This window comes from Streptomyces sp. NPDC101178, from assembly GCF_044767965.1.
Classification (GTDB): domain Bacteria; phylum Actinomycetota; class Actinomycetes; order Streptomycetales; family Streptomycetaceae; genus Streptomyces.
The window spans coordinates 193,392-422,939 of sequence record NZ_JBIWOZ010000009.1 but is presented as its reverse complement, the minus strand read 5'-3'; the positions used below and the strand labels follow the sequence as shown (position 1 = coordinate 422,939).

The window sequence follows — 229,548 nt, the reverse complement described above, 5'->3', positions numbered from 1 at the left end:
GCCAGTACGCGAAGGAGGCGTCCGGGCCGATACCCCGGGCGGCGAACAGCTCGGCCGCGTCCTCATGGCCGTCGGACTGGGTGTAGCGGCCGCGGGTCGGCGGTGGCAGTGCGACGAAGCCGTCGCCGCCGAGCGTGCGCCACCAGGCCCTGATCCTGCTGAGGTCTGTGTTCAGTCCCACCAGAACGACCACGCTTCCTGGTTGAGGACCGCCTTCTCCGCGTAGACGTCGAGGTCGTACGGCGGGGACTGGTCGATGTTGTCCGGGCAGAAGGCGTAGTGCTCGGCGGCCAGCGCGCGGGCCTCGGCCAGGGTGGTCGGCGGGCGGCCCACGGAGACGGTCATGGTGTCGAAGCCGAGCGCCACCACCCGGGCGTCGTACCGGTCCTCCCAGGAGCGGAGCACCGCGCAGAGCCGGGCCACGTCGTTCTCGTGGTTCACCGGGCCGGACCAGCCGATCGCCGCCGGTATGTCGGCGCTGCGGCGGGCCGGGACGAGGGCGATGCGGGCTCCGCCGAGCGAGTCGTCCGCGGCGGCGGCGATCACGCCCGCGAGGCCCGCGGCCGCCGTGTCCGCGTCCTCCGCCGCCTCCCGGGCGGGAACGGGCGCGAGGCCGGGCCAGGACGAGCCGGGGCCCGGGGCGTCCTCCTCGGCTGCCGCGCCGTCACCGGTCTCGTCGTCAGCGTGGTCGACGTGGTCCGCCCAGTACCCCGCGAGAACCTCCTCGGCGTCGTGGTCGCCCGGATACGACGTGCCGTCCGGGCAGAGGTCCCACTCCTCGGGCCACTGGTCCCGGTGGCCGCCCGTGACCAGCACCGGCAGCAGCCCGACCCGCCGCCCGGCCGCCCGCAGGTCCGCCCAGTCGCCCGGGGCCGCCGGGCCGTGCGCGTACCAGAGCAACGGCTCGGGCCAGGGGCCGTCCAGCGTGGCGTCCACCAGGGAGCCGGGCGGGAGGTCCAGGCCGGAGGCGGCCGGATCGGGCAGAGGGTTCGGGAGCGTCGCCATGGTGGGGAGCTTAAGCGGCGGCACTGACAACGAGCCGGGCGGTGACGTCGGCCGGACGACGGGGGCGGCTGCGGGGCGGACACCTAGGGCGTGGGGCTGGACTCCGTGAGGCCGCCGGCCAGGTCGCCCGGGAGCAGCGGGCGCATGAAGGTGCGCTCGTACCGCAGTACGCAGCCGCTCTCGTCCCGGATGCGGTCCGCCTCGATGAACTCGGGGTCCCGGCCGAAGAGCCGCCGGTACTCCTCGTACGCGGCCAGGCTCGGGAAGCTGAACAAGGCCAGCGCCTCGTCGCTCGCGCCCTCCGCCGGGAGGAAGTAGCCGTGGTGCGTGCCGCCGTGGGCCTGCACCAGTTCCATCCAGCGGGTGCCGAACCGCTCAAAGGCCGCGATCTTCTTGGGGTCGATGGTGTACCGCACGACGCAGGTGATCACGTGCCCAGGCTAGGGCCAGAAGTCGCGCGGCAGGCGGCAGTTCGACGACAGGCCCTGGGCCGCCATCCGTGTGCCGAGACCGTTCGATCGGCCGCCGCGCCCTTGGTGCGGCCCTTCAGGGGCGGAAGGTACGGCGGTAGGTGTCGGGTGGGACGCCGACGCTGCGGTGGAAGTGGCGGCGCAAGGTCGTGGCGGTGCCCATGCCGGTGGCCGCCGCGATGGTCTCCACGGTCGCGTCGGTGGTCTCCAGCAACTCTTGGGCGTGGCGAATGCGCTGGGAGTGGAGCCATTGCAGTGGCGTGGTGCCGGCGAGGTGCTTGAAGTGGCGGCTGAGGTGGCGTGAGCTCATGCGGGCCTGGCGGGCCAGGTCCTCCACGGTCAGCGGCTGGTCCAGCCGCTCCAGCGCCCAGGGGAAGAGCTCGCCCAAGGGATGGTTGCCCGGGGCGGGGAGGGGGGCGGCGATGAACTGGGCCTGCCCGCCGTCGCGGTGGGGTGGGATGACCAGGCGCCGGGCGATCTTGTTGGCGATGGCCGAGCCATGGTCGAGGCGGACCAGGTGCAGGCACAGGTCCATGGCGGCGGCCTTGCCCGCGGAGGTGAGGACATCGCCGTTGTCGACGTAGAGGACGTCCGGATCGACGGTGGCCGCCGGGTGGCGCCGGGCCAGTTCCCGCGTGTGGGCCCAGTGTGTGGTGGCGCGCCTGCCGTCCAGCAGTCCTGCCGCGCCCAGGACGAAGGCGCCCGTGCACAGTGAGGCCACGCGGGCACCGGCCGCGTGGGCCGCACGGACCGCCGCGACCAGCTCAGCGGGCGGGTCGCGGTCGGTGTCGGCCCAGCCCGGGATGATCACTGTGTCCGCGCGTACGAGGTGGTCGAGTCCGTGGTCGGGTTCCAGGCGGAAGCGGTCGACGTGCACCGGACCGCTCCCGCAGAGGGAGAAGTCGTACCAGGGGTCCACGATGTGGGTCAGGTCGGTTCCGAAGACCTCGACCGCCACGGACAGTTCGTAGTGGAGCATGCCGTCGGTGACGGCCAGCGCAACAGCGGGCATGTCCGAAACTGTACGTGGCCTGTCGTTTCCGACGCTCGTGCGGGGTGCCGCCGGAGGGACAGGATGAGGCTGTCAGGCCGCGGCGGATCAGTCCCGCGGCGGGTGTTCGCGTACACGGGAGCGGTCTCATGGGGTCAGGTCAACTGGTGGCGGTGTTCGGCGCTTACGGTCACACCGGGCGGTTCGTGGTCGCGGAGCTGGCCGCGCGTGGGTTCGTCCCGGTGCTGTCCGGGCGCAACGTGCGGACCTTGGAGGAGCTGGCGCACGAGCACGGCCTTGAGGCCAGGGTGGCGTCGGTCGACGACCCGGCCTCGCTGGACCGGGCCCTGGCGGGAACGGCGGCGGTCATCAACTGCGCCGGCCCCTTCGCGTCGACCGCCGGCCCGGTGATCGAGGCCGCGCTCCGCGCGAAGATCCCCTACCTGGACGTGGCCGCAGAGCTTGAGGCCAACCTCGACACCTTCGCCCACTACCGTGAGCGGGCCCGGGATGAGGCAGCGGTGATCGTTCCGGCCATGGCCTTCTTCGGAGGCCTCGGTGACCTGCTGGCCACCGCCGCGATGGGCGACTGGACCGAAGCCGACGAGGCACACATCGCCTACGGGCTCAGCAACTGGCACCCCACCGCCGGTACCCGGCTCTCGGGTGCGGTCTCCCGCGAGCGACGCGGCGATCACCGCCTGCGCTACAGCGGCGGGCAGTGGGAGCACCGCACCGACGCCGCGCCCATCCGGGAGTGGGCCTTCCCGGAACCGATGGGACCCCGGCCGGTGATCGGGGAGTTCACCATGGCGGACGTCGTCACCGTCCCCCAGCACCTCTCCATCCCCGATGTGACCACCTACATGACCACCGAAGCGGCCCGAGACGTCGCGGCCCCCCACACGCCGGCCCCGACCCCCGCCGACGGGAGCGGGCGCTCGGACCAGACCTTCCTCGTCGACGTCGTCGTCCGCTCCGGCGGAGTCGAACGCCGGGCCACGGCGGCCGGGCAGGACATCTACGCCGTCACCGCGCCCCTCGTCACCGAGGCCCTTGAGCGCGTCCTGACCGGCCGGACCAGGGCCATCGGCGTCGTCTCCGCCGGCGAGATCTTCGACGCCCCCGACTTCCTGCACGCGCTCGACCCGCACATCACACTCGATCTGCACCCGCAGAAGCAGAACGCCTGACCCGAGCCCTTCGTCCGGCCGTCGGACGTGCGCCCTCAGCGAGCAGTGACGCCACAGGTCTCGGCGTCCTCGTTCGATTCCCTCACCGGCACAGGTGCTGCCCGAACTCGCGAACAGGGCCAGCAGGGTCCATTTACCGGTGGACGCGGTGCGGGAGGCGTATCTTCGAGCCCCGTTGTGCGCCGCCCGGTCACCGCCGCCGGGCCGATCCGGCAGGAGCCGCCGTGAACAGGATCATCACGTCCATCTCGCTCTCCCTCGACGGGTTCTTCGAGGGGCCCGACCGCGACATCGACTGGCACACCGTCGACGAGGAACTGCACCAGCACTTCAACGACTACTTCCGGACCATGGGCGGCTTCGTCGAGGGGCGCGTCACCTATGAGCTGATGGAGGAGTTCTGGCCGACCGCCGATCAGGACCCGGCCAACGAAGGTGTGATGGCCGAATTCGCGGGGATCTGGCGGGACACGCCGAAGTTCGTCTTCTCCCGGACGCTGGAGCGCGTGGGGCCGAACGCGACGCTGCTGCACGAGGTCGACCCCGAGCAGGTGCGCGGTCTGCGGGACGCCGCATCGGGGGATCTGGCGGTCGGCGGGGCGGAGCTGCTGGAGTCGTTCCGGCAGGCCGATCTGATCGACGAGTACCGGGTCTACGTCCACCCCGTCATCCTCGGCCGGGGCCGCCGCTTCTTCCGGGACGCCGAGGAGCGGCAGATGCTCCGGCTCATGGAGACCCGGACCTTCGGGAACGGGGTGGCGATGCTCCGCTACGAGGCGGTCCGGGGATGAGGCCCCCGGTGCTGAGCAGGGATGAGGGCCAGGCGGCGGCCGCGTAGGCGGCCAACGCCGACCAGGCCTGCGGCGCGACGTCGACGCGTTCTTACGCCGTCGCTTTCTGGAGTGCATAGGATCCCACTCCCACCCCGGGACCGCTTCACGCATGCGCGACCCGTAGCAACAAATGTGTACGGGTCGCGCACAGTTACCGCACGTCAGGAACTGGCCCGCGGTGTCCCGTCGGGCTCAGAACATCAGGGCGTTCTCGACGTCCGACTGCCAGTAGGTGACGAAGCCCCGGCTGTCGGTGTAGGTCTTCGCCGGGAGCTTCAGCGTGGACTCGCCCTTGGACTTGTTGTTCTTGTCGACCATGATCACGCCGAGGTTGTCGCTCCTGACCGGCTTGTCCTCACCGGGCTCGCCGAGCAGCGCGATGCCGGCGTACGCCTTCTCGCCGGGGGCGAGCGTGACGACCGCCTGCGGCTTGCTGTCGTCGAGGATCGGGTACACCGCCTGCGCGTCGTCGAAGCGGAGGAACGGCGCGTGGTAGGCGGAGCAGTCCGTGGAGCCGGTGTTGGTCACCGTGAGCAGCAGGTGGTTGATCGGGCGGCTCACCTTGGAGACCTTGACCGTGGAGTTCTTGGGCGTGCAGGCCGGGATCGCTGCCGCCTTCGGCGTCTGGCCGCCCGCGCGCTTCCCCTCGGCGGGGACGGTCTGCGTCTCGGGCGTGCCGGCCTCCGGCGCGTCCGTCGTCCGGGCCTTGCCGTCGGTGCTCGTCGCCGCGGGGGTCGTCACCGCGGGAGTCGCCGTCTCGGCGGAGCCGGCCGACCTGGTCCCCATGGCCTGGTCGTCGCCGCCGCAGGCGGTCAGCGAGAGGGCGGCCACGAGGGCGGCGGCGGTGAGTGCGGTGGTGCGGATGCGGTTGGTGCGCATGGCGGTGGTACTCCCCGTGTTCGGTACGTCAGTTCGCACGTCGGTCCGTGCTGCGGTCTGGTCCGAGCTTGTGGGGTGGCTGATTCCGGCCGCAACGCCCGGCGAACCATTGGGGATGCCGGAACGTCTACGCATACGGTGACCTGCGGGAATTCCGCGTCCCTGGAACGCCGTTCCGGGACGGACACAGGGACGGACACGGGAAGGGAACACCGTCGTGGCGACGCCGGAGGCCGAGCATTTCGCGGCCCTGCTGAAGGAACTGAAGGACCGTTCGGGGCGGAGCTACGGGGTGCTGGCCGGGAGACTGCACGTCAGTGCGTCGACGCTCCACCGGTACTGCAACGGTGACGCCGTACCCAACGAGTACGCCCCCGTCGAGCGGTTCGCCCGGCTGTGCGGGGCGGCGGGGGACGAGCTGGTGGAGGTGCACCGGCGGTGGATCGTGGCGGACGCGGCCCGGCGGCGGCCGTCGGTGGCAGGTTCGGAACCGGCAGCTCCGGTTCCGGCCAAGGTCGCGCCCGCGTCCTCCCCCTCGCCCGAACCCGAACCCGAACCCGAACCCGCACCCTCCACGGCCTCCACGGAGAGGCCCGAGCCGCCGGCGTCCTCCTGGGCCCGGCTCTCCCGGCGTACGCGGGTGCTCATCGCCGCCGCCGGGGCCGCCGCCCTCCTCGTGCCGACCACCGTCGTCGCCGCCGACCTCGTCGGGTCGCGGGCGGAGGACGGCGCGAGCGCCCCGGGCTCGGGGCCCCGGGCGGCGGACGACGACACCTTGACGCCGCCCGCCTCCACCGACCCCCGGCCCTCGGAGGGATCGGACTCCTCCGCACCGGGCGCCTCCCCGGCGCCGTCCGACACCTCCTCCACCGCCGCCCCCTCGGACGGGCCCGGCGCGCCCGCCATACCCACCGGCCCCGCCGAGAAGCAGCCCCAAGGCAGCCCGCGTACCGGCCTCGGCGCGCCGCCCGCCGTCACCATCTCCTCGTACAACTGGGATGAACCCTGCGGGCAGTTCTACCTGCTGGACCGGGGGCCGGAAGGCGTGGCCCCGCCGCCTCCGCCGCAGGACCGGCGGGGCTGGGCCCGGTCGTACGGCGGGGTCGACGCCGGGAACATGCTGCTCCAGCTGACCGTCCAGGGCACCTCGCGTGAGGCGGTCGTCCTGAAGGGCCTCTATGTGCGGGTGCTGTCCCGTAAGGCGCCGCTGCCCTGGTCGGCGTACCTGATGGGCAACGGCTGCGGCAGCAGCATCGTCCCGCAGACCTTCGCCTCCGACCTGGATACGGGCCACCCGATCATCACGCCCGTACCGGGGACGCAGGGCGACCGGACGATCCCGGCCAAGCCGTTCCCGTACAAGGTGTCGTCCGAGGACGTGGAGGTCCTCAACCTCGACATGAAGGCGCAGGGGTACGACGTGACCTGGTACCTGGAGCTGAAGTGGAGCAGCGGCGGGCGTGAGGGGGTGCTGCGGATCGACGACCACGGGAAGCCGTTCCGGACGAGCGGGATGCGCGGGCGGCCGATGTACACCTACGGCAACGACGAGGTGAAGTGGGAGCCGTACCAGCCGGGTTGAGCCGGCTGAGGGAGGGGCGGGCCGCTGTCCGTGGCAGCGGCCCGCCCCCGTTCGGATGGCCCCTCAGGAGGGCGTCGCGCCCCAGCGGCGGAGGTCGAGCGCCGGGTGCTGGGCGGTGCGTTGGTTCGTACGGGGGTGGTGGGCGGTGCGGCGGGCCGTACGGGAGCGGTGGCGGCGCTCACGAGAAGCTCCAGGGGGGTGTGGGCCGGGCGTAGCCGTCGTGGGTGAAGTACGGGGAGAGCGCGGGGTCCTGGGGAAGCGCGGCGAGGTCGGTGACCACCTCGCGGGCCGGGATCCCGGCCGGGTGGAAGCGGGCCCGCCAGGCGGCGGAGGGTGCGGTGGCGAGTTCGGCCGGGGTCGTCCCGGCTCCCGCGCCGACCGCGATCAGGCCGTCGGCGGTCGGCGCGACGAGACCGGCCGCCGCCGGTGCGGCCCCCGGCACCTCGTCCAGGCCGCGCAGCAGCGGCCGCAGCAGGACGCGGGAGGCGCCGAGCAGCGAGGAGTCGACGCGCAGCCGGCCGGTCGCCGCGCCCGACTCGCGGGCCAGCAGCGCCGCCAGGACCGATTCCGCCGCCAGGTGGCCGCCGAGGATGTCCAGCAGGGTCACCAGCGAAGGGGCCGGGGTGCCGTCGGGCGTCCGTACCGTGTCGGCGACGCCCGACCACGCCTGGACCATGGCGTCCGTCCCCGGCGGACGCGGCCCGTCCGGTGCGCGGTCCCAGGCGGAGGCCCAGGCGTAGACCAGCCCGGGACGGACGCGGGCCAGGTCCGCCTCGTCGAGCCGGAGCCGGGCCGCCTCGCCCGGCGCCCAGGTGTGCAGGAAGACGTCCGCCTCCGCCACGGTCTCCGCGACCGCGCGGCGCCCCGCCGCCGTACGGATGTCGATCTCGCGGACCTCCTTGCCCGCGTTGAGCACCGCGAACCGCGCCGAGATCCCGCCCGCCCGCGGTGCCGTCCCGCGCGCCGGGTCGCCGCCGGGCTGCTCGATCCGGATCACGTGCGCGCCGAGCGCCTGGAGTACGGAGGTGGCCAGCGGGCCCTGGACGTTCCGGGTGGACTCGACGACGCGCAGGCCGCCGAGCGGGAGCTGCGGGAAGCCGGTGTGGGGGCGGGCGGAGGTGTACGGGGGTGCCGGGAGGCCGCCGCGCTCGTCCCGGGGGAGTTCGCGCAGCTCCCAGGGGTCGTCGTCGTACCGTACGTCGCTGTCGGCGCGCCGGTCCGCGAGCGTGCGCAGGGCGCAGAGCCCCATGCCGGTCCGCTCGGCGATCAGGAGGAGGTCGGCGTAGCGGTGGCGGGCCGCGCACTGGGCCAGCGTCGTGATCAGCGGTGCGGCGGCTCGGGCGTGCCGGGCGGCGAAGGCCCGCCAGCTGTTCGCGATGTCCTTGGCCGGGGCGCCGACGGCCTTCCAGAAGTCGCGCCAGGGCTGGACTTCGAGCGCCTCCACCTCGAAACGCACCCCGTCGGCCGAGAGGAACGGCGGGCGGGCCGCGCGGCGGTAGGGCGGGCTCGGGACCTCCTCCGGCTCGTCCTCGGCCGTCGCTGCGGCCACGTACGGCCCCAGCGAGAAGAGGGCCGCCTCCACCACGCTGACCCGGGCCGAGCGGACCGGTACGCCGCGCAGGCCGGAGAGGGCGGCGGCCAGCAGGGCCTGGGTGGCGACGGTTCCGGCGACGGCGCCCAGGAAGTCGGCGCCGAGCGGGCGCGGGCCGCCGTTGGCCCGGCCGTGCAGCGCCATGAGCCCGGTCGCGGCCTGCGCGGTGGTCTCGTCGAAGGGGGCGGGGTCCCCGGCGGGCCAGCCCCGCAGCGTCAGCTCCGTGCCGCGCGCCCGGTGCGGGCCGCCGAGGACGATGACGCTCTCCGGGCCGGCCGTGGCGTACCGGTCCCGGGCCGCTCCCGCGCTCCCGCCCGGGTGCCGGGGGCCCGTGCCGGGGCCGAACCGGGCGCCGAGCCGGGTGAGGTGGTCGCGGACGACCTCGGTGGCCGTGGCGAGGCCGGCAGGCGGTGCGAGGTCCAGGTGGAGCTGGTGGCCGTCGAGCGGGAGGGCCTCGCTGGTGGTGAGCGGGGGGAGGGGCGGAAGCGGCGGGAGCGGTGGCGCGGATGTCAACGGGTCCTCCGGGGTGGTCCGGTGGCGGGCTGCGCGGCGTGTGTGCGGTGAGGGGTGGGCGGTGTGCGGTCGGCCGGCGCGGGTGGAATGGGCGGTGCGGGTCGGACGACTGGAGACGATTGTTGGTTAGGTTAGGCTAACCATACTCATCTTGGTGGTGAGGTGGAGGATTTCAGCCGGATCAGGCCGCGCGGCGGGGGAGTTGAGGCCAGGCGGGCGCGGAGGGCAGGGCGGGGGAGGAGTCATGCCCGTACTGGGGGGTACAGTCTCCGACGCCCTGGCAGCCCGTCCTGGTGCGGCGACGCTCCGGACAGCGGGCGGCCCCACCCCCGTACCCCCAGGTGACCGATGTCCGGCATAGCCGAAGCCTCCGAACGAGCCGAACAGGATCCGCGCGACCGTACGCGGACCGATCAGCGGGCGGATCTGGACCCGGATGTGTGCGAGAAGCGCTCCCTGCGGCTCAGACGCCGGCTGGAGCGGCTGATCGGGATCGCGGCGACGGAGGGGAACTCGCTGCTCCCGCTCCGTAACGGTGATCAGATCTTCGGTGCGATGCTGAAGGCGATCCGTGAGGCGGAGCACACCGTCGACATGATGACCTTCGTCTACTGGCGCGGCGACATCGCGAACGAGTTCGCCGAGGCGCTCGCCGAGCGGGCCCGGGCCGGTGTGCGGGTCCGGTTGATGCTGGACGGGTTCGGGTCGCGGCTGATCGAGAAGGACCAGCTGGACATGATGGACGAGGCCGGGGTGACGGTGGCCTGGTTCAGGAAGCCGCTCTACCTCTCGCCGCTCAAGCAGAACCACCGCTGCCACCGCAAGGTCCTCATCACCGACGAGTCCACCGCGTTCACCGGCGGCGTCGGGATAGCCGAGGAGTGGTGCGGCGACGCGCGGAACGAGCACGAGTGGCGGGACACCCACGTCCAGGTCCGCGGTCCCGCCGTGGACGGTCTTGCCGCCGCGTTCGCGCAGAACTGGGCCGAGTGCCAGGACGAACTGTTCGACGAGCGGGACCGGTTCGTGGCGAGCGACCACCACGGTGACGCGGTCGTCCAGGTCGTGCGCGGCTCCTCGTCCTTCGGCTGGCAGGACATGCAGACCCTGATGCGGGTCGTCCTGGAATCCGCCGAGGAGCGCATCCGCCTCACCACCGCCTACTTCGCGCCCGACGACTACTTCACCTCTCTGCTCTGCGCCGCCGCCCGGCGCGGGGTGGAGGTCGAGATCCTGCTGCCGGGCCCGCACACCGACAAGCGGGTCTGCCAGCTCGCCGGCCAGTGGCACTACGAGGAGCTGACGGCGTGCGGGGTGAAGATCTACCAGTACCAGCCCACGATGATGCACACCAAGACCGTCACCATCGACCGGGTCGCCTCGCTCATCGGCTCCACCAACTTCAACCGGCGCTCCCTCGAACATGACGAGGAGGTCATGCTCGCGGTCATGGACTGCGACTTCACCGACGCGCTCGACGCCCACTTCGACGAGGACCGCGAGAAGAGCGTGCAGATCGAGCGCGGCCGGTGGAAGCGGCGCGATGCCCTCCAGCGGGTGCGGGAGGCGGCCGTCGTGCCGATCCGCCGCTACCTCTGAGGCCGGGCGTCTCCTCAGGACCGGATTCGCGTGTGTGTCCGGAGCTGACCGGGCACGCGGCCGGACTTCGCGTGTGTGGCCGGAGGCTGACCGGGCAGGCGGGGAGAGCAGCGTCCGTCATGTGAAGGGAAAGGGCCCATGAGCGTCTCAGCCGACACCTCGCCCGCGTCAGCAGCCGCGGTGATCACCGAGCCCCTGCCCGACCTCCAGCTCCAGCTGCTCATCCAGCTGCTGGACGAGGACCCGCGCGCCGGCCTGCCCCTCACCCTCACCCACCCCGGCGGCCTGCTGCACGGCGACGCCATCGGCCATGAGCAGTGGAAGGCCGAGTGGGCCAGAAGCCTGCGCCAGGTCGAGGGCGAGGGCGCGAACCTGCTCGCCGAGTTCCCGGAGACCGTCGACCAGGGCGTACGGGAGCTGCACGGTCAGGAGCGGGACGCCGAGACGGCCCGGCTGCCGCGCTGGATCCACCTGCGGGACGTGACGCTCCTCGCCGGATCCATGAGCGCGGTCTCGCTGCCGCTGTGGCGCGGACGGCTCGCGGACGTGTCGGGGTGGGCGCTGGGGCGCCCGCAGTAGCCGGTCGGGTGGTTCCTGGGGTTGCGGTATGACCACCGACAACGGCTTGACCACCGGCACCCCGGAAACGCCCGTCACCTTCATCGACGTCTTCGAGACAGCCGCCGACGCTTTGGTCTACGACGTCGTCGTGGAGCTCACCGCGTCCTGAGGGGCGTCTGTCGTACGCGATCGGCCCCGGCACCTTCCGCAGGTGCCGGGGCCGGCGTACGTACAGCGGACGCGGTCAGAGCCGCTCGGGCGTCCGGATGCCCAGCAGCGCCATCCCCTGGTGCAGGGTCCGGGCGGTCAGCTCGACCAGGAAGAGCCGGTTCTCGACGACCTCGGGCGCGTTGTCCGGGCTGAGCACCTGGCACTGGTCGTAGAACGTGGTGAGGTGCGACGCCAGCTGGTACAGATACGCGGCCAGCTTGTGCGGCTCGTAGCCGGACGCGACCTCGGAGAGCACCTCGCCGAACTGGTCCAGGTGCAGGCCGAGCGCGCGCTCCGCCGGGGCCAGCGCCAGCTCCGGGTGGGCGGCCGGGACCGCGTCGCCGGCCTTGCGCAGGATCGACTGGATGCGCGCGTACGCGTACTGGAGGTACACCGACGTGTCGCCGTTCAGCGACACCATCTGGTCCAGGTCGAACTTGTAGTCCCGCACGGCGGAGGTCGACAGGTCCGCGTACTTCACGGCGCCGACGCCGACGTACCGGCCGTTCTCCACGATCTCGTCCTCGGAGAGCCCGACCTTCCCGGCCTTCTCCCGCACGACCGCCGTGGCCCGCGAGACCGCCTCGTCGAGGAGGTCCTCCAGCCGCACGGTCTCGCCCTCACGGGTCTTGAACGGCTTGCCGTCCTTGCCGAGGACCGTGCCGAAGGCGAGCTGCACGGCCTGGACGCCGTCGCCCAGCCAGCCGGCCCGCCGGGCCGTCTCGAAGACCATCTTGAAGTGCAGCGACTGCCGGGCGTCGACCACGTACAGCAGGGTGTCGGCCTTGAGGTCCTGGACCCGGTTCCGGATGGCGGAGAGGTCGGTCGCCGCGTAGCCGTAACCGCCGTTGGTCTTCTTCACGATGAGCGGGACCTGGTTGCCGTCCGGGCCCTTCACATCGTCGAAGAACACGCAGAGCGCACCCTCGGAGCGGACGGCCACACCCGTCTCCTCCAGGATCCGGCAGGTCTCCTCCAGCATGGCGTTGTAGCCGGACTCACCGACGATGTCGGGGTCGCGGACCTCCATGTCGAGCTTGTCGAAGACGGAGTGGAAGTAGATCTTCGACTCGTCGACGAAGCCCTGCCACAGCTCCAGCGTCTCCGGGTCCCCGGCCTGGAGCGCCACCACCCGGTCCCGCGAGCGCGCCTTGAACTCCTCGTCGGAGTCGAACAGCGCCCGCGACGCCTTGTAGACGCGGTTCAGCGTCGACATCGCCGCCTCGCCGTCCGCCGCGTCGCCCTCGTGCTTCAGGGCGCCCGGGTGCTCGATCAGATACTGGATGAGCATGCCGAACTGGGTGCCCCAGTCGCCGATGTGGTGGCGCCGGACGACGTTCTCGCCGGTGAACTCCATGATCTTGACCATGGCGTCGCCGATGACCGCCGACCGCAGGTGGCCGACGTGCATCTCCTTGGCCACGTTCGGCTGGGCGTAGTCGATGACCGTGGTCCCGGCCTCGGACTTGAGCGGCACGCCGAGCCGGCCCTCGGCGTCGGCCGCCCGGGCGGCGAGCGTCTCGACGATCGCCTTGTCGGTGAGCGTGATGTTGAGGAAGCCGGGTCCGGAGACCTCGATCTCCTGGATCAGCTCACCCGCCGGGAGAGCGGCGGTGACCTGGCCCGCCAGCTCGCGCGGGTTGCCCTTGAGCTTCTTGGCGAGCGCCAGGATGCCGTTGGCCTGGAAGTCGGCCCGGTCGCTTCGGCGCAGCAGCGGGTCCGCGGCACCGGCCTCCGGCAGAGCTGCCGTCAGGGCGTCCGCCAGCTGCTGCTGGAGCGTGGAAGCGAGGGAAGGGACCGAGGCCATGTCTGGCTGCCGTTTCCGTAGGGGTACAGGGGATTCTCTTGGGTGTCCAAGGGATCTGCCCAGTATCCCACGGGGCGTAAAGCCGTTTTCGCGCTACGGGCGGTAGCTGGGAGAATGGTCGGTGACCCACCGGGAATCGACAGACGAGAGAAGGACGTGCCGACCGTGGCCGAGAGTCAGACCAGCACCGAGACCGACTGGGTCTCCCGCTTCGCGGACGATGTCATCGCCGAATCGGAGCGTCGTGCGCCTGGCAAACCGGTCGTCGTCGCCTCCGGCCTGTCACCGTCCGGCCCGATCCACCTCGGCAACCTCCGCGAGGTCATGACCCCGCACCTGGTCGCCGACGAGATCCGCCGCCGGGGCCTCACCGTGCGCCACCTGATCTCCTGGGACGACTACGACCGCTACCGCAAGGTCCCCAACGGCGTCCCGGGCGTGGACGCGTCCTGGGCCGAGCACATCGGCAAGCCGCTCACCTCGGTGCCCGCCCCGGCCGGCTCCGCGTACGCGAACTGGGCCGAGCACTTCAAGGCCGCCATGACCGCGGCCCTGGACGAGCTGGGCGTCGAGTACGACGGGATCAGCCAGACGGAGCAGTACACCGCGGGGACCTACCGCGAGCAGGTCCTGCACGCGATGAAGCACCGCGCCGACATCGACGCCGTACTGGACCGCTACCGGACGAAGAAGGACCCGGCGGCTCAGGGCAAGGGCGGTAAGAAGCCGCAGCAGCAGAAGAAGGTCGACGAGGCCGAGCTGGAGGCCGCCGAGGGCTCCGGCGCCGCCGGTGAGGACGACGGCAGCGGCAACAGCGCCGGCTACTTCCCGTACAAGCCCTACTGCGGCAACTGCGAGAAGGACCTCACCGTCGTCACCTCCTACGACGACGACACCACCGAGCTGAACTACACCTGCTCGGCGTGCGGCTTCGCCGAAACGGTCCGGCTGGGCGAGTTCAACCGCGGCAAGCTGGTCTGGAAGGTCGACTGGCCGATGCGCTGGGCGTACGAGGGTGTGATCTTCGAGCCCAGCGGCGTCGACCACTCCTCGCCCGGCTCCTCCTTCGTCGTCGGCGGCCAGATCGTCCGCGAGGTCTTCGACGGCGTGCAGCCCATCGGGCCCATGTACGCCTTCGTCGGCATCTCCGGCATGGCCAAGATGTCCAGCAGCAAGGGCGGGGTACCGACCCCGGCCGACGCGCTGGAGATCATGGAGGCGCCGCTGCTGCGCTGGCTCTACGCCCGCCGCAAGCCCAACCAGTCGTTCAAGATCGCCTTCGACCAGGAGATCCAGCGGCTGTACGACGAGTGGGACTCGCTGGGCCGCAAGGTCGCCGACGGAACGGTCCTGCCCGCCGACGCCGCCGCGTACGCGCGTGCGGTCCGCACGGCGGCCGGGGAGCTTCCGAGCACCCCGCGCCCGCTCCCGTACCGGACGCTCGCCTCGGTCGCCGACATCACCGCCGGCGCCGAGGACCAGACGCTGCGCATCCTCGGCGAGCTCGACCCGGAGAACCCGCTGACCTCGCTGGACGAGGCGCGCCCGCGCCTGGACCGCGCCGAGAACTGGATCACCACCCAGGTCCCGGCCGAGGCCCGCACCATCGTCCGGGACGAGCCCGACAAGGAGCTGCTGGGCTCGCTCGACGACCAGGGCCGCGAGTCGCTGCGCCTCCTGCTGGAGGGCCTGGACACGCACTGGTCGCTGGACGGGCTCACCACGCTCGTCTACGGCGTGCCGAAGGTGCTGGCGGGCCTGGAGCCGGACGCCAAGCCGACGCCCGAGCTGAAGGCCGCGCAGCGGTCGTTCTTCGCCCTGCTGTACCGGCTGCTGGTCAGCCGCGACACGGGGCCGCGTCTGCCCACGCTGCTGCTCGCGGTGGGGGCGGAGCGGGTGCGCAGGCTGCTGGGCGCGTAGCACCGCCGTACGTACGGAAAAAGGGCCGCCGTCCGGGAACTCCTCCCGGGCGGCGGCCCTTCGCTTCGGTACGGGTACGGGTACGGGTACGGGTACGGCTCAGGCGCTCTGGTCGGCCGTCGCGCGCTGCATGTAGAGGTTCCTGAACTGCGGCATCAGGTCCTGGAGCAGCTCGGTCGAGCGCGGGTGGTGCACATCGCGCCGGTCGGCCAGGTGGATGTCGAGGGTCTCGATGTTCGGGTACTGGCCGACCTCGTCCGTGTACGCGCTGAACTCCTCGTACGCGCGGTCGGCGAAGTCGTTGTCCTCCTGGGACCACTCCTCCAGCTGCGGCGCGTCCTCGGGGCCGGGGGCGGGCACGGCGGGCGGCTCCTCATCGGCGGCCTGCGGCACGGGCGGTACCGGCTGCTGTACGGGCTGAGCGGCCTGCCGGACGGGCTGTACGGGCTGCGCCACCTGCTGGACCGGCTCCGGCGCCACCTGCTGGACCGGCCCCGGCGTCTCCTGCGGCTCTTCGCGGCGGGGGTGCGGGACCGCGCCGATCGTGCCGACGTTGCCGAGCGGCCGGGTGCGGCCGGGGCCCAGCGGGACGGCGGCGGGCGTCGGCTCCAGGCCGTCGGTGTGCTGCGGGTCGTACGCGCTCGCGCTCGGGCCCTCCGGAAGCTTCTGCGCGGCGAACCAGGGGCTGTCGTGGGTGGGCGGGCCCTGCGGGTTCTGCTCGGGAAGCTGGCCCTGCTGCTGGGGTGCCGGCTGCTTCTGGAGCGACATCGGCTGTGGCTGCTGTCCCTGCGGCTGTTGTTGCTGTTGTTGCGGGTGCTGCTGGGCCTGCTCCTGCTGCGGACCCTGCGGACCCTGCGGACCCTGCGGACCCTGCGGACCCTGCGGACCCTGCGGACCCTGAGGCCCGCGCCCCTGCTCGTACCCGTGTTCCTGGCTCGGCTCGCGGTCCTGCTCGCGCCGCGGCTCGTACGGCAGTTCGGGCTTCGGGGCGGGCGGCAGCAGGGCCGGCTCGATGCCGGCGGCGGCGAGCCCGGCCGGGGCGGTCTCCCCGAGCGGGACGCCGTACTTCGCCAGCCGCAGCGGCATCATCGACTCGACCGGCGCCTTGCGGCGCCAGTTGCGGCCGAACCGGGCCTGGAGACGGGCCTGGTAGATCAGCCGCTCCTGTTCGAGCTTGATGACCTGTTCGTAACTGCGCAGCTCCCAGAGCTTCATGCGCCGCCACAGCTTGAACGTCGGTACGGGGGAGAGGATCCAGCGGGTGAGGCGTACGCCCTCCATGTGCTTGTCGGCCGTGATGTCCGCGATCCGGCCCACCGCGTGGCGGGCGGCCTCCACGGAGACGACGAACAGGACCGGGATCACCGCGTGCATCGCGGTGCCGAGCGGATCGGGCCAGGAGGCGGCGCCGTTGAACGCGATGGTCGCGGCGGTCAGCAGCCACGCCGTCTGACGCAGCAACGGGAACGGGATCCGCATCCACGTCAGCAGCAGGTCCAGGGCCAGCAGCACGCAGATGCCCGCGTCGATGCCGATCGGGAAGACCAGGGAGAACTGGCCGAACCCCTTGGCCTCGGCCAGCTCGCGCACGGCCGCGTAGGAGCCCGCGAACCCGATCGCGGCGATGATCACCGCGCCGGCGACGACGATCCCGATGAGTATCCGGTGCGTGCGTGTCAGCGGTATGGCGGCCACCGGCGCTCCCCTCCCCGACTTCTTCTCTCCGTCCGGCATCCGACGTCCGGCGCTGGCACAGCCTGGCACATGTGTGCGAGTCGTGTTGCGCGGGGAGGGGTGGAGCCCGGCCCTCGGCGGAGGGTCGGGCTCCGGAAAACGGTGTGCGGCCTGGGAGTTCGGGGTTCCGGGCCGGCTCAGGTCACGACTTGGGCGAGGCCTCGGACTCGGGCTTCTCGTCCTTCTTGTCGTCCTTCTCGGTCGCACCGGCCGACGGAGAGGCCTTCGCGCTGCCGGAACCGGCGGTGGCGCCGACCTTGCCGACCGCCTCCATCGCCGCCTTCCGGGCGCCCTTGAGGATGTCCGCCGCGGCCGGGGTCTTCGCGCCCGCGTAGCCGGCGCCGTTGTACGTCAGGGAGATGACGACATTGCCGGTACGGGTCACGACCGTGGCGTACTCGAAGTCCTCGTCCGTCTTGTTGACCTTGTACGTGATCGCCGTGGCCTCGTCGCCGATGCCGGGGGCGGCGGCCGCGGCGACCTTCTGCGCGCCCTCGCTCCCCTTCTCCTTGGTGATCTGCTTCGTGTAGTCCTCGGCGGCGCGCGCGGCGCCGCTGCCGAGCGACTGGTCGGAGTCGAAGCGAGTGAGGGAGACGGAGAGCCAGCGGTAGTCCGAGCCCTTGACGCCCTTGTCGTCCAGGCCGTTCCACGAGCAGCTGCCGCGCACCGAGAGGTCGCTGGAGCGGCCCGCCGTGCCGCCCTTCTTCTTGGCGTCGGGCACCAGGTCCTCGATGGTCTTCTTCGCGACCGAGGAGCAGGCGTCGGGCAGGTCGGTGAACTTCGCCGGCGCGACCGCGGCCTTCGTCGGCTCGGCAGCGGCGTCGGACGATGCGGAGCCCGCGTTCTTCTTGGCGTCGGAGTCGGAGCCGGAGTCCGACGAGCAGCCGGCGGCTACGAGCATCACCGGTACGGCGGAGCAGGCGAGTATGCGGGACAGTCGCGGAGCTGATCGGTGCATGGTTCCTTCACTCGGACGGCACGGAGGTCTCGTTCGTGGTGCCACGGTACGACGGGCGGCGCCCTCACGGCGCCCCGGTCACGCCCCCGGACGACCGGCGGACCGGCCGCCCGGAGGGCCCGTACGCGGTCCTACTCGCTGATCACCTCGGCCAGCTTCCGGGCCAGTGCCTGGGCCTTGTCCTGCAGTTCCTTGCTGTCGGGCACCTTGGTGACGAGGACCGGCTGCTCGCCGTACCGGACGGTCACGATGACGTTCGATGTGCGGAATACCACGCTCACCGTGCGGTGCTGTGCGGTGGAACCTGCCCGGGTGAGGAGATCGTCCAGAAATGCGGCGTCTCCGAGCTTGTCGAGCACGCGCGGCCGGAGGTCCTCGTCGCTGCTGCCGGACGCGCCGGGAGTGCCGGGAGTGCCGGAGGTGCCGGAAGGGGAGGCCGAGGGGCTCGTCGGGCTCCGGCTGCTGTCGGGCTCCTCTCCCTCCGGGCTTGCCGAGCTCTTGGGAGTGCCCCTCTCCGGAGCCGTCCCGGGAGCGGTCCTCCCCGACAGATCGGCCGCGTTCTCCTTCTTCACGTACAGCGCGCGGGCGCGGTCGTCGTCGCTCACGGCCGGGTCGTACGAGACCACGCGTTCGAAGTCGATCGAGAGGTTCCGGGAGGAGTCCGGGGCGTCGGACTTCCAGCTGCAGCCGACCTTGCGGTCGGTGTCGTAGGTGACGGTCGGCGACCCGCGCAGCGCCTTCTCCTGCTGTCGCCGGGACAGCTCGGCGACGCCCGGGAGCAGGTCCTTGAGCGTGGAGCCCGGCACGGCACGGCAGGGCGCCGGCAGGGTCCGGTACTTGCCCGGGGGCGCGGTGGTGACGGTGAGGCTGCCCGGCTTGCTGTCGGCGTCGCTCGCGCTGCCGTCGGAGCCGGCACTGCAGCCGACGGCGAGCGCTGCGAGGAGCGCGACGCCGGGTACGTACGCCATGTGTCGCACCGTCCCAGGCTCCCTTCGGTACGGAAAACATGTTGCCGCTCGGAGGCGGCCGATGGACACAATGTGTATCGCACGCGCCGCTGTGAATGCCGGTCGGCCGACTTGTTCGCCGACCTTGGGCCCGGTTTTGCGCTTTCCGTCTTTTCGGGGGAATCTCGGGGGAATCGAGGAGTTATGTCGTACGTAGAGGTGCCAGGAGCGAAGGTCCCGATCCGGATGTGGACGGATCCCGCGTCGGTCGAGGACGTGGCGATGCGGCAGCTGCGGAACGTGTCCACGCTGCCGTGGGTCAAGGGCCTGGCCGTCATGCCGGACGTCCACTTCGGCAAGGGCGCGACGGTCGGTTCTGTGATCGCGATGCAGGGCGCGGTCTGCCCGGCCGCGGTGGGGGTCGACATCGGCTGCGGGATGTCCGCGGTCCGGACGTCCCTGACGGCGAACGACCTTCCCGGCGACCTGTCACGGCTGCGCTCCAAGATCGAACAGGCCATTCCGGTGGGCCGCGGGATGCACGACGGGACGGTGGACCCGGGGAGACTGCACGGGTTCCCGACGTCCGGGTGGGACGACTTCTGGGGGCGGTTCGACGGGATCGCGGAAGCGGTCAAGTTCCGTCAGGAACGTGCTACGAAGCAGATGGGGACGCTCGGATCGGGCAACCACATGATCGAGTTCTGTCTCGACAGTGACGGGAGTGTGTGGCTGATGCTGCACTCCGGCTCCCGGAACATCGGCAAGGAGCTGGCCGAGCACCACATCGGGATCGCGCAGAAGCTGCCGCACAACCAGGGGATCATCGACCGGGACCTGGCGGTCTTCGTCTCGGACACCCCGCAGATGGCTGCCTACCGGAACGATCTGTACTGGGCGCAGGAGTACGCCAAGTACAACCGCGCGATCATGATGGCGCTCTTCAAGGACGTGGTCCGCAAGGAGTTCAAGAAGGCGAAGCCGGTCTTCGAGCAGGAGATCTCCTGTCACCACAACTACGTGGCGGAGGAGCGGTACGACGGAGCGGACCTGCTGGTCACCCGCAAGGGAGCGATCCGCGCCGGCTCCGGTGAGTACGGGATCATCCCCGGCTCGATGGGCACCAGCTCGTACATCGTGAAGGGTCTCGGCAACGAGAAGGCGTTCAACTCGGCCTCCCACGGCGCCGGTCGCCGGATGAGCCGGAGCGCCGCCAAGCGCCGCTTCACGGTGCGCGACCTGGAGGAGCAGACGCGGGGCGTGGAGTGCCGCAAGGACTCCGGGGTCCTGGACGAGATCCCGGCCGCGTACAAGCCGATCGAGCAGGTCATGGAGCAGCAGCGGGACCTGGTCGAGGTCGTCGCGAGGCTCAAGCAGGTCATCTGCATCAAGGGCTGAGCGGCTGAGGTGAGGGGCCCGTCGTCGTGGGTGGCGACGGGCACTCATCGCTTCTCCGGGCCTCTACGGGAGGGGCGCAACGTTCTCCGCCCGAAGCCCCTCCAGGCCCGGCGGCCGGCGACGGGTCTCTGCCAGGGAGGCCCTGCTTCCTCGGTGGCGGGGCGTTGCGCTCAGAGCACCCGGTGCACCTTCGTGTTGGAGGCCTGGGCGCGGGGGCGGACCACCAGGAGGTCGATGTTGACGTGGCTCGGGCGGGTGACGGCCCAGCCGATCGTGTCGGCGACGTCCTCGGCGGTGAGCGGGGCGTCCACGCCGGCGTAGACCTTGGCGGCCTTCTCGGTGTCGCCGCGGAAGCGGGTGGTGGCGAACTCGTCGGTCTTGACCATGCCGGGGGCCACCTCGATGACGCGGACCGGGGTACCGACGATCTCCAGGCGCAGGGTCTCGGCGAGGACGTGTTCGCCGTGCTTGGCGGCCACGTAGCCGCCGCCGCCCTCGTAGGAGGAGAGCGCGGCGGTGGAGGAGAGGATGACGATCGTGCCGTCGCCGCCGGCGGTGAGGGCGGGGAGCAGGGCCTGGGTGACGTTCAGGGTGCCGATGACGTTCGTCTCGTACATCTGGCGCCAGTCGGCCGGGTCGCCGGTCGCCACCGGGTCGGCGCCCAGTGCGCCGCCGGCGTTGTTGACGAGGAGGGCCAGGGAGCGGAACGCGGTGGCGAACTCGTCGACGGCCGCGCGGTCGGTCACGTCCAGGGCGTACGCCGTCGCCTCGTGGCCCGCGTCGGTGATCTCGGCGGCGAGCGCCTCGATCCGGTCCTTGCGGCGGGCGGTGAGCACGACCCGGAAGCCGGCGGCGGCCAGGGTGCGGGCGGTCGCGGCGCCGATGCCGCTGCTCGCACCGGTGACGACGGCGATGGGGGTGGCGGTCATGGCGGATCTCCTCGGGCAGCTGATCGGTGACGGGGAAAGGATAGGCAGCCGTGGCCGGGCCGGGCCGGGGCGTCCAGGCCGGTGATACGTGAACCACATGACGCCGCGTGGGCTGTGCGGGTGGGGCAGAGCGCGTCTCATTATTCTGTTAGTCGTTTTAGATGGTGATGTCGGTATGTTCCGGTACATGGGACTGACGCTGAGAGGGCTGCTGATGCCGCTGGCAGCCGCCACGACGACCGTACTGATGGCGGCCGGACCGGCCGCTTCGGGCACCACCGCCACCCCGGTGCCCGCCCCCGCACCCCGGGCCGACCTCTCCCATCACGGCTACGTCTCCCTCTGGGGCGACCGCGTCGGGATCCGGATCCGGAGCGAGAACCGCGGACCCGCCGATGTGACCGCCTCGACCGTACGGCTGCGCTTCTCCGTGCCGCTCGCCGCGCGGCAGGAGCTGCCGTACGGCTGTCTCCGGGGCGCCGCGGCGACCGTGCTCTGCGAGACGGGCGGACTGCGCTCCGGCGGCGGGGCCCGGCAGACGGCGCTCGACCTGACGCTGGCGGACGGCCCGGACGAGGTCGTCGTACGGCTGGACACCGTCTGGAGCGGCGGCGCGCAGGACACCGACCGCAAGAACGACGCGCACGAGGTGCTCGCGCCCGCCACGGGAGACGCGTACGCCTTCTGAACCGGTGGGCCTCCGGCTACGCCGCCGCGTCGCCGAACTCCCGTACCGCGTCCGCGACGATCGTCTCCAGGTGGCCGTGGTGCGCGCCGCGCCAGTACACCCGGGCGCACGCCGTGCACTGCGCGAACACGTCGTACGCCTGCTGCGTGCCGTGCTCCAGCCGGTCGCTCACCGCGTGCTTGTCCGCGTCCGCCAGCGCGCCGTTGCAGGCGGTGCAGCGGGTCCACGGGGCGAGGGCCGGGGCGAAGCGGCCGAGGATGTCACGGAGCTGCTCCTGCGGCCGGTCGCTGTAGACGTACGCCCCGGCCCAGATCTCCCGGCGGCGCAGCAGCCCGCGGTCCCGGGAGAGCAGGACGCACCGCTCCCGCGCGGAGAGGGCGGCGAGCGCGGGGTCGCCGATGTCCTCGCTCTCGTACGCCGCGTCCACGCCCAGCAGCCGCAACCTGCGGGCCAGCGTGCCGAGATGGACGTCGAGGAGGAAGCGGAGGGGTGCGCCGGGGACCTGTTGGGGGCGCTCGACCGCTTGTACGGCGATGTGCTCGTCCGGGCCCGGGATGTGGGAGCGCCCGACCGGGGCGCCGTTCACCAGCAGCGTGCCGGCCTCGGTGAGCGGGATGCCGAGGGACTCGATGACATGGCCGAGCGTGGAGACGCCGTCGGTGGTGAGCGGCGTGCGGCCCGCGCGGCGCTCGTGCGGGACGAAGAGCCGCAGCTCAGGGGCTACTTCGAGGGTGATCTCGGGTCCGTTCACCCGGCCAGGATGCCACCGGGGCGGGGCGGGCTGCCAGGCATTTGGAGGCCTACGGAGGTGGCGCGGCGAACGCCGTCGGCGGGACGCCGACCGTGGCGGTGAAGTCCCGTACGAGGTGGGCCTGGTCGCTGTAGCCGAGGTCGGCCGCCAGCCGCGCCCAGTCCACCGCCGGATCGGACTCGGCGCGCTCCAGGGCCTCGTGGACGCGGTAGCGGAGGATGACCCACTTCGGGCCCACGCCGACGTACGCGGAGAAGAGCCGCTGCAGCGAGCGCGGCGAGAGGCCCGCGTCCCGGGCGAGCGCTCCGGCCCGGCGCACCGAGCGGTCCGTACGCACCCGGTCGGCCAGCTCCATCGCCAGCGTGGCCTGCGGGTCGGGCCGGGGCTCCAGGGCGAGCAGGCAGGCGTCCAGCGCGGCGACCCGGTCGTCCTCGTCGGCCGGGTCCAGGACCGCGCCGACGGGCGGAGGCGTACGCAGCACCTCGGCGGCGTCGATCCGGCGTCCGGTCAGCTCGCTCAGGGCGTGCTCCGGCGCGAACGGGCGGAATCCGCCGGGCCGGAACTGCACCCCGCAGACCCGGCCGCGCCCCGTCAGCTTCTGGGTGAAGAGCCCGAGGCCGATGCCCGCGACCTCGGCGTAGCCGGCCCGTTCGCGGGCGCTCTCCCCGGCCTCGTACCGCTGGAGGACGAGGTTGACCGACGGATGCGGGACGACGTGGGCGGCGTACGGCTGATCGAGATCCCAGTCGATGAGCCAGTAGTGCTCCAGGTAGGGGCGGAGCGCGGGGGCGGGCTCGCGGCGGCGGAAGTGGACGCGCGCGAACAGGTCGGGGGCGTCGACGATGCCCCGGGTGTCGCGGCGAGGTCCGGCGGCCATGCCATCGATCCTAGGTACGCCGTGGCGGCCTGTCGCGTTTGTTCAAGACGCGGGCGGGCCCGGAGGAGGAGCGTGGGAGCCATGACTCAGAAGATCAGTGAACTGCTGGAAGCCGCCGCGGGCCGGGCCCTGCCCGTCGTGCGGGACATCGACGACGCGCAGCTGGACCTCCGTACGCCGTGCGCGGAGTACGACGTACGGGCGCTGCTGAACCACCTGTTCCTGGTGGTCGTGAACTTCCAGGCCCTGGCGGCCCGGGAGGAGGTGAATTTCGGCCATCAGCCGGAGTTCGTGACGGGGGACTGGCGGAGCAGGTTCGGCGAGGAGACCGCCCGGCTGGTGGAGGCGTGGGACGCACCGGGGGCCGAGGAGGGCACGGCCGGGCAGATGGGGCTGCCGGCCCGGACGGTGGGGCTGATGGTGCTGGGCGATCTGACCGTGCACGCGTGGGACCTGGCGCGGGCGACGGGCGGTGCGTTCGTGCCGGACCCGGCCGTGGTCGACGAGGTGGGACCGGGGCTGGCGGCCCTGGCGCCGCAGGCCCGGGAGATGAAGGTGTTCGGCGAGCCGTTCCCGGTGGCGGCGGGGGCTACGGCGTTCGAACGGGTGCTGGCGGTGACGGGGCGGGATCCGGGGTGGGAGCCGGTCGCGGGGTGAGGGGGGTGGGCGGATCGGTCCGGGGCCTCGGTCGTGTGCCATCGGGAGGGATGGCGATGCGGACGGCACCGCTGTAGCGGTCGTCGTTGCATAGCCGCGGGCTCCGCCCGCCGATCTGGTGGGCGCGGTGCCGGAGGGTCGCGATGACGCCGCGACCGTGGGCCGCGCCCGCGCGGCAGCCCGTGCGGACAGCGGTACCCCTCAGCAGCCGGGGGAGGGGCCGGCGCTCAGCGCCTCGGAACCCCAGGCGAGCTTGCGCAGGGAGTCTTTGGGGCCCTTACTCGAAGCGGTGTCGCCGTTCACCTTGACCCGGACCGTCACACCGGATGGGTCCAGCGCGACCAGTTCGCCGCACACAGCGCCCTGACGGGTGTGCACGGTGACGATCGCGCCCCCCTTCTCGCTTGCGGGGGCCACCCAGGTCGCCAGCACCCCCGCCGCCGTTGCCAGTACTCCGGCGACCGCGAGCCAGCGGGCGCGGTTCACCAGTTTCCCGATGCGTTCGCACTCCTTCTCCTCCCACCGCAGGAGCTGCGATTCGTCGGCGTACCGCAACGCGTCCTTCGGCCGTCCGTGCGCAGCGGAAGCGGCCGCGAAAGCCGAGGTCAGCAGGGCCAACAGGCCGAGGGACATGGCGAGTACGACGCCCCACCGGTAAATGGGGGTCAGCTCGGCGACGTTCTCGCGTCCCTTCAGCACCAGGACGGCCGCCAGGAGCGCGGTCGCCGTGGCGAGGAAGTTGCGCCAGCCCTCGGCCTGATGGCGGGCCATCTCCAACTGTGACTGGAGCATGTCGTACAGCCGCTGCCGGGCTTGGAGGCGGAGGGCCCGCGCGGAGATGCGGGGCGGGATGGCGCTCATCAGGATCCCTGCGGCGCGGCCGGTTGTACGGCGACTGTCCACCACGCGCCACAACCCCCGTGCTCCAAGGGATCCATGGGGTGAGTCATCGGGCACTCGCAGTCCATGCGGTGCTGCTCGGTGGCTGGGGTGGAGGAACCGTCGTTCCGCCGTCGGCGCCATCTCTTGGGCACGATGCCGGGCGAGAGGCGCGGGAGCGCGAACACGTTCCGGCCGTGGCAGACCGGGCAGGTGCCGGTGAACTCCGGGACGCCCGTCCCGTCCGTGTGCTGCCGCAGGTCGTCAGGCGGCGCGACCTGCTGCTCCTGGTAGGGCACGTCCTCATGGCCGGTCACGTGGACTCCTTCTCCGCCTGGGTCTCGGCCTCGGCATCTGCTGCTTCTTCTGCGGTACGGTTCGCCTCCTTGGGAGCGGTGGGGACGCGAAGACCGAACAAGGGCGCGTAATGGGCCAGTCGACGGCGCACCCCGGCGGCGTCCAGCTCGGTCTCCTCGGCTGCCAGCCGGATGTGCTCCTCCGTCACCTCCCTGGCCAGGGCCGGTTCGCTCCCGGTGAGGTGTGCAGTGAGAATGACGACGTCCCGCCAGTCGGGCGTGTGGGCGTCGTCCGGGGCCGGGTTCGGGGGCATGGGGCAGTCCATGGTCAGTCCCAGGTGCGCGTAGCAGGCCAGCGCCCGGTAGGTCTCGAGCAGACCGAGGCCCATGCGCACGGCGGTGATCGTCAGCGTCAGCGGGCTGACGCTTCCCCGGGCCAGGGGTTCGAACCGGAGTAGTTCCTCCATGGTGGCCCGCACCGTGGGGTTCAGTGCCTGTGCGGGTGTCGCGTCACCGGACGGTGCGGCGAGGGTCGGCAGGGCGGGGGCGCCGAGGGTTTGGTAGGCGCGTAGTTCGGATACCGCTGTGTCCAGGGCGACTCCGCACTCGCGGGCATAGGTGACGATGTCCCGGCGGGTGACCTCGGTCTTCCACTTGCGTCCCCAGTCCGTGCACAGCGCCTCGAGCACTTTCAGGTGGGGACTCAGCCCTCGGGCCTCCTCGGGCACGAGGTCGACGTCGATGCCGTAAGGCTCGGCCTCGCGGCGCACCTCGTCGGCCGTCTCACCGATCGTGGCGCGCAGGTGAGCCGCAAGGAGAAGAAGGCAGTGAGTGTCGACGCGGTCGGATACGGTGTCGAGTTCGGCCGTCAGGTCCCAGGTGGCGCCACGGAAGCGCAGCGACCTGCGGGTGTTGACCAATGCCTCCGGGCGTTCGCGGGACGGGGTCTGCCACCACGTGCGCACGGCTTCGACGGCTTCGACGCGCACCAGTCCCGCTGCGGCCAAGGCCTTGACCGCAGCGACGTCGTCATCCACCGACTCGGGTTCCGGCCAATCCCACAGGGCGCGCAGCACAGTCCAGGTGCTCAACGGGCCGTCGACCGAATTGTCTTCCAGCGCGAGGTCGGACCACCACGAGGGTGCCTTGACCGATGCGAGGGGCCCGCCCGACGGGTCGTCCATCCGCAAGCGCAGCCGCTCGGCGATCTTCCGAACGGAATGGGCTGTGGATCCCACCGTCGGGTCACCCCGCTTGGCCGACAGCCGGACCACTCTCAGCAGACTGATGGACGGCTGGGCCAGCAGCTCCAGTGTCGACATGTGGTACGTGAGATCCAAGGCCGCTTCGTCGCCGTCCAGGAACCGGACGTCACCCAGGTCCCCGCTCGTCCGGAAGCCGAACCGCTCGTAGCGCCGGACGACGGTCACGACGGTGGCGGGCTCGATGCCGAGCTGCTTGGCAAGGTAGGCGGCTATCTGAGGCGTTACGACTTCGGGAAGCGCATCGAGATTGACAACCGACTCAGCCCTGAGGACGGCGAGTTCCTGCTGATCCGGGATGTGCCGGGCGAGCTCACCGACATCCGGCGGCTCGGGAACGTCGGGGTGAAGAGTCCGGAGCCGACCGACGAGCTCGGTGATTTCCTGGAGCGTTTTGCCGTAGTGGCCGGCTATGAGCGGAATGGGGGCGTGAGCCGGTGGTTCCAGACCCCGCAGGGCCGGGCTGTAAGGGCTTTGAACGAGATAGGCCTTGTCCAGTTCGGCCAGCAGCGGGCTGATCTCGAGGTCGGCGAGGCGGGGGATGTCGGCCACTGCGGGCACCTGGAGCCCGGCGACGGCGTAGCGCCGGAGGGCGCGTGTCACGGTCCGCAGGTCGTGCCCGCCGTCCGCGGCCGCCCTGAGCGCCGCCGCCGTGGGGCTCCAGCGCGCGGCGGGCATGCCACGGAACAACAGGCCATCCAAGGCTGAGGGTTGCGGGAAACCGGCGGGGTAGCCGATGACAACGCGGTGACTTCCTGCCCGGGATCCCTGGCTGGGCGTGTTCACGAGCTGGGACCGCCACCAGCGGAAAAACAGGGCCGGGGAGGCGATTTCCTCAGCGAAGTGGGGCGAGATCGAGCCGGCATCTCTGTCGGCGGGGAGACAGCCGAGCGAGGCCAAGGCCACCGAGTGGCCTGGAGAACTCACTTCCTCGTCGTGCCACTGGTCCAGCGCGACTCGGGCGCCACTGGAGAGTAGATGCCGTAGAACGGTCTCGCCGATGCGGGCATCGTCGTTGATGAGCTGCCACAGCCACTCAAGAGGTATCGGATCCCAACGCCTCAGCGCGTCCACAGCCCCGGCCAGTTCCTCGCGGACCGTGTCGGTCGCGAAGCCCTGGAGCCGGTTGCGGTCGACGCTGAGGTCCGGTCGGTGCCGGCGGCGCAGATTGACGACATAGCCGTGTGGTCGCTCGTCGTTCCCGACGAGGATTCCATCCACCAGACGCGCGCCCTTGCCCCGAACCCACCACGGGCCCTCGGGCGAGCCCTGGGGCACCACCGCAGTGATCGACTTCAGGACGCCCGGCTTCCACTCGTCGTGGTCATACGGCTCGGTGAGTCGGTCCTCCACGCGCAGCCGTACCGGGGTGTGCCAGATCTGTTCCCGAAGGATCTTGATGACGGAGGGAGGGGTGCCGGTGAATTCGGGACGCAGGTGGAGGCGGATCCGGGTGCCGGCCTCCATGGACCGGTCGGTGGACGTGCGCATCAGGCCGGAGTCCGATGTGACATGGACGTGATGGCCGGCCCCGCCGCTGCCGACTCCGCTCTCGTCGGCGGGCCGGGTGGTGACCTCGATCGTCTCGGCGAGCATGAAGTAACTGAAGACGCCGATGCCGAAACGGCTGTTGAGTTCGGGATACACCCCCTTGCGTCGCCAGCGGCGCAGTTCGCGGACGTGCTGCGGCGACTGTTCGTAGCGCCGGCCGGCCTGGGAGAAGAGTTTGTCGAGCTCTTCCTCGGTCATGCCGATGCCGTTGTCCTCGCACTCCAGGTAGATCCGCTCGTGCTCGTCGCGGCCGAGAACGAAGGTGACGGTGTACTCGGACAGTTCCTTGACATGGGTGCCTGGGCGGAGGCCGCCCTCCTGCTGAGGGACAGTGGCGGCGTATCTCTGGCGGGCATGACGTCGGCGGCAGGCGTCGAGCGCGTTCTGGTAGAGCTCGCGGAGGGCGAGCATGTGGTCGCCGTAGAGCTGGGTGCCCATGATGAGGGGCTTGACGCCGTCCTCCGCGAGCTGAAAGCGGGGCGGCGGGGACTTGTAACTGCCGTCCTGCGGCTCCAGGCCGCCCGTGCCGATGCTCTTGGGGAGCCGGGCGAACAGCGCCGCCTGGCGATGAGCGTCCCGGAGATCGCGCGCGGCGGCGGACGCGGCGTGCGCGTGCCGGTCCAGCGCCACGTGCAGTGCTGCGCCGGGGCACTCGAGTACCAGCCCCCACTCCTGACCGCCGGAGGGAGCGAAACCGCCGTCATCCAGTCCGGTAGCCAGCCTCGCCACCTCGCCCATGGCGTCGTCGTTGCCGAGGTGGTCCACGACGATGCCGTCCAGCATCCGAGGGTCGATGGCGAGCAACTCGGCCATGTGCAGGAGCCCGGCGAGGTGGGCGGGGCGCCAGGACGTCGTGTCGGTCAGCATCAGGCGCTCCGCCAGCTGGTCCTCCCAGGGTTTCCCGTCCGGGGCCTTCCCCGACGGGCGGGTGCGCATCTGGGAGGCCACCTGGAGGAGCGCGTCACGCACCCGGTTGCGGCGGGTGGCCTTCGACGAGATGTCGAGGGACGCGGCGTACTCGGCGGCGTCCGTCAGCATGTCGAGGACATCCGTCATGCTCTCCAGAGCGCCGATCACGGGCGCGGAGCCCGGGTACCAGAGCTGGTCCCAGTCGGCCAGGAGCCGGTGCCTCAGCCACTGTTCGGCGGCGACCGCGGCGGCGTCCGCCCCGGCATCACGCAGTCTGAGTCGCTTGGCGTCGATCTGCCGATAGGCCCGGCGGACGTCCTCCATGTCCTGTCCGAGGTAGTGCCTGAAGGCGCCGTCGTCGTCGGACGGTGCCTCCTCGTCCTCGGCGGGCCCGGCGGCCGGGTAGATCTCCGCCAAGGCCCGGCGGCTGCACGCCACGGCGGCTTCGCGGACGAAGGGCGTCGCCACGAGGACGACCACTTCGAGAGGGCTCAGCCGCCCCTCCGGGCTCTCCGGGACGAGCCGGTGTAGCTGGGTGAGGACACGCTCGGGAAACTGGGGATCCTCCCAGAGATCCGGGCCGGCCTTGCGTTCCCGGTTCGCGTCGTGCCGGATGCGGAGGACCTTGTCGATGAGCAGGCTGATGCGGTCCTTGAGCCGACCGGTCACCATGCCGTCGCCAGCGACTCTGCCCCACAGGGGCGAATCGTGCATGGCGGCGGTCCATCCCCGAGGCCCCGGTCTGGACGCGCAGATCTCCCGCCGGGATGGCTTGGCCGGGGCATCGCCCAGCGGACTGCCCAGCCATAAAACGTCCACCGGGTGCCGGCTCCCGTTGTCCCGGGCTATCTCCTCGGTACGGCGCTTCACCTGAGTGATCACCTCGGCGATCGTGCGCCACGGCGTGTCAGGGGACAGCGCCTCGGCCAGCGCCCGGCCCATGAAACTGCCGTCCTCGGTGCCCATGGCCCGTTCCCCCGCCACGCACGCCTGGAGCAGGACGACGTTGCGGCGCTGGTGCGACACCTCCGGCGGAGACGGGGTCCCTATGTCCGGGTCGGCCTCGTCCCGGCACGCGTCGAGGCAGAGCATCACGGTCGCCGCCGAACCCAGCTTCTCCAAAAGCTCGTTGGGCGCCACCTTGATGAGACTGCGCAGCGCCGCCCGGTCCGCGTCGCTGGGCACGAGGAAGTCCGCGTCCCCTCTGCGCACCCCGTGACCGGAGAAGTAGACGAGGGCGAAGTCGTCGTCCTGGCACTGGGCCAGAAAGGTGTTGAGGGCCGCGACGATCCCGTTCCCGGTCGTCTGCTTCTCGGTGTCCAGCACGGTGATGTCGCCGTCCGAGTAGCCCGATCCGAGCAGGGCGTCCCTGATACGGGACGTGTCCTGGCGGACGAACTCGATGTCTTGCTGAGGGGCCGCGATCAGCAGCGCCCGTGACACGCCCTTGCCCATGACGGAGCGGTCTCCTCCCCCTCGGCCAAGAAGGACACGCCCTCTGGTGCCGTGCCGTCGTCAGGGCAACAGTACGACGGCACGCCCTGGCTCAGGGGCACTCCAGGTAATCCCGCCCCAGCCGGACAGGACTTCGGCTCACGGCCACATCAGGCAGTGGCTCACGGCCACACCAGGCAGTACGCCTGGTGCCCCGCGTCGTGCAGCCGGTGGGAGAAGTCCTGCCACTCGTGGAGCAGCTGGTAGACGTTGAACGCGTCGCGCGGGCCGCCGCGGTCGGGGACCGTGGACCAGATGAAGGCCGCCGCGCCGACGGACTCCTCGCCGATGCCGCGCAGCGGGTCGACGACGGTCATGGGGAGCTTGACCACCGCGTAGTCCGGGTGGAGGACGACCAGCTCCAGCGGCGGGACCTTGTGCAGGGGTATGCCCTGGATGCCGGTCAGGACCATGGCGGCCACCGTCTCCGGCTTGATCTTGGTGAACATGCCGCCCATGCCCAGCTCGTCGCCGCCCAGCTCCTCCGGGCGCATCGAAATGGGCACGCGTGCGGCGGTCGCCCCGTCCGGGGCGCCGAAGTACTTGTAGGTCACCCCCATCCCGCCACTGCTCCTGCTTCCGGGGGGCGGCGTGCTCTCCGCGCCCCTGCCGCCCTGTGCGCGCTCGGCCTTTCGCCGGTGCCGCCCTCGCCGGGCAGGCTCGGGCCCCAGGTCGCCGGTCCCTTCGCCCACTCCGCCACCGCGATGCATATCTCATCCACCCGACTACTTCTTAGGAGACACAGCCCCCGCCGCGCAACCCGATCATCGTGTCAGTGACCTCCCCCACGGGCGTGCGGTGAAACACCTGCCCGCAAGACCGTCCGTGCCTCTGACACCATGGCATGTGTGAGCTTTCCCTATGTCGCCCCAGTTTCGCAGACGTGAGGGTGCCGACGCTCTTCCGTGATACGAGGGGAGCGCGCTGACTGCTCACCGGTGGCCGGTATTACCTTGGATTCTCCGGCCCGGCCTCCCGACACCCGAATCGCAGATCAGGACCAAAGTGGCGTACTCATACGAAGCCCCAGTCTCGCAGTCGCTGTTCGACCGGGCGTCCGTCGTGACGCCCGGCGGCGTGAACTCACCCGTGCGTGCCTTCCGGGCCGTGGGCGGTACGCCCCGGTTCATGGTGTCCGGAACCGGTCCGTACCTCACCGACGCCGACGGCCGGGAGTACGTCGACCTCGTCTGTTCGTGGGGGCCGATGATTCTCGGCCACTCCCACCCCGAGGTCATCGCCGCCGTCCAGGAAGCGGTCTCCCGGGGCACCTCCTTCGGTACGCCGGGGGAGGGCGAGGTCGCGCTGGCCGAGGAGATCGTGGCGCGGATCGAGCCCGTCGAGCAGGTCCGCCTGGTCTCGTCCGGCACCGAGGCGACGATGTCGGCGATCCGGCTGGCCCGCGGCTTCACCGGCCGGGCCAAGGTCGTGAAGTTCGCCGGCTGCTACCACGGGCACGTGGACGCGCTGCTGGCCGCCGCCGGCTCGGGCCTGGCCACCTTCGGGCTGCCCGACACCCCGGGCGTCACCGGTGCCACGGCCGGGGACACCGTCGTGCTGCCGTACAACGACCTGGACGCGGTGCGGGCCGCCTTCGCCGCGCACCCCGGCGAGATCGCCTGCGTGATCACCGAGGCCTCGCCCGGCAACATGGGCGTCGTCCCGCCCGCCGACGGCTTCAACGCCGGGCTCAAGGAGCTGTGCGCGGCGAACGGCGCCCTGTACATCTCCGACGAGGTCATGACGGGCTTCCGTACGTCGAAGGCCGGCTGGTACGGCGTCGACGGCGTCCGCCCGGACCTGATGACCTTCGGCAAGGTCATGGGCGGCGGCTTCCCGGCCGCGGCCTTCGGCGGCCGCGCCGACGTGATGGCGCACCTCGCCCCGGCCGGCCCGGTCTACCAGGCGGGCACGCTCTCCGGGAACCCGGTCGCCACCGCCGCGGGCCTCGCGCAGCTGCGGCTGCTCGACGACGCGGCGTACGCGAAGATCGACGCGGTCTCCGCCGAACTGCGCTCCCTTGTAGGTGACGCGTTCACCAAGGAAGGCGTCGCGCACACCGTGTCGTCGGCGAGCAACATGTTCTCGGTCTTCTTCACGGACCGGCCGGTGCGCAACTACGAGGACGCGAAGAAGCAGGAGTCCTTCCGCTTCACCGCCTTCTTCCACTCGATGCTGGAACAGGGCGTCTATCTGCCGCCGTCCGCCTTCGAGTCCTGGTTCGTCTCCACCGCCCACGACGAGCAGGCGATCGAGCGGATCGCCGCCGCCCTGCCCGCCGCCGCCCGTGCCGCATCGGAGGCCACCGCATGAGCGAGAGCGCGAGCCGCAAGGACATCACCGTGGTGCACCTGATGCGTCACGGCGAGGTCCACAACCCCGACGGTGTGCTGTACGGCCGGCGCCCCGGCTACCACCTCTCCGAGCTGGGCCGGCAGATGGCCGACCGGGTCGCGGACCACCTGGAGAAGCGCGACATCACCCATGTCGTCGCCTCCCCGCTGGAACGCGCCCAGGAGACGGCCGCGCCGGTCGCCAAGGCGCACGGCCTGGACCTGGCCACCGACGCCCGGCTCATCGAGGCCGGCAACGTCTTCGAGGGCAAGACCTTCGGCGTCGGTGACGGTGCGCTGCGCAAGCCGGACAACTGGAAGCACCTCACCAACCCGTTCCGGCCGTCCTGGGGTGAGCCGTACATCGAGCAGGTCGTCCGCATGATGGGCGCGCTGGACGCGGCCAAGGACGCGGCGCGCGGCCATGAGGCGGTCTGCGTCAGCCACCAGCTGCCGATCTGGATCGTCCGCTCGTTCGTGGAGCGCCGCCGGCTCTGGCACGACCCGCGCAGGCGCCAGTGCACGCTGGCCTCGCTGACCAGCTTCACCTATCAGGGCGACCGGATCGTCTCCGTCGGCTACTCGGAGCCGGCCCGGGACCTGGTGCCCGCGCATCTGCTGGCCGGGGCGAAGCCGGTGAAGGGGAAGTCGAAGGCCTTCGGCGCGTAATCGGCGTCCGCACGAGCCGTGAACATACGGGACCGACCGCCACCGCGGTCGGTCCCGTTCTTCGTGGGCCTCGCCCGGCAGTTCGAAGAGGCCCCGGGCGCCGCCGCCCGGGACGCCCTCACCGAGGCCTTCCGGGCCGAGGCCGTCCGCACCGGCACCGCGCTCGTCGAGGAGCTCGACGACGACCCCGGCCACCGGTCCGTCACCTTCCTGTGGCGCGGCCACCGGGTCACCCGCAACCTCCACAACGGCGGTCACGACCACGCCTGCCGGTGCGGGTTCCTGGCGGACGCGCTGGTGGGGCTCAGGGCACCGGTCTTGACGTGGACGCGGCAGGGTCCCAGGGTGGAACGGGCCCGGCCCACTGTCCGGCCGCGCGTTCCGCAGCGCTGCCCGGACGCCCCGCCGGAAGGTAAAGCGTAAAGAAAGTCCCCAATTGCACGGAACCGTCGCGCCGCTCAAGACCTCTCACTGTCCAGCAGTTTGTATGGCCTTGAGATAAAACGACCGCAGATGGGGACCACATGCGCGACATCAATCGAAGGGGACTGCTCGGCGCGGGGCTCGGCACCACGGCCGCGATCGGACTCGCCGGCTGCGGTTTCTCCAGTTCCTCCGGCTCGGCGGAGGGCGGCAGCGACAAGGGTGACACCGGCGCCGGCGGCAAGGGCGACACCGGCGGCGGCAACAGCGGAAACGGTTCGCCGAAGGACAAGGTCCGGCTGATCGGCGACGGCTCCACCGCCGACACCGGAAAGCAGCCCCACCAGCCCGCCGCACCCGTCCCGCTCGAACCCGGCCAGACGCCGCCGCAGTTCGTGATCTTTTCCTGGGACGGGGCGGGCGAGGTCGGCAACGGCCTCTTCCCGCGCTTTCTGGAACTGGCGAAAGACCACGACGCCGCGATGACCTTCTTCCTCTCCGGGCTGTATCTGCTGCCCGAGTCGAAGAAATCCCTCTACCGTCCTCCGAACAACCCGCGCGGCGCCTCCGACATCGGCTATCTCACCGATGACCACGTCAAGGACACGCTGACGTACGTACGCCAGGCCTGGCTGGACGGCCATGAGATCGGCACGCACTTCAACGGGCATTTCTGCGGCGGTTCCGGATCCGTCGAACGCTGGACACCCGCGCAATGGCGGAGCGAGATCGATCAGGCTGTGTCCTTCGTCACGGAATGGCGGACCAACACCGGCTGGGAGAACGAGGACCCGCTGCCGTTCGACTACCGAAAGGAGTTGATCGGGGGCCGCACCCCCTGTCTGCTCGGCCAGGACAATCTCCTGCCGACCGCGGGCAAACTCGGCTGGCGCTACGACGCCAGCTCGCCCGGCGGCCGCCAGACGTGGCCCGTCAAGCGCGGCGGCGTCTGGGATCTGCCGCTCCAGGCCATGCCGTTCCCCGGCCACTCCTTCGAGGTCCTCTCGATGGACTACAACATCCTCGCCAATCAGTCGCAGAATTCGACCAAGGGCATGCCCTCGCGGTATCCGGGCTGGCGCAAGCAGGCCACCGGCGCGTATATGAACGGTTTCGAGCGCGCCTACACGACGAATCGCGCGCCCTTCTTCATCGGCAACCACTTCGAGGAGTGGAACGGCGGCATCTATATGGACGCCGTGGAAGAAGTGATCAAGAAGACGGCCGGCAAGAAGGATGTGCGGCTCGTCTCCTTCCGGCAGTTCGTCGACTGGCTCGACGCGCAGGATCCCGCCGTCCTCGCCAAGCTCCGCACCCTGGAGGTCGGACAGTCGCCCGCAGGCGGCTGGAACTCCTTCCTTAAACAGGCTTGACAAGGGGCTTTACGGGCACCGAGGGGGGTGCGGGAGATCGCCGGAACTGCCATGCGAAACTTTTCACATGAGCTTTGGCCGCGCGTCCCGACGCCGCTTCACCCTGCTCGCCGCCACCGCCGTGGCCGGTGCCCTGACGCTGACCGCGTGCGGGGACGGCAACAAGGCCCAGGGCGGCGGCAACACCAACTTCGTCACCGGCAAAGGGGGCATCTCCACCGTCGCGAAGGAGGAGCGCCCGGACGCGCCGAAGCTCCAGGGCGAGAGCCTGGACGGCAAGCCGCTCGACCTCGCCGACTACAAGGGCAAGGTCGTCGTGCTCAACGTCTGGGGCTCCTGGTGCGGCCCCTGCCGGCTGGAGGCGAAGTACTTCGCCAAGGTCTCCGAGGAGACCGCCGACCAGGGCGTGCAGTTCCTCGGCATCAACACCCGGGACGCGCAGCGGGACCCCGCGATCAACTTCGAGAAGGACTACGGGGTCACCTACCCGAGCTTCTTCGACCCGATCGGCAAGCTCATGCTCCGCTTCCCCAAGGGCACCGTGAACCCGAAGGCGATCCCGTCCACCGTGGTGATCGACCGGGACGGCAAGATCGCGGCCCGCACGCTCCAGCCGCTGGACGCCGACCAGCTGCACGAGATGATCGACCCGATCATCGCGGAGAAGTGACCCGGTGATCCCGCTCGCCGCGCACCACGGGACCGTCCCGCTCGCCTCGTACGACGGCGCGCTCACGCTGGCCTCGTACAACGACACCGTCGTCAGCGGGGCCCTGCTGCTGGCCGTGCCGATCGCCCTGCTGGCCGGGCTCGTCTCCTTCTTCTCGCCGTGCGTCCTGCCGCTCGTCCCCGGCTATCTGAGTTACGTCACCGGGGTCAGCGGCACCGACCTGGCCGAGGCCCGCCGCGGCCGGGTGGTGGCGGGCGCCTCGCTCTTCGTCCTCGGGTTCACCGCCGTGTTCGCCTCCACCGGGGCGCTCTTCGGCTACTTCGGCGACGAGCTCCAGATGCACTCCGAGGTGCTCAACAAGGTCCTCGGCGGACTGATGATCCTCATGGGGATCTTCTTCATGGGGCTCCTGCCGGGCGTGACACAGCGCGAGTTCCGCCTGCACAGGAAGCCGGTGGCCGGGCTGGCGGGCGCACCGGTGCTCGGCGCGCTGTTCGGGATCGGCTGGACGCCGTGCATCGGCCCGACGCTCTCCTCGGTGCTGTTCCTCTCCGCCGAGAGCGCCACCGCCGGACGTGGCGCGATACTGACCGTCGCGTACTGTCTCGGACTCGGCGTCCCGTTCATCCTGGCCGCGGTCGCCTTCCGCAAGGCGCTCGGCGCGTTCGGCTGGGTCAAGCGCCACTACGCGTGGGTCATGCGGATCGGCGGCGGCATGATGATCGTGACCGGACTCCTGCTGTTGACGGGTGTGTGGGCGACGCTCATGCAGCAGATGCAGACCTGGTCCAGCGGCTTCGTTGTGGGGATCTGAGTTCATGAGCAAGGCGAACAGCGACACGGACACCGGCGCTCGTGGCGAGGCCGCCGAGAGCGGGACGGCGGCCGACCGCGAACAGCGGCGCGTCGACGAAGCGGCCGGCGAGCGGCTCTCCACCGCGCCCCGCGAGGAGCGCCCGGAGACCGACTCCGCCGACGGCACCGGCCTGCCCGCCATGGGCGTGGTCGGCTGGATCCGCTGGTTCTGGCGGCAGCTCACCTCGATGCGGGTCGCGCTGATCCTGCTCTTCCTGCTCTCCCTCGGCGCCATCCCCGGCTCGCTGATCCCGCAGACCAGCGTGGACGACCTGAAGGTCCAGAACTTCAAGGACCAGCACACCACCCTCACGCCGATCTACGAGAAGCTCCAGCTCTTCGACGTCTACAGCTCGGTGTGGTTCTCCGCGATCTACATCCTGCTCTTCGTCTCGCTCATCGGCTGCATCGTGCCGCGCACCGGCCAGTTCTTCGGCCAGCTCCGCAGCCGCCCGCCCGGCGCCCCGAAGCGGCTGACCCGGCTGCCCGCGTACACCACCTGGCGCACCGGGGCCGAGCCCGAGGCGGTCCGCGAGGCGGCCCGCGGCCTGCTCGGCAAGCGGCGGTTCCGGGCGCACACGGTGGGCGACGCGGTCGCCGCCGAGAAGGGCTACCTCCGCGAGGCGGGGAACCTGGTCTTCCACATCGCGCTGATCGTGATGCTGGTGGCCTTCGCCACCGGCCAGCTCTTCAAGTCCGAGGGCGGCAAGCTGGTGGTGGAGGGCGACGGTTTCGCCAACACGCTCACCCAGTACGACGACTTCAAGTCCGGCTCGCTCTACGACTCCGACACGCTGGCCCCCTTCAGCTTCGTCCTGGACAAGTTCGTCGGTACGTACGAGAAGAGCGGCCCGCAACGCGGCACGCCCCGCACCTTCGAGGCCCGCGTGACGTACGCCGAGGGCGCCGACGGGCCCGACCGCAAGGCCGTCATCCGCGTCAACGAACCGCTCGTCGTGAACGGCACCAAGGTCTACCTCATCGCCCACGGCTACGCCCCGGTCGTCACCGTCCGGGACGGCAAGGGCAAGGTCGTCTCGCGGAGCTCCGTACCGCTGCTGCCGATCGACAACAACATCACCTCCACCGGCGCGATCAAGGTGATGGACGGCTACCGCGACAAGAACGGCGTCAAGACGCAGCTCGGCTTCAAGGCCTTCTTCGTGCCGACCTTCGCGGGCCACGGCAAGGGCCAGATGTTCTCGCAGTTCCCCGGCGCCGAGTTCCCGGTGCTGGCGCTGAGCGCCTACAGCGGCTCCCTCGGCGTGGACTCCGGGCTGCCGCAGAACGTCTACCAGCTCGACACGTCCAAGATGAAGGAGTTCAAGGACGAGAACGGCGAGCTGCTGAAGAAGATGCTGCGCCCCGGCGAGAAGCTGGACCTGGCCGACGGCGAGGGCTCGATCACCTTCGAGGGCATCGAGGAGTGGGCCAGCTTCCAGATCTCCCAGCAGCCGGGCAACGGCCTCGCGCTCGGCGGTGCCATCGCCGCCATCGCCGGACTGGCCGCCTCGCTCTTCATCCAGCGCCGCCGGGTCTGGGTCCGGGCGGTCCGGGGCGCGGACGGGGTGACCGTCGTGGAGATGGCGGGCCTCGGCCGCAGCGAGTCCGCGAAGCTCCCGGAGGAGCTGGGCGACCTCGCGGCCGCCCTGATCACGACGGCGCCGGTCGCGCCGGAGAAACCTGACGCGCCGCAGAAACCTGACGCGAACGAGGCCGGGAGCCGGCCCGTACATCCTGCTGAAGCACCTGCCGAAGGGGCTGAGAAGTGAATCTCGCCGCCGCAACCAACGAGAGCCTGGCGAACACCAGCAATGTGCTGATCTATTCGTCGATGGCCGTCTACACGCTGGCCTTCTTCGCGCACATCGCGGAGTGGGTCCTCGGCAGCCGCAGCAAGGTCGGCCGCACGGCCGCCGGGCTGTCCGGCTCCGCGGCCGGTGGCGCCGCCGCCCCCCAGGTGGTCACCCAGGCCGGTGGCACCGCCGTACTGGAGCGGCCGAAGGTCGTCACCCGCTCCGCCGCCGGCACCCGCGACGTGCCGGACGGGCCGGGCGCGGCGGGCGGCACGTTCAAGGGTGACCTGTGGGGCCGGATCGCGGTCTCGCTGACCGTGGTGGCCTTCGCCGTGGAGGCGGGCGGGGTCATCACCCGCGCCCTCTCCGTGCAGCGAGCCCCCTGGGCCAACATGTACGAGTTCTCGATCACCTTCTCCACCGTGGCGGTCGGCTCGTACCTGGTGCTGCTCGCGCTGAAGAAGAACGTCCGCTGGATCGGCCTCCCCCTGGTCACCACGGTGCTGCTGGATCTCGGTCTCGCGACGACGGTCCTCTACACCGAGAGCGACCAGCTGGTGCCCGCGCTGCACTCGTACTGGCTGTGGATCCACGTCTCGACCGCGATCATCTGCGGCGCCGTCTTCTACCTCGGCGCGGTCGGCACGGTGCTCTACCTCTTCCGCGACAGCTACGAGAACAAGCTCGTCTCCGGTGGTACGCCGGGGAAGTTCGCCACCTCCGTCATGGAGCGGCTGCCCTCCGCGTCGTCGCTGGACAAGTTCGCGTACCGGGTCAACGCGGCGGTCTTCCCGCTCTGGACGTTCACGATCATCGCGGGAGCGATCTGGGCGGGTGACGCCTGGGGCCGGTACTGGGGCTGGGACCCCAAGGAGGTCTGGTCCTTCATCACCTGGGTCGCCTACGCCGCCTACCTGCACGCCCGCGCCACGGCCGGCTGGAAGGGCCGCAAGGCCGCCTACCTGGCGCTGGTCGCCTTCGCCTGCTGGCTGTTCAACTACTACGGCGTGAACATCTTCGTCAGCGGCCTGCACTCCTACGCCGACGTCTGAGACCGGGCAACGACGAGGGCGCCCCGGGTCTCCACTCGGGGGGCCCTCGTCGTCATGTCAGCTCAGCGGTGTGTCCAGGACCGCCTTGCGGTGGCTGAACGTCTCCAGCGAGTACCGGCCGTGGTAGCTGCCCATGCCGCTCTCGCCGACCCCGCCGAACGGCAGGTCCGAGACGGTCAGATGGGCCAGCGGCAGCCCGATGCCCACCCCGCCCGACGAGGTCTCGGCCAGCAGCCGGTCCCGTACGGCGGGGGAGTCGGTGAACGCGTACAGCGCGAGCGGCTTGTCCCGGTCGTTGATGAAGGAGATCGCCTCGTCCAGGCCGGCCACCGTCACCAGCGGCAGGATCGGGCCGAAGATCTCCTCGCCCATCACCGGCGCGTCCGGCGCGACATCGGCCAGCACGGTCGGCGCGATGTACTTGGTGTCGCGGTCGTAGGCGCCGCCGGTCACCGTACGGCCCGAGCCCAGCAGGCCGGTCAGCCGGTCGAAGTGACGCTCGTTCACGATCCGCCCGTACTCCGGGTGCTCGGCCGGGTCCGTCCCGAACAGCCCCTCCACGGCGATCGCCAGCGCCTGTGCGAGCGCCGGAGCGGTCTCCGGGTCGGTCAGTACGTAGTCCGGGGCGACGCAGGTCTGCCCGGCGTTGAGGAACTTGCCCGAGGCCAGCCGTCCCGCCACGGCCTTCAGGTCCGCACCCCGGTCGACGAAGACCGGCGACTTGCCGCCGAGCTCCAGCGTGACCGGGGTGAGGTGCTTCGCGGCGGCCGCCATGACGATCCGGCCGACCGTGCCGTTGCCGGTGTAGAAGATGTGGTCGAAGCGCTGCTCCAGCAGGGCGGTGGTCTCCTCCACCGCGCCTTCGACGACGCCGACCGCCTCCGTGTCCAGGTATTGCGGCAGCAGCCGCGCCACGGCGGTGGAGGTGGCGGGCGCCAGCTCGCTGGGCTTGACGACCACGCAGTTTCCGGAGGCCAGCGCGCCGACGACCGGGGCGAGCAGCAGTTGCACCGGGTAGTTCCAGGGCGCGATGACCAGGACGACCCCGAGCGGGTCCAGCACGGTGTGCGCGGTGGCCCCGGTGGGCGCGAGATGCGGCGGTACGGGGGCGGGTTCGGGCCGCAGCCAGTCGGCGAGGTGCTCCAGGGTGTGGTCGATCTCCCGGACCGTGAAGTCGATCTCGGTCCGGTACGCCTCCTTGCGGCTCTTGCCCAGGTCGGCGCGGAGGGCGTCCGCGAGGTCGTCGCCGTGCTCGGTGAGCAGGGCGCGCAGCCGCTCCAGCTGACCGGTGCGCCAGGCGAGGTCCTTGGTGCGGCCGGTGCGGAAGGTGGCGCGGAGGCGGGCGACGAGGTCGGCGGGGGACTCGGTGGAGGTCGCGGTGGGGGTCGCGGACATGTGGGGCTCCTCAAGAGGGTCACGCGTGCCCGTGAAAGAGAGGCGCGCGCTGCGGTACCCCTTCGAGGATGGCCGACGCCACCCCGCCGACGCGCCCACCGCGCCGGTCGGAAAGATCACGCCCGGCCGGAGGAATAACCCGTGAGGAACAGCTCGTGAGGAACAGGCAGGGAGGAACAGCCCGTCAGGACGTGGGCGGGGTCTTGTCGTCGGGGCTCGTGTCGCCCTCGCGGCGTCCGCGCTCCTCCTCCTCGGCGGCCGCGCGCTCGGCCTCCTTGTCGTCCTTGAGGGACTTCAGGAAGTCGGGGTTGTCGTCCGGGGCCACCCACTGCTGGCGCCTGCCGCCCGGCTGCCAGGAGGAGAGCCCGCCGCCTCCGGCCGCCCGATGCCGCACCTTGCCCGCGAAGAGCCAGCCGATCGAACCCACGACCCAGAACAGCAGGATGATGAAGACCCAGGCGATCTTGGGCAGATGCTTGGTGTCCTCCTCCGAGGTGTTCAGGCAGTCGATGAAGGCGTAGATCATCAGCGCCAGCGGCAGGATGAACATCAGGGCTCTCATGGCGCGTCCCCCAGTGGAGCGGGCGGCGGGGCTCGGTGTTCCCCGGTGTCGCCGCCAGGGTACCGGCTGGCCGCCGGGAATCCCGGGCCCGCAGCCGGGGGAGCCCCGGCGGGGGCGCGCGGGCGGGGATGACAAACTGGACCGCATGGCTTACGACGATCTCCGCTCCCTGCTCCGGGCTCTTGAACGCGATGGTGATCTCAAGCGCGTCAAGGCCGAGGTCGATCCTCACCTGGAGGTCGGCGAGATCGTCGACCGGGTGAACAAGGCGGGCGGCCCCGCCCTCCTCTTCGAGAACGTCAAGGGCTCCTCGATGCCCCTGGCCATGAACGTCTTCGGCACCGACCGGCGCCTGCTCAAGGCGCTCGGGCTGAAGTCGTACAGCGACATCAGCGACAAGATCGGCGGCCTGCTCAAGCCGGAGCTGCCGCAGGGCTTCGTCGGCGTACGGGAGGCCTTCGGCAAGCTCGGCTCGATGGTCCACGTACCGCCGAAGAAGGTGAAGTCGGACGACGCGCCGGTGCAGGAAGTCGTCCTGAAGGGCGACGAGGTCGACCTGGAGCAGCTGCCCGCGCTCTTCACCTGGCCCGGCGACGGCGGCTCCTTCTTCAACCTGGGCCTCACCCACACCAAGCACCCCGAGACCGGCGTCCGGAACCTGGGGCTCTACCGGCTCCAGCGCCACGACAAGCGCACGATCGGGATGCACTGGCAGATCCACAAGGACTCCGCCAACCACTACCAGGTCGCCGCCCGGCGCGGTGAGCGGCTGCCGGTCGCCATCGCCTTCGGCGCCCCGCCCGCCGTGACGTACGCCTCCACCGCGCCGCTGCCCGGAGACATCGACGAGTACCTCTTCGCCGGGTTCGTCCAGGGCAAGCGGATCGAGATGGTCGACTGCAAGACCGTGCCGCTCCAGGTCCCGGCGCAGGCCGAGGTCGTCATCGAAGGGTGGCTGGAGCCGGGCGAGATGCTGCCGGAGGGCCCGTTCGGGGACCACACCGGCTTCTACACCCCGCAGGAACCGTTCCCCGCACTGACCATCGACTGCGTCACGATGCGCAAGCGCCCGCTGCTCCAGTCCATCGTGGTGGGCCGGCCGCCGACCGAGGACGGGCCGCTGGGCCGGGCCACGGAGCGGTTCTTCCTGCCGCTGCTGAAGATCATCGTGCCGGACATCGTGGACTACCACCTGCCCGAGGCGGGCGGCTTCCACAACTGCGCGATCGTCTCGATCGACAAGAAGTACCCGAAGCACGCGCAGAAGGTGATGAGCGCGATCTGGGGCGCGCACATGATGTCGCTGACCAAGCTGATCGTGGTCGTCGACTCCGACTGCGACGTCCACGATCTGCACGAGGTCGCCTGGCGGGCGCTCGGCAACACCGACTACGCCCGGGACCTCACCGTCACCGAGGGCCCGGTCGACCACCTGGACCACGCCTCGTACCAGCAGTTCTGGGGCGGCAAGGCGGGCATCGACGCCACCCGGAAGCTGCCCACCGAGGGCTACACCCGGGACGGCGGCTGGCCGGAGATGGTCGAGTCCGACCCGGAGACGGCGGCGAAGGTCGACCGCCGCTGGAAGGAGTACGGGCTGTGAGCGGCGCGGCAGAGGCGGCGGCCGTCCAGGGCCCGGCACCTTCCAGCAGCAAGGTGAAGTCCTTCCTGCGGCTGGTGATGATCGAGCACTCGGTCTTCGCGCTGCCCTTCGCGTACATCGCCGCCCTGACCGCGATGTTCCAGCTGGACGGGACGATCCACTGGAGCGTCCTGCTGCTCGTGACGCTGGCGATGGTCGGGCTGCGGACGTTCGCGATGGCCGCCAACCGGATCATCGACCGGGAGATCGACGCCCGTAACCCGCGCACCGCGGGCCGGGAGCTGGTCACCGGTGCGGTGTCGGTGCGGTCGGCGTGGACCGGGGCGCTCGTCGCGCTCGCCGTCTTCCTGGGCGCCGCCGCGCTGCTCAACCCGCTCTGCCTGGTGCTGGCGCCGTTGGCCGTCGTGCCGATGGTGGTCTATCCGTACGGCAAGCGGTTCACGAACTTCCCGCACGCCATCCTGGGGCTCGCGCAGGCCATCGGGCCGATCGGCGCCTGGCTCGCGGTGACCGGCTCCTGGTCGTGGGACGCGGTGATCCTGGGGCTGGCCGTCGGCATCTGGATCGGCGGCTTCGACCTGATCTTCGCCTGTCAGGACGTTGCTGCGGACCGGGCCCACGGGGTGCTCTCCTTCCCGGCGCGCTTCGGCATCCCGGCGGCGCTCTGGGGCGCGCGGGTCTGTCATCTGGTGACCACCGGGCTGCTGGTCTGGTTCGGCCTGGCGACGGACGCCGAGGTCTTCTACTGGATCGGCATGGTGATCGTCGCGGTGGCGTTCGTCTACGAGCACCGCGTGGTGCGGCCGCACGACCTGTCCCGGCTGAACCGTGCCTTCTTCTCCGTCAACGGCTTCATCGGCATGGCGCTCTTCGCCTGCGCGCTGCTGGACCTGCTGGTGCGCGGCCTGACCCCGTAAGGCTCCGGCGGTCTTCCCGCCCGCGAGAACCCGCGGCTCAGACCGTGACCAGGTTGTCCGGGCCGCGGTGCGCGGGCGGCCGGCGGAAGAGGAAGGCCGCCGCCACGCCGCCTATGAGCCCGAAGAGGTGGCCCTGCCAGCTGACGCCCGACTCGGTCGGCAGCACGCCCCAGAGCAGCGAGCCGTAGACCACGGCGACGCCGATGCCGATCAGCACGTCCCAGGGCCGCCGGTCCACGAAGCCGCGGACCAGCAGGTAGCCGAGGAGCCCGAAGACCACACCGGAGGCGCCGAGCGTCACGGTGAAGGCGGGAGCGGTCAGCCAGACGCCTATGCCGCTGACCAGGATGATCGTCACGACGACGGCGGCGAATCTGCGCAGCCCGCCGAGCGCGGCGATGAAGCCGAGGACCAGCAGCGGAACGCTGTTGGAGGCGACGTGCTCCCAGCCGCTGTGCAGGAACGCGGCGGGTATGACGTCACGCAGCTCGGCCATCTCGCGCGGGCTGATGCCGTAGGTGTCGAGTGCGTGGCCGGTCGCCACGTCGATCCCTTCGAGGATCCACAGCAGTGCGACCCAGCCCACCATCACGATGCCGGCCGTGAGCGCTCGTGCGCTGCCGGTCGTGGTGGATCCGGTGGTGCGGTCGGTGCTCCAGTAATCGCCCATGGTCTACCCCTGCCCCCGGGTTGCCCGTCATCCGTTGAACGTCCGGGGCCGCCGCCCGGTTCCGGGTGCGGGGTGCCGGGGCGTGCCGGATAGGCTCGCAGATGTGGAATCCGGGACTTCAGTGACTCATCAGCAGCGGCGGCCTTGGATTGTCGGGGTGTCCGGTGCTTCGGGGACCCCGTTCGCGGCCGCCGTCCTGCGCGGCCTGCTGGCGGGCGGCGAGAGCGTGGACCTGGTGGTGAGCCGGGCCTCGCGGCTCACCCTGCTGGACGAGACCGGCATCGCGTTCCGGGACGGGCACTGGCGCGATGACCTGCGCTGTTGGCTGGAGCGCGGCGCCGACGGGAAGCCGGACGCCTTCACGGTGAGCGATGCGGAGCTGGAGCACGTACGCCACTGGCCGGCCGGTGATCTGGCCGCCGGGCCGTCCTCCGGGTCGTACCCGGCGCAGGGGATGCTCATCGTGCCGGCCTCGACGGCCTGCGTGGCCGGAGTGGCGCTCGGCCTGTCGAAGGATCTGCTCCAGCGGGCCGCGAGCGTGACGCTCAAGGAGCGCCGGCCGCTCGTCGTCGCGGTGCGCGAGACCCCGCTGAGCGGCCAGACGCTGAAGCAGATGGTGGCCTTGGACGAGGCGGGCGCGATCGTGCTGCCCGCCTCTCCGGCGTTCTACGCGGGCGCGACGCACATCCAGGACCTGGTGGACTTCGTCGCGGGGCGGGTGCTGGACGCGGCCGGGGTGGAACACCGGCTGTACCGCCGCTGGGAGGGAGAGCTCGGTGGCGGCTCCCGCAGCCCGGCTGAGTGAGGGCTCGGCCCGGGGGTCAGAAAGACCTCGGGCGGCTGAATGGCCTCGGGGGCTGAATGGCCCGGCTCAGCGCTTCTTGGTGGTGCGCGGGGCGCGGGTCTTGTCCACGCGGTGCGCGGCGGCGGGCTGGTGGGCACGCGAGCGGTTGGCCAGGTCCTGCAGCTCGCGCATCCGGGCGTAGGCCATCTCGATCGTGTACACGGTGAAGTTCACTCCTGAAGATTCGAAAGCGTTTCTTGGATGTTCTAGAAGATTTGCAGGGTGTGGGCCCTGCATGCCTTAGATTCTACACGTAGACTCGCGGTACTGCTGAACAATGGAAGGTCTCAGTCATATGGACGCGGTGGACAGGCAGCTCATCCAGGCCCTCAGAGAGAACGGCAGGGCCTCGTACGCCGAGCTGGGACGGCTCGTGGGGCTCTCCGGGCCCAGCGTCACCGACCGCATCAACCGGCTGGAAACCGCCGGTGTCATCACCGGCTACCGCGCCACCGTCGACTCGGCCTCGCTCGGCCTCGGCGTCACCGCGCTGATCGGCATCTCGCTCTCGGACGCCGCCGACCACGAGGACGTGGCGCACCGGCTGAAGGACCTCGCGGAGATCGAGGACTGCTGGTTCATCGCGGGCGACGACTCGTACATGCTCAAGGTCCGGGTCGGTGACGTGGACGGCCTGGAGAAGACGATCCGGCGCCTGAGCGGTACGAAGGGCGTCTCGCGGACCCGTACCACCATCGTGCTCTCCACCAAGTGGGAGAACCGGGTCGGGGAACTTCCCGAGGAGTCCTAGGCGCGGAGCGCCGTAAAGGGGGCCCCGCCCGCCCGAAGGGTGGGGGAGTACGGTTGGTGCGGTCTGTTGTACGGAGGAATGGGAGGCGGCCAGGTGGACGCGGGACTCAAGCGCGAGCTGGAGCAGAAGGTCCGGGCCGGCGAGCGGCTGACCCGCGAGGACGGGATCGCGCTCTACGCGTCCGACGACCTGGCGTGGCTCGGCGGGCTGGCGCACGAGGTGCGCACCCGTAAGAACGGTGACGTCGTGCACTTCAACGTCAACCGCCACCTCAACATGACCAACGTGTGCACCGCCTCGTGCGCGTACTGCTCGTTCCAGCGCAAGCCGGGCGAGAAGGACGCGTACACGATGCGGATCGAGGAGGCCGTCAGCCTCGCCAAGGCGATGGAGGGCGAGAACCTCACCGAGCTGCACATCGTCAACGGCCTCCACCCCAACCTCCCGTGGCGCTACTACCCGCGCTCGCTCAGCGCGCTGAAGGAAGCCCTGCCGGACGTCGCGCTCAAGGCGTTCACGGCGACGGAGATCCACCACTTCGAGACGATCTCCGGCCTCAGCGCCTCCGAGATCCTCGACGAGCTGATCGCGGCCGGTCTGGAGTCGCTGACCGGCGGCGGCGCGGAGATCTTCGACTGGGAGGTCCGCCAGCACATCGTCGACCACCGCACCCACTGGGAGGACTGGTCGCGCATCCACCGCCTCGCGCACGAGAAGGGGCTCAAGACCCCCGCGACGATGCTGTACGGGCACATCGAGGAGCCCCGTCACCGCGTCGACCACGTGCTGCGGCTGCGCGAGATGCAGGACGAGACCGGCGGCTTCCAGGTCTTCATCCCGCTGCGCTACCAGCACGACTTCGTGGACATGAAGGACGGCAAGGTCCGCAACAAGCTCCAGGCGCGTACGACGATGGCGACCGGCGCCGAGGCGCTGAAGACCTTCGCCGTCTCGCGGCTGCTGTTCGACAACGTGCCGCACGTCAAGGTGTTCTGGGTGATGCACGGCGTGCAGACCGCCCAGCTCGCGCTCCAGCACGGCGCGGACGACATGGACGGCTCGGTCGTCGAGTACAAGATCACGCATGACGCCGACGACTTCGGTACGCCGAACAAGCTCGGCCGCGAGGACCTGCTGGACCTGATCCGCGACGCCGGTTTCCGGCCGGTGGAGCGGAACACGCGGTACGAGATCCTGCGCGAGTACCCGGGCCCGGACGCCGATCTGCGCGAGTCGCCGCAGCCGATGCGGGTCTGAGCCCCTGTACGCACGAAGAAGCCCCGGCCGCCGCCCCCGGCCGGGGCTTCTTCGTGTTCCGAGTGGAGTGGATCTCTCGCAGAGGTAAGGATTACTGTTCCCATATGGCACTTACCTTTGAGCTGGATCCCTCGTTCTCGCCGGCCCTGCGCGACGGCATCACCGCCCTGTGGGCCGATGTCACGAACGCCGGCGGCGCTGTCGGCTTCGTCCCGCCGGTCACGGCCGAGGACGTCCGGCCCGACCTGCTCAACCACCTCGTCGCCATGGAGCAGGGCCGCACCCGGCTGCTCGTCGGCCGCGACGAGGACGGGAAGGTCGCCGCCACCGCCTTCCTCGCCCTCAACGACCACCGGCTGCTGCGCCACTGGCTCTGGCTCTACACCGTGATGCTCCACCCGCGCCACCAGGGCAAGGGGTACGGTCGCGACCTCATGGCCGCCACCGCCGACGCGGCCCGCTCCATCGACGGCATCGAGGCGATCCGCCTCACCTGCCGCGGCGGCACCGGCGCCGACCGCTTCTACGCCGCCTGCGGCTACAAGGAGGTCGGCCGGGTCCCGGGCGGCATCCGGGTCGCGCCGGGCGACGACCGCGACGACATCGTCATGCTGCTCCCGCTGTGACCGGGAGCCCCGGCCCGCTGTGACCGGAGCCGCGGCCCGCTGTGACCGGGAGCCCCCTCAGCCCTGAGAATTCGGGCCATGCTTCACTGGACGGGCAGGAGTGTGGGAAGAGACCGAGAAGTCCACGGGAAGAGAGAGGGCCTGCCGTGTCCGCTGCCAAGCCGAGCGCGATGATCCGGTACACGGCGTTGCGCCTGTTGATCTTCGTAGGCTGCTTCTTCATCGCCGGTGTCGCCGTCCACTTCGGCCTGGTCCCCGCCGGCCTCGGCGGCGCCAACATGGTCTGGGTGATCCTGCTCGGCCTCGTCCTCTCCGCGCCGCTCAGCTACGTACTGCTGCGCAAGCAGCGCGACGAGATGTCCGAGCAGATCGTCTCCACGGTCGACCGGACCAAGGCCCGCCTCGACGCCAACCGCACCCGCGAGGACGCCGTTCAGTAAGGTTCCTCACACCCGCCGAAAGCCCCGGACCGGAGCGCACCGCTCCCGTACCGGGGCTTCGGCGTTCTCGGGGGCCTCGAGGGTGCCGGGGCGGGCCGGTTTCCGGTCCGTGATCTCCATGGTCAAAGAAAGGCTTTGAGCTTCTCAAAGTTCAAGTGTTAACGTGTTCGACATGAAGACAGCAGTGCGCCTCCGTCATGCCGCGAGCATTCCGCTCGTGGCGCGCCTGCACGTCGATCTCTGCCGCTGTATGTCCGCGGTCTGTTGCCGCAACGTCTGATACGGCATCATGCAGCGGCGCCGCCCTTGACGCGGGCGCCGCGATCCCGTCCCCGTTCCACCGCACGACCGTACGGCTGTCCTCGTACGTCCCGATGCGTCCCCACTGGAGTGTGTCCGTGTCCGCGAATTCCGCGTCCGCCGCCCCCGAGGCCGAGCAGCCGTCCACCGGCTCCGGCCCCGCTTCCCGTATACCCAGGTTCCCGTTCTGGGCACAGATCGTCGCCGGTCTGGTGCTCGGTGTCCTGCTCGGCTGGCTGGCCCGCAGCCAGGACGTGTCCTGGCTCGTCACCACGCTCGACAAGATCGGCTCGATCTTCGTCCAGCTGCTGAAGCTGGCCGTAGCCCCGCTGGTCTTCTTCGCGATCCTGGTGTCGATCACCAACCTGCGCAAGGTCAACAACGCCGCCCGGCTGGCCACCCGCACGCTGCTCTGGTTCATGATCACGTCGCTGATCGCGGTCGCCATCGGCCTCGCGATCGGCCTGATCACCAACCCGGGCTCCGGCACCGGCCTCACGCCGAAGGACGGCAAGCTGCCCGAACGCACCGGCAGCTGGATCGACTTCCTCACCGGCATCATCCCGAACAACGTGATCGAGCCGTTCACCGAGCTGAACGTGCTCCAGATCGTCTTCATGGCGGCCGTCGCCGGTATCGCGGCCCTCAAGCTCGGTGAGAGGGCCCAGCCGATCCTCACGCTCAGCCAGTCGATCCTGGAGCTCCTCCAGAAGGCCCTGTGGTGGGTCATCCGCCTCGCCCCGATCGGCACCATCGGCCTCATCGGCTACGCCATCGCCGGCTACGGCTGGGACCTGATCGGCAAGTACGCCACGTTCACCGCCGACATCTACATCGGCTGCCTCCTGGTGATGTTCGGCGTCTACCCGCTGCTCCTGGCCACCGTCGCCAAGGTCAGCCCGCTGCAGTTCTTCAAGGGCGCCTGGCCCGCGATCCAGCTCGCCTTCGTCTCCCGCTCCTCGGTCGGCACCATGCCGGTCACCCAGCGGGTCACCGAGCGCCTCGGCGTGCCGAAGGAGTACACCTCCTTCGCCGTTCCGTTCGGCGCGACCACGAAGATGGACGGCTGCGCCGCGATCTACCCGGCGCTGGCGGCGATCTTCATCGCGCAGATCTTCGACGTGCAGCTCGGCATCGGCGACTACGTGCTGATCGCCTTCGTCTCGGTGATCGGCTCGGCGGCCACCGCCGGACTCACCGGTGCGACGGTCATGCTGACCCTGACCCTCTCCACGCTGGGCCTCCCGCTGGAGGGCGTCGGCCTGCTGATGGCCATCGACCCGATCCTGGACATGATCCGCACCGCCACCAACGTGGCCGGTCAGGCGCTGGTCCCGGTCATCGTCGCGGCCCGCGAGAAGATCCTCGACCACGACAGGTACAACTCGGCCTCGTCCTCCTCGATCGACACGTTCGGCCCGTCCGGCGACGACGGCTGGGACGAGGACCGCGACCGTGACCGCGTGTCGGAACCGAAGGACGCGGTTCCGGTCTCCGCCTAGCGGCAATCCGGCCCGTACGTCCCGAGTGCCCCCGGCCCACCTCCTGAGGTGGGCCGGGGGCACTTTCGTGTTCCGGGCGCGCTGTCCCGCGGCCCCGGAGAAGATGGGGGCGATTCCGGCCAGGGGAGCAGCGGAGAGGTGGTGAAATGTCGATTTCGCTGCTGTTGGTCCCCGGGTTTCCCGCAGGTACAGGCCAGAGAGTGATGGTCCAGACCATTGACTCGATCGGGCTCCCCCTCCTACCGTGTCGCTTGCCTGGGGCCGACACCTCCAGGGGATTTTCGGAACGGTGCAGATCCGCCCCCTGACGTGCTTTCTGACGGTCTCTCGGCAACTCCGTCCGGTGCTGTCCGATGCCCTCAGCGGTGTCGTCACCGGCGTTGGCGACAAGGGGGCGCAGCGCGTGATCGACACAGTCGGCGGTACCACGGCCACCGGAGGCCTCACGCCGGGGCATGGGCAGGAACGGCTCTGGTTCCTGCACCAACTGGACCCCGAGGACGCCTCGTACAACATTCCGCTGGTGCTCCGGCTGACCGGCGTCCTCTCCGTACCCGCCCTGGCCGCCGCGTTCGAGGGGACCGTCGCCCGGCACGAGGCCCTGCGCACCCGCTTCCCGGACGTGGACGGGCGGCCGGTCGCCGTCGTGGACCGGCCCGGTCCCGTGGTGGTGGAGAGCCTCGACCTCAGGGGCCGCCCCGGGAGCGCCGGTCCGCTGCTGGCCGAGCGGACGAACGCCGCCTTCGACCTGGGCCGGGGCCCGCTCCTGCGGATCACCCTGCTGCGGACGGACGACGACGAGCACCTGCTCTGCCTGGTCCTCCACCACATCGTCGCCGACGGCTGGTCGCTGAACCTGCTCCGCGACGAACTCGCCACCCGGTACGCCGCCCACCTCGCCGGCCGGCCGGTCGACCTGCCCGAGGTCCTGCCGTACACGGAGTACGCGCGGCGGGAGCGGGCAGCCGCGCGGGGGCCGGAGGCCGAGGCGGCCCTCGCCCACTGGCGGGAGCGTCTCGCGGGCGCCCCCGTGCTCGATCTGCGGCCCACCGTGACGGGCGCGCCGGACGGTGCGGGCGGCGGCGCCTTCCACACCCGGCGGATCACCGGGGCCGGTGCGGGTGTCGATGCGCTGGCCAGGGAGAAGCGGTGCACGCCCTTCATGGTGCTGCTCGCCGCCTACCAGGTGCTGCTGCACCGCTGGACCCGTCAGGACGACTTCTGCGTCGGCGTGCCGGCTGCGGGCCGGGGCGAACCCGAACTGGAGGAGGTGATCGGCTACTTCTCCACCACGCTCGTACTCCGCGCCGAACTGGCCGGTGACCCCGCCTTCGGCGAACTCCTGCGCCGCGTACGCCGCTCCGCACTGGCCGGCTTCGCCCACGACCGGGTGCCCTTCGAGCGGCTCATCGACGCCCTCGGTATCGAGCGCAGGCTCGGCTCGAGTCCGCTCTTCCAGACCCTGCTGACCGTGCACACCCAGGACGGATCCGGAAGCGGGGAGGGGCGGTTCGCGGATCTGCGGTGCACCGACGAGGACGGCGGCCACGCGGCCAGCAAGGTCGAGCTGATGCTCGACCTGCGCCGCGAGGGCGATGACCTGATCGCCGTCCTCGGCTACCGCACCGACCTCTTCGACGCCCCCTGGGCCGCCCGGCTCGCCCGCCACTTCGAGACGCTCCTGCGCGGCGCGCTCGCCGCCCCGGACACCCCGGTCTCCGAACTGGAGCTGCTCACGCGGCCCGAGCGCGACGAACTGCTGGCCCTCGGCACCGGCGCCCCGGAACCGCCGGGCGGCGAGGAACCGCTGCCGGTCGCCCTGGCCCGTGCGGCCGAGCGGTACGCCGGGCGGACGGCGGTGCGCGCCCCGGAGGGGGAGCTGACCTACCGGGAGCTGTGGGACGCGGCCGGTGCGCTCGCCGTGCGGCTGCGGGCCGCCGGGGTACGCGGCGGGGACACCGTGGGCGTCCGCCTGCCGCGCGGCAGGGCGGCGATCACCGCCCTGCTGGCCACCTGGCGGGCCGGGGCCGCCTATCTGCCGCTCGACCCCGACCACCCGCGGCCGCGGCTGGAGTTCATGATCGCCGACACCGGCGTACGCGTGGTGGTCGCGGACCCCGCGGCCGAGGGGGCGCAGTGGCTCGCGGAGGGCGTCGCGGTGGTGGCCCCGGACGGTGCCGGTCCGGGGGCCGCCGGCTGCGACCCCGCCTGGCAGGCCGGTCCCGGCGACCCCGCCTACGTCATCCACACCTCCGGCTCCACCGGCACGCCCAAGGGGGTCCTCGTCCCGCACCGGGCCCTCGCCGCCCGGATCGCCTGGATGCGCGCGGACTACGGGATCACGGCGGCCGACGAGGTGCTCCAGTTCGCCTCGCTGAGCTTCGACACCCACGCCGAGGAGGTCTTCCCCGCGCTCACGGCCGGGGCCACACTCACCGTCGCCGGGCCCGGCGCGACCCTGCCCGACCACCTCGCGGCAGGCGCCGGTGACGGGCTGACCGTCCTGGACCTGCCCACCCCGTACTGGCACCAGCTGGCCGACGACCTCGACGCCGTGGACTGGCCGCCCGGGCTGCGTCTGCTCATCCTCGGCGCCGACCAGGTCCAGCCCGCCGCCGTCGCCGCCTGGCGGGCCCGCTTCGGGGACACCGTACGGCTGGTCAACTCCTACGGCCCCACCGAGACCACCGTCATCGCCACCACCGCCGAGCTGGGCCGGGCCGACGCGGTGCACCGCCCGCCCATCGGCGGCCCCGTCGGCTCCACCACGCTGACCGTGTGCGACGCGGCCGGGCGGCTGATGCCGTACGGAGCGGTCGGTGAACTCCTCGTCGGCGGCGCGGGGGTGACCCTCGGCTACGGCGGGCGGCCCGGAGCCACCGCACGGGCCTTCGTACCCGATCCGTACGGTCCGCCCGGCTCCCGCCGCTACCGCACCGGCGATCTGGTGCGCTGGCGGGCGGACGGGCAGCTGGAGTTCCTCGGACGCATCGACGACCAGGTGAAGGTACGCGGCTTCCGCGTCGAGCCCGGCGAGGTGGAGGCGGCGCTGCTGGCTCTGGAGGGGGTCGGCGGTGCGGCGGTGATCGTGCGGGAGCAGGCGCTGGTCGCGTATGCGGTGGCGGCCGCCGGCTCCGCCCCGGACGCGGCGCGTGAGCTGTCGCCGGCCGGGGTGCGGGCGGCTCTGGCCGCACGGCTCCCGGCCCATCTGGTCCCCAACTCCGTGGTGGTCCTGGACGCCCTGCCGCTGACCCCGAACGGCAAACTCGACCGCCGCGCCCTGCCCGCGCCCGACCGGCGGCCCGACCTGGGCGGTGGCTACGTGGCCCCGCGCACCGACGCCGAGGAGCTGGTGGCGGAGGTGTGGGCGGAGGTGCTGGGGCTCGACCGGGTCGGCGCGGCCGACGACTTCTTCGACCTCGGCGGCCACTCGCTCCTCGCCACCCGTGTCGTCGCCCGGATCAGAGCGGCGACTGACCTGGCCGTTCCCCTGCGCACGCTGTTCGTCCACCGCACCGCCGAGGCGTTCGCGCTCGCGGTGGAGGACCTGCTGCTGGCCGAGATCGAAGCCCTGACCGACGAGGACGCCGGGCGCCTGCTCGCCGCCGAGTCCGCACCACGGAGAAACGGAACGACGACGGCATGAGCAGCAGCAGTACGGATCAGTACCCCGGTGACACCGAGGCGGGCGACGGCCCCGGCGCCGGACCGTCCCCCGCACCGGGCCGCTCGGGCGGCACCTCGCTCTCCGAGGCCAAGCGCGCCCTTCTCGCCCAGCGGCTGAGAGGCCGGGCGCGAGCCGTGCAGGCGGTCCCAAGGCGCCCCGAGGGCACCGCGCCACCGCTCTCCTTCGCGCAGGAACGCCTCTGGTTCATGGAGCAGTTCGCGCCCGGTACCGCCGCGTACAACATCCCCGTGGCCCGCCGGCTGCGCGGCCCGCTGGACCGTCCGGCCCTCCAGCGGGCCCTGGACGCCGTCGTCGCCCGCCACGAGACCCTGCGCACCCGCTACCCGGCCACCGACGACGGCCGCCCGGTCCTGGAGATCGCCGACCCGGCCCCCTTCGGCCTGCGCACCGCCGACGCGGACGACGAGGAGCACGCGGCCCGGCTGGTGGACGAGCTGGCCGCGCTCCCCTTCGACCTGGTCACCGGCCCCCTGATGCACGGCCTGCTGGTCCGCGTCGCCGACGACGACCATGTCCTCCTCCTCGTCGTGCACCACAGCGTCAGCGACGGCTGGTCCAGCGAGGTGCTGGTCTCCGAGGTGCTGCGCGGCTACGCCGCGTACGCCACCGGGGGCGGCGATCCGCTGCCCGAACTCGCCGTCCAGTACGGGGACTTCGCGCTCTGGCAGCGCGAGCGGCTGACCGGCGGGCGGCTGGAGCAGGAGGTGGCGTACTGGTCCCGTGAACTGGCCGGTGTGCGCCCCCTGGAGCTGCCCACCGACCGCCCCCGCCCCGAACGGCAGACCTTCGAAGGCGCGGGCTACGGCTTCGACATCGACCGGGAGCTGCTGGAGCGGCTCACCGCGCTCGGCAAGGAGCACGGGGCGACCGTGCACATGGTGCTGCTCGCCGCGTTCCAGGTGGCGCTGTCCCGGTTCGCCGGGCAGCGCGACTTCGCCGTCGGCTCACCCGTGGCCGGTCGGCCGGAGCCCGAACTCGAAGGCCTGGTCGGGATGTTCGTCAACGTCCTGGCGCTGCGCGCCCGGCTGGACGGCGACCCCTCCTTCGCCGAGCTGCTGGCGCGGACCCGGGAGACCTGCCTGGAGGCGTACGCCCACCAGGAGCTGCCCTTCGCCCAGTTGGTCTCCGAGCTGAACGTCGAGCGGGACGTCTCGCGCTCCCCGGTCTTCCAGGCGGTCCTGGCGATCCAGAACTACGCCTCGGCCGCCGAAGCCGCAGCGGGCGCCGAACTCCCGCTGGAGGTCGAGCCGTTCGGTCTCCATGCCGCCGGGACCCGGTTCGACCTGGAGCTCTTCCTCATGGAGTGGCCGGGCGGTCTGCGCGGCGCCTTCAACTACAACACCGACCTCTTCGACGAGTCCTCCGTCGCCCGGATCGCCGCCCATCTGGGCCGGCTCCTCCGTGGAGTCGCCGACAGCCCCGACGTACCGCTCTGTGCCCATGACGGACTCGACCCGGCCGAGCGGCACCGGATGCTCACCGAATGGAACGACACGGCCTTCGAGGCCTCCGACGCTCCCGGGGACGGGACCCTGACCGCTCTCGTCGCCGCGCAGAGCGCCCGCACACCGGACGCCGTGGCCGTCGAGTTCGGCGGCGAATCGCTGACGTACGCGGAGCTGGACCGGGCCGCCGACCGGATCGCCCGGCGGCTGGCCGCAGCGGGCGCCGGGCCCGGCAGCCTGGTGGCGGTGAGCGCCGAGCGCTCTCTCGGCCTGGTCGCCGGGCTCCTCGGCGTCCTGCGGACCGGGGCCGGCTACACCCCGCTGGACCCGGAGTACCCGGCCGGGCGACTCGCCTTCATGCTCGCCGACAGCGGTGCCGGCATCCTGCTCACGCAAGCCGGGCTGCCGGTGCCCGAGGGATGCGCGGCGCGGGTTCTCCTGATCGACGAGGAGGCGGCCGAAGAGCCCCTGTACGAAGGTGAGTTGTCGGCGTCGGACGCCGACGACATCGCGTACACGATCTACACCTCGGGTTCCACCGGCCGCCCCAAGGGGGTGCCCAACACCCACCGCGCCATCGTCAACAGACTGCGCTGGATGGCCCGCGGATACGGGATCGGGCCCGGGGACGCCCTGCTCCAGAAGACCCCGACCGGCTTCGACGTCTCCGTCTGGGAGCTGTTCCTGCCGCTGATCACGGGCGCCCGGCTGGTCGTGGCGCAGCCCGGCGGCCACAAGGACGCCGCCCACCTCCGCGACACCATCACGCAGTACGGCGTCACCGTCGCCCACTTCGTGCCCGCCATGCTGGATGTGTTCCTCGCGGAGGAGGACATCGAGCGGTGCGTCTCCCTGCGGCGCGTGGTGTGCAGCGGCGAGGAGCTGGCCCCGCACACCGCCCGCGCGTTCACCGCCCGGCTGCCCGCGTGCGCGCTCGCCAACCTGTACGGGCCGACCGAGGCCGCCGTCGACGTGACGAGCTGGGAGTGCGAGGGGGAGCTCGCGACCGTCCCCATCGGCGCTCCGGTCGACAACACCCGGCTGTACGTCCTCGACGCCGAGCTGCGGCCGCTGCCCCCGGGCACCCCGGGCGAGCTGCACATCGGCGGGGTCCAGGTCTCCGTCGGCTACCACCGCCGGCCGGGCCTGACCGCCGCCCGTTACGTCCCCGACCCGTTCGGCCCGCCCGGCTCCCGCCTCTACCGCACCGGCGACCTGGCGCGCTGGCGCGAGGACGGGCAGCTGGAACACCTCGGCCGGATCGACCAGCAGGTCAAGATCCGGGGCCAGCGCATCGAGCCCGGTGAGATCGAGGCCGCGCTGCTCGACCGGCCCGAAGTCGCCGCGGCCGCCGTGATCGTCCGGGAGGACAGTCCGGGCGACAAGAGGCTGGTGGCCTATCTGGTTCCGGCGGAGCCCTCGGGGCCCACCGGGGCCGGTGAGCCCTTGGTGGCCGGTGAGACCTCGGCGACCGGTGAGACCCCGGTGGCCGGTGAGCACCCGGTGACCGGTGAGCCCGAGCCGTGGGAGCCCGACCCCGCCGCCCTGCGCACCGCCCTCCGCCGCACCCTCCCCGACTACATGGTCCCGGCCGCCTTCGTCGCCCTGGAGGCCCTGCCGCTCTCCCCGAACGGCAAGCTCGACCGGCGCGCGCTCCCCGCACCGCAGGCCCGCCGGACCGGAGGAGCGCTCGCCGCCCCGGAGACGGAGACCCAGCGGGTGCTGGCCGAGGTGTGGGCGGAGATCCTGACGCTGCCCGAAGTCGGCGTGGACGACGACTTCTTCGACCTCGGCGGCCACTCGCTCCTGGCCACCCAGGTCATCGCCCGCGCCCGCAAGCGGCTGCCCGAGGTGGGGGCCCGCCCGGTCAGCGTGATGGACCTGTTCACCTCCCGTACGGTCCGTGAACTCGCCGCCCTGGCCGACCTGGACGAGTCCGAGCGCGGCCCCCGCCACCTGCTGCACCGGCTGACCCGCGCCGCTCCCGCCGACGCCCGGGTGCTGTCCTACGTCTGCATCCCGTACGGCGGCGGCAGCGCGGTCGTCTACCAGCCGGTCGCCGACGAGCTGCCGCCCGGCTACGACCTGTGGTCCGTCGCCATCCCGGGCCACGACATGGGCATCACCGAGGAGCACCTGCCCTTCGACGAGCTGGCCGCGAAAATCGCGGCCGAGATCCGGGAACGGGTCGAGGGCCCCATCGCCCTGTACGGCCACTGCGCGGTCGGCAGCGCGCTGACCGTGGCTGTCGGCCGCCTCCTCGAAGCGGCGGACCGGGAGGTGGAAGCCCTCTACATCGGGGCGCAGTTCCCCTTCGCCCGGCCGCGCGGCCGGATCCTCGGGCTGCTCAGCCGCGTCTCGGCGCTGGATCCGCTGCTGAACGACCGCGTCTACTTCACCTGGCTGCGCTCCATGGGCGCCGAGGTCGGGGATCTCGACGAGGCCCAGATGAAGTTCATGATCGGCAACATGCGGGCCGACTCGCGGGCCGCGGAGGAGTACTTCACCGAGGTGCTGGCCGAGGTGGAGGAGGGCGGGGACCTGCTGCGCGCCCCGGTCATCAGCGTGATCGGCAACCGGGACCCGGCCACCGACTTCTACCAGGAGCGGTACCGGGAGTGGCAACTGCTCGCCGAGCGCTCGGCGTTGGCCGTCCTGGACGAGGGCGGGCACTTCTTCCTCAAGTACCGTGCCCGGGAGCTCGTCGAGATCATCACCAGCACGCACCGGGCGGTCCTGGCAGGGACGGCCACCCGCGAACTGCCGGGCCGGGCCGAGGACGGGCCTTGGTGGTTCCACGGGGTGAGCGGCGGGGACGGTCCGGCCGTGGCCTCCGCCGACGACGTACGGGCGGAGGAGTCCGCACCGGCGGGCGGCGAAGGCGCGCCGGGCGCGGCCGCGGGGCCCGAGTCCGGTCCCGGCAACGGTCCCGCCCCCGGTCCCGGCACTGGTCCCGCCCCCGGCATGGGCCGGTTCCTGGCCGTCGCCCTCGGCCAGTTGGTCACCATCACCGGTTCCGCGCTCACCGAGTTCGCGCTGCCCGTGTGGATCTACATGGAGACCGGCTCGATGGGCAAGTACGCCCTCTACGCCGTGATCGGGATGCTCCCCGGCATCCTCGTCGGCCCGCTGGCCGGAGCCGTCGTCGACCGGCTGGACCGGCGCCGGGTCATGCTCGCCGCCAGTACCGTCGCCGGGACCACCCAGGGCGCGCTGCTCACGCTGCTGCTCAGCGGGAACCTGCACTCCTGGCACATCTACGTCCTCCTCGGCATGCTGTCGGTCGCCCTCACCTTCCAACGGCTCGCCTATGCCTCCTCCGTACCGCAGCTGGTCCCCAAGCGGTATCTCGGTCACGCCAACGGCATCACCCAAATGGCTTTCGGTTTCGCCCAGTTCATCGTCCCGCTGGCGGCGGTGGCCCTGATGGCGGGCATCGGGCTCAAGGGCATCCTCATCCTGGACGTGACCGGCTACGCCGTCGCGATCACCGTGCTGATGTTCGTCAAGTTCCCCAAGACCCTGCCCTGGACCCGGCACGAGTCGCTGGTGGCCGAGATCAGGAACGGCTTCGCCTACTCCTGGAAGAACCGGGGCTTCCGGGCGATGCTCCTCTGGTTCGCCGCGCTCAACATCTTCCTCTCGCCCCTCTTCCTGCTCGTCACGCCGCTGGTGCTCTCCTTCGACTCGCTGGAGTCGGTGGCACGGGTCGCCGTGGCCGGTGGCGCGGGCGCGATCCTCGGCGGGATCGCGATGGGCTTCTGGGGCGGTCCGAAGCAGAACCGGATGCGGGGCATGCTCACTCTCGCCGGGCTCCTCGCACTGGCCAGTGCGCTGGTCGGTGTCCGGGCCGACCTGTGGATCATCGGCATCGGGGCGTTCGGCATGTCCTGCGCGCTCTCCATGGTCAACGGCGTCTACACGACCATCGTCCAGATCAAGGTGCCGCAGCGGTTCCACGGCCGGGTGTTCGCCCTGAACACGCTGGTCGCCTGGTCGACCCTGCCGATCGGCCACGGGATCATCGCCCCGGCCGGCTCCGCGTTCTTCGGCCCGATGTTCGAGGACGGCGGTTCGCTGGCCGCCTCTGTCGGGGCCCTCATCGGCACGGGGCCGGGGCGCGGTATCGGCTTCATGTACCTGCTGTTCGGGGCGGCGATGCTGGGCCTGGTCGTGATCGGGCTGCGGCTGCCGGTCCTGGCGCGCTTCGACCTGGACGTGCCGGACGCGCTGCCGGACGACCTGGTGGGCATCCAGGAGCGCGAACGCCGGGTGGCGGAGCGCGCGAAGAGGACCCCGAGCCCGCCGGGCGACACCCCACCGCAGGGCCCGGCGGTCCCGGAGGACCCGGCAGCCCCGTCGGTTCCGGCGGGCGCGGCGGCTGCCGGGGTCACAGGGGGCACCCGGTGACCGTCGGCCCCGCCCCCGCCCCCGTCCCGGCGTCGCGGGCCGGTACGCCCGCCACCCTCTCCACCCTGCTCGCCCACCGTGCGGGCACCGACCCGGAGCGCACCGCGCTGATCTGCGGCCCGCGCACGCTGACCTTCGGGGAGTGGTACGAGCGCGCCGAAGCCCTCGCGGCCGGGCTGCGGTCCCGGGGCCTGGAGCCCGGTGCCCGGGTCGTGCTCCGGTACGGCAGCGGCGACTGGACCGCGTACGCCGTCGCCTTCTGCGGTGTCCTGCGCGCCGGCCTGGTGGCCGTACCGCTCTCGGACCGGCAAGCTCCCGCCGTGGCCGCTCACGTCCTCGCGGACAGCGGTGCCTCGGCGCTCCTCCACCCGGCCGGCGCGCACCTGCCGCCCGGTGTGCTGCCGACGGGGGTGTGGGCGGCGCCGGACGCGGAGACCGAGGCGGAGGGCGCGGCCCGTAGGGCGGTGCTCCGCTCGCCCGACCCCGCCTCCCTCGCCCAGATCCTCTACACCTCCGGCACCACCGGCACCCCCAAGGGCGTCACCGCCGCCCACGCCAACCTGGCGCACGGCTGCACCCTGGACGAACGCCGCCGCCCGCTGCGCCACTCCCGTCACTTCCTGCACGCCTTCCCGGTCGGCACCAACGCCGGTCAGACCATGCTGGTCAACGCACTCGACTCGGCCGCCACCGCCGTGGCCGCACCGCAGTTCACCCCGGGGCGGTTCGCCCGGCTCATCGAGCAGTACGAGGCCGGCAGCGTCTTCCTCGTCCCGTCCATGGCCATCGAACTGCTCGGCTCCGACTCCGCCCGCCGGTACGCCACCGACAGCGTGCGGCTCGTCGGATCGACCGCCGCCGCCCTGCCGCAGCCGGTCGCGCTCGGCCTGACCCGCGCCTTCCCGAACGCCCAGGTCGTCAACTACTACACCTCCACCGAGGCCGCCCCCGCCCAGCTCACCCTCCTCTTCGACCCCGAACGCCCCGACTCCCCGGGCCGGCCCGCCTCGCCGCACGGTCTGCGGATCACCACCCCGGACGGTGCTCCGCTGCCGGCCGGCGAACCGGGGGAGGTCTGGCTGCGCACCCCGGCCGCACCGCGCGCCTACCTCGAACCGGCCGGGGGCACCGAACGGTCCGGCGCCGAGGTCTTCCAGGGCCGGTGGGTACGGATGGGGGACCTCGGCATGCTGGACGGGGAGGGGTATCTGCACCTGCTCGACCGGGAGCGGGACGTGATCAAGTCCGGTGCGTACAAGGTCTCCACGATCCAGGTGGAGGACGCTCTCCACGCCCATCCGGCGGTCGTGGACGCGGCGGCGCTCGGTGTCCCGCACCCCGTGCTGGGGTCGGTCGTCGCCGCCGTGGTCGTGGGCCGCGACGAGCTGACCGCGCCCGCGCTGCGGACCTTCCTGCTCGACCGGCTGGCCCCCCACGAACTCCCCGCCCGCCTGCTGTTCCGCCCCTTTCTGCCGCGCAACGAGGGCGGCAAGATCCTCAAGCGCGAGCTGCGCCTGCTCCTGGACGACGAGGCCCTGCGATGACGACGACCCTCCCCTCCCAGCCGCTCAACCCGGCCCAGCACGGCATGTGGGTCACCGAGCGGGTGCTCGACCCCGGTGCCGCCCACCACCTCGCGCTGACCGTCCGGTTCCCCGCCCCGCCCGACCCCGAGGTGCTGGCCGCCGGCTGCGCCCGCCTCCTGGAACGGCAGCCGGTGCTGTGCTCGCGGGTCGACCCGGACGGGCCCGCGCTCGTCCCGGCGGCCGGTCCCGCGCCCGTACTGCGCCGGCTGAGCTGCGCCCCCGGCGGGCTGGACGCCCTCCTCGCGGCGGAGAGCACCCGGCCGTTCGACCTGACCGGCGGTCCGCTCGTCCGGTTCGCGCTGGTGACGGCCGGGGACGGGCCCCGGGTGCTGCACGTCGTCGTCCACCACCTGGTCTTCGACGGCACGTCGAAGGACGTGCTGCTCGCGGAGATCCTCGGCACCGAGACCTGGCCCGGGCCCCCGGACGTCCGGGTCGGCGCCGCCGAGCCGGACGGTCAGCAGGCTTCCCTGGCCCGGGAGTTCTGGGCGGACCGCTGGCACGACCCGGCCCCGCCGGTCCTCCCGGGGCTGGCCGCCTCCGTGCGGGACACCACCGCCCCCGCGCCGGGCGCCGCCCACGGCTTCACCCTCGGCCCCGCGCTCGACGCCCGTCTCACCGGGACCGCGGAAGCCCTCGGTGTCACGCGCTTCGAGCTGCTCCTCACCCTCTGGCACACACTCCTCCTCCGCTACGGCAACCAGGTCCCCGTCACCGCCCTGGAACTGTCCACCCGGCTCCCCGGCAGCCCCGGACGCATCGGCCTGTACGTCAACGAGTTGCCGCTCTTCACCCACCCGGACCCCGACCGGCCGTTCGCCGACTTCGCCCAGGAGGTCCGGGCCGAGCTGCGGGCGGTCTACGGACACCGCCCGGTCCCGCTCGGCCGGGCCGTCAGCGGCCTCACCCCGCGCACCGCGCTCGCCCCGCTCTCGGTCAGCTACCGCCACCGCACGGGCTGGGAGGCGGAGGAGGCGCCGGGCTCGGAGATCGACTGGATCGGCTTCACCCACGCCGTACGCAACCTCGCCCACCTCCAGTTGGTGGACGGGCCGCAGGGGCTCGAAGGGTCTCTCCAGTACCGCACCGACGCCTTCGCTCCCGGTGCGCCCGCCCGGATCGTGGGCCACTTCCGCACGCTGCTCGACGCCGTGCTTACCGCGCCGGGTGCCACCGAGGCCCCGCTCTCCGGGCTGCCGCTGCTGGCGGGCGAGGAGCTGACGGCGGCCCTGCGCCCGGGTGACGAACGGCCCGCCGCCTGTCCGGCCGATGCCACCGTGGTGTCGATGTTCACGGACCGGGTGGCCGGGGACCCGGCCGCGGTGGCGGTGGTGACGGCGGACGGCGTGGAGCTGTCGTACGGCGAACTCCACGCGGCGGTCGCGGTGTTCGCGGACCGGCTGGCCGAGGCCGGGCTCGGTGCCGGGGACCTGGTGGGCGTCGAGGTCTCCCGGTCCACGCACGAACTGATCGCCGTGCTGGGGGTGCTGACGGCAGGGGCCGCCTACGTGCCCCTGGACCCCGGATACCCCGCCGAGCGGCTGGAGTTCATCCGGGCCGACGCCGGTCTTGCCGCACTCGTCATCGAGGGCCCGGCGCCGGACGGCCTGCCCGTCCTCTTCCCCGGGGCGCCGGAGGGGCCAAAGCCCCCGCGTGCCCCGGCGGGCGTACGCACCACCGCCCCGGCGGCCGGGGACCCCGCGTACGTCATCTACACCTCGGGCTCCACGGGGCGGCCCAAGGGCGTCGAGATCCCGCACCGCGCGCTCGCCAACCTGCTGGCGACGATGGCGGACCACATCGGAGCGGGCCCCCGGGACCGCTGGCTCGGGCTCACCTCGCTCTCCTTCGACATCTCCACCGTGGAGCTGCTGCTGCCCCTGACGACCGGGGCGCGCGTCGTTCTCGTACCGGAGGGTGCGCAGCGCGACGGGGGAGCCCTGGTGAAGCTGATCGACGCCCACGCGGTCACCCATGTCCAGGCCACGCCGAGCAGCTGGCGGCTGATGCTGGCCGCCGGCCTGGACCGCCCGGACCTGGTGGCGATCGCGGGAGGTGAGGCGCTGCCGGGTCCGCTCGCGGACGAACTGACCGGTGCCTGCGCCCGGTTGGTCAACGTCTACGGCCCCACCGAGACCACCGTGTGGTCCACCCTCGCCCACCTCACCACCGGCGCCCCCGTCACGATCGGCCGCCCGCTGGCCGCGACCCGGGCGTACGTCCTCGACGCGCGGGGGGAACCCGTACCCGACCACCTCCCCGGCGAACTCCACCTCGGCGGGGAGGGCGTGGCCCACGGATACCGGGGGCGCCCCGGCCTGACCGCGCGGTGCTTCGTCCCGGACCCCTGGGGTCCGCCCGGTTCGCGGCTCTACCGCACCGGCGACCTGGTCCGCCGGCTTCCGGACGGGCGGCTGGAGTTCGCGGGCCGCCTGGACAGTCAGGTGAAGCTGCGCGGCCACCGGATCGAGCTGGGGGAGATCGAGGCCCGCCTCGTCGGGGACGCCCGGGTGTCCCAGGCGGTCGTGGTCCTGGACGGCGGCACGGGCGAGGAGGAGGCCCGGCTGGTGGCGTACGTCGTCGGGACGACGGAACCGGCGGCCGCGTACGCCGTCGGGGCGCCGGAGGCTCCGGACGCCGAGGAGCTGCGGCGGCTGCTGGCGCACAGCCTGCCGGCCGCGATGGTGCCCGCGGTCGTGGTCCCGCTCCCCGAACTGCCCCTGACTCCCAACGGCAAGGTCGACCGGGCGAGGCTGCCCGAGCCGCCGAGGGTTCGGCCGGACGGACCCCCGGCCCCGGCCGCTCCGGCGGCCACCGTGGCGGAGGGCGGCGCCGCCGCCGTGGTGCGGGAGATCTGGCAGGAGGTGCTGCGGCTGGACGACATCGGCCCCGACGAGGACCTCTTCGACCTCGGCGGCCACTCGCTGACGATCACCGCCATCGCGGCCCGTATCCGCAAACGGCTCGGCGTCGAGGTCCCGCTCGACGTCTTCTTCGACACCCCCACGCTCACCGGCGTCACGGACGCGGTGGACGAACTCCAGCAGACAGCGGCGGACAGCGAAGCAGTGAGGAAGAGCGGCGATGAGTGACACGACGATGTACCAGGTGGTCGTCAACGACGAGGAGCAGCACGCGCTCTGGCCCGCCCGGACGGCGCCGCCGGCCGGCTGGCGGGTGGAGGGGTTCCGGGGCTCGGAGGAGGAGTGCACGGCTCATGTCGACCGGGTGTGGCCGGACATCCGGCCGCTCTCGCTGCGCCGCCGCCTCGCGGAGCGGGCCGACGGGGCGGAGTCGGCGGCCGCGCCCGCCGACTCCCCGGCGGTGGGCGGATGACGGCCGGGACGGAGGCCCGTTCCGCGCTGCGCGGCCGGGTCGCGGAGCTGGTCTCCGGGGCGACCGACGGCGAGGTGACCGAGACCGAGATCCTCGCGGACGGCGGTTCGCTGACCGCGCTGGGGGTCACCTCGCTGGCCTTCCTGCGGCTGATCGACACGGTGGAGGAGGAATTCGGGATCGTCCTCGACCTGGACGGCCCGTTCCGCTTCCTGGACGACCTCGACGGCCTGGTCGACCACATCGCCGAGCTGACCGGGGGCGGCGAGGACGATGACTGAGCCGCTGATGGTGGCCGCGGAGGGCGGGCCCGGGGCGGGAGCCTCTGCGGACGCTGTCACGGCCGTCGTCCTGGCAGCCGCACCGGACGGTGTGATGGACGCCGCCCCGGTCGCCGTGACGGACGCCGTACCGGTCTCCGCCCCGGACGCCGTGACGGCCTCCGGCCCGGCGGAGAGGACGGTCACCGAGGAGACCGTCACCGTCGCGTTCGGCGGCGACCGCGACGGGCGGGCGCCGCTGACCTGGGGGCAGCGGGCGATCTGGCACGCCATCCGCCGTACCGCTCCCAACGACCACTACTTCAACATCGGCCGGGTCCTCCCGCTCGCCGACCGAGGCCGCCCCGCGACCGTGGCGGACGCGGTCCGGGCCCTGGGCGTTCTGATGGAGCGTCACGAGGCCCTGCGGACAAGACTGGAGCTCCCGGCGGACGGCCGGGACGCCGAGGCGGGCCAGCAGCTCGCCGCCACCGGCCGGCTCCCGGTCACCCTCGCCCACGCCCGGGACCCGGCGGACGCGGAAGGCGCGGCCCACGCCCTCCTGGACCGGCTCTCCGACACCCGCTTCGCCTACACCTCCGAATGGCCCGTACGGGCCGCCCTGGTGGCGGTCGGGGACCGGGTCACCCACGCCGTCCTGGTCCTCTGCCATCTGGCGGCCGACGGCCATGGTGCCGAGGTCCTCGTCCGGGACCTGCGCCTCCTGGTCCGCCGGGGCTCGGCCGGTCGCCCGCCCGCCGCCACCCCTCTGGACCTGGCCCGTGAACAGCACGGCGAGCTGGGCAGGCGGCGGGGCGCCGCCGCCCTGGCGCACTGGGAGGCGGGCTACCGGGCCGCCCCCGCCACGATGTTCCCCGAGCCGGTCGCGGCCCCCCGCACCCCCCGCTTCTGGACCGGCCGGATCGTCTCGCCGGCCCTGGCGCGGGCGGTCGCCGCGGTCGCCACCGCCCACCGGGTCAGCGGCTCCACGGTGCTGCTCACGGCGGCGGCGGTGCTGGTGGCGGCCGGCCAGGGGCACCGTACGGCGGCGGTCATGCCGATCGTCGGCAACCGCACGGCCGCCGGTCACCGGGACCTGGTCACCACGTTGTCGCAGGACGGCCTCTTCGTCCTGGACCTGGCGGCGGCCGGTACGCCGGAGCCGTCCTTCACCGACCTGCTGCCCGCCGCCTACCGGTCGGCCCTGCGCTCCTACCGGGCCGCCGTGTACGACCCGGTGGAGTGGGACGCGCTGGGCGAGCGGCTGCGTACGGAACGGGGGGCCGAGGTCCACCCGTACTGCTGCTTCAACGACATGCGGCTGGTCGAGCGCCCGGCTCCGCCCGGCCCGGCACCGACCGCCGCCGAACTGGTGGAGCTGGGCGGCCGGACGGTCTTCGGCTTCCCGGCCACCCAGGAACGGGTGGCGTGCCGCTACTGCCTGCACGTCACCGAGGAGGGCGACGCGCTCGCGGTGTCGCTGACTGCCGACACGGCGTACCTCCCGCCGGAGACGATCCGGGCGCACCTGTACGGGATCGAGGAGCTGGTCGTCACCGCCGCGGCGGGGCGGTCGCCGCTCCTTGCCGGGGTGCGGGAGCTGCTGGAGACGGCGGGGAAGGCGCGGACATGACCACCGGGGGAACGGCGCCGGGCGAAGGGCGTGCACCGGACGACGGGCGTGCACCGGGCCAGGACGCGGCGGCGGACGGGAGCCCGCCCACCGGCGAACCTCTCCGTGCCTGGGCCGACCGGACCTCCTGCGTCCAGGGCGGTGACCTGGCCTTCCATCTGACGGGCGCCGCCGGGGCGGCCGTACGGGTCACGGTCACCGAGGTCATCGGCGAGCAGGTCCGGCTCACCGCCGCGGTCCACGCCCCCGACTGGACCCTGACCGTCCCGGAGGAGTGGCCCAGCTCCCTCTACCGCGCCACCTTCGACGTACCGCTGGAGAACCGGCCCACCACCTGCGAGGCCGAGCACGAGGTCTGGTTCGCCGTGCGCGCCGCCCGCCCCGGCACCGCCTCCCGGATCCTCGTCCCGATCCCCTTCGCCACCTGGCGGGCCTACACCCACGCCGGTCAGCCGCACCGGGGCCTGTACTACGCGGAGCAGCCCTACCGCGCGGCCCGGGTCTCCTTCGCCTCGCCGGGCGGGGGGCCGCCCCCCGAGCGCTGGGAGGAGGGGCTGCTGCGCTGGCTCCCCGGTGCCGGCTACCAGGTGGACTTCTGCTCCGGCCTCGATCTGCACAACGGCGACGAACTCCTCTCCCACTACCGCCTGTTGGTGGTGAACGGGCATGACGAGTACTGGTCGATGGAGATGCGCGACAGCGTCGAGGCCTTCGCCCGGCGCGGCGGCAACGTGGCCTTCTTCGCGGCCAACACCGCCTGGTGGCAGATGCGGCTGGAGGACGACGGGCGCACCATGGTCTGCCACCGGGACGCGGTCACCGACCCGATGACGGCGGTCGACCCGCGCCGCACCACCGTCGAGTGGTCCAGCGCCCCCGTCGACCGCCCGGAGAACACGATGACCGGCCTCAGCTTCCGCCGGGGCGCGGGAGCCTGGGGCGAGGGCATGGCGGTGATGGGGAAGGAGGCGTACACGGCCCGCTTCGCGGACCACTGGGTCTTCGAGGGCACCGGCCTCACCGACGGCGAACCCTTCGCGCGCGGCGCCCTCGGCTACGAGACGGACGCCTGCGCGCTGGAGTGGACCGACGGGGTGCCGAGGGCGACGGGCGTGGACGGAACCCCCGGCTCCTTCGTCGTGCTGGCCACCGCCGACCTGCGGCACTGGCGGGAGTACGGGCAGGGAGGAGCGGCCACGATGGGCGTCTTCCGGCTCGGGGCGGGCACGGTGTTCAACGCCGGAACGATCAACTGGGGGAGCGTCCTGGCGGACGACCCGGTCACCGACCGCATCACCCGCAACGTCCTGGACCGGCTCAGCGGCGCGGCCCCCGGCGACGGCTGGGACGCGGTGGGCGGGCCGGACGAGGTGCGGGCGCTCGCGGTCTGCGAGTCCGTGCTGTTCGGCGCGGACACCCGGGGCCGGCTGCTCTGCCGGGAGGTGTCCGGGCAGAACCTGCCCTGGCGCCCGGTGGGGACCGCGCCGCGGGTCCGGGCGCTGGCCGCCGGGCGCGAGGCGGCGGGCGGGTTGCCGCTGGAGCTGTACGCGGCCACCGAGGACGGCCGGCTGCTGCGGCGGGCCCCGGTGGCCGGGCCCTGCGGGGAGGGGGAGTGGGCCGAGGCGGGTGAGGTCCCCCGGGGGACGACCGGGCTGGCGCTCTGTGACGCCGGGCTCTTCGCCGTCACCCCGCACGACGACACCCTGCACCACCTCTCCGCGCTCGACCCTGCCGGGCCGTGGCGGGTGCTGGGGGACGCGGGCGGTGCGATCGCCCTGGCCGCGATGAACTGCCGCCTCTGGGCGGTCACCGCCGACGGCCGCCTGCGCACCCGGCTCCCGGCCGGCCCGTCCGACGAGCCGGTCCCCTTCGCGGACGCCGGTCCGCCGGGCCCGCCGGCCGATCCGCGTACCACCCTCGCCGCCCACGCCGGGGTGCTGTTCGCGACGGCTCCGGGCGGCCCGCCGCTGATGTGCGCGAGGCCCGCGCTGCCGCCCCGCTGAGGGCTTCCCGGACGGCGTCGGTGGCGCGGCGCCGTACCCTGGACAGGTGCAGGGCGGCAGCGCGGGGAGGAAGTCGGACGTGGGTGCGGTGAAGAGCAAACGGATGCCACGCGCCGTGCGGGAGCGGCAGATGATGGACGCCGCGGTGCAGACCTTCGGGCAGCGCGGTTACCGGGCCGCCTCGATGGACGAGATCGCCGAGCTGGCGGGCGTCTCCAAGCCCTTGGTCTACCTCTACCTGCACTCCAAGGAGGACCTGTTCTCCGCCTGCATCCGGCGCGAGGCCGAAGCCCTGGTGGCGGCGGTGCGGGCCGGGGTGGACCCGGAGCTGCCCGCCGACGGCCAACTCTGGTCGGGGCTGCGGGCGTTCTTCACCCACACCGCCGAGAACCCGGACGGCTGGGCGGTCCTGCACCGCCAGGCGCGTTCCCACGGTGAGCCGTTCATCAGCGAGGTCGTGGTGATGCGCGACGAGATCGTCGCGTTCGTGACGGGCCTGATCGGCGCCGCCGCCCGCGAGGCACACCGCGACCCCGCCCTGGCGGACCGGGACGTGGCGGGCCTCGCACAGGCCTTGGTGGGTGCCGCCGAGTCACTGGCGGGCTGGGCCAACGACACGCCGGGCGTCTCGGCGAAGGAGGCCGCGGCGACCCTGATGAACTTCGCCTGGGCGGGCCTGGAGAACCTGATGCACGCCCGGCCGTGGCAGGCGCCGGCGGACGCGTCGTAGGGGTGGTCCTCAGGCGTCAGAGTGCCGGGATCCGGGTGCACAGGAGGCAGAACTCGTTGCCCTCCGGATCGGCCAGGACGTGCCAGCTCTCCTCTCCGGTCTGCCCGACGTCGGCGGGCCTGGCGCCGAGGGCGAGGAGCCGCTCCAGCTCGGCGTCCTGGTCGCGGTCGGTGGCGCTGACGTCGATGTGCAGCCGGAGCCGCCCGGTCCGGGGCGCGCTGTTGGGGCTCAGGACGAGGGTGGGCTGCGGGCCGCCGAAGCCGGTGCCGGGCGGCCCGATCGCGATGGACCCGTCGCTCTCCCGGCCGATCTCGACATAGCCGAGGACCTCGCTCCAGAACGCGGCGAGCCGTTCGGCGTCGGCGGCTTCGATGACCAGTTCACTGATGCGGCATGCCATGGCGGCCCAGTGTAGGAGTTCGGCTCTCTCAGAGCGCTCGCGTCACCGTCCCGGTGAGGTGCACGCGCCCGCCGGCACTCCGCAGGGCGAACGCGTTCCCGGCCGGGTCGGCCGCGTACGTCACGGTGGCGGGCAGCAGGACGGGCGCCCTGAACTCGACTCGGACGGTACGGAGTTCACCACCGCTTCGGTCCGGACCGCCGTCCGCCTCGGCCAGGCAGCGGGCCGCCGTCCACATGCCGTGCGCGATGGCCCGGGGGAAGCCGAAGAGGCGGGCGGTGAGTGGGTGGAGGTGGATCGGATTACGGTCGCCGGAGACGGCTCCGTACCGCCGCCCGAGATCGCCGGGCAGCCGCCACTCGGCGACGGCGGGGAGATCGGGGGCCTGCGCCGCCTCGGCCTTCGGGCCCGCTTCGCTCCTCGGGCCCGCCTCGGCCTTCGTCGCGTGCCGTGAGAGATAGCCGCTGCGCGACTCCCAGACCAGCTCCCCGCCCACCCGCGCCTCGGTCACCATCGTGACCTCGGTGCCGCGCCGGTGAGCCGTCAACTCGGCCGCGTAAACAGTCGGTTCGAGCGCTTCCCCCGGCTGCACGGGACGGTGGCTCCTGATCTCGATCCAGGTGTGGACGAGCCCGACGACCGGCAGCGGGAAGTCCCGCCCGGTCATCAGCCGCATGGCGAGCGGAAAGGCGAGGACATGGGGGTACGTGAGCGGGAGCGGGCCGGATTCCGGTGCCGGAAAGCCGCAGATCCTTCGGTACGCGGCCAGGTGGCCGGCGGCGGCGGGGGCGGCGGGCAGGGTGAGGCGGTCGGCGGGCAGGGTCGCGCCGGGCCGGCCGGGGTGCTTGAACGGCGAGGTGACGGCCCCGCGGACGAGGGAGGCGCTGAGGGAGCTCATCGCGCTCACGCTCCCAGGAGGCTCTGGCCGCAGACCCGCAGCACCTGGCCGTTGACGGCGGTGGAGTCGGGCTGGGCGAACCAGGCGACGGCCTCGGCGACATCGACCGGAAGGCCGCCCTGGGAAAGGGAGTTCATACGGCGGCCCGCCTCGCGGATGAAGAGCGGAACGGCGGCCGTCATCTTCGTCTCGATGAACCCCGGCGCCACCGCGTTGACCGTGACGCCGTGGTCGGCGGCGGCGCGCGGGCCGAGCGACCGGACCAGCCCGATGATCCCGGCCTTGCTCGCCGCGTAGTTGGTCTGCCCGGTGTTGCCGGCGATGCCCGCGATGGAAGCGGTGGCGACGATCCGGCCGCCGCGCGTGACGGCCCCGCCCTTCAGCAGCTCGTCGGTGGTGCGGAGCACGCTGTCCAGGTTGACCTCGATCACCGAGGCCCAGCGGTCGGCAGGCATGTTGGCGAGGCGGCGGTCGCGGGTGATGCCCGCGTTGTGGACGAGGACGCCGAGCCCGTCGGGTGCGGCCGCGGCGATCCGGTCGGCGGCGTCGGGGGCGGTGATGTCCAGGGGGAGGGCGGTGGCGCCGAGCCGGTCGGCGGTACGTTCCAGCTCCTCGCGGGCTCCCGGTACGTCCAGGGCGATGACCCGGGCCCCGTCGCGGGCGAGCACCGAGGCGACGGCGGCGCCGATACCCCGGGCGGCCCCGGTGACCAGGGCGGTGCGGCCGGTGAGGGGGGCGGCCGGGTCGGCGACGGGGCCGGGGGCGGCGGAGGTCAGTTCGATGACCTGGCCGCTGACGTAGGCGGAGCGGGGGGAGAGCAGGAAGCGGAGGGTGGATCCGGCGGCATCGGCGCTCGCCCCGCCCGGAATCCGGACGAGCTGGGCGGTGGAGCCGCGCCCGATCTCCTTGCCCAGTGAACGGACGAACCCTTCCAACGCCTGCTGGGCGGCGGCCTGGTGGTGGTCGTCGGGCGACGGCACCGCACCGAGGACGACGATCCGCCCGCCCGGCGCGAGGGAGCGGACGACGGGGTGCAGGGCGGCGTGGACGCCCCCGAGCCCGGCGGCGGTGGCGACCCCGGTGGCGTCGAGGACGATCGCGGCGGGGCGGTCGGCGCGCTCGGTCACGGTGAGCCCCGACGTCCTCAGGGCCTCCGCCACCCCCGTGATCGCCGGCGCCCCCGTCGTCAGGTGCAGCAGCGGCCCGTCCAGGTGCGTGGTCTCCAGGGTCCAGCGGCGCAGCGGGGCGGGCTGCGGGAGTCCGAGGCGGCTGGTGAGGAAGCGGCCGGGTGCTGTGCCGGTGAGGTGCAGATAGCGATCGGCCATTGTCCTGACTCCCTGCTCGGTCGTAGATTTACTCCAGAGTAAGGTTACTCAAGAGTCAGGAGCTGGTCGAGATGAACGACACCGGACGGGTGATTCCCGTACGCATGGCCCCCGGACGGACTCCATGAACATCCCCGCCCTCCGCCGCGTCGCCGTCATCGGCGGCAGCCGCACCCCCTTCGCCCGCTCGGACGGCCCGTACGCCACCGCCTCCAACCAGGACCTGCTGACGGCCGCGCTCGGCGGACTGGTCGAGCGGTACGGCCTGGCCGGGCAGCGGGTGGGCGAGTTCGTGGCGGGCGCGGTCCTCAAGCACAGCCGCGACTTCAACCTGGCCCGCGAGACCGTCCTCGGCTCCGCGCTGGACCCGCGCACACCGGCGTACGACATCCAGCAGGCCTGCGGTACGGGCCTCCAGGCCGTGATCGCCGCCGCCAACAAGATCGCCCTGGGTGCCGTGGACTCGGCCATCGCGGGCGGCTCCGACACCACGAGTGACGCTCCGCTCGGCGTCAACGACGACCTGCGCCGCATCCTGCTGGCGGCCCGCCGTGCGAGGCCGACGCCCGCCCGCCTCAAGGCCCTGTCCGCCGTACGCCCCCGCCACCTCGTCCCCGACATCCCGCGCAACGCCGAGCCGCGCACCGGCCTGTCCATGGGCGAGCACGCGGCCCGTACCGCCCGCCGCTGGGCGGTGAGCCGCGAGGACCAGGACAGGCTGGCGGCCACGAGCCACCAGCGCCTGGCGGCGGCGTACGAACGCGGCTTCCTGGACGACCTCGTCGTCCCGTACCGGGGCCTGACCCGCGACCAGAACCTCCGCCCCACCTCCACGCCCGAGCAACTCGCCAAGCTGAAGCCGGTGTTCGGCACATCCATGGACAACCCGACCATGACCGCCGGCAACTCCACCCCCCTCACGGACGGCGCGGCGACGGTCCTCCTGGCAAGCGAGGAGTGGGCCCGGGAGCGCGGCTTCGAGCCCCTGGCCTACCTCACGCTCCACGAGACGGCGGCGGTGGACTACGTCGACGGCGACGACGGCCTGCTCATGGCCCCGGCGTACGCGGTGCCGCGTCTGCTGGAGCGAGCGGGCCTGGGCATCGAGGACTTCGACCTGTACGAGATCCATGAGGCGTTCGCCTCCCAGGTGCTGGCCACCCTCGCCGCCTGGGAGAAGCAGGGCCTGTCCCCGCTGGACCGGACCCGCCTGAACGTGGCCGGGTCCTCGCTGGCGACGGGCCACCCGTTCGCCGCCACGGGCGCACGGATCGTCGCAACGCTGGCCAAGCTGCTCGCGGAACGGGAGGCCCCGGGACGGGGGCTGATCTCGGTCTGCGCGGCGGGTGGCCAGGGCGTGACGGCCATTCTGGAACGCCCGTAGCCACGTTGGTGATCTGCCGGACGGACGACCCGGCGACGAAGACCCGCCCGACCCCCCGCCACTGAGGAGCCGCACGTGTCAACGCCTTCACCCGCCCTGCCATCCGCCCCCACGCCCACCCTGGTGGAACCCACGAAGAGGAGGGGCCCGGACGGCCGGGTCCAGGAGGTCTCCGTACCGGCGTTCGCACCCCCGGTCCTGCGGGGTTCGCTGGCGGAGATCCCGTTCGACAACGCCCGCGAGGCCCCGGCGGAGGCGGTGCTGAGCCGCAAGGACGCCGACGCCACCTGGCACGACGTGACCGCCGCCGAGTTCGCCGCCGAGGTGCTGGCGGTGGCGAAGGGCCTGATGGCGGAGGGGCTGCGGGCGGGGGACCGGGTCGCGATCATGGCCCGCACGACGTACGAGTGGACGCTGCTGGACTTCGCTTCCTGGGCGGCCGGCCTGGTGACGGTACCGATCTACCCGACCTCCTCCGCGTTCCAGACCCGCTGGATCCTCCAGGACTCGGGCGCGGTGGCGTGCGCGGTGGAGACGAAGGAGCAGGGCCGCCTGATCAGCCAGGAACGCAGGCAACTGGGCGACCTGGCACACCTGTGGCAGTTCGACACGGGGGCGATCGGCCACCTGAAGTCGCTGGGGAAGGACATCCCCGACGAGGCGGTGTCGGCCCGCCGCGCAACGTTGGAACCGGAGTCCCCCGCCACCCTGATCTACACCTCGGGCACGACGGGCCGCCCGAAGGGCTGTGTCCTCACCCACGGCAACTTCTTCGCCGAGGTGGACAACGCGATCGAACTCCTCCACCCGGTCTTCAAGTCGGTCTCGCAGGACCCGGCCTCCACGCTCCTCTTCCTCCCCCTCTCCCACGTCTTCGGGAGGATGGTGGCGATCGGCTGCATGAGGGCGAGGGTCCGCCTGGGCCACGCCCCCTCCATCCAGACGGACGACCTCCTGGCCGACCTGGCGGGCTTCCGCCCCACCTTCCTCCTCGCCATCCCGTACGTCCTGGAGAAGGTCTACAACACGGGCCGGGCGACGGCCGAGAAGATGGGCCGGGCGTCCTCGTTCGACCGCGCGGCCCGTATCGCGCAGCGGTACGGCAAGGCGGTCGAGGCCGCCGAACACGGCACGGGTCCCGGCCCGGGCCTCGGCCTGCGCGCGGCCCGCGCCCTGTACGACCCCCTGGTCTACCGCCGGATCCGGGCGGCGCTGGGCGGCAAGGTCCGGTACGTGATCTGCGGTGGCTCCCCGCTGGGCCGCCGGCTCGCGGCGTTCTACGAGGGCGCCGGCATCGGCATCTTCGAGGGGTACGGCCTGACGGAGACGACGGCGGCCCACACGGTGACCCCGCCCCTCAAACCCCGCCTTGGCACCGTGGGTTGGCCGCTCCCCGGCACCTCGGTGCGCATCGCGGACGACGGCGAGGTGCTGCTGCGGGGCGGCCAGGTGTTCCGGGGCTACTGGGACACGGAACGCGCGGAGCCGGTCCCGTACCTCCTGGACGGCGACTGGTTCCCGACGGGCGACCTGGGCGCGCTGGACGAGGACGGCTACCTGACGATCACGGGCCGCAAGAAGGACATCATCATCACGTCGGGCGGCAAGAACGTCACCCCGGCGCCGCTGGAGGACTGGCTCCGCGCGCACCCCTTGGTCAGCCAGTGCATGGTGGTCGGCGACAACCGCTCGTACATCACGGCCCTGATCACCCTGGAGCCGGACGGCCTCCAGCACTGGCGCCAGATGGTGAAGAAACAGGACGTGCCGCTAAGGGAGTTGGTCGACGACGAGGAGCTGCGTACGTCGCTCCAGAAGGCGGTGGACGAGGCGAACCGCCTGGTGTCGCGGGCGGAGTCGATCCGGAAGTTCGTGGTGCTGCCGGTCGACTTCACGGAGGAGCGGGGGCACTTGACGCCGTCGCTGAAGCTGAAGCGGGACGCGATCGCGCGGGACTTCGCGGGGGAGATCGAGGAGTTGTACCGGCGGCGGTGAGGGGGGCCGAGGTGCCTTGATCGTGAGCCAGGTGCGCTGATCACGTGCGGCGTTCGCGTGGCTGCCGCGTCCACCGACTCACGCATGCCTGAAACCCTGAGCCCGCATCGTGCGGTCGAGGTGCCAGAACGTCTTGTCGATGGCGTGGCGCGGAAAGGTGAGGGTGTGAGGGGTGATGGCTGCGGGGATGAACTCGCAGCCCTCCTCGGCCAGTACCAGGACGCGATCGAAGCCGCAGCGCCCCTGGAAGAGTCCGATCTCATGGATGACGTTCTGGCGGGCGACGCGGTGCCCTTCGCTGGTGGCGTCCTCGGCGGTCAGCACGCAGATGGCGAAGTCGCACCGCTGAAGGTAGTCGCTGAGGGCCTCGGTGACCGGGCGGCTGCCCCAGGCGTCCGACTCGAAGGAGTAGACCGGTACGCCGAAGCGCTGCTCGACAAACGCCTTCACCGCCAGCCATTCCGGGTTTCTGCCGTGAGCGACGAACACGCCGCCGGGGAGAGCGGCGGTGCGCCGGGCCGCGTCCACCGACCGGATGAAGTCGGCTGTCACCTGTGCCAGTTGGGCGTGCCCGTGACTACCGACGTAGCGCAGTTTGTGACGGGCCAGGGTCATCCCGAGGATGGCTCCCAGCTCGATCTGGAGCCGGTCACCGGTGAGGACGGCGAGCAGCCCCGCAGCGAAAACGTCGCCTGCCCCGGTGGCGTCCTCGATCTGGTCGTCGGCGAGCACGGCCTGCGGGTAGAAGCTGCCCAGGGCCTTGCCCGTTTCCCGGCGCCAGGTCTGGATACCGGTGCGGCGCTTGACCACGATCACGCTGCGGTCACCGGCCACATGTTCCAGCAGCCGTGCGGCGATGTCCTCGTCGGAGTCCGCGGGTGCCCGCTGGCCCAGTTCACGGAACTCGCGGTGATTCAGGAGCAGATAGTCGGCCAGAGCCACCATGCCCCGCACCTCGGGCGTCGGCGAGAGGCTCCACACGTGACCGGGGTCGAAGCTGATCCGCGTCGAGGGGCTGACCCTCTTCACCTCGTGGAGCAGGGCCAGCAGCGTCCTGGGGGTGCGCTCGTCGAGGAAGGAGGTGACATGGACGACCCGCGCGGAGGCCAGATAGCGGACGAGGTCGTCGAAGGAGCGCTCAAGGTGGTCCGCCATCGCGGCGTTCGCGCCCGCATGGGTGAGCAAGGTGCGCTCACCGTCCTCGGTGAAGGAGAAACACACTCCGCACAGGCGCGTGTCGTCGGGGAAGACCATCTGGTGATCGACGCCCATGGCCTCCAGATGTGCGAGAGCTGACAGGCCGGGGCCTGGGACCCGGCCGGCGACTCCCACATAGCCCAGACGCAGGTCGAGCTGGAGTTGCGCGAGGGTGTTGATCGCGTTGAACGCGGAACCGCCCAGAGCGGTTTGGAGCGACGCGGCATCCGTCGCCTCCAGGGCCGCGTACACGATGTGCTCGTCCACCGCCGTCTCGGTTCCCCACTCGGGCACCGGCCGGCCCTCGTCCAGGAGGCCGACGATGCGGGTGCTCAAAGCGGCCCCGGAGCCGGCTTCCGGCGCGGCGGCGCGGGAGGCGGTGGTGATGTAGTCGAGGTTGAGCGCACCGATCCCGACCACATCCAGAGCGAAATCGGAGGCGGGCTTTTCCGGCCGATCCGCGCTCAGATCAGTGGTCATATCGGCCACCACCGCGCACAAAACCTTCCCTCACGAGCATTCTCTCCAACTCCCAGAAAGTGGCGTCCATGCGACCGGGTGCGAAGTCAAGGCGAATCAGTCCGGCAATGTTCGACGGCGCTTCACAGCCTTCCTCGGCCAGGATCGCCACGCGTCCGAAGCCGTAGTATCCCTGGAAGATGCCGACTTGGTGAACGATGTCCTCGCTGGCCCTACGCCCTCCGCCCGCCATCAGCCGCGAGGCCGACAGCACGCACACCGCGAATCCGCACCGCTCAAGCCGCTGACGCATCAACCGGGCGTACTCGTCTCCGCCCGACGGGTCTCGCGCCAAAGCGCGCACGGGCAGGTGGCAGTCCTCTTGCAGGAATCGGCGCAGCGACCCCAGATCGGCGCCGTCGTCGTGCGCGACCAGTACCCCCGGGGGCCGGGTGCCCGGGCCGGTCAGCTTCTCGGTGGATTGCAGAAAGCCTTGGTCCAGACGTGGAGAACCCACCTCCGGCGCATGCTGATGGTGCAGGCGGTGTCGGGCGAGGGTCAGCCCGATGTAGGACCCCAGTTCCACCTGTATGCGTCGTGACAGCAATGCGGTGAGCACTGCGGCGGCAAACACGTCCCCGGCGCCGGTCGCGTCCTCGATCGCCGTCTCATGACCGGGCCGCTGCAGCTGGAAACGCTGCGCCAGTACCCCGGCCGCAGAGGAACGGAAGACCTCGACCAGGTCGTAGCGTTTGGTGACGAATACGGTGCAGTCCGCACCGCACAGGTCCAGAACCCGGCCGGCCAGAATATCGTCGGATTCTCCCGGTTCGTAATCGCCCAGGGCCTTGAGTTCCCGGTGGTTCACGAACAGGAGATCGCTCAGAGCCAGAATTCCGTCGATGCTGTCGGTGCGATGTTCCGCCCAGTCGTAACCCGGGTCGAAACTGATCCGCAGGTGGGGATTGAGCCGTCGTGCCGCGGTGAGTACCTCCAGCATGAGCGGCGGCGTGACTTTGTCCAGGAACGAGGTGACGTGCAGGACCTGCGCCCGTGCCAGATAGGCCGCAATGGCCTCCCTGTTGTCGCGCAGATGCTCGGCCATGGCGAAGTTCGCGCCGGGATGCGTCAGCATGACCCGCTCGACATCATCGAGGAAGGAGAGGCACATGCCGCTCAACCGGTCACTTCGGCGTGCCACCCACCGCCGGTCTATCCCCAGAAGATCCATCTGCCGGATGAAGGACAACCCGGGTGTCTCGATCCGTCCAGCGATTCCCACATAGCCGAGGCGGATATCCACACGCATCTGTGCGAGTGCGAAAATGGTGATCCACGCGGAACCGCCCAACGAGGCGTCCAACGAGGATGCGCCCAGCCGCTCGATGGCCTTCGTGATGACGGCCTCATCGACGGGCCCCTCGATGTTCCATTCGAACCGGGCGGTCGATTCGGAGATCTGCTCGGCCATCTTCTGCGACAGCCGCGAGGCACTGGCGATCAGGTCCACTTTCAACGCCCCGAATCCCACAATTTCAGGACTGCGCTCCGGGTACACGCCACTGTCGTCCGGCCCCACGGCCGCCCCCTCACCAGTGCACCAGCCAACGGGTCCGTTCCAGGTGCGCTATACCCGGACGGCGAGGCGAACTACCCTCAGCGCCGCGCGGGCTGGAGGGACGTGCTGCACAGTCCGCGCCCGGGGTTCGGGTTTCGAGCTTCGGGCTTCGGGGTTCGGGGTTCGGGGTTCGGGGTTCGAGTTTCAGAGGCCGGTCGGTTCGCTCCTTCGGGGGTACGTGGGCGAGGTCGGGCCCGAAGCTAGGGTCCCGGGACACGGGCGTCGGGATGCGGGCTTCGGGCTTCGAGCGCCTTCTTTAACTGGCGGGTGAGATTGGGGGGTAGGGGAAACCTCCCCTACCTCCCTGACCCGTAACGGCGAGCAAGTATGACTAATGGTGACGGCTTGCGGCGGAGCGTCACGAGTGCTTACGGTTCGAGAACTAAGCGACCCCGACGCGGTGTTAGCGCACCAGGCCGGGGTCTGACCGCAAGATCGATCCCGTGGAAGGCGATCCCGTGGCTACTCAGCACACTAGCTCCGCCCTGCCCGCCCCCGCACGCTCCGCCCCGTACCCGATGGCGAAGCCCGGCTACGGCAAACGCTCCGCACCCGGCCAACCTGAGCGCACGCCGCGCGACTTCGGCGTTCTCCCTGTGCGCGAGCGGTACGTGGCCTCTTACGTCGACCATCTCCCCGAGGGTGCGGCGATGAGCGTGAAGGAACTGGCCAAGCAGCTCCCGCTCTACGGACAGCAGGCCATCAGTAGCGCCCTGACCGCCCTGTCGGTGGCCGGGCACCTGCGGCGCGTACGGTGCGCGGTCGGCGCGGGCGAGGAGATGCGGTGGGTGTTCCGCACGTTCTGGTCCCGCACCGCCCACGACAACGAGTGGTGGACCACCTACCTCGCCACCGAGAAGACCGCCCAGACGGCGGGCCCGGAACCGGAGGCGACCACCCCGCCGCCGCCCTGGGTCCCGGACGAGGAACCGCCGCCCGCGCCGGAGGAGACCGCTGCGGACGGGGCTTCCGAGGCCACCGCCGTACCGCGTCAACGCACTCAGGCTGAGGCGCCGGACGCAGAGTCAGCCGCCCCGGACGCGGCTCCCGCTCAGGCCCCGGCGACCCCTCACTCCTCCGAAGCCGCTCCTTCCCCCGCGTACCTCGCTCTGGCCCGCCTCGGCCACGAGGACCGGCGCCTGCCCCTCTCCGTCGGCGACTGCGGCGCCTTGGAGCCCCTGGCGGCGGAGTGGCTCGCCCGGGGCGTCAGCGTGGACTACTTGATCAGCGCCCTCACCGCAGGACTCCCCGCCCAGGTCGACAGCCCCCTCGGCTTCATCCGCAGACGCCTCACCGACAAGCTCCCACCCCGGATCCCCACCGCAGCCAGCACCTCACCCGGCGCCCCTGACTCCGCCCCGGCCCGCCGCGTCCTCATCGAATGCACCGACTGCGGCCGCCCCGGCCAACCGGAAGCCCTCCCCGACGGGCTCTGCCGCCCCTGCCGCACCACCCGCCAACCCGACACCGAACAGACCCCCGTCGCCCCCACCGAGGCCGCCGACATCGAGGCCCGCATGGCCAACCTCCGAGACCTGCTCAAAGCCGTCTGAGGCCGACGGGCGGCGGATGTCCCCCTTGCCAACTCGGAGAATTAGAAGTCCCTTTGTAGTCGGCGAGGGCAGACTTACTTCCGACATACGCAGCGCCGGGCGCAGCCCGCTCGCACCTCGGGGGAGATATGTCCGTTTCTCGAGAAGCAAGTAAAAACGAGCCTCTGGCCACCTAAACCCGCAGGTCACGAACGGTGGTCCCCGCGAACGCGGGGGTGGTCCCGGCGGGCAGATCAACGGCACGCAGATCAACGGGTGGTCCCCGCGCACGCGGGGGTGGTCCCACCTACGAGATGCCCAAGGAGCTGACCTGATGGTGGTCCCCGCGCACGCGGGGGTGGTCCCCGGCGTCCGTCGTCTGTCCCGGTGAGGACGTGGTGGTCCCCGCGTACGCGGGGGAAGGGGGACCATGGTGGTGCAACCGGCCGCCGAGAGACAGAGGTAGGGCAACCATGGTCGCGTTCCACGCGTCCGCGCTGGACGGACTCGCCCGCAACCCGGCGCTGCCGACACCGCTGCTGCTCCGACCCCGAGGTACGGCGGGCCGCCGCACTGGGTGAGTGCCGACGGGATGCGCACCTCACCGCCGAACTTCTCCGCGACCCGAAGTCCGCCGCCGAGGCGCTGCGCCACGGGCTTCTCCACCGCGCCGACGCCGAACGGTGCGTCGCCGAGCGGACGCACCTGGCCGCCCTCGCCGAGAACCCGTCGCTGCCCGCCGACCTCGTGGAGCGGCTCGCCGTCGACCTCGACGAGGACGTACGGCTCGCGGTCTCCGTCAGACCCGAGCTGGCTTCCAGCGCGGCGGCCAATCCCGCGCTCCCCGAGGACGAGATGACCGCTGTCCTGGACCGGGCCGGAGTTCCCACGTAACCACCCAGCGGAGACACCCTTCCGGGTCTCCACCGCCTCACCGCAAGCGGCCCCACTTCGGGGCCGCCGAGACGCTCCGTACCATGCGCAGGTGATCTCCCAGATACCCGCCGACACCCGTCGGCTTCTCCTCGTCGCCTGCACCGTCACGGCGCTGGTCGCCGGAGCCATCGGCGCGTTCGCCGCCCAATCCGTCCGGCCGGACTGTTCGTACTCGGTGTTGTCGCTGACGTCGGAGCCAGGGTCGGCGGAACAGGAAGAGGCCATCGAACGCGCCTACTGGCAAACCGTCGCCGCCGGCAACTGCGAACCGCCCCACGCCCGCTGGCAGTTCTGGCGCGGCTGACAGGGGAGGGCGGCAGGCCCTCTCCCCGGCCCGCATGACCACTACGCTGGCCGCGTGACCAGCCACGACAACGCCAACGTCAATATCGACGCCACCGCCACCGATGCCATGCTCGAAGACCTCCGTACGCTCGTCGAGATCGAGTCCCCCTCGCGTGACCTCGACGCCTTGGCCGCGTCCGCCGAAGCCGTCGCCACCGTCATCGAGAACCGTCTCGGCGGTCAGGCCGTGCTCATCGTGAACGAGGGTGGGACGCATGTGCACTGGGCGGGCGGTGGTGAGCCCCGGGTGCTGGTCCTCGGCCACCACGACACGGTGTTCCCGCTCGGTACGCTCGCCCGCCGGCCGTTCACCGTCGCGGACGGGCGCGCGACCGGGCCCGGTGTCTTCGACATGCTCGGCGGTCTCGTGCAGGCCGTTCACGGGCTGGCGACGCTCGACGAGCGGGACCGGTCCGGCGTGGAGATCCTCGTGACCGCCGACGAGGAGGTCGGTTCCTTCTCCTCCCGGGCGCTCATCGAGGAGCGGGCCCGCGCCTGCGGTGCCGTGCTCGTCTTCGAGGGGGCCGCCGACGGGGGAGCCCTGAAGACCGCGCGCAAGGGCTGCGGCGCGTTCCGGGTCTCCATCGCGGGGCGGGCCTCGCACGCCGGGCTGGAGCCGGAGGCCGGGGTCAACGCCCTCGTCGAAGCCGCGTACCAGGTGCTGGACATCGCCGCCCTCAGCCGGCCCGAGCTCGGGACGACGGTCACCCCGACCGTCGCGTCCGCCGGGACCCTGGAGAACGTCGTACCCGCCGAGGCCACCGTCGTCGTCGACGTCCGGGTGGAGTCGGCCGAGGAGAAGGAGCGCGTCGAAGCCGCCTTCGCCGGGCTCGCGCCCCATGTGGACGGGGCGCGGATCACGGTCGAGGGGTCCATCGGGCGGCCTCCCATGCCCGCCTCCGCCGCTGCCGAACTCTTCGTGCTGGCACAGCAGTTGCAGCCCGGTATCGACGCCAAGGCGGTCGGCGGCGGCAGCGACGGCAACTTCACCGCCGCTCTGGGCGTGCCGACGCTCGACGGCCTGGGCGCGGTCGGCGGCGGCGCCCACGCCGACCATGAGTACGTCGTCGTCGACGCCATGGCCGAGCGCGCCCAGCTGGCGGCCGGGCTGGTGAGCGCCATCCAGCGCGCGCCGAAGGCGTAGGGCGCCTCCGCCCGGAGTGTCGCCGCAAATTCGTTACCGTCCCGGCCGCCGAGAGCGGAGACTCGCCCCATGGCTGACATGGAGGCATTCCGCGAGGCGGTCACCGCATGGGTGGCAGGCGGGCCGCCCGAACCCGCCCGTGAGCTGGCCGAACAGCTCCCCGTACGGACCGCCGTCCTCCTGGAAGGCCCCAGCGACGCCGCCGCCGTCAACGCGCTGGCCGAGAGCCGTGGCCGGGACCTCGCCGCCGAGGGGGTCTGCGTCCTCCCCATGGGCGGCGCGATGAGCGTCGCCCGTTTCGCCGGTCTCCTCGGGCCCTCCGGGCTGGGTGTCCGCCTCACCGGCCTCTGCGACGAGCGGGAGCGCGGCTTCTACGAGCGAGGGTGGGAGCGGGCCGGGGCGGGGGCGGAGCAGGAGTTCTTCGTCTGCGCGGCCGATCTGGAGGAGGAGCTGATCCGCGCCCTCGGCGTGCCGCGCGTGGAGGAGCTCGTCCAGGCGGAGGGCGACCTGCGCGCGCTCCAGATCTTCCTGCGGCAGCCCGCCCAGCAAGGCCGTGCCCCGCAGCAGCAGTTGAGGCGCTTTCTCGGTACGAAGAAGGGGCGCAAGATTCACTACGGCCGCGTCCTCGTCGAAGCCCTGGCCGCCGACCAGGTGCCCGCCCCGCTCGACGACCTGCTCGCCCACCTCTGAGTACAAGGTTCCCGGGACACGCGGTCTGTCCACCCGGCCCGCGTTGCGGCACTCTGGTGTCCGTTCAACTCGCGTAGATTCCACGGCACTTCGCACACCCCGCACCCCACTGCACGGTTGTCGACCCGGAGGATTCCCCACCCATGCGCCGCTCTCCCCGAACGCCATCCCGTACCCATGCCCGTACGCGTACGAGCCTCCTCGCCCTGCTGGCACTTCTCGGCGGACTCCTCACCGTCACCGCCACCGCGTCCCCCGCGGCCGCCGCGCCCAACTTCAAGGCGCCGTACGCCTGCGGCCAGCAGTGGACCTACAGCCACCACTCCGCCGAGGTCAGACGGGCTCTCGACTTCGTCCGCACCGACGGCGGCGCCACCGCCGGCTCCCCGGTCCTCGCTTCCGCCCCCGGTACGGCCTACCGCCACTCCCAGCCCAGCGGCGCGGGCAACTACATCTCCATCGACCACGGCGGCGGCTGGCAGACCTACTACTTCCACCTCAACGCCTTCTCCGTCGCCAACGGGGCGCGCGTCGGCCAGGGCCAGCAGATCGGCACCACCGGATCCACCGGCAACAGCTCCGGCGCCCACATCCACTACGAGCAGCTCCTCAACGGAGTCGGCCAGAACATCGTGATCAACGGCCAGTCACTGAGCCCCTATCCGGGCTCGTACTACGCCAAGTACCTCACCAGCGACAATGGCTGCGGCGGTGGGGTCGGCAAGTACTGGGTCGACACCTTCGCCAACGCCACCGGCTACGCGGCCCCCAACACCGCCGACGCGCAGGGCATTCTCAACGCCGGTACGAACTACGTCTACTGCAAGGTGTGGGGTGCCCGCGTCGGTACGGCGACCCAGTTCAACCACTGGTGGCTGCGCACCGACCTGGACAGCGTCTACGCGGGCAAGAACGGCCGCAACGCCTACGTCTCCGCGTACTACCTCTCCCGCTGGGGCAACGACGAGGCCCGCGACAACAACGGGACCGTGATCCCGAACTGCTGACCGCGCTCCCCATGACCCCGTGCACGGGAGGGCCGCGGCGGCTTCCTTCCCGTGCACGGCCTGTGGGGATCCTCGGGGGCGCATCGGCGAGCCCTCAGAACCGCAGTGCCCCGATCGGCCGCCGAGCCGCCCGAGCGTCGAGAGTGCCCAACTCCACGACATCCGGCTCCTCTCCGCGTACGGACTGCCGCCGCGCCGTCGCCCACCGCATCCCGGCAGTAGATTCGCGACCTCATCGAGGAAAGCAGATCATGATCGAGGGATCGGCTCGCGTTCCGAAGACCGAGCTTGAGTCTGCGCGCGGCCACAGGAGCACATACAGCGGGTCGAACAACGACTGTGTCGAGCACGCCGCCCTCCCCTCCGGCCGCCACGCAGTCCGCGACACCAAGGACCGCACCCTTGGCGCCCACACGTTCGCCCCGCCCCCTGGCAGGCCTTCGTAACCGCCGTACGGGACGGCTCGCTCCAAGAGCCCCTGGCAGCCGGGCCCGCGCAGCCTCACATCCGGGATCTCAGCACGTCGACCTCGCAGCCCGGTGCGAACGGGTCGAAACCGTGCTCGGTCAGCCAGCGGACCGCCAGCAGGCTGCGCAGCGACCACCATGCGTGGATCACGCCGCGGTCAACGTCGGTGCCGTAGCCGGTGAGGACGTCGCCGAGGTGCTCCTCGTGTCCGAGGGTGAAGGTGGCGAGGTCGTACAGGGCATCACCCCGGCCCGCCTCGGACCAGTCGATGATGCCCGTGACCTCGTCGCCGTCGACGAAGACGTGCGCGATCTGCAGGTCGCCGTGGGTGAACGCCGGAGCCCACGGCCGGAGTGCGGCCTCGGCGACCTGGCGGTTGCGGGTGACCAGGTCGGCGGGGAGCAGGCCGTTCGCCATGAGCAGCTCGCACTCGGCGTCGAGTTCCGCAGTCAGCGCGGCGGTGCTCCGGCCGGCCCGGCCGGGCCGGGGCGGCAGCGGTGCGTCGTGGAGCTTCCGGATGGTCGCGCCCGCTGCGGTCCATGCCTCCGGTGACCCGGTCGACGGTCCGCCGAGGCGTCCGAGCGTGGTCCCCGGAAGCGCTGCGATGGCGAGCACGGGCGGCTTGCGCCACAGGACCTGCGGGGTCGGGACCGGTGCGAGGGACATCGCCTCGACCTCGGCATCGATGCGCGCCTGATCGGCGTCCACCTTCAGGAACACGTCGCCGACGCGCAGCGTCGCACGCTCGGAATGGGCGACGACGACTTCGAGCTCATCCATGGGCGACCAGTATCCCGGGGGTGCTCCCCGACGTCGCCGGCTTTATCGCGTGCGCTTACGTGGCCGACGCGAGTAGGCGGAGGAGGCATGTGGTGCGAGAGCGACTCCGCGTACGACATCAAGGTCCGCGACGGACTCATCCCCGCCCCGCCTCATTCACCCGGCCGGGGCTTACGGTGTCACGTGTCTCTCCCAGGCCCGCAACGACTTCCGTAGCCTGGCCCGCGAGCCAACCATGAGCTCGGCCGAACGAGAGCGCTCCGCACGTGACAGCTTTGTTCCCTGTTACGGCGTGCGCTATCAGATGTCGATCACGGCCGCGCCGAACGTGTTCGTCGCCTCCGAGAACGCCTTTCGCCGGCTGCGCGACGTGCGGGATCTTGCCGCAGCCGGCACGCTCGCCGGAGACGAGGCGTACTCAGGGGGCCGAGCCGAGTACGAGGCGGCGCTCGAAGGACTCCGGGACGCTATGCGACTCGATCTGGGGGCCGATCGGGAACTGATTGTGGTCAGGTAAGGGCAGCGCCCGCATTGCCGCCACTCCCGCGTTCCTCAGAGGAAGAGCCTCCGTACATGTGCCGCAGGAACCCGCCCGGAAACCCGCCCCTGGACCCGCCCGGTGCCGTCATCCGCTCCGTCGCCCTGCGCATGATCCGCCGGCTCGCTGACCGGCCGCAGCTGGTCAGCGCCCTGACATCGGTCGTTCACATGGTGGAGAACGACGAGACCGATTTGGCCATGGACGACATCGGGTTGCTGATCCAGTACTCCCGGTTCTCCGTCCTGCGGTCGGAGTACGAGGACCTCGTCCGCGCCGCGGAACAGCTGGACTCCCTCGACTCGCTCACCGACACAGGGGTGGAGCGGTTCGTCGTCGACGGATAGGGGAGCGGCGAGGGGGCAACTCCGGGGCGGCTCGGCTCACTCGAAGAACTTCAGGCTCCACCCCGTGTTCGTGTTCGGCCCCGGCACGTTGGCCCGCGAGTACGTCGTGTTGCCCCACCACGCGAACGTGCCCGTGTACCAATGGCGGTTGGCCCACTCGTACGGTGTGCCCTTCGGGACCGCGTGGAACATCGACGGGAACCTCTGGCCCGCCGGCGGGCTCGTGTTGATGTCGCCGTGCAGCAGGACGAACGTGTGGTGGCCGGGGCCGTTCACGTACAGCGTCGGGTCCCAACCCGCCATCATCGTCGCCCGGTTGGAGCCGAACAGGCAGCCGTTCGACTTGTACCAGTCCCATACGTTCGTGGGGTCGCCGCCCGCCCGCAGGCGCAGGTCCGCCAGGCAGTACTGGTCGCTCCAGCTGCCGTTGGCCGAATACACGATGTGCAGCTGGCCGTTGGGGTCCTTGATGGCCTCCGGGCTCTCGTTGATGAACGGGTTGCCCACCACCCGCTCCCAGCTCTCGCGCGGCTGCGAGATGATGTGCCGGGCGCCCGTGGGCTGCGTGGGGCTGCTCATGCGGGCGATGTAGAGGTTCTGCTCCACGTTCGTGTCGCCCGCCCAGCCCGACCAGACGAACCAGCGCTGGCCGTTGAAGGTGAAGAGCGTGCCGTCGATCGCCCACTTGCCGTCGGGCAGGGCGAGTTGCGTCTCGGCGCCGTAACCGCTGTCGGAGTTGGCGGAGCTGATCACGAACATCCGGTGCGCGGCGCCCCGGCCGGCCGTGAAGTAGATGTAGTATCGGCCGCCGTCCATCACGATCTCCGGTGCCCAGACCTCGCCCCGGCCGCGCGTGTCCGACCAGACCTGGCGGGCGGGTGCCGTGGCGAGGCCGCCCGTCGACGAGGCCTGGCGTACGACGATGCCTCCGCCGGTCGACTGGACGCCGATGTACGTGCTGCCGACTCTCAGCACGCTGGGGTCGGCCGCGCGCAGGCTCGTCTGGCCCTGCGTGCCCGACTCCCCTGCGGGCGGGGCTCCTTGGGCGGTGTCGGGCGAGGAGAGGAGCAGGGTGGCGGTGAGGGCGCCGGTCAGCGCCAGGGCGCCGAGGGCGCACAGGGTGCCTCGGGCGGAAGAGCGGCGGAACAGTCTCATGGGCTGGCTCGCTCCCGTTGTGCCTCCGGGTGGGGTGGTGCGCGGACAGGGGCGGGGAGGGTGCGGCGGAGGCTGTGGGGTGGGGGCCGCCTGGCCGGTGCGCGCGTCCGGGTGGGGTTTCTATCGTTGGAAGAGCGCTCTCACAGCATCCCGGTGGGGTGTGAGGGTGTCAACGAGCCGGGCAGAGCTGAGTGGTTGCCCTAGTGCGGCCACATCGGCGGGTCCGTGACGAAGTGGCCGCCCACCCGCGCGTCCGCCGGTTCGGCCGGGTCCAGCTCGCCCTGCTCGGCCACCAGCTTCGCCGCGTACGGCTCCGAGTCGTCCCGCGGGTCGTAACCGAGCGCGCGCGCCGTCGTCAGGTCCCACCACAGGCGGGTGTTGGCGGACGAGCCGTGGACGACCGTGTGGCCCACCGCCTCGGCGGTCAGCGCCGCGTGGAAGAGCCTGGCGCCGTCGGCGGGGCTCAGCCAGACCGACAGCATCCGTACGGAGGTGGGTTCCGGGAAGCAGGCGCCGATCCGGACCGACACCGTCTCCAGGCCGTGCTTGTCCCAGTAGAGCTGCGCCAGGTCCTCGCCGAACGCCTTCGACAGGCCGTAGAACGTGTCCGGGCGGTGCGGTGTGCCGACCGGGATCAGCGGGTCGCCGGGTCGCGGGCGCGGGGTGCAGCCGATCGCGTGGTTCGAGGAGGCGAACACGATGCGGCCCACGCCCTCCTCGCGCGCGGCCTCGTAGAGGTGGTATGTGCCCTCGATGTTCGCGCGCAGGATCTTCTCGAAGGTCGACTCCAGGGAAATGCCCGCCAGATGGATGATCGCGTCCACTCCGCGTACCGCCTCGCGCAGTGCCTTTCGATCCGCCAAGTCGGCTGTGATGGAGGTCGGTTCGCCGTCGATCGGTACCAGGTCGAGGAGCCGCAACTCGTAGCCGTACGCGGGCAGCAGGTCCCGCATCAGCGTGCCCACGCCGCCTGCGGCGCCGGTCAGCAGGAGGGTGCGGGGGGTGGGCATGGGGGCCTCCTCGGTGCGGAGCGCCGGGGGGCCCGACCGGCTCTCGCCCTCGGCGCCGTCATCAGCGTCATGAACGTCGTTCACGTGGGTGAGCAAGCTAAGGGGGCCCGGCAGGCGCGTCAACCCCCTTGGTTCGCGACCCTGTTGGTGGTGCCTGGAGGCGCCACCGGTCGTTAGGGCGGGTCCGGGCGTACGGCGCGGACCCGGACGTACGCCGAAGAGGCCCCGCCGCAGCGCGCGGCGGGGCCTCCTGGTCACACGCGTACGCCTCAGGCGTCGGCGCCCGCCTTGCGGCGGCGTACGAGGAACATCGCGCCCGCCCCGAGCGCCACGGCCGCGCCGCCCGCGAGGGCGAGCTGCGTGGTGGCGTCGGACGAGCCGGTCGCGGCGAGGGTGCCGCCCGTCGTGGTCACCGGGACGCTCGAACCCGAGCTCTGCGGGGTGACCCCGTTGCCCGCCGCAGGCGCGGTGGTGCTCGTGCTGGGCTTCGGCGCCGGCTTGGTGACGGGCTTGCCGGCCGCGGCCTTGATGTCGAACTCGTCGACGGCGGCATCCTGCGTCAGGCCGCAGGAGCCGTCCTTGTTGAAGTAGTCACCCGCGATGAAGGTGAGGCCCTGTCCGGCCGGGGCCTTGGCGTCGACGTCAAGGCGGAGCTTGATGTCCGCCTGCTTGCCGTCCTTCAGCGCGCCGACGGCGTCGATGTAGAGGTCGCCGTCGACGTCTCGCCACTTCGGCGACTTGGCGGTCGACCACTTCAGCTTCAGGTACTTGGCGATGTCCTTGGCGCCGCTCTTGTCGGTCGCGTGGACGCTCGCGTACGTGAGGACCTTGTCCAGGTCCTTCCCGGTGTCGTTGGCCACCCGGACCGAGAAGGTGGTGGAGGTACCGGCGGTGACCGAGGAGGGCAGGCCCTTCACGACGGTGGTCAGGCCGGGCTCGTCGATGCACTCACCGTCCCCGTCCCCGTCGTCGCCGCCCTGGTTCTCCTCCTCCTTCTTGGCGCGCTCCAGAGCCGCTTCGGCGGCCGTGACGGCGGCGAGCGCCTTCTTCGTGGCCTCCTGCGCCTTGGAGAGCGCCTTGAACGCGTCGACCCTCGCGTCGTCCGCGAGCTCGTCGGCCGCCGCGGCCTCGGCGTCGGCGGTGGTCTTGGCCGTCGCCGCTGTGGCGGCGGCCGTCTTGGCGTCGGCGAGGGTCTGCTGCGCCGCGGTCCGCTCCGCCTCGGTGGCCTCCTCGGTCAGGCCGTCGAGCGCGGTCTGCGCGTCGGTGACCGCCTGGTCGGCGGTGGTCTTCGCGGTGGCGGCGTCCTGCGCGGCCTTCTTGGCGGCGTTGGCCGCCACGGTCAGCGGCGCGGTGTCGGAGACCGCCGCCTCCACCGCCGCGTAGGCGGTCTGCTCGGCCGCGAAGGCGTCGTCGTAGGCCTTCTCCGCCTCGGCCAACGCCTTCTCGAGCTCCTTGACGGTCGGCTTGGCGGGCGTCTGCGCCTGCGCGGGAGGCGCGGTGTCGGCGTAGGCGGGGGTGACGGAGAGCATGACGGCGGGCGTCGTCACGGCGACGGCGACGGCCGTGGCGAGAATGCGGCGAATCTTCACATGGGCCCTTTGAGTCCGGAGCAACGAAGGAGAGCGGCCGTCCCCGCGACGCCTGCGGCGAACACGGTGCCGACGGTGCGCAAGGCGTCAACGTGGTGGAACACGCGAGCGGCCAGTGGCGATGGTATGGCCGGAGTCCGGACGTGCGGTCGGTTTTTCGGCGGCGGACGGGCCGTGCAGACGCTGTGACGAACGGACACACCGCGAGAAAAGGTGCAGTTGCTCTCTTCTGCTCCACTTTTCCTGTGATCAACGCCATGGGTGGACTTCCGCGCCTCTTGTCTGATGGGTCGTCAGGTATGACGATGGCGGCCGTCACCCGGGCGGCGGACGCCCGGGTCCGAAGGGGAAGGAGGCCGCCGTGCCGCTACCCACGCCGGGGCCGCTGCCGCTGCCGTCGTCCGATGGGCCGTTGTCGTACGGAATCCAGCTCCCGGTCCAGTCGCAGAGCGCCCTCTACGCCGAACCCTGGGAGGCGGCGGCGACCCCCGCCGACCTCGTCCGCATCGCCGGGGCGGCCGACCGCGGCGGTTTCGCCTACATCGCCGGCTGCGACCACATCGCCATCCCGCGCCGGCTCGCGGAGGGCATGAGCACGGTCTGGTACGACCCCGTCGCCACGCTCGCGTTCCTCGCCGGGGTCACCGGACGCGTCCGCCTGATGAGCCACGTCGCCGTCGTCGGGCTGCGCCATCCGCTGATCACCGCCAAGCAGTACGCCACCCTCGACCACCTCAGCGGCGGCCGGCTGATCCTGGGCGTCGGGGCCGGGCACGTACGGGAGGAGTTCGAGGCGGTCGGGGCGGACTTCGACGGGCGCGGCGGTGTGCTGGACGAGAGCATCGACGCGCTGCGGGCGGCGCTCGGGCCACAGGAGTACCCGGAGTTCGCCGGTGAGCGGTTCTCCTTCGCCGGCCTCGGCCAGCTCCCGCGCCCCGCACAGGAACGCGTGCCGATCTGGGTGGGCGGCTCCTCGCCTGCCGCCGTGCGCCGGGCCGCCGTGCGCGGTGACGGCTGGCTCCCGCAGGGCGATTCCCGCGACCGGCTGCCCGCGCAGATCGCCCGGGTGCACGCGCTGCGGGAGGAGGCGGGGGTCGAGGCGCCGATCGTCATCGGTGCGATCACCGAACCGCTGTACGTCGGTGAGCCCGGCCGGCCCGTCGGGCGGCGGACCCTCACCGGGAAGCCGGAGGAGCTGGCCGCGTCGCTGCGGGAGTACGCGGCGATCGGCGTGCACCAGATCCAGGTGCGGTTCCGGAGCCGGAGCGTGGACGAACTGACCGATCAGATGGCGGCGTTCGGGGCGGACGTGGCCCCGCGCCTCAACCAGTAGGGAGCGCGGTATGGGCAAGCTGGACGGGCGGGTCGTCCTGGTCACCGGGGCGGCGCGCGGACAGGGCGAGCGGGAGGCGCGGCTCTTCGCGGCGGAGGGCGCGCGGGTCGTCGTCGCGGATGTGCTGGTCGAGCAAGGAGAGGCGCTGGCGAAGGAGTTGGGAGCCGACACGGCTCGGTTCGTGCGGCTGGACGTGGGGCGGGAGGAGGGGTGGGCCGAGGCGGTGACCGTGGCCCGGGACGCCTTCGGGAAGATCGACGGGCTCGTCAACAACGCGGGCATCCTCCGCTTCAACGAGCTGGTCAACACCCCGCTGGCCGAGTTCGAGCAGGTGGTGCGGGTCAATATGACCGGTGCGTTCCTCGGGATCCGGGCGGTGGCGCCGGAGATCGAGGCGGCGGGCGGCGGGACGATCGTCAACACGTCGTCGTACACCGGTCTGACGGGGATGCCGCTGGTCGGCGCGTACGCCGCGACCAAGCACGCCGTCCTGGGGCTGACCAGGGTGGCGGCGATGGAGCTGGCCGGCAAGGGCGTGCGGGTCAACGCCATCTGTCCGGGCGCGATCGACACGGCGATGAGCAACCCCGCCCTGCTGGACCCGGACGCCGACCTGAGCCGGTCGGACGCGGCGCTGGACGCGTACTACCGCAAGCTCGTGCCGATGGGGCGGATCGGGCGGCCCGAGGAGGTGGCGGCGCTGGCGCTCTTCCTGACCGGTGAGGACTCCTCGTACATCACCGGGCAGCCGTTCGTCATCGACGGCGGGTGGCTGGCGGGCGTGAGCCCGTTCTGAGTGTGACCGGCTCCCTGCCTGACGGTGCGTCAGCTATTGACGGGTCGTGGTGGCGGTGGAACAGTCGGTCGCGCATCGCAATCTGACGATGCGTCAGAAAAATTGAGGACGGTGAACCTCCGTGGAATTCGGGCTCTTTGTTCAGGGGTACGTGCCCGCCGCGCGTGCCGAGGTGGACCCCGAGGCAGAGCACAAGGCGCTGATCGAGGAGACCGAGTACGTCATCCAGGCGGACAAGTCCGGCTTCAAGTACGCCTGGGCCTCCGAGCACCACTTCCTGGAGGAGTACTCGCACCTCTCCGCCAACGACGTGTACCTCGGCTATCTCGCGCACGCCACCGACCGCATCCACCTCGGCTCGGGCATCTTCAACCCGCTGGCGCCCGTCAACCACCCGGTGAAGGTCGCGGAGAAGGTCGCCATGCTCGACCATCTCTCCGGCGGGCGATTCGAGTTCGGCACCGGGCGGGGTGCGGGCAGCCACGAGATCCTCGGGTTCATGCCGGGCATCACCGACATGAACCACACGAAGGAGCTGTGGGAGGAGACGATCGCCGAGTTCCCCAAGATGTGGCTCCAGGACGAGTACGTGGGCTTCCAGGGCAAGCACTGGTCGCTCCCGCCGCGCAAGATCCTGCCCAAGCCGTACGGGGCCGGGCATCCGGCCATGTGGTACGCGGCCGGGTCGCCGTCCTCGTACGCCATGGCGGGGAAGAAGGGGCTCGGGGTGCTGGGCTTCAGCGTGCAGAAGGTCTCCGACATGGAGTGGGTCGTCGAGTCCTACAAGAACGCGGTCAAGGACGCGGAGCCGGTGGGGGCGTTCGTCAACGACAACGTGATGGTCACCTCGACCGCCATCTGTGCCGAGACGCATGCCAAGGCCGTGGAGATCGCGGTGGGGGGTGGGCTGAACTACCTCCAGTCGCTGCTGTTCCGCTACCACGACACGTTTCCCCGGCCGGAGGGGATTCCGGAGTGGCCGGAGCTGCTGCCGGAGTACACGGAGGAGATCGTGGAACTGCTCATCGCGGAGGAGCTGATGATCTGCGGCGATCCCGACGAGGTGCTGAAGCAGTGCCGGCGGTGGGATCAGGCGGGGGCGGACCAGTTGAGCTTCGGGCTGCCGATCGGGATCAGTCCGCAGGACACGATGACGACGATTCGGCTGATCGGGGAGCACGTGATTCCGAAGATCGATACGGATCCGGTGCATCGGACCTCGCGGTTCCGGGCCGCCGCGAACTGATTCGCGGCGCTGCCCCGGACCCCCGCGCCTCAATCGCCGGCGAGGCTGAGACCGGGCTGCGTGAATCAAGCCCCTCCGGCGATCGAGGAGCGGGGGTGTGGGGGCGGAGCCCCCCGAGGACGGGCGGCGTCTTCCCGGACCGTCGTCCTGGTGTGCCGGGGTACGTACCGCGGCCAAGGCGTACGTACCCCGGCTGTCCGAACCGAAGAAGGGACACCGTCATGCTCGACCACCTCATCCGCCACGCCACCGTCGTGGACGGCACCGGCGGCCCCGCCTACACCGCCGACATCGGCATCCGCGGCGGCCGCATCGCCGTCATCGCCGAGCCCGGCACCGTCGCCGAGGAGGCCGTGACCAGCGAGGACGCCCACGGCCTCGTCCTCGCCCCCGGCTTCGTCGACCCGCACACCCACTACGACGCCCAGCTCTTCTGGGACCCCTACGCCACCCCCTCCATGAACCACGGCGTCACCACCGTCGCCGGCGGCAACTGCGGGTTCACCCTCGCGCCCCTCAACCCCGACCGGCCCGAGGACGCCGACTACACCCGGCGGATGATGTCCCGGGTGGAAGGCATGGCCCTCGCCGCGCTGGAGGAAGGCGTCGACTGGTCCTGGTCCACCTTCCGCGAGTACCTCGACGCCCTCGAAGGCCGTATCGCCGTCAACGCCGGGTTCATGGTCGGCCACTGTGCCCTGCGGCGGCATGTCATGGGTGCCGATGCCGTGGGCGGGCAGCCCACCCCGGGCCAGATGGACGCCATGCTCCGCCTCTTCCACGACGCCATGGACGCCGGCGCCTGGGGCCTCTCCACCACCCAGTCCTCCACCCACGCCGACGGCGACGGCGAACCCGTCGCCTCCCGGCACGCTCGGCCCGAAGAGCTCCTCGCGCTCTCCCGCGCGGTCGGCGAGCACGAGGGGACCCAGCTCGAAGCGATCGTCGCCGGGTGCCTGGACCAGTTCTCCGACGAGGAGATCGACCTCTTCGTCGACATGAGCGCCGTCGCCGGGCGCCCGCTCAACTGGAACGTCCTCACCATCGACGCAGCCGTCCCCGAACGCGTACCGCGCCAGCTGATACCCAGCGAACGCGCCCGCGCGGCCGGCGGCCGGATCGTCGCCCTCACCATGCCGATCCTCACCCCCATGAACATGTCCCTCGGCACCTTCTGCGCCCTCAACCTCATCCCCGGCTGGGGCGAGATCCTCGCGCTCCCCGTCCCCGAGCGCGTCGAACGCCTCCGGGACGCCGACACCCGCGCCGAGATGCTCCGCCGCGCCGACAGCAAGGAGGCCGGCGTCTTCCGGCGCCTCGCGGACTTCGGCCGGTACGTCATCGGGGACACCTACAGCGCCGCCAACGAAGGGCTCAGCGGCCGGGTCGTCAACGACATCGCCGCCGAACGCGGCCAGGACCCCTTCCACTGCCTGGTCGAGATCTGCGCCGCCGACGACCTGCGTACGGTCCTGTGGCCCATGCCCACCGACAACGACCCGGCCTCCTGGGAGCTGCGCCGCCGCACCTGGGAGCACCCGGACGTCATGCTCGGCGGCTCCGACGCGGGCGCGCACCTGGACCGGATGTGCGGAGCCCCGTACACCACGCGCTTCCTCGGCGACTGCCTGCGCGGCCGGAAGCTCGTCCCGCTGACCACCGCCGTCCGGATGCTCACCGACGATCCGGCCCGCCTCTTCGGGCTGCGCGAACGCGGCCGGATCGCGGAGGGCTTCCACGCCGACCTCGTCCTCTTCGACCCCGAACGCATCGACGCCGGGCCCGCCACGCTCGTCCACGACCTGCCCGGGGACAGCCCGCGCCTGGACTCCAAGGCCATCGGGATCGTCTCCGTACGCGTCAACGGCGTCGAGACCCTGCGCGACGACAAGGTGACGGGCGCGGTGCCGGGGACGGTGCTGCGCTCGGGCCGTGACACCCGGACGGTGAGTACGGCGTGAGTCCCGCACCCGGGCGGTTGTTCATCGGCGGCGAGTGGGTCGAGCCGGCCGACGGGCACTACGAGGTCATCGACCCCGCCACCGAGCAGGTCGTCGGCCTCGCACCCGAGGCGAGCCGCGCCCAGGTGTACGAGGCGGCGGCAGCGGCCCGCGAAGCCTTCGGCCCCTGGTCGCGCACCCGGCCCGAGGAGCGCGCCGCCATCCTGGACCGTACGGCCGACCTCATCCAGCGCGACTTCCCCGCCCACGCCGACCTCGCCCGCGCCGAGAGCGGAGCCACCGCCTCCACCGCCCGTGGCATGCAGGTCGGCGTCGGCGTCGCCCGCTTCCGGCGGTACGCGCGCGGCGCCCTGGAGCCCGTGGAGGAGGCCATCGCGCCGCAGGTCAACGAGGCCGGGCCGATGGGGCGGGCCGGGGTCTTCGGGGCGGTGGCGGTCCGCCAGCCGGTCGGCGTGGTCACCTGCGTCACCTCGTACAACAACCCCTGGGCCAACCCGGCCGGCAAGATCGCGCCCGCCCTCGCGATGGGCAACACGGTCGTCGTGAAGCCCGCCCCGCAGGACCCGCTCTCCGTCTACCGGATGGCCGCCGCCCTCGCGGAGGCAGGCGTTCCGCCGGGCGTCGTCAACGTCGTCACCGGGTCGGGCGCGGAGGCGGGTGAGGCCGCCGTGGACTCTCCGGACGTCGACATGGTCAGCTTCACCGGCTCCACCGCCGTCGGACAGCGGATCGCCGAGGTGTGCGGGCGCGGGATGAAGCGGCAGCTGATGGAGCTGGGCGGGAAGGGTGCCGCGCTGGTCCTCAAGGACGCGGATCTGGGCTCCGCCGTCGCGGGCATCGGGACCACCTTCTCCTTCTACAGCGGACAGATCTGTACGGCTCCGACCCGCGTCCTGGTCCACCGGTCCCGGCAGGACGAGCTGATCGCCATGCTGGCCGCGTACGCCGACGCGCTCACCGTGGGCGATCCGGCCGACCGGTCCACCGTCGTCGGCCCGGTCATCTCCGCCGCCCACCGCGACCGCGTGGAGGCGTACGTGGAGCTGGGCCGGAAGGAGGGCGCGCGGGTCACGGCCGGCGGCACCCGGCCCGACCACCTGGACCGGGGCTTCTACGTGGCCCCGACGCTCCTCACCGACTGCACGCCCGACATGCGGGTCGTCCGCGAGGAGGTCTTCGGCCCGGTCGTCGTGGTCGTCCCCTTCGACGACGAGGAGGAAGGCATCGCGCTCGCCAACGACAGCGACTACGGCCTCATCGACTACGTCTGGTCCGGCGATGTGGCCCGCGCCTTCCGCGTGGCGCGGCGGCTGCGCGCGGGCGGGGTCGGTGTCAACACGGTCGGGCGGAACATGGAGGCGCCGTTCGGCGGGTTCAAGAAGAGCGGCGTGGGCCGGGACGTGGGCTCGTACGCGCTGCACGCCTACAGCGAGACGCAGGCGATCGTCTGGCCCGGATGAGATCGCTCCCACAGCCCGTGGGAAAATTTTGAAACGGGATGAAACGGACAGTGCTGCGATTACCGTACGTGGCCGCCGTCATGCGACCGACATGCATTGCAAGGCTTCAGGTTCTGGTGACCTTGCATTCATAAAGCGCTTATCGGGCATTGGTCGCTGTAACCAAGGGTGAGACGTTGGAGTCTCACGCTCCGGATGTGGATATCGCAGCGCATAACGTCCTTCTCATGACTCAGCTGGACGCGCGGCCTCGGGCCGGAGACACGGTACGGGGACGCGCCTCGGCCGACGGTGGTGACGGCGGCGTGCGCGGCAAGGGGCTCGGCGGGAACTCCGTCGGCCTGATGGGCAGCGCCGTCATCGGTGTCTCCACCGTCGCGCCCGTCTACTGCCTGACCTCGACCCTCGGCTCCACCGCCGGTGAGGTCGGCGTGCAGATGCCCGCGGTCTTCCTGGCCGGGTTCCTGCCGATGCTGCTCGTCGCCTTCGCCTACCGCGAGCTGAACAAGGTCATGCCGGACTGCGGCACCTCCTTCACCTGGACGGTGAAGGCGTTCGGCCCGCGCGTCGGCTGGATGTGCGGCTGGGGCCTGGTCATCGCGACGATCATCGTCCTGTCCAACCTGGCGGGCGTCGCCACCTCGTACTTCTGGCTGCTGGCCGGCGAGGTCACCAACAGCGCCTCGATCGCCGCGCTGGACGACAACAAGCTCGTCCACATCGGCACCTGCCTTGCACTCATCGCCGCCGCCACCGCGATCAGCTACCGGGGGATGACGGCCACGAAGGGCGTCCAGTACGCCCTGGTCGGACTCCAGCTCGCCGTGCTGGCGCTCTTCGTGACGATGGCCCTCTCCAAGGCGGGCAGCGGGGATGCGGCCTTCGCGGGTTCGCTCGACTTCTCCTGGTCGTGGATGAACCCGTTCGCCGTCCAGTCCTTCGCGGCCTTCACGGCCGGCCTCTCCCTCTCGATCTTCATGTTCTGGGGCTGGGACGCCTGTCTGACCGCCAACGAGGAGACCACCGGCAGCGAGAAGACCCCGGGCCGCGCCGCGCTCATCGCGATGGTCGTCCTGGTCGGCTCCTACCTGGCCACCGGCGTCGCCGCCCAGATGGCCGTCGGCTCCGGCACCTCCGGGCTCGGCCTCGCCAACCCGGAGACCTCCGACAACGTCTTCGCCGCCCTCGCCGGACCGGTGATGGGCCCCGGCCTCGGCGTCCTGCTCTTCGTCGCCGTCCTCGCCTCGGCCGCCGCCAGCCTCCAGACCACGTTCATCCCGGTCGCCCGCACGGTCCTCGCGATGTCGGCGTACGAGGCGATGCCGGCCTCGTACGCCAAGGTGCACCCCCGCTTCAAGACGCCCGGCCGGGCGACGGTCACGGCGGGCATCGGGACCGGCGTCTTCTACACCGTGATGACGCTGATCAGCGAGCACGTCCTGATCGACACCATCTACGCGCTCGGCCTGATGATCTGCTTCTACTACGCGCTGACGGCCTTCGCCTGCGTCTGGTACTTCCGCGCCGAACTCACCCGCTCCGGACGGGACCTGGTCTTCAAGGGCCTCTTCCCGGCCGTCGGCGGGCTGCTGCTCGCCGCCGTCTTCGCCAAGACCCTCTACGACATGTGGGACCCGGCGTACGGCTCCGGCTCCTCGGTCCTCGGCGTCGGCTCGGTCTTCGTGATCGGCGTGGGGCTGCTGCTGCTCGGCGTGGTGCTGATGGTCGCGATGGAGCGCCGCAGCCCGGCGTTCTTCCGGGGCCAGGTCCTGACGAAGGAGACCCCGGCCCTTGTGGTCAAGGACTGAGGTCTCCGGATTCTCCCCGCAGTGCCGTTACGGGCGCCAGTAACCCAGCGCGTTCACCCGGTCCTTGGGCAGGCCCAGCTCCTTGCGGAGGTAGGCCGCCAGGGTCCGGGTGGTCGACGTGTCGCAGGCCACCCAGACGTACGCGTCCGAGCGGTCCTCGCCCAGCAGCCCCGGCAGTGCCGCCTTCACCTCTGCGACCAGGTGCGCACCGGCCTCGCGGCGCTCGACGTGGTGCAGGGTGTGGTGGGCCTCGTCGAGGCGGAACGGCAGTTTCCGGTCCTCCTCGTCCGAGGACTCGAACCAGATGGTCGCCGGAGTCTCCGGGACCGCCTCCAGCAGCGAGTTGATCGCGGGCAGCGCGGCCGGGTCACCGATCACGAAGAGCCGCTTCGGCGCGGGGTCGGGCAGCGTGAAGCCGGTGCCCTGAAGCGTCGCGTCGATCGTGTCGCCGGGCTTCGCCGCCTTCGCCCAGTCGCAGGCCGGACCCTCGTGGAGGGCGAATTCCAGACTGAAGGTGCCGGCCTCCGGGTCCGGGTCGACCAGGGTGTAGGCGCGCTGATGCGGTTTGCCGTCCTTCTCGAACCAGAGCCGCACCCACATCGTCGGATGCGCTCCGCCGGTCGCGGCCAGCAGCCCTCCGTCGGTCACGTGCACCCGGCGGAACCGGTCGGTGACTTGCTCGGCGCCCGTCACGGTGAACGTGAAATCCCGCCCCCGGAACAGTTTGAGAACGACGCCTTCCCAGCCATGACCCACGGTGTCTCCCACCCTCCCTTGGTGCCCCGGCCCACTGCCCAAAGGGTCACTTTGGTTAGGCTAACCTAAATTTCGGGGGCTGGGGAGTGGCTGAAAACCACCCGGAGCAGGGGAGGGGCAGAGCGATGACGACCGCTGACGTCGACAGCGAGAGACCGCAGGCCGACAGCGAGAGACCGGATACGGGCGCCGAGAGCGGCCCGAAGGAGCCCGAGGGCTTCGAGGGCTTCGAAGTCTTCCGGGACGACTGGGGGATACCGCACCTGAGGGCCGGTGGTGCGCCGGCCCTGGCCCGCGCCCAGGGCCACAACGCCGCTCTCGACCGGGCCTGGCAGCTGGAGACCGAGCGCCACCGGCTGCTCGGCACGACCGCCGCGTACCTGGGGGCCGAGGCGCTCGACTGGGACCGGTTCGCCCGGCGGGCCCGGCTCGCCGACACCGCCCGCCGCTGCTACGAGCGGCTCACGCCCCGGACCGCCGCCTGGGTGCGCGCGTACGTGGACGGCGTCAACGCGGGCCTGGCCGAAGGCGCCGCGCGGACACCGGAGTTCGCGGCCGCCGGGATCGCCCCGGGCCGCTGGGAGCCCTGGACCCCGCTCGGCGTCTGGCTCTCCACCCACATCCTCTTCGCCGGGTTCCCGACCAAGCTCTGGCGCGAAGAGGTCGCCCGCAGGCTCGGCGACGGCCGCGCGACCCTCTTCGCCACCGACGGCCCCGGCACCTCCGGCTCCAACGGCTGGCTCCTCACCGGCGCCCGCACCGCCACCGGAGCCCCGGTCGTCGCCGGTGACCCGCACCGCTTCATCGAGGACCCGGGCGTCTACCAGCAGATCCGGCTCGCCTGCCCCGAGTTCGACGTGGTGGGCCTCGCCGTCCCCGGTGTCCCGGGCATCGCCCACTTCGGGCACGCGGGTGGTGTGGCCTGGGCGATCACCAACGCGATGGCCGACTACCAGGACCTCTACCGCGAGCAGCTGCGCCGCACGGTGGACGGCGGCGTGGAGGCGCTCGGACCGGACGGCTGGTACCGGGTCCACGCCCATACGGAGACCGTCGAGGTGGCCGGGGAAGAGGCGCAGACGGTCGAGGTCGTGGAGACGGACCGGGGGCCGGTGATCATCGGGGACGTACACGAGGATCCGCACACCGAGGCGACCCCCGACGCGCCCGTCATCAGCCTCCGCTACCCGCCCCGCGTCACCGGCGACCTGGGCTTCGACGTGCTGCCGGACCTCCTCAGGGCGCGTACGGTCGCCGATCTCGACACCGCGCTCGACGGCTGGGTCGAACCCGTCAACGTGGTCCTGGCCGCCGACACCACCGGCGCCACGCTGCACCGCGTCGCCGGACACGTCCCGGTCCGCCCCCACGAGAACCGGCTCCGGGTCGTCCCGGCGCACGATCCCGCGTACGCCTGGCGCGAAGGCGCCGAGCCCACCCCCCGTACCGAGGTCGACACCACCACCGGCACCGCCGTGATGGCCAACGAGCGCGGGCTCGCCGCACCGCTCGGCATCGAGTTCGCACCGCCGCACCGGGCCGACCGCATACGGGAGTTGCTCGGCACGCCGCCGGGCGCGGGCGCGAGAGGGACCGCCGGCACGCCCCACGGGACAAGGAAGCCCACCGGCCCCCCGTGGTCCGCCGGAGACATGGCCGCCGTCCACACCGACACCCGCCTCGCCTCCTCCCGGCAGCTCCTCTCCCTGCTCGCCTGGGCCCCGGACCTCGGCCCCGACGCCGAACGCCTCCGGGACCGGCTGCTGCGCTGGGACCGCCACATGGACGCGGACAGCACCGACGCCACCCTCTACTCCCGGCTCCGCGCGGACGTCGTCCACCGGCTGGCCGCCCACCCCGCCCTGCGGCCCGTCACGGGCGACGCCGACCCCTGGCGCTCGCCCGCCTACCCGCCGCTCTTCCGCCCCTGGCTCGCCGCCGTCCCCCGGATCGGCTACGCCCTGGAGACCCTGCTCACCGTCGGTCTCCTCCCGTACGAGGAGAGGCTGGCGGTCGTCGCGGCCTCGGCGGAGGCGGTGGCCGCGAACCACGACGCGCCGCTCCCCTGGGGCGAGGTCCACCGGGTCGCGCCCTGGCAGGCGCTGCCGGGCGCGACGCCCGAGGAGGTGTGGCCGGGGCTCGCGGGCGACCACGACTGCGTGCTCTCGACCTCCAGCGTGCCCGGCATCACCGACCTCTTCGCCCGGGGACCCGCCGCCCGGTACGTCTGGGACCTGGCCCGCCGCGAGGACAGCCTCTGGGTGGTGCCGTTCGGCGCGTCCGGCGTACCGGGCTCCGCCCACCACCGCGACCAGAGCGAGCTGTGGGCGAGCGGCCGCCTGGCCCCCGTCACCACGGACTGGAACCTGCTGCACCGCACCGAGGAGAGCACCACCATGACCACGACACCCGAGCCCACGGCGTCCACCACGTCCACCGTCCCGGCCCTGCGCCCCGCCGTCCACGAGCAGAAGGTCGAGGGCTTCGGCGTCGTCCGGCTCGTCCCGGTCGACCCGGCGGCCGACGCCGTCCTGCTGCACGGCTGGGTCACGCAGGAGCGCGCCCGCTTCTGGGGCATGGCCGACCACACCCGCGAACAGGTCCAGGAGATCTACGAGTTCGTCGACTCGCTCCCCACCCACCACGCCTACCTGGCGCTGCGCGACGGCGTACCCGCCGCGCTCTTCCAGACGTACGAGCCGGACGCCGACCCCGTGGGCGAGTGCTACGACGTCCGGCCCGGCGACTTCGGCATCCACCTGCTGATCGCGCCCGCCGAGGGCGAGGGCGCTGTGAAGGGGTACACCGACGCCCTGCTCACCGCGTTCATCGGCTACGTCTTCAGCGACCCGGCCCACCTGCGGGTCGTCGTCGAGCCGGACGCGCGCAACGAGAAGGCGCTCGCGCGGATGGTCCGGGTCGGCTTCGAGCTGGGCCCGGAGATCGAGAAGCCGGAGAAGACGGCCCGGCTGGCGTTCCTGTCGCGGACGGTGGCACTGGGCCTGGTCTGAGCGGGTGAGTCCCGCGATCACCTTCGGCGTCCTCGGCCTGGTCAGCGGGGTCGAGGTCAACCGGACCCGGTGCTGGATCGGCCTCGCCACCGGTGCTGTGGGCGTGCTCCTCCCCGGTCCGGTTCCTTTTCGGCTACACCGGCGGCTTCTGAGTCCTCGTTCCTACAGCGGGCTCGTCCCGTCCCGGTTCAGCTCGCCGCCCGTCCGGAAGAGCCGCCGCGCGACGACGTGACCGCGCGCGGCGGCCATCCGGTACCACGGTTCGGCCGCCGCGAGACCCTCGCGCTCCTGGACCAGCCGGCCCAGCTCCCACATCGACTCCACGTCCCCGGCCTTCACCGCCTGCCGCAGCATCCGCTCCGCCGCGTCCGGCCGCCCCTGGCTCCGCGCGTCCAGAGCGAGCGTCCGCAGCCCCCGCACGGCACGGGCGTCTCCGGCCGCGGCGGCGGCGGCCAGCTGCCGAGGGTCCGGCGGCCGGCGGTAGCGCCGGGCGATCAGCAGCAGGACACCGGCCAGCCACATGATCCAGCTCAGCTGGATCAGCGTGCTGTTGCCGAGGAACACGCCGGTCAGGCTCAGCACACCTCCTGCGGGCAGCAGGAAGAACCCCAGTCCCATTCCCATCCCACGTCCTTCCCGCAGATCCGCCGTTCCGTACTCTCGCAGCCGTCTCGGATTCCACCGGCGCAAGGCTTACCTTGGCCCCTCGTAGAGACGACTTGTCGAGACGACTCGTAGAGACGACGGAGGTGTTCGATGCGGATCGCCACAACCATCTTCCTCACCGACGAGACGGTGACACCCGTACGGCTGGCGCGCGAGCTGGAGCAGCGCGGATTCGCCGGCCTCTATCTGCCCGAGCACACCCACATCCCGGTGAGCCGCCGTACCCCGTACCCGGCCGGCGGTGACCTGCCGCGCGAGTACGGACGGACGCTGGACCCCTTCGTGGCGCTCGGCCAGGCGGCGGCCGTCACCGAGCGGATCGCGCTCGGCACCGGGATCACGCTGGTCGCCCAGCACGACCCGGTCGACCTGGCCAAGCAGGTGGCGACCTTGGACCATCTCTCCGGCGGCCGGTTCACGCTCGGTGTCGGCTACGGCTGGAACGTCGAGGAGGCCGCCGACCACGGCGTCGCGTGGTCCACGCGCCGGGAGCTGGCGCGCGACCGGATGGCGCTGATGCGGGCCCTGTGGTCGGGCGAACCGACGGCGTACGAGGGGGAGTTCGGGTCGGTCCAGGCGAGCTTCGCGTTCCCGAAGCCGGTGCAGGCGCCGCGCGGTCCTGTGGTCGGCCCGCGCACGCTGATCGGCGGCGGAGCCGGCCCGAAGCTGTTCGCGGCGATCGCGGACCACGCGGACGGCTGGCTGCCCATCGGCGGGCGCGGCCTGACGGAGTCCCTCCCGAAGCTGCGGGCGGCCTGGGAGGAGGCCGGGCGCGATCCGAAGGACCTCCAGGTGGTGCCGTACGCCGTCCTCCCCGACGCCGGGAAGCTCGCGCACTACGCGGAGCTGGGCATCGAGGAGGTCGTACTCCAGCTGCCCCCGGCCGGTGAGCGGGAGGTGCTGCGGGTCCTGGACGGGTACGCGGCGTACCTCTGACGCCGCTCGTGGATACTGCCCCTGCAACCGGGGGCGCCGACAGGGCATCCTTACCCTCGGGGGATCGAAGACGTGGGCGCCGCCCGCACGCGCTCGCGTGCGGGCGGTGGGCCCGCCCGGGTGGGGAGTGGAATGAACAGGCCGTTGCGGCACATAGCCATCTTCTGCGGACTGCTGATGCTGGGGCTGCTGTTGCGGGCGAACTGGCTGCAGCAGGTCGACCGCGTGGAGCTGTCCCAGCACGAGAACAACCACCGGGTCCGGTACGAGCGGTTCGCCACGCCGCGCGGCGACATCATCGTCGGCGGCAAGGCGATCACCGGCTCGAAGGAGACGGGGAGCAGGGACTACACCTTCCGGCGCACCTGGAAGGAGGGCCCGATGTACGCGCCCGTCACCGGTTACGCCTCCCAGGCGCAGGGCACCTCGCTGCTGGAGCGGACGTACGACAGCGTCCTGAGCGGCCAGGACGACCGCTTCGCCTTCCGGCACGCCAAGGACGTCCTCACCGGGCAGCCGAGGCGCGGCGGCAGCGTGATCACCACGATCGACCCCAAGGCGCAGAAGGCCGGCTACAAGGGCCTGACCGACCTGGGTGCGCGCGGCGCGGTCGTGGCCCTGGAGCCGAGCACCGGCAAGGTGCTGGCGCTGGTCTCCACGCCTTCGTACGACCCCGGGGTCTTCGCCGGGATCTCGTTCAAGGAGAGCGACCGGTTCAAGGCGCTCCTCGACGACAAGGGCAAGCCGCTGGCCAACCGGCCGCTGCGCGAGACCTTCCCGCCCGGCTCGACCTTCAAGATCCTCACCGCCGCCGCGGCGCTGGAGCACGGCGTGGTCTCGGACGTGGACGCGCCGACGAAGGCGGTCTCGCCGTATCCGCTGCCGCTGTCCCAGAGCAAGATCGGCAGTGAGGCGGGGGACGCGGTCTGCAACAAGGCGTCGATGAAGACCGCCATGCAGTACTCCTGCAACAACGTCTTCCTCGACGCGGCGGCCGAGCTGGGCGAGGACCGGATGCGGGAGACGGCGGAGAAGTTCGGCTTCAACGCGGACGTGTACGCCGAGGATTTCGGCGACATGCTCGCCACGAAGAGCCTCTACCCGCCGAAGCTCGACAAGCCCGGCACGGCCCTCACCGGCATGGGCCAGGGCAGTCTGACGAGCACCCCGATGCAGATGGCGATGGTGACGGCGGCGCTCGCCAACGACGGAAAGCTGATGCAGCCGTACATCGTGGAAGAGCTGAAGGGCCCGGACCTGTCCACGCTGGAGACGAACAACCCGGCGGAGATACGCCAGGCCGTCTCGCCGGAGACCGCGAAGAAGGTCCAGGAGATGATGGAGCACACCGCGAAGGAGGGCAGCGCGCAGCGCGCCCTGATCGACGGGGTGACGGTCGGCGGCAAGACGGGCACGGCTCAGCGTGGTGTGAACGTGCGCGACGAGGTGCCGTACGGCTGGTTCGTCAGCTACGGCAAGGCGGACGACGGCCGTTCGGTCGCCGTCGCCGTCTTCATCGACCCGACGGCCATGGACATCTCGCGCTCGGACATCTCTGGTGGCCGGCTCGGCGCTCCGATCGCGAAGAAGGTGATGGAGGCGGTGCTGGGCAAGTAGCTTGCCCGGAAACGAAATTGGTCGGCGCATTGGCCTAGGCCAATGCACTCCCGTCCCCGTACCCTCATCCGTAGCCAGTGGCACACGCCCCCCACCCCGGTTGCATGCTGGCGCGGGCACCCCCACCGAACTCTGCCCCGAGCAGCCAGGGTGAACTCCCCCACTCGCCGCCTCCAGGAGGCCACGGTGAAAGTTCGCACCAGAAGCTCGGCGATCATCGGCGCCCTGTTCCTCGCCGCATCCCTGACGCTGACCACGGCATCGGCCGACGAGCCCCCGGCAGCCCCATCGGCGCAGGTCGTGCTCACGGAAGTGGCCAGGGCACAGGGCCCCTCGGCCGGCGCGCCCGGACCGGACGGCAAGGTCTGGATAGCCGAACGGGCCGGAACGGTACGCGTGCTGGGCGACTACGGCCTGAGCGACCCGGTCCTCGACATCTCCGCCGAGACCACGACCGACGGCGAACGCGGCCTGCTGGGCGTGGCGTTCGACCCGGAGTTCGCGCACTTCTACATCTCGTACACGGATCTCGAAGGCACCTCCACCATCGACGAGTTCGCGGTGGAGGACGGCCGGCTCCAGCCGGACACCCGGCGTACGGTCCTCACGCAGGAGCAGCCGTACCCGAACCACAACGGCGGCGACATCAAGTTCGGCCCCGACGGCTACCTCTACATCGCGTTCGGCGACGGCGGCTCGGGCGGCGACCCGCACGGCAACGGCCAGAACCTGGACACGCTGCTCGGCAAGATCCTCCGGATCGACCCGACGGGCGGGGAGCCGTACGCCATCCCGTCCGACAACCCGTTCGTGGCGGAGGAGGGCGCGAAGGACGAGATCTGGGCGTACGGGCTCCGCAACCCGTGGCGGTTCTCGTTCGACGCGGGCACGGGCGACCTGCTCATCGGTGACGTCGGCCAGAGCGAGTGGGAGGAGATCGACTGGGCCCCCGCGAGCAGCAAGGGCGGCGAGAACTACGGCTGGTCCTCGATGGAGGGCAACCACCCCTTCCGCGGCGGCACGGAACCGGCGAACCACGTGCCGCCGGTCCACGAGTACGACCGCAGCGGCCTGGGCTGCTCGGTGACGGGCGGCTTCGTCTACCGGGGCGAAGGGATCGCGGACCTCGCGGGAAGCTACGTCTACAGCGACTACTGCGACGGCACGCTCCGCACGCTGCGCATCGAGGACGGTGCGGTGACGGAGGAGGGTGACCTGGGTGTGCAGGGCGGCGAGGTGATCTCGTTCGTGGAGGCGGCGGACGGGGAGCTGTATGTGCTGGCGATAGGCGGCACGATCTCCCGGCTGGACCCGGCGTAGGCACGCGGACCCACCCACCCCAGCCCGTCCGGGCCCACCCCTTCAGCCTGCCCCGGGCCCACCCCTTCAGCTCGCCCGGCCCACCCCAGCCCGTCCGGCGTTTGAGGACGGAACCCATGCTGGGGTGGGCCCGCCGCTCAGAGGCCCCTGAGGTACGAGACCTTCGCAGGTCGGCCGCTCCCCACCGCCCCGCTTCCGTCCTCAAACGCCGGACGGGCTGGGCGAGTGCCCGCCCTTCCGTCCTCGATCGCCGGACGGGCCGGGTGGTGGCCTTCCACCACCCCCACCAGCTCCGTCAACGCGTTGACCCGGAAATCCGCCGCGGCCACCACATCCGGATGCTCCGCCCACCAGAACCCGCACACCCCGCGCCGCAGATGCGCCGTCCGCAACCCCGCCGCCGCGGCGGGGAACAGGTCGTCCGCCGGATGATCGCCCACGTACAGCGTTGCCCCCGGCTCTGCCTCCGCCACCTCCAGCACCCGCGCGAAGAAGGCCGGGTCCGGCTTCCGTACGCCCCACTCGTCCGACGTCACCACCAGATCGGCCGGCAGGTCCAGCGCCCGCAGCAACTCCCCGGCCCGCACCGACCCGTTGCCCGCCACGACCACCCGTACGCCCGCCGCCCGCAGCTCCGCGAGCGCCGGCCGTACGTCCGGGTAGAGGTCCGACTCGTCGAGGTGCTCGCCTCGCCCGGCCGCCGCCCGGGCGAGGTACGCCTCGTCGACGTCCATGTCCGGCCGCAGCACCCGCAGCGCGTCCGTCGCGTCGCGGCCCTGCGCGACCGCCGCGCCGACCAGCGCGCCGAGCGTGTGCGCGGGCACACCGAGCCAGTTGGCCCAGGACGCCCAGTGGCGGTCGTCGCGTACGAGGGTTTCACCGATGCCGAGGACGATCGTTTCCATCACCGTTCCGACCTTAGGCGTGAGGACGCCGTCAACGGGCGAGCATCCGGGTGAGTCGGCCCGCACGAGTGACCAGGAGCACCTCCGGGCCCGCGCGTACAGGCCCCAGGCCCTGGTCCGGTGCGCGCGCCTCGCTCGTATGCTCGGTTCATGACCGATCCCGATGCCGATCCCCAGAGCGGACGTCCCACCTCCAACGCCATGCGGCGCGCGCTCAAACGGGCCCGTGACGGCGTCGCCCTCGATGTCACCGAGGCCGCCGTCCTGCTCCGGGCGCGCGGCGAGGACCTGAAGGATCTGGCCGCGTCCGCCGCCCGCGTCCGGAACGCGGGCCTGGAAGCGGCGGGCCGGCCGGGCGTGATCACGTACTCGCGCAAGGTCTTCATCCCGCTCACCCGCCTCTGCCGTGACAAGTGCCACTACTGCACCTTCGTCACCGTCCCCGGCAAACTCCGCCGCGCCGGCCACGGCATGTTCCTCTCGCCCGACGAGGTGCTGAAGATCGCCCGCGACGGCGCGGCGATGGGCTGCAAGGAAGCGCTGTTCACACTCGGCGACCGCCCGGAGGACCGCTGGCCCGAGGCGCGGGAGTGGCTGGAGGCGGAGGGGTACGACGACACGCTCGCGTACGTACGCGCCATGGCGATCCGGGTCCTGGAGGAGACGGGCCTGCTGCCGCACCTCAACCCGGGCGTGATGACGTGGACCGACCTCCAGCGGCTCAAGCCCGTGGCGCCCTCCATGGGGATGATGCTGGAGACGACGGCGACCCGCCTCTGGTCCGAGCCCGGCGGCCCGCACCACGGCTCCCCGGACAAGGAACCGGCCGTACGGCTGCGCGTGCTCGAAGACGCGGGCCGTTCCAACGTGCCGTTCACCACCGGCATCCTGATCGGCATCGGCGAGTCGTACGAGGAGCGCGCCGACTCCCTCTTCGAGCTGCGCAAGACGGCCCGCGCCTACCACGGCATCCAGGAAGTCATCGTGCAGAACTTCCGCGCCAAGCCGGACACGGCGATGCGCGGGATGCCCGACGCGGAGCTGGAGGAGCTGGCCGCAGCCATCGCCGTGGCCCGGCACATCCTCGGCCCGTCCGCCCGGATCCAGGCCCCGCCGAACCTGGTGGACGCGGAGTACGCGCTGCTCATCGGCGCGGGCATCGACGACTGGGGCGGGGTCTCGCCGCTCACCCCCGACCACGTGAACCCGGAACGCCCCTGGCCGCACATCGACGAGCTGGCCGCGCGCACCGCGGAGTCGGGCTTCCAGCTCCGCGAACGCCTGACCATCTACCCGGAGTTCATCCAGCGCGGCGAACCCTGGCTGGACCCCCGCCTCCTCCCGCACGTCCGCGCCCTCGCCGACCCGGAGACCGGCCTCGCCCGCGAGGACGCACTCCCCGTCGGCCTGCCCTGGCAGGAACCGGACGAGGGCTTCACCTCCTCCGGCCGCACCGACCTGCACGCCACCATCGACACCGAGGGCCGCACCGGCGACCGCCGCGACGACTTCGACGAGGTGTACGGGGACTGGGAGGCGCTCCGGGAGGCGGCGGCGCCCGGCATGGTCCCGTCCCGCATCGACGCCGACGTACGCCAGGCGCTGAGCCAGGCCGCCGACGACCCGACGAAGCTCACCGACGACCAGGCCCTCGCCCTGCTCCACGCGGACGGCCCGGCGCTGGACGAGCTCTGCCGGATCGCGGACGCGCTGCGCCGGGACGTGGTCGGTGACGACGTCACGTACATCGTCACGCGGAACATCAACTTCACCAACGTCTGCTACACCGGCTGCCGCTTCTGCGCCTTCGCCCAGCGCCGTACGGACGCCGACGCGTACACGCTCTCGCTGGACCAGGTCGCGGACCGGGCGGCGCAGGCGTGGGACGTCGGCGCGGTGGAGGTCTGCATGCAGGGCGGCATCCACCCGGACCTGCCCGGCACGGCGTACTTCGACATCGCGCGGGCGGTGAAGGAACGCGTCCCCGGCATGCACGTTCACGCGTTCTCGCCCATGGAGGTCGTCAACGGGGCCACCCGCACCGGGATGTCGATCCGCGACTGGCTGACGGCCGCCAAGGAGGCCGGGCTCGACTCGATCCCGGGGACGGCGGCGGAGATCCTGGACGACGAGGTCCGCTGGGTCCTCACCAAGGGGAAACTGCCCACGGCCACCTGGCTGGAGGTCATCAGGACGGCGCACGAGGTGGGCCTGCGCTCGTCCTCGACGATGATGTACGGGCACGTGGACCAGCCACGCCACTGGCTGGGCCACTTCCGTACGCTGGCCCGGCTCCAGCAGGAGACGGGAGGCTTGACGGAGTTCGTCACGCTCCCCTTCATCCACACCAACGCCCCGGTCTACCTGGCCGGCATCGCCCGCCCCGGCCCGACGGACCGCGACAACCGGGCGGTGACGGCGATGGCGCGCCTGCTTCTCCACCCGCACATCACCAACATCCAGACGAGCTGGGTGAAGCTGGGGACGGAGGGTGCGGCGGAGATGCTCCGCTCAGGCGCGAACGACCTGGGCGGCACGCTGATGGAGGAGACCATCTCCCGTATGGCCGGGTCGAGTTACGGCTCGTACCGCTCCATCCAGGACCTGAAGGCCATCGCCGACCTGGCGGGCCGCCCGTCCCGTCCCCGGACGACGCTGTACGGCGAGGTCCCGGCGGAGCGCGTGGCGGCGGCGACGGCCTCGGACGGCCACCTTCCGGAGCTGCTGCCGGTGGTGCCGGGCTGAGAGGTGGCCGGGGCCCCTCGACCGGGAGGGGCTCCGGCCCGGAAGGGCCCTGCCCGGCGCTCTTCCGTTTCCTTCTGTCATGAGCAGGGCAATTCTTGCGGGGACTGCCCCTGCCGTATCGCTCTGCCGAGTCAGGAGTGAGACACCATGCGCCGCACCCCGCCCGGGATGCCGACCTTCACCCGCACCGCCACCGTCCTCGCCGCCGCCGGCCTCCTCGTGCTCGGCACCGCGTCCGCCGCGCACGCCGACCCGCCGCAGCACCTCCCGCAGAACGCCGGAGGCTACGAGCAGACCTTCTCGCCCGCCTACGACTACGACGGGGACGGCTGCTACGCCACGCCCGCCATCGGCCCCGACGGCACCCTCGCCCCCGGCCTCAAGACGTCCGGCGCGATCAACGGGAGCTGCCGGGACAAGTGGGACCTCGACAACTCCCAGACGTACGCCCGCTCGAAGTGCAACAACGGGTGGTGCGGGATCGTCTACGCGAGCTACTTCGAGAAGGACCAGGCCGTCCACGGCAGCGGGCTCGGCGGCCACCGCCACGACTTCGAGCACGTCATCTCCTGGGTCAACCAGGCGTCGAACCAGGTGGATTACGTCTCGACCACCCAGCACCGCACGGTCAAGACCTACCCCCGCTCCCAGGTCCGCTTCGACGGCTCGCACCCCAAGGCCGTCTACCACAAGGACGGCCCCAGCACGCACTTCTTCCGCCTCGCCAACAACAACGACGAGCCGCCCGAGAACCACTACGGCACCTGGCGCTATCCGCCCCTCGTCGACTGGAACGGCTTCCCCAGCACGGAGTTGCGCGACCGCCTCATGAACGCCGACTTCGGCGCCGCCACCATCAAGGTCACCGACAAGGACGACCGCTTCCGCAACCTGCTCAACAACGCCAAGCCCGCCGGAATCCCCTTCGACCCCTGGGCCTGACCGCGGAATCTATTGACTTTCGATAGCTATCGATCGAAACTCGATAGATGCACAGTCTTCTGGTGGGCATCCTCCGTATCGGCATCGCGGCAGCGGTCCTGTCCGGCCTCTTCGCCCAGGCCGTCATCATCCCGACGACCGCGGCCGACGAGGTGGACCTCTTCCCTCCGTACGAGCCCTACGCCCTGCCGTACGTCGTCGCGTCGATCCTCGGGGTGGCGTGCGTGCAGGTCGCCCTCGGCGCGATCTGGATGCTGCTCTCGATGGTCGAGCGCGACGCCATCTTCACGCGCTCCGCGTTCCGCTGGGTCGACGCCGTCATCGGCGCGGCCGCCGTGGCCACCCTGATTGCGCTGGGGGCGGCGGTGCACCTCACCTTCGACACCATCCCGTCCCCCGACGACGGCATGGACGTCGAGGGTGCGCTGCTCGCCGCCCTGGCGTGCGTGGCGGTGGGGGCGGCGTTCTCCATGCTCATGGTCATCATGCGCACGCTGCTCGGCAAGGCGATGGAGATGCGGACGGAACTGGCCGAGGTCATCTGATGCCGATCGTGGTCGAGATCGATGTGCTGCTCGCCGAACGGGGCATGTCGGTCGCGGAGTTCGCCGCCGCCGTCGGGATCACGCCCGCCAATATCGCCGTCCTGAAGAACGGCCGCGCGAAGGCGGTGCGGTTCGCGACGCTGGAGGCGATCTGCCGCGTACTGGAGTGCCAGCCGGGGGATGTGCTGCGGTACGTCCCCGACGAGTGACGGCCGCGGTGGCCTCGGTGGCCCTGGTGGGGGGTTCGTACGCGCTGCCCGGCCGGCCGGGCCGCTTCATCTGCCCGTCGCCGTCGAGGTTCTTCTCGAACTCCGTCACCGCGTGCGCTCCGGGCGCGAACAGCGTGGACAGCGCGAAGAGGGCGATCACCGCGATCGGGCAGCCGTAGAACCACCGCGAGCCGTCGGCGGCGGCTGCCGGATCCCGAGGTCCGCTGACAGACTGACCTCCATGCCCGCCACCTCGCCCCGCCGTCTCTCCCTCCAGCAGATCGTCGAAGGGCAGCGGCGCGCCGCGTTCGTCGGGCGGGAGGGTGAACTCGATCTCTTCCGCGCCAACTTCGCCACTCCGCCCGAGGATCCGCTCCACCGGTTCGTCTTCCATGTGCGGGGCAACGCCGGGGTCGGCAAGACCTCGCTCGTACGGGAATGGCAGCAGGTGGCACGGGAGTCGGGGGCGGCCACCGCGTCCGTCGACGAAGGGGCCGACTCCGTTCCGGAGCTTCTGGCTTCCGTGGCGGGGCAGTTGGCCGAGCAAGGACATCCGCTCCGGGCGCTGGACCGGATGCTGGCCACGTACCGGCGCGCCCTCCACGACGCGGCCGGGCGGCTCGCGGCCGACGGGGACGAGCCCTCGCCCGCCGCTCTCGCCGCCGCGCAGGCCGGGCTGGTCGCGGCCGGGGCGATACCCGTGGTCGGGGCGCTCGCCGGAGGCATCGACCCGGCGGTCGTGGCGCGGGGCGCCGGCGGGCTGCGGGCGGTGTTCGGCGGGCGGGCGCGGCAGCAGGAGGAGGCGTTCCTGCTGGCCGAGCCGGTACGGGCGCTGACGCCGGTGTTCGTCGCCGAGCTCGGGCGGATCGCGGACGCGGTGCCGTGGGTCGCGCTGTTCCTGGACACCTACGAGCGCACCGCGCCCCTGCTGGACCGGTGGCTGGCGGACCTGCTGCTTTCCGGCCGGTACGGCGAGCTGCCCGCCAACCTGGTCCTGACCCTGGCCGGGCAGCGGCGCCTGGATCCCGCGCACTGGGGCGATCGGGGCCGCCTGGTGGCCGACGTACCGCTGGGGGCGTTCACGGAGGAGGAGTCACGCCAACTCCTCGCCGGGCGCGGGGTCGTGGAGGAGCCCGTCGTACGGGAGGTGCTGCGGCTCTCCGGCGGGCTGCCGGTCCTGGTGTCGACGCTCGCCGCCAACCCCGGCGCGGCCGGTGAGGCGAACGCGACCGCCGTCGAGCGCTTCCTGGCCGGCGAGAGCGACCCGGACCGCCGGGCGGCGGCCCTCGCCTGCGCGCTGCCCCGGCGGTTCGACGAGGACCTGGTGGCCGTCGCCGCGCCCACCCCCGTCCCCGGGCTCTACGACTGGCTGCACGAGCTGCCGTTCGTCGTCGAGCCGCACTCGGGCCGCTCCCGCTACCACGGTGTCGTACGGGCCCCGATGCTCCGGCTCCAGCGCACCGGCTCACCGGCGCGGTGGAAGGAGACGCACGACCGGCTGGCCGAGGCCTTCGCCGTACGCCGGGACGCGGCGGCCGAAGGGCTCGACCCGGACCGGCTCTGGGCCGAGGAACTGTGGCGCCGGGCCGCCCTCGACGTGCTCTACCACCGGCTCTGCGCCCGCCCCCGCACCGCCCTGCCCGACGCCCTGCGCGCCGGGATCGCGGTGTGCGGCCAGCAGCCGTCCGCCGCCCGGCACTGGGCCCGGACCCTGGTGGAGGCCGGTGAGGACGCCGACAGCGCCGTACTCCGCGACTGGGGCCGGGACCTCCTCATCGCCTGCACCGACCACGGCCCCCGCCCCACCGCCGTCCTCGGACTCCTGCTGACCCGCGTGGAGTTGACCGATACGGAGCGGGCGGAGGCTCTGGTGGCGCGCGGCTGGGACCGCTTCCGGGCCCGGGAGTTCGACGCGGCGCTCTCCGACCACGGCCGGGCCGTCGCGGTGGACCCGCGCCACGAACGGGCCTACCAGGGCAGGGCGGTGGTGCTGCGGGCGCTTCGCCGGTACGAGGAGGCGCTCGCGGACCTGGACCGGGCCGAGGAGATCGCGCCGACCTGGGCCTGGGCGGCGCGGGAGCGCGGTGAGACGTACCGGCGGATGGGGCGGCTGGAGGAGGCGCTGACCGTCCTGGACCGGGCCCACGCGCTGGATCCGGCCGACGCGGTGCCGCTCGGCAGCCGCGGCCTGGTCCTGCACCGGCTGGGGCGCCACGAGGAGGCGCTGGAGGACTTCGACCGGGCGATCGCGCTGTGGCCGGAGTACGCGTGGGCGCTGGTGCGCAGGGCCCAGGCGCGTACGGCGCTCGGAGACCCGGTGGGCGCGCTCGCCGACCTGGACCGGGCCGAGGAGCTCACGCCCGGTCTCGCCGGGACGGAAGGGGAGCGGGGCGAGGTGTACCGGGCGACCGGGCGGTACGAGGAGGCCGTGGCCTGCTACGGCCGCGCCATCGCGATGGACGCCTGCTACGCCTGGGCCCACGGCAGCAGGGCCCTGGCGCTGGAGGCCCTGGGCCGCCTCAGGGAGGCCCGTGCGGACCTGGACCGGGCGCTGGAGCTGGATCCGGAGTACGGCTGGGCCCGGGCGCAGCGGGAGCGGCTGGGGTGAGGGGAGGGGTGGCTGAAGGCCCTCGTGGGTGACATACCCGCCCGTACCCCGCCGTCCGGGCGGTCGCCCCCTCTACCGCCCGTTCTCGTTCGATTACAGTGCTGGGGCGGTCGCCCGCAGAGGCCCGCACTGGCGGCGGACCATGGCGTGGCGGGAGGCGGCGGGGTGAGCACAGGGACCACGGCGGTCTGGGGACGGGCCGAGCAGCAGGACTTCCGCAGCCGGGTCCGCGGGGCGCTGCTCGGCGGGGCCATCGGGGACGCGCTCGGGGCCGGCGTCAGCGGGCTCACGCTGGAGGAGATCCGGGCGGCGTACGGTGCCGAAGGCGTCGTCGACTACGTTCCCGCGCACGGCAGACGCGGCGCCGTCACCGCGCTCACCCAGCTCACCCTCTTCACCGTGGACGGCCTGATCCGCGCCCAGGTCCGCCGCGACACCGGCGCCTGGCACCCGCCCACCGACGTCCACCGCGCCCACCTGCGCTGGGCCGCCACCCAGCACGACTGGGGGCCCGACGAGCGGCGCAAGGACAACGGCTGGCTGGCCGCCGAGGAGTGGCTCTACGCCCGCCGCGAGCCCGCCCGCGCGTGCCTCGGCGGCTTCGGCGACACCGTCTTGGGCACGCTGGAGCGGCCCAAGAACCCCACCGCCCGGGACTCCGGCGCGCTCACCCGGTCCGCGCCGTTCGGGCTGCTCGTGGGGTGGGAGCCGCAGCTCGTGCTCCAGCTGGCCGTCGAGTGCGCGGCCCAGACCCACGGGCATCCCGCCGCCCAGCTGGCCGCCGGAGCCTTCGCCGTACTCGTGCACGGGCTGGCGCGCGGCGAGACCCTGGACGGTTCGGTGCAGCACGCGATGGCGCTGCTCGGCGAGCGTCCCGGCCACGAGCCGGTGACCGAGGCCCTGCAACAGGCGCTCGGGTCGGTGCGCCAGGGCATTCCTGGACCGGCGCTCATCGAGGCGCTGGGTGCGGGCGACGCGGCGGACGAGGTGCTCGCCGTCGCCGTGTACTGCGCGCTGGTCAGCGAGGACGTACGCCACGGGCTGCGCCTCGCCGTCAACCACGGTGGGCCGTCCCGCGCCACCGGGGCCGTCTGCGGGGCGCTGCTCGGCGCGCTGCACGGCGAGACCGCGCTGCCGCCGGCCTGGCTCGCGGAGCTGGAGGGCCGGCCCACGCTCCTCGAACTGGCCGACGACTTCGCGATGGAGATGACCCAGGGCCCGGCCCTGCACAGCCCGACCGCGGCGGCCCCGGGCTGGCTGGCCCGCTACCCGCGCGGCGCGTGAGACGGCTCTTCCCGGCGGGCTCTCAGCGCATCAGCTCACCGGCGTTGACCAGCAGCGACTGGCCGGTGATCGCCCGCGCCCGGTCGGAGGCCAGGAAGGCGACGGCCTCCGCCACATCCCCGTCCGTGGCCAGCTCCGGCAGGGCCATCCGCTCGGTGAGCCGGGCCAGCACATCGGACTCCGGTACGCCTTCGGTGTGCGCGGTGAACTGGACGTACGCCTGCACCGGCGGCCCCCACATCCATCCCGGCAGCACGGTGTTGACCCGGATCCGGTGCGGCCCCAGCTCCCGCGCCAGCGAGTACACCGCCGAGGTCAGCGCGCCTTTGGACGCCGCGTACGCCGCCTGCCGCACCTGGGAGGGCGCGGCCACCGCGGACTGCGTGCCGATCACCACCACCGAGCCGCCGCGCTCCTTGAGGGCGGGCAGGCAGGCCCGGGTCATTCGCAGCGTACCGAGCAGGTTCACGTCGAGGACCGACTGCCAGGTGGCGAAGTCCGCGTCCTCCAGCCCGCCGAAGTAGCTGTCCCAGGCGGCCACATGGACCACCGCGTCGATCCCGCCGAACCGCTCGACCGCCAGTGCGGCCAGCGCCTCGCACTGCGCCTCGTCGGTGATGTCGGTCGGCAGGTGGGCGGTGCGGAGGCCTTTCGGATCGATCTCCGCCGCGCTCTTCGCCAGGTTGGCCGCTGTGCGCGCGCCGAGGACCGCGCGCCCTCCGTCCCGTACGACGGTCTCCGCGACCCGGTGCCCGAGCCCGGCGCCGACGCCCGACACGACGACGGTCTTTCCCGCGAGCAGCATCGGTGTGCCTGACATCGGCGCCTCCCGGCCCTGGAAGTTTTTCTGACGGGTCGTCAGAGTAGGGGGATGCGGGGGCCGATGGAAGAGGAGGGAGGCCCGGTGGGCGATGACGGGACACGGAGCGAGAGGTATGCCGAGCTGGCGGCGGTGGGGCCGTACGGAGTGCGCCCGGGGCACGCCCTGATCACGATGGTCGAGCCGCATCCGGGCCATGAGCACGCGTACAACCGCTGGTACGAGGACGACCACTACTACGCCGGTGCGACGGCCATGCCGTGGATGTTCGCCGGACGGCGCTGGGTGGCCACCAAGGACCTCCAGGAGCTGCGCTATCCGGAGGAGTCGGCGGTCGCGCGGCCGGTGGGAACGGGGTGCTACCTGTCGACGTACTGGGTGACCGAGGGCCGCTACGACGAGCACATGAAGTGGACCGTCGCCATCAACAAGCGGCTCAACCGGGACGGCCGCGTCCACCAGGACCGCACCCACGTCTTCACGGCCTTCCAGGACCACGAGGCCACCGTCTACCGTGACGGGGCGGCGGGCCCACGGGACTTCCACGCGCTGGATCATCCGTACGAGGGTCTCGTCCTCCAGGTCGTCGACGCCGAGGGGCCCGGGCAGCGGGCGGAGCTGCTGGAGTGGCTGAGGTCGCGCCATCTGCCGCAGCGGCTGAGCGGTTCGCCGGCGGCCATGGTGACCCTCTTCCGGCCGACGCCCCTGCCCGGCGACCGCATGACGTACGTGAAGCAGGTCGAGGGGGTGGAGACCCGGCTGACGCTGCTGTGGTTCCTCCAGGAGGACCCTCGCAACTGCTGGGACGCGCACTTCACGGGGCTCGACGCGGTGGTCGCGGAGGCGGGGCTGGGGCGGGTCGAGCTGGTCGCGCCGTTCATCCCGACCGTGCCGGGGACCGATCGGTACGTCGACCGGTTGAGGTGACGGTCGCCGGCTGGGGGTGCGGGTGGTGGCGTGCCGAGCCCCCTCGGCCAGGACGGCGAACCGGTCGAGAGGGCTCCATCAGGTGGTGCGGTGGTGCGGTGGTGCGGGTGGTGCAGTGATGCGGTGGCGCGATGTGCTGTGGTGCGGTGATGCGTGGTGCGGTGGCGCGATGTGCGGTGAGGTCAGGCGTCGACCGGGCTCGTGGCGACATCGCGCACGAACGCGTTCCACGCACCGGGGACGAAGGTGAGCGAAGGGCCCTCGGGGGCCTTCGAGTCACGCACGGCGATGGACAGAGCGACCGGGGACTTGACCTCGACGCACGCGCCGTTGCCCCCGGAGTACGACGACTTCGTCCACGTGTCCGTAGCACCCTGAAGAATTGCCATGTTCACTCCGGTTCAGAGAGTTGGGTGAGTCGCACCAACCTGATTCCGGTTGGCGTGATCGACGCTACTCTCCAAGCCCCGTCCATGAGATGGCCGTTCACTCGACCGGGTGTCATTCGGCGAGTAACTCTTACGCTGTGAGTCGGCGACGGTGTATCGTGCCGCCGCCGCTCACCTGGCGCCCCTGGAAGTGTCCTGAATCGACTGGTGCCGGCTGTGTCGGTCGGTGTCGGCCGGCGTCAGCTGGTCTCAGATGGTCTCAGCTGGTGTACGACTTGGCGATCTTGGTGATGAACTCCCGCGTCTGCTCCACGTTCAGAGCCTGCGCCCGCAGGTGCTCGTACATCACGCTGTAGCGCTGGACGTCGTTCGCCTTCTCCAGGTAGAGATCGCTCGTGACGCCCTCGATGTAGACGACGCTGGAGTCGGCGGCGTCCGGGAACTCCAGGATCGCGTACTGCCCGTTGATCCCGGGGTGCGCTCCCATGTCGAACGGCAGCACCTGCACGGTCACGTGCGGCAGGTGCGACTGCTCGACGAGGTGCTCCAGCTGGTCGATCATGATCTGGTTGTCACCGACCCGCCGGCGCAGCGCCGACTCGTCGATCACAGCCCAGAGCCGCAGCGGGTTCTCCGGCGCGTTGACCCGGTCCTGGCGCCGCGACCGTACGTTGACGCGCTTCTCGATGTCCGACGGCGGCGCCTCCGGGAGTGCGCCGCTGATCAGCGCCTCCGCGTAGGCCCGGGTCTGGAGCAGGCCGGGAACCATCTGGGGCTCGTACACCCGCAGGGACTCCGCGTCGGTCTCCAGGCCGATGTAGACGCTGTAAGGGATGTCGCCGAAGGCGTGCCACCAGCCCTGCTGGCGCGAGTCCTTGGCCATCTGCATGAGCGAGTCGACGATGCGGACGTCCTCGACCTCGTAGACCCCGCAGAGGTCGCGCACGTCGCGCTGGCTGATGGAGCGGCGGCCGTTCTCCAGACGGCTGATCTTCGACTGCGAGACGAGCAGACGCTCCGCCACCTCCTCGGCCGTCATGCCTTTGAGTTCGCGCAGGCGGCGCAGTTCCTGGCCCAACCTGCGTCGCCTGACTGTGGGATTGACGTTGGACGGCACGGAAAGTGCACCTCCGGCTATGTAGCTGTGCGTATCTACTGCTCAGCAGATTGCCACCCCTTGCCCCGGCCGCGCTGGGAAACGGCCACACGCAGGTGCGTGGGGTATAGGCCCCGGGCCGCGCACCGGAGCACACACCGGCGCGCGGAAGGACGTGCGCTACGGCGCGCAAGCGCGCGGGGCAGCCGGTCGAAACCGGCTGCCCCGCGCGTGGTGCGGCTCCCGAACCGGGTCCGATGACGACGGTACGGCGGTGTGCGGTTGTCCGCGCGGTCCTCTGCGCGGTCCTGCTCGGGTCCGGCCCGGGCGCTCACGTGCTCAGCGCTCAGGCGCTCGGCGCTCACCTGCTCAGCGCTCAGGCGCTCCGGGCCGGCGTCAGCTCGCGGCGGTGTGCGCCATGCTGCCCCGGCGTGCCTGTGCTTGCGGCTGCAACGGAACGCCCGCTGCCTGCTGCGTACGGCGTGGCTGGACCGCCACTCCGTTCTGGACGTCCATCACGGCATGCGCCACGAGGCCGCCCATGGGGTCGTGCCTGATCAGGTCCCGGAGCCGGGAGCGCGATGAACGCCCCTCGTTCCCGGGGTACAGGTGCTTGCCGAGTCCGACCGCGTGGGCCAGTGCGGCGAGCGCCGCGGTCCGCGGGTCCGGCGGTACGCCGGTGCGGATCGCACTGTCCAGCCGGGCTCTGATGTCCCGGCTGATGGCCGTCTCCGTCGCCTGGTAGCGAGTCGTCGGCAGCACTCCGCACATCTGGCCCGCCACGGCATGAACCATGCCGCACCGCTCCAGATGAGCGAGATAGATCTGGCGAAGCCCCAGCCGGGGTCCGCCGATCCAGTGGACCGCCCGGACCGGGCTGCCACGACGGCGCAGCAGCTCCAGTGCGGAGTCCAGTGTCGGATCTCCTGTCGGCCGTGGCATCACCACGGCGATACGATCCCCGTCAGGGGCTATCCGTCCTGCCAGAGCCAGCTCCACTAGCTGTGCCCCGGCCAGGCCGAGGTCGAGCGACTGCGGCTGCGCTGTGGTACCCGTGGTCGGGTCCAGAGCGAGCAACAGAAGCTCCTCCGGGATTGTTCTGCGGCTCCTGCCCATCCATGCCTCCCCGCGTGGATGTCTGACAGGGTGACCCCTCTCACATTCATCTGTCGAGAGCGCCTGACTGCTTTGTACGGGAACCAGTAGGTATGTCGTTCTCGTCTAGCAGCTCGGCCAGGGGTTCACACAGGACACTGGTAGATGGTTCGGACAGCGCGGGGGTTGCCCCGCGGCGCATGAGGAGGCATCGGTGGCGGGCGAGTCCCCCGACAAAACGGAGCAGCGGAAGTCGTCGGGGACGGCTGCGGAGGAACGCGACCCGCGCTTCGCGGTGTTCCGCGAACCCGGTGGAGACGTGGACGAGGCCGCGGATGCGGACGCGGCTGTCGACGAGGTGACGCCGGACGCGGCGAAGTCGGAGGCGGTGAAGTCGGAGGCGGTGAAGTCGGACACGGCCACGGCCGTCTTCCGGCCGCGGCTTCCGGAGGGCGAGGCGGGAGCGGCCGGTTCTCGTGGTTCCAGCGGTTCCAGCGGTTCCCGCGAGGAGGGGCCCGGGGAGGCTTCCGAGGGCGCTGTAACGCCTCAGAAGCCCGCACAGGGCTCTGCGGAGGACTCGGGCGGCGCCAAGGGCCTCGAGGAGCCTTCCGCGGCTGCGGGGGCCGCTGAGGGCGATGCGAGCGATGCGAGCGATGCTGACGGTACGGTCGGCGCTGCGGCGGAGGAGCCGGAGGCCGGTGACGTACGGCTGCGCGCGGCTGTGGCGGCCTGGGTCGACGCGGCGGCCGAGGACGAGGGCAAGGCCGAGGAGCCGTCCAAGGGTGAGGTGAGGGGCGAGTCGGCAGTGGACGCCGACGCGGCGGCCGAGGCCGCCGCTGAGCCCGAGGTCGAGGCCGCTGCTGAGCCTGTGCCCGATGCTGACGCTGAGCCCGAGGCCGGTCGCGAGCCTGAGGCCGAGGCTGCTGCCGAGCCCGCGCCTGCCAACGACACCGAGCTTGCCAACGACACCGAGCTTGCCAACGACACCGAGCCTGCCAACGACACCGAGCCTGCCGCCGGCAGCGAGGTCGAGCCCGAAGCCGGAGCCGAGCCCGAAGCCGAGCTCAAGCCCGTCGAGGAGCCGGAGGCCGGGCCGAAAGCCTCAGCCGCGATCGCGGCTGAGGCCCACAAGCCGGAACCCGCGACCAAGCCGGACCCCGAGCCCGAATCCGCCGACACCACCTCCGACCTGCGAGGAATCGATCAGCCCACGGCCGTCTTCAAGGCCGTCGCACCCGCCGGGCGGGTCGATCAGCCGACGACCGCACTGAAACTTTCGCCGCAGGAGCTCCAGGCGCTGAAGGCTGCGGGCGACAAGGCGAAGGACGAGTCCGAGAGCGGCGCTCAGCCGAAGCAGGACGAGTCGAAGCAGGACGAGTCGAAGCAGGACAAGCCGGAGCAGGAGAAGTCGGCTCAGGACAAGCAGAGCAAGCAGGACAAGCAGGACGAGGTCGAGGCGAAGCCCGAGCAGGACAAGCCCGAGACCGCCGTCGAGCGCACCAGCACCTTCGTGCCCCTGCGCTCCGACGACGTACGACCGGCCCCCGCGCCCGGCGTGCCGAAGCCGGAGACCGCGACCGAGACGTCGGCAGGCAAGCGGGAGGCCACCCCGCCCACCCAGGCCCCCGCCCCCGCCGCCCCCTCCTGGGCAGCCGCCGAGCGGACCCGGCAGCAGCCGCTGCCGCCCAAGCCGCCGCTCGACCTGCTCGCCGAGCTGACGAACACCCCGCCGCCGGCCGAGACCCCGGTCCGTACGGCGGTCCGGCGGGTCAAGATCTGGACCCCGCTCCTCCTCCTCCTGCTGATCGTCTTTGCGATCGCGCAGGTGATGCGCCCGCTGCCGGACCCGGCCCTGGAGCTCACGGCGAAGCCGACGTACACCTTCGAAGGCGGCGAGACCAAGCTGTCCTGGCCCGGCCAGGGGCAGTCGGCGGTGATGGTGGACGGCGTGGGGTCGCTCGGTTCGGAGGGGGCGCAGAAGTCGGCGCCCATCGCCAGTGTCGCGAAGGTCATGACCGCCTACGTGATCCTCCAGGAGCACCCGCTCAAGGGTGACGAGGTGGGCGAGACGATCACCGCCGACCAGAAGGCCGAGGACGAGTCCAAGAACGCGGACGAGTCGGTGGCCCCGCTGACCAACGGCCAGAAGCTCAGCCAGCGCGAGATGCTTCAGCTGCTGATGATTCCGTCGGGGAACAACGCGGCGCGGCTGCTCGCCCGCTGGGACGCCGGGAGCGAGGACGCGTTCGTCGACAAGATGAACGACGCGGCCAAGGACCTCGGGATGACCAACTCGACGTACACGGACCCGAGCGGGCTCGACAAGGCCACCGTCTCCACCGCGGCCGACCAGCTCAAGCTGGCCCAGGCGGTCATGAAGAACGACGTGTTCCGGAAGATCGTGGACATGCCCGAGGTCGAGATCAAGGGCATAGACGGCAAGATCTACAACAACAACAACCTGCTCCTGCAGCCCGGTGTGAGCGGCATCAAGACCGGTTCCTCCACGCCGGCGGGCGGCAACCTGCTCTGGTCCGCGAACACCATGGTCGACGGCAAGATGCTGTGGATCTACGGAGCGGTCATGGGCCAGCAGGCCGGTACCGGCCGGGTCTACGACAGCCTGGAGCTGTCCCTGCAGAACAGCCTGAAGCTGATCAAGGGCGCGCAGGAGGCCCCCACCTCCGCCACGGTGGTGAAGAAGGGGGACGTGGTCGGCTATGTGGACAACGGATTCGGCGCACAGACCCCGGTCATAGCGACGAAGAACCTCAAGGCGGTCGGCTGGCCCGGACTGAAGGTCGAGCTGAAGGTCACCGACAACGGCAAGGGCATCGCGCACTCCGCGAAGGCGGGCAGCGAGGTGGGCATGGTCACGGTGGGCACCGGCACCGGAAAGGTCACGGCACCGGTGGTGCTGCAGGACGACCTGACCGAGCCGGCCTTCGGCGACAAGCTGACCAGGATCGGCTGACCAGGATCAGCTGAGCAAGATCGGCTGAGCGGACAGCGGTACGGAAGCGGGCGCGGGGGCGGGGTGAGCGGCGTAGCTCACCCCGCCTCGGCGTCAGGGGTATGTGTCGGAGGTACGTGTTAGCGTCCCCGGACAACTGAAGGACGCCGGGACGCGTCCTGTAAGGCGTACGGGGCCGCCGGAGGACGGGGAGAGCCGTAGTGACCACCGCGGAGCCGAGACCCGGCCGCGAGGCGGACAGCACCACCGGAAAGACCGTGGACAACAGCACCGGGAAAATCGCGGACGGCACCACAGAGAAGATCGCGGACGGCGACAGCGCCGCTCCGCGCGTCCTGCTGCCCTCACCGCGTACGCCGGAGCCCCCGTCCACCTCCGAGCGGAACGCCACTCCTGAACCGTCCACCACCCCGCCCAGGCGGCTGCTGCGCCACCCCGTCACCATCGCCACGGCGGCCGCGGCCGTCACCCACGTCCTGTGGTTCCTCTTCTTCGCCAACAGCGGCGGCGACATCGCGGCGCAGGACGCCTGGGCCGAGTTCGTGGGCCGGCATCCGGGCACGGCGTACAACCTCGCCTGGTACGGGGGCATGCACCCCGTCTCGTACAGCGTGGTCTCGCCGTATCTGATGTCGGTGCTCGGTGTCCGTTCCACGATGATGATCGTGGGCACGGTCTCGGCGGCGCTGACCGCGCTGATCCTGGTCCGGGTGCGGGCCGTGCGCAATCCGCTGGCCTGCTCGCTCGCCGGGGTCTTCGCCTACCTGTGCAACGCGCTGTCGGGCCGGGTGACGTTCGGGCTCGGCATGATGTTCGCCCTCGGCGCCGTCGCCGCCGTCTTCTGCTGGCCGCACCGCTGGCGGTACAAGCGGTGGGCCAAGGCGGCCGTCGCCGCCCCGCTCGCCGGTCTCGCGACCGCCTCCAGTCCGGTCGCCGGGCTCTTCCTCGGCGTGGTCGCGGCCGCGCTCTTCCTCCACAAGCGGCGCCCCGGCGCGTACGCGATCGGGCTCGCGCCGGTCGCCGTGGTGGCGCTGTCCTCGCTGCTCTTCCCGTTCTCCGGGACGCAGCCCATGTCGCTGGGGACGGTGTCGCTGCCGTTCCTCTTCTCGGTCCTGATCTTCGTCCTCGTACCGCGCGACTGGTCCACCGTCCGCACGGCGGCAGCCGTCTACGGCCTCGGCACCGTGCTCACCTACTTCGTCGACTCGCAGATCGGGTCGAACGTGACCCGGATGGCGATGCTCTTCGCCGGGATCGTGCTGCTCGCCGCACTGCCGTACACGAGGCCGCGCAGCCGCCGCTGGTACGCGCTGGTGCTGGCGTTCGCCGGGCTCAACTTCTGGATCGGCTTCAAGGGCGTCGACGACATCGTCCGCACCACGCCCGACGCCTCCTGGGCCCGTTCGCTGGCCCCGCTGGTCAACCAGCTCCAGCAGGTCGGGGCCGATCGCGGAAGGGTCGAGGTGATCCCCGCGAGCAGCCACCGGGAGGCCTCGGCGCTGGCCACGTACAACCTGGCCCGCGGCTGGAACCGGCAGGCCGACATGAAGCGCAACCCGCTCTTCTACGATGACACGCTGGACGCGGTCAACTACCGCCAGTGGCTGGACCGGTGGGCCGTCCACTACGTGGTGCTGCCCACCGGCAGGCCGGACAACGGGGCCCAGCGCGAGACGGAGCTCGTCGGGCAGGGGCTCTCCTACCTCCGCGAGGTGTGGAGCGACGAGAACTGGAAGCTCTACCGGGTCCTGGAGCCGACCCCGCTCGCCGATCCGCCCGCCACGGTGGAGAAGGCGGGCGCGAACGAGCTGACGATCCGGGTCGAGTCGGCGGGCCGGGTGCTGATCCGGATCCCGTACTCGCGCTGGCTCGGCCTCGTCGACGAGGACGGCAAGAGCCTGGAGCGGCCCCAGGAGACCGAGGAGTCCAAGCTGCGGACGGCGGAGGACGAGACGGCTCCCAAGACCTTCGACAACCTCCACGGCTGCCTGAACAAGATCGAGGACGAGGGTCCGTACGGCGACGAGTGGACCGAACTCCTCGCGCCGAAGCCGGGCGTGTACCGGCTGGCGGCCCCGTACCAGCTGCAGCCGGGGACGCCGTGTCCCGAGGAGCTGAGCTGAGCCGGACCGGGCTCGTGCGCACGGCCTGAACGGGTCGGCACGGGTCTGAAGCAGGTCCGAACCATCCTGTTGTGCAAGGGTGTTGCGGAACTGGCCCGTGTACGGCGCCCTGCGCGGGCTCCCGCGAGGATCTTTGTACGGGCCATCTTCGTTCGGCCTCCCTCTGGAGGCGCAGCCCTGGCAAGGTGTCCTGGCATGAGGTGCGAACACTGCGGCGGCCAACGCGGCGCGCTCCCGGGGATGGTCTGTCCCGGCTGCGGAGCGGCCCGTTCCCGGACGGCGGCCGGCGACGGCTCCTGGGTCGCGCACGAGACCCTGGCAGGCCGCGTCTCCACTCTGCCCCGACGGCGTAAAGCCCTGCTGGCGGCGGGAGTCGTGGTGGCCGCCGGAGGCCTGGCGACGGTGGCCGCGCTGCTGCTGTCGGGCGGCGGGAGCGTGGGCGGCGGTACGAGCCGTACGGACGCGGCGGGCCGCGCGGGCGCCCTGCCCGGCCCACCGGACCGGATCGGGGGCGGGGCTCCTACCCGTATCGGGCCGGGGGCGGAGGCGCCTGGCACGCCACCGTCCGAAGAACCGCCGGATCCCTCCGGTCCCTCCGATCCGTCTGGTCCCTCCGATCCGTCCGGTCCCTCCGATCCGTTCGGTCCCTCCGATCCTTCGGAGGTGCCGGATCCTTCGGACGGGTCGGAGGGGCGCCGCTTCACGGGGTGGGCCGGGCCGGGCTGCGCGGCGGGGGAGTACCGGGAGTACGGCCGCTTCGAGCGCGGCGAGGCGGGCTGGTACGCGGTCGCCTCTGGCGGCTTCACCGGCGGCGGCTGCGACGGCCGGTTCAGCGCCGTCCCGATGTCGGGCAGCCCGACCGAGGACCGCGGCTCCACCGCCACCTGGTCCTGGCACCTCGGCGCGGGCTTCCGCGCGTGCGCGCTGACGGTGTTCGTGCCGTCGGCGCCGGTGGGCCGCGCCCAGGACGTGGCGGGTGACCCGACGGTGTACCGGGTGCTGTCCGACCCGACCGACGCGCACTCCGCGTACACCGGCTTCGCGGTACGCCAGACCCAGCACCGGGGACGCCCGGTCGAGGTCGGCAACTACCCGGTGAAGGGCGACACGTTCGCGGTGCTGCTCGTCGACCGGGGCCGGGACTGGGGCGCGGCGGACCGGGTCGGGGCGCACCATGCGGCGGCGCAGATGGGGGTGGTGTGCCGGTGAGGCGGTGCCGCTGTGGGCGCGGTCGGCCGACGGAGGCCGGAGTGGTGGGCGCCCGACGGGGCACAGTGCGGGAATGACCTTGTACGGCCTGGACGCCACCACAGACGACGCCACGACCCCGGTCTCCACGACCCCGCAGTCCACCACCCCGGAGTCCGCCGCCCTGGACAGCACGATCCCGGGCTCCGCCACGCCGCACTCCACCGCGCTGCACCCCACCGCGCTCGACTCCGCCACGCTCGTCCGCACGCTGGTCGCCGCACAGTTCCCGCACTGGGCGGACCTGCCGGTGCGGGCACTGGACGCGAGCGGGACGGCCAACTCCGTCTACCGCCTGGGTGAGGACAAGGCGGTACGGCTGCCGCGTACGGAGGGCAGCGCGGCGGACGTGGCGACGGAGCACCACTGGCTGCCCCGGCTGGCCCCGCAGCTGCCTGTGCCCGTCCCGACACCGCTGGCCCAAGGCGCTCCGGCCGAGGGCTTCCCGTGGGCCTGGTCGGTGTGCACCTGGCTGGAGGGCGGCAACCCCACGCCCAGCGACGGGACATGGGCGCCGGAGCTCTTCGCGGCCGACCTGGCGGAGTTCGTGCTCGCGCTGCGCCGGGTGGACACGGCGGACGGCCCGCCCGCGTACCGCGCCGAACCCCTGGCCTCCCGGGACGAGCGGACGCGCAAGGTGATCGCCGAGCTGGACGGCGTCCTGGACGCGGCCGCGGCCACCGCCGCCTGGGACGACGCGCTGGCCGCACCGGCCTTCACGGGGGCGCCGGTGTGGGCGCACGGGGACCTCCAGCCGGGCAACGTGCTGGTCGCGGAGGGCCGGCTCACCGGGGTGATCGACTTCGCCTGCATGGGCCTGGCGGACCCGGCGGTTGACCTGATCGCCGCGTGGTACCTGCTGCCCGCGGCCGCCAGGGAGACGTTCCGTACGGCGGTGGAGGCCGACGACGCGAGCTGGCGGCGGGGGCGTGGCTGGGCGCTGTCCATCGCGGTGATGGAGCTCGCCGCCTACCGGGAGTCGAACCCGGTGATGGCGCGGAACGCGTGGTGGGTGATCGGAGAGCTGCTGGCTGGCTGATCCGGCTCCAGGGGGAGCTGGCACCCCTGTGAACGGGGGTGCCAGCCGTAGTGAGTGCGAACGCCGAAACTTCTAGCGTCAGTTGCATGAGATACGCACCGAGGTCCAGGACGATCCACAGCCCGACGGCTCGCAGCGTCGCTGCCGCCTGCCTCGCACTGGCTGTAGCCCTCACCGCGTCCCCGGCCCTGGCGACGCCTCCGGCCCTGGCGACGCCTCCGGTCCTGGTGACGCCCACGGCGAGGACGGCGACGACGCCACCCGCGAAGACGGCGGCTCAGCCGCGGGCGGGGCTGGACCGTTACCACGACCAACGCCTGACCTGGGGCACCTGCATGCAGTCCCCGGACGACGCGACGGGCCGCGACCTGGACAAGGCGGGCGTGCAATGTGCGAACGTCACGGTCCCGCTGGACTACGCCGCACCCCGAGGCCGCACGATCACGGTCGCGATATCCCGGCTCAAGGCCACCGACACCCGCCACCGCATCGGCGCGATCCTCCTCAACAACGGCGGCCCCGGCGGCACGGCGGTGGACTCGCCACCGGTGATCCGCAAGGCGATGAAGAAGGTGGGCGCCCGCTACGACATCGTCGGCTTCGACCCCCGCTTCGTTGGCCGCAGCACCCCGCTGGACTGCGGCTGGCCCGTCAGCTTCCCCTGGTTCTCGGCCGGGGCCGGCAGGGCGGGCTTCGACCGCCATGTGGCCCTGAGCAAGAGCCTGGCCGCCAAGTGCCGCGCCACCAACGCCTCGGTGCTCCCGCACGTCACCACGCGCAACACCGCCCGCGACATGGACGTGATCCGGGGCGTGCTCGGCGAGCGGAAGATCTCCTACCTGGGCTACTCGTACGGTACGTATCTGGGCACGGTCTACACCCAGATGTTCCCCGGCCGCTACGACCGGGTGGTCCTGGACGGGGCGATCGACCCGCGCGCGTACACCCCGAGGCTGATGAAGGACGCGGTCCGGGAGAACGACGCCGCGCTCTCCGCATGGGCCACCTGGGCGGCCGGCCACCACGCGACGTACACCTTGGGCCGCACCCGTACCGCGGTGCTCGCCACCATCGACGGAGTCATGGCAAAGGCGGCAAGGGGCCCCCTCACGGTCGGCACCGAGCCGGACACCTTCCGCCTGGACGACTCCCACATACCGACGCTCCTCTTCATGGGCGTGGCCGACGACACCGACGCGTCGCGGGCGTTCCTGGCCGAGCAGGTCTCCGTACTCTCCAAGGCGGCAAAGGGCCGGCAGGCGCCGCTCTCACCGGAGTTCACCGAGCAACTCCGCTTCGCACTGACCGGCGAGGGCTCGGCCTTCGGCAGCGCCCAGACGGCGATCCTCTGCGGCGACGTACCGGCCCCACGGAACGCCGAGATCTACTGGCGCGACATAGAACGCGCCCGCGCCGCCCACCCATTGTTCGGCCCGTTCACGGAGAACATCGGCCCGTGCGCGTTCTGGGACGCCCCACGCGAGCACCCCACCCGCATACGCCACGACGCCCCGTCCCTGATAGTCGCCGCCACCGGCGACCCCCGCACCACCTACCGCGGCAGCGTCGCCCTCCACGACCAGCTCCCCAGCTCCAAGCTCCTCACCTTGAAGAACGCCAACCGCCACGCGGTGTACGGGGAGTACGGGAACGCGTGCGTCGACACCAAGGTCAACCACTACCTGGCAACGGGCAAGCTGCCCAGGAAGGACGAGGTCTGCGTGAAGTAGGGCGGGCGGCGGGCCTGTCCTACTCCACCTCGATGCCGTAGTCCCGCACCAGCTCCTCCAGCCCGCCCCGGAATCCCCGGCCACCGGTGACGAACTCCCAGTCACCGGTGGCGCGGCGGCGGAAGGAGCCCAGCCCGAGGGCGGTCTCGTCCTCGCTGTTGGCGTTGCGCCTCGGCCCGGACACCGACCAACCCATCGGAGCGACGGCTCGTGCTCTACAGGCCCTCCCCACCAGCGGCCCGGCATGCGTGCAGCCAGCCCCTGGCCCCATAACCAGCAGTGATGGAGCGGCTCCATTCGGCAACCAGCCGCAGGCCCATGCTCTTGCCGCACATGCCCGAACGGGGTGACTTCGCACGGTGCCGCGACGCCGTGTTCTCGCGAAAGCGGACCGCCGGTGGATCCCAACTCGTAGGCTGCGGAGCCTGCTTGTAGTCACCGGTGGAGGGAATCCGTTGGACCAACTGCGAAGGCTCGTCGGCGCCAACGCCCAGCGGAACCAGGCCGCGGTGCGCTACCGCCCCAGCACCTGGCGCCCCTGGCTGGAGCCGCACGGAGCAGGGCACGTCCTCGGCATCGGCAAGGAGGCCACGAACGGACGACACGGAGACCGGGAACTCGACCGGCACGACGTGACGGCGCTGCGGTCACGCGCCGGAGACGACCCCGCCGGGCTCCGCGACCTGTTCGTGGCCGTCATGATCTGGGGCTCGGGCACGACCAACGGCCGCGGCCCGCGCTACACGTCCGCCGCCCTCGCGGACACCCGCCTTGAGGGCGTCCTGCGGGACACACGCGCGTCGGTCCGAAACGGAGACCTGGAGGCGGCGTACACCCGGTTCGCCGTCAACGGTGTCGGGCGATCCTTCCTCACCAAGTGGTTCGCGGCCGTGGACGACCGGGCCCCCGACGCCCACAGGGCTCTGATCCTCGACGTCCGCGTCTTCCGCTCGCTCAACGCCCTGGGCTGGTCGAGCAGAGAGGCGGCGGGCGTGAGCCATTGGCCGACCAGGTACGCCGTGTACGTGAACACGATGCACACCTGGGCGAGAGAGCTAGGGGTGACGGCCGACTGGCTGGAGTGGCTCCTCTTCGACCGGAACGGCCGGGTGTCCGCGGAGCCACTTTGAGGACGCCGCCCGTGGGCCACGACGTGCGGTGCGGGTGAGGCTGTGCCGCGTACGGTCCTGCGGCCTGCTCCCGCTCCTACTCCTGGAGCGACCGGATGCGCCTATCGCGCCGGTGGGGCAGCCCGCGACAGACCACCCAGAGACTGACGACCAGCAGGATGCCCGCGCCTACCGGCCAGGCGACGGACCCGCCGTCGCGGTAGTCCCTGATGCCGGTCGCCAGGAGCAGGGAGGGCGGGATCAGCCCGACCCAGTCGAGGGCCCTGCTCAACTTCGAGGACATCGAGGGCTCATTCACCAGCGGATCGTGTCAGGACCCGCTGCCATCCGTCCAGAGCCGAACCGACTGCCGAAAGGGCCGGTTCACGAGGAGCAACCCTCTGAACCGGCCCTTGGCGCGCTGTGCCCCCGGCAGGATTCGAACCTGCGACACCCGCTTTAGGAGAGCGGTGCTCTATCCCCTGAGCTACGAAGGCGAGGGCCTGGAGGAGCCTTGGAGAGGATCCGGTGGGTGGATCTTCGGCAGGAGCGCCAAGCCCGTTGGTCGGAGCTGGTGTGGACCCTGCTGGGCAGCAGTGCTGCCTGACAAGAGCTACGCCGACGACCGACCAGGGAACAGGGTAGCGGATCGCGATCCACCGGCGGTGCCACGTTTCGTCTCCGGTCGAGGTGGGCCCGTTGAGCGGCGTGTTCGTCGCGAGCCACGAGGTGCCGGGCCGGACCCGTTGCGGCGTGGACGGTCGCGGGGTCAGGAGTCCGGTATGCGGTGGTTCGCGGCCGGTGGTCAGATGGGTCGACAGGCTGGGACGAGTGGGTGGAACGGAGCTGGAGACAGATGAGCGAGATCTTGCCCTCCTTCGATGACACGACCGACTTCGACAACGCCGACCGGGGATTCGTCGGCGCCCTCGTCCCCGGCGTGGTGAAGAGCGACGACGGACGGGTGGTCTGGGACAACGACGCCTACGGCTTCCTCGCGGCGGACCGGCCGGACACCGCGCACCCCAGCCTCTGGCGGCAGGCACAGCTCTGCACGCGCCAAGGCCTGTACGAGGTCACCGATGGGATCTACCAGGTGCGCGGGCTGGACATCTCCAACATGACGCTCGTCGAGGGCGAGCGCGGTGTGGTCGTCATCGACCCGCTGATCTCCGTCGAGACGGCGGCCGCCGCCTTCGCGCTGTACCGGGAGCACCGCGGTGACCGGCCCGTCACCGGAGTGATCTACACGCACTCCCACGGCGACCACTTCGGCGGCGTCCGCGGTGTCCTCCCGCACGGCACCGAGGAGGGCGTCCCGATCCTCGCCCCCGCGGGCTTTCTGGAGCATGCCGTCAGCGAGAACGTGTACGCGGGCAACGCCATGGCCCGCCGGGCCAGTTACATGTACGGCGTCGGCCTTCCCAAGGCCCCGGACGGCCAGATCGGCGTGGGCCTGGGCGCCGACACCTCCACCGGCACCATCAGCCTCGTCCCGCCGACCGTGGACATCACCCGGACGGGCCAGGAGGAGACGGTCGACGGCGTACGGATCGTCTTCCAGCTCACCCCGGGCACCGAGGCCCCGGCCGAGATGAACTTCCTCTTCCCCGACCACCGCGCCCTGTGCCTGGCCGAGAACGCCACGCACAACATGCACAACGTGCTCACCCTGCGCGGCGCGGTCGTCCGCGACAGCCGGATCTGGGCCCGCTACCTCGACGAGGCCATCGAGTACTTCCACGGGCGGTACGACGTCGGCTTCGCCTCCCACCACTGGCCCACCTGGGGCCACGACGCCGTGGTCGGCTTCCTGAGCGAACAGCGCGACCTGTACGCCTACCTGCACGACCAGACCCTCCGCCTGCTCAACGAGGGGTGCACGGGCGTCGAGATCGCCGAGCGGATCGAGCTCCCGCCCGCGCTGCGGAAGGCGTGGCACGCCCGTGGCTACTACGGCTCGCTCAGCCACAACACCAAGGCGGTCTACCAGCGTTATCTCGGCTGGTACGACGGCAACCCCGCCCATCTCTGGGCGCTCCCGCCCGAGGAGGAGGCCCGCCGGTACGTGGAGGTCGCCGGCGGTCCCGCCGAGGCGCTCGCCAAGGGCCGCGCCTACGCCGAAGCCGGCGACCTCCGCTTCGCCGCCACCCTCCTCGGCCACCTGGTCTTCGCCGACCCGGCGAGCCAGGAGGCCAAGGAGGCGCTGGCCGGGGTGTACGAGCGGCTCGGCCACGGGGCCGAGAACGCCACCTGGCGCAACGTCTACCTGCGCGGCGCCCAGGAGCTGCGCGAGGGCGTCACGGGGGACATGGTCGACCTGTCCAACCCCGAGATGGTGATGGCCCTGACCGTCCCGATGCTCATCGACTCGGTCGCCATCACGATCGACGGGCCGCGAGCCTGGGACGACGACCTGGTCATCGACCTGGTCGTCACCGAAGGACCCGGCGGGGGAGGCACCCGGCACCGGCTCACCCTGCACAACGGCGTCCTTACCCATCGCGAGGCCACGGCCCCGCCCCGTACGCCCGCCGGGCTGACCCTCACGCTCACCAAGGCCCAGCTCCTCGGGCTGCTGGCCGGCCGGAGCACCGACGAACTCGGCATCACCGCCGAAGGCGACCCCGGCCTGTTCGTACGGCTTCTCTCCTACCGTACGCGGCCCGATCCCGGCTTCCCGGTCGTCACTCCCTGACGGAGGCCGGACGCCGTGTGGCCCGGCCCACGCCCATGTGGGTGAAGCCGGCGGCGAGAAGGGCGGCGGGGTCCAGGAGGTTGCGGCCGTCCAGGAACAGCGGGGTGCGCATCGTGCGGGCGGCGGTGGGCCAGTCGACGTCCGTCAGCTCGGGCCACTCCGTGACCAGGATCGCCGCGTCCGCGTCGGCCAGTGCGGCGAGCGGGTCCGGGTGGCGGGTGGTGGCGGACCAGGGGTCCTGGTGGGCGGTGGTGTGCGGGGCCATCGGGTCCCAGCAGGTGACCGTGGCGCCCTCGGCGAGGAGGCGGGCGGCGAGCGTGGTGCTGGGGGCCTCGCGCATGTCGTCCGTGGCGGGTTTGAACGTCATGCCCAGGAGCGCGATGCGGCGGCCCTTGAGGCCGTTCAGCTCGGCCTTGAGGCGCTGGACGGCCCGCCGCGGCTGGAGCTCGTTGACCTGGATGACCGCGTTCAGCAGCTGGAACGGGTAGCCGGAGTTGCTGGCCATGGCCCGCAGCGCGCGGGAGTCCTTCGGGAAGCACGAGCCGCCGTAGCCGAGGCCCGCCCTCAGGAAGTGCGGGCCCAGGCGGTGGTCCAGGCCGACGGCGCGGGAGACGTGGCCGATGTCCGCGCCGGTCGCCTCGCAGACGGTCGCGATCTCGTTGATGAACGTGATCCTCGTGGCCAGCAGGGCGTTGGACGCCAGTTTGACCATCTCGGCCGACGCCACGTCCATCAGCTCGACGGGGGAGTCGAGTGGCTGGTAGAGGTCCGCGACCCAGGCGGCCGCCTGGTCGTCGTCCGACGTGCCGATGACCACGCGGTCCGGGTGCAGGAAGTCGTCGACCGCCCGGCCTTCCGCCGTGAACTCCGGGTTGGAGGCGTATCCCACGTGCTCCAGACCCCGCTCGTCCAGAGCCGCCCGGACGCGTGCGCCCGTACCGACCGGAACCGTGCTCTTCACGACGACCGCGACCAGATGCGCGGCATCCCGTACGGCGTCGATCACCGCCCAGACGCGGGAGAGGTCCGCGTCACCGGACGCGGTCGGCGGGGTGTCCACGCAGACGAAGACCGCCTCCGCCTCGCGCACCGCCTCCTGGACGTCCAGCGTGAAGGAGAGCCGCTCCTTGTTCCGGGCGATCAGGTCGCCGAGGCCCGGCTCGAAGAACGGTACGTCGCCGGAGTTCAGCAGCCTGATCCGCTCGGGCTGGATGTCCCGGACGACGACCCGGTGACCCAGCTCCGCGAAGCACGCTCCCGTCACCAGGCCGATGTAGCCCGCTCCGAAGACAGCGATCCTGCGGGACGTGCCAGTCATGGTTCTCTTCCGTTCTCTCGGACCCGCGCCGGGGCGGGGTCAGGCGCGGCGGCCCTGGTTTCTCGGGTGGTTGCGGGCGGTGCGCTCGTTGCCGAACTTGTACGAGCCCGTCCAGCGCGCCATCACCTCCTGCGCGTCGCCCGACTCCACCTCCTCGGTGAACTTCGCGGCCCGTTCGCCGCGCAGCGTCGTGGCCTTCCGGCCGCGGTGCGTGATGAGGACGGTGCCGTCGGTGCGGGCCTCGTAGCTGAAGCCGGAAGGGCGCGGCATGGGGTCTTCCTGTTCTCTCGGGTGCGGTGGGCCGGCCGGTTCAGGCCGTGTCGTCCGTTCTGGTCCGGTCCCAGGAGGCGCGCACCGGCAGCACGCTCGGCAGGGTGCCCTCCTCCGCCGCCAGCATGCCGTGCGCGAAGAGCCGGACCAGCGGATGCAGCCGGTAGGCGTGTCCGCCCGGGCGGCGGACAACTTCGGCCCAGTGCGCCGCGGCAAGGTCGGCCAGCAGCTCGTCGGCCTCCTCCGCGCCGAGCCCCAGCGGCGCGGCCGCCGTGCCGGGCTCCACCGGATGCGGGCCCAGCGCCGAGTGGAACCGCAGGGTCCGGCGGGCGGCGGGGCCCAGCCTCCCGTACGCCTCCGTCAGACGGTCGCGCAACGACAGGTCCGCGACCACCAGTTCCGCCAGGACCCTTTCGGGGTCCGCGAGCCTGGCGGCGTACCGGGACAGCTGCCAGTGCGGGCGCGCCGCGGTCTTCGCGCCCGCGATGCGCAGCGCCAGCGGCAGCCCGGCACACGCGTGGACGACGGCGGCCGCGGCGGCGGGTTCGGAGTCCGTACGGGAGCGGCCCGCCAGCCTGCCGAACAGGGTCCGCGCGTCCGGCGGCGAGAGCGGCGCCAGCACCGTACGGCTCACCCCTTCCAGTGCGTACAGGCCCGAGCGGCTGGTGATCAGCACCGCGCAGCCGTCCGTCACCGGCAGCAGCGGTCGCACCCGGCACTCGTCGGCCGCGTCGTCCAGCACCAGCAGCAGCCGGCTGTCCGCCGTACGGGTGCGCCAGGCGCGGGCGCGATCGTCCAGGGCCGCGGGGATCCGGTGCTCCGGTACGCCGACCAGCCGCAGCAGTTCGGCCAGCGCGGCGGCCGGGTCCAGCGGGTCGGGGCCGGAGCCGCGCAGGTCCAGGTGGATCTGGCCGTCCGGGTAGGAGCGCTTGACCCGGTGCGCCGCCTGCAGCGCCACGGCGCTCTTCCCGATGCCCGGCATCCCGGTCACCACCTGGACCGCCTGGTCCGGGCGGCGCGGGCGGCGGCTGGTGAGCGCGGTGGACAGGCGGATGACCTCCTGGTCCCGGCCGGTGAAGTCGGCCGGCGCGGGCGGTAGTTCGGCGGGACGGAGGGTGCAGGTCGCCGCCCACGGCGGTCCCGGCTGTGGGGGAAGGGGTGGCTCCGGACGCGATGCCGGAGGTGCGAACCTCGGCGCTGCCGGTGCCTTGGCCGCGCCCCGCGCCGACCCGCCCGTCTGAGCCGCGCCCCGTACGGACCCGCCCGTCCGAGCCCGTACGGCTCCGCCCGGCCCGCCCGCCTGAGCCTGTCCGGCTCCGCCCGCCTCACCTCCCGTACGTCGTGCCGTGCGTGGCAGCAGTGACGGATGGCCGGTCAGCAGCGCCTGTTGCAGGCGGCGCAGTTCGGCCGACGGCTCCAGCCCCAGCTCGGCGGCGAGCGTGGCCCGGGCGGCACGGTAGGCGGCGAGTGCGTCCGCCTGGCGGCCCGAGCGGTACAGGGCCGTCATCAGCTGGCCGCGCAGCCCCTCCCGGAGCGGGTCGGCGGCGATCAGCGCGATGAGTTCGGGGATGAGCGCGGCGTGCCGGCCGAGCTCCAGGTCCGCGTCGATCCGCCGTTCCAGCGTGACCAGGCGTTCTTCCTCCAGCCGGTCGCGCTCTGCGTCGGCGAGCGGGTCGCAGACGCCGCCCAGCGCGACGCCCCGCCAGACGGCGAGAGCGCGCCGCAGCTCACCGGCGGCGGTCACCGGGTCCCCGGCCGCCAGGGCGTCGGCGCCGCGCGCGGCCCGCTCCTGGAACTCCAGCAGGTCGATGCGTACGCCCTGCTTCGGCAGCCGGATGAGATAGCCCGGCCGCCGGCGCTCCACCGCGACGCCGGGGCCCAGCAGCTGGCGCACGCGGGAGGCGTACGTGTGGAGCTGGGCCGGGCAGGTGGCGGGCGGACGGTCGCCCCAGAGCAGCGCGGTCAGCCGGGTGTCGCTGACCACCCGGCCCCGGGCGAGGAGCAGCGCGGCCAGGACCGTGCGGGGCTTCGGCCCGCCGAGTTTGACCGGGTCGCCGCCGCGGTGGGCGTCCACCGGGCCGAGCAGGCTCAGCCGCAGGGTGCCCGTCGAGGTCTCCGGTGTGGTCTCCACTGACGTCTCCGCCGGGGCCACCGCCGTCACGGGCCCCATATGTTGCCGTTCGGCGTGGAGCCGGAGAGTCGGCCGGCCGGGGTGCCCGTCCCACCCAGGGACACCGGTGCCGAGGCCGTCGTGTGCGTGCCGCCCGCCGGGGCGGTGTCCGCGCCGGCCACCGCTCCCGCCCCCAGGAGTACGGCGCTCAGCGCCGCCGCCGCGCATACCGACGTGATCATGGAACGGATGAGAGTCTGCATGGGTCCCCCCTGGACGCATCAGCTGAGCAGGTGATCCGGGTGTTCCGGCCGGATCGGGCCGGCCGGGTTCGAGCGCCCTTCCCCTTGGACCGGCGCTCTGTCCGGTGAGAACACTCTGCTCGGGGCGGACGGCCCTGCCCAGGCTTTCCGTTGACAGGGACCTGCAATGGCAGGACGAGGACACGCCGACAGCCCGGCCCGCTCGCGGTTGCCCGGAGTCAGCTTTCCAGCGTCAGCAGGTCCACCAGCAGCGTGAGCGGCATCGCCGAGACCCTTCTCAGCCGCAGGCCCCGGGCCGTGCAGCGGCTCAGCACCGCGTCGGCCGCCCGTTCGGACTCGGTCAGCGTGGGACGGGAGAGGAAGAGCACCGCGTCGTGGCAGAGCGCCGGGCCCCGGGAGAGCGCCGCGGCGGGCGGCGCCGGCTGGACGTAGATGTGCTCCACGCCGTCGCCGGGACGGGCCGCCCGCGCCAGCAGGCCCCGTACCTCGGCCGGAGAGAGGCGGGTGGCGGATTCCAGCCGGATGTCTACGAGGTACACGGCCGGCCCGTCCGGTCCGCCCGCGGCGGCTCCTCGCCCGTTGCCGCCCGCCCGCACCTGGTCAGGCCCCTGCGGAGAGCGCCCGTACGGGCCCGGCCGCCGCGGCGGATACTGTCCAGATCAGGCCATGGCGTATATTCTTCGCCCGCATCCGCGTCGGTGACCACGTCCGCGGACGCGACGTGCGGTGCGACCCACCGCCACTCTGGGGGAGGGGAAACATGCTCGGTCGATTGGGGATCGGCCCGGACGAGGAAGCGGTCTACCGCGCCATGCTCCAGGACGGTCCGGGGGCCGTCGCCGGTCTCGCGGAGGCGCTGGGCTGGCCCGCGGAGCGTGCGGCCTCGGCGCTGGACCGGCTGGCCGCGCTCTCGCTCGTACGGCCTTCGGCGGACGGCGGCCCGGGCCGTCCCGTCGATCCGGAAGTGGGCCTGGCCACGCTGCTCGCCGGCCAGGAGAGCGAACTGCTGGAGAAGGAACGGCAGATCAGGGCCAGCAGGATCGCGATGGCCGGGCTGCTCGCCGACATCCGCGCCACCGGGCAGGGCGTCGCCGAGGTGCGGAAGCTGCGGACCATGGAGCAGATCCAGTCGAAGATCGAGCACCTGGCCACGACCTGTACCGGCGAGATAGCGGCGTTCGTCCCCGGCGGCGGCCAGAGCGAGCAGCACCTGGAGGCCGCCCGCCCGCTGGACACCGCCACCAGCGGCCGAGGGGTCCGGCTCCGGTACATCTTCCTCGACAGCTGCCGCAACTCCTCCGCGACCAGGGAGTACGTGGCCTGGCTCGGCGAGCGCGGCGGGCTGGTCCGGACCGTGCCCCGGCTGCCGCTGCGCATGCTCATCTACGACCGTTGCCGGGCGATCGTGCCGATGGACGCGGCGGCGGCGGACCGCGGAGCGCTGGTGCTGGAGGGCACCGGGGCGCTGACGGGTCTGCTCGCCCTCTTCGAGCAGACCTGGCAGCAGGCGAAGCCGCTCGGCGAGAGCACGGCCGAGGCCCCGGCCGGCCACGGCAGCCCGCTGACCTCGCCGGAGCGGGCCGTGCTCGACCTGCTCACGGAAGGGTTCACCGATGAGGCCATCGCCCGCCAACTCGGCGTGTCCGTAAGGACCGTACGGCGTGTCACCGCCGATCTGATGCAGCGGCTGGGAGCGCGCAGCCGCTTCGAGGCGGGCGTGCTCGCCGCCGGCAAGGGCTGGGTGAACGGGTGACCGTGCCCGGCTCGTGCCCGCCGGCCCCCGACGCGCTCCGCTCACGACCGCCGACACCCGACGTCCCACGTTGGTCCCCGATCCGGTTGCTCCAGGGCTGCAGGGTGGCAGCGCGTTCTACATTTCCTCTGCACCGGCGAGCTGCAGACCCTCCACGCCTGCCCCCTGCCTGCTGCGGAACCAGTCGATCGTGGCGGTGAGTCCGCGTTCGGTCGTGAACCGGGCGCTCCAGCCGAGCCCTTCGCGCGCCTTAGTCGTGTCGGGCCGGCGGATCGACGGGTCGTCCGTGGGGCGCTCCACGTGCGCGATGGCGGAGGTGGAGCCGGTGAGCTCCCGGATCCACTCGGCGAGCCGGAGGACGGAAATCTCCTCCTGGTTGCCGAGGTTGACCGGTCCCGCCAGCTCCGACTCCGTCATCCGGACGATGCCGTCGACCAGGTCGGGGACGTAGCAGAGCGAGCGCGTCTGCGAACCGTCACCGGCCACGGTGAGCGGCTGCCCGGCGAGCGCCTGGCGGATGAAGGTGGGCACGGCGCGGCCGTCGTGGGAGCGCATCCTCGGCCCGTACGTGTTGAAGATGCGGACGATGCCGGTGTCGACGCCGTACGTACGGCGGTACGCCATCGTGATCGCCTCGGCGTACCGCTTGGCCTCGTCGTACACCGAACGCGGCCCGACCGGGTTGACGTTGCCCCAGTAGCTCTCCGGCTGCGGATGCACCAGCGGGTCGCCGTACGTCTCCGAGGTGGAGGCCAGGACGAACCGCGCACCCTTCTCCCGGGCCAGGTCCAGCAGGTGCCGGGTGCCCTCCGAGCCCACCCGCAGAGTTTCCAGGGGCAGTTGGAGGTAGTCGACCGGGGACGCGGGCGAGGCGAGGTTGAGTACGGCGTGCACCGGGCCCTCCACCGCCGGTATCCCCGCCGTCACATCGGCCTCCACCAGCCGGAACGCTTCGCCCACCAGATGGGCCACGTTCTCCGGGGAGCCCGTGACGAAATTGTCGATGCACAGGACGCGCCAGCCGTCCGCGAGCAGCCTTTCGCACAGATGCGAGCCGAGAAATCCCGCTCCGCCGGCCACCACCGCTGTTCTCGCCATCTTTTTCTCTCCCGTTCATCGGAATCATCGCACGGAACATCCTTGTGGATTTGACCGCAACGGGTCGGCTCCTGCAAGCGTGGGTATTTCACCGGAGTCCGGCCCATGAGTTCCTCATGTGCGAGGTGAGATCTTCACGTCCGGCGGGCGGATGGCTTCCTCATGCGTAATCGGTGAGCCCGGCACTACCGGACCGGGCGGGAATTCCTGAGACTCAAGGGGTCAACAGCGGTTCCTATCCGAGGGGAAGTTCACCGTGTCGCAGAACAGCATCACCACCGAGAACATCGAAGAGCTGATCGCGAAGAACATCGCGGAGCGGTTCGCCGACGACCACGAGGTGCTCGGGCTCTCGCAGCACTTCCGCCGCGAGGGGTACGTCAAGCTCCCCGGCCTCGTCTCGCCGGAGGTCTTCGACGCGGTCGCCCGGGAGACCCACGAGCTGATCGACACCCACCAGAAGCGCATCGACATCCGCCTCAAGGAGACCGGCGACTCGCCGCGCTACATGTCCACGGTCGGCCAGAAGGCCATCGCCACGGACGGCTCGCTGATCCCGGCCGTCTACGAGTCCGCCGCGCTCAAGGACTTCCTCTCCCGGCTGGCCAAGGAGGAGGTCATGGGCTGCCCGTGGGACGAGGAGAAGTACATCATCACCCGCCAGCACCAGAAGGGTGACACCCACGGCTGGCACTGGGGCGACTTCAGCTTCACCGTCATCTGGCTGATCGAGGCCCCGTCGCTGGAGTACGGCGGCATGCTCCAGTGCATCCCGCACACCGACTGGAACAAGGACGACCCGCGCGTCCAGGAGTACCTGCAGAAGCACCCGATCCGCAGCTACGGCCACGCCAAGGGCGAGCTGTACCTGCTGCGTTCGGACACCACGCTGCACCGCACGGTCCCGCTGAACGCGGACAAGACCCGCATCATCCTCAACACCTGCTGGGCCAGCCGTGCGGACCAGCAGAAGGCGGCCACGCACGAGACGATGAACGCGATGTTCGACTGATCCGGACGGACCTTTATCCGGGCGCGAGCAGAAGGACGACGGACGATGGCCAGGATGCCTGCCACGCTTTCCATCACCGCGATGGTGCCCTGTTTCAACGAGGAGGAATGCATAGAGCAGGCATACCTGCGTATCAAGGAGGAGGTGTATCCGTACGGGGACGCCGAAATCCTTTTCATCGACGACGGCAGTACGGATGCGACCCTCCCCATCATCAAGCGGCTCGCCGCCGGTGACCCGCGCGTCAGCTACATCTCCTTCGCCCGCAATTTCGGGCTCGAATCGGCTTTCACCGCCGGATTCTCGTACGCGTCGAAGGAATGGACCGTCCAGCTCGACGCCGATCTGCAGTCACCGCCCCCCGAGATCCACAAACTCACCCGGCGGGCCGTCGAAGGGGGGTACGACGCGGTGTTCGCGGTTCGTACCGGCCGGCAGGACCCCTGGTACCGCCGGCTCGGCACGGTCGGTCACCAGGCCATCGCCACCCGGATCCTCGGCATCGAACTGCCGGTCCACGCCTCGGTGTTCCGGGTGGTGCGCACCTCGGTGGCCCGCAAGGTCGCCGCCTGCAAGGTCAGCACCCCGTACTTCCTGGCGACCCTCCCGCTGATCGGCGCGCGGTACACCACGGTGGAGACGGCCCACTCACCGCGCGCCGCCGGGGTGGCCAAGTGGTCGCTGGCGAAGCTGTTCCGGCACGCCGCCGACCTCTTCGTCGGCTTCTCCTACCGGCCGCTCGCCCTGATCTACCTCGCCGCGCTCGCCGCGGCGGCGGCCGCCGTGGCGCTGACGGCGGCCGGCAGCGGGGTCCGGCCACTGGCGCTGGCCTCGGTGCTGCTGCACACGGCGGGGCTCGGCGCGCTGGCCCTGCTGGCCCGCTACCTGGTGCGCGTCATGCGCGGCAGCGCCGGACTGCCCCGCTACCAGATCCGGGAGGCCAACGTGCCCGTACGGCCGCAGGACTACCTCTACGCCGACCCGCACGCCGGATCGCCCACCGACCCGCACCCCCATCCAGAGAAGACCACCGGCCGGGCGGCGCCCGCGTCGCTGCTCCAGACAGGGAACCTGCCATGACCAAGCCTCACATCCTCGTGCTGGGCGGCGGCGAGGACCAGCTGCCCGCCTACCACGCGGCGCGCCGACTCGGTTACGGAGTCGTCGGCGTCGACCAGCGTCCGCACGCGCTCGGCGCATCGGCCGCCGACCTGTTCCTCTGCATGACCACCAGGGCCCCGGAGCGGATCGCCGCCATGGTCGGCCACCTCGACATCGCCGCGGTCATCTCCCCGGCGAGCGACGCCGCCCAGGAGTCGGTGGCCGAGCTGAGCCGGCTGCTGGACACCCCGTACCAGCCGGCGCCGGACGCGGTGCGCGCCTCGGTCGACAAGGGGTACTTCCACGAGGTGCTGGAGCGGCTCGGGCTGCCGACGTACGCCTACGTCCAGTCCGCCGACCCGGTGGAGCTGCGCCTCGCCGCCGCCGCACTGCCGATGCCGGTGATCGTGAAGCCGAGCGACTCCTCCGGCAGCAAGGGCGTCCAGGTCGTCGCCGACCAGGCCGCACTGCCGGCGGCCGTCGCCGAAGCCTGTACGTACTCCTTCTCCGGCGAGGTGATCGTCGAGGAGATGCTGCTCGGCCGGCACCTCTCCGCCGAGGCGTTCCTCCGTGACGCCAAGCTGGCGACCATCGCGGTCACCGAGCGCTCCACCACCGGCGCGCCCCACATGATCACGACCGGGCACACGGTCCCGGCCGAGCTGGCGCCGGTCACCGAGATCGCGCTGCGCTCCATGGTGATGGACATCTGCGGCGCGCTCGGCCACACGGACGGACCGGTCAACTTCGACTTCGTGGTCGACCGCACCGAGGAGATCCGCTTCATCGAGATGGGCGCCCGGCTCGGCGGCAACGGTATGCCGCTCCTCGTCCGGCACGCGTACGGCATCGACACCTATGAGGCCGCGCTCCGCCTGGCGCTCGGCCTTCCCTTCGACCTCCAGGCCCGCCACGACAAGAAGACGGCCCTGCAGATCCTGTCCACCGACACCGACGGCACCCTGCGCACCATCGAGGGCGCCGACGCGGTCCGCGCGCTGCCGCAGACCGCCGAGCTGCGCATCTTCCCGACCCCCGGGGCCCGGGTCCGGCGCTACACCCAGGCCGGACACAAGCTCGGCTACCTCCTGCTGGTCGCCGACACCTACGCAGAGCTCCGCGAGGCGCAGGCCAGGGCCAGGTCCCTCCTCCGCTTCGGCGTCGAACCCGACGCACCCGGCAACGCCACCACCGCACCCGGCAACGCCGCCATCGCGCCCGCCACCGCCCCCATCCGCACCGATCTGCTTACGGAGAAGCGTTGACCACGCTCCGGCGCCATGCGCCCTTCCTCATCCTGGCCTCACTCGCCCTCGTCTTCGCGTCCGTCGTCTGGTTCGTGATGCCGCACGACCGCGAGGTCAAGAGCCTCGGCGTCATGCTCTTCAAGCTGGTGCCGTTCGTCCTCGCCACCGAGGCGCTCGCCCAACTCGACCCGGAGTGGGCGCAGAAGCTCCGGCTGCACCTCTTCGCGCCGCTCTGCTTCATGCTCTACTTCCTCTACTTCGTGCCGAAGATCTTCTTCCACGCGGAGAACCATCCCGAGCTCTACTACTACGTCCTGACGCTCACGCCGTTCCTGATCCTGACCTTCCTCTTCTGCTTCCGGATCGGCGGCGGCGCCGCGCAACTGGTGCGCCGGCTCGGCTACGCGATGCTCCTGATCATGCTCTCCGGCCTGGAGGACCTCGCGTACCTCACGATCAACGACCACACCGACCCGCAGTGGCAGACCATCCCCGAAGTGTGGACCTGGGCCTCGCACATGACGGTCCGGCTCGGCCACCCGGCCAGCAAGCACGAGGCGTTCGCCATGATCATCACCCATGTCGTGGTCGCACTCTTCGTGCTGTTCGCCCCGACCCGCTGGTTCAGCGCGCTCGGCCGCGTCGTCCCGCGCCGCCGCTCGGCCGTGTCCGGCACGGCCGCCTGACGGGCCCTACGGAGTCAAGGGGAGTTGGACGCGATGTTCCTCCGAGAGGCCTGGTACGTGCCCGTCACGTACGCCCGGCAGTACGGGTCCCGGCGCGCGCTGCGCCGGCGCCAGCTCGCCCAGCTGAACCGGATGCTGGCGCACGCCCGCGCCCGGGTCCCGTACTACCGCGCGCACCCCGCCTACCGCACCGGCCCGCTCCGCTCGCTCGCCGAGGTGGCGCGGCTGCCGGTCATCGACAAGGAGGTCCTGCGGGGCCGGCCCGTGGCGGAGCTCCTCGCGGACGGCGCCGACCCCGGTGCCCTGCCGATCTTCCGCACCAGCGGCTCCACCGGGCGGCGGGTCACCGTCGTCCACGACCACCGCAGCCACGACTACCACCTCGCCTCCTGCGTACGCCGGTTCCTGGCCACCGGCCGCTACCGGCCCACCGACCGGCTCTCGCACATCCGGCCGTTCGCCCCGCCCGCGCGCGGCTACCAGAAGGCCGGGCTGTTCCGCCGCCATGTGCTGCTCACCGACCGGCCGATGGACGAGATCACGGCCGAGCTGCTCGCCGCCCGGCCGCAGGTCATCATCGGCTACCCGGTCCATCTGCGGTCGCTGCTCCGGGCGTTGGGCCCGGCCGAACTCGCCGCTCTGCGCTCCACGCTGAAGCTGGTGATGACGGAGTCCGAGCTGCTCGTCCCGGAGCACCGGGCGCTGCTGGAGCGGGAGTTCGGGGTGCCGGTGCACGACGAGTACTCGGCGTTCGAGGTGCTCAACATCGCGTACGAGTGCGTCCACCAGCGGGCGCACCTCGCGGAGGACCGGCTGCTCGTGGAGATCCTCGGGCCGGACGGGCGGCCGGTGCCGGACGGAGGTGAAGGGCGGGTGGTGGTGACCGCGTTCATGGAGCGCGCGATGCCGCTGATCCGCTACGACCTGGGTGACGTGGGCCGGATCGAGACCGAACCGTGCCCGTGCGGCCGGCGCCTCAGGACCCTGCGGCTGACGGCGGGCCGCGTCAACGACGCCGTATCCCTGCCGAACGGGCGCCAGTTGTACCCGGACACCTTCCTGCACCTGGCCGCGACCTTTCCCGGTATCGCGGAGTGCGGTGTGGTGCAGGACCGGGAGGGAGCGGTACGGCTGACCGTCGTACCGGACGGAGAGCCGTCCCCGGCCGCGTGGGACGAGCTGACCGCCGGGGTGCGGGAGCGGCTGCTCGCCGTGGCGGGCTGCGGCTTCCCGCTGGAGGTCGTGCGGGCGGAGAGCATCGAGATCACGGCGGGCGGCAAGGGGCGGTTCGTCACCTCGGACGCGGTGGCGCCGGGCGCTCCGGGGGCGGCCGTCGATCCGGCCCGCACCGCACCGGCATGACCGGGACGTCCGGCGGGCCGAGCCGGGTCCCCGCACCGGACCGGGCCCCCACCGCCATCCCCGCCCGCCCCGACCGCCGCCCCACCGCACGGTCGCTGGCCTCGCTGCTCGCCGGGCGCACCGCCTTCCGGCTGGCGCTGCTCGGCGCCAACGCGGTCCTGCTGGCGAGCTGGGGCGAGGCCGGGTACGAACCGTACGCCGCCGCCATGGGCACCGCCCAGGTGCTCACCACCCTCACCACGCTCGGCATCGAGAAGTCCGCACTCAAACTCGTCCCCAGAGCCCTGCGCACCGGACCCCAGCTCATCACCGTCCTCCTGGCCGCCGCGCTGCTGCTCGCCGGAGCGGCCGTGCTCTGGCTGGCCGGCACGGCGCTCTTCGTCCGGCCCGGCGGCGGCTCCACGGTCGCGCTGGGCCTGCTCGCCGGTCTCTACGCCGCGCTCCTCGGGCTGAACACCGTCCTGGTCGGCCTCTGCCGGGCCCTGGACCGCAACCGCGCCGACGTCCTGAACTTCGCGGCGCTGTCGCTGGTCATCGCCGCCGGCGCCGGCGGAGCGGGCCTGCTCGGCTGGGGCCCGGTGGCCTTCACCGGCTGGATCCTCGGCGGCACCGCGCTGCTGAACCTGGCCCAGCTGCCCGCCCTGTACCGGGCCACCGGCCGACCGGTGCGCGGCGGGGTCGTACGGCCCGTGATGACCACCTCCGCGCTGATGGCCTGCGGCGACATCGCGGCCTCCGGCACGGTGAGCGTGCTCTTCGTGCTGCTCGGCGCCTCCCGGCACCACGAGCAGACCGGCCACCTGTATCTGATGATCCTCGCCTCGTCGGTGCTGCTCAACGGCTTCGGCTATCTGCTGCGGCTCTTCCAGCCGCACGTGTCCCTCACCCTCCGGTCGGTGGATCCCGCCTCGCTGGACCGCCGCGTGGTCCGGCGGCTGCTGCCGGTCGCGGCCGTGGGAGCGGTGTGGAGCGCGGGAAGCCTGTGGCTGGCGTGGTCGGCGCAGCAGTCCGGGCTCGTCGCGCCACCGGTCGCCGTCCTGCTGCTGTACGTGCTCGGCGTGCCGCTCGTCTTCACCGTCGGCAGCCTCAACTACCTGCTGGAGAACGCCACTCCGCACACCTTGCGGGCCACCGCCGTGAGCGCGCTGGGCGGCCTGCTCTGCGCGGTCCTGTCCGGCCTGGTCCTCGTGCCGGCGCTCGGCGCCCTGGGTGCGGTCACCGCGCTCACGGCCGGCGAGGTGGCCCACGCCGTGCTCGCCCGCCTCCTGCTCCGAAGCCGCACCTTCCGCAGCCCGCCTCTCCGCGGCCGCGCCCCGAAGACCCGTACGACGACCCCGCCCATCACGCGGCCCACCGTGCCGACCGACCTTGGAGCACCACGATGACCCAGCCTCCGTCGCGCCCCGCGGAACCGCCCGCCTGGCGTGGCATCGTCTACCCGCTGCTGATCTCCGCCGCCGCCGTCGGCGTGCTCGTCGCCGCGCTCGCGTTCGGCCTCGGCGCGCCGGAACCCGGTGGTACGGGAGGTGCCGGAGGCGGGCCGCCCGCCGAGGGCCCGCATGTCGCCGAGACCGTGCTCCGGGTCGTCCTCGCGCTCGCCGCGGTGGCCGCCGCCGCCACGGCGGGCGGCCTGCTGGCCCGCAAGCTCGGTCAGCCGCCGGTCATCGGCGAGATCGCCACCGGCCTGCTGCTCGGCCCGTCGTTCCTGGCCGGGATCTTCCCCGGCTCCACCGAGCTGTTCTATCCGGAAGCGGCCAAACCGCTGCTCGGCGTGCTGGCGCAGGTCGGGCTGATCCTCTTCATGTTCGCCGTCGGCTCCGAGTTCGACGCCTCCCAGGTGCGGCGCAGCGGGCGGGTGGTCGGCGCGGTCAGCCAAGGCAGCATGATCATTCCGTTCGTGCTGGGCGTGCTCTCCGCTGCGCTGGTCTACCGGGAGTTCGCCGGCGGCGGCATCGGCTTCGTCCCGTTCGCGATCTTCCTCGGTACGGCGATGAGCATCACCGCCTTCCCGGTCCTGGCCCGGATCGTCCAGGAGTCGGGCCTGTCCCGCCATCCGCTGGGCACCATGGCCATGACCTGCGCGGCCGCCTGCGATGTGATCGCCTGGTGCGCCCTGGCCACGGCCATGGCGGTGGCGACGGCCGGCAGCGTCTGGGGCGCGGGCGGGACCGTGCTGCTCGCGGCCGCGTTCGCCGCCGTCGTCCTGATCGCCGGCCGTCCGCTGGTGCGCGCCGCCGACCGCTGGGCGGACCGTACGCAGGTGTCGTCCGCCGTCCGGCTGCTCGCGCTGCTGGTGCTCGCCTTCTCGCTGGCCTGGGTCACCGATCTGATGGGCGTCCACTCGATCTTCGGCGCCTTCCTGGCCGGGATGCTGGTCCCGCACCGCCCGGGCACCGCGCTCACCGCCGTACAGACGCGCCTGGACTCCGTGAACCGCCGGCTGCTGCTGCCACTGTTCTTCGTCTCCGTCGGGATGACCGTGGACCTCACCCAGGTGACCGGCCACGCGGGCCTGCTGCTGGCCGGGACCGTCGCGGTCGTCACCGCCGTGGTCGGCAAGCTCGCCGGGACCGCCGTCACCGCCCGTACGGCCGGACTGCCCTGGCGGATGTCGCTCGGGCTCGGCGTGCTGCTGAACGCGCGGGGCGTCACCGAGATCGTCGTGCTCCGCGCCGGACTGGACGCCGGGCTCATCAACCAGAACGCCTTCACCGTGCTCGTCGTGATGGCGGTGCTGACCACGGTCATGACCGGCCCGGCGCTGCGCCTGCTGAAACTCTCGCACCCGGCCGCCGACGACCCCGTACCGACGCCCGGCGCAACGGCCTTGGTCAAGAAGACTCCCGCCCAGGAAAAGGAAATGGAACCGGCATGAACCTCGCCCCTCCCGCCCCCGTCTCCCTCGTCACCGGAGGCGCCGGCTTCATCGGATCGCACGTGGCCCGCGAACTGCTCGCCGCGGGCCACCGCGTCATCGTCCTCGACGACCTCAGCGGCGGCGAGCGCGCCAACGTCCCCGAGGCCGCCGAGTTCCGGCACGGCAGCGTCTGCGACCCCGAGGTGGTCGATGCCGTCTTCGCCGCCCACCGCGTCGACTACGTCTTCCACCTCGCCGCGTACGCCGCAGAGGGGCTCAGCCACTTCATCAAGCGGTTCAACTACATGAACAACGTGGTCGGCAGCGTCAACCTCATCAACGCCGCCGTCAACGCGGGCACGGTCCGGTGCTTCGTCTTCACCTCGTCGATCGCGGTCTACGGCGCCAACCAACTCCCCATGAGCGAGGACCTGGTGCCCGCTCCGGAGGACCCCTACGGCATCGCGAAGTTCTCCGTCGAACAGGAACTCCGCGTCACCCACGAGATGTTCGGCATGCCGTACATCGTCTTCCGGCCGCACAACGTCTACGGCGAGTACCAGAACATCGGCGACCGCTACCGCAACGTCATCGGCATCTTCATGAACCAGGCCCTGCGCGGCGAGGCGTTCACGGTCTTCGGAGACGGCGAACAGACCCGCGCCTTCAGCTACATCAAGGACGTGGCGCCCTCCATCGCCCGGTCCGTGGAGATCCCGGACGCGTACAACGAGGTCTTCAACATCGGCGGCGACCACGTCTACAGCGTCAACCGCATCGCGGCCGCCGTCTGCGACGCGATGGGTGTGGAGCTGCGCGTCGACCACCTGCCAGAGCGCAACGAGGTACGGGACGCCTACGCCACCCACGAGAAGGCCCGCAAGGTCCTGGCCACCGGCGACCGGCACATCGGCCTGGAGGAAGGGATCGGCCGGATGGCCGCCTGGGTCAAGGAGGTCGGCCCGCAGGAGCCGTCGGTCTTCTCCGGCATCGAAGTGGTGCGCAACCTCCCGCCGTCCTGGCGGGCCGCGCTGGAGGAGCGCCGGGCGATCTGAGAGGACGCGGAGGTACGGGGGCGGGCGCGGGTGGCCCGCCCCCGTACCTCCGGTTCAGCTTGCGGGAGCCTCCACCTTCACGATCCGGATCTTGCCGTTGGCCTCCGGCGCGATGGAGCGCACCGCCTCGGCCCGCACGTCGAACCCGGGAACCGCCTCCCGCACGGCCGCCGCGATCCGCTCGGTGACGGCCGGGCCGGAGCCCGCCGCGAGGACCACGCGTACCGTCACCTGACCCGGCCGCTCCTGCACCAGCTGCATCCGGGACACCTCCGCGAAGTCCTGCACCGCGTACGTCAGGAAGTCGGCGTAGAACTCCCGCCCGTCCAGGCCCCGGAACCGGTCCTGGCTGCGGCCCTGCACCCGCAGCACCACCGGCGTGTGGCGCCCGCAGCCGCAGTCGGCCGGGCCCACGGCCACCCGGTCGCCGAGCCGGTAGCGGATCAGCGGCATCGCCTCGCTGTGCAGCCGGGTCACCAGGATCTCGCCCTCCACCTCGCGCGTGCCGTCGGCCGGCACGACCGAACCGTCGTCCTGCTCCAGCTCCACCACCACGTCCGCCGCCCGCAGATGCAGCGCGCCGAGCCGGCAGGTGCGGGCGATCGTGAACACCTCCACGGACGCGTACACCTCGTCGCAGCGCGCCCCGAGATGGCCGAGCACCCGGGCCCGCGCGGTCGGCGTCAGCCGCTCGCCGCCGAACAGCACCCGCCGCGCGGCCCCGTACCGTACGCCTCGCCGCTCCAGCTCCTCCACCACGGAGGCGATCACATGCGGGAAGCCGACGAGGAAGGTCGGCCGGGCCGCGAGGAACGCCGCGACCTGGTCGTCGAGCGTGGTGCTGGTGTCGATGTGGAACGTACGCAGCAGCCCGAACCGCTCCAGCGGGTGGCGCAGGAACGGCGTGACCCGGAAGTAGGCCATCCGGTCCCACGGCCGCAGTCCCGAGGCCAGCATGTCGTAGAGGTACGAGGCCCGCAGATAGCCGAGGTCGTGCTCGGAGTTGCGGATGGTGATCGGGATGCCGGACGAGCCGCTGGTGGTGCCCGCCTTGGTGTTCGCCGTGGTGAAACCGGCCGCGAGCAGCTCCTCGGGAGCCCGGTCGTGGAACTCGGCGCGGTCCAGCGTGGGCAGCGACGGCAGGTCCTCCGGACCCCGGAAGGCGGCCGCGGTCTCCGGTGCGACCAGCTCGCGGTAGCGCGGCACGTCCGCCTGCGCGTGCCGGACCAACTCCACCAGCAGGCGCCGCCGTTCGGCGTCGAGCCGCTCCGGCGAGGCGCGTTCCAGCCGGTGGGTCCGGACCAGGTTGCGCAGGACGGGCACGAGCCGCATGACGGGTGCCAGGGCTGAGTTCACGGTGTTCTCCCGAGGATCGGTACGCCGTGCCGGGGGCAGGCGGCGGGAACGAAGGAGCCGGCGCCCTCCGGGCGGACGTGGACGAGCGTGGGGCGGCGCCGGCGCAGCAGCGTCAGCACGGTCGCGCCGTCGAGCAGCCGGGCGTGGACGCGGTCGGCGCTGAGGTGGAGTTCGCCGCAGTCGGCGGGGACACCGCCGAGGTGGCCGAGCCACGGCTCGTACCAGAGGGATCCGGGCGCGGGACGGGTCCGGGCGGCGGCCGCCAGGGTGACGCGCTCGACGGTCGCGGCACCGGTACCTCGCAGTTGGCCGGCGTCACCGACGACCAGCGCGTCGCGGCCCGGTCCGCGACGGTGTCCCGCGTCACCGGCCACCAGCGCGTCGCCGCCCGGTCCGTGATCTCCGGTGCCGTACCGCTGGAGGACGTGCGGCAGCGCGTCCGCCGTGGAGGCGAGCAGCACGCGCCAGTCGGTGCCGTACGCGCGCACGGGCTCGCGCAGCGCGGTGGAGACCTCGTACACCTCCCGGCCGCCGGTCCGGTGGCCGGCGGTCCGCAGGGCGTCGCGCAGCTCGGCGAGGTGCTCGCCGGCCGGCCGGCCGGGGTCGCGGCGCGCGAGCAGCGAGGAGCCGAGCGGCATCAGCAGGTGGCGCCGGTGCTCGGCCTCGTCGCGGGTGAGCGGCGGCAGGCTTCCGGTCGCCGCGTACCGCTCCCGGTAGTGCGGGACCGTTGCGACGGCTCGGCGCACGGCACGGGTGTAGCGCGCGTGGCGCTGTGGGCCGCGCATGTCAGCAGAGAGTGTTCTGGTCGTGGACGAGCAGCCAGTTCCCGTCGGTGCGGGCGAAGACCAGGCTGAGGAGGTAGCGCAGCGCGTACGGCTTCCCGTCCTCGTCCAGGTCGCGGTAGTGGACGTCGAGCACCGCGACGGCGGTGTCCTGGTGCACCACCGTCCGGACCGCCTCGGTCTCCATCGTCCAGTCGGGGTCCGCGAACCAGCCCTGGTGGAAGGCGCGGACGGCCTCGGCGCCCGTCACCGTCCTCCCGTGCGGCAGGATGACCGTCGCCTCGTCGTGGACGGTGGCCATGTAGCCGGCCAGGTCGCGGGCGTGGACGGCCGCCAGGTGGCGGTCGAGTGCGGTGGTGAAGTCCATGGGTCTGCTTTCGGTGATGGTGGTGGACACGTGGGTGGGCGTGGGCGCGGGCGCGAGGCCGTCAGAAGCGGAGGTCTTGGGCGCGGAGGCCGTCAGAAGGGGACGGCGACCGCGTGGCGCGGGACGGCCGTGGCGCCGAAGGATTCCTTCAGCTCCCGCATACCGGGGCCGAGTTGGACGGCGGGCACGCCGGTGGCGATCAGCCGGTCGATCTCCCGGAGGTACAGGTCGAGATAGAGGTCCCGGCCGCCGTCGGAGCCGGTCACCGTGGTCAGCCAGCCGTCCGGCGCGTCCAGGACCAGATCGAAGGAGACCGGTCGGCCGGAGCTCTTCTCGCGGTGCGCGAAGTACGAGGCGCCGGGCGACCGGTTGAGCCGGTCGAAGTAGGCGGGCAGCAGCGGTACGACACCGCTCGGCCGGGCGGCGTGCTTCATCCGGGTCAGCTGGTCCAGCCGGCTGGCGTGCACCGGGTCGATCGCGGCCACCGCCGACTCCACGACCAGCTCCGGATCGGCGCCGACCCGTGCGTGCAGCGCTGACAGCCGACGCCTGCGGCCCCGGGGCAGCTCCGCGAAGTACGCGTCCATGCTCGGCCAGCGGTTGTGCAGGACGGTGTTGGGCGCGGTGGCCCGCCGCAGCCTCGACAGCCCTTCGAGGTGCGGGAGTTCGTGCTCCTCGGCATCGAGGTGGACGACTCCGAGGCAGCGCGGGCCCAGCCGCCGCCGGAGCGCCCGCTCGAAGGCGCGGGTGGCGGCCCGGCGTCCGGCGGTGTCCAGGCCGGGGGCGTACAGGCGGCCCGCGCTGAAGCTGTTGGGCAGGTGGACCTGGAACCAGCCCGGCACGGCCGCTCGCCCGGCCGGCCGGAACCGCTGCGCCACCGGCCGGATCCCGAGCCGGCCGCAGAACGCCGCGACCGGCTCACCGGCCTCCCGGACCAGCCCGCCGAAGAGCGGCCGCAGGCTGCCCCAGGCGGCCGCCTCCAGCAGCTCCGCCTCCCAGAGCACGCAGGCGCGGTGCTCGCGTACGAAGGAGTTCCAGCCGTCGGGTGCGGGCCCGCCGCCAGGAGTGAAGAGTTCAGCGCGCACGGCTCGGGGCCTCCTGGAGGTCGGGGACGCGGAGGGCGGCGGACCCGGCGGGCAGCTCGACGCACAGGGGCCGTTCGCCGCGGTCGCGGTAGGCCTCCAGCGCGTCGGCGAGGACGGCGGGCCCGAAGACATCGGCGAGGGTGTCGAGCCGGGGCCCGTGCTCGGTGCCGAACAGCGCCCCGTAGATCTCCCGGAACTCCGCCCGCGTGCGCCCGGAGCGCGGAGCGCCGGGGCCGGTGTGCGTGCGGAGTCGGCTGATGAGCGGGTCGAGCGTGCGGTCGGCGGGGGTCTGGGGGTCGGCCGGGGTCTGGGGGGCAGCCGAGACCTGAGGGCCGGCAGAGGCCTGAGGGCTGACTGAGGCCTGAAAGTCAGCCGGGACCTGAGGTTCGGCCGGGACCTGAGAGTCAGCCAGGACCTGAGGGTCGGCCGGCCAGTAGCGGTCGCGGCCGTGGGTCGTGAGCCAGGTGAGCGCGTGGCCGATCCGCTCCGCCAGCAGCGGTTCGTCGGCGCGCGGGTGGCTGGCCGCGAGGTGCCGCCGCGCCGCCTCGGGCGCGCAGCCGTGTGCGTACAGCGCTCCCAGGACCGTACGCATCCGGGGCAGCGTCCCGTACCCGTCCGGCTCCTCGTCCGTCAGCAGCTCCCACAGCACACGGTCCCGGGCCCGCTCCGGATCCGGCCCGTCTCCGGACGCGGACCGCGCGAACCGGTCGAACTCCTCGTACGCGCCCAGGAACGCGGCCGGACCGAAGCCCAGCCGCAGATCGGCGAGGCAGTCGCGGCGGGCGTACAGCCACAGCACCAGCGGCACCGGATGGACGGCGAGCAGATCGCGTACGTACGGACCACCGCCGCGCGACCCGGAGATCTTGCCGCTGCCGTGCTCGGCGCGGACCAGCCCGTACGGGACGATGACCGGCTGCGGGAAGCCGAGGTAGCGCTCGTACACCGGCAGCGTCCGGTCCATGGTGCTGCCCGCGCTGACATGGTCCTGGCCCGCCGGTTCGCAGTCGATGGACTCGTGCGCGACGCGCAGCGTCCAGTCCAGCGCCCAGGACGGCTTGACGTCCGCCGGGTCGCGGGCGGTCAGCTCGGCGCCGCAGGACAGGCAGCGGTAGCGCGCGGCTCGCCGGTCCAGGCGGTGGATCTCGGTGGTGTTGCGGCCGCACTGCAGGCAGTAGACGGCGAAGAGGTCGCGCCCGTCGCCCTTGCCGAGCAGCGCCGCGAGCCGGTCCGCGTCGCGCTGGTAGCGGCGCTGGACCGTCCGGTACGCACCGGCCCGGTACCGCTCGTACTGGTAGTGGGTCTGCCAGTCGCCGCCCGGCGGTGTCCGGCCGTCCTCGTCGGCCTCCGGCGGCAGGATGCCCATGGCCCGCAGCTCGGCGAGGTAGGTGCGGCAGATCCGGGCGGTGCGCTCCCGGTGCTCGCCGAGCGGCCGCCCGCCGTGGCCCGCCAGCTCCGGGTCCCGGGCGGCCTGGCCGGTCCGTACGGGGTCGTAGTCGTCGAAGCTGAGCAGGATCGCGGAACGGCGGCCCATCCGGCGCAGCGCCCGGTGCACCAGGTGCGCGCAGACGGTGTCCCGGAAGTTCCCGACGTGGAAGTAGCCGCTCGGCGACATGCTGGTCTGGATCAGGACGCGGTGGTGCGGAGGGTGGCGGTCGGCGAGCCGGCGCGCGTACTCCAGGGCCCAGTGCCCGGTGTACGGGTCCTGTGCGTGCGGGTCATCGACGCGTGGGCGCTGCTCGCGCGCACGTGGTCTCCTTGGCATGGCGGGAGTACAGCGCGCGTTCCGATAAACGACCTATACGAGGCCGTATGCGCGGGCGGTGAGGAGCTCACAGCCAGCCGTTCTCCTTGGCCGTGCGCAGGGCGTCGATGCGGTTGCGGGCGCCGAGCTTGTTCACGATCGTCGTGAGGTAGTTGCGAACCGTTCCCACCGACAGGTTCGTGGCGGTGGCGATCTGCCCGGTCTCCGCGCCCGCCGCGACCAGTCCCAGCACCTCCACCTCCCGCCGGGTCAGCGGGTTGTCGCCGATCTCCCAGGCGGACATGGCCAGTTCGGGATCGATGACCCGGCGGCCCGCACCCACCCGGCGTACGCCCTCCACCAGCTCGTCCGGTGACGCGTGCTTCGGCAGGAAGCCGCTCACCTGCGCGTCCAGTGCCCGCCAGAGCTGGCCGGGCAGCGCGACGCCGGTGAGGATCAGCGTCCGGCAGCCGGGGACCTGGTCCCGCAGCAGACCGGCGGCGGTGATGCCGTCCAGGCCGGGCATGTCGATGTCGAGCACCGCCGTGTCCGCCTCCGTCCGGATCACCGCCGGTACGACGTCGCTACCGCTCGCGACCTGGGCGACCACCTCCATGTCCGGTTCCAGCTCCAGGAGCGCGGCCAGCGCCACCCGGATCATGTGCATGTCCTCGGCCAGCACGATCCTCTGCATGGGTCCCCCCGTTGTCCGTCCGGGCCCGGTCCTCCGACGAGGTGCCTCCGGCGGTTCCGGCGCCTTGTGTACCACCGGGGAGGGGGCCACCGGTGGGGCTCGTATAGCCGAGTGATAGCGGCGCCGGTGAAGCTCTGCCACCACCGGAGGACCGGACGCAGAGGGGGGCGACATGGTGCGGGGACTGTCCGTACTGTCCGCACGGACCACGGAGAAGGCCACGGAGAAGGCCAGGGAGAGGGCCAGGGAGAGGGCCGTGGAGAGGGCCAGGGAGAGGACGACGGACGAAGGAGCGACGGCCGACCCCATCCAACGTCGCGTCGTCGTACGGGAACGGCTCCGCTTCGCCCGCGATCTGCACGACCTGCTCGGTCCGAGGCTCCTGGCGATCACGCTCCAGTGCGAGCTGGCGCTGCGGCTGATGGACCGCACGCCCGAGACGGCCCGGAACCGGCTCGCCGAGGCGCTCCGCGGGATGCGGGAGATCCAGGAGGAGGCCCGGCGGGTGGCGCACGGCTACCACTGCCTCTCGCTCGACACGGAGATCGAGTCCGTCCGGTGCCTGCTGGAGGCGGCCGGTGTCCGCACCGAGGCGCGGCCGGCGGGCGCACCGCTGCCTCCACCGCTCCAGACGGTCCTGGCCACGACGGTGCGGGAGGCCGCCGCCAACGTGCTGCGGCACAGCCGCGCCCGCGGCTGCCGGGTGGCGGTGGAGACACCGCCGGGCGAGGTGGTGCTGACGGTCTCCAACGACGGGGTCCGGACTTCTGGCCGGCCGGACGGCGGGGGCAGTGCCATGGGCCGGCCGAGCCCGCCCGCCGTCGCCGGGGACCTCGCCGTCAGAGGGCCGGGGCTGGGGCTGTGCAGCCTCGGCGAACGGATCGCCGCCGCCGGAGGCCGGCTGACCCACGGCCCGTATCCTTCCGGTCACTACACGCTGGAGGCCCGCTTCCCGCTGCCCGGCCCCGCGCCGGACGGCTCGCGGGTCCCGCCCGCGTAGCGTCAGACCCCTGCCGAGCCAGCGCGAGAGAGGCCGCCCGTGTCCACCACCGCCCCGCCGCCACCGGACCCCGGAGCCGCCGAGCGCGCCGCGGCCCTGCTCACCGCTCCCGGCGCTCCCTTCGCGGTGGTGCGGGGCGAGCGCGGCACGCTGGAGTACGCCGACGGCCCGCGCACGCTCCGGGAGTTCGTGGAGACGACCTGGGCCTACGGTGACGCGCCTTTCCTGATCGCCGGTGAACGCCGTTGGTCGTACGGGGAGTTCTTCGCGGCCGCGTCCGCACTGGCCGTCCGGCTGGCCGATCGGTACGGGCTGCGCCCCGGCGGCCGGGCCGTGATCGCGATGCGGAACCACCCGGAGTGGCAGGTCGCCTTCTGGGCCGCCCAGCTGGCCGGGCTCATCGCCGTACCGCTCAACTCCTGGTGGACGGAGGAGGAGTTCACGTACGCGCTGGACGACTGCGAGCCCGGCGTGCTGCTCGTCGACGGCGAGCGGCTGGACCGGGTCGCGGGATGGGCCCGGCGGACCGGGACGCGCGTGATGCTCTTCCGTTCCGACCGAGGCGCGGGCCAACTCCCCGACGGCATAAGCGTCGAGCGGTACGAGGACCTCCCCGAGCCCGATCCGCTGGCCGCGCCGCCGGACGTGGAGCCCCGGCCCGAGGACGACGCCACGATCCTCTACACCTCCGGCACCACGGGCCGCCCCAAGGGCGCGGTGGCCACGCACCTGGCCCAGGCCGGAGCCGCGCTCAACCCCCGCTACCAGGCGGCCTTTTCGGCGCTCGGGCGAGGCGCGATCCCCGGCATGGGCCCGGCCCCGGTCTCGCTGATGACGTTCCCGTTCTTCCACGTCGCCGCCTTCACGAGCTTCTACGGCGTGATGGCGGCGGGCGGCACGCTCGTCCTGATGGAGAGGTGGGACGCCGACGAGGCCCTCCGGCTCATCCGCGCCCACGGCGTCACGCACGTCGCGGGTGTGCCGACGACGGCCCTCCAACTGCTGGACGCCGCCGAGCGCACCGGCGACGAGCTGACGACCCTGACCCTGTTCAGCACCGGCGGCGCCCCGGCCCCGCCCGCTCTGGTCGCCCGCCTCACCGCCCGGTACGGCGAACGCGTCGAGCCGCGCAACGGCTACGGCCTGACCGAGACCAGCGGCGGCGTCCTCGCGAACATCGGCGCAGAGTACCGCGCCGACCCGGCCGCCGTCGGCCGCCCGACGCCCGTCACCGAGACCCGGATCGCGGGAGAGACGGGAGAGACGGGAGAGACGGGTCGGGAGGTGCAGGAGGTGCAGGAGCTGCCCCAGGGGCAGGTGGGGGAGCTGTGGCTGCGCGGGCAGTCGCTGTTCCGCGGCTACTGGCGCGACCCGGCCGCGACCGAGCAGGCGTTCCGGGACGGCTGGTTCCGTACGGGAGACCTCGCCGTGCGGCGCGGGGGGCGCATCGCGGTCGTCGACCGGCTGACCGACCTGGTGATCCGGGGTGGCGAGAACGTGTACTGCGTCGAGGTCGAGGGCGTCCTGCACGATCACCCGGACGTGGCCGACGCCGCCGTCCTCGGACTCCCGCACGCGGTGCTGGGCGAGGAGGTCGTGGCCGTCGTGCGGCTGCGTACCGGAGCCGGGGCCACCGCCGACACCCTGCGCGACCACGTCGGCCGCTCCCTCGCCCGGTTCAAGGTGCCGGCCCGGGTGCTGTTCACCGAGGAGTCGCTCCCGCGCAACGCCACCGGCAAGCTCCTCAAGAGCGGGCTCCGTGACCGGTTCCCGGCCGGGGACCGGTCCCCGGCCCGGGCGGAGGACACCGGCGCGGACCCGGCCCTGGACCAGGCTCACGCACCGCTCACGGCCGAGTGATCCGGATCCGGTAGTTCCCGTTCCCGTCCTCGTCCAGCACGGATATCCGTACGCCGTTGGCCCGGTCGGTGAACGTCTGGCCGGGGCGGAACGGCGCGTCCGACAGCTCCGCGTGCACATTGGGGCGGCGCGTGCAGCCGCCGCTGTCCTGGGTGGCGTCGGCGACGGAGACCGGTCCCTGACCGGTGTCCACGTCCGAGCTGACCTTGTAGATCAGCACGCCGGGCCGGCACACCGCCTCGTCGTTGCCCGCCGCCGTACGGACCTCCACCGCGTAGCCGGACTGGGCGCTCAGCGGGACGAAGGCCAGCTTGGTGCCGCCCTCGGTGGCCAGCGGGCCGAGCGTGTGGTCGCTGGTGCCGGTCTGCGAGGCGCAGCTGATCTGCTCGTTGTCGAGCCAGCCGAGCTTCCACTTGTGCCAGCCCAGGAAGTCGTTGTTGGCGCCCCAGTCCTCGGACATGATGTCCCAGTGGCCCACCGAGCCGCCGCCCTCCATCGTGTAGAGGTCGGGCAGGCCGAAGACGTGGCCGTTCTCGTGCGGCAGGACGCGGTAGCCGGTCTGCTCGAAGGACCCCGAGCCGTCGTCCTGGCGGCTGTAGACGAAGGACGTGTTGGCCAGTGGCACGCCGTCCGCCTCCGGGGCGTCGGTGTTGCCGGAGAAGGTCACCGAGAGCACGGTGTCCAGGGCCGAGGGGCCGGCGTTCGGCGTGACGAGGACGTTGACCAGGTCGTACGCCGAGAAGTCCACCTTCGGGTCGGCGACCGCCACCAGGTCCTCGACCAGCTGCCGGTATCCCGGTTCGAACGGTGAGCCGCGCTCTATCCCGTACTCCGCGAACGGCAGCGGCATCCGCAGCCACTCCTGGACGGGGGCCTCGGGGCGGTAGTCGAGACGGCCGTAGGAGCTGGTGGTGAACCAGTCGGAGGTCTGCGGGAAGAACTCGGCGAACCGGTCCGCCGCCGGTTCCCCCGCCTCCGCGTCCGGGAAGTCGATCATCAGGTTGAGCGCCCTGACCTCGCCGGTGGAGCGGGCGTAGCCGGGCGGGGTCGGCATGCCGAGCGACATCTGCACGCCCATGGTCGTGGCGATCCGGCAGGGGGCGACCGCGGAGTCCTCTGCGGTGGCCGCCGGGCCCGCCGCGGCCCGTCCGGCGCCGGGGAGCGTGGTGCTCGCCGACGCCATGGCGGCTATGACCAGGGCCGTCGCTCCGGCGAGGGCGATGGGGCGGCGGTGACTGCGTATCCGGTGGCGGGGCTGCTGCATAGAGGCGCCTTCGGGGTCCGCGGCAGCCGGCCGACCCTGACTGCGCTCTGGCGATCAGCCTGTGCCGGGCTCTCCGGAGGCGCTCGCTGGGTGCGCCGATCGGAGGGTTTTCGCCGCCGGGTGGTGTGACTCAGGTCACAGCAAAGAGCGGAAATAAGCGGGGAGGCTCTCCCCGTTTGCATCGGTGTCCCCCTGAAGCGGGGAGCTGATCCCCGGTTACGAGTGGGGGTCGGCCGATCACCCACCGTCCGGAGAGAAGGGGCCGCAGCCGTGGAGACCGCCACCGACGCCACTGACGTCACGTGCGCCACCGACGCGCCTGGCGCCACGTGCGCCACCGAGGTCACCGCGCCGGCGGCCCGGCGCCGTACGCCGCGACCGCGGGCCGACGCGCTGCGCAACCGCGAGCGGATCATCGCGGCCGCACGTGAGCTGTTCGTCGAGTTCGGGCCGGACGTGCCGCTCGACGACGTCGCACGGCGTGCGGGCGTCGGCAACGCCACGCTCTACCGGAACTTCCCCGACCGCGCCGCCCTGACCCACGAGGTCGTGCTCGCGGTCACCTCCCGCACCACCGCGCGGGCCGAAGAGGCCACCGAGGCGGAGGCCGACCCGTTCGCCGCGCTCAGCCGTTTCGTGCACGCGGCCGCCGACGAACGGATCGGCGCCCTGTGCCCGATGCTCTCCGGCGTCTTCGACAAGGACCACCCCGACCTGCTCGCCGAGCGCGACCGCCTCGAAGCGGCGGTCGAGGGGCTCGTGTCGCGCGCCATGTCCGCGGGGCGGCTGCGTACCGACATCGCCGTCGGTGACGTACTCGTCGCCCTCTCCCAGCTCACCCGGCCGCTGCCCGGCATCGCCTGCCTGGACATCGACCGCTTCACCCACCGCCATCTGCAGCTGTTCCTGGACGGCCTGGAGGCCCCGGCCCGCTCCGTACTGCCCGGATCGGCGGCGACCCTGGAGAACCTGAGGCGCCGCGACTGACGCCTGGGCCCAGGCCCCGTAACCACCGTCCTCTTACGCTCACGCGCTCACCTCTTACGTTCACGCACTCATCTGTTACGTCACGCACGTACCGCATCCCTCACGCACGTACCGCACCACTCACGCACTCCATCACGCGTACGCCAGCACGTACCGGCGACTGACCTCGCGACGTCCTCGGCGCTCTCGCATGTCCCTAGGTGGCCACTCCCATGTCAAAAACCGCTGACGCCCCGCTGTCGAGAATCGCCGGCACCGGGCTCCCCGATCCCAGCCGCTGGAAGGCGCTCGCCTTCATCGCGCTCGCCCAGCTGATGGTCGTGCTCGACGCGACCATCGTGAACATCGCCCTGCCCTCCGCCCAGACCGACCTCGGCATCTCCGAGGGCAACAAGCAGTGGGTCATCACCGCCTACGCGCTCGCCTTCGGTGGCCTGCTCCTCTTCGGTGGCCGGATCGCCGACCTCTGGGGGCGCAAGCGCACCTTCGTCGTCGGGCTTATCGGCTTCGCGCTGGCCTCGGCGCTCGGCGGCGCCGCCCAGAACGAGGCGATGATGTTCGGCTCCCGGGCCCTGCAAGGTGTCTTCGGCGCCCTGCTCGCCCCGGCGGCCCTCTCGCTGCTCGCCGTGATGTTCACCGACGCCAAGGAGCGCGCCAAGGCCTTCGGTATCTACGGGGCCATCGCCGGTGGTGGTGGCGCGGTCGGGCTGATCCTCGGCGGCTTCCTCACCGAGTACCTGAACTGGCGCTGGACGTTCTTCGTCAACATCCCGTTCGCCGTCGTCGCCGCCGTGGGCGCGTACTTCGTCATCCGCGAGCCCTCCGGCACCCGTAACCGCTCGCCGCTCGACATCCCCGGCGTCGTGCTCTCCACGCTCGGCCTGGTCGCGCTGGTCTACGGCTTCACCCGCGCCGAGTCGGCCGGTTGGTCGGACGGGCTGACGATCACCATGTTCATCGCCGCCGCCGGACTGCTGCTGGCCTTCGTCGTGACCGAGTCGCGGGTGAAGTCGCCGCTGCTGCCGCTGCGCGTCCTGACCGAGCGCAACCGCGGCGGGGTCTACCTCTCGCTGGGGCTCGCGATCATCGCGATGTTCGGGCTGTTCCTCTTCCTGACGTACTACCTGCAGATCGTGAAGGGCTACTCGCCGGTCCGTACCGGCTTCGCCTTCCTCCCGATGATCGCGGGCATGATCACCGGCTCCACCCAGATCGGCACCCGGCTGATGACCCGCGTCCCGCCGAGGCTGCTCATGGGCCCCGGCTTCCTGGTCGCCGCCGTCGGCATGCTGCTCCTCACCCAGCTGGACCTGAACACCAGCTACGCGGCCGTCATCCTGCCCGGCATGCTGCTGCTCGGCCTCGGGATGGGTACGGCGTTCATGCCGGCCATGTCCCTGGCCACGTACGGCATCGAGCCGCGTGACGCGGGGGTCGCCTCCGCGATGGTCAACACCTCGCAGCAGGTCGGCGGCGCCATCGGCACCGCCCTGCTCAACACCATCGCGGCCGGTGCCACCACCGCGTACATCGCCGACAACGCGGCCCGTGCCACGGACCCGAAGCTCCTGGAGCTCCAGGCCATGGTGAGCGGCTTCACCAGCGCGATCTGGTGGGCGGTCGGCATCCTCGTGGCCGCCGCCGCGATCGCGGCCGTACTGATCAACACCGGCCGCCCGGGCACGGGGACCGGCGGCGTCTCCGGCGCCGACGCCGAGGGCGCGGAGGACGAGCTCCGGATCCCGGTGGTCGCGCACTGAGGCCACCGCCGCATGGGTCTGCCCCGGTTCCGCCGTACTGGCGGGGCCGGGGCAGACGTGTGTCCGTCCGGGAACTCAGCGGGGCCGGGGCAGGCGTGTGCGTGCGGGGCTCGGCGGAGCCGGGGCAGGCGTGTGTCCGTCCGAGGATTCAGCGGAGCCAGGGCAGATCCGCGTCCGGGCCGTCCGGTTCGAGCCCGTGGGCCAGGACCCGCATGATCTCGCCGAGGCTGCGCACCTGCTCGGGCGTGAGCCGGTCGAAGAGCGCCTGCCGTACGGCGTCGACATGGCCCGGCGCGGAACGCCCGAGCATCGCGTACCCCTCCTCGGTGAGCACCGCGTTCTGGCCGCGCTTGTCGGACGGGCACTCCTCCCGCCGTACCCAGCCGTTCTTCTCCAGCCGGGCGATGGCGTGCGAGAGCCGGGAGCGGGTGATCTTCACGTTCCTGGCGAGCTCGGTCATCCGCATCCGGCGGCGAGGGGCCTGGGAGAGCTGGACGAGCAGCCCGTAATAGGTGTGGGGCATGCCGGCGTCCCGCTGCAGCTGACGGTCGAGGTGGTCCTCCAGCAGCGTGGTGGCATGCAGATAGGCGCGCCAGACGTGCTGCTCCTCGTCGGTGAGCCAGCGTGTCGCGCCGGTGGATGCCGTGGTCATGTACTCCACTGTACGACCTTTTCTTGAAAGTTTAACTAGATAGGGCTAAGGTCTCCGGAGGTAGGAACTTGAAGGTTCAATAACCTGACCGGCGGGATTCCGTAGGACCCTTGAAGAACCATCCCCCGGGATCAGGGATTCATGATCGATGTCCAGTGTCCCGTGGAGAGGGAGACTCGTGGACAGGGAGTGGAGTGTCATGACTGTCACCGCCGGGCGCATGCCCGCCCTCTACCTCTCGCACGGCGCCCCGCCGCTCGCCGACGACCCGGTCTGGCCCGGCCAGCTCGCCGCCTGGTCGGCCACGCTGCCGCGCCCGCGCGCGATCCTCATGGTCTCCGCCCACTGGGAGGAGGCGCCGCTCGCGCTCGGCGCCGTCGCGCCCGTGCCGCTGGTCTACGACTTCTGGGGCTTCCCCGAGCACTACTACCGCGTGCGGTACGGAGCCCCCGGCGCCCCGCAGCTCGCCGACAGCGTCCGCAAGCTGCTGCGCGGCGCCGGTACGCCGGTCCAGGACATCCCGGACCGCGGCCTTGACCACGGGGCCTACGTCCCGCTGGTGGAGATGTTCCCGGACGCCGACATCCCCGTACTCCAGATCTCCATGCCGACGCTCGACCCGCAGAAGCTGATGGACATCGGGCGCAAACTCGCGCCGCTGCGGGACGAGGGCGTGCTGATCGTCGGCAGCGGCTTCTTCACCCACAACCTGGCCGCGCTGCGCCACCAGGGCGGCGGGGTCCCCGGCTGGTCGGCGGAGTTCGACGACTGGGGCGACCGCGCGCTGCGGGCCCAGGACGTCGACGCCCTGCTCGACTTCGAGCACACGTCCCCGGCCGGAAAGCTGGCCCACCCGCGCACCGAGCACTTCGCCCCGCTCTTCGTGACGCTCGGCGCCGCAGAGGAGGAGCTGGACCGGGGCCGGAGCGTCATCGACGGCTTCTGGATGGGCCTGGCCAAGCGCTCGGTGCAGTTCGGCTGAGGGGTACCGGCCGAGGGGCACCGGCTGCGGGTCGCCGAAGCGGCAGGTCGGCTGAGGGCGCCGGTCGCGAGCAACCCCGAGGCGATACGGGTCGTCTTCCGGGGTACACGCGAGATCGGAACGTTCCGGGCCGCCAGGGACGTTCTCCGTACGGAGGTGACGTGGCCCGTGGGTGTGGCTTCCCGTGAGCGCGACCTCACCCGAAACGGAGTCGCAGGCTCCCCGCCAGGGCTGCCGGGGTCTCCGCGCACCATGTCTGACCTGCGGTTACGTGGGTGTGTGGACCAGGTTTCGCCCGGTCGGCGCCGGACAGGGTACTGCATGATCGCGAAAATGAATGGGCGGCATGGGAATTCTGTCCGGATTCCAGTCGTTGTTTCCATCGGATGCAGGGCACCCGAAAGGGTGTCGCGACCTACTCAGCAAGGGAGCACGCATGGCAACCCGTGCCGTCGCCCGTCGTTCGTCCACCACCTCCGGTGGGACCGACCGGGCAAGCAGTGTTCGCGCCGTGGGCGGGGAAATCGCCGATCGCGACCTGGTCGGCATGTACCTGGACGAGATCGCTCGTACGCCGCTGCTCGACGCCGCCAAGGAAGTCGACCTCTCCCAGTCCATCGAGGCGGGCGTCTACGCCCAGCAGGTCCTCGACGGCGAGGTGGAGAGCGAGGCCGGTGGCGCGACGCGTGAGGAGCTGGAGGCGCTGGTCGCCGAGGGCGAGCGCGCCAAGGACATATTCATCCGTTCCAACCTCCGCCTCGTCGTTGCCGTGGCCCGCCGCTACCCGCGCGCGGGACTGCCCCTGCTCGACCTGATCCAGGAGGGCAACGCGGGTCTGGTCCGCGCGGTCGAGAAGTTCGACTACGCGAAGGGCTTCAAGTTCTCCACGTACGCGACGTGGTGGATCCGCCAGGCCATCACCCGGTCCATAGCCGACCAGTCCCGCACGATCCGGCTCCCCGTCCACCTGGTGGAGGAGCTCGGCCGGATCCGCCGGGTCCAGCGCGAGTTCAACCGGGAGAACGGACGCGATCCCGAGCACGCGGAGATCGCCGCCGAGCTCGACTCCAACGCCGAGCGCGTGGGCAACGTCCTGGACTGGGCCCGCGACCCGGTCAGCCTCAACATGTCGGTCGACGACAACGGCGACACCCAGTTCGGCGACCTGCTGGAGGACACCTCCGCGGTCTCGCCCGAGCAGTCGGTGATGACGCTCCTGCGCAGCGAGGAGCTGGAGGACCTGATCGGCAAGCTCGACAACAGGACCGCCTCCATCATCAAGATGAGGTACGGCATGGAGGACGGCCGCGAGCGGACGCTGACCGAGGTGGGCAAGCAGCACGGCCTGACGCGGGAGCGGATCCGCCAGATAGAGAAGCACGCCCTACTCGAATTGAAGCGAATGGCACACGACACGGGCTTTGACGCTGTGGCGTGAGCGGATAACCCGCTAGCCTCCCCATCAAGCCGGTCAACCCCGGCCGACCGACCGGATCGCTCCGGTCACCCGACCGGTTTCCTCCGGTCCCCGGAACTGAGTCCCGGCGCCCACCCCCCCCCGGCGCCGGGGCTCATCCATGTCCGGGGCTCATCCATGTCCCGGGGGCACGGAGCCGGGACCGTGCGCGGGTCCGGGGGCAGCCTTGGTCCACCGCCCGGCCGAGCCGCACCGGTCGCCTCCCGGCCAGTGCCGCACCGGTCATCGCCCGGCCGAGGCCGCCCGGGTCAGTCGGGCGCCGAGGCTCTCCATGTACGCCGCCAGCTCCGGCGGACCCTCCACGGTGAACTCGCACTCCACCAGCGCCAGCCGCAGCGCCACCCACTCCAGCGAGTCCGTGCACGAGGACCGCAACCGGCAGCCGGCCTCCTCCCCGTCCGACCCTGAACCGAGCCCCGGCCCCGAACCGAGCCCCGGCCCCGGCCCGGGCTCAGGCTCCGGCACCCCGAGCGTCGGCGGCAGCCGTGCCGCCACGAACTCCGCCGGCGCCGCGAACCGCACATCGAGCCGCAGCTCCGGCAGCCGGCTCGCCATCGACCGCGCGAAGTACCGCGCTGCGTCCTCCGCCCCGCCCTCGCCGCCCTCCACGGGCAGCGGCCGAGCCGTGAACCGGGCGCCCGTCGCGAACGGCTCCGAGACCCGGTCCACCCGGAACGTCCGCCAGTCCTCCCGCAGCAGGTCGTACGCCACCAGGTACCACCGCCGCCCGGTGCTCACCAGCCGGTACGGCTCGACCTGCCGCTTCGTCTCCGTACCGTCGCCACTGCGGTACGAGAACCTCAGCCGCTCCTGCCCGGTGGCCGCCGCCGCCAGCGTCGTCAGGGTCCGCGGATCGATGGTGGCCCCGTCGCCCCGCGTCAGCGGCACCGTGGCGTTCTGCAGCGCCGAGACCCGGTGCCGCAACCGCGACGGCAGCACCTGTTCCAGCTTCGCCAGCGCCCGTACGGAGGCCTCGTCGACACCCTCGATGGCGTGCCCGGCCCCGGCCCGCAGCCCGACCGCGATGGCGACCGCCTCCTCGTCGTCCAGCACGAGCGGCGGCAGGGCGGCGCCGGCGACCAGGCGGTAGCCGCCCACCGAACCGCGTGAGGCCTCGACCGGATAGCCCAGCTCCCGCAGCCGGTCGATGTCGCGGCGGATCGTGCGCGGACTGACGTCGAGCCGTTCGGCCAGCTCGCCGCCGGGCCACTCGCGCGGGGTCTGGAGGAGCGACAGCAGCTTCAGCAGTCGTGCCGGGGTATCGGTCATGGGATCCAGGATGCGCGGCCATCAGGTCACGATCAGTCCTAATGAACGAATAGCTTCTTCTCATGTCTTCTTCCGCAGCGCTGCCGGACCCGGCACCGAACACCGCACCGAGTACAGCGTCGAGCACCGCACCACCCTTGCCCGAACCCGCCGACCGGCGCCGCTGGTTCGCGCTCGCCATCGTGATGACCGCGGCCTTCATGGACCTCGTCGACGTCACGATCGTCAACATCGCCATCCCGAGCATCAGTCAGGACATGGAGGCCTCCGTCTCCGCGATCCAGTGGATCACCGCCGGATACGCGCTCGCGTTCGCGGCCGGACTGATCACCGGCGGCCGGCTCGGTGACATCTACGGGCGCAAGCGGCTCTTCCTCATCGGTATCGCCGGGTTCACGGTCGCCTCGGCCCTCTGCGGCCTCGCGCCCAACCCCGACATACTGGTCGCCGCCCGCATCCTCCAGGGTGCGACGGCGGCCCTGATGGTGCCCCAGGTGCTCTCGATCGTGCACGCCACCTTCCCGGCGCACGAGCGCGGCAAGGTCTTCGGCCTCTTCGGCGCGGTCGTCGGCCTCGGTGCGGTCTCCGGCCCGCTGCTGGGCGCGCTGCTCACGGAGTGGGACCTCTTCGGCCTCGGATGGCGGCCGATCTTCCTGATCAACCTGCTCGTCGGCATCGCAGGCCTGATCCTCGGCGCCAAGTTCATCACCGAGTCCAAGGCGCCCAGGGCCATGCGGCTGGACCTGATCGGCGTCGGCCTGGTCACCCTCGCCATGCTGATGCTCATCTACCCGCTCACCCGCGGGCACGAGCTGGACTGGCCGCTCTGGTGCTTCTTCTCGATGGCCGGCAGCCTCTTCGTCTTCGCGTTCCTGGTCCTGCACCAGCGGCAGAAGGCGGTCATCGACGGCTCGCCGCTGATCGAGCTCTCCCTGTTCCGGATCAAGAGCTTCGCCGCGGGCATCGCCGTGCAGCTCACGTTCGGCATCGGCCTGGGCATCTTCTTCCTGGTCTGGACGCTGTACATGCAGCTGGGCCTGGGCTGGAGCGTCCTGCGGGCCGGTACGACGGGCATCCCGTTCTCCGTCGCCGTCTCGGTGGCCGCCGGGATCTCCGTACAGAAGCTGGTGCCCCGCTTCGGCCGCAAGGTCCTCCAGGCGGGCGCGCTCCTGATGGTCGCCGGGCTGCTGACGTACCTCTGGGAGGCCGAGCACTACGGCCTCGCCATCACCTCCTGGCAGATGGCGGTTCCGCTGGTCGTCATGGGCGTCGGGATGGGGCTGATCGTGGCGCCGCTGACCGACGCGATCCTCTCCGAGGTCCCCAAGGAGCACGCGGGCTCGGCGTCCGGGCTGATCAACACCGTTCAGCAGATGGGCACTGCGCTCGGCCTCGGCCTGGTGTCGGTGGTCTTCTTCGGCGCGATCGGCGACCGGCTCGCCCCGCAGGAGGTCGGCCCGGCCTTCGTGGACGCCTTCCAGCAGTCGCTGTGGTGGGTGGCCGGAGTGCTCGGGGTGATTTTCCTGCTGATGTTCGCGCTGCCGTCACGGCCGAAGGCGCACGTGGAGGGCGAGGCGGCAGGGGACGGCCTCCTCGCCAAGGAGCCGGCACTGAAGGGCTGAGCGGCGGGGGTGGGCGGCGGCGGCCGAGGAGGCCCGCCGCCCGCCGCCAGGGCGCGGGCGCCCGGCCGGGCTCAGCAGATCCTCGTCCGGCTCTCCATCGCCGCCCGGGCCGCGTGCTCGTCCTCGTACACCTCGCACATGTGGCGGCCGTCCGGGGTCGCCGTGTGCTCGACCTCCCACAGGCTCGTCTCGCTGCCGTCCAGCAGCAGGAAGGCGTGCTCGTAGAGCGTGAACCCGGCCTCCTGTCCGTCCACTTGGCACTGGCGTCCGAAGATCTGGGTGATGTGGTGGGCGAAGGCGGACCGGAGCAGCCGCGCCTTCGCCTCGCCCGGCCGGTCGCCGTTCTCCGCGCGGCGCAGGACCCGGCGGGCGTGGTCGGCCGAGTTGTCGGGGGCGTACGTCCGGGGCGCGGGGGCCGGGGGAGCGGACATCAGGACCGTCAGGATCTCCAGCTCTCCGCGGCTCGCCTCGTCGCCGAAGACCGGGGTGTCCGAGAGGCTCCCGGCCAGCCGGGTGGCGGCGATATGGGCGTCGCCCTCGTCGGCGTAGAGCTCGTGGCGGTGGGGCTCCTGCTCGTCCCGGCCACCACTGTGCACCAGCTCCCACAGGGTCAGGTCGGAACCGTCGGTGAGGAGATAGGTGTGGCGGTAGGTCTCCCGGTGCAGCACGGGGCTGTGGTGCGACGAGTGCAGTGAACTGCTGTGCGCCAGCGCCGAACCGAGCAGGTCGACCGTGTCGTCGGGCAGGTCGAAAGAGTTGAGGGCGCGTCGCAGGAGTCGGTCGAGGTGCTGCTCGGTTGTCTCGTACGGATCGCTCAAGGTGCTGTCTCCAGGCCGTCGCCGCGTGTTACTTGATGCGTGCTTAACGTAGTCCCTGGGTCTGACATCGTGACCGGGGTTCGTAAAAACGTAAGGCGCCTGAGATAAGTTCCCCGTCTGTTCCCGGCGCATTTCGGGCGGTTGGGGGTGAACTCCCTTGCCCCGGTTGCGAGTCGGGCGCCCGCGCGCCCCTTCGCCCCGGCCGCGCGCCCCCTGCCTCCCTACCGCTCCCCGTACAGATCGGCGTAGGCGAGGAACGTGCCGCCGGCCCCGTGGGCGCTCCGGGCCGCGCGCACCGCCTTCACGATCGCGCGGGCCAGCACGTCCGCGCCCGCCGCGAGGATCTCGTTGACCGCGACCGGGTTCTCCGCAGCCACCGGAACCCGGCCCGTGGCCAGCGTGAACACGGTGTCGCCGTCGGTCAGCAGATGGACCGGGCGCACCGCGCGGGCCATGCCGTCGTGCGCGGTGCCCGCCAGCTTCTGCGCCTGGGCCCTGGTGAGATCCGCGTCCGTCGCGACGACCGCGATCGTGGTGTTGAACGGCGGCGCCCCGCCCCCGGCCGCCTCCGCCGCCTCCGCCGCCTCCCGCTCCCGCGCCAGCCGCCGTACCGCCTCCGCATGCGTCGAGTCCGCCGGGTACGCGGGCGGCTCCCCCGTCCCGTACTCCCCGAACAGCACCCCGGTACGGGGATCGAGCACCGAACCCGCCGCGTTCACCGCGACCAGGGCGGCGACGGTGACCCCGGAAGCCAGCCGCACGCTCGCCGTGCCGATGCCGCCCTTGAGCTGCCCGGCCACCGCACCCGTACCCGCGCCCACGCTCCCCTCCGCCACCGGCGTCCCCGGCTCGGAAGCGGCCGCCGCCTCCACCGCGGCCCGCCCGGTCGACGCGTCGGGCCGGGCCCGCCAGTCGCCGCCGCGGCCGAGGTCGAAGAGGGCGGCCGCCGGAACGACCGGCACCACCTGTCCGGGCTGCGCGCCGACCCGGACGCCCCGGCCCTGCTCCTCCAGCCAGGCCACCACGCCGGACGCGGCGTCGAGCCCGTACGCGCTGCCGCCCGTGAGCACGATCGCGTCAACCCGTTGCACCAGGTTGCGCGGGTCCAGCGCATCCGTCTCCCGGGTCCCCGGCCCGCCACCCCGCACATCCACGGCCGCCACCGCCCCGCCCTCCGGCGCCAGCACCACGGTCGTCCCGCTCAACGCCCCGACCCCGTCCACCTGCGCATGCCCCACCCGGACCCCGGCCACATCCGTCAACGCATCCAGCAACGGCGCCGCGCCCCGCGACAACGCGGTCCGCTCCGACAACGGCGGCGCTCCCTCCGGCACCGGCGGCGCTCCCTCCGGCAGCGGCGGGCGCGGGTCCTCGGCGGCGGTCATCGGGCACTCCTCGGCTCGGCGGCCGACGCCCCCGGCCGGGCGCGGCCTCGTCCACGTACGCTCCGAACGTACCGGCGCCACCTGGGCCTGTCCCCTGCGCCTGTCCGGGCGACCCGCTCACCCTCTTACCGCCCAAAACGGGTCCAATTGCCGTAAACGGTCCTACGGTGGCCGGGTGACCGAGCCGCCAGAAGCCTCCGCCGCCCCCGCCGCAGCCGACCCGGGTCCCCCTGGCGACCACCCGGACACACGCCCGGGCAACCCCGCGAGCGCGGCCCCCGCCACCGGCCCCCGCTCCGTCACCGCCCGCGCGACCCTGGCCGGAGCGGTGGTCTCCGCCCTCCTGATCGTCGCGATCGTCCTCGGCAGCCGCATGCTGCGCAACTTCGACTCGGCGCTCCTCCCGTACGCCGTCGCCACGGTCTTCCTCGCCTTCGGTGTCGCCTACCGCTACACGGTCTGGATCTCCGCCCCCGGCGCCCGACGCCTCTTCAAACAGGGCTGGCGCAGCCTCTTCTCGTACGAGAACTTCCGCCAGGCCCCCACCGCCCTGCCGAAGATGATCGCCACCTACCTCGGCTTCCAGAAGTTCCTCGGCGCCCGGTCCCACGCCCGCTGGGCCGCACACCAGCTGATCTTCTGGGGCTGCGTCCTCGCCGCGCTGATCACCTTCCCGCTCACCTGGGGCTGGTTCACCTTCACCTCCGGCAGCGGCTCAGGGCCCGGCTACGAGATGCGGATCTGGGGCATCAAGGTCCTCGGCTTCGACTCGCTCTCCGTCCTCGGCTGGCTGATGTTCCACGGCCTCGACATCGCCGCCGTGCTCGTCATCCCCGGCGCCTCGTACTTCCTGTGGCGCCGGATGAAGGACCGAGGCGCCTCGACCGGCCAGCGCTTCGCCTACGACCTGGTGCCGCTGATCGCGCTGATCGTCATCTCCGTGACCGGGCTGCTGCTCACCTTCTCCTCGATCTTCCTGCACGGCGGCGGCTACCAGTTCCTGGCGATCCTCCACATGGTCTCGGTGGTCTTCACGCTCATCTACATCCCGTTCGGCAAGTTCTTCCACATCGTCCAGCGCCCGGCCGCGGTCGGGATGCAGCTGTTCAAGTACACCGGACGCCAGGACGACAAGGTCTTCGCCTGCCGCCGCTGCGAGGAACCCATCGACACCGGCCCGTACGTCGAGAACCTGCGCGGCACCATGCGCGACCTCAGCCTCGACTTCGACGCCTGGGCCGAGTACTGCCCGCGCTGCAAGCGGGTGCTGCGCGGCAGCGCCTACCTCTCCCATGTGAAGAAGGGCTTCAAGTGACCGCGGAACCGCGAGCCGCCGCCGACCGCTGCACCTTCATCCCGCTCGACCCCTCCCTCGCCCCGCCCGGCACCCGCGCCTTCCGCGATGCCGGCGGTATCCCGGCCGACCAATGGCACGCCGACCAGAACGGCGAGACGCTCGTCCCCACGCACTGCTGCTTCTGCGGCGTCCAGTGCGGGATGTATCTGCGGGTGGACCGCGGCGGCAAGGTCTTCGGCGTCGAACCCCGCAACCACGACATCAACCGGATGCGGCTCTGCCCCAAGGGCATCAACGCCTACCAGCAGGTCAACCACCCCGACCGGCTCACCGCCCCGCTCATGCGCCGCTCCCGCGACGAGGAGTTCCGCGAGGTCTCCTGGGAGGAGGCGCTCGACTTCACCGTCGCCGAGGTCAAGCGCATCCAGCAGACGTACGGCAACGACGCCTTCGGGCTGCTCGGCGGCGCCAGCCTCTTCTCCGAGAAGACGTATCTGGTCGGCAAGTTCGCCCGGGTCGCCCTCAAGTCCCGGCACGTCGACTACAACGGCCGCCTCTGCATGGTCAGCGCGGCGGGCGCCAACAAGCTCGCCTTCGGCATCGACCGGGCCGGCAACCCCTTCTCCGACATCCTCCTCACCGACTGCCTCCTCATCGCCGGATCCAACGTCGGCGAGTGCTTCCCCGTGATGACCCAGTACGTCTGGGGAGCCCGGGACCGCGGGGCCAGCCTCATCGTCATCGACCCGCGCGAGACCGCCATCGCCCGGACCGCCGACATCCACGTCGCCCTCAAGCCCGGCACCGACTCGGCCTTCTTCACCTCCGTACTGAACGTCGTCATCGCCGAAGGGCTCACCGACGAGAACTACCTCGCCGCCCACGCCACCGGCTGGGAGGAGGTCAAGGCCAAGGCCGCCGAGTATCCGCCGTCCCGCGCCGCCAAGATCTGCGGCATCCCCGCCGAGCAGATCGTCCAGGTCGCCCGCACCTTCGCCCGCGCGCCGAAGGCCATGGCCTGGCACGCCCGGGGCATCGAACACCACTCGCAGGGCGTCGAGAACTGCCTCTCCGTGATCAGCCTCTGCGCCGCCACCGGCCACATCGGCAAGCCCGGCGCCGGCTACGGCACCATCACCGGCCAGGGCAACGGGCAGGGCGGCCGCGAGCACGGCCAGAAGTCCGACCTCCTGCCGGGCGGACGCTCCATCACCAACCCCGAGCACCGCCGTCAGATCTGCGAGATCTGGGGCATCGCGGAGTCCGAACTCCCGCCCGCCGGGACCTCCATGATGGAGATGGTCTGGCAGATGCAGCGCCACGAGATCCGTGGCCTGATCGGCATCTGCAACAACCCCTTCGTCTCCCTGCCCAACTACCAGGTGGTCAAGGAGGGGTACGACGCCACCGAGTTCCACGCCCAGTTCGACTTCTTCCTCTCCGAGACCGCCGCCAACGCGCATGTCGTCTTCCCCGTCACCACCTGGGCCGAGGACGAAGGGGTGATGGCCAACGCCGAGGCCCGCGTGGTCAAGCACAACAAGGCCCAGGACCCGCCCCCCGGCGTCCGCACCGACACCTGGGTGATGTGCGAACTGGCCCGCCGCCTCGGCGTTGGCGACAAGTTCGACTTCCCGGACTCCCGGTCGGTCTTCGAGGAACTGCGCACCGCCTCCGCCGGCACCGTCAACGACTACTACGGCATCACCTACGAGCGGCTTGAGGAGACCGGCGGCATCGCCTGGCCCTGCCCCACCACCGACCACCCCGGCACCCCGCGCCTCTTCGAGGACGGGAAGACCTATCACCCCGACGGCAAGATCCACCTCCAGGTCGTCGAGTGGCACCCGCCGATGGACCCGTACGACGACGAGCACCCCATGTCGCTCACCACCGGCCGGACCGTGGCCCACTTCCTCTCCGGCAACCAGACCCGCAGGCTCGGCGCCCTCGTGGAGCAGACCCCGCGCCCCTGGGCCGAGATCCACTCCTCCCACGGCTTCCGCAACGGCGAGCCCGTACGGATCGTCACCCGGCGCGGCAGCGAGGTCTTCCCCGCCCTGGTCACCGAGGCGATCCGCCCGGACACCGTCTTCGTCCCCTACCACTGGCCCGTCCCGACCGCGGCCAACGCCCTCACCATCGACGCGCTCGACCCGCGCTCGAAGATCCCCGAGTACAAGGTGTGCGCCTGCCGGATCGAGCACGCCGACCGGATCGACGAGGTCCCCGCGCCGCCGGTCGCTCCCGGCCATGTCGCCTACCCGGAGATCCAGGTCTCCCGTACCGACCCGCTGCCGCCCACGTCCCCGCAGGGCCGTGGCACCTCGGAGAGGAGCTGATCCCCCATGATGGGCCGCACGATCTTCATCGACCCGGGGCGCTGCATCGGCTGCCAGGCCTGTGTCTCCGCCTGCCGCGAATGCGACTCGCACCGCGGCAAATCGATGATCCATCTCGACTACACCGACGAGGGCCACTCCGTCGCCTCCCTTCCGACCGTCTGTATGCACTGCGAGGACCCGGTCGCGCCCTGCGCCGAGGTCTGTCCCGCCGACGCGATCCTGGTGACCGCCGACGGGGTGGTGCAGCAGGCCGACACCACCCGCTGCATCGGCTGTGCCAACTGCGTCAACGCCTGCCCCTTCGGCGTACCGAAGATCGACCTCGGCGCCAAGCTCCAGCTCAAGTGCAACCTCTGCTACGACCGCACCGCCTACGGCCTCGCCCCCATGTGCGCCACCGTCTGCCCGACCGGAGCGCTCTTCTACGGAACCGTCGAGGAGCTCCAGGCCGAGCGCCCCGGTGTCCAGGTCGCCGACACCTTCGTCTTCGGCGAGACCGAGGTCCGCACCGGCGTGGCCATGGTCGTCCCCGCCGAGAAGGTGCAGTGGCCGGTCCCCGGCGGGCTGCCCGTCGTCGAGATCAACGGGAAGGACGTCCGCCGATGAGCGTCACCGAACAGCAGCCGGGCGGCGACCACCCGGCCGGAGGAGACCCGCGCGAGGCGCTCCACGACCGGATCGCCGCCGACTCCCTCACCACTCGGCGCGACTACCTCCGGATCGTCACCACCGTCTCCGGCGGCCTCGCCGTCGGCGGCATCGGCGTGGCCGCGGGCATCCTGCACCGCCACGGCGACGACGAGGACGGCAAGGCCCCGGAGGCCAAACGTATCGCCCAGCGGCTCCCGCCCGGTGAGTCCATCGCCTTCCGCTACCCGGGCGAGGAGGACCGGGCCGTCGCCGTCCGGCTCGACGACGGCACCCTCGTCGGCTACTCCGCCGTCTGCACCCACCTCGCCTGCGCCGTCCTGTGGCGCAAGGACCGGGGCCGGGAGGGCGAGCTGTACTGTCCCTGCCACGAAGGCGTCTTCGACGCCCGCTCCGGCGAGGTCACCGCCGGACCGCCGCCACGCGGGCTGCCGAAGGTCGTGGTCATCGAGGAGACCGACGGCAGCATCTGGGCCGTCGGGACGACCCGCTCCGGCGAGAGCGTCGAGGAGGGACTCTGCCGCCAGCTCGGCGGCGAACGCCCCGACCTCGCCGCCCGCATCGGCTGCCCCGACATCGGCTCCGGCGCCGAATCCCCGCCGCGGGCCGCGGGCGCCCGACCCTCGGCCCGCGCCGCGAGGCCCGGCACCGGGGGCGCCGGTGCGCCGGCCGCCCCGAGCCGCCCCGGCGCTTCCACCACCTCCGGCCCCACCGAGACCCCCGGCAGGCGGGCATGACCGACGCCCCGCACCCCGAGCAGCCGCTGCCGCCGCCGGGCAGCCACTATCCGACGTACCACCCGGGCAGCGCCGACCCCGCGCTGAACCGGCCCGTCCATGAGCGGTATCCGCAGATCCGCCCCACCAGCGGCTACGGAGACCCGCGCGTCCGCCACACCGGGCCCGGGCCCGGCGCCGGCACCGACCAGGAGCCCGAGCGCTCCTCCAAGCTGACCGCCCGCCTCGCCCTGGCGATGACCGTGGTCGTCGGCCAGCTCTGGGGCCTGACGGTGCTGGTCGACGAGTGGATGGAGGGCAACACCGGGACGGCCTGGTGGGGCGCCGGCTTCCTGTGCCTGTCGTTCCTCGCCGTGCTCGGTCTCTGGCTGATCGACCCGAAGGACCGCTGACGGCCGCCCGGCCCGGAAGCCGGACGCGGCCTGCCGGAGGATCTGCCCGGTCCACCGGCGGCCCGCGCCGAGCACCCGGCCGCCGTACCCTGGAGGCATGAGTGCCGCCCCCACCCCCGGTCCGCCAGAGTCGAAGCAGCAACAGCAACAGCAACGACAGCGGCCGGCACAGTCGCCGCAGGAACCGCGGCCGAAGCCCAAGCCGGTCCTGATCTTCGACGATCCGCTGGACCAGCAGTCCGCGGACGACACGGACCGGGGCTGGGGCGAGCGGCCCTCCGGCGGCTCCGGCGCCGCCGACCTCGCCCGCTTCCTCGACGAGAAGCCGCCCCACCACATCTGAACCGCAGACCGGCGGGCTACCTCTCCCCGTCCCGGCCCGGCAGCGTCCCGCCGCCCTCGCCCGGCCCACCGAAGCCGCCGGTCCCGGCACCACCGACGCCGCCCGCGCCACCGACGCGCTGCGCGACCAGGGCGTCGCGGTCTCCTTGAGCACCTCCAGCTCGCTGACCTCCAGCGTCTCCTGCACGCCCTCCTTCGCGGCCTGCATCGCCGCCCGCCTGGCCAGGTACTTGGCCATCGGCAGCACCAGCAGGAAGTACACGACAGCGGCGGTGATCAGGAAGCTCAGGGCGGCGCTGAGCACCGAACCCCACAGGATCTCGATCCCGTCCATCTGTCCGGTGGCCGGGTCCGTCGTGCACGGGCCCCGCAGGCAGGAGCTGTAGTTGTCCAGGTCCTGCGTGCCGAACGCGCCGACCAGCGGATTGATGATGCCCTTGACGAACGCGTTCACGATGTTCGTGAACGCGGCGCCGATGACGACGGCCACCGCCAGATCCACCACGTTGCCGCGCGTCAGGAAGGCCTTGAAGCCCTCCAGGAGACTGACCTTCTTCTCGCTCACGGGTGAGCCTTCTTTCGCATGTGCGGTGAGGGGAGCAGACTGCTCCGCCACCTAAGGCGGGAGAAGGCGACACTGTCCAGTCCGGTAATGCGCACGGGTGACTTGAGAGTGCGTCAGTTCGCATCGGACACCGCCACCGCCAGCCGCTCCGAAGCGCCCGCGCCCAGCAGCGCCGCAGCGGCGGACCGCTCCACGGACAGCACCACCAGAGCCCCTTCCGGCGCCGCGCCCATACCGGCCGTCCCGTCACCACCGCCCCGCAGGCCACCGTCACCGTCGGCCCGACCCGGCACGTGTGACACCCGCACTCCGCGTGCCACCGCACGGGCGTCATCGCCCGCCTCGCCGACCGCGATCACATCGACCCGGTCTCCCGGGCGCAGCAACCGTACGGTCGCCGCGTCCGCGATCCGCACCGGTGCCGAGACGAGACCTTCCGACGAGCGCCCGGCCGCCGTGTCCGTGCCGCCGGCGCCGGAGAGCTCCGCGCCCGGGACGGCCGTACCCGAGACCCCCGTACCCGAGACGGCCGTACCCGGAGCGGATGCGTCCGGCGCGGCGGCGCTGCCCAGCCCCGTCGTGGCCAGGGCCGCGCCCGCCAACGCGACTGCCGCCGCGATCGCGCGCCGCTGTCTGCGCAGCATCCGCCGCAGCCGGTACGCCCCGCCGCCGCGCACCCGCAGCGGCGCGAACGGCCCGACCCCGCAGGGGGCGAGCGGCGGCGCGGGAGGCCGGGGCGGCGGTTTCACGTGGTCCGCGGCGCTCGCGGGAGCGGCGGGGACATGGGGCGCGGGGAAGGGGGACGGAGACATGGCGTCACCTGCAATCGGGTGCGAACGGATGCAATCGGATGCGAACGGATGCGAACGGACGAAGGGAGTCCGGCCGGTGGTCCCGGCCGAACTCCCCTCACGATCCACGGTCCGCGCGCATCCCGCTGAGGCCTGTGGAGAACCCCGCGCATGTGGATAACTCCGTCACCCGATCCGGCGACTTTGCCTGCGGCACCTCCCGCCGCTACGGCAGCGCGACCCCGGTGTCGATCCCGTCCAGCGCGTGAGCGCAGGCGCAGTTGCGGGCCGACGTCGCCGGCAGCCCGCTCACCGCGTCGAACAGCACCGACCGCAGCCGGTCCACGTTGGCCGCGAAGACCTGGAGCACCTCCTCGTGCGAGACGCCTTCACCGGCTTCCGCACCCGCGTCCAGGTCGGTCACCAGGGTCATCGTCGTGTAGCAGAGCCCCAGTTCGCGGGCGAGCACGGCTTCCGGATGTCCGGTCATCCCGACCACCGACCAGCCCATCGCCGCGTGCCAGCGGGATTCCGCGCGGGTGGAGAAGCGCGGCCCCTCGACCACCACCAGGGTCCCGCCGTCCACCGGCTCCCAGCCGCGTCCGCGCGCCGCGGTGAGCGCGGTCTTCCGGCCCTCGGGGCAGTACGGATCGGCGAAGCCCAGGTGCACGACGTTGGGTACGGTCCCGTCGGCGCGGGTCTCACCGTCGTAATACGTCTGCACGCGGTTCTTGGTGCGGTCCACCAGCTGGTCCGGGACGAGCAGCGTGCCCGGGCCGAACTCCGGGCGCAGCCCGCCGACGGCGCACGGGCCCAGCACCTGGCGGACCCCGACCGAGCGCAGTGCCCAGAGGTTGGCCCGGTAGTTGATGCGGTGGGGCGGCAGGTGGTGACCGCGGCCGTGGCGGGGGAGGAAGGCCACCCGGCGGCCGGCGATCTCGCCGAGGAAGACCGAGTCGCTGGGCTTCCCGTAGGGGGTGTCCACGGCGACCTCGGTGACGTCCTCCAGGAAGGAGTAGAAGCCCGAGCCGCCGATGACCCCGATCTCCGCGCCCGGCGCCGTACCCGCGATGTCTGTGCCGGAGCTCGTGTCCGTGTCCGTATGTGCGTTCACCATGCGGTCACCGTATCCGGGGGCGCGTCCGGAGCCGCGCGCGGGAAACGCACGGACCCCGCCGAGTCGATCGGCGGGGTCCGGTGAAGCGTGTGGGGCGTACGCGGGCTCAGGCGGCCGACGTACCGCTCGACGACGAGGCCGGCGCGGCGGCCGACGACGAGGAAGCGGAGGACGACGACGAAGCGCTCGACTTCGTGTCCGAACCCGTCGACGAGGACGACGAACCGGAGTCGGAAGACTTCGAGGACGACGACGCCGGCGTGCTGCTCGACGAGGAGCCACGGCTGTCGTTCCGGTAGAAACCGGAACCCTTGAAGACGATGCCGACCGCAGAGAACACCTTCTTCAGGCGTCCGTCGCAGCTCGGGCACACGGTCAGGGCATCATCGGTGAACTTCTGCACCGCCTCGAGGCCCTCGCCGCACTCGGTGCACTGGTACTGATAGGTCGGCACTTGCTCCTCCTGGCACTCTCACTCAATGAGTGCTAACGACGCTCCATACTGACGCATTCCGCGGGATCAGTCCACCATGACCGGCTCGCGGTGACCGATCCCACGTGCGACGGTCCGGCCCGCGGACCTCGGCGCCAGCCGCGAGCGCAGGGCCAGCAGGGTCGCCAGCGCCAGTACGGTACCGGCCAGCGGGACCAGGAATCCGGTGCTCGCACCGTGGGCGTCGGCCAGCTGCCCCGCCACGGTCACGGCGGCGGCCTGGCCCAGTGCCACGGCGCCGGTCAGCCAGGTGAAGGCCTCGGTGCGGGCGGTGGCGGGCACCAGCGACTCGACCAGCGTGTAGCCGCTGATCAGCGCCGGGGCGATGCAGAGGCCCACCAGCAGGCCGAGCCCGGCCAGCAGCGGTACGGAGTGCACGGCCCAGAGGCCGGACGCCATGAGGGTCAGCGCCACATAGCCGACGACGAGGCGGCGTTGCGGGCTGCTCTTCCAGGCGATGGCACCGCAGACGATGCCGGCCAGCATGTTGCCCGCCGCGAAGATCCCGTACAGCAGACCGTTGACGCCGGGGTGGCCGATCTCCTCGGAGAACGCCGTCAGCGAGACCTGCATGCCGCCGAAGACCGCGCCGATGCCCAGGAAGGCGACGACGAGGACCCGGACGCCGGGGACGGAGAGGGCTGAGGTGTGCGGCCGGTCCGCCGTGGCGGCGGGGCGGGGAACGGGCTGGGTGGCGCGCTGCGCGGCGAAGAGCAGGCCGCCGACCAGGGTGAGGGCGGCCTCGGTGATCAGTCCGGCCGCCGGGTGCACGCCGGTGCACAGCGCCGTCGCGATCACAGGGCCGAGGACGAAGGTGAACTCGTCCGTCACCGACTCGAAGGCGGCGGCGGTGGACATCAGCGGGGAGGCGGGCCGGTCCGGGGTGGCTCCCAGCATCGCGGCCCAGCGGGCGCGCACCATCGGCCCGATCTGCGGGACCGAGGCGCCGGTGGGCACCGCGGCGGCGAACAGCGCCCACAGGGGCGCGTCGGCCAGTGCCAGCGCGGTCAGTGCGCCGACGGAGAGGGTGTGCAGCAGGACGCCGGGCAGCAGGACGGCCCGCTGGCCGAACCGGTCGGCGAGTTTGCCGCCCTGCGGGGCCACCAGCGCCATGGAGACGCCGGCGACGGCCGCGACAGCACCCGCGCTGCCGTAGGAGCCGGTGGTGTGCTGGACGAGCAGCACGATGCCGATGGTCAGCATCGCGAAGGGCTGCCGTGCGGCGAAACCCGGAAGGAGGAAAGTCCACGCACCGGGGGTGCGGAGCAGTTGCCCGTATCCGGGGCGGTCGGTGACCGTGTTTGCCACGGTCCTTGCCTTTCTGCTGCCTGGTGGCAGTGCTTCCCGGCGCCTTTGTGGGGCGGGCCGGACGGAAGCGGCCGAGAGCTGTCCTCTTCGCGCGGAACTGCGGTAGATGCCGGGCGACTCGCTGCTGTCGGCGAAGAAACGCCGGGCGAAGAGACACCACGACCGCCATACGGTCGCGCCAGCTCTGCATCAGACAGAGTTGGTCGATCAGTGTGCCTTTTATCGTACAGGCCGGAAGCCCTGTACGCCTGTGAATGCGCACAGGGCCTCCGGGTGGGCCTGTGATCCGCGTCCTAGGAGTGACGCGTGTACGTACTGCTAGCGACGCGCGTCCGTACGGGGAACGTCGTCGGCCGGACCGAGCTTCTTGACGGGCCTGACGGGTTTCACGGCCTGGCGGACGGCGGATGCGCCCGTCGCGGCGGCTTTCGCGGGCCGGGGAGGTGCGGGATCACCCGGCGCACCGGACCCGCCGCCCGGGCCCAGCCAGCCGGCCAGCTTGCCGCCCTCGCCGACCGCCCGCAGCCGGGCCTCCGCCTGGTCGCGCACCGGGTCGGTGGCCACCACCAGCAGCTCGTCGCCGCGCCGCAGGACCGTGGTCGGGGAGGGCACGAAGCTCTCCTTCTGGCGGACCACCAGCGTGACCGCGGACCCGGCCGGGAGCCGGAGCTCGCCGACCTCGACGCCGTGCATCTTGGACCTCTCCGGGATGTCGACCGACAGCAGATGGCCGCGGAGCCGCTCCAGCGGAGCCGACTCGACGCCCAGGTCGTCGGCCTCGGCCTCGGCGTCGGCGATCCTCAGCTTGGCCGCGACCCACGGCAGCGTCGGGCCCTGGATGAGCGTGTACACGATGACGAGGACGAAGACGATGTTGAAGATCCTCGTGCTGCCCTCCACGCCGGAGACCATCGGAATGGTCGCCAGGATGATGGGCACCGCCCCGCGCAGCCCGGCCCATGACATCAGGACCTTCTCGCGCGCCGGCAGCCGGAACGGCGCCAGGCTGAGGAAGACCGACAGCGGCCGGGCCACCATGGTCAGCACCAGACCCACCACGACGGCCGGCCAGAAGTCGTCGACCAGGTCGTGCGGGGTGACCAGCAGGCCGAGCAGCACGAACATGCCGATCTGGGCCAGCCAGCCCAGCCCGTCGGCGAAGCCACGGGTGGCGGGCCAGTGCGGCAGCTTGGAGTTGCCGAGGATCATGGCCGCCAGGTAGACCGCGAGGAATCCGCTGCCGTGGGCCATGGCACCGGCCGCGTACGCCATCACGGCGATGGCCATCACGGCGATCGGGTAGAGGCCGGAGGCGGGCAGGGCGACGTGCCGCAGCCCGAGCGAACCCAGCCAGCCCACCGTGATGCCGATGGCGGCGCCGATGGCCAGCTCCAGGGCGATCTCGCCGATCAGCAGATACCAGTGCTCGACGGGGCCGACCGCGGAGAACGCGACGACGAGGATGACCACCGGGGCGTCGTTGAAGCCGGACTCGGCCTCCAGGACGCCGGTGATCCGGGACGGCAGCGGCACTCTGCGCAGCACGGAGAAGACGGCGGCGGCGTCGGTGGAGGAGACGACGGCGCCGATGATCAGGGCCTGGCGCCAGTCCAGTCCGACCAGATAGTGCGCGGCGGCGGCCGTGATGCCCACGCTGATGCCGACGCCGACGGTGGAGACCACCGCGGCCGCGGGGAGGACGGGCCGGACCTCTTTCCACTTCGCCCCGAGTCCGCCCTCGGCGAGGATGACGACCAGCGCGGCGTAGCCGATCACCTGGGTCAGCTCGGCGTTGTCGAACTTGACGTCGAAGATGCCGTCCTGCCCGAGGGCGATCCCGATTCCGAGGTAGAGGAGCAGGCTGGGGAGCCCGCTGCGCGAGGAGATCCGCACCGCCGCCACGGCGACGAGCAGGACGAGTGAGCAGACGAGCAGGAGTTCGTTGAGCGCGTGGACAGTCAGGGTCCGTTCCTTCCCTGCGTGCGCCTGCCGGATCGTCCTCCGGCAGCCAGTTACTTCGTTACCTTACCTAATCTTTAACGGTTTCTTGACGGCTTCCGTGATCGCGTGACGGCTACGCGTGTCCATACAAGGGATGCGCGCAAATGGATGCATCCCTATACCGCGTCCGAGTGGCTTCCCGGCTGCGCCTATGGTTGCTCCTGCACTCCCAGGACCACCCTGCCCCTCGAAGGACAGCGATGCCCGCCAATACAACCGACTCTTCCGGCCCTTCCGAAGGCGCGAAGAAGCCCGGCAGGAAGAAGAAGGGGCGCCGCGTTCGCCTCCTTCTGCTCGTCCTGGTGCTGGCGCTCGTCGCGGGTGTCGGGTTCGGTTCCTACTGGTCCGTCTCCACGGTGCGGGCCTCGTACCCGCAGACCACCGGAACGATCACCCTGGACGGCCTGTCCGGTGACGTCGAGGTCAAGCGGGACTCGTACGGCATTCCGCAGATCTACGCGGACTCCGACGCCGACCTCTTCCGCGCCCAGGGCTTCGTCCAGGCCCAGGACCGCTTCTGGGAGATGGACGTCCGGCGCCATCTGACGGCGGGCCGGCTCTCCGAGATGTTCGGCTCCGGTCAGGTCGAGACCGACTCCTTCCTGCGCACGCTCGGCTGGCGGAAGGTCGCGCAGGAGGAGTACGACACGGTCCTGGACGAGGACACCAAGAAGAACCTCCAGTCGTATGCGGAGGGCGTCAACGCCTATCTGAAGGGCAAGGAAGGCCGGGACATCTCGGTCGAGTACGCGGCGCTGGGGCTGACCAACGACTACAAGCCGACCGAGTGGACCCCGGTCGACTCGGTCGCCTGGCTCAAGGCCATGGCCTGGGACCTGCGCGGCAACATGCAGGACGAGATCGACCGCTCGCTGCTGACCAGCCGGCTCGACGCCGACCAGATCCAGGACCTGTACCCGGACTACCCCTACGACACCCACAAGCCGATCGTCGACCGCGGTGCGGTCTCCCCGGTCACCGGGAAGTTCGACCTCGACGCCGAACCGTCCGACGACATCGGCTCGCAGACGGCCCAGGGCGCCACCGAGGGCCTCAACACCCAGCTCTCCGCGCTCTCCGACACCCTGGACAAGATCCCCGCGCTGCTCGGCCCGAACGGCAACGGCATCGGATCGAACTCCTGGGTCGTCAGCGGCACCCACACGACGACCGGCAAGGCGCTGCTCGCCAACGACCCGCACCTCGCGCCGATGCTGCCCTCGCTCTGGTACCAGATGGGCCTGCACTGCCGGCAGCTCTCCAAGACCTGCCAGTACGACACCGCGGGCTACACCTTCTCCGGCATGCCCGGTGTGATCATCGGCCACAACCAGGACATCGCCTGGGGCCTCACCAACCTCGGCGCCGACGTCACCGACCTCTTCCTGGAGAAGGTCTCCGGCGACGGCTACCTCTACGACGACGCGGTGAAGCCGTTCATCACCCGCGAGGAGACCATCAAGGTCGCCGGCGGCAGGGACCGGACGATCACCGTCCGCGAGACGAACAACGGGCCCCTGGTCTCCGACCGCAGCAAGGAACTGGACAAGGTCGGCGAGAAGGCGCCCGTCCCCAACGCCGCCCCCGACCGTGCCGACGGTTACGCGGTCGCGCTGAAGTGGACCGCCCTGCGGCCGGGCAAGTCCATGGACGCGGTCTTCGCGATCAACCGGGCCAAGGACTTCGCCACCTTCCGGGCGGCCGCCAAGAACTTCGAGGTCCCCTCCCAGAACCTCATCTACGCCGACACCGAGGGCAACATCGGCTACCAGGCGCCGGGCACCATCCCGGTCCGCCTCAAGGGCGACGGCACGCTGCCCAGCCCCGGCTGGGACCCGGCGTACGGCTGGAAGAAGGACCCGGTCCCCTTCGACGAGCTGCCCTGGGAGTACAACCCGAAGCGCGGCTACATCGTCACCGCCAACCAGGCCGTGATCGACGAGGACGAATACCCGCACCTGCTGACCAAGGACTGGGGCTACGGCGCCCGCAGCCAGCGGATCAACGACCTCCTCGCCCAGAAGATCGAGGGCGGCGAGAAGGTCTCGACCGACGACATGCAGAAGCTGCAGATGGACAACTCCAGCGAGATCGCCAGGCTCCTGGTGCCCGAGCTGCTGAAGATCAACGTCTCCGACCCGAGCGTGCGTGAGGCGCAGAAGCTGCTGGAGGGCTGGGACTACACGCAGGAGTCCGACTCGGCCGCCGCCGCGTACTTCAACGGCGTCTGGCGCAACATCCTCAAGCTCGCCTTCGGCAACAAGCTGCCCAAGGAGCTGCGGGTCAAGGGCGACTGCCTCAATGTGCCGCCGGCCAAGAACAGCGGCCCGGCCGACCAGCAGAAGAAGCTCGTCCGCGAGTGCGGACAGCGCGACGGCGACTCCGCGCAGCCGGACGGCGGCGACCGCTGGTTCCAGGTGGTCCGCGACATCGTCAAGGACCAGGACAACGAGTGGTGGAAGGCGCCCGCCAGGGGCCGCGAGGCCGCGCTGGAGAACCGGGACGACCTCTTCTCCCGGGCGATGGAGGACGCGCGCTGGGAGCTGACCGGCAAGCTCGGCAAGGACATCTCCACCTGGAGCTGGGGCCGGCTGCACCGGCTGATGCTGAAGAACCAGACCCTCGGTACCGAAGGGCCCGATCTGCTCCAGCGGGCGCTCAACCGCGGCCCCTGGAACCTCGGCGGCGGCGAGGCGACGGTCAACGCCACCGGCTGGAACGCGGCGAGCGGCTACGAGGTGATCTGGGTGCCGTCGATGCGGATGGTGGTCAACGTGGGGGACTGGGACAAGTCCCGCTGGATCAACCTCACCGGGGCCTCCGGGCACGCGTTCAACGGGCACTACACCGACCAGACCGACAAGTGGGCCGACGGTGAACTGCTCGACTGGTCCTTCGGTACGGACGCGGTCGACGCGTCCACGGTCGACACGCTGACGCTGAAGCCGTAGCGGCCTCCGCGGCGCTTGACCGGCCGTCAGGCGGTGAAGCGCCGCGCTCCCGCCGGGGTGACCACGGCGTCCACGGGGTGGTCGTGGGGTTCCGCAGGGACCCGCGCGACCACCTCGTTCGCGTACAGGAGCACGATCAGCGCCGGGTCGGCCCCGGCCGCCGCGAGCCGGGCCAGCACCCGGTCGTAGCTGCCGCCGCCGCGTCCCAGCCGCATCCCCGCCCCGTCCACGGCCAGCCCGGGCAGCAGGACCGCGTCGGCCTCCACGACGGCGGCGGGACCGAGCCGGGGCCCGTCCGGCTCCAGGAGCCCGCGCCCGGCCGGCAGCAGGTGCTCCACGCCCTCGTACGCCGCCCAGTCGAGGTCGTTGTCGGCCAGGAGCACCGGAAGCAGCACCTGTACGCCGCGCTCCCGCAGCGCGTCCAGCAGGGCCCGCGTCCCCGGTTCGCGTCCCACGGAGACGTACGCGGCGACCGTTCGGGCGTCGGCCAGTTCGGGGAGGGCCAGTGCTCCGGCCGCGAGAACCGTGGCGGCTCCTGTGACGTCCTCCTTGGTCAGGAGGGCGCGGGCGGCGAGCAGTTCGCGGCGAAGAGAGGCTTTTGCGGGCGCCTTCACAGATACCTTTCCGGACTTTTCGTGGTTCATCGGAGAGTCACACGGTTCTCGTATGGGCATATTTAAGGGCAAAGTTAACCGGAAGCTCACCTTCCGGGTGTGTGCACCCGTTAAGGTTCTGCGCATGACTCAGTCGCCCTCCAGGATCAGCAAGGCCGTCATCCCGGCAGCAGGTCTCGGAACCCGCTTCCTGCCCGCCACGAAGGCCACTCCCAAAGAGATGCTGCCTGTCGTCGACAAGCCGGCGATCCAGTATGTCGTCGAAGAAGCCGTAGCCGCGGGCCTCTCCGACGTACTGATGATCACCGGTCGGAACAAGCGTCCTCTTGAGGACCATTTCGACCGCAACTACGAACTGGAGTCCGCGCTCACCCGTAAGGGAGACGCCGAACGGCTCGCCAAGGTCCAGGAGTCCAGCGACCTGGCCACCATGCACTACGTGCGCCAGGGCGACCCGCGCGGCCTCGGCCACGCCGTGCTCTGCGCCGCCCCGCACGTGGGCGACCAGCCGTTCGCGGTGCTGCTCGGCGACGACCTGATCGACCCGCGCGACGCCCTGTTGGCCCGCATGGTGGAGATCCAGGAGCGTGAGGGTGGCAGCGTCGTCGCGCTGATGGAGGTCGACCCCTCCCAGGTCCACCTCTACGGCTGCGCGGCCGCCGACACCACCGTCGACGGCGACGTCGTCCGGGTCACGGGCCTGGTCGAGAAGCCGGAGCCGGCCGACGCGCCCAGCAATCTCGCCGTCATCGGCCGGTACGTCCTGGACCCCGCGGTCTTCGACATACTGCGACACACCGAGCCGGGCCGCGGCGGCGAGATCCAGCTCACCGACGCTCTCCAGCTGCTGGCCCAGGACGAGAAGATCGGCGGCCCCGTGCACGGCGTCGTCTTCAAGGGCCGCCGCTATGACACCGGTGACCGGGGCGACTATCTGCGTGCCATTGTCAGACTGGCGTGCGAACGTGAAGATCTGGGACCGGACTTCCGGACCTGGCTCCGCAAGTACGTCACCGAGGAGATGTAACCCCGTGAGCAGCACGATCTGGTCGGTGGACGAGCACCTGGACGACATCCTCGCCACGGTGAGGCCGCTCGAACCCATCGAGCTGCAGCTGCCCGACGCACAGGGCTGCGTCCTGGTGAAGGACGTCGTCGTGGAGGTGGCCCTGCCACCCTTCGACAACAGCTCGATGGACGGCTACGCGGTGCGGATCGCCGATGTCGAGGGGGCCAGCGAGGAGTTCCCCGCCGTCCTCACGGTCATCGGCGACGTCGCCGCGGGCAGCGCCGGGCTCGCCGACGACCAGGTCGTGGGGCCGGGACAGGCCGCCCGCATCATGACGGGCGCGCCGCTGCCCGCCGGTGCGGAGGCCGTGGTTCCGGTGGAATGGACGGACGGCGGTACGGGCGAGGGCCCGGCCGCCTCCATGCGCGCCCACTCCGACGCCCCCGAGGGCGCCACCGGTGAGGTCCGCGTCCACCGGTCCGTCGAGGCCGGCGCCCATGTCCGCGAGCGCGGCAGCGACGTCAAGCCGGGTGACCTGGCCCTGCGCGCCGGATCCATCGTCGGCCCGCCGCAGATCGGGCTGCTCGCCGCGATCGGCTGCTCGACCGTCGTCGTACGGCCCCGCCCGCGCGTCGTCGTCCTCTCCACCGGCAGCGAACTGGTCCAGCCCGGCGAGCAGCTGACCGGCGGCCAGATCTACGACTCCAACAGCTTCGCGCTCACCGCCGCCGCCCGGGACGCCGGAGCCATCGCCTACCGGGTCGGCGCGGTCACCGACGACGCCGAGACCCTGCGCGCGACGATCGAGGACCAGCTGATCCGCGCGGACGTCATCGTCACCACGGGCGGCGTCAGCGTCGGCGCGTACGACGTCGTCAAGGAGGCGCTCTCCTCCGTCGGCGACGAGGACGAGCCGGGCAGCGGGATCGACTTCCGCAAGCTCGCCATGCAGCCGGGCAAGCCGCAGGGCTTCGGCTCGATCGGCCCCGACCACACCCCGCTGCTGGCCCTGCCGGGCAACCCGGTCTCCAGCTACGTCTCCTTCGAGCTGTTCGTCCGCCCCGCCATCCGCGCCCTGATGGGCCGCACGGACGACCTCCACCGCCCCACGGTCCGGGCCGTGCTGAGCACCGACAAGGCGCTCACCTCACCCGCCGGCCGCCGCCAGTTCCTGCGCGGTTCGTACGACGAGGAGGCGGGCACCGTCACCCCCGTGGGCGGCTCCGGATCGCATCTGGTGGCCGCTCTCGCGCAGGCGGACGCGCTGATCGTGCTGCCCGAGGACACCACCTCCGCCGAGCCCGGCACGGAGACGGACGTGATCCTGCTCCGCTGACCGCCGCCCGGTGGCGGTACGGTATCTGCCGCCGTGCCTTCCGGAGGACCCCCTCCGGGCCCGGGCCGATCGGCGCCCTTACCGCTGGGTGGAGTGAGTTGAGTACGCAGAACAGGCTGACGCACATCGACGAGGCGGGTGCGGCCCGCATGGTCGACGTGTCCGAGAAGGACGTCACCACGCGCGTCGCCCGCGCGAGCGGCCGGGTCCTCGTCTCGCCGCGCGTCATCGAGCTGCTCCGGGGCGAAGGAGTCCCCAAGGGCGACGCCCTCGCCACCGCGAGGATCGCCGGGATCATGGGCGCCAAGCGCACCCCGGACCTGATCCCGCTCTGCCATCCGCTGGCCGTCTCCGGCGTCAACGTCGACCTGGCCGTGGCCGACGAGGCGGTGGAGATCACGGCCACCGTGAAGACGACGGACCGCACGGGTGTCGAGATGGAGGCGCTGACCGCCGTGTCGGTGGCGGCCCTGACGGTGATCGACATGGTCAAGGCCGTCGACAAGAGCGCGGTCATCACCGACGTACGGGTCGAGGCGAAGTCGGGCGGCAAGTCCGGCGACTACCGGCGCACCGCGCCGGCGGGACCGGACGCGTGACGCCGCCCGAGCCCGGAGCCCCCGGCCACGAACCCGTGACGCGGCCCGAGCCCACCGGAGCCCCCGGCCACGAACAGCCCGCGAACGCGCAGGCGCCGGCGCACCACCGGAGCGCACACTCGCCCGAGCCCACCGGCGCCGCGCTCACCGCCCCGTACGCAGCCCTCGTCGTCACCGCCTCCAACCGGGCCTCCGCCGGGGTGTACGCCGACAAGGGCGGCCCGCTGATCGCCGACGGGCTCACCGCCCTCGGCTTCACGGTCGACGGCCCGCAGGTCGTGCCCGACGGCGACCCGGTCGAGGCGGCCCTGCGCGCCGGAGTGGCCGCCGGGTACGACGTGATCGTCACCACCGGCGGTACGGGCATCTCACCGACCGACGCCACGCCCGAGGCGACCCGCCGCGTCCTGGACCACGAGATCCCCGGCATCCCCGAGGCGATCCGGGCCGAGGGGCTCGCCAAGGTCCCCACCGCCGCGCTCTCCCGGGGCCTCGCGGGCGTCGCCTCCGGCACCCTGATCGTCAACCTGCCGGGCTCCACCGGCGGGGTGAAGGACGGCCTGGCGGTCCTCGGCCGGCTCCTGGTGCACGCCGTCGACCAGCTCCGCGGCGGCGACCACCCCCGACCGGGGAGCCCGAGCTGAACATCGCGACCTGGCCGGTGACGCTGACCGACGGCGAGATCGTCCTGCGTCCGATAAAGATGCGCGACCAGCGGGCATGGCGTGAGGTCAACCGGCGCAACCGCGACTGGCTGCGCCCCTGGGAGGCCACCGTTCCGCCGCCCGCGCCCGGCGGCCCGGTCGCGCAACGGCCCACGTACCGGCAGATGGTCCGCCACCTGCGCGCCGAGGCGCACGCCGGGCGGATGCTGCCGTTCGCCATCGAGTACGAGGGACGGCTCGTCGGCCAGCTCACGGTCGCGGGCATCACCTGGGGCTCGATGTGCTCGGGTCACATCGGCTACTGGGTCGACCGGAGCGTCGCCGGGCGTGGAGTGATGCCGACGGCGGTGGCGCTCGCGGTGGACCACTGCTTCCGCTCGGTGGGGCTGCACCGCATCGAGGTCTGCATCCGCCCGGAGAACGCGCCGAGCCGCCGGGTGGTGGAGAAGCTCGGGTTCCGCTCCGAGGGTGTGCGCCCGCGCTATCTGCACATCGACGGAGCCTGGCGGGACCACCTGATCTTCGCGCTCACGGCCGAGGAGGTGCCGGAGGGGATGCTCCGGCGCTGGCGCCGCACGCGGCCGGTGACGCCGCAGGGCCCGGGGGAGTCCGGTCAGTGGCCCGGACGGTCCACGTAATAAAATAAATGTTCGAATTTGATCGACAGATGACAGCAATGAGTCGCACTATCGGTGACTGTTGATCCGATCAATCACAAAAAAAGTCCGTGATATCAGCCGGATCGTGCGACACACCGGGCCAATTGGCGGATGCCTCCGCGTAAACCCCTCTACGGTGTGAGCGTGAGCAGCAGCGGCCTCATCTACGCAGTCATCGTCGGGGCCTGGGCCGCCTACTTGGTGCCGATGTGGCTCCGCAGGCAGGACGAGCTCAACGAAGCCCGTCCGACGGAACGCTTCAGCACGGCCATCCGGCTGCTGTCCGGACGGGCGGCGATGGAGCGCCGGTATGCCAGGGAGCTGCGGGAGCGCACCGCCGAGGAGGCGGGGCCCGACGTGGACCCGGACGCCGAGACGGACCGTATGGATTCCGTCGACGTCCGGGACTTTCCCGCGCCTACGGCGCATAAGGAAGCCAGGGTGCACAACCCGGCGCACGCTCCCGAGCGCGCCCCGGGCTCCCACGCCTCCGACCGCCAGGCGCCCGACCGCCGACCGGCGCACCAGCCACCGGACCGCCCGGCATCCGATCGCCCGGCGCACGACCGTCGGCCCGGCGAGCGCCCCGTGCATCCCGGGTCATCCGCGCCCGCCGGCCCACCGGCCCAGCGCCGCCCGCGCACCGGAGCGACCGACGCCGAGCGCGCCCGGCGCGCCCAGCGCTCCCAGGTTCTGGCCCGGCGCAGACGGACGACCGTCGTCCTCTTCCTCGCCTTCACCCTCGGCGCGGTCGTGGCCGCGGTCGGCGGGCTCGGCTTCCTCTGGGCGCCGGCCGTCCCGGCCGTCCTGCTGAGCACGTACATCGTGCATCTGCGCGCGCAGGAACGGCGTCGGTTCGCGTTCACCATGGACCGCCGCCGGGCCGAGGTCGCGGCGCAGCGGCTGCGCGAGAACCGGCCTCGCAGGCACCAGCCCGCCGCCTCCGCCCCCGCCGACCAGGACGACGACTCCGACGCCCACCACCCGGAGCCGGAACCCGTCCCCACGGTCTCCCCGCAGGAGGCCGGCCGCCGCGCCCTCGTCGAGCAGACGGACCACGCGGAGTGGGTGGACCAGCAGCGCGAACGGGGCCGGGTCCAGGGCGACAGCTGGGAGCCCGTCCCCGTACCGCTCCCCACCTATGTCACCGCCCCCGTCGCCCCCCGGGCCACCGGCGGCGTCGAGGTCGGCGACCCGGAGACCTGGAGCGCGGCCCGCTCCAGCACCGCCGAGCCCACCCAGACCGGCACCTCGCACCCGGCCACCCCCGCGGTGGACCCGGCGCCGCGCCAGCGCACCAACCAGTCCCGCCGCACCCGCGACCGGGGCCGGACGCCTCTCTTCGACCAGTACGACGACGAGGACCGGCCCCGCGCCGCCAACGAGTGAGACCGGCGGAATCCCGGCACCGCTGACCAGCGGAGGAACGGATTTCCAAGCACCCCTGTGAGGGTGCTAGAGTTTCACACGTCGCAAGGGCCTGTGGCGCAGTCTGGTAGCGCACCTCGTTCGCATCGAGGGGGTCTGGGGTTCAAATCCCCACAGGTCCACAAACGACGGTTCTTGAGTAGCTCTCAAGAACATCACGAGATCCCGTCCAGTTACTTCAACTGGGCGGGATTTCGTGGTTCTCAGGCCGGGACGACGCGGATGCCGGCCTCGGAAGCCCAGTTCGGTGCTGCGGGCACGGTGAGCGGAGCCGGCTGTGGTTCTGCGGGCATGGCGAAGCGGCCGCAGGACTCGGGTGGTCCTCCGGCGCGCTGACGGCTGTGTGGTTGTGCCTGCTTCGCCGACGCCGCCTTTACGGTTCGGGCGGCGGGGCGGAGCGGTGTTCCCCTGTCTCCTCGACGGGGTCCTCGTACGGGTCGGGGGTCTCGGGGATGTGGCCGAGGGTGTAGTTCTCTTCCCTTCCACAGGCCAGACAGCCGGATCACGTGTCAGCCCCGCGCGCTCGGCCGTGATGGCGAGAGTCGGTCGACTCCAGGGCCGGCTCCAGGGCGGCGTTCCGGCGGGCAGGGGCGCGGTCTCGGTGCGGGAAGCGGCCGGAGGCGTAACCGGCTCGGCTTCCGTCGATCGCGTCCGCTGTGTTTCCGCCGCGTTTCACTACAGTTCTCGGCCAGTTCTGTAGATAAGAGCCCCATCTCCGGTCCTTGTCGCGGCAGTTCCCTTTACGCGAGAGTTCGAGGCGCGGCGACAGGAACATGTCATCGCCGCCGGGCAGTGTCCATGGAACACATCGCGCGTCCCCAAGCGTGGTGTGGCCACCCCCCCCATTGTCTGGACGCTTCGCCCGTGTAGCGGAAGGAATCGCGTGAAGCACGGAAAGAAGAACGCGCGCAGATACATCGTGGCGGCCTCCATCGGCGCCCTCCTGTCGGCCGGAGTCGCCACAGGGGCTTACGCCGGTGCGGCGGAATCCGCGCCGCTGAAGTATCAGCCGGAGATGGTCCAGGCTCTCGCCACCACCCTGGGCGTGAGCGAGCAGGAGGCCGTCGAGCGGCTGGACCGGGAAGCACGGCAGCAGGGCCGGTTCGCGAAGTTGCGGGCCGAGAAGGTCTCCACCCTCGGGGCCTTCTTCGCCAAGGACGGGACGCTCGTCGTCAACGCCGCCGATGCCGAGGCGGCGAAGGAGGTCAAGGCGGCGGGACTCGCAGCACGGGTCCCGGAGCGTGGCGAGAGCGAGCTGAACCGAATAAAGGCACAGCTCGACGCCAAGGCCCTCAGGAGCGCCCCGGCCGGCGTCTCGGCGTGGTCCGTGGACCTCGCCTCCGACACCGTGACCGTCGAGGTCAACGGGGAGACGGACGCCGCCACCCGTACCTTCCTCCAGGCCGCCAAGAGCAACGGCGACGCCGTACGGGTCGTCCAGGGCCAGGAGAAGCTGGAGACCCAGGCGGTCGTGCCGCCGGGCAGCCGGATGACGTTCAACGGCTACCTCTGCTCGGTCGGCTACGGCGCCAAGGACCGCAACGGCAAGCAGGTGCTCGTGACCGCCGGGCACTGCATCGAGGACCTGCCGGCCCTGGCCTACAACGGGACCCGGTTCGCCAAGGGCACCCACACCCGGTTCGCGCTCGGCACCCGCAGCGTGGACATGGGCATCGCCTCCGTGGACGCCGGCCACTCCATCGGCCTGGACATCACCACGTACGGCAAGGCCGGCACCGTCGCCGTCCGGGGCAGCCAGCGGGCCCCGCAGGGTTCGGCGCTCTGCAAGTCCGGCCAGACCACCGGCTGGACCTGCGGCAAGGTCGGCTCGTACAACGTCAGCGTCACCTACACCGACGAGAACGGCGGGCCCGACACCGTCGTGACCGGCCTCGCCAGCTCTTCCGTCTGCACCCAGGGCGGCGACAGCGGCGGCGCGTACGTCTCCGGCAACCAGGCCCAGGGGATGACCTCCGGCGGGCCGATCGGCCAGCGGTGCAACGGCCAGGTGAACTCGCCCGGTTCGTCGTACTTCCAGCCGCTCGACGACGCCCTCAAGTACTACGGGCTGACGCTCAACACCAAGTAGCCCCGGACCGGGGGTGAAGGTGCCGCAAACGCGGGAGACCGTCCACTGACCCTGGGCGGTCTCCCGTTTCCATCATTTCCGCCCTTTCCCGCATGTCCGTCATTCCGGTGTGCCGAAATCCCAGGCGACCCCGTGCACACCGGGTTTGCAGCGGGAGGCGAGCACATGGGTGCTGTGGGAATCGTTCATCGAAATGCGTCGCTGCGCGCGGGGCGGGGAGCCCACCTGGTCCCGGAAGTACCGCCGGCAGCCGGAGGGAAGCGCGTCCGGATGAAAGAAGACCTGCTGAAGATATTCGTGCAGATTCGCCCGCGACCAGCGTTCGTAGTGCGTGGCCGGTTCCCGGGACGGGCTCACGTCGACGGCGTAACTCACCACCGTCGTATCCAGTTTGGCGAGTTCGCGGCCGAAGTGGATTTCCAGCACCAGGGATTTCAGTCCCTTGAGGTACGTCGCCTCGCCGAGCCGTCCGCTGGTGACCCGGATGTCGAGCGGCTCCGCCTGCTCGTCGTCGAAGCTGAGCACGAACAGCGCGCGGTCGGCCCCGGCGCGGCTGGCCCGCAGCACGTTCGTCGTGGAGAGGCTGCTCAGCGTTCCGCGCTCGCCCAGCGTCACCACGTCGTGGATCAGCAGCGAGCCGGTCTCCTGGTTGAAGTGGCGGAACCGCTCGCCGAGCGCCTTCTCCACCACCGAGTCCTTGCCGAGCACCTGGAGCGCCGCGCTCTCGCCCCGGGCCGGCGCGACCCGGCCGCGCGGCCGGCGCGGGCCGAGCAGCGAGCGCAGCGCCCCGCCCGGCAGCTCCAGGATCTCCTCCAGCACCTCCACCGCCCGCAGCGACCGGGCCCGCTCCGGCTGGCTCCGGCCGCGCTGCCAGCTGCTCAACGTGGCCTGGCTGACGCCGATCCCGCGCGCCCGCAGCCGTTCGCTGACCCGCTCCAGCGAGAGGCCCCGGTGGCCCAGCGCCTCCCGCAGCGCCGCCGGGAAGGCGTCGGAGGCCGGGGGAGGGGTTTCGGTGGCCGACGGCGCCGACGACCGGCCCTGGGCGGACCCGTCGTGAGCAGACCCCTCACGGGCAGGCGCGCCGTGGGGCGGCGGACCGGATGCCCCGGTCTTCAGCGCCTTCCGCAGATCACGCGCGTTCGTGGCACCCGAGGCGCTCCGCGCGCCCTCCGCGTCCGGCAGACCGACGCCGGCTTCCATCCTGCTCGACATGTCCCTCCCCCATCCCGGCACTCCCGCCGCAGGGCATCCGCACGGCCCCCGCATACTGGTTGACCACCGGAGAGGGGCCGGATAACAAAACCCCCGGGAGTGAGCTGTCCCACACTCCCGGGACGCGCTGACCGGCGTCCTCCGCACGGCCCGAGGAAGTGAGCACGTGGTGAACAGCGTGAACGGCGTGGACCCCACCGCTCTGGTCGTCGCGGCCAGGGACGGGGACCAGGCGGCCGGGGAGCGGCTCGCCGCCCTCTACCTGCCGCTGGTCTACAACGTCGTGGGCCGGGCCCTCAACGGCCACCCGGACGTGGACGACGTCGTGCAGGAGACCATGCTCCGGGCGCTCTCCGGCCTCTCCTCGCTGCGCGATCCGACCCGGTTCCGGTCCTGGCTGGTGGCGATCGCCATGAACCAGGTCCGCACCCGCTGGGCCGTCCTCGGCCACCGTCCCGCCGCGCTGGAGGAGACCGACGAGCCCGCCGACCCGGCCGCCGACTTCGTCGACCTGACCATCCTGCGCCTGGAACTCTCCGGCCAGCGGCGCGAGACCGCCGAGGCGACCCGGTGGCTGGACGAGGCGGAACGCGATGTCCTCTCGCTCTGGTGGCTGGAAACCACCGGTGAACTCACCCGCACCGAGCTGGCGGACGCCCTCGGACTGCCGCCGCAGCACGCCGCCGTACGTGTCCAGCGGGTCAAGAACCAGCTCGATATCGGGCGGGCGGTCGTCCGGGCCCTGGCCGCAGAGCCCCGCTGCCCGGCCCTGGACGACCTGGTGGCCGACTGGGACGGCGCCCCCACGCCGCTGTGGCGCAAGCGGACAGCCCGGCACATACGCGGCTGCGCCTCCTGCTCGGCGACCAGCTCGGGGCTCCTGCCGCCGGAGGGTCTGCTCTCCGGGCTCGCTCTGGTGGTGCCGTTGTACGAAGGCGGCCAGCACGCCGCCGCCGCGGTCGCCCCGGCCGTGGCCCCGGCGGCGTTCTCGGCCGGGAAGGCGGCGGGGCTCACCGCCGCGGCCGCCGCCGTGACCACGATCGCCGTGCTCCTGTGGCCCTCCACCTCCACCCCGCCCGCGCCGCGCGCCGAAGGCGGTACGACACGGCTTCCGGCGCCCGCGCCGCCGCCGGCCACCACGGCCGCCCCGCCGCCGGTGTCCCCGACGCCCACCGCCACGCCGTCACCCGCGCCGAGCACCGCCGCCCCGGACGCCTCGCCGTCCACGGTGGTCCCGCCGTCACCGCGCCCGGCGCCCCGCGCGCGGCCGCGTCCCGAGACGCGCCTGGTCGCCGAGGTGAACACCCTGCGCGCCCACAACGACTGCCCGCAGCTGACCACCGACCCCCGGCTCACCGAGGTCGCCCAGCGCCACTCCGAGGACATGGCGGCGTACGGCTATTTCGGCCACACCGACTCCACGGGCCGGAACATGGGTGACCGGGTGACCGGGTCCGGCTACCTGTGGACCGCCGTGGGCGAGACCATCGCCACCGGGAACGAGGACCCGGCGGCGGTCGTCGAGGAGTGGCGCCGCAGCTCCGGCCGCGACGACGACATCCTCAACTGCGACTTCACGCACGTGGGCGTCGGCATCGCCAACTCGCCGCGCGGGCCCTACTGGACGCAGGTGCTGGCCACGCCGAGGTAGGGAGCTACGGCAGCCGGAGCGGTTTGGCCATGCAGATGCTGCTCTCGTACTCCCGGTAGTGGCCGAACTTCCGCTCGCAGACCGTGTAGCCGCACGAGGTGTACAGCGCGACCGCCTCCGGCTGCTGGTCACCGGTCTCCAGGACCATCCGGACGCGGCCGGCGGCCCGGGCGTCCTCCTCCAGCGCGGCGAGCATCCGGCGGGCCAGGCCCCGGCCACGGCCCTCGGGGATCACGAACATCCGCTTGATCTCGGCGTCGCCGTCCCCGTACCCCTCCTCGTTGCGGTCCTGCGTCCGCCATCCGCCGGTCGCCACCGGGCGCTCCAGCTCGTCGTAGGCGAGCAGATACAGACCGTGCGGCGGCACGAACATGGCCGGGTCGAGGTGGGTGACATCGCCCTCGTCGCCGTAGCGCTCGGCGTATTCGAGCTGCACCTGGTCGTTGAGTTTGACGGCGTCGGGGTGGTCGAAGCGGGACGGGCGGATGTTCATGCTGATTATCGTATATCTATGAGGGGGCTGAGGTAGGTACTGTTTTCCGATGCTGACTATTACAAGCGTGAATGTTAATGGGCTTCGTGCCGCCGCGAAAAAGGGCTTCGTGGAATGGCTGGCGGGCGCCGACGCCGATGTGGTCTGCCTCCAGGAGGTCCGCGCCGAGCCCGGCCAGCTGGCCGCGGAGGTCCGTGACCCCGAGGGCTGGCACACCGTCCACGCGCCCGCCGCCGCCAAGGGGCGCGCCGGGGTCTCGCTCTACTCCCGGCAGGCGCCGGAGCGGGTCCAGATCGGCTTCGGCGGGTTCGACGTGCCCGGGGCGGAGGAGTTCGACGCGAGCGGCCGGTACGTCGAGATCGACCTGCCCGGCGTGACCGTCGCGAGCCTGTACCTGCCCTCCGGCGAGGTCGGCACCGAGCGGCAGGACGAGAAGGAGCGCTTCATGGCGGCCTTCCTGCCCTACCTGCAGGGCCTGAAGGCGCGGGCGGCGGCGGACGGGCGCGAGGTCGTGGTCTGCGGTGACTGGAACATCGCGCACCAGGAGGCCGACCTGAAGAACTGGAAGGCCAACCAGAAGAACTCCGGCTTCCTCCCCGAGGAGCGCGCCTGGCTGACCCGGGTCCTGGAGGAGGCCGCGTACGTCGACGTCGTACGGCAGCTGCACCCGGAGGTGGCGGGGCCGTACAGCTGGTGGTCCTACCGAGGGCGCGCCTTCGACAACGACGCGGGCTGGCGCATCGACTACCAGATCGCCACGCCGGGACTGGCCGCGCTGGCGGTCAAGGCGTGGGTCGAGCGGGCCGCCACGCACGGCGAGCGGTGGAGCGACCACGCGCCGGTGACGGTCGTCTACGAGCGGTAGCGCGCAGGTCGTTCACGAGCGGTGGCGCACCGGTCGTCACGCCGTCGGGGGGCCGTGTGCCGCCCTTACGCCTTCGGAGGCTGTGTGCCGTCCTCGCGGCGCAGCCTCCGGTCCAGCGCCATCGACAGCTCCGCGTCCACCACCGCGCGCGCCAGTGGCCGCAGTTGGGCCGGTTCGGTCTCGGTGGCGTGGGCATGCAGTACGCGTACGAAGATTTCGGCGAGGGCGTCCGCGTGCTCGCGGACGCGGCGGCCCGAGGAGAGCACCGTGGCGAGCGGCACCCCTTCCCGTACGAGCTCGGCGGACACCTCAAGGAGACGGCGGCTGATGTGGACGATCTCGTCGCCGTCGGTGGCGAGATAGCCCAGGTCCAGGGCGGTGGCCAGGTTCTCCGGCGTGACCTCGCCCTCGAAGTAGTCGGCGAGCTGTTCCGGCGTGAGGCGGACCGGGGTCTCCTCGGTCGGTTCGCCGAGTCCGAGCACCTCGGCGACATCGCGCCCGCTCTCGAAGGTGGCGGCCAGGTCCGCGATGCCGTTGAGGGTGTGGCCGCGCTCCAGCAGGCCCGCGATCGTCCGCAGCCGGGCCAGGTGGTGGTCGTCGTACCAGGCGATCCGGCCCTCGCGGCGCGGTGGCGGGATCAGGCCGCGCTCCCGGTAGAAGCGCAGGGTCCGCACGGTGATGCCGGCCTCCTTGGCCAGCTCCTCCATGCGGTATTCGCGGTGCTCGCGTCCTTCAGCCACAGGGGCACCCTATGTTGTACCGCCAGTAACTTTCCTCGGTCCGACCCCTACCCATCAGTACGACCCTGCTCTACTCTCCGAACCATGCCAGTGATTGCTGGCGTAATCGCGTGACGTACCGCGGGAGGCGGCAGCATGGCCCAGCAGGAGCACGTACGTGTGGCGGTGATCGGTACCGGATTCGGGGGCCTGGGGGCCGCCGTCCGGCTGCGCCGCGAAGGCATCACCGATTTCGTCGTCCTGGAGCGCGCCGACTCGGTGGGCGGCACCTGGCGCGACAACAGCTATCCCGGCTGCGCCTGCGACGTACCGTCCCACCTCTACTCCTTCTCCTTCGCGCCCAACCCCGACTGGCCGCGCACCTTCTCCGGCCAGAAGCACATCCGGGCCTACCTGGAGCGGGTGGCCGACACCTTCGGACTCCGCCCGCACATCAGGCTGAACCACGAGGTGAAGCTGATGAGCTGGGACAAGGAGAACCTGTACTGGGTGATCGAGTCCGCCAACGGTACGACCCTCCGCGCGGATGTCGTCATCTCCGCCACCGGGCCGCTCTCCGACCCCAAGATGCCCGACATACCCGGGCTCGACTCCTTCCCCGGCAAGGTCTTCCACTCCGCGCGCTGGGACCACGACTACGACCTGGCCGGCAAGCGGGTCGCGATGGTCGGAACCGGCGCCTCCGCCATCCAGATCGTCCCGGCGATCCAGCCGAAGACCGCCAAGCTCACCCTCTTCCAGCGCACGCCTCCGTGGGTCATGCCGCGCGTGGACCGCACCATCAGCAAAGCCGAGCAGGCACTCCACCGCGCGATACCCGCCACCTGCACCGCGCGCCGCGGACTGCTGTGGGGCATAAGGGAGTTGCAGGTCAGCGCCTTCACCAAGCACCCTGACCAGCTGGGCCTGGTGGAGAAGATAGCCAAGTCCAACATGGCGCGGGCCATCAAGGACCCGGCGCTCCGGGCCAAACTGACGCCCGACTACCGCATCGGCTGCAAGCGGATCCTGCTCTCCAGCACCTACTACCCGGCCCTCGCCCAGTCCAACGTGGACGTCGTCGCCTCCGGGCTCAGCGAGATACGCGGCTCCACCGTCGTCGCCGCCGACGGCAGCGAGGCCGAGGTCGACACGATCATCTTCGGCACCGGCTTCCATGTGACGGACATGCCGATCGCGGAACGGGTAGTCGGCGAGGAGGGCATCACGCTCGCCGAGTCCTGGAAGGACGGGATGAACTCGCTGCGCGGCGCGACCGCCGCCGGGTTCCCGAACTGGATGACGATCATCGGCCCCAACACGGGCCTCGGGAACTCCTCGATGATCCTGATGATCGAGTCCCAGCTGAACTACATGGCCGACTATCTGCGCCAGTTGAACGTGCTCGGCGGCCGCGCGGCGCTCGGCGCCCGCTCCACCGCCGTCACCGCGTGGAACCACAAGGTCCAGGAGCGGATGAAGCGCACGGTGTGGAACACCGGCGGCTGCACCAGCTGGTACTTGGACGAGGCCGGCCGCAACACCACCGTCTGGCCGGGCACGACGGGTGAGTTCCGGCGGCAGACGCGGTCGGTGGACCTCGCGGAGTACGACGTCATCCGGGCGGCGGCGAAGCCGGGCGGCGTCCATGTGCCCGTACAGCCGGGGCGCGACGAGCGCGAGACGGTGGCCGCCGGGGACGCGATGACCGAGGAGGCCGCGCGATGAGCGCCCTCGCGTACCGCACGCCCGAGGAGGCCGCGCGATGAGCCGTCTCCTGCACCGCGACGACCTCCCGCCCGTCCCCGCGAACGAACTCTTCGTCACGTCGGCCGACGGCTCCCGCATCCACGTCGAGCTGCACGGCCCCGAGGACGCGCCGGCCGTCGTCCTCGCCCACGGCTGGACCTGCAACACCCACTTCTGGGCCGCGCAGATCCGGGACCTCGCCGCCGACCACCGCGTCATCGCCTACGACCAGCGCGGCCACGGCCTCACCCCCGAACCCGGCCCCGGCGGCTACAGCGTCGACGCGCTCGCCGACGACCTGGAGGCCGTGCTCGCCGCCACCCTCGCGCCCGGTCGGAAAGCGGTGCTGGCCGGGCACTCCATGGGCGGGATGACGCTGATGGCCGCCGCTCGCCGCCCCGGCCTGCGCGAGCACGCGGCGGCGGTCCTGCTCTGCTCGACCGGCAGCGGCCGGCTCACCGCGGAGGCCACCGTGCTGCCGCTGCGGGCGAGCGCGTTCCGGACCCGGCTGACGGCCGCGGTCCTGGGCGCCAAGGCGCCGCTCGGGCCGGTCACTCCGGTGTCGAAACGTATCCTCAGGTACGTGACCATGGGGGTCGGTTCCGCTCCCGACCGGGTCGACGTCTGCGCGCGCATCGTGCACGCCTGTCCGCGCCGCGGGAGGGTGGGATGGGGCGAGGTGCTCGCCGGGCTGGATGTGACGGCGGACGTCCGCGAGCTGCGGGTGCCGACGGCGGTCATCGCCGGTACCGACGACCGGCTCACCCCGCCGGTCCACGCGCGGGCCATCGCGGCGGCGCTCCCGGTCGGCCTCGGGCTCACCGAGCTGGCCGGCATGGGGCACATGACGCCGGTGGAGGCCCCGGAGGCGGTCACGGCGAAGCTCAGGGAACTGACCACGCGGTACGTCGCGAACCGGACGGCCTCGTCGGCCGCCACGTCCGAGAAGGAGGATGTCGCATGAGCAGCAGGCGGAGTCTGGAGGGCCAGGTCGTCGTCGTGACCGGCGCGGCGCGGGGCGTGGGCGAGCTGCTGGCCCGCAAGCTGTCGGCGCGCGGGGCGACGCTGGCGCTGGTCGGGCTGGAGCCGGACGAGCTGAAGAAGGTCTCCGAGCGGCTGCACGGCGAGAGCGGCCACTGGTTCGCCGATGTCACCGACCACACGGCGATGGCCCAGGTGGCGCGGGAGGTCAAGGAGCGGTTCGGCAAGGTCGACGTGGTCGTCGCCAACGCTGGCGTCGCCTCCGGCGGTCCGTTCGCCGACTCGGACCCGGACGCCTGGCGGCGGGTCATCGAGGTGAACCTGATCGGCGGCGCGGTCACCGGGCGGGCGTTCCTGCCGGTGCTGATGGAGAGCCGCGGCTACTTCCTCCAGATAGCGTCGCTGGCCGCGATCACTCCGGCGCCGATGATGACGGCGTACTGCGCCTCCAAGTCGGGCGTCGAGGCGTTCGCGCACAGCCTGCGCTCGGAGGTCGGCTACAAGGGCGTGAAGGTCGGGGTCGGTTACCTCTCCTGGACCGACACGGACATGGTGCGCGGCGCCGATCAGGACACCGTGATGCGGGAGTTGCGGCAGCGGCTGCCGTGGCCGATGAACCGGACGTACCCGCTCGGTCCGGCCGTCGATCGCATCGTGGACGGGATCGCGCGGCGCTCCCCGCACGTGTACGCGCAGTGGTGGCTGCGCGGGATGCAGTCGGTCCGGGGCTATCTGCCCTCCGTCATCGCGATCGGCGGGCAGCGTGAGATGCGGCGCTTCGAACCGCGGCTCCACACGGTGTCGAAGGGGCTGGTGGGGGCCGGGGGAGCGGCGGACCAGGACGCGCGCGCGGAGCGTGCCGACCGTACGTGACGAGGGTCTGTCACCGTCGGTAGTGGTCCGAAATGCGCGGGATGTCGGTGCGTGTAACGCTGAGCACGGCCCCACCGGGGCCACCCCACACATACACCCCAGGCATCCCACAGGAGCGAACAGCATGGGTATCGCAGACCAGTTCAAGGACAAGGCGCAGGACCTCGCCGACCAGGCCAAGCAGAAGGCCGGCCAGGCCAAGGACCAGGCTCAGGACCGCGCGTCGCAGGGCCGCGACCAGGACCACGAGCACGGCTCCGACGCGTCGACCGGCCTGCGGGACCGGGCTCAGGACGCCAAGGACCAGGCGCGTGAGCGCTTCGACCGTTGACGGTCGCTGAGGTGTGACGCGTACGCGCTGCGCCGAGCGCGTGCGTGCGCGTCGCGTCAGGAGGCGCATCCGGGTGACCGGATGCGCCTCCTTCTCGCTGTCCGGAGCCAGGGTCTTATCGCTTGAGTGATCGATTGCGGAACTGTTGTGCGTACGATGCATGGTCGGTGCGGGGGCCTCGGAGTCTCTGTCGCCCTGCCCTGCACCACAGCCGTTCCGGAAAGCCTCCTCCTCCGTGCCCTCAGCTCGTACTGCCCGCCTCCTCGTCCCGTCCGTCCCGGCGCTCTGGACGCTCACCCTCGGCCTGTGGGGACTGTCGCGGCAGGACAGCGTGTGGCGGGACGAGGCCGCGACCTGGCAGGTGGCCCGCCGCTCCACCGCCGAGATAACGGACCTGCTCGGCAACGTCGATGTCGTGCACGGGCTCTACTACCTGTTGATGCACGGCCTGTTCGAGCTGTTCGGACCCGGCACCACCGTCCTGCGGCTGCCGTCGGTGGTGGCCATGGCGGTGGCCGCGTCCTGTGTGGCCGCCCTCGGCCACCGGCTGGCCGGCCCGTGGGCCGGGCTCGGGGGCGGGCTGGCGCTCGGGCTGCTTCCGGCGGTGCAGTTCTACCTCCAGGAGGGGCGGCCGTACGCCTTGGTGGCAGCGGCGGCCGGGATCTCCACGCTGCTCCTGGTCACCCTGGTGGAGGGGCGCGGCCGGGCGGTGCACTGGGTCGCGTACGGCGGTACGGTCGCGGTGTCCGGCCTGCTCAACTGGCTCTCGCTCCTGATCCTTCCGGCCCACCTCGCGATCCTGCTCCGGTGCCGGGCGGGCCGCGGGACCGGCGGGCGCTGGACCGCCGCCGCCGTGGCCGCCGTGGTGTGCGTGCTGCCGCTGATCCTGTTCAGCCGGAGCCAGTCCGCGCAGGTGTCCTGGATACCGCCGCTGACCTGGCACATGCTGATCGGCCCGGCGGTCCTGCTGGCCGTCGGCGGCGCGGGCGCGCTGCTGGAGCGGCCGCGTCCTCGTCCGGGCCGGCTCTCGGCGGCGGCCGTCGGGCTGCCGCTGCTGGCGGTGCCGCAGCTCGGCCTCGTCGGACTCTCCCTGGTCCAGCCGCTGTTCCTGGACCGGTACGTCCTCTTCAGCCTGTTGGGCCTGGCGTTGCTGATCGGCGTGGCGATCGGCGCCGCGGTCCGGGCCGTGGCCCGTCGCCGCCCGCGCGCCGCGCCGTGGGTCCTCCCCGTGGTGGTGGCCGTGGCGGCGGTGGCCCTCCTGCCGCAGTCGCTCGCCAAGCGTTCCCCGTCGAGCCGGGTGGACGACGTCCTCGCCGCCGCCGGGGACGTCCGGCGGATGAAGAGGCCCGGTGACGCGGTGCTGTTCATCCCGGCTGCACGGCGGGACACCTGGCTGGTCTCCCCGGACGCCTTCGCGGGCCTCCGGGACATAGCGCTGGCGCGGGGCCCGGAGGAGTCCGGCACCCTGAAGGGCACGGAGGCGCGGCCGGAGCGGATACGGGCGGCGATGCTGGCCCGGCGACGCATCCTGCTGGTGACGGACGCCCCCGGGGTGGCACGCCCGCCCGCCACCGAACGGGAGCGGGCGAAGGCCTCCGTCCTGCGCACCCACTTCAGGCCCGTCGCCGACGAACAGGCCCGGGGGCGCCGGGTCACGGTCTACGAGCGGCGTGTCAGAGCCCGCTGAGCCGCCATCCGGACTCCGGTCAAGCTGCGGAGGACTGTGCCCCCGTCCCCGCACCGTCCGGACGGCGGGGTTCGTGCGGAGTGATTCACGGGCTCTCCTCCTCTTTTTGGTCGTAGCCGTGCTCGGGCAGGGCCGGTGAGGGTGGCGTGGATTCCCGTCTCACCCGCTCCTTGGCGGCAGCGGCGGCCTCCGCAGATCCGGGGCCGTGTCGTACGACGGTGGCGTCGACGCCGGGTGCGCGGCCAGCAGCTCCAGCGCGACCCGGACCGCGTCGTCCAGGACCGCGTACCGGCCCTCCGCCCAGTCCAGCGGGGTGCGCAGCGCCTTCACGTCCGGTTCCACGCCGTGGTTCTCCACCGACCAGCCGTACGCGTCGAACCAGGCCGCGTTCATCGGCACCGTGATCGACGTGCCGTCGCCGAGCCGGTGGCGGCCGGTCATGCCGACCACCCCGCCCCAGGTCCGCTGGCCCACCACCGGGCCGAGCCTCAGCAGGCGGAACGCGGCGGTGATCATGTCGCCGTCGGAGGAGGTCGCCTCGTCGGCCAGGGCGACGACCGGGCCGCGCGGGGCGTTGGAGGCGTAGCTCACCGCCTGGGCGTTGCGGGTCAGGTCCCAGCCGAGGATCTTGCGGGTGAGCTTCTCCACCACCAGCTCGCTGATGTGGCCGCCCGCGTTGCCGCGTACGTCCACGATCAGCGCGGGGCGGGAGACCTCCAGGCGCAGGTCCCGGTTGAACTGGGCCCAGCCCGAGCCGCCGAGGTCCGGGATGTGCAGGTAGCCACACTTGCCGCCGCTCAACTCCCGTACGACGTCGCGCCGTTTGGCCACCCAGTCCTGGTAGCGCAGCGGGCGCTCGTCGACCAGCGGCAGGATCGCCACCCGGCGCGACGGGCCGCCGCCCGCCGGGGTGAACGTCAGCTCCACCGTCGTACCGCCCGCCGCCGAGAGCAGCGGGAACGGGCCCGTCACCGGGTCCACCGGGCGGCCGTCCACATGGGTGAGGACCGCGCCCTCGCGGATGCCCGTACCGGCCAGCGGCGAGCGGGCCTTGGAGTCGGAGGAGTCGCCGGGCAGGATGCGCTGGAGGGTCCACGCGCCGTCCCGGCAGACCAGGTTGGCGCCGAGCAGGCCGATCGCGCGCTGGTAGTGCGGCGGGCCCTCGTTGCGGCGGGCCGGCGACACGTACGCGTGCGAGGTGCCCAGCTCGCCCAGCACCTCGCGCAGCAGGTCCGCGAACTCGTCGGGGGACGCCACCCGTTGGACGAGCGGGCGGTACTGGTCCAGCACCCCGTCCCAGTCGATGCCGCACATGTCCGGCTCCCAGAAGTAGGAGCGGATGATCCGGCCCGCCTCCCCGTACGCCTGCCGCCACTCCGCCCCCGGGTCGACCTCGTGCAGGATGCGGCGCAGGTCCAGATAGACCGTGGAGTCGCCGTCCCCCGGTTCCGCGGCCGGTACGGCGCGGAGCTCACCGTCGTCCATCACCACCAGGCGCGAGCGGTCGCCGCTGACCGCGAACCAGTCCAGGTGGTCGACCAGTTCGGTCTTCCGGGCCTTCGCGATGTTGAAGTGCTCCAGCGTCGGCCGCCCCGACATGTCGGCCGGGTTGGCGAACGTCTCGCCCAGCGCGCCGGAGATCGGCCAGCGCAGCCAGACCAGCCCGCCGCCGCTCACCGGCGCCAGCGCCGAGTACTTGGAGGCGGAGACCGGGAACGGCGTCACCCGGCTCTCCAGCCCCTCGAACTCCACCATGACCGTCGAACCCTCCGACGTACCGACCCCGTCCGGCACGTCTATCGGGTCCAGACCGCCCGCCGCCGGGCGCCCGTCCGGCGAGAGCGCGAAGGGCGAGGGTGTGGCCGAGGAGAGCGGGACCAGGTACGGGCGGCAGCCGAGCGGGAAGGAGAGGTCGCCGGTGTGGACGTCGTACACCGGGTCGAAGCCCCGCCAGGACAGGAACGCCAGGTAGCGGCCGTCCTCCGTGAAGACCGGGTTCTCGTCCTCGAAGCGGCCGTTGGTGACGTCCACGATCACCGGCGCGCCGGGGCCGGAGATCCGGGCCAGCTTGATCTGCCGCAGCGAGCGGCCGATCCCCGGGTGCGACCAGGTCAGCCAGGAGCCGTCGGGCGAGAACGCCAGGTCGCGGACGGGGCCGTTGACCGAGCGGATCAGCTCGGTGAGGCCGGGGTGTTCGTCGACCGGCGCGGTGCTGTCCGGGGCCGCCGCGCCGGTCGCCGCGTACAGGTCGGCGCGGGTCGAGCCGCCGGGTGCCCGGTCCGGTACGCCGGCCGGCTCCGGCTCTCCCGTGTCCAGGAGCAGCAGCCGGCCGTCGTTCGACGCGATGGCGAGGCGCTCGCCGTCCGGGTCGGAGACCATCTCCTGTACGCGGCCCAGCTGTCCCGAGGCGAGCCGGCGCGGGGCCCGGTCGCCGCTGGCGCGCGGCAGGTAGGCGATCTCCACCGCGTCCTCGCCGTCCGCGTCGGTGACGTACGCGACCTGGCCTCCGCTGCCCAGCATCTCCGGCAGCCGCACCCGTACGCCCGGGGTGTCGCTGATGGTGCGGGCGGGGCCGTCGCGGTGGGTGAGCCAGTAGAGGCTGCCGCGTACGGTGACGGCGCTGGCCCGGCCCGTCTCGTCGACCGAGAGCGAGTCGACGTTGCTGGCGGCGGGCACCTGGTGGCGGCGTCGGCCGGTGCGCGGTCCGCCGAGCCGTACCTCCAGCTTGCGCGGGGTGGCGTCCGGCGACTCCAGGTCCTCGACCAGCCAGAGGTCGCCGGCGCACTGGTAGACGACGCGGTGGCCGTCGCTCGCGGCGTTGCGGGCGTAGAAGGCGTCGTGGTCGGTGTGGCGGCGCAGGTCCGTGCCGTCGGTCCGGCAGGAGTAGAGGTTGCCGACGCCTTCGTGGTCGGAGAGGAACGCGATGCGCCGGCCGACGAACATCGGGTTGGCGAGGTGCCCGTCGATGTCCGGCAGCAGCCGCTCGCCGTGCAGCCAGAGGCGGCCCATGGCCCCGCCCCGGTAGCGCTTCCAGGCGGCCGGTTCGTGCGGGGGCGTGCCGGTGAGGAGCAGCGTGCGGCGCTCGCCGTCCAGGTCGGCGACCGCGATGTCGGAGACCGGGCCCCAGGGGAGCCGGCCCCCGGGGCTGCCGTCGGTGGGGACGCTGTAGGCCCAGGAGAAGTACGAGAACGGCTGGTTGTGCGAGGAGACGGCGAGGATGTGGGTGGAGTCGGGCGGATCGGGCGTCCAGCCGCAGACCCGGGCGTCGGTCGAGCCCCAGTGGGTGAGCCGCCGGGCCGGGCCGCCGTCGACCGGGGCGAGGTGGATCTCGGGGTCGAGCGTGCGCCAGGTCGTGTAGGCGATGGAGGTGCCGTCGGGCGAGAAGCGGGGGTGGCTGACCCGGGTCCGGTCGACGGTCACCCGCCAGGCCCGTCCCGGCCGGTGCCCGGCATCGGCGAGGGGCGCGACCCAGAGGTCGTCCTCGGCCGCGAAGCAGAGCATGTCCTGGTGGAGATGGGGAAACCGGAGGTACGCCGCGTCATCACTCACCCCCCAATGCTTTCTGCGCGAAGGGCCCGGGGCAACTTGTGGTGCAGCCCACAAGCGAAACGATTTCGTTTCGCTGGACGGGGGAGGTACGGTTCAGGTGTACGAAACAGTTTCGTTCGATGGTGAGCGAAACACCGGAGCGACGGACTGACGTACGAAAGACGTACGAAGGGCATGCGGAGGAGGTCGGCACATGGCACGCACCAGGCTGACCCCCGAGCGTGAGGGTGAACTGTACGCAGCCGTGCTCGATCTCCTCCGCGAGGTCGGTTACGAGGCCCTGACGATGGACGCCATCGCGGCCCGCACCCGGTCCAGCAAGGCCACCCTCTACCGCCAGTGGGGCTCCAAGCCCGAGCTGGTCGCGAGGGCACTCCGGCACAACAAGCCGGGGGATCTCGCGGACATCGACACCGGCTCACTGCGCGGGGACTTCCACGCCGTGCTGAGCCGCACCGACGACTGCCAGATGGAGAAGGACGCCGCGCTGATGCGGGGTCTGAGCCATGCCGTCCACGAATACCCCGAGCTGCTCCAGGCCCTGCGCGAGCTGCTGATCGAACCGGAGATGACCGGCTTCGACCAGATGCTGCAACGGGCGGTGGACCGGGGCGAGCTGCGCCAGGACAACCCGGCGCTGAAGTACATCCCGCACATGCTGGTCGGTGCCCTGGCCGCCCGGCAGCTGATCGAGGACCGTCCGGTCGACCAGGCGTTCCTCACCGACTACGTGGACTCCGTGGTTCTCCCCGCCCTCGGAGTCTGACGTCCCCGCCGCACCACCCGCACGGCCCTCTCCCCGAGGCTTCACCTGACCCCTGACACGCCGCTCTCGTCGTCGGGCGGGTTCCTCACGCCCAAAATCCACTCATACGACCTGACCGGGAGTACGCCCCCGTGGCCACTTTCCTCTACAAGCTCGGACGGCTCACCTTCCGCCGCCGCCGCTTCGTCGCCCTGATCTGGGTGGCGTTGCTGGCGCTGGCCGGATTCGGCGCCGCCTCCGCGTCCACCGCCGCCTCCAGTTCCTTCTCCATCCCCGGTACGGAGGCGCAGCGCGCCTTCGACCTGCTGGAACAGCGCTTCCCCGGTTCCAACGCCGACGGGGCCACCGCCCGGGTCGTCTTCAAGGCGCCCGAGGGCGAGAAGGTGACCGACGCCGAGAACAAGGGCGAGATCACCGGCATCGTCAAGGAACTCCAGTCCGGCTCCGACCAGGTGGCCGGTGTCGCCGACCCGTTCGAGGCGCAGGCCGTGAGCGAGGACGGTTCGACGGCGTACATCTCGGTCTCCTACAAGGTCAACTCCATGGAGCTGACCGATGAGACCCGGGACGCGCTGGAAGGCGCGGGCAAGGACGCGCAGAGCAGCGGCATGAAGGTGGAGATCGGCGGTGACGCCCTCCAGGTCATGCCGCACACCGGGACCGCCGAGATCATCGGTGTGGCCATCGCCGCCGTCGTCCTGGTCATCACCTTCGGTTCGCTGATCGCCGCCGGTCTGCCGCTGGTGACCGCGCTGGTCGGGGTCGGTATCGGCGTATCCACGATCACCGCGCTGGCCAGTGTGATGGACCTGGGCTCCACCACCTCGATCCTCGCCATGATGATCGGCCTCGCGGTCGGCATCGACTACGCCCTCTTCATCGTCTCCCGCTACCGCGCGGAGCTGGCCGAGGGCCGGGAGCGCGAGGAGGCCGCCGGGCGGGCGGTCGGCACGGCCGGATCCGCCGTCGTCTTCGCGGGCCTGACCGTGGTCATCGCCCTGGCCGGCCTGGCCGTCGTCAACATCCCGATGCTGACCAAGATGGGTCTCGCCGCCGCCGGTACGGTCTCCATCGCCGTCCTCATCGCGCTCACCCTCGTCCCGGCGGCCCTCGGCTTCGCGGGCAAGCGGATCATGGGCCGCAAGGCGCGCAAGGCCGCCGAGGCGGAGAACCGCCCCGAGGCCAAGCCGAACATGGGCACCCGCTGGGCGCGGTTCGTGCTGCGCAAGCCGGTCTGGGTCATGCTCGTCGGCGTCCTCGGCCTCGGTATCGTCGCCATCCCGGCCACCTCGTTGGAGATGGGTCTGCCCGACGACGGCGCCCAGCCGAAGTCGACCACGCAGCGCCAGGCGTACGACACGCTCTCCGACGGCTTCGGCCCCGGGTTCAACGGCCCGCTGCTGGTCGTGGTGGACGCCAAGAACAGCTCCGACCCCAAGGCCGCGGCCGACCAGGTCGCCAAGAAGGTCGAGTCCCTCGGCGTCGCGGCCGTCGTCCCGCCCGCCTTCAACAAGGCCGGTGACGCCGCGACGATCACGGTCATCCCCAAGGACCGGCCGTCCTCGCACGCCACCGAGGAGGTCGTCCACGACATCCGGGACGCGGGCAAGGACATCAAGGCGGACACCGGGGCCGAGGTCCTGGTAACCGGCGCCACCGCGATGAACATCGACTTCTCGCAGAAGATGAACGACGCGCTGCTGCCCTACCTGGCGCTCGTCGTCGGCCTCGCGTTCCTGCTGCTGATGCTGGTCTTCCGCTCGGTTCTCGTCCCGCTCAAGGCGGCCCTCGGCTTCCTGCTCTCGGTGGTCGCGGCGCTCGGCGCGGTCGTCGCGGTCTTCCAGTGGGGCTGGCTCGGCTCGCTCTTCGGGGTGGAGCAGACCGGTCCGATCATGAGCATGATGCCGATCTTCATGGTCGGCGTGGTCTTCGGTCTCGCGATGGACTACGAGGTCTTCCTCGTCACCCGGATGCGTGAGGCGTACGTCCACGGCGAGAGCCCCGGCCAGGCCATCGTGACCGGCTTCAAGCACGGCGCACGGGTCGTCACGGCGGCGGCGGTGATCATGATCGCGGTCTTCTCGGGCTTCATCGGCTCCAGCGAGCAGATGATCAAGATGATCGGCTTCTCGCTCGCCATCGCGGTCCTCTTCGACGCCTTCGTGGTGCGTATGGCGATCGTCCCGGCCGTCCTCGCCCTGCTGGGCAAGCGGGCCTGGTGGCTGCCGCGCTGGCTGGACCGGGCGCTGCCCAACGTGGACGTGGAGGGCGAGAAGCTGCAGAAGCAGCTGACGGACGAGCCCGCCTCCTCCGAGGGCGGCGGTGACGGCGGCGAGCGCGAGCTCGCCCGCGTCTGAGCCCGCCGGCCGCACTACGGGGACTCCGTCGAGCCGTTCGGGTCCTCCATGAACCCCGGGGCCGCGTCTGAGCGGAGCGCGGCCCCGGAAGCGCCGGTTACCTGTGGGGACGGGGGACCGGGGCACCGAGAAGGCCCCCGTGCGATGAGCACGGGGGCCTTCTCCGTGGGCTCTTCCTGCGGCCGTCTCAGCCGCGGGTCGCCGGCGCGCCCCGCTCCGGGCGGGTGGCGGTGGTGGTGGTGGCGGCGGTGGTACGGGACGGTCGCTTCTCCGGGGTTCCGTCCGACGGTGGCGCGGCCGTGGCCTGCGCGCGGGTGCGGGCGAGGAAGCGGATCAGCGTCCTGATCTCGAACTGGAACACCTCGACCCCGTCCGTCGAGTGCAGCTCCACGATCAGCTGCGTACGGCCGCAGGGCCAGACGCGGACGGCGCCGCGCTCGATCGGCGTACGCAGACCGCGTTCCAGCAGATCGCGGCCGAACGCCCAGTCGGTGCCGCCGGGCAGAGTGATGTGGACGGTGCGCGGGTCCTCGGCGGCGTCGTAGCGCAGGTCGACGGGGACCGGACGGGTCAGAGGGCCATCGGTGATGAGCCGGGCGCGTGCGTGTTCTTCGATCACAGGGGACATGGGCCGGCTCCTCCTATATGTGACGTTCTGCCCTCTAATGTCCCATATTTCGCGGAAGTGGCACGGTGAGCGCCTGCTCACCGTGACCCTGGGTGCATCAGCCGCCCAGGGTGTGTCTCAGCTGCCGGACTCCCGCTCTTGCGTACGGTTCGCAAGAGAGCACTATTATTGATGGGTTCATGACCCCGCCCGCAGAGCCGCGTCCACGCGGACGCGGACACCGTGCGGAACCGCAGGAAGCGGAGCCTCTCCATGCATGTACCCGATGGATTCATCGATGCACCTGTCTCCGTCGCCGCCGGGGTGTTCGCCGCCGGCGCGGTCGCCGTCAGCCTCCGTGGCGCGCGCCGCGAACTCGACGAGCGCACCGCACCGCTCGCCGGTCTGGTGGCCGCGTTCATCTTCGCCGTGCAGATGCTGAACTTCCCGGTGGCCGCCGGTACCAGCGGCCACCTGATGGGAGGAGCGCTGGCCGCGATCCTTGTCGGGCCCTATACGGCGGTGCTCTGCCTGGCGGTGGTGCTGCTGATGCAGGGGATCTTCTTCGCGGACGGCGGCCTCACCGCGCTCGGCGTGAACATCACGGTCATGGGCGTGGTCACGGTCGTCGTCGCGTACGGCCTCTTCCGCCTGCTGACCGGTCTCCTGCCGCGCACGCGCCGGTCCGCGACCGCCTCGGCGTTCGTCGCCGCGCTGGTCTCCGTACCCGCGTCGGCCGCCGCCTTCACGCTGCTCTACTGGATAGGCGGCACCACGGACATCCCGATCGGCAAGGTCTTCACGGCCATGGTCGGCGTGCACATCCTGATCGGGGTCGGTGAGGCGGTGATCACCGCACTGACCGTCGGCGCGGTCCTCGCCGTACGTCCCGACCTCGTCCACGGCGTCCAGGGCCTGGCCGCACCGCTCAAGCTCCGGGTCGACGGCGAACTGGTCGACGCCCCGGCCGCGACGCGCGAACCGGAGCCCGCTTCCGCCCCGGCCCGGTCCACGCGTGGCTTCTGGATCACCGGCCTGGTCTCGGCCCTCGTCCTCGCCGGGTTCGTCTCCTTCTACGCCTCCGCCAACCCGGACGGCCTGGAACGGGTCGCCGCCGACCAGGGCATCGACGAGAAGGTGGAGGAGCACGGCGCGGCCGACTCCCCGCTCGCCGACTACGGCGTCGGCGACATCGCGAACGCCCGGCTCTCCGGCGGCCTCGCCGGGGTGATCGGGGTCAGCGCCACGGTGGTGGTGGGTACGGGCGTGTTCTGGGTGGTGCGCCGGCGCAAGGAGGAGTCCGGCGACGCGCACCGGGACCGCGATCACGAGAACGCCTGACATGGGAGCGGGCCACGCCCACAAGCTCTACCGGCACGGCCACAGCCCGGTCCACCGGCTGCCGCCGCACTGCAAGCTGGCCGCCGTCTTCGGCTTCGTGCTCGTCGTCGTCTCCACCCCGCGCGAGGCGATGTGGGCGTTCGGCCTGTACGCGGCACTGCTCGCGGCCGTCGCGGCGGTGGCCCGCATCCCGGCCGGCTTCCTGCTGAAGCGGCTGGTCATCGAGGTGCCGTTCGTGGCCTTCGCGCTGCTCATGCCGTTCGTGGTGCCGGGCGAACGGACAGACGTCCTCGGCCTCTCCGTCAGCGTCCCCGGCCTCTGGGGCGCCTGGAACGTGCTGGCCAAGGCCACGCTCGGCGTCGCTGCCTCGGTGCTCCTGGCCTCCACCACCGAGCTGCGGGCCGTCCTGCTCGGCCTGCAGCGGCTCAAGCTGCCGCCGCTGCTCGTCCAGATCGCGTCGTTCATGATCCGGTACGGGGACGTCATCACCGACGAGATGCGGCGCATGTCGATCGCCCGCCGCTCCCGGGGGTTCGAGGCGCGCGGCGTACGGCAGTGGGGCGTCCTGGCCACCTCGATGGGCGCCCTGTTCATCCGCTCCTACGAGCGGGGCGAGCGCGTCCACCTCGCCATGGTGAGCCGGGGCTACGCGGGCACGATGCCGGTGATCGACGAGGTGACGGCGGACCGGACCCAGTGGGCGTACGCGGCGGCCCTCCCCGTACTCGCGCTCGCGATCTGTCTGCTGGGATGGACCCTGTGACTCTCTCCTCGAAGGACACCGGGGCGGCCCCGTCGCTCGACGTCCGCGGCCTCGCCTACGCCTATCCCGACGGCCACCAGGCCCTCTTCGGCGTGGACCTGACCGTGGCGCGCGGCGAGCGCGTGGCGGTCCTCGGCCCCAACGGAGCGGGCAAGACCACGCTCGTCCTGCACCTCAACGGCATCCTGGAGGCGGGTTCCGGCACGGTCCACGTCGCCGGCCTCCCGGTGGCCAAGCGGAACCTCGCGGATATCCGCCGCCGCGTCGGCATCGTCTTCCAGGACCCGGACGACCAGCTCTTCATGCCCACGGTCCGCGAGGACGTCGCCTTCGGCCCGGCCGCGGCGGGCCTGCGCGGCCCCGAGCTGGAGGAGCGGGTGGTGCGGGCGCTGGAGCAGGTCGGGATGGAGGAGTACGTGGGCCGCCCGCCGCACCACCTCTCCTTCGGCCAGCGCCGCCGCGTCGCCGTGGCGACCGTCCTCGCGATGGAGCCGGAGATCCTGGTCCTGGACGAGCCGTCCTCCAACCTGGACCCGGCCTCCCGCCGCGAACTGGCCGACATCCTCCGCTCGTTGGACGTCACGGTGCTGATGGTGACGCACGACCTGCCGTACGCGCTGGAGCTCTGCCCGCGCGCGGTGATCCTCAGCGAGGGCGTGATCGCGGCCGACGGGCGGACGCAGGAGCTGCTGTGCGACGAGGAGTTGATGCGGGCGCACCGCTTGGAGCTGCCGTTCGGCTTCGACCCGAGGTCGGTCACCGTTCCGTCGCCGTGAACGGGGCACCGGCCCTTCGCCGTGAACGGGCGGCCGGTCCCTCGCCGTGAGCGCTCACCGTTCCGTCGCCGTAAACAGCTCGTGACAGCCTGAGAAGACCCGTGACCCGGCCACCACGCACCCGGCCGGGCCGTGCACCATGGGGGGATGAGCGAGGGCGTGGGAACGGTGGCGGGCACAGGGGCGGACATGGCCGTGGACGTACGGGGCACGGTGGCCCCCGGGTTCGAACCGGTCCGGGACGCCTTCGTCCGCAACTTCGAGCAGCGCGGCGAGCGCGGTGCGGCCGTCGCCGTCTACCGGGACGGGCGCAAGGTCGTGGACCTGTGGGCCGGTACGCGGGACGTGGACGGCACCGAGCCGTGGGCCGTCGACACCGTCCAGGTCGTGCGCTCTGCGGGCAAGGGCATCGCGGCCGCCGTCCCGCTCCTGCTCCACCAGCGCGGCCAGGTGGACCTGGACGCGCCGGTCTCCACGTACTGGCCGGAGTTCAAGGCGAACGGCAAGGAACGCGTCCTGGTCCGCGACCTCCTGGCCCACCGCGCCGGCGTCCCGGCCCTGGACCGCACGCTCACACCCGCCGAGGCCGCCGACGGGATCTCCGGCCCGGCGGCCGTCGCCGCGCAGCGCCCGGAGTGGGAACCGGGTACGGACCACGGCTACCACGCGCAGACGTACAGCTGGCTCATCGGCGAACTGGTCCGCCGCGCCACCGGCCGCACCATCGGCCGCTGGATCGCGGAGGAGATCGCGCGCCCGCTCGGCCTGGACTTCTGGTTCGGGCTCCCGGCGGACGAGGCGCACCGCATCGGCCGTATCGGCCCGGTGGAGCCCCCGGCCTCCGCCACGGCCTCCGGCGCCCTGCGCGTACGCCCGAAGCGCTCGGTCGTCGACGCCTACCGCGACCCGGACTCGCTCACCCGCCGTGCGTTCGGCGCGATCGACCCGTTCCCCGACGAGAACGACGCGGCCTACCGTACGGCGGAGCTCCCGGCCTCCAACGGCATCGCGACGGCCCGGGGCCTGGCCCGCTGCTACGCCGCGATGATCGGCCCGGTCGACGGCCACCGCCGCCTCTTCGCGCCCGCGACCCTCACGCTGGCCCGCACGGAGGAGTCGGCCGGCCCCGACCGGGTCCTCGTCGTCAACACCCGCTTCGGCCTGGGCTACATGCTGCACGGCCCGGCGGCCCCGCTGCTGGGCCCCGGTTCGTTCGGCCACCCCGGCCGGGGCGGCTCGCTCGGCTTCGCGGACCCGGAGTCCGGCACCGCGCTGGGCTACGTCACCAACGGCCTCCAGAAGGGAGTCACCGCGGATCCCCGTGCCCAGGCGCTGGTCAGAGCAGTACGGTCGGCGCTATGACACGAGACCGCTTTGTCGACCACAGCATCCTGATCACCGCCGCCGGCCAGGGCATCGGCGCGGCAACGGCCCACCGTCTGGCGGCGGAAGGCGCCAAGGTCCTCGTCACCGACCTGGACGCGAAGCGCGCCTCCGACACGGCGGCGGCGATACGCCGGGCGGGCCACACGGCCGACTCCATGGCCTGCGATGTGGCGGACCGTACGGCGGTGGAGGCGGCGGTGGCGTACGCGGTCGAGACCTTCGGCGGTCTGGACGTCCTGGTCAACAACGCCTACGCGGCAGGGCAGGACGAGCCGCTCTTCGAGGACGAGACGGACGCGACCTGGGAACACGACCTGGACATCACCCTCTCCGGCCCCTTCCGCTGCGCCCGCGCCGCGCTGCCGCACCTGGTGGCCTCGGGCCGGGGCGCGATCGTCACCATCGGCTCGGTCAACGGCGAGCAGGACTTCGGCGGCCACGCGTACAGCGCCGCGAAGGCCGGCCTGGCGAGCCTGACCCGTACGCTGGCGGGTCACGCGGGCCCGCGCGGCGTACGGGTCAACCTGGTCGCGCCCGGCACGATCCGCACGGCGGCCTGGTCGGGCCGTGACGCGGAGCTGGAGCGAGCAGCCGCGCTCTACCCGCTCGGCCGGGTCGGCACACCGGAGGACATCGCGTCGGCGGTCGCCTTCCTCGCCTCGTCCGACGCGTCGTGGATCACGGGGACGACGCTGCGGGTGGACGGCGGCATCCTGGCGGTGAACACGGGCTTCCGCCAGGCGATGGCGGCCGGGGAGTAATCCCCTGGCGCGGGACCGGAGCACGCTCCTACCCTCCCCGCATGATCATCACGTACGACCACACGGACAAGTCGGGCCGCCCGGTCACCCTCCACGAGGTGGACGCGGACAACTGGCGGGCGGTCGCCGACTGCGCCCCGCACGACGACCAACGCACCTGGGTGGCACCCCTGGCAGCCCGCTACCTGGTCCTGACGTCCTGCGAGGACACCTGGCACTCCCTGGCGGTCCTGGCCGGAGACGAGGTGACCGGCCACATCATGTGGGCGCGGGACGAGGACGGCTCGCACTGGCTGGGCGGCATGCTGATCGACGCCGCCCACCAGTCCCAGGGCATCGGCGCGGCCGCCGTACGCACGCTGACGACCTGGCTGTCGGCCCGTGACGGCCGCACGGCGGTCCGCCTTTCCTACGCCCCGTCCAACGAGGCCGCCGCCCACCTGTACGCGGCACTCGGCTTCCGCCTGACGGGGGTGGAGGAGGACGGGGAGGTGGTGGCGGAGTGGGCGGGGTGATGGCCGTAGGAGGCTCCGACACCTGCGTGCTTCGTGGGGGGAGTGCTCGCGCCCTGCGTGACCCGCATGTCCGCTGATCTGATCCGCATCGTGTCCCGTGACTCGCCCATGGCCCTCGCCCAAGTCGAACGCGTCCGCGCCGAACTGGCCGCACTCCACCCCGGCACCCGCACCGAAGTGGTCCCGGTCAAGACGACGGGCGACAAGTGGATGGGCGATCTCAGCGCGGTGGAGGGCAAAGGCGCGTTCACCAAGGAGGTGGACGCCGCCCTGCTGGCGGGGGAAGCGGACCTGGCGGTGCACTGCGTCAAGGACATCCCGGCGGACAGGCCCCTGCCCGCCGGCACGGTCTTCGCCGCCTTCCTCAGGCGGGACGACATCCGTGACGCGCTGATCCACCCCGGCGGCCTGCCCCTCGACGAGCTCCCCGCCGGGACACGTATCGGGACGTCGTCCGTTCGCCGTTCCGCCCAGCTCGCCGCATCGCACCCGCACCTCGTCTGCGTACCGATGCGCGGCAACGCCAACCGCCGCCTGGAAAAGCTCACCGGCGGTGAGGCCGATGCGCTGCTCCTGGCCGCCTCCGGACTGGAGCGCATCGGCCGCCCCGACGTGATCACCGAGATCCTGTCGACCGAGGTGATGTGCCCGCCGATCGGTGCGGGCGTCCTCGCCCTCCAGTGCCGCGAGGGCGACACCGGCCTCATCGACGCCGTGAGCGGGCTCGGCGACCCGGCGGCCCACCGCGAGACGACCGCCGAGCGGATGTTCCTCCACGTGCTCCAAGGCCACTGCAACAGCCCCATCGCCGGATACGCCCAGGTGGAACGGAACGGCGACCTGTCGCTCCGGGCCAAGGTCTTCACCCCCGACGGCAAGACCGTCCTCAACGCCCACGAATGGGCGGGACCGCTCGACCCGGCCACCCTGGGCACGTCCGTCGCGGTCGCCCTGCTGCGCCAGGGGGCCAGGGAGCTGATCGACGGCATCGCCCACTGAGGGCTCGCCCGGCGCCTACCGCGCGCTGCTCAGGATCATCAGCCGCTCCGGATCGGGTACGGGGGTGAACCCGACCTTCGCGTACAGCTCGTGCGCGTCCAGCGTGGCGAGCATCGTCCGCTTGAGTTCGTACGGGGCGAGGTGGTCGCGGACGGCGGTGGCCAGTCGGGCTCCGAGGCCCCGGCCGCGGTGCTCGGGCGCCACGTAGACGTCGCAGAGCCAGGCGAAGGTGGCCCGGTCCGTGACGACGCGGGCGTAGGCGACCTGGTCTCCATCGGGGCCGTAGACACCGAAGTTGAGCGACCCTCCGATGGACCGCTCGACGGTCTCGCGGCTTCGGCCGAGCGCCCAGAACGCGTCCGTGGAGAGCCAGTGGTGGACGAGGCCGATATCGAGGCGGTCCGGGTCGGTGTCGATCGCGTACCTGTCTTCGCTGCCTTCGGTGGTGGTCATGGCTCGGGAGCGTAGTCGGGGCGGGGAGCGCTCAGGCGGCGGCTCGGGTGTGCTCCGTGCGGCAGTCGCGGCAGTGGCCGGGTGCGGGTGAGCGGAAGGCGCGTTCGCAGCCGTCGCAGGTCTGGAACGGCGTGACGGCGATACGTGGGCGTGCGGCGGCGGTGAGGTCGTCGGGGCCGGGGAGGGGCGGGGGGATCAGAGCGGTGAGGCGGTGTTTGAGGAGCTTGGCGGGGTGGCGGAGGGGCTGGGGCAGGTCGTTGGTGAGGGCGTGGCGGATGGTGTCGGGGCGGGTGTCGCGTTCGAGCCAGGCGGCGACTGCCGGGGCGAGTTGGCGGATGTCGTTCTCGGAGAGGACGAGCTGGTGCGCGTGGCGGCGGAGGTCGCCGAGGAGCGCGGTTGCGGCGCGGTGCAGTTCGGCGGTGAGTTCGCGGGGCTGGGGGAGGGGCGGGGATGGCTGCCTGGGCGCGGTGGGCGGCGGGACGAGCACGACGTAGGGGGCGTGGTCCTGCGGGACGGACGCTTCGGGCGCCTGTTCCTGTTGCTGTTGTACGTCGGGGGGTGCGGGGGTCTGCGGGGCGGCGGCTTCCCGGGCGGCGGGGGTCTGCGGGGCGCCCGGTTCCGGTGCTGCGGGAGGCTCGGGTGTGGGCGGTTCCGGCTCGGCATCCTGCACCGGCGGAGGGGCCTGCGGCTCGGCGGGAGGCAGCCAGGGTGAGGTGCCCGCACAGTGCGCTCGTAGCAGCGCTGTCGGCTGGTTGCAGAACACCGTGCGGGTGACGATGCGGCCGTTGGCCAGGCGGGTGCGGGCTCGTCGCAGGTAGCCGTGGGCTTCCAGTTCGCGCAGGGCGGTGGCGATGATCTTCTCGCCTTCGCGGAAGCGGGCCGCGAGCGCTTTGATGCCGATCTCGGTGCCCTGGGGCAGCGACTGGATGCGTACGGCGAAGCCCACGGCGACCGTACTCAGGCCGGTGTGCTGGGCGAGGTGGTTGCCGACGACGGTGAAGCGGTCGGTGTGGCGGATGGCGATGTGGATCACGCCACGGGCCGGGAGAGGCCCGGGAAGCTCTGTCAGGGCGCGCGCGAGCGCAGTATTCTGCGGGGTATCCATCGGGAAGCTTGCTTCTTCCTTGGTGGTCAGGCCCTCGATCGGGATGGCTGTCCCGGCCGGGGGCCGACGTATGTGTGATGTCTGCTGTCTGGTGGCGTGAGCATATGCCTGCCAACCGGTGCGAAATCCAGCTCAGTTGGCAAACCTCACCCGTGTGGGTGACGCGCCCCCAGGATGCGTCAGGTTCAGGACGGGGTGGGTGGGGTTGGGTTATTTCTCTTAGTTCTTTACGTAGTTGATGTCGCTCGCCACCGCGTCGCGGCCGGGCACGATCCGGTGGGTGATATGTGCCGGATACCGGATCGCGCCCGCGCACGACCCGGTCGGAATCGTCACCGTACGAGGTCGATCTCGGCCCAGACGGTCTTGCGCGGTACGGGCCCGGGAGCGACGCCCCAGTGGTCTGCCAGGGCCTCCACGATGAGGAGGCCGCGCCCGTGCTCCGCGTGGTCGTCCTCGGGCGCTTTCACGGCACCTGGACCCGGCGGGACGCTGTCGCCCCGGGTGTCGGTGACCTCGATCCGGAGCGTGTTTCCGCTGACGGTGAGGGAGAGTTGGAAGTCCCGGCCCGGTACGCGTCCGTGGACCGAGGCGTTCGCCGCCAGCTCGCCGACGATGTGCGACGCCGACTCCGAGGGGAGTCCCCAGGCGCCGAGATGGGCGATGGTGAGCAGCCTGGCGAGCCGGGCGCCTCGGCGGGTCGGGGAGAGCAGGACGGTGAAGGACCGGTCGGTGGTGGGGTGTTGGGCGCGGACGATTTCTTGGTTCATGTCACTCAGCGTGGCCGTCTCTGCGTACCGTGAACAGTGACGGAGCCCTTGCGTACCGTGAGTGTCCGAGGCTTGTCCCGTGTTGTCTTGGCTGTCTGGCGTGACGTGCCGGGAACGGTCGCGGTTGAGGGAAGATCGGCACGCACGTCGGAAGTGGGGCTCGCATGAGCGTGGTTGGCGACGGTACGGAGCGTGGGGACGCCGGGGTGGACGAGCCCGGCTGGGAGGTCGACCCGGACGACGAGCCGGGCGCTGCGGTGGTCGCGGCCGTGGGCCGCCAGATCAAGGCGTGGCGCGAGGCGGCGGGGATGCGGGCGGCGGAGTTCGGGACGGCGATGGGGTACAGCGAGGACCTCATCTACAAGGTGGAGGGCGGCCGGCGTATCCCTCGCCCGGAGTTCATGGACGGCGCGGACGGGGTGCTGGGGGCGGACGGCAAGCTCGCGGCGATGAAGGCGGACATCGCGGAGGTGCGGTATCCGAAGAAGATCCGGGACTTGGCGAGGCTGGAGGCCAGAGCCGTCGAGCTCGCCGCGTATGGCAGCCACAACCTGCACGGTCTGTTGCAGACGGAGGAGTACGCGAGGGCGCTGCTCGGAACGCGACGACCGGTCCTGTCCCCGGACGAGCTGGAGCGCGCCCTTGCCGGACGCATGGCCAGACAATCCATCTTCAGCCGCACCCCCGCCCCCGAACTCAGCTTCGTCCAGGAAGAGGCCACGTTGCGTCGACCGGTCGGCGGCGTGGCGGTGTGGCGGCGACAGCTCGAAAACCTGCTCCGGCTCAGCGAGCTGCCCTTCGTGGACATTCAGGTGATGCCAACCGCCCGGTGGGACCATCCAGGAACGGGCGGACGGATTCAAGTGCTGAAGTTCGCTGACGGCTCGGCCGTGGGACGGGCGGACGACGAGTTCGCAGGCAGGCCTATCTCGCATCCGAAGCAACTCCGTATTCTTGAACTGCGGTACGGCATCACTCAGGCTCGGGCTCTCACACCGGAGGAGTCCCGGGCCTTCATCGAGCAAGTGCTGGGAGAGACATGACCTACAGGCCCTCTGCTGGGGAAGCCTCTGAGCTGCGGTGGTTCAAGAGCAGCTACAGCGACAGCAGCAACCCCAACGACTGCGTCGAGGTCGCGATCGCCCAGGCCGCCGTCCACGTCCGCGATTCCAAGAACATCCAAGGCCCCCGCCTCGCCCTCCCCGCCGCCGCGTGGGCGGCTTTCGTCCCGTACGTGGGCGGGAAGGACGAGAGCCGCTGACCCGGCCTCAACTCCCGTGCCGCATCAGGCCGGCACGGCGGGCATCACTTCACCACGACGTAGTCCCCCAGTGACACCGACGCCCCGGTGGTCGTATCACCGACGTACGCCCAACGCCATGTGCCGGTCTTCGACGCTTTGACGGTCGTCCTGAGTGCGCCCGAGCCGTTCGCCCGAACCTTCTTCACCAGGGTGTAGGCGGAGGCGCCGGCGGGCTTGAACTGCAGGTTCACCTGGCGGCTTCCGTACACGCCGTACTTCCTGGTCTCCCAGTTGGCTCGCGTGATCTTGCCGGTCACGGTGAGCGTCTTGCCCTTGGCAACCGGCTCGGGCGACGCGTTGACGATCAGGTGGGAGTCGCGCCTGAGCTGGACCGTCACCCCCGTGGCATCGACGTCTTTGCTCCCGTCCTTGAACAACACCTCGCCCGCGACCTTCCAGACCCCGGCCTCACTGTTCCGCATCCCGTGCCCGCCCGGGTCGAAGTGCAGCCTTTGCCGGGCATCGCAGGTGCCGACCCGGTTGGGGCATACGTCGCCCCCCATGGTCTGCCACAACTTGTCCTCCACGCCGTTGCGGTAGAGGTACACCAGGGGCTGCCACCTCCAGACGCGCGTGGTCACCACCCGGAAGGAGGCCGGGTACACGACCTCCTTCGATGTCCCGATCACGATCGGCTTTCCGCCGTTCACCTGGACACGGCTGAATGACGCCCCACCCTCGGCCGCCCCGGCCGGCACCGCCGCCACGGCCGTGAACACCGCCGCCGCGCCACCGGCCACGACGGCTCTCCAGACCTGCTTCCCCACCTGATCCCCGATCTCCCTGCGGAAAGGCGCCGGAGGCTCATCCCTCCGGCGCCTTACAGACGATCGGCGTCCGCATAGGGTTGTGCGCCCGCGCATCACCACGGCCCGGCTGCTGACCACGCCACCAGGAGGAACCGTTGCTCTACCCGCAGCCGCTCACCCCGGAGGAGAGCCTCGCCGACGCGAAGAGGCGGCTGAGCCTCCCGCAGATCGTCGTGATCTGCGGTTCCACCCGCTTCATGGCCGAGATGAACGAGGCCGATCTGCGGGAGACCGGCGACGGAAGGATCGTCGTCAAACCGGGCTGTGACCTGAAGTCGCCGCACGCGCTCTGGTCCGATCCCGCCGAGGCCGAGGCGCTGAAGGCCCGGCTCGACGATCTGCACCGGGCGAAGATCCGGCTCGCCGACGAGGTACTCGTCGTCGGCGACTACATCGGGGACAGCACCCGAGCCGAAATCGCCTACGCTCGGTCGCTGGGCAGGCCCGTGCGGTTCACGCACCCCGAGGTCGACCCGGGCGCCTGACCTCAGGCCGGTCCGTGCGAACCGACCGGTGCGCGCCTCAACTCGTGTGCAGCATCAGGCCGATACCGACCACCATCAGCCCCGCCGCCGCGATCCTCGGTGCGCCGAAGCGCTCCTTGAAGAACAGCGTGCCGATCGCCGCGCCCACGATGATCGACGACTCGCGCAGCGCCGCGATCGGAGCGAGAGGGGCTCGCGTCTGTGCCCAGAGAACGAGCCCGTACGCGACCACCGAGAGGACCGCGCCGAGCAGGCCTCGTACGGCGAACGGGCGGAGCTGGGCGGCCAGTTCGGAGCGGCGGCGGTAGTACGCGTACGCCGGGATCGCCAGGCCCTCCAGGATCATCAGCCACGCGACGTAACCGAGCGGTGTGCCGGAGGCCCGTACGCCGACGCCGTCCACCGTCGTGTACCCGGCGATCGCCAGGCCCGTGCCGAGGGCCGCCGCGATCGCGGGCCAGTGCGGGCGGGTGCCGGAGCCCCGGATGCCCCAGAGCGCCAGGCCGACCAGGCCCGCCGAGGCGACCGCCACGCCCGCCGTCGCCCAGGCGTCCGGGCGCTCGCCGACGAAGACCGCCGCCAGGACCGTCACCACCAGCGGGGCCGTACCCCGGGCGATCGGGTACATCTGGCCGAAGTCGCCGAGGGTGAACGAGCGCATCAACAGCAGCATGTACGCCACGTGGAGCGCGGCCGAGACGCCGAGGTACGGCCATGCCCCGGCCGCCGGCAGCGGGGCGAAGAGGGCCAGCGCCGCGCCGATCAGCAGGCCGCCGCCGGAGATCAGCGTGAAGGAGAGGAGCTGGTCCTTGATGGCGTGGGCGATGGCGTTCCAGCTGGCGTGCGTTATCGCGGCGACGAGCACCGCGAGGGCGACCAGCGGCGTCACTTCGCGTGCTCGCGCACATCCGCAACCGTCGCGCCCGCGTGGGCGATCAGCGTCTTGGGGTCGAGCGGGAAGACCGTGTGCGGGGTGCCCGCCGCCGCCCAGACCACGGGGTGGTCCAGGAGGCGCCGGTCGGCCAGTACGCGGGTGCGGGTCGCGTGGCCGAAGGGCGGTACGCCTCCGATCGCGTACCCGGTCGTCTCCCGGACCAGATCCGCGTCCGCCCGCTTGACCTTCTGCGCGCCGAGCTCACGCCGTACGAGTTCCACGTCCACCCGCGAGGAGCCGTCCATCAGGACCAGCACCGGGACGCCGTCCGCCGTGAAGACCAGGGACTTGACGATCTCGCTCAGCTCGCAGCCGACCGCCGCCGCGGCCTCCGCCGCCGTACGGGTCGCGTCCGGGAAGCGGCGCACCTCGACCTGGAGGCCCAGTTCGGCGAGCGCCTCGGCGAACCGGGGGTGGGCGGGCGAGACGGGTGCGGCGGGAGGGGTTTCGGGGGTTTCGGGTGTGCTGCTCATGGCTGCACGCTAGCGGTCCGTGCATGGTGCATGCGAGGGGGTTCCGGGGGGCGGTCCAGCGGCCCTTTCCGTGCGCCCCTGCGCCCTTTCGCCGGGTCATCCGGCCAATCCGGGGCGGTCGTCGGCCGGAAGTCGTCGCTGTGGATCACTGCTTCGTTGCCGCGCGTCACAGTGTTAGGGGGATATGTGCAGGAAAGTGCGACAAGGGGGAAATCATGTTGCGCATCCATTTCACCGCCCAGGATCTGGAGTACGTCCGCATCGCCCGGAGCCCCGACCCGCTCTGGGAGATCGTGTGCAGCGTCTGCCGGCTCCAGACCGACGAGGGCCGGATCGTGTTCGGGCCGTGGCGGCAGGCGGTGGGACCGCTGCTGCGAGGCGGGGGAGCAGGAGGAGGCGGCGGCTTCCGGGCGGGCGGCGGCGTGGGGCGTCCCGGGGCGGATCGGGCCGTCGCGGTCGCCCTGCGCAGTCTGATGCCGTGCGGGCCGTACATCCCCGACTTCCTGACCCCCGCCGTGGACGGCGGCATCGCCGACCTGCGGCAGGGCGTGGACCGGGTGCTGGCGACGCCCCGGAGTCGCCTGCGCCGGGAGTTCACGCTGCTCACGGAGTCGGTGGCCCGGGCCCGGCCGCTCGCGGGGGCGGGGGCCCGGCCCGGCGCGCGGGCAGAGGTCCGGCCCTTCGCGGCGGAGCGGCTCGCGCGGGGCGACGCGGCGGCGCTCCGGGCGCTCGGCGGGCTGCTCACGGCGTACGACGCGGCGTTCCTCGCCCCGTACCGGCCCTGGATCGACGCGGCGGTGGCCTCGGACGTCGCCTGGCGCTCCCGCGAACTGGCGGCGGGCGGCACCCGGGCGCTGCTGGAGACCTTCCGCCCGATGGCCCGCTGGAGCGCGCCCGTGCTGGAGGTGGCGTACCCGGTCGAGCGTGACCTGTACCTGGCCGGGCGCGGGCTGCTCCTGGTGCCGTCGTACTTCTGCTGGCGCAGGCCGATCACCCTGTTCGACGCGGAGCTGCCGCCGGTGCTGGTCTACCCGGTGGAGAAGCCGGTCCAGCTGCCCGAGGCCACGGCCGCCCCGGCCTCCGGCGCCTCGCTCGTCCGCCTGCTGGGCCCGACCCGCGCCGCGCTCCTGTACGAGGTGGCGGCCCGCGCCTGCGCCACGACGTCCGAGCTGGCCCACGCCGTCGGCTGCTCGCTCCCCAACACCAGCCAGCAGCTGGCGATCCTGCGCGAGGCGGGCCTCGCCGCCTGCCGCAAGGAGGGCCGGTGCGTGCTCCACCACCCCACGCCGCTCGGGCGGCAACTGCTGGGGACGACGGGGGCCGGACCGTCGGAGCGGCCCCTGCCGACGCTTCGGCCCGCGACGGTTTCACCCTGATGAAAGGGTGCGGCGCGAGCGGGCGGATCCCTGCCACGCTTCTGCCATCCGGACGGTGGGCCGCGCGGAGGGAACGCCACGCGGCCACCGGCCGGAGGACCGTCCGGGCGCCTGCCCGGAGGACCGTCGGGGCCGACCGGCCCGGACGGCCGGAACCACTCGTCCCACAGGGGAGCCCAGGGGCCCATGGCCCGGGGCAGGGAGGGAAACGACATGCGCAGTTTCGTACGAGCGGCAGTGACGCTCATGTTCACGGCGGGGGCCGTGCTGGCGACGGGAGCGGGGGCGCAGGCCGGCACGTCCGACACCCGGGACGCCCTGGACACCTACGCCGGATGCCGCTCCGGATACGTCTGTATCTACCCGGGCGCGTCCTGGAACGGCAACCGGCCGGAGGCGACGTATTTCCGCTATGGCGTCTACAACCTCAACAACCAGACCGGTACCCACCGGGTGTTCAACAACCAGACGGACGGGGCGACCGTGCAGCTGTGCACGGGGTACGACGGGGTCGGCTGCGGCGCGAAGATGCCCACGTGGACCTACTGGGACGTGAACCTGACCCCGATCAACTCGATCAAGCTCGCGCCCTAGCCAGGCCCGGGCCCATATCCGGGTGACGTGGGGCGAGGGCCCTCCTACCCTCGCCCCATGGACGCGGACTTGGGCACGGGCGAACCACTGCTGCGCCATCACCGCATGCCTCAGCCGCCCGCGCGCAGCACCTCCGCCACCACCGGGCCCGCCGCGTCGCCGCCGTGGCCGCCTTCCTGGACGACCGCCGCCGCGGCGAGGTCGTTGCTGAAGCCGGTGAACCAGCTGTTGGACGTCTGGCCGTCGACCTCGGCCGAACCGGTCTTGGCGCCCTTGTCGCCGCCGACGCTCGCCATGGGCTCGGTGCCGGTGCCGGAGGGACTGGTCGCGGTGTACCGCATCATCTGCCGGAGCTGCTCGGACACGTTGGCCGGCAGCGGACGGGCCTCGGCGAACGGCCGGTCGTCCAGCTCACGGGCGATCAGGTACGGCTGCCTGAAGCCGCCGTTCTTCACCGTGGCACTCACCGAGGCCATGTTCAGCGGGCTCATGAGCACCTTGCCCTGCCCGATGTACGAGGCCGCCGTCTCGGCCCCCGAGGACTCCGGGATCCTGCCGTCGAAGGAGGGCACGCCGGTCTGCCAGTTGTCCTGACCGAGGCCGAAGTAGTCACGGGCCTCCTGCCCCAGGGCCGATCCGGCCCGGTCGCCGAGCGGCTTGACCGGCTTGATGAAGGTGCTGTTGCAGGACCGCGCGAACGCCTCGCGCAGCGTGGCGTTGCCGACGGAGAAGTCCTTGAGGTTGTGGAAGGTCACCCCGTCCCACGACACCGTGGACGGGCACTCCACCGCCGCGTCGATGCTCCCGAGACCGTTCTGGATGATCATCGCCGCGGTCACGATCTTCATCGTGGACCCGGGCGCCAACTGGCCGCTCATGGCCGCGTTGTAGCCGTCCTTGCGGTTGTTGGCGATGGCCCGGATCGCGCCCGTGGACGGCTGGACCGCCGCCACCGAGGACTCGCCGTACCGCTTCACCGCCTTCTCGGCCGCCGCCTGCACGTTCGCGTCGAGCGTCGTCCGGACCTTGCCGGGCTTGCCCTTGGCGAGGGTCAGCAGGTTGATGTCGGCCTGGCCGTCCTCGGCGGGCTCGATCCAGGTCTCGATGCCGGGCGTACCGCCGGCGGAGTCACCGTACTTCTGCCGCAGGGTGTCCAGGATCGTCCCGAGCGAGGGGTACTTCTCCTTGGTGAGCACGACCCCGTTGCGGTCGACGGCCTCGATGGCCGCCGTCGACGACTCTCCGGTCCTCAGCGTCGCGCCCTCGGTCAACCGCGGATGGACGACGGTGGGTTCCCAGTCGACCAGGGCCTTCCCGGTCGTCAGTCCGCGGACGACGGCGAGTTCGGAGGCGTACGACAGGGGCCTGGTCTTCCCGCCGTAGGAGACGGTGGCCCTGACGGTGTACGGCACCTTCGTGCCGACGGCCGGTCCCGGCGTGATCTTCACGTCGCCGATGTGGGCGGCCCCGCCGTACGAGGCGAGTACGGGCTCCGCACCGGCCTCGTTGTTGGTGAGCAGGGCCGCGCTCGCCGCGTCCCCGGCCGCCCAGGCGTCGAAGAAGGACTTCGACGTCTCGGATATCTCCGCCGCACTCGGCGGCCCGGTCTTCACCTCCGGTGTGGCGTTCCGGGAGCCGACCTTGCCGCTGTCCCCGTCCCCGTCGCTCCCGAGCACGCCGTACGCCCCGTAGCCGACCCCGCCGGCCACCAGGACGAACACTCCGCCGACCACGGCGACCTTCGCTCCACTGCGCATCAGTGCAGTCCCCCTCCCCAGGAGAGCCCCTTGACCACGTTCCATGTTCAAGGGGCAACTGTGAGGAACCCTAAGGGGTTGCCGTGCCGGCCGAGGGCGTCGTTACCGGACCGGAACGCTTGGCCGGAGGGGGCCGGCGCCCCGCCGATGAGGGCTCCCAGCAGGCCTGGGAACAAATTTTCGCCAAGGTGCGTGAACGCCGGGTTGCCGGGCACAAGGACCAACGCAACGAGGTCCTGGCGACATTCGGAGCCGGGACAACCGGTGGGGTGAACTGAGGCCGTTGTGAAGTAAGGCGCGCAAGCGCCTAAACCGGACTTGACGATGGGAAATAGAAAATGATCATCCTTGGGCTTCTTCTGCTGATTATCGGCCTGCTTGTCGGCATGTCACTGCTGACGACCATCGGTGGAATCCTCATCGTGGTGGGTGCCATCCTGTGGATCCTGGGCGCGACCGGCCGCGCGGTCGGTGGACGAAAGCATTTCTTCTAACCTGCCGGGTTGGAAGCGGCCGGGAACTCCGCTGATGCGGCGGATTCCCGCACATGCGGGCGGGCCACGACCGGTTGGGGGGTGCCCGGGCGGACGGGGGGGTGGAGGGGGGGGGGGGGGGAGCGGCGCAGGGTGGGGGAGGGCTGGCGCGGCGGGCGGGGGGCGG

At 71.8% G+C, this 229,548-nt stretch carries 197 protein-coding genes, 2 tRNA genes and 1 pseudogene (1 of these 200 cut by a window edge); 124 read left to right on the top strand and 76 right to left on the bottom strand.

What is annotated here, in order from left to right; all coding sequences use genetic code 11:
• The 4 genes from ACIRR8_RS26440 to ACIRR8_RS26425 form a co-directional block, all read right to left on the bottom strand.
• Positions 1-193 carry the 5' end (the start) of a hypothetical protein gene (locus tag ACIRR8_RS26440; protein WP_404069379.1) on the bottom strand. 1,871 nt of this gene lie to the left of the window's left edge, so only the first 193 of its 2,064 coding nucleotides appear in the window; its start codon is at positions 191-193; its stop codon lies beyond the left edge, outside the window.
• Positions 172-1,005, bottom strand: coding sequence for a DUF4253 domain-containing protein (locus tag ACIRR8_RS26435; protein ID WP_404069377.1), 834 nt, complete (start codon positions 1,003-1,005; stop codon positions 172-174). Before ACIRR8_RS26435 ends, ACIRR8_RS26440 begins: the two co-directional genes overlap by 22 nt.
• 83 nt (positions 1,006-1,088) lie before the next feature.
• On the bottom strand, positions 1,089-1,436 hold the full coding sequence (locus tag ACIRR8_RS26430) for an NIPSNAP family protein (protein ID WP_404069375.1): 348 nt from the start codon (positions 1,434-1,436) through the stop codon (positions 1,089-1,091).
• Positions 1,437-1,551: 115 nt separating this feature from the next.
• Entirely contained in the window at positions 1,552-2,487 is a 936-nt protein-coding gene (locus ACIRR8_RS26425) for a helix-turn-helix domain-containing protein (RefSeq protein WP_404069373.1), read from the bottom strand.
• Between the two features lie 128 nt (positions 2,488-2,615).
• Here ACIRR8_RS26425 and ACIRR8_RS26420 point away from each other — a divergent pair, with 128 nt between their 5' ends.
• Together ACIRR8_RS26420 and ACIRR8_RS26415 are read left to right on the top strand one after the other, a co-directional pair.
• Positions 2,616-3,659: a saccharopine dehydrogenase family protein gene (locus ACIRR8_RS26420; RefSeq protein ID WP_404069371.1), complete on the top strand. Its 1,044-nt coding sequence runs from the start codon at positions 2,616-2,618 to the stop codon at positions 3,657-3,659.
• A gap of 224 nt (positions 3,660-3,883) precedes the next feature.
• Complete coding sequence (locus ACIRR8_RS26415) at positions 3,884-4,450, top strand: dihydrofolate reductase family protein (RefSeq protein ID WP_404069369.1); 567 nt, start codon at positions 3,884-3,886, stop codon at positions 4,448-4,450.
• A 234-nt stretch (positions 4,451-4,684) separates the two neighbouring features.
• Here the strand turns inward: ACIRR8_RS26415 and ACIRR8_RS26410 are convergent, their stop codons facing one another.
• Positions 4,685-5,371 carry a DUF4232 domain-containing protein gene (locus tag ACIRR8_RS26410; RefSeq protein WP_404069367.1) on the bottom strand — a complete coding sequence of 229 codons (687 nt, stop codon included), beginning with the start codon at positions 5,369-5,371 and terminating at the stop codon, positions 4,685-4,687.
• Positions 5,372-5,588: 217 nt separating this feature from the next.
• Here ACIRR8_RS26410 and ACIRR8_RS26405 point away from each other — a divergent pair, with 217 nt between their 5' ends.
• Positions 5,589-6,953, top strand: coding sequence for a helix-turn-helix domain-containing protein (locus tag ACIRR8_RS26405; protein WP_404069366.1), 1,365 nt, complete (start codon positions 5,589-5,591; stop codon positions 6,951-6,953).
• Positions 6,954-7,131: 178 nt separating this feature from the next.
• Here ACIRR8_RS26405 and ACIRR8_RS26400 read toward each other — a convergent pair whose 3' ends face one another.
• Positions 7,132-9,057 carry a CoA transferase gene (locus ACIRR8_RS26400; protein WP_404069364.1) on the bottom strand — a complete coding sequence of 642 codons (1,926 nt, stop codon included), beginning with the start codon at positions 9,055-9,057 and terminating at the stop codon, positions 7,132-7,134.
• A 348-nt stretch (positions 9,058-9,405) separates the two neighbouring features.
• On the opposite strand from ACIRR8_RS26400, the gene ACIRR8_RS26395 reads away from it, so the two are divergent.
• The 3 genes from ACIRR8_RS26395 (at position 9,406) to ACIRR8_RS26385 (ending at position 11,386) form a co-directional block, all read left to right on the top strand.
• A complete protein-coding gene (locus ACIRR8_RS26395; protein WP_404069362.1) occupies positions 9,406-10,656 on the top strand; it encodes a phosphatidylserine/phosphatidylglycerophosphate/cardiolipin synthase family protein in 1,251 nt (416 codons plus the stop codon).
• Positions 10,657-10,794: 138 nt separating this feature from the next.
• Positions 10,795-11,235 carry a hypothetical protein gene (locus ACIRR8_RS26390; protein ID WP_404069360.1) on the top strand — a complete coding sequence of 147 codons (441 nt, stop codon included), beginning with the start codon at positions 10,795-10,797 and terminating at the stop codon, positions 11,233-11,235.
• Between the two features lie 28 nt (positions 11,236-11,263).
• Positions 11,264-11,386 (top strand): hypothetical protein, encoded by a 123-nt coding sequence (locus tag ACIRR8_RS26385; RefSeq protein ID WP_404069358.1) that lies wholly within the window; start codon positions 11,264-11,266, stop codon positions 11,384-11,386.
• Positions 11,387-11,461: 75 nt separating this feature from the next.
• On the opposite strand, the gene argS is transcribed toward ACIRR8_RS26385, so the two are convergent.
• A complete protein-coding gene (gene argS / locus ACIRR8_RS26380) occupies positions 11,462-13,234 on the bottom strand; it encodes an arginine--tRNA ligase (protein WP_404069356.1) in 1,773 nt (590 codons plus the stop codon).
• 156 nt (positions 13,235-13,390) lie between these two features.
• Between argS and lysS the strand changes: the two genes are divergently transcribed.
• A complete protein-coding gene (lysS, locus tag ACIRR8_RS26375) occupies positions 13,391-15,154 on the top strand; it encodes a lysine--tRNA ligase (protein WP_404069354.1) in 1,764 nt (587 codons plus the stop codon).
• Positions 15,155-15,253: 99 nt separating this feature from the next.
• Here the strand turns inward: lysS and ACIRR8_RS26370 are convergent, their stop codons facing one another.
• The 3 genes from ACIRR8_RS26370 to ACIRR8_RS26360 form a co-directional block, all read right to left on the bottom strand.
• Complete coding sequence (locus ACIRR8_RS26370) at positions 15,254-16,849, bottom strand: DUF2637 domain-containing protein (RefSeq protein WP_404069352.1); 1,596 nt, start codon at positions 16,847-16,849, stop codon at positions 15,254-15,256.
• Positions 16,850-17,030: 181 nt separating this feature from the next.
• Entirely contained in the window at positions 17,031-17,846 is an 816-nt protein-coding gene (locus ACIRR8_RS26365) for a DUF3558 domain-containing protein (RefSeq protein ID WP_404069350.1), read from the bottom strand.
• A gap of 131 nt (positions 17,847-17,977) precedes the next feature.
• Positions 17,978-18,814: a DUF3558 domain-containing protein gene (locus ACIRR8_RS26360; protein ID WP_404069348.1), complete on the bottom strand. Its 837-nt coding sequence runs from the start codon at positions 18,812-18,814 to the stop codon at positions 17,978-17,980.
• A 183-nt stretch (positions 18,815-18,997) separates the two neighbouring features.
• Between ACIRR8_RS26360 and ACIRR8_RS26355 the strand changes: the two genes are divergently transcribed.
• A complete protein-coding gene (locus tag ACIRR8_RS26355; RefSeq protein ID WP_404069346.1) occupies positions 18,998-20,191 on the top strand; it encodes an RtcB family protein in 1,194 nt (397 codons plus the stop codon).
• Between the two features lie 170 nt (positions 20,192-20,361).
• Here ACIRR8_RS26355 and ACIRR8_RS26350 read toward each other — a convergent pair whose 3' ends face one another.
• Positions 20,362-21,120, bottom strand: coding sequence for an SDR family NAD(P)-dependent oxidoreductase (locus ACIRR8_RS26350; RefSeq protein WP_404069344.1), 759 nt, complete (start codon positions 21,118-21,120; stop codon positions 20,362-20,364).
• Between the two features lie 187 nt (positions 21,121-21,307).
• Here ACIRR8_RS26350 and ACIRR8_RS26345 point away from each other — a divergent pair, with 187 nt between their 5' ends.
• On the top strand, positions 21,308-21,808 hold the full coding sequence (locus tag ACIRR8_RS26345; protein ID WP_404069342.1) for a hypothetical protein: 501 nt from the start codon (positions 21,308-21,310) through the stop codon (positions 21,806-21,808).
• A 16-nt stretch (positions 21,809-21,824) separates the two neighbouring features.
• Here ACIRR8_RS26345 and ACIRR8_RS26340 read toward each other — a convergent pair whose 3' ends face one another.
• Together ACIRR8_RS26340 and ACIRR8_RS26335 are read right to left on the bottom strand one after the other, a co-directional pair.
• Positions 21,825-22,559 (bottom strand): Mut7-C RNAse domain-containing protein, encoded by a 735-nt coding sequence (locus tag ACIRR8_RS26340; protein WP_404069340.1) that lies wholly within the window; start codon positions 22,557-22,559, stop codon positions 21,825-21,827.
• Between the two features lie 49 nt (positions 22,560-22,608).
• Positions 22,609-23,436, bottom strand: a complete 828-nt coding sequence (locus ACIRR8_RS26335) for a DUF6597 domain-containing transcriptional factor (RefSeq protein WP_404069338.1) — start codon at positions 23,434-23,436, stop codon at positions 22,609-22,611.
• An 81-nt stretch (positions 23,437-23,517) separates the two neighbouring features.
• Between ACIRR8_RS26335 and ACIRR8_RS26330 the strand changes: the two genes are divergently transcribed.
• Entirely contained in the window at positions 23,518-24,093 is a 576-nt protein-coding gene (locus ACIRR8_RS26330) for a TIGR03086 family metal-binding protein (protein WP_404069336.1), read from the top strand.
• A 201-nt stretch (positions 24,094-24,294) separates the two neighbouring features.
• Here ACIRR8_RS26330 and ACIRR8_RS26325 read toward each other — a convergent pair whose 3' ends face one another.
• The 4 genes from ACIRR8_RS26325 to ACIRR8_RS26310 form a co-directional block, all read right to left on the bottom strand.
• Entirely contained in the window at positions 24,295-24,954 is a 660-nt protein-coding gene (locus tag ACIRR8_RS26325) for a hypothetical protein (protein WP_404069334.1), read from the bottom strand.
• Entirely contained in the window at positions 24,954-25,289 is a 336-nt protein-coding gene (locus ACIRR8_RS26320; protein ID WP_404069332.1) for a hypothetical protein, read from the bottom strand. The genes ACIRR8_RS26325 and ACIRR8_RS26320 overlap by 1 nt, the downstream gene beginning before the upstream one ends.
• Positions 25,286-30,445 (bottom strand): caspase family protein, encoded by a 5,160-nt coding sequence (locus ACIRR8_RS26315; RefSeq protein ID WP_404069330.1) that lies wholly within the window; start codon positions 30,443-30,445, stop codon positions 25,286-25,288. The genes ACIRR8_RS26320 and ACIRR8_RS26315 overlap by 4 nt, the downstream gene beginning before the upstream one ends.
• Before the next feature lie 161 nt (positions 30,446-30,606).
• The gene (locus tag ACIRR8_RS26310; protein ID WP_404069328.1) at positions 30,607-31,194 is read right to left on the bottom strand and encodes a hypothetical protein; all 588 of its coding nucleotides are present in this window, start codon (positions 31,192-31,194) and stop codon (positions 30,607-30,609) included.
• 295 nt (positions 31,195-31,489) lie between these two features.
• Here ACIRR8_RS26310 and hemL point away from each other — a divergent pair, with 295 nt between their 5' ends.
• The 8 genes from hemL (at position 31,490) to ccsB (ending at position 39,655) form a co-directional block, all read left to right on the top strand.
• Positions 31,490-32,797, top strand: a complete 1,308-nt coding sequence (gene hemL, locus ACIRR8_RS26305) for a glutamate-1-semialdehyde 2,1-aminomutase (RefSeq protein ID WP_404069326.1) — start codon at positions 31,490-31,492, stop codon at positions 32,795-32,797.
• Positions 32,794-33,486, top strand: coding sequence for a histidine phosphatase family protein (locus tag ACIRR8_RS26300; protein ID WP_404069324.1), 693 nt, complete (start codon positions 32,794-32,796; stop codon positions 33,484-33,486). Before hemL ends, ACIRR8_RS26300 begins: the two co-directional genes overlap by 4 nt.
• An 18-nt stretch (positions 33,487-33,504) precedes the next feature.
• Complete coding sequence (locus tag ACIRR8_RS26295; protein WP_404069322.1) at positions 33,505-33,909, top strand: hypothetical protein; 405 nt, start codon at positions 33,505-33,507, stop codon at positions 33,907-33,909.
• Between the two features lie 101 nt (positions 33,910-34,010).
• Positions 34,011-35,282 carry a hypothetical protein gene (locus tag ACIRR8_RS26290; protein WP_404069320.1) on the top strand — a complete coding sequence of 424 codons (1,272 nt, stop codon included), beginning with the start codon at positions 34,011-34,013 and terminating at the stop codon, positions 35,280-35,282.
• Positions 35,283-35,349: 67 nt separating this feature from the next.
• Complete coding sequence (locus ACIRR8_RS26285) at positions 35,350-35,952, top strand: TlpA family protein disulfide reductase (protein WP_404069318.1); 603 nt, start codon at positions 35,350-35,352, stop codon at positions 35,950-35,952.
• Positions 35,953-35,956: 4 nt separating this feature from the next.
• Positions 35,957-36,766 carry a cytochrome c biogenesis CcdA family protein gene (locus ACIRR8_RS26280; protein WP_404069316.1) on the top strand — a complete coding sequence of 270 codons (810 nt, stop codon included), beginning with the start codon at positions 35,957-35,959 and terminating at the stop codon, positions 36,764-36,766.
• Between the two features lie 4 nt (positions 36,767-36,770).
• Positions 36,771-38,579, top strand: coding sequence for a cytochrome c biogenesis protein ResB (locus ACIRR8_RS26275; RefSeq protein WP_404069314.1), 1,809 nt, complete (start codon positions 36,771-36,773; stop codon positions 38,577-38,579).
• A complete protein-coding gene (gene ccsB / locus ACIRR8_RS26270; RefSeq protein ID WP_404069312.1) occupies positions 38,576-39,655 on the top strand; it encodes a c-type cytochrome biogenesis protein CcsB in 1,080 nt (359 codons plus the stop codon). Before ACIRR8_RS26275 ends, ccsB begins: the two co-directional genes overlap by 4 nt.
• Before the next feature lie 57 nt (positions 39,656-39,712).
• On the opposite strand, the gene ACIRR8_RS26265 is transcribed toward ccsB, so the two are convergent.
• Positions 39,713-41,050, bottom strand: coding sequence for an aldehyde dehydrogenase family protein (locus ACIRR8_RS26265; protein ID WP_404069310.1), 1,338 nt, complete (start codon positions 41,048-41,050; stop codon positions 39,713-39,715).
• A 184-nt stretch (positions 41,051-41,234) separates the two neighbouring features.
• Complete coding sequence (locus ACIRR8_RS26260) at positions 41,235-41,600, bottom strand: PLD nuclease N-terminal domain-containing protein (RefSeq protein ID WP_404069457.1); 366 nt, start codon at positions 41,598-41,600, stop codon at positions 41,235-41,237.
• 157 nt (positions 41,601-41,757) lie between these two features.
• Here ACIRR8_RS26260 and ACIRR8_RS26255 point away from each other — a divergent pair, with 157 nt between their 5' ends.
• Together ACIRR8_RS26255 and mqnP are read left to right on the top strand one after the other, a co-directional pair.
• Positions 41,758-43,215 (top strand): menaquinone biosynthesis decarboxylase, encoded by a 1,458-nt coding sequence (locus ACIRR8_RS26255; protein WP_356746681.1) that lies wholly within the window; start codon positions 41,758-41,760, stop codon positions 43,213-43,215.
• Positions 43,212-44,132 carry a menaquinone biosynthesis prenyltransferase MqnP gene (mqnP, locus tag ACIRR8_RS26250; protein ID WP_404069308.1) on the top strand — a complete coding sequence of 307 codons (921 nt, stop codon included), beginning with the start codon at positions 43,212-43,214 and terminating at the stop codon, positions 44,130-44,132. Before ACIRR8_RS26255 ends, mqnP begins: the two co-directional genes overlap by 4 nt.
• Before the next feature lie 37 nt (positions 44,133-44,169).
• Here mqnP and ACIRR8_RS26245 read toward each other — a convergent pair whose 3' ends face one another.
• Positions 44,170-44,802, bottom strand: a complete 633-nt coding sequence (locus ACIRR8_RS26245) for a rhomboid family intramembrane serine protease (protein ID WP_404069306.1) — start codon at positions 44,800-44,802, stop codon at positions 44,170-44,172.
• A 121-nt stretch (positions 44,803-44,923) separates the two neighbouring features.
• Here ACIRR8_RS26245 and ACIRR8_RS26240 point away from each other — a divergent pair, with 121 nt between their 5' ends.
• On the top strand, positions 44,924-45,607 hold the full coding sequence (locus ACIRR8_RS26240; RefSeq protein WP_404069304.1) for a UbiX family flavin prenyltransferase: 684 nt from the start codon (positions 44,924-44,926) through the stop codon (positions 45,605-45,607).
• A gap of 66 nt (positions 45,608-45,673) precedes the next feature.
• Here ACIRR8_RS26240 and ACIRR8_RS26235 read toward each other — a convergent pair whose 3' ends face one another.
• On the bottom strand, positions 45,674-45,820 hold the full coding sequence (locus ACIRR8_RS26235; RefSeq protein ID WP_018512700.1) for a hypothetical protein: 147 nt from the start codon (positions 45,818-45,820) through the stop codon (positions 45,674-45,676).
• Between the two features lie 121 nt (positions 45,821-45,941).
• On the opposite strand from ACIRR8_RS26235, the gene ACIRR8_RS26230 reads away from it, so the two are divergent.
• The 14 genes from ACIRR8_RS26230 to ACIRR8_RS26165 all read left to right on the top strand — a co-directional run bounded on the left by ACIRR8_RS26230 (position 45,942) and on the right by ACIRR8_RS26165 (position 69,613).
• On the top strand, positions 45,942-46,397 hold the full coding sequence (locus ACIRR8_RS26230) for an Lrp/AsnC family transcriptional regulator (RefSeq protein ID WP_030803885.1): 456 nt from the start codon (positions 45,942-45,944) through the stop codon (positions 46,395-46,397).
• Positions 46,398-46,490: 93 nt separating this feature from the next.
• The gene (gene mqnE, locus ACIRR8_RS26225) at positions 46,491-47,654 is read left to right on the top strand and encodes an aminofutalosine synthase MqnE (RefSeq protein WP_404069302.1); all 1,164 of its coding nucleotides are present in this window, start codon (positions 46,491-46,493) and stop codon (positions 47,652-47,654) included.
• Positions 47,655-47,758: 104 nt separating this feature from the next.
• Positions 47,759-48,280: a GNAT family N-acetyltransferase gene (locus ACIRR8_RS26220; protein ID WP_404069300.1), complete on the top strand. Its 522-nt coding sequence runs from the start codon at positions 47,759-47,761 to the stop codon at positions 48,278-48,280.
• Positions 48,281-48,426: 146 nt separating this feature from the next.
• Positions 48,427-48,720: a DUF4229 domain-containing protein gene (locus ACIRR8_RS26215; RefSeq protein ID WP_404069298.1), complete on the top strand. Its 294-nt coding sequence runs from the start codon at positions 48,427-48,429 to the stop codon at positions 48,718-48,720.
• A 398-nt stretch (positions 48,721-49,118) separates the two neighbouring features.
• On the top strand, positions 49,119-50,522 hold the full coding sequence (locus ACIRR8_RS26210) for a dicarboxylate/amino acid:cation symporter (protein ID WP_404069296.1): 1,404 nt from the start codon (positions 49,119-49,121) through the stop codon (positions 50,520-50,522).
• A 403-nt stretch (positions 50,523-50,925) separates the two neighbouring features.
• The gene (locus tag ACIRR8_RS26205; protein ID WP_404069294.1) at positions 50,926-54,168 is read left to right on the top strand and encodes an amino acid adenylation domain-containing protein; all 3,243 of its coding nucleotides are present in this window, start codon (positions 50,926-50,928) and stop codon (positions 54,166-54,168) included.
• Positions 54,165-60,065, top strand: a complete 5,901-nt coding sequence (locus ACIRR8_RS26200; RefSeq protein WP_404069292.1) for an amino acid adenylation domain-containing protein — start codon at positions 54,165-54,167, stop codon at positions 60,063-60,065. The genes ACIRR8_RS26205 and ACIRR8_RS26200 overlap by 4 nt, the downstream gene beginning before the upstream one ends.
• Positions 60,062-61,609 carry a class I adenylate-forming enzyme family protein gene (locus ACIRR8_RS26195; RefSeq protein ID WP_404069290.1) on the top strand — a complete coding sequence of 516 codons (1,548 nt, stop codon included), beginning with the start codon at positions 60,062-60,064 and terminating at the stop codon, positions 61,607-61,609. Before ACIRR8_RS26200 ends, ACIRR8_RS26195 begins: the two co-directional genes overlap by 4 nt.
• Positions 61,606-64,743 carry an amino acid adenylation domain-containing protein gene (locus tag ACIRR8_RS26190; RefSeq protein ID WP_404069288.1) on the top strand — a complete coding sequence of 1,046 codons (3,138 nt, stop codon included), beginning with the start codon at positions 61,606-61,608 and terminating at the stop codon, positions 64,741-64,743. Before ACIRR8_RS26195 ends, ACIRR8_RS26190 begins: the two co-directional genes overlap by 4 nt.
• On the top strand, positions 64,736-64,987 hold the full coding sequence (locus tag ACIRR8_RS26185) for an MbtH family protein (protein ID WP_404069286.1): 252 nt from the start codon (positions 64,736-64,738) through the stop codon (positions 64,985-64,987). The genes ACIRR8_RS26190 and ACIRR8_RS26185 overlap by 8 nt, the downstream gene beginning before the upstream one ends.
• Complete coding sequence (locus ACIRR8_RS26180) at positions 64,984-65,268, top strand: phosphopantetheine-binding protein (RefSeq protein ID WP_404069284.1); 285 nt, start codon at positions 64,984-64,986, stop codon at positions 65,266-65,268. The genes ACIRR8_RS26185 and ACIRR8_RS26180 overlap by 4 nt, the downstream gene beginning before the upstream one ends.
• 94 nt (positions 65,269-65,362) lie before the next feature.
• Positions 65,363-66,880: a condensation domain-containing protein gene (locus tag ACIRR8_RS26175; RefSeq protein WP_404069455.1), complete on the top strand. Its 1,518-nt coding sequence runs from the start codon at positions 65,363-65,365 to the stop codon at positions 66,878-66,880.
• Positions 66,877-68,883, top strand: coding sequence for a N,N-dimethylformamidase beta subunit family domain-containing protein (locus ACIRR8_RS26170; protein ID WP_404069282.1), 2,007 nt, complete (start codon positions 66,877-66,879; stop codon positions 68,881-68,883). The genes ACIRR8_RS26175 and ACIRR8_RS26170 overlap by 4 nt, the downstream gene beginning before the upstream one ends.
• Positions 68,884-68,986: 103 nt before the next feature.
• On the top strand, positions 68,987-69,613 hold the full coding sequence (locus ACIRR8_RS26165) for a TetR/AcrR family transcriptional regulator (protein WP_404069280.1): 627 nt from the start codon (positions 68,987-68,989) through the stop codon (positions 69,611-69,613).
• Between the two features lie 16 nt (positions 69,614-69,629).
• Here the strand turns inward: ACIRR8_RS26165 and ACIRR8_RS26160 are convergent, their stop codons facing one another.
• Genes ACIRR8_RS26160 through ACIRR8_RS26150 form a run of 3 tightly spaced genes read right to left on the bottom strand, consistent with a single transcriptional unit; the run spans position 69,630 to position 72,236 of the window.
• Entirely contained in the window at positions 69,630-70,013 is a 384-nt protein-coding gene (locus tag ACIRR8_RS26160; protein ID WP_404069278.1) for a VOC family protein, read from the bottom strand.
• A 28-nt stretch (positions 70,014-70,041) separates the two neighbouring features.
• Complete coding sequence (locus ACIRR8_RS26155) at positions 70,042-70,911, bottom strand: MaoC/PaaZ C-terminal domain-containing protein (RefSeq protein ID WP_404069276.1); 870 nt, start codon at positions 70,909-70,911, stop codon at positions 70,042-70,044.
• A gap of 5 nt (positions 70,912-70,916) precedes the next feature.
• Positions 70,917-72,236: a 3-oxoacyl-ACP reductase gene (locus ACIRR8_RS26150; RefSeq protein ID WP_404069274.1), complete on the bottom strand. Its 1,320-nt coding sequence runs from the start codon at positions 72,234-72,236 to the stop codon at positions 70,917-70,919.
• Positions 72,237-72,360: 124 nt separating this feature from the next.
• Between ACIRR8_RS26150 and ACIRR8_RS26145 the strand changes: the two genes are divergently transcribed.
• Both ACIRR8_RS26145 and ACIRR8_RS26140 read left to right on the top strand, forming a co-directional pair.
• Positions 72,361-73,620, top strand: coding sequence for an acetyl-CoA C-acetyltransferase (locus ACIRR8_RS26145; protein WP_404069272.1), 1,260 nt, complete (start codon positions 72,361-72,363; stop codon positions 73,618-73,620).
• Positions 73,621-73,695: 75 nt separating this feature from the next.
• The gene (locus tag ACIRR8_RS26140) at positions 73,696-75,615 is read left to right on the top strand and encodes an AMP-dependent synthetase/ligase (protein WP_404069270.1); all 1,920 of its coding nucleotides are present in this window, start codon (positions 73,696-73,698) and stop codon (positions 75,613-75,615) included.
• A 78-nt stretch (positions 75,616-75,693) separates the two neighbouring features.
• On the opposite strand, the gene ACIRR8_RS26135 is transcribed toward ACIRR8_RS26140, so the two are convergent.
• Together ACIRR8_RS26135 and ACIRR8_RS26130 are read right to left on the bottom strand one after the other, a co-directional pair.
• On the bottom strand, positions 75,694-77,292 hold the full coding sequence (locus tag ACIRR8_RS26135) for a PfkB family carbohydrate kinase (protein ID WP_404069268.1): 1,599 nt from the start codon (positions 77,290-77,292) through the stop codon (positions 75,694-75,696).
• Positions 77,282-78,850 carry a PfkB family carbohydrate kinase gene (locus tag ACIRR8_RS26130; protein WP_404069266.1) on the bottom strand — a complete coding sequence of 523 codons (1,569 nt, stop codon included), beginning with the start codon at positions 78,848-78,850 and terminating at the stop codon, positions 77,282-77,284. The genes ACIRR8_RS26135 and ACIRR8_RS26130 overlap by 11 nt, the downstream gene beginning before the upstream one ends.
• A 497-nt stretch (positions 78,851-79,347) precedes the next feature.
• Between ACIRR8_RS26130 and ACIRR8_RS26125 the strand changes: the two genes are divergently transcribed.
• The 7 genes from ACIRR8_RS26125 (at position 79,348) to ACIRR8_RS26095 (ending at position 84,989) form a co-directional block, all read left to right on the top strand.
• On the top strand, positions 79,348-80,442 hold the full coding sequence (locus ACIRR8_RS26125) for a MarR family transcriptional regulator (protein WP_404069264.1): 1,095 nt from the start codon (positions 79,348-79,350) through the stop codon (positions 80,440-80,442).
• Between the two features lie 366 nt (positions 80,443-80,808).
• Positions 80,809-81,315 carry a hypothetical protein gene (locus tag ACIRR8_RS26120; protein WP_404069262.1) on the top strand — a complete coding sequence of 169 codons (507 nt, stop codon included), beginning with the start codon at positions 80,809-80,811 and terminating at the stop codon, positions 81,313-81,315.
• A 91-nt stretch (positions 81,316-81,406) separates the two neighbouring features.
• Positions 81,407-81,661, top strand: a complete 255-nt coding sequence (locus tag ACIRR8_RS26115) for a hypothetical protein (protein ID WP_404069260.1) — start codon at positions 81,407-81,409, stop codon at positions 81,659-81,661.
• A gap of 108 nt (positions 81,662-81,769) precedes the next feature.
• The gene (locus ACIRR8_RS26110; protein ID WP_404069453.1) at positions 81,770-82,846 is read left to right on the top strand and encodes a M20 family metallopeptidase; all 1,077 of its coding nucleotides are present in this window, start codon (positions 81,770-81,772) and stop codon (positions 82,844-82,846) included.
• 69 nt (positions 82,847-82,915) lie between these two features.
• Positions 82,916-83,536, top strand: coding sequence for a TOPRIM nucleotidyl transferase/hydrolase domain-containing protein (locus ACIRR8_RS26105; protein ID WP_404069258.1), 621 nt, complete (start codon positions 82,916-82,918; stop codon positions 83,534-83,536).
• Between the two features lie 143 nt (positions 83,537-83,679).
• On the top strand, positions 83,680-84,543 hold the full coding sequence (locus ACIRR8_RS26100) for a M23 family metallopeptidase (RefSeq protein ID WP_404069256.1): 864 nt from the start codon (positions 83,680-83,682) through the stop codon (positions 84,541-84,543).
• An 11-nt stretch (positions 84,544-84,554) separates the two neighbouring features.
• Positions 84,555-84,989 carry a DUF397 domain-containing protein gene (locus ACIRR8_RS26095; RefSeq protein ID WP_404069254.1) on the top strand — a complete coding sequence of 145 codons (435 nt, stop codon included), beginning with the start codon at positions 84,555-84,557 and terminating at the stop codon, positions 84,987-84,989.
• 55 nt (positions 84,990-85,044) lie between these two features.
• On the opposite strand, the gene ACIRR8_RS26090 is transcribed toward ACIRR8_RS26095, so the two are convergent.
• Entirely contained in the window at positions 85,045-85,791 is a 747-nt protein-coding gene (locus tag ACIRR8_RS26090) for a phosphotransferase family protein (protein ID WP_404069252.1), read from the bottom strand.
• A gap of 235 nt (positions 85,792-86,026) precedes the next feature.
• Here ACIRR8_RS26090 and ACIRR8_RS26085 point away from each other — a divergent pair, with 235 nt between their 5' ends.
• Together ACIRR8_RS26085 and ACIRR8_RS26080 are read left to right on the top strand one after the other, a co-directional pair.
• Positions 86,027-86,308, top strand: a complete 282-nt coding sequence (locus ACIRR8_RS26085; RefSeq protein ID WP_404069250.1) for a hypothetical protein — start codon at positions 86,027-86,029, stop codon at positions 86,306-86,308.
• Positions 86,309-86,364: 56 nt separating this feature from the next.
• Entirely contained in the window at positions 86,365-86,676 is a 312-nt protein-coding gene (locus ACIRR8_RS26080; RefSeq protein WP_404069248.1) for a hypothetical protein, read from the top strand.
• Between the two features lie 36 nt (positions 86,677-86,712).
• Here the strand turns inward: ACIRR8_RS26080 and ACIRR8_RS26075 are convergent, their stop codons facing one another.
• The 3 genes from ACIRR8_RS26075 to ACIRR8_RS26065 form a co-directional block, all read right to left on the bottom strand.
• Positions 86,713-87,831, bottom strand: a complete 1,119-nt coding sequence (locus ACIRR8_RS26075) for a glycoside hydrolase family 43 protein (protein WP_404069246.1) — start codon at positions 87,829-87,831, stop codon at positions 86,713-86,715.
• 200 nt (positions 87,832-88,031) lie between these two features.
• Complete coding sequence (locus ACIRR8_RS26070; RefSeq protein WP_404069244.1) at positions 88,032-88,841, bottom strand: NAD-dependent epimerase/dehydratase family protein; 810 nt, start codon at positions 88,839-88,841, stop codon at positions 88,032-88,034.
• 269 nt (positions 88,842-89,110) lie between these two features.
• Positions 89,111-90,430, bottom strand: coding sequence for an LPXTG cell wall anchor domain-containing protein (locus ACIRR8_RS26065; protein WP_404069242.1), 1,320 nt, complete (start codon positions 90,428-90,430; stop codon positions 89,111-89,113).
• Positions 90,431-90,815: 385 nt separating this feature from the next.
• On the opposite strand from ACIRR8_RS26065, the gene ACIRR8_RS26060 reads away from it, so the two are divergent.
• From ACIRR8_RS26060 to ACIRR8_RS26035, 6 genes are all read left to right on the top strand, one after another.
• Positions 90,816-91,763, top strand: coding sequence for a TIGR03619 family F420-dependent LLM class oxidoreductase (locus ACIRR8_RS26060; protein WP_404069451.1), 948 nt, complete (start codon positions 90,816-90,818; stop codon positions 91,761-91,763).
• Positions 91,764-91,773: 10 nt separating this feature from the next.
• A complete protein-coding gene (locus ACIRR8_RS26055) occupies positions 91,774-92,559 on the top strand; it encodes an SDR family NAD(P)-dependent oxidoreductase (RefSeq protein WP_404069240.1) in 786 nt (261 codons plus the stop codon).
• A 121-nt stretch (positions 92,560-92,680) separates the two neighbouring features.
• On the top strand, positions 92,681-93,805 hold the full coding sequence (locus ACIRR8_RS26050) for an LLM class flavin-dependent oxidoreductase (protein ID WP_404069238.1): 1,125 nt from the start codon (positions 92,681-92,683) through the stop codon (positions 93,803-93,805).
• Positions 93,806-94,026: 221 nt separating this feature from the next.
• Positions 94,027-95,766: an amidohydrolase family protein gene (locus tag ACIRR8_RS26045; protein ID WP_404069236.1), complete on the top strand. Its 1,740-nt coding sequence runs from the start codon at positions 94,027-94,029 to the stop codon at positions 95,764-95,766.
• The gene (locus ACIRR8_RS26040) at positions 95,763-97,226 is read left to right on the top strand and encodes an aldehyde dehydrogenase family protein (protein WP_404069234.1); all 1,464 of its coding nucleotides are present in this window, start codon (positions 95,763-95,765) and stop codon (positions 97,224-97,226) included. Before ACIRR8_RS26045 ends, ACIRR8_RS26040 begins: the two co-directional genes overlap by 4 nt.
• 227 nt (positions 97,227-97,453) lie before the next feature.
• The gene (locus ACIRR8_RS26035; RefSeq protein WP_404069232.1) at positions 97,454-99,034 is read left to right on the top strand and encodes an APC family permease; all 1,581 of its coding nucleotides are present in this window, start codon (positions 97,454-97,456) and stop codon (positions 99,032-99,034) included.
• A gap of 27 nt (positions 99,035-99,061) precedes the next feature.
• Here the strand turns inward: ACIRR8_RS26035 and ACIRR8_RS26030 are convergent, their stop codons facing one another.
• The gene (locus ACIRR8_RS26030; RefSeq protein ID WP_404069449.1) at positions 99,062-99,790 is read right to left on the bottom strand and encodes a siderophore-interacting protein; all 729 of its coding nucleotides are present in this window, start codon (positions 99,788-99,790) and stop codon (positions 99,062-99,064) included.
• A gap of 125 nt (positions 99,791-99,915) precedes the next feature.
• Between ACIRR8_RS26030 and ACIRR8_RS26025 the strand changes: the two genes are divergently transcribed.
• Positions 99,916-102,801 (top strand): GNAT family N-acetyltransferase, encoded by a 2,886-nt coding sequence (locus tag ACIRR8_RS26025; protein WP_404069230.1) that lies wholly within the window; start codon positions 99,916-99,918, stop codon positions 102,799-102,801.
• A 162-nt stretch (positions 102,802-102,963) separates the two neighbouring features.
• Here the strand turns inward: ACIRR8_RS26025 and ACIRR8_RS26020 are convergent, their stop codons facing one another.
• Complete coding sequence (locus tag ACIRR8_RS26020; RefSeq protein WP_404069447.1) at positions 102,964-103,419, bottom strand: sel1 repeat family protein; 456 nt, start codon at positions 103,417-103,419, stop codon at positions 102,964-102,966.
• Between the two features lie 138 nt (positions 103,420-103,557).
• Between ACIRR8_RS26020 and ACIRR8_RS26015 the strand changes: the two genes are divergently transcribed.
• From ACIRR8_RS26015 to ACIRR8_RS26005, 3 genes are all read left to right on the top strand, one after another.
• Positions 103,558-104,403, top strand: a complete 846-nt coding sequence (locus ACIRR8_RS26015; protein ID WP_404069228.1) for an LLM class F420-dependent oxidoreductase — start codon at positions 103,558-103,560, stop codon at positions 104,401-104,403.
• A gap of 132 nt (positions 104,404-104,535) precedes the next feature.
• Positions 104,536-106,020, top strand: a complete 1,485-nt coding sequence (locus ACIRR8_RS26010; protein ID WP_404069226.1) for a peptidoglycan D,D-transpeptidase FtsI family protein — start codon at positions 104,536-104,538, stop codon at positions 106,018-106,020.
• 186 nt (positions 106,021-106,206) lie between these two features.
• Positions 106,207-107,340, top strand: coding sequence for a PQQ-dependent sugar dehydrogenase (locus ACIRR8_RS26005; protein ID WP_404069224.1), 1,134 nt, complete (start codon positions 106,207-106,209; stop codon positions 107,338-107,340).
• A 137-nt stretch (positions 107,341-107,477) separates the two neighbouring features.
• On the opposite strand, the gene ACIRR8_RS26000 is transcribed toward ACIRR8_RS26005, so the two are convergent.
• On the bottom strand, positions 107,478-108,245 hold the full coding sequence (locus ACIRR8_RS26000) for an HAD family hydrolase (protein WP_404069445.1): 768 nt from the start codon (positions 108,243-108,245) through the stop codon (positions 107,478-107,480).
• A 150-nt stretch (positions 108,246-108,395) separates the two neighbouring features.
• Between ACIRR8_RS26000 and ACIRR8_RS25995 the strand changes: the two genes are divergently transcribed.
• From ACIRR8_RS25995 to ACIRR8_RS25965, 7 genes are all read left to right on the top strand, one after another.
• A complete protein-coding gene (locus tag ACIRR8_RS25995) occupies positions 108,396-110,990 on the top strand; it encodes a bifunctional FO biosynthesis protein CofGH (RefSeq protein WP_404069222.1) in 2,595 nt (864 codons plus the stop codon).
• A gap of 147 nt (positions 110,991-111,137) precedes the next feature.
• Positions 111,138-111,932, top strand: a complete 795-nt coding sequence (locus tag ACIRR8_RS25990; protein ID WP_404069220.1) for an NPP1 family protein — start codon at positions 111,138-111,140, stop codon at positions 111,930-111,932.
• Between the two features lie 47 nt (positions 111,933-111,979).
• On the top strand, positions 111,980-112,477 hold the full coding sequence (locus tag ACIRR8_RS25985) for a DUF2975 domain-containing protein (protein WP_404069218.1): 498 nt from the start codon (positions 111,980-111,982) through the stop codon (positions 112,475-112,477).
• A complete protein-coding gene (locus ACIRR8_RS25980; protein WP_404069216.1) occupies positions 112,477-112,686 on the top strand; it encodes a helix-turn-helix domain-containing protein in 210 nt (69 codons plus the stop codon). The genes ACIRR8_RS25985 and ACIRR8_RS25980 overlap by 1 nt, the downstream gene beginning before the upstream one ends.
• Positions 112,683-112,865, top strand: coding sequence for a hypothetical protein (locus ACIRR8_RS25975; protein WP_404069214.1), 183 nt, complete (start codon positions 112,683-112,685; stop codon positions 112,863-112,865). The genes ACIRR8_RS25980 and ACIRR8_RS25975 overlap by 4 nt, the downstream gene beginning before the upstream one ends.
• Before the next feature lie 62 nt (positions 112,866-112,927).
• Positions 112,928-115,294 (top strand): tetratricopeptide repeat protein, encoded by a 2,367-nt coding sequence (locus tag ACIRR8_RS25970; RefSeq protein WP_404069212.1) that lies wholly within the window; start codon positions 112,928-112,930, stop codon positions 115,292-115,294.
• A 165-nt stretch (positions 115,295-115,459) separates the two neighbouring features.
• Complete coding sequence (locus ACIRR8_RS25965; RefSeq protein WP_404069210.1) at positions 115,460-116,578, top strand: ADP-ribosylglycohydrolase family protein; 1,119 nt, start codon at positions 115,460-115,462, stop codon at positions 116,576-116,578.
• 22 nt (positions 116,579-116,600) lie between these two features.
• Here ACIRR8_RS25965 and ACIRR8_RS25960 read toward each other — a convergent pair whose 3' ends face one another.
• Positions 116,601-117,383: an SDR family oxidoreductase gene (locus ACIRR8_RS25960; RefSeq protein ID WP_404069443.1), complete on the bottom strand. Its 783-nt coding sequence runs from the start codon at positions 117,381-117,383 to the stop codon at positions 116,601-116,603.
• 99 nt (positions 117,384-117,482) lie between these two features.
• On the opposite strand from ACIRR8_RS25960, the gene ACIRR8_RS25955 reads away from it, so the two are divergent.
• Positions 117,483-118,325, top strand: coding sequence for a hypothetical protein (locus ACIRR8_RS25955; RefSeq protein WP_404069208.1), 843 nt, complete (start codon positions 117,483-117,485; stop codon positions 118,323-118,325).
• A gap of 182 nt (positions 118,326-118,507) precedes the next feature.
• On the opposite strand, the gene ACIRR8_RS25950 is transcribed toward ACIRR8_RS25955, so the two are convergent.
• The 3 genes from ACIRR8_RS25950 to ACIRR8_RS25940 all read right to left on the bottom strand — a co-directional run bounded on the left by ACIRR8_RS25950 (position 118,508) and on the right by ACIRR8_RS25940 (position 120,926).
• Positions 118,508-118,714 (bottom strand): DUF397 domain-containing protein, encoded by a 207-nt coding sequence (locus ACIRR8_RS25950; RefSeq protein WP_404069206.1) that lies wholly within the window; start codon positions 118,712-118,714, stop codon positions 118,508-118,510.
• 259 nt (positions 118,715-118,973) lie between these two features.
• Positions 118,974-119,831, bottom strand: coding sequence for a helix-turn-helix domain-containing protein (locus tag ACIRR8_RS25945; RefSeq protein WP_404069204.1), 858 nt, complete (start codon positions 119,829-119,831; stop codon positions 118,974-118,976).
• A gap of 375 nt (positions 119,832-120,206) precedes the next feature.
• The gene (locus ACIRR8_RS25940; protein ID WP_093692004.1) at positions 120,207-120,926 is read right to left on the bottom strand and encodes a GPP34 family phosphoprotein; all 720 of its coding nucleotides are present in this window, start codon (positions 120,924-120,926) and stop codon (positions 120,207-120,209) included.
• Positions 120,927-121,119: 193 nt separating this feature from the next.
• Here ACIRR8_RS25940 and ACIRR8_RS25935 point away from each other — a divergent pair, with 193 nt between their 5' ends.
• From ACIRR8_RS25935 to ACIRR8_RS25915, 5 genes are all read left to right on the top strand, one after another.
• Positions 121,120-123,879 carry a serine hydrolase gene (locus ACIRR8_RS25935; protein WP_404069201.1) on the top strand — a complete coding sequence of 920 codons (2,760 nt, stop codon included), beginning with the start codon at positions 121,120-121,122 and terminating at the stop codon, positions 123,877-123,879.
• A 200-nt stretch (positions 123,880-124,079) separates the two neighbouring features.
• Complete coding sequence (locus tag ACIRR8_RS25930; RefSeq protein ID WP_404069199.1) at positions 124,080-126,002, top strand: MFS transporter; 1,923 nt, start codon at positions 124,080-124,082, stop codon at positions 126,000-126,002.
• Between the two features lie 195 nt (positions 126,003-126,197).
• Positions 126,198-127,211, top strand: coding sequence for an adhesin (locus tag ACIRR8_RS25925; protein ID WP_404069198.1), 1,014 nt, complete (start codon positions 126,198-126,200; stop codon positions 127,209-127,211).
• 73 nt (positions 127,212-127,284) lie between these two features.
• Positions 127,285-128,289 carry an aminoglycoside phosphotransferase family protein gene (locus ACIRR8_RS25920; RefSeq protein ID WP_404069196.1) on the top strand — a complete coding sequence of 335 codons (1,005 nt, stop codon included), beginning with the start codon at positions 127,285-127,287 and terminating at the stop codon, positions 128,287-128,289.
• 86 nt (positions 128,290-128,375) lie between these two features.
• The gene (locus tag ACIRR8_RS25915; RefSeq protein ID WP_404069194.1) at positions 128,376-130,019 is read left to right on the top strand and encodes an alpha/beta hydrolase; all 1,644 of its coding nucleotides are present in this window, start codon (positions 128,376-128,378) and stop codon (positions 130,017-130,019) included.
• 19 nt (positions 130,020-130,038) lie between these two features.
• On the opposite strand, the gene ACIRR8_RS25910 is transcribed toward ACIRR8_RS25915, so the two are convergent.
• Entirely contained in the window at positions 130,039-130,203 is a 165-nt protein-coding gene (locus ACIRR8_RS25910) for a hypothetical protein (RefSeq protein WP_404069459.1), read from the bottom strand.
• 271 nt (positions 130,204-130,474) lie between these two features.
• Between ACIRR8_RS25910 and ACIRR8_RS25905 the strand changes: the two genes are divergently transcribed.
• Positions 130,475-131,149: a hypothetical protein gene (locus ACIRR8_RS25905; RefSeq protein ID WP_404069192.1), complete on the top strand. Its 675-nt coding sequence runs from the start codon at positions 130,475-130,477 to the stop codon at positions 131,147-131,149.
• A gap of 76 nt (positions 131,150-131,225) precedes the next feature.
• Here the strand turns inward: ACIRR8_RS25905 and ACIRR8_RS25900 are convergent, their stop codons facing one another.
• Both ACIRR8_RS25900 and ACIRR8_RS25895 read right to left on the bottom strand, forming a co-directional pair.
• A complete protein-coding gene (locus ACIRR8_RS25900; RefSeq protein ID WP_404069190.1) occupies positions 131,226-131,432 on the bottom strand; it encodes a hypothetical protein in 207 nt (68 codons plus the stop codon).
• A 120-nt stretch (positions 131,433-131,552) separates the two neighbouring features.
• Positions 131,553-131,625: transfer RNA gene (locus tag ACIRR8_RS25895), tRNA-Arg, on the bottom strand.
• A gap of 359 nt (positions 131,626-131,984) precedes the next feature.
• Here ACIRR8_RS25895 and ACIRR8_RS25890 point away from each other — a divergent pair.
• Complete coding sequence (locus ACIRR8_RS25890; RefSeq protein WP_404069188.1) at positions 131,985-133,826, top strand: alkyl/aryl-sulfatase; 1,842 nt, start codon at positions 131,985-131,987, stop codon at positions 133,824-133,826.
• Here ACIRR8_RS25890 and ACIRR8_RS25885 read toward each other — a convergent pair.
• The 5 genes from ACIRR8_RS25885 to ACIRR8_RS25865 form a co-directional block, all read right to left on the bottom strand.
• Positions 133,816-135,144 (bottom strand): UDP-glucose dehydrogenase family protein, encoded by a 1,329-nt coding sequence (locus ACIRR8_RS25885; protein WP_404069186.1) that lies wholly within the window; start codon positions 135,142-135,144, stop codon positions 133,816-133,818. The two genes, ACIRR8_RS25890 and ACIRR8_RS25885, sit on opposite strands and share 11 nt — an antisense overlap.
• Before the next feature lie 39 nt (positions 135,145-135,183).
• Positions 135,184-135,414, bottom strand: a complete 231-nt coding sequence (locus ACIRR8_RS25880) for a hypothetical protein (RefSeq protein WP_404069184.1) — start codon at positions 135,412-135,414, stop codon at positions 135,184-135,186.
• A 40-nt stretch (positions 135,415-135,454) separates the two neighbouring features.
• Positions 135,455-137,545: a BTAD domain-containing putative transcriptional regulator gene (locus ACIRR8_RS25875; protein WP_404069182.1), complete on the bottom strand. Its 2,091-nt coding sequence runs from the start codon at positions 137,543-137,545 to the stop codon at positions 135,455-135,457.
• A gap of 26 nt (positions 137,546-137,571) precedes the next feature.
• Positions 137,572-137,766, bottom strand: coding sequence for a hypothetical protein (locus tag ACIRR8_RS25870; protein WP_404069180.1), 195 nt, complete (start codon positions 137,764-137,766; stop codon positions 137,572-137,574).
• Positions 137,767-138,005: 239 nt separating this feature from the next.
• Positions 138,006-138,326 (bottom strand): hypothetical protein, encoded by a 321-nt coding sequence (locus ACIRR8_RS25865; RefSeq protein ID WP_404069178.1) that lies wholly within the window; start codon positions 138,324-138,326, stop codon positions 138,006-138,008.
• A gap of 221 nt (positions 138,327-138,547) precedes the next feature.
• Here ACIRR8_RS25865 and ACIRR8_RS25860 point away from each other — a divergent pair, with 221 nt between their 5' ends.
• A complete protein-coding gene (locus tag ACIRR8_RS25860; protein ID WP_404069176.1) occupies positions 138,548-139,540 on the top strand; it encodes a LuxR C-terminal-related transcriptional regulator in 993 nt (330 codons plus the stop codon).
• Positions 139,541-139,657: 117 nt separating this feature from the next.
• On the opposite strand, the gene ACIRR8_RS25855 is transcribed toward ACIRR8_RS25860, so the two are convergent.
• Positions 139,658-140,638 carry a UDP-glucuronic acid decarboxylase family protein gene (locus tag ACIRR8_RS25855; RefSeq protein WP_404069174.1) on the bottom strand — a complete coding sequence of 327 codons (981 nt, stop codon included), beginning with the start codon at positions 140,636-140,638 and terminating at the stop codon, positions 139,658-139,660.
• Between the two features lie 256 nt (positions 140,639-140,894).
• Here ACIRR8_RS25855 and ACIRR8_RS25850 point away from each other — a divergent pair, with 256 nt between their 5' ends.
• Genes ACIRR8_RS25850 through ACIRR8_RS25815 form a run of 8 tightly spaced genes read left to right on the top strand, consistent with a single transcriptional unit; the run spans position 140,895 to position 149,958 of the window.
• Positions 140,895-141,650 (top strand): ArpA protein, encoded by a 756-nt coding sequence (locus ACIRR8_RS25850; RefSeq protein WP_404069172.1) that lies wholly within the window; start codon positions 140,895-140,897, stop codon positions 141,648-141,650.
• 54 nt (positions 141,651-141,704) lie between these two features.
• On the top strand, positions 141,705-142,730 hold the full coding sequence (locus ACIRR8_RS25845) for a glycosyltransferase family 2 protein (RefSeq protein WP_404069170.1): 1,026 nt from the start codon (positions 141,705-141,707) through the stop codon (positions 142,728-142,730).
• Positions 142,727-144,016 (top strand): ATP-grasp domain-containing protein, encoded by a 1,290-nt coding sequence (locus tag ACIRR8_RS25840; RefSeq protein WP_404069168.1) that lies wholly within the window; start codon positions 142,727-142,729, stop codon positions 144,014-144,016. Before ACIRR8_RS25845 ends, ACIRR8_RS25840 begins: the two co-directional genes overlap by 4 nt.
• Positions 144,013-144,684 carry a hypothetical protein gene (locus ACIRR8_RS25835; protein ID WP_404069166.1) on the top strand — a complete coding sequence of 224 codons (672 nt, stop codon included), beginning with the start codon at positions 144,013-144,015 and terminating at the stop codon, positions 144,682-144,684. Before ACIRR8_RS25840 ends, ACIRR8_RS25835 begins: the two co-directional genes overlap by 4 nt.
• A 33-nt stretch (positions 144,685-144,717) precedes the next feature.
• Complete coding sequence (locus ACIRR8_RS25830; RefSeq protein ID WP_404069164.1) at positions 144,718-146,046, top strand: phenylacetate--CoA ligase family protein; 1,329 nt, start codon at positions 144,718-144,720, stop codon at positions 146,044-146,046.
• Positions 146,043-147,431 (top strand): hypothetical protein, encoded by a 1,389-nt coding sequence (locus tag ACIRR8_RS25825; RefSeq protein ID WP_404069162.1) that lies wholly within the window; start codon positions 146,043-146,045, stop codon positions 147,429-147,431. The genes ACIRR8_RS25830 and ACIRR8_RS25825 overlap by 4 nt, the downstream gene beginning before the upstream one ends.
• Complete coding sequence (locus ACIRR8_RS25820) at positions 147,428-148,921, top strand: cation:proton antiporter (RefSeq protein WP_404069160.1); 1,494 nt, start codon at positions 147,428-147,430, stop codon at positions 148,919-148,921. Before ACIRR8_RS25825 ends, ACIRR8_RS25820 begins: the two co-directional genes overlap by 4 nt.
• On the top strand, positions 148,918-149,958 hold the full coding sequence (locus tag ACIRR8_RS25815; RefSeq protein ID WP_404069158.1) for an NAD-dependent epimerase/dehydratase family protein: 1,041 nt from the start codon (positions 148,918-148,920) through the stop codon (positions 149,956-149,958). Before ACIRR8_RS25820 ends, ACIRR8_RS25815 begins: the two co-directional genes overlap by 4 nt.
• A gap of 54 nt (positions 149,959-150,012) precedes the next feature.
• Here the strand turns inward: ACIRR8_RS25815 and ACIRR8_RS25810 are convergent, their stop codons facing one another.
• The 6 genes from ACIRR8_RS25810 to ACIRR8_RS25785 form a co-directional block, all read right to left on the bottom strand.
• Positions 150,013-151,314: a phenylacetate--CoA ligase family protein gene (locus ACIRR8_RS25810; RefSeq protein WP_404069156.1), complete on the bottom strand. Its 1,302-nt coding sequence runs from the start codon at positions 151,312-151,314 to the stop codon at positions 150,013-150,015.
• Positions 151,311-152,099, bottom strand: a complete 789-nt coding sequence (locus ACIRR8_RS25805; protein WP_404069154.1) for a hypothetical protein — start codon at positions 152,097-152,099, stop codon at positions 151,311-151,313. Before ACIRR8_RS25805 ends, ACIRR8_RS25810 begins: the two co-directional genes overlap by 4 nt.
• A gap of 1 nt (position 152,100) precedes the next feature.
• On the bottom strand, positions 152,101-152,493 hold the full coding sequence (locus ACIRR8_RS25800; RefSeq protein WP_404069152.1) for a YybH family protein: 393 nt from the start codon (positions 152,491-152,493) through the stop codon (positions 152,101-152,103).
• Positions 152,494-152,555: 62 nt separating this feature from the next.
• Positions 152,556-153,548: a hypothetical protein gene (locus ACIRR8_RS25795; RefSeq protein WP_404069150.1), complete on the bottom strand. Its 993-nt coding sequence runs from the start codon at positions 153,546-153,548 to the stop codon at positions 152,556-152,558.
• Entirely contained in the window at positions 153,538-155,313 is a 1,776-nt protein-coding gene (locus tag ACIRR8_RS25790; protein ID WP_404069148.1) for a lysine--tRNA ligase, read from the bottom strand. The genes ACIRR8_RS25795 and ACIRR8_RS25790 overlap by 11 nt, the downstream gene beginning before the upstream one ends.
• A 67-nt stretch (positions 155,314-155,380) precedes the next feature.
• Positions 155,381-155,986 (bottom strand): DNA-binding response regulator, encoded by a 606-nt coding sequence (locus tag ACIRR8_RS25785; protein WP_404069146.1) that lies wholly within the window; start codon positions 155,984-155,986, stop codon positions 155,381-155,383.
• A gap of 256 nt (positions 155,987-156,242) precedes the next feature.
• Here ACIRR8_RS25785 and ACIRR8_RS25780 point away from each other — a divergent pair, with 256 nt between their 5' ends.
• Together ACIRR8_RS25780 and ACIRR8_RS25775 are read left to right on the top strand one after the other, a co-directional pair.
• Positions 156,243-156,986, top strand: coding sequence for a sensor histidine kinase (locus ACIRR8_RS25780; protein ID WP_404069144.1), 744 nt, complete (start codon positions 156,243-156,245; stop codon positions 156,984-156,986).
• Between the two features lie 39 nt (positions 156,987-157,025).
• Entirely contained in the window at positions 157,026-158,846 is a 1,821-nt protein-coding gene (locus ACIRR8_RS25775; protein ID WP_404069142.1) for a class I adenylate-forming enzyme family protein, read from the top strand.
• Here the strand turns inward: ACIRR8_RS25775 and ACIRR8_RS25770 are convergent.
• A complete protein-coding gene (locus ACIRR8_RS25770; protein ID WP_404069140.1) occupies positions 158,833-160,110 on the bottom strand; it encodes a M6 family metalloprotease domain-containing protein in 1,278 nt (425 codons plus the stop codon). The two genes, ACIRR8_RS25775 and ACIRR8_RS25770, sit on opposite strands and share 14 nt — an antisense overlap.
• A gap of 270 nt (positions 160,111-160,380) precedes the next feature.
• Here ACIRR8_RS25770 and ACIRR8_RS25765 point away from each other — a divergent pair, with 270 nt between their 5' ends.
• Together ACIRR8_RS25765 and ACIRR8_RS25760 are read left to right on the top strand one after the other, a co-directional pair.
• Complete coding sequence (locus ACIRR8_RS25765; RefSeq protein WP_404069138.1) at positions 160,381-161,097, top strand: TetR/AcrR family transcriptional regulator; 717 nt, start codon at positions 160,381-160,383, stop codon at positions 161,095-161,097.
• 212 nt (positions 161,098-161,309) lie between these two features.
• The gene (locus ACIRR8_RS25760; RefSeq protein WP_404069136.1) at positions 161,310-162,857 is read left to right on the top strand and encodes an MFS transporter; all 1,548 of its coding nucleotides are present in this window, start codon (positions 161,310-161,312) and stop codon (positions 162,855-162,857) included.
• 148 nt (positions 162,858-163,005) lie between these two features.
• Here the strand turns inward: ACIRR8_RS25760 and ACIRR8_RS25755 are convergent, their stop codons facing one another.
• Entirely contained in the window at positions 163,006-163,518 is a 513-nt protein-coding gene (locus ACIRR8_RS25755; RefSeq protein WP_404069134.1) for a MarR family winged helix-turn-helix transcriptional regulator, read from the bottom strand.
• Between the two features lie 190 nt (positions 163,519-163,708).
• On the opposite strand from ACIRR8_RS25755, the gene ACIRR8_RS25750 reads away from it, so the two are divergent.
• A complete protein-coding gene (locus ACIRR8_RS25750; protein WP_404069132.1) occupies positions 163,709-164,491 on the top strand; it encodes a dioxygenase in 783 nt (260 codons plus the stop codon).
• 436 nt (positions 164,492-164,927) lie between these two features.
• Positions 164,928-165,929, top strand: a complete 1,002-nt coding sequence (locus ACIRR8_RS25745) for an RNA polymerase sigma factor RpoD/SigA (RefSeq protein ID WP_404069130.1) — start codon at positions 164,928-164,930, stop codon at positions 165,927-165,929.
• 261 nt (positions 165,930-166,190) lie between these two features.
• Here ACIRR8_RS25745 and ACIRR8_RS25740 read toward each other — a convergent pair whose 3' ends face one another.
• Positions 166,191-167,237, bottom strand: coding sequence for a helix-turn-helix transcriptional regulator (locus ACIRR8_RS25740; protein ID WP_404069128.1), 1,047 nt, complete (start codon positions 167,235-167,237; stop codon positions 166,191-166,193).
• 62 nt (positions 167,238-167,299) lie between these two features.
• On the opposite strand from ACIRR8_RS25740, the gene ACIRR8_RS25735 reads away from it, so the two are divergent.
• A complete protein-coding gene (locus tag ACIRR8_RS25735) occupies positions 167,300-168,859 on the top strand; it encodes an MFS transporter (RefSeq protein ID WP_404069126.1) in 1,560 nt (519 codons plus the stop codon).
• Positions 168,860-168,930: 71 nt separating this feature from the next.
• Here the strand turns inward: ACIRR8_RS25735 and ACIRR8_RS25730 are convergent, their stop codons facing one another.
• Together ACIRR8_RS25730 and ACIRR8_RS25725 are read right to left on the bottom strand one after the other, a co-directional pair.
• A complete protein-coding gene (locus tag ACIRR8_RS25730) occupies positions 168,931-169,677 on the bottom strand; it encodes a DUF6227 family protein (RefSeq protein ID WP_404069124.1) in 747 nt (248 codons plus the stop codon).
• A gap of 221 nt (positions 169,678-169,898) precedes the next feature.
• Entirely contained in the window at positions 169,899-171,062 is a 1,164-nt protein-coding gene (locus ACIRR8_RS25725) for a P1 family peptidase (protein ID WP_404069122.1), read from the bottom strand.
• A 175-nt stretch (positions 171,063-171,237) separates the two neighbouring features.
• On the opposite strand from ACIRR8_RS25725, the gene ACIRR8_RS25720 reads away from it, so the two are divergent.
• The 6 genes from ACIRR8_RS25720 to ACIRR8_RS25695 all read left to right on the top strand — a co-directional run bounded on the left by ACIRR8_RS25720 (position 171,238) and on the right by ACIRR8_RS25695 (position 176,824).
• Entirely contained in the window at positions 171,238-172,377 is a 1,140-nt protein-coding gene (locus ACIRR8_RS25720) for an MFS transporter (protein WP_404069120.1), read from the top strand.
• Positions 172,374-174,701, top strand: a complete 2,328-nt coding sequence (locus ACIRR8_RS25715; RefSeq protein ID WP_404069118.1) for a molybdopterin oxidoreductase family protein — start codon at positions 172,374-172,376, stop codon at positions 174,699-174,701. Before ACIRR8_RS25720 ends, ACIRR8_RS25715 begins: the two co-directional genes overlap by 4 nt.
• A 6-nt stretch (positions 174,702-174,707) precedes the next feature.
• A complete protein-coding gene (locus tag ACIRR8_RS25710) occupies positions 174,708-175,310 on the top strand; it encodes a 4Fe-4S dicluster domain-containing protein (protein ID WP_015609150.1) in 603 nt (200 codons plus the stop codon).
• Positions 175,307-176,089 carry a ubiquinol-cytochrome c reductase iron-sulfur subunit gene (locus tag ACIRR8_RS25705; protein WP_404069116.1) on the top strand — a complete coding sequence of 261 codons (783 nt, stop codon included), beginning with the start codon at positions 175,307-175,309 and terminating at the stop codon, positions 176,087-176,089. Before ACIRR8_RS25710 ends, ACIRR8_RS25705 begins: the two co-directional genes overlap by 4 nt.
• Positions 176,086-176,481: a hypothetical protein gene (locus ACIRR8_RS25700; RefSeq protein ID WP_404069114.1), complete on the top strand. Its 396-nt coding sequence runs from the start codon at positions 176,086-176,088 to the stop codon at positions 176,479-176,481. Before ACIRR8_RS25705 ends, ACIRR8_RS25700 begins: the two co-directional genes overlap by 4 nt.
• Positions 176,482-176,578: 97 nt before the next feature.
• Complete coding sequence (locus tag ACIRR8_RS25695; RefSeq protein WP_404069112.1) at positions 176,579-176,824, top strand: hypothetical protein; 246 nt, start codon at positions 176,579-176,581, stop codon at positions 176,822-176,824.
• A 16-nt stretch (positions 176,825-176,840) separates the two neighbouring features.
• Here ACIRR8_RS25695 and ACIRR8_RS25690 read toward each other — a convergent pair.
• From ACIRR8_RS25690 to ACIRR8_RS25665, 6 genes and pseudogenes are all read right to left on the bottom strand, one after another.
• Positions 176,841-177,388: pseudogene (locus ACIRR8_RS25690) on the bottom strand (MscL family protein).
• Positions 177,389-177,501: 113 nt separating this feature from the next.
• Positions 177,502-178,200, bottom strand: coding sequence for a hypothetical protein (locus ACIRR8_RS25685; protein ID WP_404069110.1), 699 nt, complete (start codon positions 178,198-178,200; stop codon positions 177,502-177,504).
• A gap of 205 nt (positions 178,201-178,405) precedes the next feature.
• The gene (locus ACIRR8_RS25680) at positions 178,406-179,296 is read right to left on the bottom strand and encodes an S-methyl-5'-thioadenosine phosphorylase (protein ID WP_404069108.1); all 891 of its coding nucleotides are present in this window, start codon (positions 179,294-179,296) and stop codon (positions 178,406-178,408) included.
• Between the two features lie 106 nt (positions 179,297-179,402).
• Positions 179,403-179,750: an FmdB family zinc ribbon protein gene (locus tag ACIRR8_RS25675; protein ID WP_404069106.1), complete on the bottom strand. Its 348-nt coding sequence runs from the start codon at positions 179,748-179,750 to the stop codon at positions 179,403-179,405.
• A gap of 66 nt (positions 179,751-179,816) precedes the next feature.
• A complete protein-coding gene (locus ACIRR8_RS25670) occupies positions 179,817-181,097 on the bottom strand; it encodes an MFS transporter (RefSeq protein WP_404069103.1) in 1,281 nt (426 codons plus the stop codon).
• A gap of 318 nt (positions 181,098-181,415) precedes the next feature.
• The gene (locus ACIRR8_RS25665; protein WP_404069100.1) at positions 181,416-182,999 is read right to left on the bottom strand and encodes a potassium/proton antiporter; all 1,584 of its coding nucleotides are present in this window, start codon (positions 182,997-182,999) and stop codon (positions 181,416-181,418) included.
• Between the two features lie 299 nt (positions 183,000-183,298).
• Between ACIRR8_RS25665 and ACIRR8_RS25660 the strand changes: the two genes are divergently transcribed.
• Positions 183,299-186,049 carry a penicillin acylase family protein gene (locus ACIRR8_RS25660; protein WP_404069097.1) on the top strand — a complete coding sequence of 917 codons (2,751 nt, stop codon included), beginning with the start codon at positions 183,299-183,301 and terminating at the stop codon, positions 186,047-186,049.
• A gap of 26 nt (positions 186,050-186,075) precedes the next feature.
• Here ACIRR8_RS25660 and ACIRR8_RS25655 read toward each other — a convergent pair whose 3' ends face one another.
• A complete protein-coding gene (locus tag ACIRR8_RS25655) occupies positions 186,076-186,693 on the bottom strand; it encodes a 5-formyltetrahydrofolate cyclo-ligase (RefSeq protein ID WP_404069094.1) in 618 nt (205 codons plus the stop codon).
• Positions 186,694-186,787: 94 nt separating this feature from the next.
• Here ACIRR8_RS25655 and galU point away from each other — a divergent pair, with 94 nt between their 5' ends.
• The 8 genes from galU to ACIRR8_RS25615 all read left to right on the top strand — a co-directional run bounded on the left by galU (position 186,788) and on the right by ACIRR8_RS25615 (position 194,448).
• Positions 186,788-187,690, top strand: a complete 903-nt coding sequence (gene galU, locus ACIRR8_RS25650) for a UTP--glucose-1-phosphate uridylyltransferase GalU (protein WP_404069091.1) — start codon at positions 186,788-186,790, stop codon at positions 187,688-187,690.
• Positions 187,691-187,694: 4 nt separating this feature from the next.
• Positions 187,695-189,008: a gephyrin-like molybdotransferase Glp gene (gene glp / locus ACIRR8_RS25645; RefSeq protein ID WP_404069088.1), complete on the top strand. Its 1,314-nt coding sequence runs from the start codon at positions 187,695-187,697 to the stop codon at positions 189,006-189,008.
• 98 nt (positions 189,009-189,106) lie between these two features.
• Positions 189,107-189,607: a cyclic pyranopterin monophosphate synthase MoaC gene (moaC, locus tag ACIRR8_RS25640; RefSeq protein WP_404069085.1), complete on the top strand. Its 501-nt coding sequence runs from the start codon at positions 189,107-189,109 to the stop codon at positions 189,605-189,607.
• Entirely contained in the window at positions 189,604-190,251 is a 648-nt protein-coding gene (locus ACIRR8_RS25635) for a molybdenum cofactor biosynthesis protein B (protein ID WP_404069082.1), read from the top strand. The genes moaC and ACIRR8_RS25635 overlap by 4 nt, the downstream gene beginning before the upstream one ends.
• A 17-nt stretch (positions 190,252-190,268) precedes the next feature.
• Positions 190,269-190,910: a GNAT family N-acetyltransferase gene (locus ACIRR8_RS25630; RefSeq protein ID WP_404069079.1), complete on the top strand. Its 642-nt coding sequence runs from the start codon at positions 190,269-190,271 to the stop codon at positions 190,908-190,910.
• Positions 190,911-191,075: 165 nt separating this feature from the next.
• Complete coding sequence (gene glpR / locus ACIRR8_RS25625; RefSeq protein WP_404069077.1) at positions 191,076-192,320, top strand: gephyrin-like molybdotransferase receptor GlpR; 1,245 nt, start codon at positions 191,076-191,078, stop codon at positions 192,318-192,320.
• A gap of 87 nt (positions 192,321-192,407) precedes the next feature.
• A tRNA-Ala gene (locus ACIRR8_RS25620) sits at positions 192,408-192,481 on the top strand.
• Between the two features lie 761 nt (positions 192,482-193,242).
• On the top strand, positions 193,243-194,448 hold the full coding sequence (locus ACIRR8_RS25615; RefSeq protein ID WP_404069074.1) for a S1 family peptidase: 1,206 nt from the start codon (positions 193,243-193,245) through the stop codon (positions 194,446-194,448).
• 99 nt (positions 194,449-194,547) lie between these two features.
• Here ACIRR8_RS25615 and ACIRR8_RS25610 read toward each other — a convergent pair whose 3' ends face one another.
• Positions 194,548-195,660, bottom strand: coding sequence for a helix-turn-helix domain-containing protein (locus ACIRR8_RS25610; protein WP_404069072.1), 1,113 nt, complete (start codon positions 195,658-195,660; stop codon positions 194,548-194,550).
• A gap of 166 nt (positions 195,661-195,826) precedes the next feature.
• On the opposite strand from ACIRR8_RS25610, the gene ACIRR8_RS25605 reads away from it, so the two are divergent.
• The gene (locus ACIRR8_RS25605) at positions 195,827-197,311 is read left to right on the top strand and encodes a sigma-70 family RNA polymerase sigma factor (RefSeq protein ID WP_404069069.1); all 1,485 of its coding nucleotides are present in this window, start codon (positions 195,827-195,829) and stop codon (positions 197,309-197,311) included.
• Positions 197,312-197,315: 4 nt separating this feature from the next.
• Here ACIRR8_RS25605 and ACIRR8_RS25600 read toward each other — a convergent pair whose 3' ends face one another.
• A complete protein-coding gene (locus ACIRR8_RS25600; protein WP_404069066.1) occupies positions 197,316-197,804 on the bottom strand; it encodes a GNAT family N-acetyltransferase in 489 nt (162 codons plus the stop codon).
• A gap of 49 nt (positions 197,805-197,853) precedes the next feature.
• On the opposite strand from ACIRR8_RS25600, the gene ACIRR8_RS25595 reads away from it, so the two are divergent.
• Positions 197,854-198,669, top strand: coding sequence for an exodeoxyribonuclease III (locus ACIRR8_RS25595; protein ID WP_404069063.1), 816 nt, complete (start codon positions 197,854-197,856; stop codon positions 198,667-198,669).
• A 65-nt stretch (positions 198,670-198,734) separates the two neighbouring features.
• Here the strand turns inward: ACIRR8_RS25595 and ACIRR8_RS25590 are convergent, their stop codons facing one another.
• Complete coding sequence (locus ACIRR8_RS25590; protein WP_404069441.1) at positions 198,735-199,376, bottom strand: MerR family transcriptional regulator; 642 nt, start codon at positions 199,374-199,376, stop codon at positions 198,735-198,737.
• Positions 199,377-199,544: 168 nt separating this feature from the next.
• On the opposite strand from ACIRR8_RS25590, the gene ACIRR8_RS25585 reads away from it, so the two are divergent.
• The 5 genes from ACIRR8_RS25585 (at position 199,545) to ACIRR8_RS25565 (ending at position 205,009) form a co-directional block, all read left to right on the top strand.
• On the top strand, positions 199,545-201,116 hold the full coding sequence (locus ACIRR8_RS25585; RefSeq protein WP_404069060.1) for a flavin-containing monooxygenase: 1,572 nt from the start codon (positions 199,545-199,547) through the stop codon (positions 201,114-201,116).
• A gap of 37 nt (positions 201,117-201,153) precedes the next feature.
• Complete coding sequence (locus ACIRR8_RS25580; RefSeq protein ID WP_404069057.1) at positions 201,154-202,101, top strand: alpha/beta fold hydrolase; 948 nt, start codon at positions 201,154-201,156, stop codon at positions 202,099-202,101.
• Entirely contained in the window at positions 202,098-202,991 is an 894-nt protein-coding gene (locus tag ACIRR8_RS25575) for an SDR family oxidoreductase (protein ID WP_404069055.1), read from the top strand. Before ACIRR8_RS25580 ends, ACIRR8_RS25575 begins: the two co-directional genes overlap by 4 nt.
• 124 nt (positions 202,992-203,115) lie before the next feature.
• Positions 203,116-203,322: a hypothetical protein gene (locus ACIRR8_RS25570; RefSeq protein WP_404069053.1), complete on the top strand. Its 207-nt coding sequence runs from the start codon at positions 203,116-203,118 to the stop codon at positions 203,320-203,322.
• Between the two features lie 235 nt (positions 203,323-203,557).
• Positions 203,558-205,009, top strand: coding sequence for a glycosyltransferase family 39 protein (locus ACIRR8_RS25565; RefSeq protein ID WP_404069050.1), 1,452 nt, complete (start codon positions 203,558-203,560; stop codon positions 205,007-205,009).
• 159 nt (positions 205,010-205,168) lie between these two features.
• Here ACIRR8_RS25565 and ACIRR8_RS25560 read toward each other — a convergent pair whose 3' ends face one another.
• Positions 205,169-208,558 carry a S41 family peptidase gene (locus ACIRR8_RS25560; protein ID WP_404069048.1) on the bottom strand — a complete coding sequence of 1,130 codons (3,390 nt, stop codon included), beginning with the start codon at positions 208,556-208,558 and terminating at the stop codon, positions 205,169-205,171.
• A 193-nt stretch (positions 208,559-208,751) separates the two neighbouring features.
• On the opposite strand from ACIRR8_RS25560, the gene ACIRR8_RS25555 reads away from it, so the two are divergent.
• Entirely contained in the window at positions 208,752-209,324 is a 573-nt protein-coding gene (locus ACIRR8_RS25555) for a TetR/AcrR family transcriptional regulator (protein WP_404069044.1), read from the top strand.
• A 131-nt stretch (positions 209,325-209,455) separates the two neighbouring features.
• Positions 209,456-211,681: an MMPL family transporter gene (locus tag ACIRR8_RS25550; protein ID WP_404069040.1), complete on the top strand. Its 2,226-nt coding sequence runs from the start codon at positions 209,456-209,458 to the stop codon at positions 211,679-211,681.
• A 187-nt stretch (positions 211,682-211,868) separates the two neighbouring features.
• Here the strand turns inward: ACIRR8_RS25550 and ACIRR8_RS25545 are convergent, their stop codons facing one another.
• On the bottom strand, positions 211,869-212,309 hold the full coding sequence (locus ACIRR8_RS25545) for an SsgA family sporulation/cell division regulator (RefSeq protein ID WP_404069037.1): 441 nt from the start codon (positions 212,307-212,309) through the stop codon (positions 211,869-211,871).
• A 252-nt stretch (positions 212,310-212,561) separates the two neighbouring features.
• Here ACIRR8_RS25545 and ACIRR8_RS25540 point away from each other — a divergent pair, with 252 nt between their 5' ends.
• The 7 genes from ACIRR8_RS25540 to hemC all read left to right on the top strand — a co-directional run bounded on the left by ACIRR8_RS25540 (position 212,562) and on the right by hemC (position 218,829).
• Entirely contained in the window at positions 212,562-213,629 is a 1,068-nt protein-coding gene (locus tag ACIRR8_RS25540) for an energy-coupling factor ABC transporter permease (RefSeq protein WP_404069034.1), read from the top strand.
• A gap of 1 nt (position 213,630) precedes the next feature.
• Complete coding sequence (gene cbiQ, locus ACIRR8_RS25535) at positions 213,631-214,392, top strand: cobalt ECF transporter T component CbiQ (RefSeq protein ID WP_404069032.1); 762 nt, start codon at positions 213,631-213,633, stop codon at positions 214,390-214,392.
• Positions 214,380-215,168, top strand: coding sequence for an energy-coupling factor ABC transporter ATP-binding protein (locus ACIRR8_RS25530; protein ID WP_404069028.1), 789 nt, complete (start codon positions 214,380-214,382; stop codon positions 215,166-215,168). Before cbiQ ends, ACIRR8_RS25530 begins: the two co-directional genes overlap by 13 nt.
• A gap of 195 nt (positions 215,169-215,363) precedes the next feature.
• A complete protein-coding gene (locus ACIRR8_RS25525; protein WP_404069439.1) occupies positions 215,364-216,530 on the top strand; it encodes a serine hydrolase domain-containing protein in 1,167 nt (388 codons plus the stop codon).
• On the top strand, positions 216,527-217,315 hold the full coding sequence (locus ACIRR8_RS25520) for an SDR family NAD(P)-dependent oxidoreductase (protein ID WP_404069025.1): 789 nt from the start codon (positions 216,527-216,529) through the stop codon (positions 217,313-217,315). The genes ACIRR8_RS25525 and ACIRR8_RS25520 overlap by 4 nt, the downstream gene beginning before the upstream one ends.
• A 41-nt stretch (positions 217,316-217,356) precedes the next feature.
• Positions 217,357-217,830: a GNAT family N-acetyltransferase gene (locus ACIRR8_RS25515; RefSeq protein ID WP_404069023.1), complete on the top strand. Its 474-nt coding sequence runs from the start codon at positions 217,357-217,359 to the stop codon at positions 217,828-217,830.
• A gap of 66 nt (positions 217,831-217,896) precedes the next feature.
• Complete coding sequence (gene hemC, locus ACIRR8_RS25510) at positions 217,897-218,829, top strand: hydroxymethylbilane synthase (RefSeq protein ID WP_404069020.1); 933 nt, start codon at positions 217,897-217,899, stop codon at positions 218,827-218,829.
• Between the two features lie 15 nt (positions 218,830-218,844).
• On the opposite strand, the gene ACIRR8_RS25505 is transcribed toward hemC, so the two are convergent.
• The 3 genes from ACIRR8_RS25505 to ACIRR8_RS25495 all read right to left on the bottom strand — a co-directional run bounded on the left by ACIRR8_RS25505 (position 218,845) and on the right by ACIRR8_RS25495 (position 221,157).
• Positions 218,845-219,282 carry a GNAT family N-acetyltransferase gene (locus tag ACIRR8_RS25505; RefSeq protein WP_404069017.1) on the bottom strand — a complete coding sequence of 146 codons (438 nt, stop codon included), beginning with the start codon at positions 219,280-219,282 and terminating at the stop codon, positions 218,845-218,847.
• A 31-nt stretch (positions 219,283-219,313) separates the two neighbouring features.
• Complete coding sequence (locus ACIRR8_RS25500) at positions 219,314-220,387, bottom strand: hypothetical protein (protein ID WP_404069015.1); 1,074 nt, start codon at positions 220,385-220,387, stop codon at positions 219,314-219,316.
• 332 nt (positions 220,388-220,719) lie between these two features.
• A complete protein-coding gene (locus tag ACIRR8_RS25495) occupies positions 220,720-221,157 on the bottom strand; it encodes an ATP-binding protein (protein WP_404069012.1) in 438 nt (145 codons plus the stop codon).
• Between the two features lie 164 nt (positions 221,158-221,321).
• Between ACIRR8_RS25495 and ACIRR8_RS25490 the strand changes: the two genes are divergently transcribed.
• The gene (locus ACIRR8_RS25490) at positions 221,322-222,200 is read left to right on the top strand and encodes a helix-turn-helix domain-containing protein (protein ID WP_404069010.1); all 879 of its coding nucleotides are present in this window, start codon (positions 221,322-221,324) and stop codon (positions 222,198-222,200) included.
• On the top strand, positions 222,197-222,418 hold the full coding sequence (locus ACIRR8_RS25485) for a DUF397 domain-containing protein (RefSeq protein WP_404069008.1): 222 nt from the start codon (positions 222,197-222,199) through the stop codon (positions 222,416-222,418). Before ACIRR8_RS25490 ends, ACIRR8_RS25485 begins: the two co-directional genes overlap by 4 nt.
• A gap of 44 nt (positions 222,419-222,462) precedes the next feature.
• On the opposite strand, the gene ACIRR8_RS25480 is transcribed toward ACIRR8_RS25485, so the two are convergent.
• Positions 222,463-223,227, bottom strand: coding sequence for a hypothetical protein (locus ACIRR8_RS25480; protein WP_404069005.1), 765 nt, complete (start codon positions 223,225-223,227; stop codon positions 222,463-222,465).
• A 137-nt stretch (positions 223,228-223,364) separates the two neighbouring features.
• On the opposite strand from ACIRR8_RS25480, the gene ACIRR8_RS25475 reads away from it, so the two are divergent.
• Positions 223,365-223,754, top strand: coding sequence for a hypothetical protein (locus ACIRR8_RS25475; RefSeq protein ID WP_404069003.1), 390 nt, complete (start codon positions 223,365-223,367; stop codon positions 223,752-223,754).
• Positions 223,755-223,791: 37 nt separating this feature from the next.
• Here ACIRR8_RS25475 and ACIRR8_RS25470 read toward each other — a convergent pair whose 3' ends face one another.
• Together ACIRR8_RS25470 and ACIRR8_RS25465 are read right to left on the bottom strand one after the other, a co-directional pair.
• Positions 223,792-224,643: an EamA family transporter gene (locus ACIRR8_RS25470; RefSeq protein ID WP_404069001.1), complete on the bottom strand. Its 852-nt coding sequence runs from the start codon at positions 224,641-224,643 to the stop codon at positions 223,792-223,794.
• Positions 224,640-225,161, bottom strand: coding sequence for a YbaK/EbsC family protein (locus tag ACIRR8_RS25465; protein ID WP_404068998.1), 522 nt, complete (start codon positions 225,159-225,161; stop codon positions 224,640-224,642). Before ACIRR8_RS25465 ends, ACIRR8_RS25470 begins: the two co-directional genes overlap by 4 nt.
• A 215-nt stretch (positions 225,162-225,376) precedes the next feature.
• Here ACIRR8_RS25465 and ACIRR8_RS25460 point away from each other — a divergent pair, with 215 nt between their 5' ends.
• Positions 225,377-226,537 (top strand): DUF5937 family protein, encoded by a 1,161-nt coding sequence (locus ACIRR8_RS25460; RefSeq protein ID WP_404068996.1) that lies wholly within the window; start codon positions 225,377-225,379, stop codon positions 226,535-226,537.
• Between the two features lie 213 nt (positions 226,538-226,750).
• A complete protein-coding gene (locus ACIRR8_RS25455; RefSeq protein WP_404068993.1) occupies positions 226,751-227,131 on the top strand; it encodes a hypothetical protein in 381 nt (126 codons plus the stop codon).
• A 110-nt stretch (positions 227,132-227,241) separates the two neighbouring features.
• On the opposite strand, the gene ACIRR8_RS25450 is transcribed toward ACIRR8_RS25455, so the two are convergent.
• Positions 227,242-228,888 (bottom strand): penicillin-binding transpeptidase domain-containing protein, encoded by a 1,647-nt coding sequence (locus tag ACIRR8_RS25450; RefSeq protein ID WP_404068990.1) that lies wholly within the window; start codon positions 228,886-228,888, stop codon positions 227,242-227,244.
• Positions 228,889-229,226: 338 nt separating this feature from the next.
• On the opposite strand from ACIRR8_RS25450, the gene ACIRR8_RS25445 reads away from it, so the two are divergent.
• Positions 229,227-229,382 (top strand): hypothetical protein, encoded by a 156-nt coding sequence (locus ACIRR8_RS25445; RefSeq protein ID WP_356746445.1) that lies wholly within the window; start codon positions 229,227-229,229, stop codon positions 229,380-229,382.
• The last annotated feature ends 166 nt before the right edge of the window (positions 229,383-229,548 follow it).

What these genes read in the sequence shown, in the direction of transcription:
- ACIRR8_RS26435 (WP_404069377.1), bottom strand. Translation starts at nt 1,005, where the DNA reads ATGGCGACGCTCCCGAACCCTCTGCCCGATCCGGCCGCCTCCGGCCTG.
- ACIRR8_RS26425 (WP_404069373.1), bottom strand. Translation starts at nt 2,487, where the DNA reads ATGCCCGCTGTTGCGCTGGCCGTCACCGACGGCATGCTCCACTACGAA.
- ACIRR8_RS26420 (WP_404069371.1), top strand. Translation starts at nt 2,616, where the DNA reads ATGGGGTCAGGTCAACTGGTGGCGGTGTTCGGCGCTTACGGTCACACC.
- ACIRR8_RS26410 (WP_404069367.1), bottom strand. Translation starts at nt 5,371, where the DNA reads ATGCGCACCAACCGCATCCGCACCACCGCACTCACCGCCGCCGCCCTC.
- ACIRR8_RS26395 (WP_404069362.1), top strand. Translation starts at nt 9,406, where the DNA reads ATGTCCGGCATAGCCGAAGCCTCCGAACGAGCCGAACAGGATCCGCGC.
- ACIRR8_RS26390 (WP_404069360.1), top strand. Translation starts at nt 10,795, where the DNA reads ATGAGCGTCTCAGCCGACACCTCGCCCGCGTCAGCAGCCGCGGTGATC.
- ACIRR8_RS26385 (WP_404069358.1), top strand. Translation starts at nt 11,264, where the DNA reads ATGACCACCGACAACGGCTTGACCACCGGCACCCCGGAAACGCCCGTC.
- argS (WP_404069356.1), bottom strand. Translation starts at nt 13,234, where the DNA reads ATGGCCTCGGTCCCTTCCCTCGCTTCCACGCTCCAGCAGCAGCTGGCG.
- ACIRR8_RS26365 (WP_404069350.1), bottom strand. Translation starts at nt 17,846, where the DNA reads ATGCACCGATCAGCTCCGCGACTGTCCCGCATACTCGCCTGCTCCGCC.
- ACIRR8_RS26360 (WP_404069348.1), bottom strand. Translation starts at nt 18,814, where the DNA reads ATGGCGTACGTACCCGGCGTCGCGCTCCTCGCAGCGCTCGCCGTCGGC.
- ACIRR8_RS26355 (WP_404069346.1), top strand. Translation starts at nt 18,998, where the DNA reads ATGTCGTACGTAGAGGTGCCAGGAGCGAAGGTCCCGATCCGGATGTGG.
- ACIRR8_RS26350 (WP_404069344.1), bottom strand. Translation starts at nt 21,120, where the DNA reads ATGACCGCCACCCCCATCGCCGTCGTCACCGGTGCGAGCAGCGGCATC.
- ACIRR8_RS26345 (WP_404069342.1), top strand. Translation starts at nt 21,308, where the DNA reads ATGGGACTGACGCTGAGAGGGCTGCTGATGCCGCTGGCAGCCGCCACG.
- ACIRR8_RS26335 (WP_404069338.1), bottom strand. Translation starts at nt 23,436, where the DNA reads ATGGCCGCCGGACCTCGCCGCGACACCCGGGGCATCGTCGACGCCCCC.
- ACIRR8_RS26330 (WP_404069336.1), top strand. Translation starts at nt 23,518, where the DNA reads ATGACTCAGAAGATCAGTGAACTGCTGGAAGCCGCCGCGGGCCGGGCC.
- ACIRR8_RS26325 (WP_404069334.1), bottom strand. Translation starts at nt 24,954, where the DNA reads ATGAGCGCCATCCCGCCCCGCATCTCCGCGCGGGCCCTCCGCCTCCAA.
- ACIRR8_RS26315 (WP_404069330.1), bottom strand. Translation starts at nt 30,445, where the DNA reads ATGGGCAAGGGCGTGTCACGGGCGCTGCTGATCGCGGCCCCTCAGCAA.
- ACIRR8_RS26310 (WP_404069328.1), bottom strand. Translation starts at nt 31,194, where the DNA reads ATGCATCGCGGTGGCGGAGTGGGCGAAGGGACCGGCGACCTGGGGCCC.
- ACIRR8_RS26300 (WP_404069324.1), top strand. Translation starts at nt 32,794, where the DNA reads ATGAGCGAGAGCGCGAGCCGCAAGGACATCACCGTGGTGCACCTGATG.
- ACIRR8_RS26290 (WP_404069320.1), top strand. Translation starts at nt 34,011, where the DNA reads ATGCGCGACATCAATCGAAGGGGACTGCTCGGCGCGGGGCTCGGCACC.
- ACIRR8_RS26285 (WP_404069318.1), top strand. Translation starts at nt 35,350, where the DNA reads ATGAGCTTTGGCCGCGCGTCCCGACGCCGCTTCACCCTGCTCGCCGCC.
- ACIRR8_RS26275 (WP_404069314.1), top strand. Translation starts at nt 36,771, where the DNA reads ATGAGCAAGGCGAACAGCGACACGGACACCGGCGCTCGTGGCGAGGCC.
- ACIRR8_RS26265 (WP_404069310.1), bottom strand. Translation starts at nt 41,050, where the DNA reads ATGTCCGCGACCCCCACCGCGACCTCCACCGAGTCCCCCGCCGACCTC.
- ACIRR8_RS26260 (WP_404069457.1), bottom strand. Translation starts at nt 41,600, where the DNA reads ATGTTCATCCTGCCGCTGGCGCTGATGATCTACGCCTTCATCGACTGC.
- ACIRR8_RS26255 (WP_356746681.1), top strand. Translation starts at nt 41,758, where the DNA reads ATGGCTTACGACGATCTCCGCTCCCTGCTCCGGGCTCTTGAACGCGAT.
- ACIRR8_RS26245 (WP_404069306.1), bottom strand. Translation starts at nt 44,802, where the DNA reads ATGGGCGATTACTGGAGCACCGACCGCACCACCGGATCCACCACGACC.
- ACIRR8_RS26230 (WP_030803885.1), top strand. Translation starts at nt 45,942, where the DNA reads ATGGACGCGGTGGACAGGCAGCTCATCCAGGCCCTCAGAGAGAACGGC.
- ACIRR8_RS26220 (WP_404069300.1), top strand. Translation starts at nt 47,759, where the DNA reads ATGGCACTTACCTTTGAGCTGGATCCCTCGTTCTCGCCGGCCCTGCGC.
- ACIRR8_RS26200 (WP_404069292.1), top strand. Translation starts at nt 54,165, where the DNA reads ATGAGCAGCAGCAGTACGGATCAGTACCCCGGTGACACCGAGGCGGGC.
- ACIRR8_RS26190 (WP_404069288.1), top strand. Translation starts at nt 61,606, where the DNA reads ATGACGACGACCCTCCCCTCCCAGCCGCTCAACCCGGCCCAGCACGGC.
- ACIRR8_RS26185 (WP_404069286.1), top strand. Translation starts at nt 64,736, where the DNA reads ATGAGTGACACGACGATGTACCAGGTGGTCGTCAACGACGAGGAGCAG.
- ACIRR8_RS26180 (WP_404069284.1), top strand. Translation starts at nt 64,984, where the DNA reads ATGACGGCCGGGACGGAGGCCCGTTCCGCGCTGCGCGGCCGGGTCGCG.
- ACIRR8_RS26175 (WP_404069455.1), top strand. Translation starts at nt 65,363, where the DNA reads ATGGACGCCGCCCCGGTCGCCGTGACGGACGCCGTACCGGTCTCCGCC.
- ACIRR8_RS26170 (WP_404069282.1), top strand. Translation starts at nt 66,877, where the DNA reads ATGACCACCGGGGGAACGGCGCCGGGCGAAGGGCGTGCACCGGACGAC.
- ACIRR8_RS26165 (WP_404069280.1), top strand. Translation starts at nt 68,987, where the DNA reads ATGCCACGCGCCGTGCGGGAGCGGCAGATGATGGACGCCGCGGTGCAG.
- ACIRR8_RS26160 (WP_404069278.1), bottom strand. Translation starts at nt 70,013, where the DNA reads ATGGCATGCCGCATCAGTGAACTGGTCATCGAAGCCGCCGACGCCGAA.
- ACIRR8_RS26155 (WP_404069276.1), bottom strand. Translation starts at nt 70,911, where the DNA reads ATGAGCTCCCTCAGCGCCTCCCTCGTCCGCGGGGCCGTCACCTCGCCG.
- ACIRR8_RS26150 (WP_404069274.1), bottom strand. Translation starts at nt 72,236, where the DNA reads ATGGCCGATCGCTATCTGCACCTCACCGGCACAGCACCCGGCCGCTTC.
- ACIRR8_RS26145 (WP_404069272.1), top strand. Translation starts at nt 72,361, where the DNA reads ATGAACATCCCCGCCCTCCGCCGCGTCGCCGTCATCGGCGGCAGCCGC.
- ACIRR8_RS26135 (WP_404069268.1), bottom strand. Translation starts at nt 77,292, where the DNA reads ATGACCACTGATCTGAGCGCGGATCGGCCGGAAAAGCCCGCCTCCGAT.
- ACIRR8_RS26110 (WP_404069453.1), top strand. Translation starts at nt 81,770, where the DNA reads ATGCTCGAAGACCTCCGTACGCTCGTCGAGATCGAGTCCCCCTCGCGT.
- ACIRR8_RS26105 (WP_404069258.1), top strand. Translation starts at nt 82,916, where the DNA reads ATGGCTGACATGGAGGCATTCCGCGAGGCGGTCACCGCATGGGTGGCA.
- ACIRR8_RS26100 (WP_404069256.1), top strand. Translation starts at nt 83,680, where the DNA reads ATGCGCCGCTCTCCCCGAACGCCATCCCGTACCCATGCCCGTACGCGT.
- ACIRR8_RS26095 (WP_404069254.1), top strand. Translation starts at nt 84,555, where the DNA reads ATGACCCCGTGCACGGGAGGGCCGCGGCGGCTTCCTTCCCGTGCACGG.
- ACIRR8_RS26090 (WP_404069252.1), bottom strand. Translation starts at nt 85,791, where the DNA reads ATGGATGAGCTCGAAGTCGTCGTCGCCCATTCCGAGCGTGCGACGCTG.
- ACIRR8_RS26085 (WP_404069250.1), top strand. Translation starts at nt 86,027, where the DNA reads ATGAGCTCGGCCGAACGAGAGCGCTCCGCACGTGACAGCTTTGTTCCC.
- ACIRR8_RS26080 (WP_404069248.1), top strand. Translation starts at nt 86,365, where the DNA reads ATGTGCCGCAGGAACCCGCCCGGAAACCCGCCCCTGGACCCGCCCGGT.
- ACIRR8_RS26075 (WP_404069246.1), bottom strand. Translation starts at nt 87,831, where the DNA reads ATGAGACTGTTCCGCCGCTCTTCCGCCCGAGGCACCCTGTGCGCCCTC.
- ACIRR8_RS26070 (WP_404069244.1), bottom strand. Translation starts at nt 88,841, where the DNA reads ATGCCCACCCCCCGCACCCTCCTGCTGACCGGCGCCGCAGGCGGCGTG.
- ACIRR8_RS26055 (WP_404069240.1), top strand. Translation starts at nt 91,774, where the DNA reads ATGGGCAAGCTGGACGGGCGGGTCGTCCTGGTCACCGGGGCGGCGCGC.
- ACIRR8_RS26045 (WP_404069236.1), top strand. Translation starts at nt 94,027, where the DNA reads ATGCTCGACCACCTCATCCGCCACGCCACCGTCGTGGACGGCACCGGC.
- ACIRR8_RS26035 (WP_404069232.1), top strand. Translation starts at nt 97,454, where the DNA reads ATGACTCAGCTGGACGCGCGGCCTCGGGCCGGAGACACGGTACGGGGA.
- ACIRR8_RS26025 (WP_404069230.1), top strand. Translation starts at nt 99,916, where the DNA reads ATGACGACCGCTGACGTCGACAGCGAGAGACCGCAGGCCGACAGCGAG.
- ACIRR8_RS26020 (WP_404069447.1), bottom strand. Translation starts at nt 103,419, where the DNA reads ATGGGACTGGGGTTCTTCCTGCTGCCCGCAGGAGGTGTGCTGAGCCTG.
- ACIRR8_RS26015 (WP_404069228.1), top strand. Translation starts at nt 103,558, where the DNA reads ATGCGGATCGCCACAACCATCTTCCTCACCGACGAGACGGTGACACCC.
- ACIRR8_RS26010 (WP_404069226.1), top strand. Translation starts at nt 104,536, where the DNA reads ATGAACAGGCCGTTGCGGCACATAGCCATCTTCTGCGGACTGCTGATG.
- ACIRR8_RS26000 (WP_404069445.1), bottom strand. Translation starts at nt 108,245, where the DNA reads ATGGAAACGATCGTCCTCGGCATCGGTGAAACCCTCGTACGCGACGAC.
- ACIRR8_RS25995 (WP_404069222.1), top strand. Translation starts at nt 108,396, where the DNA reads ATGACCGATCCCGATGCCGATCCCCAGAGCGGACGTCCCACCTCCAAC.
- ACIRR8_RS25990 (WP_404069220.1), top strand. Translation starts at nt 111,138, where the DNA reads ATGCGCCGCACCCCGCCCGGGATGCCGACCTTCACCCGCACCGCCACC.
- ACIRR8_RS25985 (WP_404069218.1), top strand. Translation starts at nt 111,980, where the DNA reads ATGCACAGTCTTCTGGTGGGCATCCTCCGTATCGGCATCGCGGCAGCG.
- ACIRR8_RS25980 (WP_404069216.1), top strand. Translation starts at nt 112,477, where the DNA reads ATGCCGATCGTGGTCGAGATCGATGTGCTGCTCGCCGAACGGGGCATG.
- ACIRR8_RS25970 (WP_404069212.1), top strand. Translation starts at nt 112,928, where the DNA reads ATGCCCGCCACCTCGCCCCGCCGTCTCTCCCTCCAGCAGATCGTCGAA.
- ACIRR8_RS25960 (WP_404069443.1), bottom strand. Translation starts at nt 117,383, where the DNA reads ATGCTGCTCGCGGGAAAGACCGTCGTCGTGTCGGGCGTCGGCGCCGGG.
- ACIRR8_RS25950 (WP_404069206.1), bottom strand. Translation starts at nt 118,714, where the DNA reads ATGGCAATTCTTCAGGGTGCTACGGACACGTGGACGAAGTCGTCGTAC.
- ACIRR8_RS25940 (WP_093692004.1), bottom strand. Translation starts at nt 120,926, where the DNA reads ATGGGCAGGAGCCGCAGAACAATCCCGGAGGAGCTTCTGTTGCTCGCT.
- ACIRR8_RS25925 (WP_404069198.1), top strand. Translation starts at nt 126,198, where the DNA reads ATGAGGTGCGAACACTGCGGCGGCCAACGCGGCGCGCTCCCGGGGATG.
- ACIRR8_RS25920 (WP_404069196.1), top strand. Translation starts at nt 127,285, where the DNA reads ATGACCTTGTACGGCCTGGACGCCACCACAGACGACGCCACGACCCCG.
- ACIRR8_RS25915 (WP_404069194.1), top strand. Translation starts at nt 128,376, where the DNA reads ATGAGATACGCACCGAGGTCCAGGACGATCCACAGCCCGACGGCTCGC.
- ACIRR8_RS25900 (WP_404069190.1), bottom strand. Translation starts at nt 131,432, where the DNA reads ATGTCCTCGAAGTTGAGCAGGGCCCTCGACTGGGTCGGGCTGATCCCG.
- ACIRR8_RS25890 (WP_404069188.1), top strand. Translation starts at nt 131,985, where the DNA reads ATGAGCGAGATCTTGCCCTCCTTCGATGACACGACCGACTTCGACAAC.
- ACIRR8_RS25885 (WP_404069186.1), bottom strand. Translation starts at nt 135,144, where the DNA reads ATGACTGGCACGTCCCGCAGGATCGCTGTCTTCGGAGCGGGCTACATC.
- ACIRR8_RS25880 (WP_404069184.1), bottom strand. Translation starts at nt 135,414, where the DNA reads ATGCCGCGCCCTTCCGGCTTCAGCTACGAGGCCCGCACCGACGGCACC.
- ACIRR8_RS25870 (WP_404069180.1), bottom strand. Translation starts at nt 137,766, where the DNA reads ATGATCACGTCGGTATGCGCGGCGGCGGCGCTGAGCGCCGTACTCCTG.
- ACIRR8_RS25860 (WP_404069176.1), top strand. Translation starts at nt 138,548, where the DNA reads ATGCTCGGTCGATTGGGGATCGGCCCGGACGAGGAAGCGGTCTACCGC.
- ACIRR8_RS25855 (WP_404069174.1), bottom strand. Translation starts at nt 140,638, where the DNA reads ATGGCGAGAACAGCGGTGGTGGCCGGCGGAGCGGGATTTCTCGGCTCG.
- ACIRR8_RS25845 (WP_404069170.1), top strand. Translation starts at nt 141,705, where the DNA reads ATGCCTGCCACGCTTTCCATCACCGCGATGGTGCCCTGTTTCAACGAG.
- ACIRR8_RS25840 (WP_404069168.1), top strand. Translation starts at nt 142,727, where the DNA reads ATGACCAAGCCTCACATCCTCGTGCTGGGCGGCGGCGAGGACCAGCTG.
- ACIRR8_RS25830 (WP_404069164.1), top strand. Translation starts at nt 144,718, where the DNA reads ATGTTCCTCCGAGAGGCCTGGTACGTGCCCGTCACGTACGCCCGGCAG.
- ACIRR8_RS25825 (WP_404069162.1), top strand. Translation starts at nt 146,043, where the DNA reads ATGACCGGGACGTCCGGCGGGCCGAGCCGGGTCCCCGCACCGGACCGG.
- ACIRR8_RS25820 (WP_404069160.1), top strand. Translation starts at nt 147,428, where the DNA reads ATGACCCAGCCTCCGTCGCGCCCCGCGGAACCGCCCGCCTGGCGTGGC.
- ACIRR8_RS25815 (WP_404069158.1), top strand. Translation starts at nt 148,918, where the DNA reads ATGAACCTCGCCCCTCCCGCCCCCGTCTCCCTCGTCACCGGAGGCGCC.
- ACIRR8_RS25805 (WP_404069154.1), bottom strand. Translation starts at nt 152,099, where the DNA reads ATGCGCGGCCCACAGCGCCACGCGCGCTACACCCGTGCCGTGCGCCGA.
- ACIRR8_RS25790 (WP_404069148.1), bottom strand. Translation starts at nt 155,313, where the DNA reads ATGCCAAGGAGACCACGTGCGCGCGAGCAGCGCCCACGCGTCGATGAC.
- ACIRR8_RS25785 (WP_404069146.1), bottom strand. Translation starts at nt 155,986, where the DNA reads ATGCAGAGGATCGTGCTGGCCGAGGACATGCACATGATCCGGGTGGCG.
- ACIRR8_RS25770 (WP_404069140.1), bottom strand. Translation starts at nt 160,110, where the DNA reads ATGCAGCAGCCCCGCCACCGGATACGCAGTCACCGCCGCCCCATCGCC.
- ACIRR8_RS25760 (WP_404069136.1), top strand. Translation starts at nt 161,310, where the DNA reads ATGTCAAAAACCGCTGACGCCCCGCTGTCGAGAATCGCCGGCACCGGG.
- ACIRR8_RS25750 (WP_404069132.1), top strand. Translation starts at nt 163,709, where the DNA reads ATGACTGTCACCGCCGGGCGCATGCCCGCCCTCTACCTCTCGCACGGC.
- ACIRR8_RS25745 (WP_404069130.1), top strand. Translation starts at nt 164,928, where the DNA reads ATGGCAACCCGTGCCGTCGCCCGTCGTTCGTCCACCACCTCCGGTGGG.
- ACIRR8_RS25740 (WP_404069128.1), bottom strand. Translation starts at nt 167,237, where the DNA reads ATGACCGATACCCCGGCACGACTGCTGAAGCTGCTGTCGCTCCTCCAG.
- ACIRR8_RS25735 (WP_404069126.1), top strand. Translation starts at nt 167,300, where the DNA reads ATGTCTTCTTCCGCAGCGCTGCCGGACCCGGCACCGAACACCGCACCG.
- ACIRR8_RS25725 (WP_404069122.1), bottom strand. Translation starts at nt 171,062, where the DNA reads ATGACCGCCGCCGAGGACCCGCGCCCGCCGCTGCCGGAGGGAGCGCCG.
- ACIRR8_RS25710 (WP_015609150.1), top strand. Translation starts at nt 174,708, where the DNA reads ATGATGGGCCGCACGATCTTCATCGACCCGGGGCGCTGCATCGGCTGC.
- ACIRR8_RS25705 (WP_404069116.1), top strand. Translation starts at nt 175,307, where the DNA reads ATGAGCGTCACCGAACAGCAGCCGGGCGGCGACCACCCGGCCGGAGGA.
- ACIRR8_RS25700 (WP_404069114.1), top strand. Translation starts at nt 176,086, where the DNA reads ATGACCGACGCCCCGCACCCCGAGCAGCCGCTGCCGCCGCCGGGCAGC.
- ACIRR8_RS25695 (WP_404069112.1), top strand. Translation starts at nt 176,579, where the DNA reads ATGAGTGCCGCCCCCACCCCCGGTCCGCCAGAGTCGAAGCAGCAACAG.
- ACIRR8_RS25685 (WP_404069110.1), bottom strand. Translation starts at nt 178,200, where the DNA reads ATGTCTCCGTCCCCCTTCCCCGCGCCCCATGTCCCCGCCGCTCCCGCG.
- ACIRR8_RS25680 (WP_404069108.1), bottom strand. Translation starts at nt 179,296, where the DNA reads ATGGTGAACGCACATACGGACACGGACACGAGCTCCGGCACAGACATC.
- ACIRR8_RS25660 (WP_404069097.1), top strand. Translation starts at nt 183,299, where the DNA reads ATGCCCGCCAATACAACCGACTCTTCCGGCCCTTCCGAAGGCGCGAAG.
- ACIRR8_RS25655 (WP_404069094.1), bottom strand. Translation starts at nt 186,693, where the DNA reads ATGAACCACGAAAAGTCCGGAAAGGTATCTGTGAAGGCGCCCGCAAAA.
- galU (WP_404069091.1), top strand. Translation starts at nt 186,788, where the DNA reads ATGACTCAGTCGCCCTCCAGGATCAGCAAGGCCGTCATCCCGGCAGCA.
- ACIRR8_RS25610 (WP_404069072.1), bottom strand. Translation starts at nt 195,660, where the DNA reads ATGTCGAGCAGGATGGAAGCCGGCGTCGGTCTGCCGGACGCGGAGGGC.
- ACIRR8_RS25600 (WP_404069066.1), bottom strand. Translation starts at nt 197,804, where the DNA reads ATGAACATCCGCCCGTCCCGCTTCGACCACCCCGACGCCGTCAAACTC.
- ACIRR8_RS25595 (WP_404069063.1), top strand. Translation starts at nt 197,854, where the DNA reads ATGCTGACTATTACAAGCGTGAATGTTAATGGGCTTCGTGCCGCCGCG.
- ACIRR8_RS25590 (WP_404069441.1), bottom strand. Translation starts at nt 199,376, where the DNA reads ATGGAGGAGCTGGCCAAGGAGGCCGGCATCACCGTGCGGACCCTGCGC.
- ACIRR8_RS25585 (WP_404069060.1), top strand. Translation starts at nt 199,545, where the DNA reads ATGGCCCAGCAGGAGCACGTACGTGTGGCGGTGATCGGTACCGGATTC.
- ACIRR8_RS25580 (WP_404069057.1), top strand. Translation starts at nt 201,154, where the DNA reads ATGAGCCGTCTCCTGCACCGCGACGACCTCCCGCCCGTCCCCGCGAAC.
- ACIRR8_RS25575 (WP_404069055.1), top strand. Translation starts at nt 202,098, where the DNA reads ATGAGCAGCAGGCGGAGTCTGGAGGGCCAGGTCGTCGTCGTGACCGGC.
- ACIRR8_RS25570 (WP_404069053.1), top strand. Translation starts at nt 203,116, where the DNA reads ATGGGTATCGCAGACCAGTTCAAGGACAAGGCGCAGGACCTCGCCGAC.
- ACIRR8_RS25555 (WP_404069044.1), top strand. Translation starts at nt 208,752, where the DNA reads ATGGCACGCACCAGGCTGACCCCCGAGCGTGAGGGTGAACTGTACGCA.
- ACIRR8_RS25545 (WP_404069037.1), bottom strand. Translation starts at nt 212,309, where the DNA reads ATGTCCCCTGTGATCGAAGAACACGCACGCGCCCGGCTCATCACCGAT.
- ACIRR8_RS25540 (WP_404069034.1), top strand. Translation starts at nt 212,562, where the DNA reads ATGCATGTACCCGATGGATTCATCGATGCACCTGTCTCCGTCGCCGCC.
- cbiQ (WP_404069032.1), top strand. Translation starts at nt 213,631, where the DNA reads ATGGGAGCGGGCCACGCCCACAAGCTCTACCGGCACGGCCACAGCCCG.
- ACIRR8_RS25530 (WP_404069028.1), top strand. Translation starts at nt 214,380, where the DNA reads ATGGACCCTGTGACTCTCTCCTCGAAGGACACCGGGGCGGCCCCGTCG.
- ACIRR8_RS25520 (WP_404069025.1), top strand. Translation starts at nt 216,527, where the DNA reads ATGACACGAGACCGCTTTGTCGACCACAGCATCCTGATCACCGCCGCC.
- ACIRR8_RS25515 (WP_404069023.1), top strand. Translation starts at nt 217,357, where the DNA reads ATGATCATCACGTACGACCACACGGACAAGTCGGGCCGCCCGGTCACC.
- hemC (WP_404069020.1), top strand. Translation starts at nt 217,897, where the DNA reads ATGTCCGCTGATCTGATCCGCATCGTGTCCCGTGACTCGCCCATGGCC.
- ACIRR8_RS25505 (WP_404069017.1), bottom strand. Translation starts at nt 219,282, where the DNA reads ATGACCACCACCGAAGGCAGCGAAGACAGGTACGCGATCGACACCGAC.
- ACIRR8_RS25500 (WP_404069015.1), bottom strand. Translation starts at nt 220,387, where the DNA reads ATGGATACCCCGCAGAATACTGCGCTCGCGCGCGCCCTGACAGAGCTT.
- ACIRR8_RS25495 (WP_404069012.1), bottom strand. Translation starts at nt 221,157, where the DNA reads ATGAACCAAGAAATCGTCCGCGCCCAACACCCCACCACCGACCGGTCC.
- ACIRR8_RS25490 (WP_404069010.1), top strand. Translation starts at nt 221,322, where the DNA reads ATGAGCGTGGTTGGCGACGGTACGGAGCGTGGGGACGCCGGGGTGGAC.
- ACIRR8_RS25485 (WP_404069008.1), top strand. Translation starts at nt 222,197, where the DNA reads ATGACCTACAGGCCCTCTGCTGGGGAAGCCTCTGAGCTGCGGTGGTTC.
- ACIRR8_RS25465 (WP_404068998.1), bottom strand. Translation starts at nt 225,161, where the DNA reads ATGAGCAGCACACCCGAAACCCCCGAAACCCCTCCCGCCGCACCCGTC.
- ACIRR8_RS25460 (WP_404068996.1), top strand. Translation starts at nt 225,377, where the DNA reads ATGTTGCGCATCCATTTCACCGCCCAGGATCTGGAGTACGTCCGCATC.
- ACIRR8_RS25455 (WP_404068993.1), top strand. Translation starts at nt 226,751, where the DNA reads ATGCGCAGTTTCGTACGAGCGGCAGTGACGCTCATGTTCACGGCGGGG.
- ACIRR8_RS25450 (WP_404068990.1), bottom strand. Translation starts at nt 228,888, where the DNA reads ATGCGCAGTGGAGCGAAGGTCGCCGTGGTCGGCGGAGTGTTCGTCCTG.
- ACIRR8_RS25445 (WP_356746445.1), top strand. Translation starts at nt 229,227, where the DNA reads ATGATCATCCTTGGGCTTCTTCTGCTGATTATCGGCCTGCTTGTCGGC.